The organism is Rhizobium anhuiense, from assembly GCF_003985145.1.
Taxonomy (GTDB): Bacteria; Pseudomonadota; Alphaproteobacteria; order Rhizobiales; family Rhizobiaceae; genus Rhizobium; species Rhizobium anhuiense.
On sequence record NZ_ML133527.1, the window covers coordinates 1 to 224,897 of the forward strand.

Below are 224,897 nucleotides of genomic sequence, written 5' to 3' on the forward strand. Positions count from 1 at the left end.
AAGCCAGCCATCGCGGCTGGGGCAAGTCCATCATCATCGGCGTGGCCGGCGCCGGCCAGGAGATCTCCACCCGTCCGTTCCAGCTGGTCACCGGCCGCAACTGGATGGGCACCGCCTTCGGCGGCGCGCGCGGGCGCACCGACGTGCCGAAGATCGTCGACTGGTACATGCAGGGCAAGATCCAGATCGATCCGATGATCACCCACACCATGCCGCTTGATGACATCAACAAGGGCTTCGAGCTGATGCATGCGGGCAAGTCCATCCGCGGCGTGGTCGTGTACTGATGACTGCAGCCAACTACAGGGTCGATCTCAAGAAGCTCGAAGAGCTCCCCGCGCGGGAGCTCTTCGACCTCATGAGAATGCGCGTCGATGTTTTTATCGTCGAGCAGAACTGCCCGTATCCGGAACTCGACGGCAAGGATATCGATGCTCTGCATTTGCGCCTTCTGGAGGACGCTGAGCTCCTGGGCGCGGCGCGAATCCTGAAACCGTATGAGCCGCGGGATCCATCAAAGATCGGCCGCGTCGTCGTCTCGCCTGCCCATCGCGGCAAGCGGCTGGGCGATGCATTGATGCGCGAAGCGATCACCGCCTGTGAGCGGCTTTACCCGGCAAATCCGATCGCCTTGTCGGCGCAGGCCCATCTGCGCCGTTTCTACGAATCCTTCGGCTTTGTCGGGATATCGCAGGAATATCTGGAAGACGGCATTCCCCATATCGATATGATCAGACAGCCGGCCATTCAGCCGGCATGAGGATATAGCCATGATCTATGTCGACGCCGATGCGTGCCCGGTAAAACCGGAAATCCTCAAGGTGGCCGAACGTCACGGCCTCGAAGTGACCTTCGTCGCCAATTCCGGCCTGCGCCCTTCGCGCGATCCGATGATCCACAACGTCATCGTCTCCAATGCCTTCGACGCCGCCGACAACTGGATCGCCGAACGCGCCGGTGCGGGCGATGTCGTCGTCACCGCCGATGTACCGCTAGCCGTGCGCTGTGTCGCGACCGGCGCCTTCGTCAGCGGCCCGACCGGGCGCGTCTTCGACGAAACCAATATCGGTATGGCAAGCGCCATGCGCGATCTCGGCGCGCATTTGCGTGAAACCGGCGAGAGCAAGGGCTATAACGCCGCCTTCAGCCCGAAAGACCGGTCACGCTTCCTCGAAACCTTCGACCGCCTCTGCCGCCGCGCCAAGAGCCTTTCCGCGCAAGCCGGCGGCCAAGGCTGATCGCATCCCCAACCAGCAAAACAAGTCAGCAACAAACGGGTGGCATGGCAGCCATGCCGATTCCTACCTTGAAGTAAGCCGTCTCCTCACGCATATACGCCCCATCGCAGACGACTGCGGCATCCCTCAGGATGCAACCGTCGCGGGGACGGCCTCGCTCTTGAACAAGGAGAGTCGTATGGCTTGGTTTCTGCTTTTTCTCGCCGGCCTTTTCGAATGTGGCTGGGCGATCGGTCTTAAATATACCGAGGGTTTCACGCGGCCGCTGCCGACCACGCTGACCGTCATATCCATGGTGATCAGCATCGTGCTGCTCGGCCTGGCGGTAAAGCACCTGCCGATCGGCACCGCCTACGCGGTCTGGACCGGCATCGGCACGGTTGGCACCGTACTGCTTGGCATCTGGCTGCTTGGCGATGAGGCAAGTGTCTCCCGTCTTGCCTGCACCATGCTGATCGTCGGCGGTATCGCCGGCCTCAAACTCACTGCCTGAGATTGAGGCTGAGGGGCGTCGGCGACGTCCCTCAGCTACGGTTCAGACTGTCTTGCGGTTGTCGACGGCGAGAGCGCCGGGACCGGAGAAGAACAGGTAGAGGAAGACGAAGCAGAACAGGATCGCGGCGTCGCCCTGGTTGACCGCCGGGAAGAAGCTGCTCGGCGCATGCGCCATGAAATAGGCGACCGCCATTTCGCCGGCGAGCAGGAAAGCGACAGGGCGCGTCAGCAGGCCAATGAGAATGAGGATACCGCCGATGAGCTCGAGAAGAGCCGCGAAAAGCATCAGCGGCGGCAGCGAGCCGGACATCTGCGAAGCCGGGAAGCCGAAAAGCTTCATCGTGCCGTGTTCGATGAACAGCAGTGCGGTGATGATTCTGAGAGCGGCCAGCCCGTAGGGGCGATAGGCAGAAAGACGCTCGAAACTTGACATTAAACCTCTCCATTAAAACAATTACAGCCGAGCGTTAGCCCGTCCTCGTCAGCGATTGAACACACGGATCACTGACGGCCGTTCACATTTTCGACAGCGGGTAAACACCCGATCGCGCAGCTTTATTCGGCGGAAACGTTAAAGCGGAATGTTGTCGTGTTTCTTCCACGGATTGGCGAGATCCTTGTTGCGCAGCATCTTCAGGCCGCGCGCCAGCCGCCTGCGGGTCGAATGCGGCATGATCACCTCGTCGACATAACCGCGCTCGGCGGCGACGAAGGGCGAGAGGAACCGATCCTCGTACATTTTCGTATGTGCGGCGATCTTCTCGGGATCGGCGATATCCTTGCGGAAAATGATCTCGACCGCGCCCTTGGCGCCCATCACGGCGATCTGCGCCGTTGGCCAGGCATAGTTCAGGTCGCCGCGCAGATGCTTCGACGCCATCACGTCATAGGCACCCCCGAAGGCTTTGCGGGTGATGACGGTGAGCTTCGGCACCGTTGCCTCGGCGTAAGCGAAGAGCAGCTTGGCGCCGTGCTTGATGAGGCCGCCATATTCCTGCGCCGTGCCCGGCAGGAAGCCCGGCACGTCGACAAACGTGACGATCGGAATATTGAAGCAGTCGCAAAAGCGCACGAAACGGGCCGCCTTGCGCGAGGCGTCGCTGTCGAGAACCCCGGCCAGCACCATCGGCTGGTTGGCTACGAAGCCGACGGTGGAGCCTTCGACGCGGCCGAAACCGCAGACGATGTTGCCGGCAAAACTCGCCTGGATCTCGAAGAAATCGCCCTCGTCCGCCACCTTCCGGATCAGTTCCTTGATATCGTAAGGCTTGTTGGCGCTCGCCGGCACCAGCGTGTCGAGAGAGGCGTCGATTTCTGTCACCGACTGGTAACATTCGATCTCCGGCAGCGGCGCGGTATTCGACAGCGGCAGGAAATCGATCAGCCGGCGCACCTGCAACAGCGTTTCGACATCATTGTCATAGGCGCCGTCGGCAATCGACGAGCGCACCGTATGGACGACGGCGCCGCCGAGTTCTTCGGCCGTCACTGTCTCGTTGGTCACCGTTTTCACCACATCCGGACCGGTGACGAACATGTAGGAGGTATCGCGCACCATGAAGATGAAATCGGTCATCGCAGGCGAATAGACGTCACCGCCGGCGCAAGGCCCCATGATGACGGAGATTTGCGGGATGACGCCGGAGGCCAGTACATTGCGCTGGAACACCTCGGCATAACCGCCGAGGGCCGCGACACCCTCCTGGATACGGGCGCCGCCGGCATCATAGATGCCGACGATCGGCGCGCGGTTCTTCAGCGCCATGTCCTGTACCTTCATGATCTTCTCGGCATGCGCTTCCGACAGCGAACCGCCGAAGACGGTGAAGTCCTTGGCGAAGACGAACACCGTGCGGCCGTTGACCGTCCCCCAGCCGGTGACGACGCCGTCGCCGGCAACACGGCTCTTGTCCATGCCGAAATCGGTGGAGCGATGTTCGACGAACATGTCGAACTCCTCGAAGGAGCCCTCGTCGAGGAAAAGGTCGATGCGCTCGCGCGCCGTCAGTTTGCCACGCTTGTGCTGGGCGTCGATGCGGGCTTTGCCACCGCCGAGACGGGCGATGTCGCGGCGCCGTTCCAGCTCTTCGAGAATTTCCTTCATGCGATCTCCCTCGCCGCTGCGGGCGGCAATCCGGCGGTAGATTTGTCCTAGCGGCTGCGGCCGCTGAGCGAGAAAACCGAGCGTATCCTTGCTGCAACGTCCTCGGCCAGGATCTCGTCGGCAAGCTTGGGATCGGCAGCGATGCTGGTCACGTCGAAGGCGCTGACGGCGATGACCGAGCCGTCCTCGACCGAGGCGGCGTCGATGCTGATCTTGGCGACGTTGCGGTCCTTCTGAAAGCCGAGGCCCTTTTCGACGGACACCACCCGGATCGTCAGCACCACCCGCGGCAGCACCGTGTTGCGCACCGTGGCGTTGATCGCGGCGTTGACGCGGTCGTTGATGCCGGAAAGCAGCTCGGCCGGCATGTTCGGGCCGGAGAGAACGACGGCGCTGCGCACATCATAGACCGGCGTCTCCGGCTTCGTGCCCGAGAGACTGACGCAGGCCGTGAGCGCGATACAGACGAGTGCGGCCCGGCAAAAACACGACCTCAGCCAATTCATTGCAAAATCCCGCACCACCCCGTTGGAGTCGCAGATTTCGCCATAATGCCTGGGAAGGCAATATGTTTCAGGCGCTTAGGGCGAAAAAAACATCCGTCGCCGCCTTGAACTCGGCAAAGCGCTTGGCCCGCCGCTCCTCAGCTTCCTCGTCGCTGCCCCAATGCTCGATCGTCCAGTCCTCGTCGAGATGGGCAAGCGACCAGGCCTCCTCCATCGTCACCCGGCCCTCGGCGAAGGCGAGCGCCAGGATCGCCGAACCTGTGAGCGTGGTGACCGTGTGGAGTGCTGCAAGCGCCATCGCGCTGTCATATCTGGCGAGCGTGACGGCGAAGGCGGCGGTCGCCTCGCGCGGCTGCTCCTGCGGCATCACCCCTTCGACAAGGATGAAGCGAGCGCCGAGATCGTTTGCCGCCCAGTCGATGACGGGGTCCCAGCGCTCCGCCTGCCGTTCGACCAGCAATTCCGGCCCATCGGCGCGATAGCAGAGCAGGTCGCTGGAGGAAAAACGCAGGATATCCTCGAAAATCGCCTGCGCATTGGCGGTAACGCCGTCGAGCGCGGTGTTGACGAGCCGTGTTACCGGCATGCTCACCGGATTGATTTCCTCGCCCTGCGCCTGCCATTCGGCCGCGACAAGCCGCGCCAGCACCTCTGTCGGAACGGCCAGAACCTGCCGCGCCGGCGTGCGCACCATCTTGCCGTCGAGCGTGATCGCAAAACCGCCCTCGTGCTCGGCAACGGAGACGTCGGTATAGAAACGCTTCGGCAGCGGCTTCTTCATCTGGATCTGCGCGCGGCGGATGGGATCGGGATGGCTCAGGCCTTCGGAAAGGTCGTTCAGCAGATCGCGCATGTGCTCACCTCAGGAAAAATGACGCAATATCTCGTTCGGATGGTAGGCGATGGCATCAGCGCCGTTGGCGATCAGCTCATCCACGCTGGCATAGCCCCAGGCAACACCGATCGCCTTGGCGCCGGCAGCCTTTGCCATCTGCATATCGTAAACGGCATCGCCGATGACAATGGTGTCGGCAGCATTCATGCCGGTTTCATCGCAGCATTCCGTCACCATGGCCGGATGCGGCTTGGAGGGGCAATCGTCAGCGGTCCGTGCGACGATGAAATGCTCGTCGAAGCCATGCGTCTCCATCACCAACTTCAGCCCACGCCTGGATTTGCCGGTCACCGCGCCGATCAGCAGGTCCTCGCGGCCGCTGATCGCATCGATCATCTCGCGAATGCCGGGAAACAGCGGCTCCTTGTAATCAAGATCCTGACGCACGATCGAAAACAGCGATTTGTAATGCGCCGTCATGTCGATGTCTTCCTGTTCCACATGCGGCCTGCCCTGCATACGGGCGATCGCAATATCGAGGGACAGGCCGATGATCGCCTTGGTGTCGTCAAATCGCGGTTCCGGTTTGCCGAACTTATCGAAGGTCCGGCGCATGGTTTCGTGGATCAGACCGGCGCTATCGACCAGCGTGCCATCACAATCGAAAAGCGCCAGTTTCATTCGTCGTCCCTTTCGGCACTGGAGAGATCGAAGCCGAGAAGGTTCCAGGTCTGGACCATGTGCGGCGGCAGCGGCGCGCTGACGCGCAGCCGCCCGCCGGACGGGTGCGGAATGTCGATGTGACGCGCGTGCAGATGCAGCTTCTTCTGGACGCCGCCCGGAAAATCCCAATTCGGATCGTCGTCGAAATATTTCGGATCGCCGATGATCGGGTGGCCGATATGCAGGGCATGGACGCGCAGCTGATGGGTCCGGCCGGTATAGGGCTCCATCTCCAGCCAGGCGAGGTTCTGGGCGGCGGTTTCGAGCACACGGTAGAAGGAGACGGCATGGTCCGCCCCGTCTTCGCCGTGTTTGGCGATCCGCATGCGGTCGCCGTCGGCAGTCGGCTCCTTGACCAGCCAGGTCGAGATCTTGTCCTCATGCTTACGCGGCACGCCCTTGACCAGCGACCAATAGGTCTTCTTGGTGTCGCGCTCGCGGAAGGCCGCCGTCAGCTTCTGCGCGGCGCCACGCGTACGGGCGATCACGAGAACCCCTGACGTGTCGCGGTCGAGGCGATGAACGAGCCGCGGCTTCTCGCCTTTCGGGCTGGTCCAGGCTTCGAGCATCTGGTCGATGTGCCTGGCGACGCCGGAGCCGCCCTGCACCGCAAGACCGGAGGGCTTGTTGAGCACGATCACCTTGTCGTCCTCATGCAGCACCATGCGCGACAGCAGTTCGAAATCGGTCGAATGCTTGAGATCCTTGCCGGCGATCGGTCCGGATTTCAGCTTGGCATCGACATCGAGCGGCGGCACGCGCACCGTCTGGCCGGGCTGCACGCGTGCATCCGATTTGACACGTCCACCGTCGACGCGCACCTGGCCGGAGCGCAGCAGTTTCTGCAGCGGGCCGAAACCGAGCCCCGGAAAGTGCACCTTGAACCAGCGATCGAGCCGCATGCCGGCTTCGTCGGGTTCAACCTTGATATGTTCTATGCCAGCCATGAAAAATCTTTCGGAAATTGCTGCGCGGGCCGAGCCGGCGTTCTTGCCGCTGCCTTTAGAGCATTTTCACGCAAAACGGAAACCGGAAAAGAAATCAGGCCAAAGCGCGCATGACGGCAAGGCCCGCGATGACAGCCGCCATCGAAAGCCCGACGCTCGCAACGATGTAGACGCCGCCGGCAACAGCCTCACCACGCTCGAACAATGAGATGGCATCGAGCGAGAAAGCCGAGAAGGTGGTGAAGCCGCCAAGGAAGCCGGTGATCAGCAGCAGGCGCAGTTCCACCGAGGCGTTGAACTTCCGCGCGATCAGCTCGGCGAAGACGCCGATGACGAAGCAGCCGACGACATTGACGGCGAGCGTGCCCCAGGGAAAGCCTGGCCCCATGAGCCTCAGCGCCCACTGGCCGACATAATATCTGAGGAGGGAACCGATGGCGCCGCCGACGGCGACGAGAAGAGCCTGGATCATGAGCCGGATTTACCGCGTTGCGAAAGTGATTCTAACCGAACCCCTATGAATTCTTACCATTTTGTAAAATGCCAATGATTTTCTTATGATGGCGCCAAGATCATGCCGATACGGTGATGGCATGACCCAGTTGCTGTCGATATCGGCCAACACCGCCGCCGTTGCCTTCGAATCGCTGCGCATCCCGCAGCGTGTCGCGACGAGCACGGCGGCGCGCGACGCACGACGCCTTGCCGACCGGCAAGTGAAGGCTGAGAGCACCGACGAGATCGACGAGCCCTCCAGCATCATCCAGTCGACGGAGGTGGCGCTCGACCTGATGGCCAAAGGCAATCGCCAACCGCAGGCGGGCCTGAAACAGGCGCTGCGATCCTACGAAGATTTCTGAGGCATCCGCCTTCCCCGAACGAAAAGCCCGCGGCTGCAATCGCAACCGCGGGCTTGTCTGTCCTAACTGCCGCTGCTCTTATTTGCCCTGGGCCGACAATACCTGCAGCACCAGATCGACCTTACCGGCCTTTTCGAAGGTCAGCGTCACCGGCACCGTGTCGCCCTGCTTGAACGGCGTCTTCACCTTCTGGAACATCAGATGCAGGTTGCCGGGCTCGAGCTTGACCGTCTCGCCGGCAGCGATGGCGATGCCGTCCTTCAGCTGGCGCATCCGCATGACATTGTCCTTGGTCTCCATCTCGTGGATCTGAACCTCGCCTGATGCAGGCGAGCTCACCGACACCAGCCGATCATCCGTCTGGCCGTTGTTCTTCACCGTGAAGAAACCGCCGCCGACCGGCTGGCCGGGCAGCATCGCCTTGGCGAAGCCGCCGGAGATTTCGAGATCGCCGGCCTTGACCGTTTCGCCGGCGGGCGCCGCAGCACCCAAGCCCGCCATACCGGACATGTCCATGCTGGTTTTACCGGTCATGTCCATGCCGGTTTTACCGGTCATGTCCATGCCGGCCATGTCGTCATGATCGTGGCCGTGACCTTCGCCGGCGACGACCTTCAGGAGCGGCGCCGGGCTTTTCAGCCCATGCGCGTCGTCGCCCTCCTTCGCCACCTGATCCCAGGCCGCGACGGTATCGCCACACATCTGCGTCACCGGAAAGGCGAGCGAGGTGCCGACGCCCGAAACCTTACCCTGGATCACGAAGGTGTCATAGAAATCGTCGGAGAGATTGCCGTTCTTCCAGCGGATCTCGATCGCGCCTGATTTCACCTTGTCGCCGTGATTGTCGTAGGTCTTCTGGTAATCGCCCTTGATCACCTCGAGCTCCCAGCCGGCCTTCGGCTGCGGCTTGGCGAAGACGAAACCTTCCGGCAGCTTGACCCGCACTTCCGTGGTCGCCTTGCCGTCGCAGCCGTGCGGCAGCTGCAATGTGGCGAGAATGGTGCTGTCCTGCTTTGCCTGCTTGTCGAGGAAGGTCACATGCGCCTCGGCGCCGGCAAAAGCGGTGGCGGAAAGAATGGCGGCAAGCCCGAATGTCTTGCCAATTTTTTCGAAAGTTTTCATCGGATATCTCCTCGCCGGCCGCGGACTTCTCTCAAGTGGACCGGCATTACTGATCATGGTTGCGATAACAGATCAGGCGAGGATGGGGGGCGCGCGGGAATTCGCCCGGCTGACGGCGCCTGCGCCGACAACGACAGAGATTTCGACCGGCGCGTTGATCAGCGAGCCGAGCTTGCGCTCGAGCCAGGAGCCCGCATCCGGCGTCGGCAGGATGACCGAGGCCGACAGCCGGCAAGCTTCACAATTCGGTTTGAAGGTAAGGGTCTTGCCGTCGGCGTCCTTTATGGTGACGCAGAGCGAGGCGAAGGTGCCGTCGGGCAGCACATAGGCCGCGGCATCGTAGCCCTCGGCGGCGGCAGCCTGCGGCGCCTGATGGGCAAGGCCGAGCAAAACCAAGCTCAATGCGCAAAGCATGCGCAGGAAGAGCGTCGCTTTCAGTCCGGTCTGCCGCATGAGATCCCCTTCAACAGCATGTCGCGATAGCCGGTTTCCCCGCCGAATGCAAAAGCAGATTTGCCGCAGATTAGGGCTTGGCTGGAATAAGACGACAAAAATTTGCCCGGTCACGACATTTGCCCCTTGCCAAGCGCTGCACCCGCCGGATAATTGCGCCAACCTTGTTGGGAGAATCCGGTGCTTTCGCCACCGGTGCCGAAGGAGCAACCGCCCCGGAAACTCTCAGGCAAAAGGACCAGCAAGGGGCAGACGGAACTCTGGAGAGAAGCGTTCTCGAAACGCTCGCCGAAGGGATAACAATCTCAGGCACTCAGGACAGAGGGGGCTCAGGAGAGAAGTGCGCAACCGCGCCTTCAGATTTGAGCCCGCGCCTTCCTGAGAAGGCGCAAACCCCGGAGGCGTCTTTTGGACGATACTGCTGCCCTGAAGAAAACCCCGCTGCATGCCCTGCATCTTTCGCTCGGCGCCCGCATGGTGCCGTTCGCTGGCTATGACATGCCGGTGCAATATCCTGCAGGTGTCATGAAGGAACATCTTCATACCCGCACCGAAGCCGGCCTCTTCGACGTCTCCCATATGGGCCAGGTGATCGTGAAGGCGAAATCGGGCAGCTACGAAGATGCCGCGCTGGCGCTCGAAAGCCTGGTGCCGGTTGACATACTGGGCCTTGCCGAGGGCCGTCAGCGCTATGGCTTCTTCACCGACGACACCGGCTGCATTCTCGACGACCTGATGATCACCCATCTCGACGATCATCTTTTCGTCGTCGTCAACGCGTCGTGCAAGGAAGCCGACCTCGCCCATCTGCAGACCCATATCGGCGACCAATGCGATATCACCCTTCTCAATCGTGCTCTGATCGCGCTGCAGGGACCGCGTGCCGTCGAGGTTCTCGCCGAGCTCTGGGCCGACGTCGCGGCGATGAAATTCATGGATGTGCGCCACTGCCGCCTGCACGACGTTTCCTGTCTTGTCTCGCGCTCCGGCTATAGCGGCGAGGACGGCTTTGAAATCTCGATTCCATCAGACAAGGCCGAGGATGTCACCATGCGGTTGCTCGAACATCCCGACGTCCAGGCAATCGGGCTTGGTGCCCGCGATTCGCTGCGGCTGGAAGCCGGCCTCTGCCTCTACGGCAATGATATCGACACGACCACCTCACCGGTCGAGGCGGCGCTGGAATGGGCCATGCAGAAGGCAAGGCGCGGCGGTGGTGCACGCGCCGGCGGCTTCCCCGGCTCCGGCCGCATCCTTTCCGAACTCGAAAACGGCGCCGCGCGCCGCCGCGTCGGCCTGAAGCCGGAAGGCAAGGCCCCGGTACGCGGCCATGCCAAGCTCTATGCCGATGCCGAGGGCAAGGTCGAAATCGGCGAAGTCACCTCGGGCGGCTTCGGTCCCAGCGTCGAAGGCCCCGTCGCCATGGGTTACGTGCCAATCTCTTATGCTGCGGCGGGCACACTCGTCTACGCCGAGGTGCGCGGCAAATATCTGCCGATCACCGTCAGCGCCCTGCCCTTCGTCACACCGACCTACAAACGCTAACCTTTTCCAGAGAGGACGAACAATGCTGAAATTTACCGAAGAACACGAATGGCTGAAGATCGAAGGCGGCGTTGCGACGGTCGGCATCACCAACTATGCCGTCGATCAGCTCGGCGACCTGGTTTTCGTCGAACTGCCGGAAGTCGGCGCGACCTTCTCCAAGAACGGCAATGCCGCGACCGTTGAATCCGTCAAGGCTGCTTCCGACGTCTATTGTCCGCTTGATGGCGAGATCACCGAGGTCAATCCGGCCATCGTTGCCGATCCGTCGCTGGTCAATTCCGATCCTCAGGGAGCCGGCTGGTTCTTCAAGCTGAAGCTTGCAAATCCTGCGGACGCCGATGGCCTGCTCGATGAGGCGGCCTACAAGGAGCTCACTGCGTAATGACGACGCCGACGGAATTCCAGTTTACCGACTATCAGCCCTACGATTTCGCCAATCGCCGCCATATCGGCCCCTCGCCGGCTGAGATGACCGACATGCTGAAGGTGATCGGCTATAACAGCCTCGACGGCCTGATCGACGCGACACTGCCGCCCTCGATCCGCCAGAAGGCGCCGCTCGTCTGGGGCGCGCCGATGACCGAGCGTGAGGCGCTCGACAAGTTGCGCGAGACCGCCAACAAGAACAAGGTGCTGGTCTCGCTGATCGGCCAGGGTTACTACGGCACCATCACGCCGCCTGTCATCCAGCGCAACATCCTGGAGAACCCGGCCTGGTATACGGCCTATACGCCTTACCAGCCGGAGATCAGCCAGGGCCGCCTGGAAGCGCTGCTCAACTACCAGACGATGATCTGCGACTTGACCGGCCTCGACGTCGCCAACGCCTCGCTGCTCGACGAGGCGACCGCCGCCGCCGAAGGCATGGCCATCGCCGAGCGCGTCGCCAAGTCGAAGGCAAAAGCCTTCTTCGTCGATGCAGACTGTCATCCGCAGACCATCGCCCTCATCCGCACCCGCGCCGAGCCACTCGGCTGGAGCGTCATCGTCGGCAATCCCTTCACCGATCTCGACCCCGTCGATGTCTTCGGGGCGATCTTCCAGTATCCGGGCACGCATGGTCACGTGCATGATTTTACCGGCCTGATCGCGCGCCTGCACCAGACCGGCGCCATCGCTATCGTCGCCGCCGATATCCTGGCGCTGACGCTGCTGAAATCGCCCGGCGAAATGGGCGCCGATATCGCAATCGGTTCCTCGCAGCGCTTCGGCGTCCCGGTCGGCTATGGCGGCCCGCATGCAGCCTATATGTCGGTCAAGGATGCCATCAAGCGCTCCATGCCCGGCCGTCTCGTCGGCGTTTCCGTCGATGCCCGTGGCAACCGTGCCTATCGCCTGTCGCTGCAGACCCGCGAGCAGCATATCCGCCGCGAGAAGGCGACGTCGAATATCTGCACCGCCCAGGTGCTGCTCGCCGTCATGGCCTCGATGTATGCCGTCTTCCACGGTCCGAAGGGCATCAAGGCGATCGCCCAGCAGGTGCACCAGAAAGCCGTGCTGATGGCCAAGGGCCTGGAAAAGCTCGGCTATAAGGTGGAACCCGACACCTTCTTCGACACGATCACCGTCGATGTCGGCCACATGCAGGGCCTGATCCTGCGCGCCGCCGTTGCCGAAGGCGTCAATCTGCGCAAGGTCGGCGAAACCCGGATCGGCATGAGCCTCGACGAGCGCACCCGCCCTGCGACGCTGGAAGCCGTGTGGCGCGCCTTCGGCGGCAATTTCACCATTGCCGATTTCGAGCCTTCCTATCGCCTGCCGAAGGGCCTGCTTCGGACCAGCGACTACCTCACCCATCCGATCTTCCACATGAACCGCGCCGAAAGCGAGATGACGCGTTACATCCGCCGGCTCTCAGACCGGGATCTGGCGCTCGACCGCTCGATGATCCCGCTCGGCTCCTGCACGATGAAGCTCAATGCGACGGCGGAAATGCTGCCGATCACCTGGCCGGAATTTTCCGACATCCATCCCTTCGTGCCATCAGACCAGGCGCTCGGCTACCGCGAGATGATCGACGACCTGATCGAAAAGCTCTGCGCCGTTACCGGCTACGACGCCTTCTCGATGCAGCCGAATTCCGGCGCGCAGGGCGAATATGCCGGCCTGCTGACGATCCGCAACTATCATATCGCCAACGGCGACGGCCATCGTGACGTCTGCCTGATCCCGACCTCGGCGCATGGCACCAACCCGGCCTCGGCCCAGATGGTCGGCATGAAGGTGGTCGTCGTCAAGGTCCGCGAGAATGGCGATATCGATCTCGACGATTTCCGCGCTAAGGCTGAGCAGCATGCGGCAAATCTCTCCTGCTGCATGATCACCTATCCCTCGACTCACGGCGTCTTCGAGGAAACGGTGAAGGAAATCTGTGATCTGGTGCATGAGCATGGCGGCCAGGTCTATCTCGACGGCGCCAACATGAACGCCATGGTCGGCCTGTCCCGCCCCGGTGACATCGGCTCCGACGTCAGCCATCTGAACCTGCACAAGACTTTCTGCATTCCGCATGGCGGCGGCGGCCCCGGCATGGGCCCGATTGGCGTCAAGGCGCATCTGGCGCCTCACCTGCCGGGCCATCCCGAAACCGACGGCCGTTCGGGTGCGGTCTCGGCCGCCGCCTTCGGCTCCGCCTCGATCCTGCCGATCTCCTGGAGCTATTGCCTGATGATGGGCGGCGAAGGCCTGACGCAGGCGACCAAGGTGGCGATCCTCAACGCCAACTATATCGCCACCCGGCTGAAGGGCGCCTATGACGTGCTCTACAAGTCGAAGACTGGCCGGGTCGCGCATGAATGCATCATCGACACCCGCCCGCTGGTCGACAGCTCGGGCGTCACCGTCGACGACGTCGCCAAGCGTCTGATCGACTGCGGCTTCCATGCGCCGACCATGAGCTGGCCGGTCGCCGGCACGCTGATGATCGAGCCGACGGAAAGCGAGACCAAAGCCGAGCTCGACCGTTTCTGCGAGGCGATGCTGGCGATCCGCGAGGAAGCCCGCGCCATCGAGGATGGCCGCATGGACAAGACCAACAACCCGCTGAAGAACGCCCCGCACACGGTCGAAGACCTCGTCGGCGAATGGGACCGTCCCTACAGCCGGGAACAGGCCTGCTTCCCGCCCGGCGCCTTCCGCGTCGACAAATATTGGTCCCCAGTCAACCGCGTCGACAACGTCTATGGCGACCGCAACCTGATCTGCACCTGCCCGCCGGTGGAAAGCTACGCAGAGGCAGCCGAATAACGCTCACACCTGACGCCGTAGCGAAAGCCGAGCAATCCAAGCCCCTTCCATCATGGGAGGGGCTTTCCTCATTCTGATAGAAATGTGCGAAGGAAGGTCATTCCATGCCCCAGGATCAAAGCGAAGCAAGAATGCAGGCGCCATGGTCGAAACCTGTGCTCGTCGCCCTCGAAGAGTCCGGCAAATACACGAGCATCGATACCACCCAGGCCGCCTCCTGGGCGATGATCGAGGATTGGCCGACCGAGGACGGTGCCGCACTCGACCAGGCGCTGCTGATCTGCGCCGACGTCATCAAGGGCAAGCGCACCGGCGAGGACGCACGCAAAGCATTCATCGCCGCCGCGGTCGAAGCTGGCCTCGATATCAAGACCTGAACGGCGGAGACACGACGCCCCGCGTAGGTTCAACGTAAGAGAAGCGGACCGGTTTGCAGCCGATCCAGCTTCAATACCTCGGCAGGGGCACCCGTTCCCGGTTCCCCTGCTCTCCGTCAGTACCAAAATGTGCGGTTTGCCGCTTAGAAGCGCTCGCCGACCATGTCCTCGCTCTTGGCCCACAATGCCTTGGCCGTCGCGGGATCGAGCGCGTAGCTGCGCACGCCTTCGGAAATCGGGCTGATTTCCGCATCCGTTACTTCGGAGACGTGGCAATTTTCGCAATATCTGCCGCCGACCGCGTCTGCCGGAGCGACGAAACCTGCCCAGACTGAGGTCGCGGCACCTTGCGGGATCGTCTTCCGCTGGAAGGGCGGTTTGCCCTCGGCGGCAAGTGCTGCGTTGATCTCAGCCATCATGCCTTCGATCGCGCCGGCGCCGACATGACGGTCGAGCTCGGTCTGAATGCCGCCGGGATGCAGTGCCGTCGCACGGATACCACGCTTCTCGAGGCGCCGGTCGAGCTCCACCGCGAACAGGATATTTGCGGTTTTCGACTGGGCATAGGCCGCCCAGGGCTCATAGGTCTTGCTCTCGAAATTGAGGTCGTCGAGGCTGAAAGGAGCCATGCGATGGGCCGAGGACGCGACGATCACCACACGGCCGCCCGATTTGACGAGCGATGCGATGCGATTGACCAGCACAAAATGACCGAGATGATTGGTGCCGAACTGCGTTTCGAAACCATCGGCGGTGCGGCCGAAGGGAGCAGCCATCACGCCGGCATTGGCAATGACGACGTCGAAGGGGCGGCCATCCGCGATGAGCGCATCGGCGCAGGCCCGCACGCTTGCCAGAGAAGCAAGATCGAGCTCGACGATGTCAAGACTGCCGCCATTGGCTTCACCGGCGCGCACGACTTCCGTTGCCGCCCTTGCCTTTGCAAGGTCACGGGCCGTACCCACCACCTGCGCTCCATGGGCTGCCAGGACACGTGCGGTTTCCACGCCGAGACCGGCCGAAACACCCGTCACCAGAACACGCTTGCCCTTGAGATCGACGCCGGCGAGCACCTCATCGGTGGTCGATGTCGCGCCAAAAAGTCCACTCATGATTATCTCCTTGATCATGGCGCACCGCTCCGGGCTGGAGGACCATTGTCCGCCGGCCTCAAATGAAATAAAAGGAGGATGCCTCCAGATAAATATGGAGGGCGCCTCCGTTTATCAAGGGGACTTCTTGGAAATGGCTGAAAAAAGTGACGGACCCACCGTCCGAAAGCCGCGTGCGGATGCCGAACGCAACCGCCTTCTGCTGATGGAAACGGCAAAGACCGTCTTTGCCGACAAGGGTTCCAGCGCCAGCCTGGAAGAAATTGCCCGCATCGCCGGCGTCGGCATCGGCACACTTTATCGCCATTTCCCGACGCGCGATGCATTGGTTGCCGCCATCTACCGCAACGAGACGACGCAGCTTGCCGCCGCCGCCAAAAGCCTTGCCGAGACACATCCGCCTGTCGAAGCGCTTCGTCTGTGGCTGGTGCAGTTCGTCGATTATGTCGTAACGAAACACGGCATGTCGGAGGTGCTGGATTCTTTGGTCGGCGGCACCTCCGAGCTCTATGCCGATTCGGCCGACTTGATCATAGGCGCCGTCAATCTGCTGGTGGATCGCGCAGTCGCCACCGGCGAAATCCGCCTGGCGATGGACCCGCTCGATATCCTGCGCGCGCTGGCGGGCGGCGCAAGCATCAGCTGCGGCCCCGCCTGGCGGGAGGCGGCAAGACAACTCATCGATATTCTGATTGCGGGGATGAGAGCCAGTCGCTGAGAGGGAGCCAAGTCGCAGTGGCTAAAGGCCCCTCCCATAGGTTGGGAGCGGCTGGATGCTTCTGATGCACAAGGATCAAATTTAACCTTTCTTAGCAAGTCTCTGTTAGCAATTCATAAAGGCGGCTTCCATCAACATGGATCATCGTCGATCCCTTGTTTTGCGTGCAGGTTCTTATGCGTCCATCGGCTGTGCCAGCAATCCTCCTCGCCGCCCTGATTCTCTCGGGATGCTCCGCAAGTTCTGGCGCCGAAGATGTGCTCACCCCTGTACCGTCGCGCGAAACGACCAATGCCATTACCCAGCCGAGCGGCCCGATACCGGCTGCAGCCGTGGGCGATCCTGCTCCGCAGGCAAGCCCGCCGCAGGAGGCATTGAGCTGGACGGGGCAGGTTCCGGAGCCGCAGGCGCTCGTCCCCGCAGACAGGCCGGTCGGCATGCCGATGCCGACGGAAAAACCGGTCGCCATGCTGATGCCGAGCAATCCCGCGGGCAATGCGATGCCCGATCTCGGCGCGAGGCCGCCCTCACGCGGCCAAATTTACGGCCACCGGTTCCGTGATGCCAAACCGATCAACTTCGGTTCCACCTCGCCGAGAAAGCTTGCCGTGCACGGCGTCGACGTGTCGCGCTGGCAGGGCGAGATCGATTGGGAGACGCTGCGCAGGCAAGGCGCGAACTTCGTCTACATCAAGGCGACAGACGGTGGCGATCACCTCGATCCGATGTTCAAGAAGAACTGGCGCCGGGCCAAGGAAGCCGGGCTGAAACACGGCGCCTATCACTTCTTCTATTGGTGCCGGACAGCCGGCGAGCAGGCCGACTGGTTCATCCGCAACGTACCGAAGGAAGCCAACGCTCTTCCGCCTGTGATCGACGTCGAATGGAACGGCGAATCGAGCTGCAAGAGGCGCATCTCGCCTGAACGTGTCCGGGAAAAGATGCAGGTCTTCATGGACAAGCTGGAGCGCCATTACGGCCAGCGTCCAATCATCTACACCGCGCCGGACTTCTACCGGGATAACCTGAAGGGCCAAATGCTCGACTATCCCTTCTGGCTGCGCTCGGTGGCCGCTCACCCCTCCAAGGTCTATCCGGGCCGCAAGTGGCTCTTCTGGCAGTATTCCGGCTCCGGCCTTTCGGATGGCGTCGACGGCAAGATCGACCTGAACGTCTTCAACGGCAATGAAAGCGACTGGCACGACTGGGTGGCGTCGCGATAGCCAAGCTGTCCATGATTTCCGCGCCTTTCCAACATCGTTCCGTGCCAATCCGGAACAGATGAATGGCAAGACGCACTCAGCTGTAGGTCTTTGCTAACGCAACGCCTTCAGCATTCTCTAAATCCTCGCGTGTACAAGAATTTCATCCAGTTCTGGGGAAACGGCTGATGAGCATATCGGGCATGACGAGCACTGCTCTTTCGGGAATGCGGGCGCAGACGACGCGGGTCGGCGCGATTGCCAACAACATCGCAAACAGCAGCACGCCGGACTATGCCAGGCTGAACACCAGCCTCACCTCCGTTGAAGCAGGCGGTGTCCAGGCCGTCGTCAGCCCGACGGCGTCGGATGTCGATCCCGCCACCGAATTGACCGGCCTTGTTGAAGCCGAGCAGAGCTACAAGGCAAACGCCGTGGTCTTCGAGACCGGCGCCGATATGTGGGAAATGCTGATGAGCATCAAGCGCGACTGAGCACGCCCGATTTCATGGAGTTGCTGGCGGAGAATTTTCCGTCGGCCTGAAGGCCATCAGGAATGCGCCGGCTCGGCCTGGCGCTGGGTGGCAAGGGCCGCGAGATCGGCAGGCTTCAGCTCGACGGATTCGCCGCAGCCACAGGCCGACGTCTGGTTCGGATTGGTGAAGGTGAAGCCCGAGCGCAGCGTCGTCGTTTCGAAGCCCATTTCGGTGCCGAGCAGGTAAAGAGCCGCCGATGGCTCGACCCAGACTTTTGCACCATCGCGCTCGATCAGGTCGTCCTTGGCATTGGGCTCGGTCACCAGGTCGATGGTATACTCCATCCCGGCGCAGCCGCCCTTCTTGATGCCGACGCGAATGCCTTTAGCGTCCGGTCCCGAGTTCTCGACGATCGACTTGACACGGGCCGCAGCCCCGTCCGTCATGCTCATGATTGCAAAGCCCATCGGCTCATTCTCCTTCCGCAACCGGGGTCAAGATCCGGCGCATCGTGACTCGAATGTAGTCGTCCGAGGTAAACGGATCAATACCACGGCACCGTATCAGTACCAGCCGACGGCGACCTGCGCCTCTTCGGACATGCGGTCCGGCGTCCACGGCGGATCGAAGGTCATTTCGACCTCGACGCCCGATACGCCCTCGACGGCGCCGACGGCGTTCTCGACCCAGCCTGGCATCTCGCCGGCCACCGGGCAGCCGGGCGCTGTCAGCGTCATCATGATCTTCACCATCCGGTCGTCTTCGATATCGATCTTGTAGATCAGACCGAGTTCGAAGATGTCGGCCGGAATTTCGGGATCGTAGACGGTCTTCAGGGCGCTGATGACGTCGTCACTCAGCCGCGCCAGTTCATCGGCCGGAATGCTGGAATGCACGATGCCTTCGCGCACGTCGATCTTCTGTTCGCTTTCGTCCAGGCTCATCACGGACACTCCTCAAGCAAAGAACTTGCGCGCATATTCCAGCGCATCGGCCAGGGTATCGACCTCGGCGCGGGTATTATACATGCCGAAGGATGCACGGCATGTGGATGTGACGCCGAAGCGTTTCAAGAGCGGCATGGCGCAATGCGTGCCGGCCCTGACCGCAACACCCTGCCGGTCGATCACCATCGAGACGTCATGGGCATGGATTCCGGCAAGCTCGAAAGAAAAGATACTCCCCTTATCCGGCGCCGTCCCGAAGACCCGCAGCGAATTGACCGATTTCAGCCGCTCGACAGCATAGGCCGCAAGATCGGCCTCATGCCGGGCGATCGCCTCGCGGCCGACCTTCTCCATATAGTCGAGCGCGTAACCGAGCCCGATCGCCTGCACGATCGGCGGTGTGCCGGCCTCGAAGCGATGCGGCGGATCGTTATAGGTAACGACGTCCTCGGCGACTTCGAAGATCATCTCGCCGCCACCCTGGAACGGACGCATCTCCTGCAGCCGTTCCTTCTTGCCGTAAAGCACGCCGATGCCGGATGGGCCGTAGAGCTTGTGGCCGGTCATGACGTACCAGTCGCAATCGATATCCTGCACGTCGACCGGCAGATGCACGGCGCCCTGGCTGCCATCGATCAGCACCGGGATGCCGCGCTCATGCGCGATCCGGCAGACTTCCTTGACGGGAACGATCGTGCCGAGCGCATTCGACATGTGGGTGATGGCGACGAGCTTGGTGCGCTCCGTCAGGCTCTTTTCGAAATCCTCGATATGGAAGGCGCCCTCGTCGTCGACGGGCACCCAGACGAGTTTGGCGCCCTGCCGCTCGCGGATGAAGTGCCAGGGCACGATGTTGGAATGGTGCTCCATGATCGTGAGGACGATCTCGTCGCCTTCGCCAATCTTGGGCATGCCCCAGCCATAGGCGACGGTGTTGATCGCTTCCGTCGAATTCTTGGTGAAGACGATGTCATCAACCGAAGGCGCATTGAGGAAGCGGCGGACTTTTTCGCGCGCGGCCTCATAGGCGTCCGTCGCGGCATTCGAGAGATAGTGTAGGCCGCGATGCACATTGGCATATTCATGCGAATAGGCATGCGAGATGGCGTCGATCACCACCTGCGGCTTCTGTGCCGACGCGCCGTTATCGAGATAGACCAGCGGCTTGCCGTGCACCTTCTCCGCCAGGATCGGAAAATCCCGGCGGATGGCTTCGACGTCGTACTCAGTGGCCGGCACTATCTTGTCCATCGATATATCCGATCAGGCGTGCTTTTCGAGCCAGGCCGAAATCACGCTTTCCAGCGCCTCGACCAGGGCCTCGTCTTCCAGTTCCTCGACGATTTCGGCGACGAAGGCGTTGACCAGCATCGCCCGCGCCATCTTCTCCGGAATACCACGCGCCATCAGGTAATAGAGATGATTGGCGTCGATATCGGTCACCGTCGCGCCATGGCCGCACTGCACGTCGTCGGCAAAGATCTCAAGCTCGGGCTTGACCGAGAATTCGGCATCGTCGGACATCAGCAGCGTGTTGCAGGCCATCTTGGCATCGGTCTTCTGCGCATCGGGCGCCACCCGGATCATGCCCTGGAACACGCCCTTGGCGCGGTCGAAGACGACGTTGCGGATCACCTCGGTCGAACCGGTGTTCGGCACGTCGTGGCCGAGCACCATCGTCACGTCTGTATGGCTGTCAGCGCCCAGCAGGTTGATGCCGCGCAGCGTCAGATCGGCGCCCTCGCCCGTCACCTTGATATGCAGCTCCTGGCGCACCAGCTTGCCGCCGGCATTGATGACGAACAGCCGAAGCTTGGCGTCAGCGCCGAGATCGATGCGGATCTGCCCAAGATGCGTATCGTCGGCTCCCTGCTGCTGCAGGATGATCCAGGTCAGCTCCGTTCCCTCGCCGACCGTAATGTCGCTGACATGGGAGACCAGCGCCGCATCATTTGTCGCCGCAAGGTGACGCTCGATGACGGTCGCCTTGACGCCGGCGCCGAAGGCCACGGGAAGGCGCGTATGCGCTTGCCCGCCGGCATGGATGAACTGGATTTCGAGCGGAGCTTCAAGCTCGGTGCCGGCAGGCACGTCGACGACATAGCCGTCGCGCACGAAGCTGCCATTGATGCGGCCGACGGCGTCGTCGTTGCCGAGCGCATCGAGCCCGTTTGCGGCGGAGCCATCGAGCAGATGGCCGGAATAGGTCGAAATGCCAAGACCGTCGGCGGCAGCCTTCTGGTTGGAATGGCCCTGGATCACCGCCAGCACCGTGGCATCGGCAACGAGCGGCTCCAAAGCTTCGGAGCCCGCATCACCCGCCTGTGGCGGAACGGTGCGCAGAAGATTCTTGAGGTCGGTATAATGCCAGGCCTCGATGCGGCGCGTCGGCAGGCCGGCCTTCTTCAGGTCGTCGAGAAGCCGGTCGCGCAGCGCCGTCACCGCGCCATTGCCGGGCAGCTCACCGATCTGCTGGTTGAAGGCCTCGATCAGTGCCGCTTCGGCCGCTGTCAGGCGGCTCGTCGTCTGCATGTTCATGGACGTCGTCCTTTCCACCCGAACTCAGGCCGCCGTGCCGATGATGTCGGCATAGCCATTGGCTTCCAGCTCATGCGCCAGCGTCTTGTCGCCCGACTTGATCACCTGGCCCTTATAGAGCACGTGGACGGTATCGGGCACGATATAGTCGAGCAGGCGCTGGTAATGGGTGATCACCACGACGGCGCGATCCGGCGAACGCAGCGCGTTGACGCCGTCGGCGACAATCTTCAGCGCGTCGATATCGAGGCCGGAATCGGTTTCGTCGAGCACGCAGAGCTTCGGTTCGAGCAGCGCCATCTGCAGGATCTCGGCGCGCTTCTTCTCGCCGCCGGAAAAGCCGACATTCAGCGGCCGCTTCAGCATCTCGGTATTGATCTGCAGCTTGCCGGCGGCATCCTTGACGCGGCGCATGAAATCCGGCGTCGTCAGCTCGTCCTCGCCGCGCGCCTTGCGCTGCTCGTTCATCGCCACCTTCAAGAACTGCATGGTGGCGACACCGGGGATTTCGACCGGATACTGAAAGGCAAGGAAGATGCCCTTGGCGGCGCGCTCAGCCGGATCGAGCTCGAGGATGCTCTCGCCATTATAAAGAATGTCGCCCTCAGTCACTTCGTAGTCGCTGCGGCCGGACAGCACATAGGAGAGTGTCGACTTGCCGGAGCCGTTCGGCCCCATGATCGCGGCAACTTCGCCGGCCTTCACCGTCAGGTTCAGGCCACGGATGATCTCGGTGCCGTCTTCGGCGATGCGGGCATGGAGGTTTCTGATTTCAAGCATAGTCTCGATCTTTCACTTGGGGCTTTTCCATCCAGGGAAAATGCGTTCCATCAATTCTGACAATTCATCGACCAGTTCGGCTGCTCTACTGAGCACCAGCACAACGGCACATAGGCCAAGAGACGAAAGCACGATCAGTTTGCCGATATTCCAGTTGGCGAATGCAACAAACATTCCTACGACAACACCGGCCAGCGCCGTAGAGAACAAAAACATCAGAGCGCTCGCTATCCAATGCCTTTGTTCGCCTGTCTGCCAAAGCGGTGGCTTTTCGTCCACTACCCAACCGAGCCTTCGAGCGAGATGCTGATCAGCTTCTGCGCCTCGACGGCGAATTCCATCGGCAGTTCCTGCAGGACTTCCTTGACGAAGCCGTTGACGATCAGTGCGATCGCCGCTTCTGTCGGGATACCGCGCTGCAGGCAGTAGAACAGTTGGTCCTCGGAGATCTTCGAGGTCGTGGCTTCATGTTCGAACTGCGCCGTCGAATTCTTCGCCTCGATGTAGGGCACGGTATGAGCGCCGCACTTGTCGCCGATCAGCAGCGAATCGCACTGGGTGAAGTTGCGTGCGTTCGACGCCTTGCGGTGAGCCGAGACCTGGCCGCGATAGGTGTTGTTGGACACGCCGGCGGCGATGCCCTTGGAGACGATGCGGCTCGACGTGTTCTTGCCGAGATGGATCATCTTGGTGCCGCTGTCGATCTGCTGATGGCCGTTGGACACGGCGATCGAGTAGAACTCGCCGCGGCTGTCGTCGCCGCGCAGGATGCAGGACGGATATTTCCAGGTGATCGCCGAGCCGGTTTCGACCTGCGTCCAGGAAATCTTCGAGCGGTCGCCACGGCAATCGCCGCGCTTGGTGACGAAGTTGTAGATGCCGCCCTTGCCTTCCTTGTCACCGGGATACCAGTTCTGGACGGTGGAATACTTGATCTCGGCATCGTCGAGCGCAACCAGCTCGACCACGGCAGCATGCAACTGATTTTCGTCGCGCTGCGGCGCCGTGCAGCCTTCCAGATAGGAGACGTAGGCGCCTTCTTCCGCGATGATCAGGGTGCGCTCGAACTGGCCGGTGCCCTTCTCGTTGATGCGGAAATAGGTGGAAAGCTCCATCGGGCAGCGAACGCCCTTCGGAATGAACACGAAGGAGCCGTCGGTGAAAACAGCCGAATTCAGCGTCGCATAATAGTTATCGCTCGTCGGCACCACGGAGCCGAGGTATTTCTGCACCAGTTCCGGATGCTCGCGGATGGCTTCCGAGATCGACATGAAGATCACGCCGGCCTTCTTCAGCTCCGCCTTGAAGGTGGTGACGACCGAAACGCTGTCGAAAACGGCGTCGACGGCGATCTTCGGCTTCTCGACACCGGCAAGGATCTCCTGCTCGCGCAGCGGGATGCCGAGCTTCTCGTAGACCTTCAACAGCTCCGGATCGACCTCGTCGAGCGACTTCGGACCCGGCGTGCTCTTCGGCGCGGCGTAGTAATAGATGTCGTTGAAATCGATCTTCGGATAATTGACGCGCGCCCAGGTCGGCTCTTCCAGCGTCAGCCAGCGCCGATAGGCTTCAAGGCGCCATTCCAGCATCCACTCCGGCTCCTGCTTCTTGGCCGAAATGAAGCGAATGATGTCCTCGGACAGGCCTTTCGGCGCTTTGTCCATCTCGATGACGGTCTCGAAACCGTATTTGTACTGGTCCACATCGATCAGGCGGACCTGGTCGATTGTTTCCTGCACCGCAGCCATTTCATTCTCCAATCTCGCCGGATACAAGGTCCGGCAGCTTGTAGCGTTCGGGCAATTGTCCTGCCCTGATGTCGGGCAAATGCCTTACCCTGATGTAAGAGGCCAAAAGGGACTTTTCAGCCCGATTGGCAAGCGGAAATTTGCGTTTCCGCAAGTTTATGATGCGGCTTATGCCGCCTCACCCGCCGACCTTCGCCGGCAGGCAATCTTCGCGAAAGCCGCAATCACCCTGTCGACATCGTCTTCCGTTGTCGAAAAGCCGAGCGAGATGCGCAATGCCCCGAGCTTGGCGTCACGTCCCATCGCCGTCAGCACATGGCTTTCGCCAAGCCGACCGGATGAGCAGGCCGAGCCTGCGGAAAGGGCAACGCCTTCGAGATCGAAGGCGATCTGCCCGGTCTCGGCCTTCAGCCCCGGCAGGGTGAAGAAGATCGTGTTGGCGACACGTTCGCCGCCCTCGCCGTGGATCATTACATCGGCTGCCGCCCGACGCATGCCGGCTTCCAGCCGCTCGCGCAACGCGCCGATCGCCGCATTGCGCGCATCGAGCTCCTCGGCCGCGGCTTCCGCCGCCGCGCCGAAGCCGATCAGCGCCAGTGAATTCTGTGTCCCCGAGCGGTGACCCCGCTCCTGGCCGCCACCCTGGATCAGCGGCCGCGGCATCAACGCCTCGCCGCGCGCAATGAGCGCGCCGGCACCCTTCGGTCCGCCGATCTTATGCGAGGAGACGATCATGAAATCGGCGCCGATCCGATTGATATCGAGCGCGAGGCGACCGGCGGCCTGAACGGCGTCGACGACCAGGAGCCCACCATGGGCATGCACGATCTTTGCCGCTGCCTCCACAGGCTGGACGATGCCCGTCTCGTTGTTGACGAGCATGATGGCGACCATCGGCAGGCCGGCAGCCTTGTCATGAGCATCGAGCAGGGTGCCGAGCGCATCGAGATCGACGATGCCGGCTTCCGTCACCGGGATCTCCGTCATCGTCTCTCTGGCGAAGCGGCCACCCTCGCGCACTGCCGGATGCTCGATCGCCGAAAAATAAAGCTGGCCGAGCCGGAGCGGCGTGCGGCCCATGCGGAAATCCGGCGTCAACACCAGGTTGGCGGCCTCGGTCGCGCCGCTGGTAAAAACCACATTTCCGGCATCGGTGCCGGCAAGTGCCGCCACTTTGCGCCGCGCACCTTCAATCGCAGCGCGGGCGGCGCGGCCTTCGCCGTGAACGGAATTTGGATTGCCGAAAATGTCGATGGCGCGCATGATCGCCTCGCGTGCTGCGGGGTGTAGCGGCGCTGTGGCATTCCAGTCGAGATAAAGGCGTGGCGGCGCCATGATCTTCAGTCCTGCGCTTGACGAGCTTGCTTCAGCGGCCGCGGTTCATTTTTCTTGAAATTTCCGCCGGGCTTGCCTTATGACACATTCCACGATGCGTGGATCGCCATGCAAGTTTCGAATTGTTCTAAACTGCGTTTTAGAAAAGCTGACAACACTAGTCAAGTCAATGTTGTCGTCCAACGCAGCGCGAACGCGAAATAAAACCCGGAGTACCAATGCCCGAAGTAATTTTCAACGGCCCAGCCGGCCGTCTTGAAGGCCGCTACCAGCCCTCCAAGGAAAAAAGCGCGCCCATCGCCCTGATTCTGCATCCGCATCCGCAGTTCGGCGGCACGATGAACAATCAGATCGTCTATCAGCTCTTCTACATGTTCCAGAAGCGCGGGTTCACGACGCTGCGCTTCAATTTCCGGGGCATCGGCCGCAGCCAGGGCGAATTCGACCACGGCGCCGGCGAACTTTCGGATGCCGCCTCGGCGCTCGACTGGGTGCAGAGCCTGCATCCCGATTCCAAGACCTGTTGGGTCGCCGGTTATTCCTTCGGCTCCTGGATCGGCATGCAGCTGCTGATGCGCCGGCCGGAGATCGAAGGCTTTATGTCGATCGCGCCGCAGCCGAACACCTACGACTTCTCCTTCCTGGCGCCCTGCCCCTCTTCCGGCCTGATCATCAATGGCGAGGCCGACAAGGTAGCGCCGGAAAAGGATGTCAATGGCCTTGTGGAGAAGCTGAAGACCCAGAAGGGCATCCTCATCACCCACCGCACCGTTGCCAACGCCAACCACTTCTTCAACGGCCAGGTGGAAACCCTGATGGGCGAATGCGAAGACTATCTCGACCGCCGCCTCAACGGCGAACTGGTGCCGGAACCGGCCGCCAAGCGGATTCGCTGACACCACAAAATCTCGGCCCCATCGATGCCGTGACGGTCCGGAACCTCACCGGACCGAACGTGTCAGAACAGATCACCTATCGTGTTGCAATGTATGTTGCAGTGCGGTAGGGTCCTCGCGATCCTAACAAAAGCGAGGTCCGCAATGACCAAGTCGTTCGGGGAAGTCCTGGATAAGTATAGGGGAATCGGTCCGGGGTTCGATTTTCTTCGAATAGGGCTCGCCTTTTCCATCGTATTGACCCATTCCTTTTTGTTAACCAGGAACAATGACTTCATCAGGGGGTCGGTATTCTGGTTCACGGAATACGCTCTTGTTCCGATGTTCTTCGCGCTGAGCGGATTTCTGATCGCCGGCAGCGCCCAACGCCTGAGCCTCAGAAATTTCCTGATCAACCGAAGCTTGCGTATCGTCCCGGCGCTTGCCGTCGATATCGTCGTTTGTTCGCTGATCATCGGGCCGCTCGTCACGATCGTCTATCACGCCGAATATTTTACCGATCCGCGGTTTTTCAAATACTTTCTGAATATCGTCGGTTGGATCCATTACGAGCTGCCGGGCGTTTTCCAGGACAATCCGAGCCAACGTGTCAACGGCGCGCTCTGGACGGTTCCCTGGGAGATCTTCTGCTACATCATCATGTCGTTCCTGATGATCACTGCCATCGTCAAGACGCGCTACAAGCTGCTTGCGGTGACGATCGCCTATATCGTCATCGGCCTTGTCGTGCAGAAGATGCCCTATCTGCTGCCAGGCTCGGTCAAGCCGATCGCTCGCTTCCTGTTCATGAGCCGAGGCTCCCAGCTGATAACGGCCTTCATGATGGGCATCGTCGTCTTTCAGTTCAAAGCGGTCATTCCGCATTCCCGCTGGCTGTTCGCCGCCGCCGGCCTGGTTTGCCTCGTCGCCATTCTCACCCTGGACAGCCAAGCGACGGAGTCGGTGATGAACCGGCCCCTGGTCATCACCTCTCTCGTTTATATCACCGTCTTTATCGGCCTGTCGGAGGTACCCATTCCGGCCTTTTTCAGGAAGGGCGACTATTCCTACGGCGTCTATCTCTATCATGACCCGTTTTTGCAGATCTGGATCAGCTCGTTTCCGTCCGTATTTCTCTATCCGAAATATGGTGCGCTGGCGCTCTATCTCGTCGGCCTGCCCTCGGCCCTCGCCGTGGCGGTGCTGTCCTGGCATTTCATCGAGAAGCCGATCCTTGGCCTTCGCAAGAAGTTCTCATTCATCGCCCAGGTCAGGGGCGTCGAGGATGGCAATCAGGCTGGGCGCGAATCCCACGTCCGGCCGCCGGTTGCCGTAAAGAGTTAAATTAGCACTTTGCCGGCCGCATATCGGCGGTGAGTTCAAAAGCTGGGTCAAGCACTCCATCGATCAGGATCGGCACGCGTTCACGCATGCCGATTTTCCTCAGCACACGCTGCGAGGCGATGTTATCGGGATGCGTGAAGGCGATGAGGCGCTGCGCAAGCTGCCTTTCGAAGAACCAGTCGACCACCGCACCTGCCGCCTCGGTCGCCAGGCCCTTGCCCCACACCTCCTCGCGCAGGGAATAGCCAAGTTCGAATTGCTCGTTCCTGAACTTCGAAATCCCCGCGCGACCGATAAACCGGCCGTCCTCGTCGAGGATCTTGTATTTCGTCGTGCCGTGGCGCGCCTGCTCCTCGAACCAGCCCCGCAGCCGCTCCTCAGCCTTTTCGAGACTCCATGGCCCGTTGCCGGACAGATATCGGGTCGTCGCCATCGTCGAATGCAGTTGCTGCACGAGGACCGCATCGCCTTCGTCCCACATGACGAAGTTGAGCCGCGGCGTGCTCAATATGACGCTCTGCTCTCTCATGGCGTCGCCAGCACCCCGCCGCTGACGGGGGCGCCGACGCCCGTCGTGCCGGGAAACGTCAACGGCAGCCCGTCCAGCGAGCGGACGGCGAGATAGGCCCAGGCCTCAGCTTCCATCGCATCACCGTCGAAGCCTGCCTCCTCGGCGCTCAACACCCTCGCGCCCAGCCTTCCGGCCATGGCGGAAAACTCCGCCATCACGGTGGCGTTCAGCCGCCCGCCGCCGCAGACGATATAGATCGATGGGCTCTCGGGCAGAAAACCGGCAGATTTGATGATCGAGGCGGCGGCGACATGGGCGAGCGTCCGGGCGCCGTCTTCAAGGCTCGCTTCCTCGGGCCGAAGCGGCGCGAAATCGCCGCGGTCGAGCGAACGGCGAAGATTGCCGCGGAAGAACGGGCTTTGCAGATAACGTTCCGCGAGAGCGGCCACGACCTTGCCGCGCCCACCGATTTCGCCGCCGGGATCATAGGTTCTGCCGGTCTGCATCTCCACCCACTGGTCGATCAGCGTATTGCCCGGCCCACTGTCGAAGGCCGATATCCGGCCATCCGTGCCGATAAAGGTCAAATTGGAGATGCCGCCGATATTGACGAAGCACACCGCCTGTCCAGCCTGCTGGAATTTTCCCGCAAGTGCGGCGTGATAGGCAGGCACCAGCGGCGCGCCCTGCCCGCCATGAACCATGTCGTTGGCGCGCATGTCGTACACCACCGGTATGCCGGTTCGGCGCGCCAGTTCCGGACCGTCACCGATCTGGATCGTCAATCCTTCGTCAGGGCGATGGAGTACTGTCTGGCCATGAAAGCCGAGAACATCGACGGCATCGGCTGAAAGCCCGAAACGCTCCAGGAATGCCGTAACGGCAATTGCATGACGTAAGGTCAGTTCCAGCTCGATGTCGCGAAGCTCAGCGGGCCGTTCGCTCCTGTCGCTGAGCGGACGCGCCAGTTCCAGCGCCCGTTTCAGCCGGCCGCGAAAATCGGCGTCATAGGGCACGCCCATGAACGGCCCGTGCTCGATGAAGCCGCGGCCGTCGGTCCTGAGCAGCGCGACATCGATTCCGTCCATCGACGTGCCGCTCATCAGACCGATCGCAGTCCTGATGACATCCATGAGGCTTGCCTCCCATGCGATTCCCGGATGCACTTTGATAAAAACAGTGCTAAACGCGCCGCGACAGATCAACAACAACGAACTTGCGCGAGACCCGCATGGGCGAGCGCAGATATCAAGAGACGAAGGCCATGTCCGAGTTCAAGTCCGATTTCCTCCGCACGCTGAAAGAGCGCGGCTTCATTCATCAGATCTCTGATGAGCGCGGCCTCGACGACATGTTCGCCAAGGAAACCGTGACGGCTTATATCGGCTTCGATCCGACGGCGCCCAGCCTGCACGCCGGCTCGCTGATCCAGATCATGATGCTGCACTGGATGCAGAAGACCGGTCATCGCGCCATCTCGCTGATGGGCGGCGGCACAGGCATGGTCGGCGATCCCTCCTTCAAGGAAGAGGCGCGCCAGCTCATGACCGTGGACACGATCGAAGGCAACATCGCCTCGATCAAGCGCGTCTTCTCCAATTACCTGAACTACGGCGACGGTCCGAAGGACGCGCTGATGATCAACAATGCCGAATGGCTGCGCTCGCTGAACTACCTCGAATTCCTGCGTGATGTCGGCAAGCACTTCTCGGTCAACCGCATGCTGTCCTTCGACAGCGTGAAGACGCGTCTCGACCGCGAACAGTCCCTGTCCTTCCTGGAATTCAACTACATGATCCTCCAGGCCTACGACTTCGTCGAGCTCGCCAAGCGCTACGATTGCCGCCTGCAAATGGGTGGTTCCGACCAATGGGGCAATATCGTCAACGGCATCGACCTCGGTCACCGTATGGGGACACCGCAGCTCTATGCGCTGACCTCGCCGCTGCTGACGACATCGTCGGGCGCCAAGATGGGCAAGTCGGCGACGGGCGCTGTCTGGCTGAACGCCGACATGCTCTCGGCCTATGATTTCTGGCAGTACTGGCGCAACACCGAGGACGCCGACGTCTCGCGCTTCCTGAAGCTCTACACGACGCTGCCGATGGATGAAATCGCCCGCCTCTCGGCACTCGGCGGTTCGGAGATCAACGAGGTCAAGAAGATCCTTGCGACCGAGGTCACGGCGATCCTGCACGGCCGCGAAGCCGCCGAACAGGCAGCCGAAACGGCGCGCAAGACCTTCGAGGAAGGCGGTCTTTCGGAAAACCTGCCTTCGGTCGATATCCCGGCCGGCGAACTCGATAGCGGCATCGGCCTGCTGTCGCTGATGGTCCGCGCCGGCCTCGCCGGCTCGAACGGCGAAGCCCGCCGCCACGTCCAGGGCGGCGCTGTCCGCATCAACGACGAGGCGGTCAGCGACGAACGCCGTCTGATCGACAGCGGCGAAATCACCACCGACGGCGTCATCAAGCTCTCGCTCGGCAAGAAGAAGCACATCCTGATCCGCCGCGCGGCGTAAGCGGCCTCAATTCCGAACAGATATGAAAGCCGGCCTCCGCGCCGGCTTTTTCGATTTCGCTGACGGCGGTGTCGAGGCATTTGCGAAGTTGACGATACAGCCGCGCGTACCGAGAGTTTCGCGGCACTACCGCATACGGTCACTCGACTCCCGGCCGGGATGGCGCATCCGTCCGTTCAGCCTCTCGAAACACATAGCTTGGCGGATTGACGTCTGAAGCAGGTTTGACGCGCGACCACCAGCTGATCGAGAAGACAGGCGGCGTCATCATCGCGTCGAGAGGAACCGTCAGCACATGGGCCGACCGGATGAGCTCCGGCGGCTTCAGTCGCTCGCTCTTTTCGGCGGGATATGCAGCATGGCCGCCGACCGCAGCGGCGATCACCGCGACCGATACGAAAGAGACTGTCCGAGCGCACTGCATGGCATCCTCCGACATCGCAACGGCCGTTGCCAAGGCCGGAGACGCAGCTTACATCAAATTTCCCTAAAATAGCAGGCCAAGCGTCGTTCGCTCGTTTCGACACCGGGCTTCGGATCGATTCTGATCGGGTCGATGCTTGCGCGTTTTGCTGATCCTACTCAGGCGGAAAGGAATTTAGGCGTTCTCGCCACGACCTCTGCCGTCCGGCCTTCACAGCCTCACTGGAACTCGAAGATCTGCCGGAAGACGCCAGGCGCGATAATCGACAGCGGATTGATCTGCAGGTTCGGTTGGTCGAACTTGCCCGTCAGTTTGAAGGTGATGCCGATCAGGCCGCGGTCGCTGCCATTTCCGAGGATGACGCCGATCAGCGGCAGCTCGGCAAAGAGGCGGTTGAGGCCGTAGGCCGGCATGAAGGTGCCGGTCATGTCCATATTGCCCTTGCGGTCGCGCACGACGCCCTGGAAGGTCGCGCCGATCTGGTCGCCGCGCAGCACGCCGTTCTCGATTCCGACCATGCCATTGCGTGAAACGACGCGGGCAAAGCCACGCTGGAAGCGCTGCGACGAGGTATCGATGTCGCGCTTGACCGCCTCGTTGAGGCTGCGCTGTTCACTTCCGACAGGCGTCGAGACGATCGAGCGCAAGCGTTGTTCGTTGACGATCGAGAAGCGGCGCACATCGAGCGAGCCGTCCCAGCCGCCCTCTGCCCCCAGCCGGATCGCCAGATTGAGCAACCCTCCCTGCATGTGCTGGTAGAGATCGGCGAAACGCGATACCGCGCCGGCATCGCCGCTGGTGATGTTGATGACGCCGCCGTCCTTCATCTGGCTGACCACGGCCTCGCCGCTGTCCGTGACGGCGGAAAAGTTGAGCGTCTGCAGCTTGTCGCCGCGCAGTGATATCTGCGCCTGGAAATTGCCGACCTTCTCGTCGTTGAAGCCGATGACGTTTTTCAGCCGGGCGCGCACCGATACGCTGGTGTCGCCGCCATCCCCGTCGCCATCGCCGTCCGAGCCCGATTTCAACCGCGCGATAACAGGCCGCGCATCGGCGCTGTCGCCGGAGACCGAGACGTCGAAATTGCCTTTGCTGCGCTTCACCGAGAGAGCGAAATCGTCGAGCGAGGAAAGCTTGACACTGTCGAAATCGGCCGAGGTCAGCCCACCCTTGCCGATATTGAGCGATCCGTTGGCGCCGAAACCGTCGCCTTTCAGCCGGAAGTTCTTGATCTGAGTGTTGTCGGCCGGGCCGGAGGTTTCAAATTCGGCTGTGGCGGCAATGCCGCTGCCCTTCGACCAGCCGATCCAAGGCAATTCGAGCAGCGATTTGGTGAGGTCGAGCTGGACGTCCTGCCGGTCGTTGTCGATCCGCGTCAGCACCATCTTCACGCTGCCGCCGATGATGCCCGAAAGGCCGGGTATCAGCTTGTTGCGCTGGTCCTCGGAAAGCGTCGCGGTGATCACCCGCTGCCGCAACGCACTGTCGGATGCCTCAACCGGTTCGGTAAGATCGATATCGGCCGGAACGCCGTCGATCTGGGCCTTGGCATCGAGCGTGATCTGTTTCGGATTGCCGTTCAGCGTGCCGTCGAGATTGGTGATGGTACGGCCGGAAAATGGCTTGGCGAGATCAATATCGCTGAGCTTCATGGCCGCCGCCCATTCGGCCGGCGGCGGGTTCTGCGAGGAGAGCAGGCCGAAATGCGCCTTCACATTCGCCTCGATCCGGCCCTTGAAATCGTCGGGCGTAAAGCCGGCGCGCTGCAGCACCCGGATCGGCCTGTAGGTTAGAAGCTCGCCGACCGCGTCCGCCGCGCCGGACACCGCGAGATCGATATCGGCCATCAGCGGCTTGTCATAGGCGGATGGTATGACGAATGTCCCCTGCCCGAGACCGACGGACCGGCCGGAGGGGAAATAGGACGTGCCGCTTTTGATCGCGATCGTCGCAACGGGGCCGGTCAGGTCGAAATGTGCCGACGTGTCGCGGATGGGCGGAATGTCGCCGGCGACGTTCATCCGAGCCCCCGCGATGTCGAAACCGATGCGGATCTGGTTGGCGTCGAGCTTCAATCCCTTGCCGCCGGCTGCCTCGTCCAGCCGGCCGAAGGGAATGAAAACGGAAATGGAAGCGTCGGTGACGGTGCCGCCGAAGAGATTGCCGTGCACCCAGTTGCGCACCTTGGGCGCCATCCAGAACGGCCAGAGCTGCTTGATCGCCGTCGTCTGCAGCTGCGACGACTGGCCGGCGAAGCTGATCTCCGGCGATTTGTCGCCGAGCTTGATATCAAGCGATCCGTAGAGCGCGCCGAGCGGGCTGGAAACGGTCATGTTGGGAAACCGGAATTCCCGGCCGGCGACCATGTAGCGCCCGGTCGCCTGGATATCGAAGGCAACAGGCGGCTCGCCGGAACCGCCGGGGGCCGCCGTGCCGCCGCTGACCAGCAGGTCGATGCCGAAGCCCTTGCCGGCCTGCGGGTCGAGCTTGTCGAGATCGATCAGCGCGCCGTTGATCGGCAGCGTGGTCGCGCCGAACCGGGCGTTGGACCGGGCAATCTCGATCGTCTGCTTGGCGAAATCATAAACGAGGTTGATTTGCCCGCCCGACAGCTCCTGCGGATCACCGTCCGCATAGATCAGGCCGGGATCGATATCGACCGTTGCCGCAAGCGCCGGCTGCGCGCCATCGCGCGCCCTGGTGGCCGACACCGTCATGTCGACAAAGGCGCTAAGCCCCTGCCGTATCACACCCTGATCGTTGCGTTTCAGCGCGAACGGCGTGAGGTCGGCATGCTTCAGCGCCGCCACCACCTTCGAGACGTGGCCGTCTTCCTTCTCGGCCAGCACGTCGAGTTCCGCCACCTCGCCGTTGAGCGCCACCTCGCCGGTCAATTGCAGCGAGGACGGGCCGGCATGGGCAAAGACCAGATTGTCGATAACAAGCGACAGCGGGCCATTGGCGGTATCGGCAAGCTTGATGTCGATGCCGGAGATGCGCACCGAATTCGTCGAGCCGCGTGTGGCGATACTGTCGAACATGTCGAACTGCGAGAAGATCCTCTCCATCGCCGCCGGCATGGCGTCGATGCGCAGATCGTCGAGCTTGACGGGATTGCCGGAAGGCAGAAGCGCGGTATCGAGCGCGATATCGTCAGCCTCGATGTCCGTGACGGCGATGCGGCCGCGGAAGAGCTGCAGCGGATCGAGCCCCAGGCGCACCGAACCCGTCGTCGACAGATGCTGGCCGCTCTCCTGATCGATCATGTTGACGTTGCGCGCTTCCAGCGCCAGACGTAAGCCCGAGGTGAAGCGGATGACGGTGGAGCCGACCTCGGCGCGGTAGCGCGGTCCGGCCACGCCGTTCAGCGCCGCCTGCGCCTGCTGCGACAGCGGTTTGTCGAACATGCCGCTCTCGACGGTGAAAACAATGCCGGCCAGAATAACAAGGATCAGTCCCAGAAATCCGCAGGTCAGCTTCGCCGTGCGGCGCATCGGCGAACGCGGCGGCGGGCAATGGACGATGATCGGATCCTCGGCCTGGGCGGACGGCAAGCGGTCCAGCGCAACGATATCCTTCTTGCGAAACGTGACCTTTTCGCCGCGGATGGCTGACATGCGCCCTCGGGTTCTCCCTTTAGTGAAGAATTGAACCCGGCCATGCTGGACGGGTTTCCATCCACTATATAATTCGGGGAGAGAAAGTGTCATCCACAAACCCGGCAAAAGAAAGGTTTTCCCAATGGCGGTTCCCGGCATCGGCGCCACGGCCCCTGATTTCAACCTTCCCCGCGACGGCGGCGGCCGCGTCTCGCTGGCCGAATTCCACGGCAGGCCGCTCGTGCTGTTCTTCTATCCCAAGGACGATACGACCGGCTGCACTGCCGAATCATTGGCTTTCACGGCCTTAGCAGCCGAGTTTGATGCGGCGGGCGCCGCCGTCATCGGCATGTCTCCCGATTCGGCCGCCTGCCATGACAAATTCGTCAAGAAGCACCGTCTTTCGGTGGCGCTCGCCTCGGACGAGGAAAAGACGACGCTGCAGGCCTATGGCGTCTGGAAAGAAAAGAGCATGTATGGCCGCAATTTCATGGGCGTCGAACGCACCACCTTCCTCATCCGCAAGGACGGCATCATCGCCACCATCTGGCAGAAGGTAAAGGTGCAGGGCCATGCCGAAACCGTGCTCGAGGCCGTGCGGAATCTCGCCGCGTGACCGGGCATCTGGCGATAACCTCGCTGCGCGGTGGCGCCATCGATGCGATCTCTTCCGCCGATCTCGACCGCAAGACGGCTCTTGCGCAGGAAAGCGCCACCCGCTGGTTCGCCCGCCGGGTGTCGCTGCGCTCGCCGCTCGATGCCGCCCTGCCGGACAGGCCCGGCCGTCCCGACAAGCCGGAGCTGACGCCGCCGACCCAGGTGAAGAAGCGCTCGCTGCATACGCTCAAGGGGCGAATCGCCCTGCTGCATGCCATTGCCCATATCGAACTCAACGCCGTCGATCTGGCGCTCGATATCGTCGCGCGATTTGCGACAGAGCAGGTGCCGAATTCCTTCTTCGACGGCTGGATGCAAGTCGCTTTCGAGGAGGCGAAGCATTTTCGCATGGTGCGCGCCAGACTCAACGATCTCGGCGCCGATTACGGCGATCTCCCCGCCCATGACGGGCTCTGGCAGGCTGCCCATTCGACGCGCAACGATCTGACGGCAAGGCTCGCCGTCGTGCCGCTGATTCTTGAAGCCCGCGGCCTCGACGTCACGCCGTCGCTGCAGGCGAAGATGCGCGAAACCGGCGATCTCGAAAGTGCGGCGGTGCTCGACGTCATCTACAACGACGAGAAAGGCCACGTCGCCATCGGCGCCAAATGGTTCCGCTTCCTCTGCGCGCGGGAGAAGCGCGACCCGGCAAAAGCCTTCCAGGAACTGGTACGCGCCAATTTCCGCGGACCGCTGAAGCCGCCCTTCAATGATCTCGCCCGTGCCGAGGCGGGGCTGACGCCGTCCTTCTACCGCGCGCTGGCATCGATCAGCCACGCTTGAAATGCCTAGTATTTCTGCCGGGTACGACGGCAATGAAAGCATTCATTAACCATAAACGTGTCTAATTTTCCGAAAGAGGCGTAGAGCATCAATCGGGAGAGCCTGCGTGAACAGCGGACATCAGCACCGGGTATTCGGCAGGCGGGCGCAGGAACATATCCTCATCCTGGCAAGCGGCGACAATGTCCGCCACATGACGGTCCGGCCGTGGATGGCAGCCCTTGCCTTCTGCTTCATCGGCGTGTTCTCGATCGGCTATCTTCTCGCCACCTCCTATCTCGTGCTGCGCGACGACCTGATCGGCGCCACCATGGCGCGCCAGGCCCGCATGCAGCACGACTATGAAGACCGGATCGCCGCCCTTCGCGCTCAGGTCGACCGCATCACCTCCCGCCAGCTTCTCGACCAGCAGGTGGTCGAGGACAAGGTCGACAAGCTGATGGAGCAGCAGATGGCGCTGACCTCGCGCCATGGCAAGCTCGACAATCTGCTCGATCGGGCCGAAAGTTCCGGCCTGACAGAGAAGGATGGCGCCCCGCCCGCGCCGTCTTCCCCCGTTCAGTCTTATGCCCCCGAGATCAAAGACAAGCGCGCTTCGCTTGACGGCGGCGGTATCCAGGCGATCGAGAAACAGCTGGCAAGCGGCGCCCCCGCCGATGCGACGCCCGACAATTCGACGCTTGCCTATGTGCCGACCGCGGAGACCGTCGGCGACCGCGCCGACCGGATCTTCTCCAAGGTGACGCTGTCGCTGAAGGATGTCGAACAGGACCAGCGCAGCCGGGTCGAACAGCTGACGAGCGATGCCGGCAGTGCCGCCAACGCTATCGAGACCGTGCTGACCCGCTTCAAGATCCCGATGCCCGAGACCGCGGCCAGGAAAGACGATGACGATGCCGTCGGCGGCCCCTATGTCGAGCCTGAAAGCAACGACGACTTCAACAATTCGCTGGTCGCCCTCGACGGCGCGCTAACCCGGCTCGAAGCCGTGCGCAGCACCGCCGAATCCCTGCCCTTCCGCAATCCCGCCGTCGGCAAGGAAGTGACCAGCCCCTTCGGCAATCGCCGCGACCCCTTCCTCGGCCGTCTCGCGCTTCATTCCGGCATCGACTTTCGCTTTTCGCCGGGCGAAAGGATCCGCCCGACGGCGCCCGGCAGGGTGATTTCGGCCGGCTGGACCGGCGGCTACGGCAACATGGTCGAGGTCGATCACGGCAACGGCATCTCGACGCGCTACGGGCATATGTCGGAGGTGCTGGTCAAGGTCGGCGACACGGTCGACCGCAACGACGTCATCGGCCTTGCCGGCAGCACCGGCCGCTCGACAGGCACGCACCTGCATTATGAAGTGCGCCAGGACGGTCACGCGGTCGATCCAGTATATTTCATGAATGCCGGCCTTAAACTCGCCACCTATATCAAGTAATACCCGCCCGGTAACCATCGCTTCACTCTGCACGGGGTGCGGCCTCTCTAATTCTTGACTTGCCGGCCATTCGGGGCTATGTCGCGCTGCATTGCGGCATGCAATCCCGCCGACTCGTTCAGAGCTCGGCCGAACCGGAACGGAAACAGTTTTCCCTTTGACGACATTTGCTGACCTTGGCTTGAGCCAAAAAGTGCTATCCGCTGTTGCCGACGCGGGCTACACGATCCCCACGCCCATTCAGGCGGGAGCCATTCCCTTTGCGCTCGAGCGCCGCGATATTTGCGGCATCGCGCAGACAGGCACCGGCAAGACGGCGTCCTTCGTTCTGCCGATGCTGTCGCTTCTGGAGAAGGGCCGCGCCCGCGCCCGCATGCCCCGCACGCTGATCCTCGAGCCGACGCGCGAACTCGCCGCCCAGGTCGCCGAGAATTTCGAGAAATACGGCAAAAACCACCGCCTCAACGTCGCCCTGCTGATCGGCGGCGTTTCTTTCGAGGACCAGGACCGCAAGCTCGAGCGCGGCGCCGACGTGCTGATCTGCACGCCCGGCCGCCTGCTCGACCATTTCGAGCGCGGCAAGCTCCTGATGAGCGGCGTCGAGATCCTCGTCATCGACGAGGCCGACCGCATGCTCGACATGGGTTTCATCCCGGATATCGAGCGCATCGCCAAGATGATCCCGTTCACCCGTCAGACGCTGTTCTTCTCGGCGACCATGCCGCCGGAAATCCAGAAGCTCGCCGACCGGTTCCTGCAGAATCCCGAGCGCATCGAGGTCGCAAAGCCGGCTTCCGCCGCAAAGACCGTGACGCAGCGCTTCGTCGCCTCGCACAGCAAGGACTACGAAAAGCGTGCGGTTCTGCGCGAACTCGTCCGTGCCCAGACCGAGCTGAAGAACGCCATCATCTTCTGCAACCGCAAGAAGGATGTCGCCGATCTCTTCCGGTCGCTCGAGCGCCACGGTTTCTCCGTCGGCGCCCTGCATGGCGATATGGACCAGCGCTCCCGCACGATGATGCTGCAGAGCTTCCGTGACGGCAATCTCCAGCTGCTGGTCGCCTCCGACGTTGCAGCCCGCGGCCTCGACATTCCCGATGTCAGCCACGTCTTCAATTTCGATGTGCCGATTCACTCCGAGGATTACGTCCACCGCATCGGCCGCACCGGCCGTGCCGGCCGCTCGGGTGCCGCCTTCACCCTGGTCACCAAGCGCGACACCAAATTCGTCGACGCCATCGAGAAGCTGATCGGCGAAAAGGTCGAATGGCAGAACGGTGACCTGAATTCCCTGCCGCCGGCGGAAGAAGGCAAGGACAGCGAACGCCCGCGCCGCAACAGCCGCGAGCGCGGCGGTCGGGACGATCGAGGCGAGAAGGATCGCGGCCGCGGCCGCGGCAGTCGTGGCGCCGCGAGTCATAAATCTGACAACGACATACAGGATAATGACGTCCAAGTGATCCAGGCAGCACCAGTAAAGGCCGACATCGTGAAGAACGAGCGCAAAGCAGAGCAGAAGCCGCAGAACAACGCGCGCAACAATCGGCCTTATCCGGCAAATGATGACAGCCGCGACCGCCGCCGCCATCGCGACCACGACGACGGCCCGACCCCGATCGGTTTCGGCGACGATATCCCCGCTTTCATGCTGATCGCCGGCAGCGCCAAGGTCTGAGCATTGCCATGGCCAGACCCGGTATCGATTTTCCGGGTCTCGGCGTCGGGCTGGTGATTCTGCGCGACGCCAGGATCCTTCTCTACAAACGTATGCGCCCACCTGAAGCCGGCTATTGGAACATTGTCGGCGGCAAGGTCGATCACATGGAGCCGGCCGAGGAAGCCGCGCGCCGCGAGGCCGAAGAAGAAACCGGCCTGACGATCGGGCGCATCGAACGAATCGGCATGACCGAGCAGATCATCGATGCCGATCGCCAGCACTGGATTTCAGTTCTCTATCTCGCCCGTGACATCGAAGGCGAACCACAATTGACCGAACCGGACAAGCTTTCGGATTTCGGCTGGTTTCCGCTGACGGACTTGCCCGAGCCGCTGTCGGCCTTCACCAAGGCGGCGATAGCGGCTTTGCCGACTGCCGAAGGCAGCTAGTCATTCGGCGCGAAGCGACGCCTCATAGGCTAGCCGCACCCATTCGCCATCAGATCGGGATCGTCATAGGCCTCGTCGGGGATCGACCAGTAGGGCATCTTCACCGGCTTGCCCTTCTTGCCTTCATAGCTCCACTGCGTGGCGCCGGCAGCGGCAAATTCCGGGGCACTCTTCTCATCGGCCTTCAGCAGCATCTCGTCCCGCACTTCGAGCGCGATGATGCGCCCAAGATGATAGATGCCCTTGCCGCCGAACATGCGCTTGACCGTGACCGGGCCGAGCCCCTGAAACATTTCCTCGATCCCGGCATTGTCCATTCTCTATTCCCTCGAAATCTCGGCCACGGCGCTCTCATCACAGCGCGTGATAATCCCGGTCCATATAGATGAGCGCCGGGTGTTTTTCGCTGAAGCGGACGGCCGCGACTTCGCCGAAGATGACATTGTGCGTCGGCATTTCCTTGATGTCGGTCACCCGGCAATCAAAGGCGGCAAGCGCGTCGGCCAGGACTGGCGCGCCGGTGACGAGCATCTCAAAACGGGCGCTGGCGAAACGGTCGTCATCGGCAATCGCCGTGCGTCCGGAAAAGGCATCGGCGACGCCCTGATGATGGGCGCCGAGCGTATTCAGGGCGAAGATGCCGCTCCTGAAAAAGATGTCGTTCTTCGGGTTGGTGTTGTTGAGGCAGATCAGCACCGAGGCCGGATTATCCGAGACCGAGCAGGCGGCGGTGATGGTGACGCCGCGGCGCAACTCGCCCATCGCCGTCGTCACGAGCTGCACATGGCCGGCATAACGGCTCATGGCATCGCGATAAAGGCCGGGGTCGATATGCTGCCTGTTCAACACCTGCTTCTCCCGTGCGCGCTTTTGCATCGATCGACTTGTTATCGCGCCAATATGGCGAGCATCGGTTACCTTTTCTACAATAGGACCGGTGAAAAGCGCTGCGTTGCGCTTGTTTTTCTTTGACGATCGCGGCCTTGCGGATAAAAGGGCATGGACGACGGCTAGGGATCTTCGCCTTTCATGATCAACCTGCGTGGCATAGCAGCCTTTCTGACGCTGCTGGGAGCGGCCGTGCCGAGCCATGCGGCAGGCGCGACGATCGGCGTCGTCGCCCCTCAGAACGGCACGCTCGCCCTCCTCGGCGCCCAGATTGCCGCCGGCGCCGGTTTCGAGATTCAACAATCAGGCAATACTCTGGTCGCCATCAACGAGACCTGCGAAGAGAATAGCGGCGCAGCAATTGCCGACGCGCTGATCAATGCCAAGGTGCAGGTCGCGATCGGCTTTCTCTGCAGCGAGACGCTGGAAGGCGCACTGCCGAAGCTGAAGGACGCCAACATTCCCGCGATCACCGTCTCCGTGCGCTCCCGCATCCTGATGGAGGATGCGCTGAAGAACGGCTGGCCGCTCTTCCGGGCAGCGCCCGCCGACGGCGCCGAGGCGGCAAAGATCATCGAAATCATCCTGAAGGACTGGGCCGCCGATCCGATCGCCCTGATCGAAGACGGCACCATCCATGGCCGAGAACTGACGGAAGCAGTGCGCAACGCGCTGGAGCAGAACGGCCTGAAGCCGGTCTTTACCGACACCTATCGGCCGGGACAGGAACAGCAGATTGCTCTCGTGCGCCGCCTGAAACGGGCCGGCGCCACCAGGGTCTTCATCGGCGGCGACCGCAACGACGTTGCCGTCATCGCCCGCGACGCCAAGGCGGAGAACATCCCGCTGTCCATCCTCGGCGGCGATGCCATGCGCGCCGCCGACCAGCCGCTGCCGCTGATTACAGGCGTGCGCGCCGTTGCCCTGCCCGAATATACCGTTCGGCCGGAAAGCGCAGCTGCAGCCGACGCTTTGCGCGCCAAAGGCATCGAGCCGGAAGGTTATGTCCTGCCGTCACTGGCCGCGGCACTCATTGCCGGCCAGGCTGCGGAAGCCGCCGCTGCAGCGAGCAAACCCCTCCAGGAGATGCTTCTCGGCACGACATTCCAGACGCCGATCGGCACGATGGCCTTCACCGGCGCGCATGAACTTTCGCAAAACCCCTACCGCCTGCTCGAATGGCGGGGCAACGGCTTTTTTCCACCCGCCGCGCCAACGCAATGAGCGGCGCGCGCCAGCCTTGAATCAGGGCGCCGCAGTCAAATGGCGACCCATATGGAGTAAGATTTGATGACGCTGCCCCTTCGCATCGCCCCCTCGATCCTCGCGGCGGATTTCGCCAGGCTTGGCGAGGAGGTGCGCGACGTAACGGCCGCCGGCGCCGACTGGATTCATCTCGACGTGATGGACGGGCATTTTGTGCCGAACATCTCCTTCGGCCCTGATGTCATCAAGTCGCTGCGCTCCTACACATCAGCCACCTTCGACTGCCACCTGATGATCTCGCCGGTCGACGATTATCTCGAAGCCTTCGCCAAGGCCGGCTGCGATCGGATCACCGTCCATGCCGAAGCCGGACCGCATCTGCACCGCTCGCTGCAGACCATCCGCAATCTCGGCAAGAAGGTCGGCGTGACGATCAATCCGGCGACACCGCTCAGCGCCATCGAGAACGTGCTCGACGATGTCGACCTCATCCTGATCATGTCGGTCAATCCCGGCTTCGGCGGACAGAAGTTCATTCCGGCGATGGCGGCCAAGATCGCGGCGGCGAAGTCACTGATCGGTGATCGGCCGATCGAACTCGAGGTCGACGGCGGCGTGACTGTGGAAACGGCGCCGGCAATTGCCCGGGCGGGCGGCAACGTCCTCGTCGCCGGCTCGGCAATTTTCAAGGGCGATACGGTCGAGGCTTACCGTCGGACCATCGCCGATCTGCGTCAGGCAGCCGAAGGGGCACGAACATGAAGAAGCGTCTCATCATTGGCGGCGTGCTTGCCGCCGCACTTGCCGGCCTGCCCGGCATGTCACTTGCCGGAGACATTGCCAATATCCAGCCGATCGGCTTTTCCGCCGACGGCAAGGTCTTCGGATTTCAGGAATTCGGCATCAAGGAGGAGGGCCGCGTCCCCTACTCCAACACCTATTTCGTCAATACCGGCAGCGGCCAGTATCTCGAGGGCACGCCGTTTCGCACCGAACTGACCGATAAGGACGCCAATCTTTCCAAGGCGCGGCGGCAGAACCTGACGGCGGCACGCGGCGAGATGGACAAATACGATCTCCTGACCAATCCCGGCCTGATCGCCGCCTTCAATCCGCCGACCGAACTCGGTTCTCCTTCGAAGACGATCCGTTACACGACGCTTGCGACCGACGGTCCGCCAAAATCACCCTATACGCTCTCGCTCGGCGAGATGCCGGTGCCGACGCCGAAGGAGTGCGCTTCGATCGACAAGCGGGTGCTTGGCTTCAGCCTGCAGATGATCGAGAAGGAGGGCGCTCCGAACCGCCAGGCGGCACGCCAGGCCACCGCCGTTCCGACTGAGCGGGTATGTTCGGTCGAATACCGGATCGGCGGCGCGATGGTCTATCAGCCGGAAACCGGAAATCAGGTTCACATCGCCCTCATCCTCGCCTTCGATGCCGAGAGGAACGGACGCTGGATCGCCGTTCCGGTTCATCCCTGAGCATGGATCGCCCCAGGACGGATCGCCCGAGGATGGATCGTCTAAGAGCTGCGCGGCCGCCCTACCCTGATCTGATTGCCGGCGCGCTGCTTTGGGGCATGCAGATGCTCGCCGCCGCCATGCTCGGCCTTTACCTGCGCAACGGCCTGGAGACGAGCCGTCTAGCCGAGGTCGCCACACTCTATTTCCTCGGCGGCCTGCTCGCCTGGCCCTTCGCCCTGCCGGTCGCCCGCTTCCTTGCCTATGACAGGCCGCCGGAAGCACGTTTTGCCGCTTTTTTCGTGACGCTGACAGCAGCGACGATTGCGATGACCGCCTTCCTCTTCGCCATGGAATACCGGATCTTCTATTCGCGCTGGCACGCCCCCTTCGGCAGCATCATCTGGGCTTTCCAGTTCGTCTTCACCAGTATCAGCGCCGTCTACCAGTTCCTGGTGATCGGCCTGCGTCTTTTCCTGCCGCTTGGTCTCGTCTGCCTTGTCGTCAGCAGCTATCATCTTGCCAAACGCATGCGTTGAGATTGCCGCCCGTCTTTGCTACAGGGGCTTCAACCTTGAACAAATCTCTTGAAGTGAAGGCAGCAGCCCATGATCCCGCGTTATTCCCGGCCCGAAATGGTCGCCATCTGGTCTCCCGAAACCAAGTTCCGCATCTGGTTCGAGATCGAGGCGCATGCTTGCGACGCGCTGGCCGAACTGGGCGTCATCCCGAAATCCGCGGCTAAGACAATCTGGGAAAAAGGTGGCGCCGCCACCTTCGACGTTGCCCGCATCGACGAGATCGAGGCCGTCACCAAGCATGACGTCATCGCCTTCCTCACCCATCTTGCCGAAATCGTCGGCCCGGATGCGCGTTTCGTCCACCAGGGTATGACCTCGTCCGACGTGCTCGATACCTGCTTCAACGTCCAGCTGGTCCGCGCCACCGACATCCTCATCGCCGATCTCGATCGCCTGCTCGAAGCGCTAAAAACCCGCGCCTTCGAACACAAGGACACCGTCACCATCGGCCGTTCTCACGGCATTCATGCCGAGCCCACCACCTTCGGCGTCAAGCTGGCGCTCGCCTATGCCGAATTCGAGCGCTGCCGCCAGCGCCTAGTCGCCGCCCGCGAGGAAGTCGCGACCTGCGCCATCTCGGGCGCCGTCGGCACCTTCGCCAATATCGATCCGCGCGTCGAGGAACATGTCGCCGAGGCGCTCGGCCTGAAGGCCGAACCGGTCTCGACGCAGGTCATCCCGCGTGACCGCCACGCCATGTATTTCGCCACCCTTGGCGTCGTCGCCTCGTCGATCGAGCGGCTGGCGACCGAGATCCGCCACCTGCAGCGCACCGAAGTGCTGGAGGCGGAGGAATATTTCTCGCCCGGCCAGAAGGGCTCTTCGGCCATGCCGCACAAGCGCAATCCGGTGCTGACCGAAAACCTGACCGGCCTTGCCCGCATGGTCCGCTCCTATGCCATGCCGGCGATGGAAAACGTCGCCCTCTGGCACGAGCGCGACATCTCCCATTCCTCGGTCGAACGCATGATTGGTCCGGATGCGACCGTGACGCTCGATTTCGCCCTCTCACGCCTCGCCGGCGTCATCGAAAAGCTGCTGGTCTATCCGGAGAATATGGAAAAGAACCTCAACAAGTTCCGCGGCCTCGTCCACTCCCAGCGCGTCCTGCTGGCGCTGACCCAGGCCGGCACCTCCCGCGAGGATGCCTACCGCCTGGTGCAGCGCAACGCCATGAAGGTCTGGGAACAGGGCAAGGATTTTCTCGAAGAGCTGCTGGCTGATGCCGAGGTGCGGGCTGCGCTATCCGAGGAGGATATTCGGGAGAAATTCGATCTCGGATATCATACCAAGCATGTGGATACGATTTTCCGGCGGGTGTTCGGCAACGCCTGAGCGATCTGCAATCAACGATATGGCGGCGCCCTCGCCGGCGCCGTTTTATTTCTGCCTTTGGCTCTCTGCAATTGCAGAGCGGATGATGGTTCAGTTTTTCTCAAGCGGCCGTTGTTTCTGCTTGTTTCCTTTGGCGGCAACAGGGCGCTTGCGTGCCGCGGCCTTTTTCAAAGGCGCCGCTTTCGCCGCCTCCTCTGTCCTGCAAGCCTCCGTCTCACCCCTGCCCTTGGCGGCCTTGGCGACCAACTCGTCGAGGCGCTTCAGCTCCTCCTCGTCGAGGTTCTCGATACCGATGAAACGGTTCTCGGCGTGGCTCGTCAGGATGATTTCGTTGAGTTTGGCCTGGATCGCCCGCGTGTCGCGCGTCTGGGCGTTCTGCAATACGAAGACCATCAGGAAGGTGATGATTGTCGTGCCGGTATTGATCACCAGCTGCCAGGTTTCCGAATAATCGAAGAACGGGCCTAGGCAGGCCCAGATGATAACGGCGATGAGCGCCAGGATGAAGATAACGGGCTTGCCCGCCCATTCTGATGTCTTGGTTGCGAAGCGGGCAAACAGATGCTTTATCGCCACCTCTGAAATCCTCCCTCGACGTCTCCAGAGCATGGTCTCGACGACATCATGCTCTGGCAAAAAACTCCGAGGCAGGTTTGAGGTTCCCCAGGGATTCGAGAATTCCCTGGGGGCGAGGCTTGGTTACGCGGCGGCTTCCCGCGCAATCAGCTTGCGATAGAGATGCCAGGTCGCATGGCCGAGGATCGGGATAACCAGCGCAAGCCCGGCAAAGACCGGGATCGTGCCGATCACGAGCAGTGCGGCGACGATCAGGCCCCAGAGCAGCACCGGCACCGGATTGAGAACCATCGCGCGGATCGACGCCGTGACGGCGGCCACCGCCCCGACATCGCGGTCGAGCAGCAACGGAAAAGTGATGACGGTCATCGCCAGCACGACGAGCGCGAAGACGAAGCCGATGAGATTGCCCCAGATGATCAGCTGCATGCCCTGGGGCGTGCCGAAGACCTGGCTGAAGAAATCCGCCATGCTGCGCGGGAACACTTCGCCGAGCAGATTGCTGTAGAGCGTCTGCGCCGTCACCAGCCAGACGACAAAGAAAGCGCAGAGCATCAGTCCGACCGCCACGATCGATGGCAGAGCCGGCGAATGGCGCACTTCGAGCGCGTGCGTCCAGGACGTGTCAAGGCCGGCCTCGCGCCGGCGGCTGATTTCGTAGAGGCCGATCGCCGCGATCGGGCCGATCAGCGCGAAACCCGCCATCAGAGGGAAGACCATCGGCAAAAGGTTGGCGCCCGAGGTCCACAGCGTCAGGAAGACGCCGGCGATCGGGTACATCAGGCATAGGAACACATAGTGGGACGGTTTCTCCATGAAATCATCGTACCCGCGCTTCAGCGCGTCGAAGACGTCGGCGATACTGATGCGATTGACGACGGGGCGCACAAAGTTTTCACTTGAACCCGTCATGACATGAAATGCCGCCATGGCTTTCTCCTCCTCAGCCGAGACCTGATCGGCGGCGGACAGCATCGGCGGGCAAGCCGACACGAAATCCGCAACCGGCACTCGAGCAATATAACAAGTTTCAGCCGCCCTGTCGCTCTCTCCCTTGGCATCCCCTCTTGACATCTCGGCCAAGCTTTCTCACATCGGCGGCACTATGAAAGCCTCAGACGCAGATATCCTCATCATCCCCGGCTACACCAACTCGGGCCCGAGCCACTGGCAGAGCCGCTGGGAGGCAAAGCTCAGCACGGCGCGCCGTGTCGAACAGGTCGAATGGACGAAGCCGGTCCGCGAGGACTGGATCGCCCGCATCGCCGAGGAGGTGAACGCCTCGACCCGCCCGGTCATTCTCGTCGCCCATTCGCTGGGCGTGCCCTCGGTGATCCACGCCATCCCGCATTTCCGCAACCGGGTGGCGGGCGCGTTCCTCGTTGCTCCGCCCGATGTCGCCAATCCCGACATCCGCCCGAAGCATCTGATGACCTTCGGCCCCTATCCGCGCGATCCGCTGCCCTTCCCGTCGATCACGGTCGCCAGCCGCAACGACCCGTTCGGCAGTTACGACCATGCCGACGATATCGCCAGCAGCTGGGGCTCCTTCCTCGTCGATGCCGGCGAGTCCGGTCACATCAATGCCGATTCCGGTCACGGTCCCTGGCCCGAAGGCACCATGGTCTTTGCCCAGTTCCTCAGCCGGCTCTCCGCTGAGTGAGGAAAACCCGCCTTCTCGCTTGTTGAGCAAGTGCTTTCTAAGTCTTTCTTAATGGAATGACAGCAGACTGCACCGAGGTGAAATAAGCGAGAATGCCCGTGAAGAAAGCCCTTCGAGAGGCTGATGATCCGCATGGCGAAGCCGCAGCGGCTGAGGCAGGCATAGGCAATGGGGCGGCCGACGATTCCGACCTGGCGGAGCGGGAAAGCCGCTGGAACCACGCACTCGTCGGCTCGGGCCTTGGCGTATGGGATCATAACTACCGTCTCGATCGGAAATATTACTCGCAGACGTGGAAAACCATGCGCGGCATGGCGCCCGACGAGGAAGCCGCCGGCGATTACGACGCCTGGCTGCAGCTCGTTCATCCCGACGATCGCGATTTCGTCATCCATGCCATCGACCGGCAGAACGCCGGCGATCCCAACTACCAGATCTTCGAATATCGCGAGCGCCACAGGGACGGCCACTGGATCTGGATCGAGTGCCGCGGTGCCTGCGTGGAATGGGACGAGAGCGGCGTACCGACGCGCATCGTCGGCACGGATACCGATATCACCGCCCGCAAGCAGGCCGAGGAGACGCTGGCGCGTTTGTCGCGCCGGCTCGATCTGGCGCTGGAGGTTTCCCGCATCGGCGTCTTCGAAGCCGATATCGAACATGATACCGTCGAATGGGACGAGCGCCTCATTGCCATTTACGGTCTGCAGGGCGCCCCGCGTCAGATCGGCGGCGACGCCTGGGCGAAAAGCCTGCATCCCGACGACCGGGAACGCGTGCTTGGCTTGTCCGACCGCAGCGTCGAAAGCGGAAGTGATTTCCAGCAGGAATACCGCATCATCCGCGGCGACGGCGCCGAACGCGTCATCCGCGCCCGCTCGGCCTTCTTCATCGACGGCAATGGCAACCGCAAACTGATCGGCGCCAACTGGGATGTTACCGAAGAGGCCGCGCTCCGCAACGAGCTGCAGCGCGCCAAGGATCTGGCGGAAGCGCGCAACCGCGAGCTCGAAGCCGCCAAGGAGAGCATCGAGCATCTGGCGCTGCACGATTACCTTACAGGCCTGCCGAACCGCCGCTACCTCGACAAGATGCTGGGCGAGCGCTCGGCCGAATGCCGGGCCAAGGACCTTGCACTGGCGATCCTGCATATCGATCTCGACCGCTTCAAGCAGATCAACGACACGCTCGGCCACCGGGCCGGCGACGCCATGCTGCAGCATGCCGCAAACGTGCTGAGGAATTCCGTCCGAACCGCCGATTTCGTCGCCCGCATCGGCGGCGACGAGTTTGTCATCCTCTGCGCCGTCGATCCAGCATCGAAGAAGATCGCCGGCCTTGCCGAACGTGTCATCCGCGAATTGCGCAAACCCGTCAGATATGAAGGGCACGACTGCCGTTTCGGCGCCAGCATCGGCATCACCGTCGACAGCGGGCCGACGCTCGACGCCAAGCAGATGCTGCTCGACGCCGATATCGCGCTCTATCGGGCCAAGGGCCTGGGCCGCAACCGTTTCGAATTCTTCTCGGCGTCTGACCGCCGCGACACCATCTCCGCCAAGCACCTCGCCGACGAGATACTGATCGGCCTCGAACGCAATGAATTCGTGCCCTTCTATCAGCTGCAGTTCGATGCCCGCACGCTCGATGTCACCGGCGTCGAAACACTAGCGCGCTGGCAGCACCCGGTGCACGGGCTGCTGACGCCCGACCGCTTCCTCGATATCGCCGAGGATCTCGACGTCGTCTCGACCATCGACGCGCTGATCCTGGAACGCGCGCTGGCCGATCGCAGCGCCTGGATCAAGGACGGGTTCTCGATTCCGAAGATATCGGTCAACGTCTCCGCAAGGCGGCTCGCCGATCCCGATCTCGGCAAAAAGCTCCGCGCTCTGAAGATCGAGCCCGGCACCATCTCCTTCGAACTGCTGGAATCGATCTCGCTCGACGATTGCGACGAGGGGGTAGCCGCCAACCTGAAAAAGCTGCGCAAGCTCGGCATCGACATCCAGATCGACGATTTCGGCACCGGCCATGCCTCGATCGTCAGCCTGTTGCGCCTAAGCCCCAAGACGCTGAAGATCGACCGCGAACTGATCCGCATGCTGCCGCAATCGGCCGAGCAGCGCAAACTCGTCGGCTCGATCATCGATATCGGCCGCTCGCTTGATATCCTGGTCATCGCCGAGGGCGTCGAGACGGCGGATCACATCCGCATCCTCGAGGAACTCGACTGCGACACGCTGCAGGGCTACGCGCTCGCCCGGCCGATGCCGGCCATGCAGATCCCCTCCTTCATCCGCGCCGGAAGCTGGCGCCACGGGCAAATCGCCGCTCGCGCCTTGCAGACTGAGCTTCGCCGCGCGCTGCGCAGCAGAGCCGCCAAATAAACACCTGCATAAGCGGCCCGCCATTTCGCCTTCATTCCACCGTAGAGGAAAAGGCGCTAGACTCGTCTTGCGAATTCATTCGATTCTCTTGGCGGTATTCCGTAAAATCGGAAACCGGGGCCAGGAAATTCGGAAACCATGGAAGGAGCGACAGGCGGATTGTGAAACCCTCTCTTTTCCTTTAAGGGGACGCCACGAGATCGATCCACTCGCGCTATCCCAAGAGCGCCAACAACAGAGAATGACCACGATGAACCGTCGCCGCCGTATCTACGAGGGCAAGGCAAAGATTCTGTATGAAGGCCCGGAACCGGGTACTTTGATTCAGTTCTTCAAAGACGATGCCACTGCCTTCAACAAGAAGAAACACGAAGTCATCGATGGCAAAGGCGTCCTCAACAACCGCATTTCCGAATATATCTTCAGCCATCTGAACAAGATCGGCATCCCCACCCATTTCATCCGCCGGCTCAACATGCGCGAGCAGCTGATCAAGGAAGTGGAGATGATCCCGCTGGAGATCGTCGTGCGCAACGTCGCCGCCGGTTCTCTCGCCAAGCGCCTCGGCATCGACGAAGGCGTCGTGCTGCCGCGCTCGATCATCGAATTCTATTACAAGTCCGACGCGCTCGACGATCCGATGGTCTCCGAAGAGCACATCACTGCCTTCGGCTGGGCCAATCCTGCCGAGCTCGACGACATCATGGCGCTTGCCATCCGGGTCAACGACTTCATGACCGGCCTGTTCCTCGGCGTCGGCATCCAGCTCGTCGACTTCAAGATCGAATGCGGCCGCCTCTTCGAAGGCGATCTGATGCGCATCATTCTCGCCGACGAGATCTCGCCGGACAGCTGCCGGCTCTGGGATATCGAGACCCACGAGAAGATGGACAAGGATCGTTTCCGCCGCGACCTCGGCGGATTGCTCGAAGCCTATTCCGAAGTTGCGCGCCGTCTCGGCATCATCAATGAAAACGAGCCTGTGCGCGGCACCGGCCCGGTTCTCGTCAAGTAAGGCAGGAAAGACAAAGTGATCAAGGCTCGTGTCACCGTCACGCTGAAAAACGGCGTTCTCGATCCGCAGGGCAAGGCTATCGAGGGTGCGCTTGGCGCCCTCGGCTTCTCGGGCGTCGGCCATGTAAGACAGGGCAAGGTCTTCGACCTGGAACTGGAAGGCGCCGACAAGGGCAAGGCCGAGGCCGACCTCAAGGCAATGTGCGAAAAGCTGCTCGCCAATACGGTGATCGAGAACTACGCAATCGCGATCGACTGACGATCACAGACCCGTCTTCCGGCGGACCTTGAGGATTTGGCGTCATGATGAAAGCAAAGCTGGAGACGGAAGTCTCGAAATATATGAGCTACGTTTTGCGTCATGCGCCTGATGCCGCGGGTTTGACGCTTGATGGCGAGGGTTGGGTGTCGTTCGATGCGCTCGAAAAAGCGTTGGCGTCGAAATTCGACGTTTCCCGCGCCGATATTATCGAGATTGTCGAAAACAATCCGAAGAAGCGCTTCGCCCTCGCCGATAATAGAATTCGCGCAAACCAAGGTCATAGCGTCGACGTCGATCTCGCATTGAACCCGGTTGAGCCGCCTGCCGCTCTATTTCACGGCACATCTCTGACGAACTGGCAGTCGATCGAGCGCGAAGGCTTGAAGAAGATGCAGCGACACCACGTTCATCTCTCAGCAGATGTCGACACGGCTAAAATCGTCGCAATGCGTCGCAAGGGTGAATACATCATCCTGCGTGTCGACGCGGCCCGCATGTTTTCAGAGGGTCATTCTTTCATTGTCTCCGACAATGGAGTATGGCTCGCCGAAAGCGTTCCAGTTCAATATCTTTCGCCAGACGCAGGGACCCCATGAAATCAGCCGTCGTTCAACTTCCGGGCCTCAACCGCGACCGCGACATGATCGCAGCCTTGGCCAAAATCTCCGGCCAACAGCCGGTGACGATCTGGCAGACGGAAACCGAGATCCCCGATGTCGACCTGATCGTCATCCCCGGCGGCTTTTCTTATGGCGATTACCTGCGCTGCGGCGCGATCGCTGCCCGCATGCCGGTCATGCAGGCAATCATCGACAAGGCTGCGAAGGGCGTGAAGGTGCTCGGCGTCTGCAACGGCTTCCAGATCCTCGTCGAGGCCGGCCTGCTGCCCGGCGCGCTGATGCGCAATTCCTCGCTGAAATTCGTCTGCCGCGAAATCAAGCTCGAAGTCGTCAATGCCGAGACGGATTTCACCCGCGCTTATGCGCAGGGCCAAGTCATCCGCTGCCCGATCGCCCATCATGACGGCAATTATTTCGCCGACGAAGCGACGCTGGCTGCGATCGAAGGCAATGGCCAGGTGGTATTCCGTTATGCCGAGGGCACCAATCCGAACGGCTCGATCAACGATATCGCCGCAGTGATGAACGAAAAGGGCAACGTGCTCGGCATGATGCCGCACCCAGAGAACCTGATCGAAGCCGCCCATGGCGGTTCGGACGGCCGCGGTCTCTTTGCTTCGGCGCTCGACGTCATCGCCGCCTGAGACCTGCACGTTGCCCCGCGCGTAGCGGTTTTGGGCAACGGCATGCACCCGAAAATCCTTCCGTCCGGATCTGGAGCAAGATTGATGCGCCCTCGCCTCGCAAACGCCACCCTGTTGACCGCTCTCGCAGCCATGGTCGCAGCCTGCCAGACGCCGGCACCGACGACAGGCCCGAACCGTGGCGCGCTGCCGACGATGGAACGCGTGGCGCTCGGCGCCAATGCCTGCTGGTTCAAGTCGGGCGATCCGGCTTTTGCCGCCTATAAGCTCGCACCGGAACTCAATTCCTTTTCCGGCCGGCCGCGCATCCTGGTCGTCCACAAGGGCAGCCCGGAAAGCCGGCCGCTGCTCGTCGTGCAGGCTGAGGGAAGCCCCTCGCGTCTCCAGGCCTTCGGGCCGATGATGCAGGAGCCGGTCGCGGGCCGCATCGCCGCCGACGTCAATCGCTGGTCGGCAGGCAACAAGGCCTGCAGCTAGAGCCTTTCCGGGTTAGCTTGCAGCATTCTGTTGGCTCAAACGGAGTCGGATGGTCGACCGGCCGGCGCGCGTCGTAGCCCGGCTCTACGGCCAAGCCGGCCGGTCGATCAGCCGGCCCGTTTCAGCCAACCCGAAGGGCCAGGCATCTTTCCGCCAGGATCAAAGGCGATCGGCTCGGACGTACCAAGAGGTATGCCCTTCGCCAATCGCCTTTGCCCTGACGAAAACCTGCTCCGGCAGAATGCTGCAATCTAACCCGGAAGGGCTCTAATCGCCCCGTTCAGTTCCGAAAGCATGATCCGTTCGGAAAGCACCTTCAGTCCCAGAAGAACGACTTGCTGACTTCGCGCGCCGCATCGGACTGCGACACGCCGATATCCTTGAGCTCGTTCGCCGTCAGGTTTCTCAGCGCACGCCGGCCTTCCCGCTTCTGATGCCAGAGAAGAGTGGCCGCCCAGATCCGGCCGAGCCGCGTCGTCGCCTCAGCGGGCACGTCGGGGAGAATGATCTGTCTCCTGTCCTCATAGGAGACAATCGGTACAATCGGCATTTTGATCTCGGGTAAGGCAGACATTCCAGGAATCCTCACGGCTTGTCGTTGGAATTGACTCATACGCTTGACCGATACAATGTGCCAATATATACAATTGTCACCATGACAAATTGGCTTCCCGATATTTCCCGCGGTTCCGGGCCGGTCTATCTCCGGCTCGCCGACAGCATTGAATCCGCAATATCAAGCGGCGCCCTGCCCGCCGGCAGCAAGCTGCCGCCGCAGCGCAATCTTGCCTATGATATCGGCGTGACAATCGGCACGATCGGCCGCGCCTATGCGCTGGTGCATGAGCGGGGCCTGGTCGCCGGCGAAGTGGGGCGCGGCACCTATGTACTGAACCGCTCCGAAACGCCGCCCGGCGAGCAGATCGATCCGCTGACCGTCTCGCTCGGCGGCACCCGCGTCCAGGATGCACCTGCCAACAAGATCCGTTTTGACACGACGGCCGCGCCCGATCTCGGTCAGGGCAAGGTCATAGCGGGCATCCTCGCCGAGATCGGCGAACAGCATCTGTCCGAAATTTCCTCCTATTCCCGGAGTTTCCCGCGCAACTGGTTCGAGGCCGGCCGCCTCTGGCTTGCCCGCAGCGGCTGGACGCCGGAGGTCGAGAACGTCGTGCCGACGCTCGGCGCCCATGCGGCGGCGATATCAGTGATCTCGGCCGTCTCGGCGCCGGGCGACAAGATCGTCTTCGAGGACCTCACCTACACGCAGGTCAGCCGCAGTGCTCGCCTGCTCGGCAGGCGCACGCTGACGGTCGATTCCGATGAACTCGGCGTGATTCCCGAGGATTTCGAGCGGCTCTGTCAGCAGCAGCATCCGAAGATCGCCTTCCTGATGCCGACCGTCCACAATCCGACGCTGGCGATCATGCCCTATGAGCGGCGGGTGGCAATCGCTGCGATCGCTCGGAAGCACGGCGTCTGGCTGATCGAGGACGATCTCTACGGCGGCATGGCCGATGACGACACGCCACTGCTCGCCTCGATTGCGCCCGATCGCACCTTTCTTGTCAACGGCCTGTCGAAATCGGTCGCCGCCGGTGTGCGCGGCGGCTGGGTCGCCTGCCCGCCGCATTTTGCCCAGCGCATCAAGGTGACGCACAGGATGATCACCGGCGGCCTGCCCTTCATCCTGGCGGAGACCTGCGCACGTCTCGTCGAAAGCGGCACGGCGCACGAAATCCGCAAGGCAAGTGTCGAGGAACTCTCCCGGCGTGTCCGGCTCGTCCGCGAGCAGTTGCAGGGCTTCGATTTCGAATCGCACCCGCATGCGCCGTTCCTCTGGCTGAAACTGCCCGAACCCTGGATGTCCGGCACCTTCAAGAACGCCGCCTATCGCGACGGCGTGCTCGTCGACGACGAGGATGAGTTCAAGGCAGCCCGCGGCGAGAAAACCTATCACCGCGTCCGCATCGGTTTTTCCTCGCCGAAGACAGGGCAGGAACTCATTTCGGGCCTGATGATCCTGCGCCGCCTGCTGGAAAATGGCGGCTCCGCCTATGACGGTGAAATATGACGTGTTGCAAATCGACGCCATAAATCGGAAAAAACGCCGAAGCTTCTTCGAGGTGCTTTAGCGGCTCGATGTCCATGTTACGCCTTTGTTGTTCCCGTCTGACGCGAATCAAAGGACAGCAAATGAGGCTCGATTACGGAAGGATCGCGTTGCGTTTTTTGGGCATGGCATCCGTGGCAGCGACAGCCGCGGGTTCGGCAACGGCCGGCGAGCAGATATTCGATGAATTGCGCTTCGGCGTCTCGACCTCGGTACAATCGGGCCATTCCAGGGAAAACGGCGTCTTTCCGGAGATTACCGCTCTCTTCGATCCCTTCGGCTACGACGCGGCGGTCGGCTGGCAGCAGCTGCTGCATCCCCGTATCCATCTCGGCACGTCGATCGGCACGTCAGGCGAGGCCACTCAGTTCTTCACCGGTTTCACCTGGACGGTCGATTTCAACGAGAAGCTCTTTGCCGAAGCCGGCTTCGGCGGCGTCATCCATACCGGCGATCTCGAGGGTGATGATGACGGTCCGGAACTCGGCTGTCGCGTCCTCTTCCACGAATATCTGGGCGCCGGCTACCGTTTCACCCGCAATTGGAACGTGATGGCCCAGGTTGCCCACTCCTCGCATGCCAATCTCTGCGACGGCCCGAACGACGGCATGACCCGCGCCGGCCTGCAGATCGGCTATAAGTTCTGAGTGGTTGCCGCCTTTGTGAAGAAAGCCTGCCCGCCCTCTGTTGACGGCGGGCTTTTTTCTGTCGCGCGCCGCCGCTACATAAGCTAAAGACAGCGCAAAACGCGCCAGGGACTTTCCGCTCATGACCATTCCAAACACCATCCCGATCACGCCGGAACTCATTGCAGGCCATGGCCTGAAGCCGGACGAGTACCAGCGTATTCTGGATCTGATCGGCCGCGAACCGACCTTCACCGAGCTCGGCATCTTCTCGGCCATGTGGAACGAGCACTGCTCCTACAAATCCTCGAAGAAATGGCTGCGCACGCTGCCGACCAAGGGGCCGCGCGTCATCCAGGGTCCGGGCGAAAACGCCGGCGTCGTCGACATCGATGACGGCGATTGCGTCGTCTTCAAGATGGAGAGCCACAACCACCCCTCCTATATCGAGCCTTATCAAGGTGCGGCGACCGGCGTCGGCGGCATCCTGCGCGACGTCTTCACCATGGGGGCACGCCCGATCGCCGCGATGAACGCGCTGCGCTTCGGCGAGCCGGATCATCCCAAGACCCGTCATCTCGTCTCCGGCGTCGTCTCCGGCGTCGGCGGCTACGGCAATTCTTTCGGCGTGCCGACGGTTGGCGGTGAAGTTGAGTTCGACGCCCGCTACAACGGCAACATCCTCGTCAACGCCTTTGCCGCCGGCATTGCGAAATCCAACGCCATCTTCCTGTCCGAAGCCAAGGGCGTCGGCTTGCCTGTCGTCTATCTCGGCGCCAAGACCGGCCGCGACGGCGTCGGCGGCGCGACGATGGCCTCGGCCGAATTCGACGAATCGATCGAGGAGAAGCGCCCGACCGTTCAGGTCGGCGACCCCTTCACCGAAAAGTGCCTGCTGGAAGCCTGCCTGGAATTGATGAAGACCGGCGCCGTCATCGCCATCCAGGACATGGGTGCGGCCGGCCTCACCTGCTCGGCCGTCGAAATGGGCGCCAAGGGCGATCTCGGCATCCTGCTCGAGCTCGACAAGGTGCCGGTTCGCGAAGAAAGGATGACGGCCTATGAAATGATGCTGTCGGAAAGCCAGGAGCGCATGCTCATGGTGCTGCAGCCGGAGAAGGAAGAGGAAGCCAAGGCGATCTTCGTCAAGTGGGGCCTCGATTTCGCCATCGTCGGCAAGACAACCGACGACCTGCGCTTCCGCGTCATGCATCAGGGTGAGGAAGTCGCCAACCTGCCGATCAAGGATCTCGGCGACCAGGCGCCGGAATATGATCGCCCCTGGCGCGAATCCGGCAAGCAGGCTCCCCTGCCCGCCAATCTCGTCGCGGCACCTCAGGATTACGGCCAGGCGCTGCTGCAGCTCGTCGGTTCCGCCAACCAGTCGAGCCGCCGCTGGGTGTATGAACAGTATGACACGCTCATCCAGGGCAATTCGCTGCAGCTTCCGGGCGGCGATGCCGGCGTCGTGCGCGTCGACGGCCATCCGAGCAAGGCGCTCGCCTTCTCCTCCGACGTCACCCCGCGTTATGTCGAGGCCGATCCTTTCGAGGGCGGCAAGCAGGCGGTCGCCGAGTGCTGGCGCAACATCACCGCGACAGGCGCCGAGCCGCTCGCCGCCACCGACAATCTCAATTTCGGCAATCCTGAAAAGCCCGAGATCATGGGCCAGTTCGTCGAGGCAGTGAAGGGCATCGGCGAAGCCTGCCGTGCACTCGATTTCCCGATCGTCTCCGGCAACGTCTCGCTCTACAACGAGACCAACGGCGTCGCCATCCTGCCGACCCCGACGATCGCAGGCGTCGGCCTGCTGCCGGATTGGAGCCAGATGGCCCGCATCGGCACAGCCAACGACGGCGACAAGGTGATCATGATCGGCGTCGACGGCAGCCATCTCGGCCAGTCCGTCTATGTCAGAGACGTGCTTGCCAGCCGCGAAGGTCCGGCGCCGGAGGTGGATCTGTTCGCCGAGCGCCGCAATGGCGATTTCGTCCGCTCCGTCATCCGCAACGGCCAGGCGACCGCCTGCCACGACATTTCTTCCGGCGGTCTTGCCGTGGCGCTCGCCGAAATGGCGATGGCCTCAGGCAAGGGTCTCGTCATCGATCTCGGTGAAGCCAAGGGCGCGCCGCATGCGCTGCTCTTCGGCGAGGATCAGGCGCGCTACGTGCTGACGGTGCCTGCGGACGTCGCAAATTTCGTTTGCGCCAATGCCGAAGGCGCCGGCGTCCCCTTCCGCCGTCTCGGCACGGTCGGAGGAACGGTACTCATCGTCGGCGATCTCATCTCGCTGCCGATTCAGCAATTGCGCGATGCCCATGAATCGTGGTTCCCTGATTTCATGGAAGGCCGCGGCGAACTGGCTGCGGAATGATGCGCAAGGAGTAACGATCATGGCCATGAAACCCGGCGATATCGAAGACATGATCAAGGCTGGGATTCCCGGTGCCAAGGTGACGATCCGCGATCTGGCGGGCGACGGCGATCATTACGCCGCCGAAGTCGTCGCCGAAGCCTTTCGCGGCAAGAGCCGCGTGCAGCAGCACCAGATGGTCTACGAGGCGCTGAAGGGCAATATGGGCGGCATACTGCACGCGTTGGCGCTGCAGACCTCCGCACCGGAATAGAGCCCGACGCGATCCGGATAAACGGTGCCCGGCCCTCAGCCGGGCATTCTCTTTTCGTCGGGATCGGCAAAGACCGAGGCCGGCATTGGCCCCGATGTCAAAAGCGTGAAATCGAAGGACGCCTGCAGATCGGGCCCCAGCACATATTGCCGGTGGACGCGCAGCTGGTCCTTGCGGATCTTGCGATAGTGCTCGGGCGTCAGCATCTGCTTGACGCGGATCAGGATCATCTTCGCCGGAGGTGCATCCGCATGGCCGGAAATGGCGACGACCGGCACCTTGTAGAAATTGATCGAATCCGTCAGGCACTGCACGTCGAGCCAGGAAATCTCGGGACAGCGCGCGATCAACCCGACGCGGGCGCGCAGCTGCGTGGCCGACGATAGCAGCGCGCATTGCAGGATGGCGCTGCCGAGCGTGGCAAACACCACCCGCTTGCCCCTGAATATCTCCGGCTCCCGTTCCAGCAATATGCCGATGACATGGGCAGCAACACTCGATCCCATGCTGTGCGAGGAGATCACATATTCGTCCGCCTCTTCGTCAAGCGCGTTACGCACGGCAGCGGCCCGGTCTTCCAGCCAGTCGTTGAAATCTGTCCGGTCCATGCGGCCGAGCGCCACGGCCATTACCCAATCGGCGAAGAGATGCAGCGTATGGAAACGTTCGGAAAACGGCAGGAAGGCGAAGATGAAGAAACAAAGCGCCAGCGGTCCGCTCCAGAGCATGTGCCACGGCGGAAAGCCGAGACCATAGGGCATGATGGCGATCTGCGCCGTCAGCGCGATCGCCAGCGCTGTCAGCAGGAACGGGAAGAGGAAGAACAGACCGAAGCGCCAGGCGTGGCGAAAATATCCCCGCATCCCGCCTTCGAGCATGATCTCGGCGCAGCTTCGGAAACCTGCCATAATCTGGCTCAGCGTGTTGCCCCCGCGCAGCCTGCTTACCAGCGTATCGTGATCGACCATGTGGATCCGGCTCTTCGTCTGCCAGCTGGGGAAACCGGTCCCTTCCCCGGCCGCCGCTTTGTCGGCATCCCGTCCGCCCGTCGTGACCACGAAACTGAGGGGATCACTTCCCGCCTCCGGCGCACCCGTTTCAAGCGAATAGCCCCAAACGGCGGCACTCTGCCTGGCCGAACGCTCGTAGCGTGCCCTATGGGCAACGCCGTCGAGCGGCTCGAAGCCCGTAAAATGCAGGACGACCCGCTTCTCGATCAGTTTCATTCCACTCTTCCGTCCGGCGAATGGCCGGCATGTTGCTGCGATCCGGCTGCTGCGCCGCTGATAGGGACAAAAAAGCAGCTATGGTCTCGAAGCCGTCTTGCTAACCGAACTCTTCCGGAATTCAATAGCATCCATGTCGTTTCCATCACGAACGGAGGGGTTTTGTGGCCGACCTAGTCAAAGAATTGATATCAGGCGTCGTCGACAGCGTGCTGAAGGAGATCCTGAAAAAGACCACCGGCCGCGTCGCGACGAAGCGCAGGAGGCGTAAGACACGACCCGCCGCGACGACGAAGGTTGCGCGCAAGACGACCTCGGCCAAGGCTAAGCCCGCCCGCAAACAGGTCAGCAAGCGCCGCACCGCCGCTGGCCGCAGCCGCCAGCGACGCAGCTAAGGCACGATCAAATGTGAGCGGCTTCGGACGAATAGCGGCGCTCTTGAGGGCATAAACCGATGATGCGCATGTTGAAAATCATTCTTGCGGCCGTCGTCGCGATCTGTCTCATCGCGGCTGCCGGCGTCTACGCCCTGTCGGAGATGCGCCTTTCCAGGATCTACGACGTCGCGGTTGCCGATTTCACCGTCAAGACGACGCTGCCTGCCGAGGAAGCCGAACGCCGCGCGCGCACGCTGATGTGTGGCGGCTGTCATCACGATGCCGGCAACGTGCTCATCGACGAACCGGGCGTCGGCCGCATCGTCGCGCCGAACCTGACCCGCTTCGTGCCCATGTACAGCGATGCTGAACTCGTGCGCCTCATCCGCCATGGCGTCAAGAAGGACGGTACCGGCGCCTTCATCATGCCGGCAAGCAACTTCGCCAATATCACCGATGACGATATGGCGGCGATCATTGCGTGGATGCGCAGTTTGAAGCACCTTCCCGATGCGGTGGCCGGAACGACTCAATGGGGACCGCTCGGGCGAATCGGCCTGGCGCTCGACAAGATCCCCTTCGAGGCCGATCTGGTGCCTGCCGTGGGCACCCCTGCCGCGACGCGTCCGGCCGATATCGGCGAATACGCCTTCAGGACCGATTGCAGCCACTGTCATAATCTCGATACGGCAAAGCAGTCGGAAGCCTTCCTGGCGCCGGCGCTTAAGCCCCTGGCGCAATCCTATTCGGCTGCCGATTTCAGGACGCTGCTGCGCACCGGCGAGGGTGTCGGCAACCGCGATCTCGGCGTGATGACACAGGTTTCCCAATGGGATTTCAGCCATTTCACCGATGTCGAAATCGAACAGATTCAGACCTATCTCGCCAATCGACCGTAACGCGACGGCAACAACCCGGCAACGGCCTGCGCGAATTGGTCTTTTTTTGGTTCGGGCGGCTGGAATTCCTGCCGTCGCATGCTATCTAAAGGCAACGATTGAAACGGCGGGCCTTTAACCCGCCTGTTGAAAGGATCAGGTCCTATGAGCGGCATTCACGAATTCATCGACAACGAAATCAAGAGCAACGACGTCGTCCTCTTCATGAAGGGCACGCCGCAGTTTCCGCAGTGCGGTTTCTCCGGGCAGGTCGTGCAGATTCTCGATTACATCGGCGTCGACTACAAGGGCGTCAACGTGCTTGCCGATTCGGAAATCCGCCAGGGCATCAAGGAATACTCCAACTGGCCGACAATCCCGCAGCTTTACATAAAGGGCGAATTCGTCGGCGGCTGTGACATCGTCCGGGAAATGTTCCAGGCTGGTGAGCTGCAGCAGCACCTCCAGGAAAACGGCATCACCGTGCGCGGCGCCGCCTGACCGGTCACCGGACGTCCGCCCGGTTTCCAAATCTGTTTCTTGAGTTCGAGGCGCTGCGGCTAGCAGCGCCTTGACCTGTTTATGGGAATTTCATTGTGACAGATTCATCACAAGCCGTGTCCGCGGGCCGCCTGCCCATGGGCAAGCGAGAATTCATCGCGCTTGCTGCCTTCCTGATGGCCGTCAATTCGCTGGCGATCGATATCATGCTGCCGGCCTTGCAGCAGATCGGCGCGAGCCTCGGCGTCGAGAGCGAAAATCATCGTCAGTTCGTCGTCTCCACCTACCTGCTCGGCTTCGGCTGCGCCCAGTTGTTTTACGGTCCGCTCTCCGACCGTTTCGGCCGCCGCACGCCGCTTCTAATCGGCCTCGTCATCTATATCCTGTCCGCCATCAGTATCGTCTTCGTTCCGTCCTTTGCTGGCTTGCTCGCCCTGCGCTTCATCCAGGGCGTCGGCTCCGCCGCAACCCGCGTCATCACCGTCTCCATCGTTCGCGATATCTATGGCGGCCGGCAGATGGCCGAAGTCATGTCGCTGATCATGATGGTTTTCATGATCGTGCCAGTGATTGCGCCCGGCACCGGTCAGATCGTCATGTTCTTCGGTAACTGGCACCTGATCTTCCTGTTCATCGCCGCGATGGCGACTGCTATCGCCGTCTGGGCCTATCTCCGTCTGCCGGAAACCCTGCATCCCGGCAATGTCCGCCCCTTTACCGCCCGCTCGATCTTCGGCGCCTTCAAGCTGGTGCTGACCAATCGCGTGGCGCTCTGCTACACCATCGCCAGCACCTTCATCTTCGGCGCGCTGTTCGGCTTCATCAATTCCGCCCAGCAGGTCTATGTCGGCATCTACGATCTCGGCGTCTATTTTCCCTTCGCCTTCGCCGGCGTGGCGATCTTCATGTCTTTGTCGTCCTTCTTCAATTCCCGCTTCGTCGGCAAGCTCGGCATGCGCCGACTGTCGCACGGATCGCTGCTCGGCTTCATTGCCATCAACACCATCTGGCTGATCGTCCAGATGGCCAGCACCGAGCCGATGCCGTTTGCCCTGTTCATCTCCTTCTTCGGCCTTGCCATGTTCCAGTTTGGCTGGATCGGCTCGAACTTCAATTCGCTCGCCATGGAACCGCTCGGCCACGTCGCCGGCACCGCCTCCTCCGTCCTCGGCTTCATGAGCACGGTCGGCGGCGCCATTATCGGCGCCGGCATCGGCCAGGCCTTCGACGGCACGGCACTGCCGATGGTCGCCGGTTATTTCGCCGTGTCGATCGTCGGCCTGGTCTTCGTGCTGATCGCCGAGAAGGGCCGCCTCTTCCAATCGCAGAACCCAGCCGTCTGAACGGCCGGCCTCATTCGCATCCGGGATTTCACCACATGACGCCGCCGCATAAACTGCACCAGGAAAACCAAGGCTCTCGCCGCATCGGCATGGGCTTTGGCGAATTCGTCGTCACTATCGCCATCATGACCGCCAGCGTCGCCATGGCGATCGACAGCATGCTGCCGGCATTGCCCAATATCGGCCATTCCCTCGGCGTCACCAATACCAACGACGCGCAGCTGATCATCGGCGTGTTCTTCTTAGGCTTCGGCGTCTCACAGATATTCTTCGGCAGCCTTTCGGATACGTTCGGCCGCCGCAACATCCTGCTCGGCGGCCTGGCCTGCTATATTGTCGGAATGTTTGCCGCCGCAGCGACCGGCAGTTTCGAAATGCTGCTCGTCATGCGTTTCGTCCAGGGCATCGGCGGTGCGGCCGTGCGCATCACCACCATGGCCATCGTCCGCGACTGCTTCGGCGGCCGCGAAATGGCGCGCGTCATGTCTTATGTCATGATCGTCTTCATGATCGTGCCGATCGTTGCGCCTTCCGTCGGCCAGCTCATCATCCTCTATGCCAACTGGCACTGGATCTTCATCCTGCTCGGCATCATCGCCGCCATCCTGTTCGTCTGGGCTCTTCTGCGGTTGAAGGAATCGCTGCCGCCGGAAGAGCGGCTGCCGCTGTCGGTTGCCTCTGTCGGGGATGGCTTCAAGACCGTGCTCACGAACCGTATCACCTGCGGCTACATGATCGGCCTCACCATGTTCACCGGCGTCATCAGCGCCTATGTGATCTCGGTGCAGCAGGTCTTCGGTGAAGTCTATGGCCTTGGCGACTGGTTGCCGATCGCCTTTGCGGCCACCGCAGGCGGCATCGCCGTCGCCAATTTCGCCAACGGCTTCTTCGTGCGCAAATTCGGCATGCGCCGCATCTCGCACGCCGCCCTGCTGATTTTCACGGCACTGTCGGCTGTCGGCTTCTTCTATTCGCTGGCCGGCAAGCCGGATTTCGCCATCGCCTACGGCATCTTCACCATCGTGCTGATGATGTTTGCCCTGATCGCCACTAATTTCACCGCCATCAGCCTCGAGCCGATGGGCAATCTCGCGGGCACGGCCACCGCCATCACCGGTTTCGTCTCGACGACCTTCGGCGCCATCCTCGGCGGCCTGGTCGGTCAGATGTTCAACGGCACGGTGCAGCCGCTCTTCGGCGGCTTCGCGCTCTTCGGCGCGGTGACGATCGCAGCCACCCTTTGGGCGGAGAACGGCAAGCTCTTCACCCACCCCGGCGACAGCCCGCAGCTCGATCCGGGTGCGGCCCACTTTTGAAGTGCGAGCTGCTGGGTGGTTCGGTCCCGGCGGCATTGCATTTAAATAACAAACTCGGCACGTTCCTAAATCTGGATGCCCTTGGAACAAGGAGCTCAGTTTTGGATGTAGAATATCAACATCTCCCCCCGCCATTGCAGGGTGGGATATTTCAAGCCAAAACAAATACCGCCACTGGCGTTGTGGTACTCGGCGGCTCCAGTGGTCGGGTCGATGTGGCCCGTGCCAGGTTGTTTGCCAGCCAAGGGGCAACGGTAATCGCGCTTCGGTGGTTCGGCGGCGAAGGCCAGGTGCCAGGTATTTGCGAGGTGCCGCTGGAAATCTTCTTCGCCGCCACCGATTATTTGATGGAGCTCGGCTGCAGACGTATCGTCTTGGTGGGGACATCGAAAGGCGCCGAAGCCGCGCTGCTCACGGCGGTATATGATCCACGCATCAGCGCCGTCATCGCAATGAGCCCTTCTTCGGTCGTATGGGGAAATATTGGTCCGGGGCTTGACGGCATCAGCTGGCCGGAACGCTCATCCTGGACGTTGCGAGGGACACCGCTTCCCTTTGTATCGTCCGACCCTGAATGGGTGCAGGAATACCGAGACGGGCTCGTTGCCTACCGGGGCCTGTTCGAACGATGTCTTCAAGTGCACGAGTCTGAGATCGAGCCAGCAACTATCCCTTTGGAGAAAACAACTGCCGAAATTCTGCTTGTGGCAGGAGGCGATGATGCGCTTTGGCCGTCAGACGAATTTGCCGCAGCAATTGTTCGCCGGCGCGCAGCTTCGGGCCTATTCACCCAGCTTGTGTTGGGAGAAGATGCGGGCCATCGCATTTTGCTGCCGGGGGAAACGACTCCCCGATCATCGCTGCGTGCTCACGGTGGAAGTGAGACAGCCGATGCCAAATTGGGACGACTGGCGTGGGAGTACATTCTCGCTGCCCTATAACAGGATAGCAGTAGTCATTTGATCGATGGTTCAAGCCATCGGATTGGTGCGGCAGTGCGCGAAGGCATCCTCTATGGACGACCGAATTCTGATCAGGTCTTACGCGCCCGGCGACGTGGACGCGACGATTGAAATTTTTCTGCGTGCGATTCGAGAGGTCTCGTCGAAAGACTACTCACCCGCTCAGATCCAGGCTTGGGCGAAGGTGGAAGATCGCGGACTATGGGCAGAGCGAAGGAAAAGCAGGCCTGCCTGGATCGCAGAATTTGACGGACAGCCTGTTGGGTTTTCCGACCTGACCGGCGACGGGTGCCTGGACATGATGTTTGTGCATCCCGAATTTCAAGGGCTTGGAATAGCAAGCCGGCTGTTGAGCAGGATCGAGGACGAAGCTCTGAAACTGGGGTTCAGCCGAATTTATACCGAAGCCAGCCGAACTGCCCGGCCGTTTTTTGCGCGAAAAGGCTTCCGCGTCATAACGAAGCAAATCGTCGAGAAACGTGGGCAAAGCCTGGAAAACTTTCTCATGGAAAAGTTCTACGGATAACAGGCGGCAGTCGGACCGCTTTTCAGACCGTGAAAACCTCACGCCGTAGCACGTTCCACGAGGCCTTGTCGGGCGCAATCAGCAGACCGCCGTCGAGGTGATGCGGCTGGTAGGGCGAGCCGTCGAAGCGCGCCGCATAGGCACCGGCCTCCTGCGAGATCAGCGTGCCGGCAAGATGATCCCAGGGCATCAGCTTGTTGTACATCAGGTAATGCACATGGCCGCCGGCAAAGGTGCGGTATTCTTGGGCCGCACAGCGGTAATTGGTGAGGAAACGCACCTTGGCCAGATTGCCGAGAATCTCCGCCCGCTTCTCCTGCGGCAGGTAGCCGGTCGAGGCCATGCCGACCATCTGGTCGAGCGCAACCGGGTCTGCAACCGCGAGCCGCTGCGCTTCGCCATCCGGCCGGCGCAGCCAGGCGCCGCCGCCTTTTTCCGCCATCACCCAGTCGTCGCCCATCGGATCGTAGATGATACCGGCAACCGTCTCGCCGGCCGAGACGACAGAGGCCATGACGCCGAAAGCCGGAATACCGGAGGCGAAGTTGAACGTACCGTCGACCGGATCGACGACGATGGCGAGATCGGCATCTTCGAGCCCGTAGAGCAAATCAGGCTCGGCCGCGACCGATTCCTCGCCGAGGAACAGCGCACTCGGCCAGAGCCGCTGAGCTTCCGCCTTGATCATCCGCTCGGCCTGTTCATCCGCCTCGGTGACGAGATCGGTCGCCTCGCTCTTCGCGCGCACGTCGCCCTGGCCGAGCCGGCGGAAGCGCGGCAGGATCTCCGCCTTCGCCGCGCGGCGCAGCAGATCGGCAAGAACGGTCACGTCAACGGTCGAAGTCATGTCAAATCCTTTCGGTCCGGCCTTTCGGGAAGGGCCTCACATCAAATGCCGACGATCTCACGTCGGATCAGCTGCCAGCTTTCCCGATCGGGTGCGGAGATGATGCCGCCCGTCGTCTCGCCGGGGCGATAGGGCGTGCCGTCGAATTTCGCCGTATAGCCGCCGGCCTCCTGATGCGCGAGCACGCCGGCCAGGTGGTCCCAGGGCATCAGCTTCGCATGGCCGATGAAGTGCATTTTGCCGGAAGCGACCATCCAATATTCGTAGGCCGAGCAATTGAAGGAGAAGGTCATCCGGATCTTCGCCATGTTGGCGCAGATGCGTGCGCGATCCGGGTCGTCCATGTGGCCCCATGAGAGGCCGCCGACCATCTGGTTCAGGCTAGCAGGCTCGGCCACCTTCAGCTTTGTCGACTGCCCGTCCCGGCGCGTCAGCAACGTGCCGGCACCCTTGATCGCCGTCACGGTGTCGCCGAGAACGGGATCGTGAATGATGCCGGCGACCGTTTCGCCCCTGGCCGTCACCGCCAGCATCGTCCCGAAGACGGGAAGCCCGGCGGCGAAATTGAACGTCCCGTCGACAGGGTCGATGACGAAGGCAAGCTCGGCATCGGCAAGGGCCGGCACGACGGACCGATCGGCATCATAAGCCTCTTCGCCAACGATGAGTGCTTGAGGAAAGCGCTCCCTTAGCGCCGCGGTGATCCTGTGTTCGGCATGCAGATCCGCCTGTGTCACCAGATCGATTGCCGAAGTCTTTTCCGAAACATCGGCATCGGCGAGATTGCGGAAACGCGGCATGATCTCGGCACGCGCCGCCTCCCGGATGCAATCACCAAGAAAGAGAATGTCCTTGTCAGAAATAGTCATGCGAAATCCTGTCCGTCATACATGAGCCGCCTGCTTAGCCGGCCATTCATGACGGGTCGGTGACAGCAAGGGTGGAAAAGTCGAAGAGTTTCGGATCGAGCAGATGTGAAGGGTTCACATGCGAAAGCGCCCGCAGCATCGTGTCCTTGCGTCCCGGCATGCGCTGTTCGATATCGGCGAGCATATCCTTCATCGCATTGCGCTGCAGCCCGTCCTGCGAGCCGCACAGATCGCAGGGGATGATCGGAAACTGCATCGCGACAGCGAATTTCGCGAGGTCTTCCTCGGCAGCATAGGCAAGCGGCCGGAGCACCATCAGGTCGCCCTCGTCGTTCAGAAGCTTGGCCGGCATCGAGGCGAGCCGCCCGCCATGGAAGAAATTCATGAAGAAGGTTTCGAGAATGTCTTCGCGGTGGTGACCGAGCACCAGCGCATCGCAGCCCTCTTCCCGCGCGACGCGGTAGAGATTGCCGCGCCGCAGCCGCGAACAGAGTGAGCAGTAGGTGGCGCCTTCCGGCACCTTCTCCTTCACGATCGAATAGGTATCGCGATACTCGATCCGATGCCGAACGCCGATCTTTTTCAGATAATCCGGCAGCACGTGCTTCGGGAAATTCGGCTGTCCCTGATCGAGATTGCAGGCGATGAGCTCCACCGGCAGCAAGCCGCGCCATTTGAGATCGAGCAGCAAGGCCAGCAGCCCGTAGGAATCCTTGCCGCCGGAAAGGCCGACCAGCCAGCGCTTCTGGCCCTTCAGCATGTCGAAATCGTCGAAGGCCTGGCGCACCTGCCGCAGCAAGCGCTTGCGCAGCTTGTTGAAGGAGACGGAACGCGGCGCATCGGCAAACAGCGCATGGCCGCCGGTGTCGGCCTCGCCACTCTCCAACTCATCGGCGATATTGGCTGCGATATTCATTGCTTCGTCCTACAGAAATTCCACACTTGCTCTAGCAGAAACCCGTCTGGCAACACAGCGTCAATCGCCGAAAACCGACCAGCCGGTGCGGGCCGCGAGCATTTCCAGCGCCGCGGCGCCGAGTTGCGAATTACCGACCTTGTTCAGCCCCGGCGACCACACCGCGATCGAAGCAATGCCGGGCGCCACAGCGAAGATGCCGCCGCCGACACCGCTCTTGCCGGGCAGGCCGACATGATAGGCGAAGTCACCCGAGCCATCGTAATGGCCGCAGGTCAACATCAGCGCATTGATGCGCCGCGCCCGCTTCGGCGAGACCACCGAATGGCCGGTCGTCGGATTGCTGCCGCGCGCCGCCAGGAACAGCCCGGCGCGGGCGAGCTGCTCACAAGTCATCGACAGCGCGCATTGATGGAAATAAACGCCGAGCACATGATCGACGGGATGGTCGAGATTGCGATAGGCGCGCATGAAGTTGGCGAGCGCGAAATTGCGATAGCCCGTCTGCGTCTCCGAACGCGCCACCTTGTCGTCGATGGTGATCGACTCGTCATCGGCGAGATAACGCACGAAGCGCAGCAGCTCGCCGATTGCCTCGCGCGGCGCATGGCCGGCCATGACGACGTCGCTGACGGCGATCGCGCCGGCATTGATGAAGGGATTGCGCGGGATGCCGCTCTCGTGCTCGAGCTGGACGATCGAGTTGAAAGCCGATCCCGAGGGCTCGCGCCCGACCCGCTTCCACAGTCCCTCGCCGACCTTGCCGAGCGCCAGCGTCAGCATGAACACCTTCGATATGCTCTGGATCGAGAAGGCAGTATCGGCATCGCCGACACGGTAAACCTTGCCGTCGACGGTGACGATCGCCATGCCGAACTGCTTCGGATCGACCTTGGCGAGCTCGGGAATATAGTCCGCGACCTTGCCCTCGCCGATCCGCGGCTGGATATCGGCGTAGATGCTATCGAGGGTCGCCTGCAAATCTGCCATCGCTTCTCTCCAGATCGCAAAAAAGCCGCTCGAAAGAGCGGCTTTCCATATATCGGCGCATGCTGTTGTCTCGCAATCGGTTTCGACTGCGAGACGAAGGCATTAGCGCGAATAGAATTCGACGACCAGGTGCGGTTCCATGACGACCGGGAACGGAACGTCGCTGAGCGTCGGAACGCGGCCGAAGGTTGCGACCATCTTGTTGTGATCGACTTCGATATAGTCGGGAACGTCGCGCTCTGCGAGGCTGACGGCTTCCAGAACGGTCACCAGCTGTTTCGACTTTTCGCGAACTTCGATGACGTCGCCGGCCTTGCAACGGTAGGAACCGATGTTGACGCGAACGCCGTTGACGGTGACGTGGCCATGGTTGACGAACTGACGGGCAGCAAAGACCGTCGGGACGAACTTGGCGCGATAGACGATGGCGTCCAGACGCGATTCCAACAGGCCGATCAGGTTTTCAGAGGTGTCGCCCTTGCGGCGGTCAGCTTCGGCGAAGATCGCGCGGAACTGCTTTTCGCGCAGGTCGCCGTAGTAGCCCTTGAGCTTCTGCTTGGCGCGCAGCTGCACACCGAAGTCCGAAAGCTTGCCCTTGCGGCGCTGGCCGTGCTGGCCCGGGCCGTATTCGCGGCGGTTCACCGGGGACTTCGGACGGCCCCAGATATTTTCGCCCATACGGCGGTCAATTTTGTACTTGGACGATTCGCGCTTGCTCATCGTATTTCCTTTCAAAGGTTTATGACGATTTGTTACCAAACCGCACGAAGGAAACACGCCCTCCTCTGATCTCTGCCGAGATCTGACAGGATGTTTCGGTTAGCGAACAGAAACGATCCACGGGACATGTCAAATGAAACACCGGGCATTGCTGCCCGGTGCTTGCGGCGGTCTTTAGAGGGCCGTCATGAAAATGTCAACAGCGGCACAGCCTGAACGCACCACTATTCTGCCGCCAACGGCTGGTCGCCGCCTGTATCAGGCGCGTTGGCGTCGCCAGGTGCGGTCTGGCAGTTCATATCCGGAAAAGCGACGATGCGCTTGCCAGAGAAATCCGTGTGCACGACGACGATGCCCTGCTCCTCGAAATAGCCAAGCAGGCGGCGGGCGCGGCGGGCGGAATGGGTGCCGTAGGCGCGGGCGATCCGGGCGTCCGACGGGCACGGTTCGCCGCAGACGGCCGCCTTGGCGAGCATCAGGAAGACACCCTGCAGATCGTCGGTGACGCCTGACGAAAGCGACAGCGCCGTCGCCCAGGCATCGCTCGCGGCCGTTTCCGCATCAACGCCCGAGCGCGAGATCGCCACGCGCCGGCGGAAATCCGGCAGGGCGATCGGCGGTCCCGGCACGCGGCGCATGCGCAGCCGCACGAGAAAATCCTGGTAAAGCACCGAATCGGTGCGGAAACCGGAGGTGGGATCGTCGAGGATTTCGGCAAGCACGCCGGCAAGGCGCTCCTCCCGCTCCTCGGCAGAGACCTCCACCTGGCTCGCCCTCGCCTCGGCAGGTGCGGCCGAGGCTGCCGGCGTCGAGCGCGAGAGTTCGGCGAGAATGTCGGTCGTCGGCCGCGGCGCCGGCGCAGCGCGGCGCATGGGCGGGCGCTGGAATTCTTCCGGATCGGGCGTGAAGATCAGGTCCTCGACATCCTGAGGCGCATCCGGCAGCGGCATCAGCTTCGGGCTGGACGAGCGCGCCGAAGTCTCCACCGCGCCGATCTGGATCGGCAGCGGCCGGCGCGACAGCGCCGGTCCGAGAGCGACGAAATTGCCGCGCTTCAGGTCGCGGAACATCTCGGCCTGGCGCCGATCCATCCCGAGCAGGTCGGCGGCGCGCGCCATGTCGATATCGAGGAAGGTGCGGCCCATCAGGAAGTTCGAGGCCTCGGCGGCGACGTTCTTGGCGAGCTTGGCCAGCCGCTGCGTCGCGATCACGCCGGCAAGACCACGCTTGCGTCCGCGGCACATCAGGTTGGTCATCGCGCCAAGTGACATCTTGCGCGCATCTTCCGAGACATCGCCGCCGACCGACGGCGCAAACATCTGCGCCTCATCGACGACGACGAGAACCGGATACCAATATTCGCGATCGGCATCGAACATGCCATTGAGGAAGGCGGCGGCAGCGCGCATCTGCTGCTCGATATCGAGGCCTTCGAGCGTCAGCACACAGGAAACGCGATGCTGACGGATACGGTTGGCAATGCCCGCCAATTCCGCCTCGGTCCGTTCACCGTCGACGACGACATGGCCGAACCTGTTGCTGAGCGTGACGAAATCACCCTCGGGATCGATGATGACCTGCTGCACCCATTGCGCCGATTGCTCGAGCAGGCGGCGCAACAGATGCGACTTGCCCGATCCGGAATTGCCCTGCACGAGCAGACGGGTCGCCAGCAGCTCCTCGATATCGAGCGTCGCCGGGCTGCCGGACGCCAATCCCATATCGATGCCAACCTGCAATGCTGATCCTCGCGGCGAAGAGACTCACATGAACGAAGCGCCATTCTTCCGAAACGGCATCGCCCCGTCTATCAAAGAATGCGCTATCTTTCAGGACCGGATTTCGCCAACCCACAGGACAATTCCGGGCTCACCCGAGAAGAGGATCCATCGCCGCGATCCTACATCCCGTCGCCGCGCTACGCCCGCAAGCCGAAGCCCTGCATCAGCCGCCGCGTGGCGAAATCCTGTTGGCCGGAGGTGAAGACCGCGAAGTCGAAATTGTCCGGGTGTACGGCATCGGCGACCAGCGGCACCAGCGTGCGGGCGCGGCGCGCGATCGCCTCGGCGGGGTCGAGCCAGTCGACCGGCCAGGGCGCAAGCCGGCGGAAGAGATTGGCCATGAAAGGATAATGTGTGCAGGCGAGCACGACGATATCGGTTTTCTGACCGTCCTTCTCGACGAAGCATTGGTCGATTTCGCCAAGCACGGCCTCGTCGGAGACGGCGTCACCACGAATATAAGCCTCCGCCATGCGCGCAAGGTTCTCCGAGCCGACGAGGCGGACGTGGCATTGCTGTGCGAAGGACTGGATGAGGTCGCGCGTATATGCTCGCTTCACCGTGCCGGGAGTGGCAAGCACCGAGACCAGGCCGGACCGCGTGCGCTCCGCCGCCGGCTTGATTGCCGGCACGGTGCCGACGAAGGTCATCTGCGGAAAGGCGGCCCGCAGATCGGCACCAACAAGCGTGAAGGCTGTGTTGCAGGCGATGATGCAGACTTCGGGATCGTGATCCGCCAACAGTTTGCCGAAAAGTCCGATGATCCGCTCCTTCAGGGCCTGCTCCTCCCAGCCGCCATAGGGAAAGCCGGCATCGTCGGCGACATAGATGAAGCCGCGTTCCGGCATCAGCACGCGCGCCTCGCGCAAGACGGTCAGCCCGCCGATGCCGGAATCGAAGAGAAGAATAGGTTTCAGCTCACGCGTCGTCGCTGTCATCGGGCGGTGTTTCCTTGGCCGCTGGCGGGAACCGGCCTCCGCGCGGGCTCTTGCGCGAGAAGCGGTCGAGGGAGGAGATGACGCCGCGCAACACGCTGATTTCCTGCTCCGTGAAAGCCCGGCGGGATAAGACAGCGCGCAGATTGTCGACCATTTTCGGCTTTTTCCCGGCAGGATGGAAATAACCGCGGGCATCGAGCGCCTCTTCCAGCTGGTCGAACAGGCCGAAAAGCTGTTCCTTGGTCGAAGGCGTCTGCCCCATCGCCTGGAACGGAACGGCGCCGAGATCCTCCATGCCGGATTTCATCCATTCATAGGACATCAGCAGCACGGCCTGGGCAATGTTCAGCGAGGCAAAGGCGGGATTGACGGGAAAGGTGACGATTTCGTCGGCAAGCGCCACCTCCTCGTTGGTCAGCCCCCAGCGCTCGCGCCCGAAGAGGATGCCGGTGCCCTCGCCGGCGCGGAACCTCGCCCGAAGTGTCTCGGCGGCGATGACGGGCGAGCGCACCGGCTTGTAGCCGTCGCGCTCGCGCGCCGTCGTCGCATAGACAAAATTAAGATCGGCAACCGCCTGCTCCAGTGTGTCGTAGACCTTGGTCGCCTCGATCACGTGATCGGCTTTGGAAGCGGTCGCCAGCGCCTTTTCGTTCGGCCAGCCATCGCGCGGATTGACCAGGCGCAGTTCGGCAAGGCCGAAATTCGCCATGGCGCGCGCCACCATGCCGATATTCTCGCCCATCTGCGGCTCGACCAGAATGATGGCCGGGCCTTCGGCCAGAAGTTGACGCTCGCTGTTCGTACCTGCCATGGTCCTATCCCTGTTTCGAGCGCGCAATAGCCTCGCCCGCTGCAAACGGCAAGACGTCTGCAGGGGGATAGAGTCTTTCCAGCGCCGAACCGATCATTTCGAGCCCAAGTTTCGCGCCCTCGCGCGATAGCGGCAGGTGCCGGCCAGTTGTCCGCGACGCCTTGCGCTTGATGAGGAAACAGCTCGAGCCGCGCCGGGCCGCATTGTCGATCAGCGCCAGATCCGCCGCGATCAGCGTCTTCAGATTGTCGTCAGCGGCCGGCGCGTCATAACTCTTCGCCAGGATACGCGCCCAATAGGTGCAGGAGAGGAAGATCGCCAGCGTCTGGCGGATCTGGCCCGGGCGCGTCACCACCGACCAGGACGAGCCGAGGGGCCGCGCCGCCACCGTCACGTCGCGGTAGCAGCCATCGATCTTCTGCGACAACCGGATCAGGTCGAAACCGCTCTTGCCCTCGCCGATCGCGCCAAGCAGCTCGCGCAACGCCTGGAACCAACGGGCAAGTGCGGCATCGAGCGCCCCGCGCGTGCGCGTGGGGAAGACGATGAAGGCGACCGCCGTTCCCGCCGCCGCCCCGATCATGGTCTCGCCGATGCGCAGCTTCAACAGATCGAGCGTCAGCACGCCGGTCATGCCGTAGACCAGGCAGAGCACGATCGAGATGAAGAAGGTCATCGTCGCATAGGAAACCTGCAGGAAATAGAAGGCCAGAAAGATGCAGACGGCGGCGATCGGAATGGCGATATCAGGCTCGCCCGAAATCAGCGTCGCCAGCACAAGCCCGATGGCGATCCCGAACACGGTGCCGAGCGAACGCGACAGCGCTTTCATCGCCGTATCGCCGCGCGAATTGGTGTTGGTGAAAACGAGGAAGGCGGCAAGCACCGCCCAGAACCAGCGCTCGCGCGAGAGAGCCAGGCCAAAAGCCATGGCAAGCGCTGAGGCGAGCGTGATCTGCAGCGCCGAGCGAAGCAGGGGATTGGCAAAGGAAAAGTCGATCTTCTCAGGCAGCACAGTATCCTTGACGGCGTCGATGCCGGAGAATCCCGAGGTCTGCCCCTCGCCGATCGCCTGTGTCAACTGCTGCCGCGCCTCGCCGAGCCAGAGCAGCGCCCGCACGGTTTCGCCTTGCGGCTGGTCCTTGATGGCTTCGGCCATCTCCGCAAATCTTGCAAGTTCCGTGCTATCGGCCTCGATTACGGCATGGATGAGCGCAAAAGGCGGCGGGCTCTGGAAACTCAGCACGATTGCGCTCTCGGCGGCCAGATGCGCATCGAAGAGCCGGATCGCCAATTCTGCGGCCGGATCGGCGGTGGCATCGAAAACGCCGCCGGACGGGCGCGGGATGAAGGTTTCGGCCATCAGCACCACTTCCTTCAGCCGGTCTTCCAACTGGCGCAGTTCCTGCCGGTCGGCTTCACCGATCTCGGCGCCGACGGCGAGGGCGGCGAGCTTGAAGAGGATCTGGTTGATCCGGCCGCGCACACTTTCGAGCGAGCGGAGCAGGTCGCGCCGCCAGTCGTCCGGCAACAATACGGCTCTCACCAGATGGCCGACGAGCACGGAGACGACGGGGCCGATCGCCACATCAGGCAGCTCGGCCAGCGGAGGCCGGAAATAGGCGCCCATGAAATAGGAGGTGAAGGCGAACATGCCGATCGCAAAACCGCGCGGCCCGAACACCCGCCCGGCCGATGCGAGCGCGATCACCACCAGGAAGACGAGGTCGGAGAATAAACGGCGATCCTCGAGGCCCGCCGCGATGGCGACGACGCCAAGGCTTGCGACGCAACCGAAGAGCCGCGTCACCAGCTGGCGCGTATTGCCCTTGTCGCGAACGGCCACCCCACCCTCGATCGACAGCACGATGCCGAGGCCGAAAGCCGCCGTCGGCAACGGCAGGATGAACATATGGATGGCGAGAAGGATTAAAAATGAGAAGATGATCGTCAGCGTTACCCGCGAGGCCATGCGCAGGCGCGAAAGCGCCGGATCATTGGCAAGCAGCCAGTCGCGGAACTGAAAACCGGAAAACAAATGCAAAGCCCCTCATGCCGCAGAAGGATCGACAGATACCGCCGCAAGAGCGGAAATCAAACCACGGCAACGATCGGAACATTCGCCGGGCTCGAATCCTTCGGCATCGATCGAATGTGGTGCGTCTATTGGCCCTTGGCAATCAGCGCCATCGTCGCCTTCAGGGAATCACGGGCCTGCGTTTCGATATTCTCGGTGACGATATCGTCGATCACTGGCTTGCCGTCTTCTTCGACCACTTCGAAACGAACGGTCGTATAGTCCTTGGCATCGGGCGCATCGGAGCAGGCGGATTTCTGGAAGCGCACAGTCACCTCGGCCGTCCCGTTGACCACAGGTGCTGCCGCCATCGTCAGATCCTGCAGCGGGCAGGCATCCTGGCCGTTGACGATGACGTCGTAGTCGAACGGCGATATGCCGTCGTCGTCGACCGCGGGAAATTGCGCCGCCGCCTGGTATCTCGCGACGAAATCGCGGCTGTAAAGATGGTCGAGCCGGCTTGCGTCGAAGATGTCGGTCCAGTCGCTGTTATTGTCCGCCCAGTTGCTCTTGGTCGCGTCCATGATCTCCTTCACGGGGGCGGTGACATCGGCGGCATGGCCGATGCCGGAAAAGGCGATAAGGCTTGCGATAACAACGGCGATTGTCTTCATGGTCGAATATCCGAGGGGCGGCAAATCAAGGCGGACACTAGCCGAATTCCGGCACTTGGCAATGCAGCAAAAACGCATTGCAGAACCCGTTGCAGCTTTGCGTTCCCGGTTCACAATGCTATAGCGCTCCTCATCACGTCACCCACCCGGGACCCCGTCCCCCTTCAAGCTCGAACGAGGCAGATACATGAACAAGATCAAGGTCGCCAATCCCGTCGCCGATCTCGACGGCGATGAAATGACGCGCATCATCTGGCAGCTCATCAAGGACAAGCTGATCCATCCGTATCTCGATCTCGACATCGACTATTTCGACCTGTCCGTCGAAAACCGCGACGCCACCAATGACCAGGTGACCGTCGATGCCGCCAATGCCATCAAGAAGTACGGCGTCGGCATCAAGTGCGCGACGATCACGCCGGATGAAGCCCGCGTCAAGGAATTCAACCTCAAGGAAATGTGGAAGAGCCCGAACGGCACGATCCGCAACATCCTCGGCGGCGTCATCTTCCGCGAGCCGATCATTTGCCGCAACGTGCCGCGCCTGGTTCCCGGCTGGACGCAGCCGATCGTCGTCGGCCGCCACGCTTTCGGCGACCAGTACCGCGCCACCGACTTCAAATTCCCCGGCAAGGGCAAGCTGACGATCAAGTTCGTCGGCGAGGACGGCACCGTCATCGAGAAGGAAGTGTTCAACGCACCGGGCGCCGGCGTCGCCATGGCCATGTACAATCTCGACGAATCGATCCGCGAATTCGCCCGCGCCTCGATGATGTACGGGCTGATGCGCAAGTGGCCGGTCTATCTCTCCACCAAGAACACCATTCTCAAGGCCTATGACGGCCGCTTCAAGGACATCTTCGAGGAAGTCTTCGAGACCGAGTTCAAGGATCAGTTCAAGGAAGCCGGCATCACCTACGAACACCGCCTGATCGACGACATGGTCGCCTCGGCGCTGAAGTGGTCCGGTGGCTACGTCTGGGCCTGCAAGAACTATGACGGCGACGTCCAGTCCGACACCGTCGCCCAGGGCTTCGGTTCGCTCGGCCTGATGACCTCGGTGCTGCTGACCCCCGATGGCAAGACGGTCGAAGCCGAAGCCGCTCACGGCACCGTCACCCGCCACTATCGCCAGCACCAGAAGGGCCAGGAAACCTCGACGAACTCGATCGCCTCGATCTTTGCCTGGACCCGTGGCCTGGCGCATCGCGCCAAGCTCGACGACAATGCCGAGCTTGCCCGCTTTGCCGCAACGCTCGAAAAGGTCTGCGTCGATACCGTCGAATCCGGTTTCATGACCAAGGATCTGGCGCTCTTGATCGGCCCCGACCAGCCGTGGCTGTCCACCACCGCCTTCCTCGACAAGATCGACCAGAACCTCCAGAAGGCCATGGCGTAAGCCGGCCTTTCCGAGATAAGATCGAAACGGCGGGGATTTCCCCGCCGTTTTCAATTGGGGAATGAACCGATGACGGCCATCCTGCGACCGCTTGAACCCGCCGACCGCGCCGCATGGGAACCCTTATGGGAAGCCTATCAGCGCTTCTATGAGGTGGTCATTCCGCCCGAAACCACCGATCTCACCTGGGCTCGCTTCCACGATCCTGACGAACCGATGCACGCGCTCGGCGCCTTTGATGAAGATGGCCGTCTCGTCGGCATCGTCCATGCCATCTTTCACCGCTCCTGCTGGCTGCCGCAATGGACCTGCTATCTGCAGGATCTCTATGTCGAAAACACCCAACGCGGGCTCGGCACCGGCGCCGCACTGATCGACGCCGTCGCCGACCTCGCCCGCAAAAACGGCGCAGGCCGGCTCTATTGGATGACGCATGAAACCAATGCAACGGCGCGGCGGCTCTATGACAGGATCGCCGAGCGCTCGGGTTTCATCCAGTACCGAAAGGCGCTTTAAGCGGCTGGGGTTGCACAAAGGCCTCGCCGCACTATTGATTCCGGGGAACGGCAAGACCGCAGAATTACGGCAGCACGAGGAGGATCTCATGACGGAAGAACTGGTATTCTACACGAACCCGATGTCGCGCGGCCGCATCGCGCGCTGGATGCTGGAGGAGATCGGCCAGCCCTATCGCACCGAACTGCTGACCTTCGGCGAAACCATGAAGGCGCCCGAATATCTCGCGGTCAATCCGATGGGCAAGGTGCCGGCGATCCGTCACGGCGATACCATCGTCACCGAATGCGCGGCGATCTGCGCCTATCTCGCCGACACCTTCCCCGAAAAGGCGCTGGCGCCGACGCCGGAGGAGCGCGCCCGCTATTACCGCTGGATGTTCTTTGCCGCCGGTCCGCTCGAATCGGCGGTAACGATGAAGGGGCTCGGCTTCGAAATTCCGAAGGATCGCCTACGTATGGCCGGCTGCGGCGGTTTCGGCGACGTCATGAATACGCTCGAAATGGCGGTCTCCGGCTCGACCTACGTCGCCGGCGAACGCTTCACCGCCGCCGACGTCTATGTCGGCTCGCATATCGGCTGGGGCCTCGGTTTCGGCAGTATCGAGAAGCGCCAGGCCTTCGTCGATTATTTCGGCCGCATCAGCGGGCGTGAGGCCTACAAGCGCGCGAATGCGCTGGACGACGAAGCCGGCAAGACGATGCAGGCGGCTTAATCTGTAAAACCTGGAGCGGCGGCCCGACCGCCGCTCCGGAGATATCCGCCGTCAGACAAGCGGCATGTGAATGTCCGTCAGAAGCTCGGTCGGCGGCACCTCGCGCGGATTGTTGAGATATTCCTCGAACATGAGCCTGTCCTTCAGTTGCCGGCCGGACTTCGGCAGCCATTCGGCAAAGAGCCATTGATAGGACTTGGGCATATTGGCATAGGGGCCCTTGTGGCGCAGCACGGCATAATCGCCGCCGTCGATCGTGCGCCGCTCGAACGGCGCATCGGCCGGCACGTCGGCAGCGCCGGTGACGCAGGCGATCGAACGCAGCTTTTCCAACGGCACGATATCGGGATCATCGAGATAGACGCCGATCATCCGCATCTCGGGCTTGGCGAGGCCGCGGGCATAAAGCGTGCCGAACAGCGTCTCGAAGGCCTTGTCGATCTGCATGTAGGAACCGGTATGGGCAACGCCGATCAGCTCGATCGGCCCGATCTCGCGTATGGTAACGTCTAACATCGCTTTGGTCTTTCCGTTGGGTGAGGGCTCATAGGCTGTGTGGCTTCCCTCTTTCCGGTAGCGGGCCGGCGGCATGCCGTAGACCGACTTGAAGATGCGATTGAAGGATTGGAGATTGGGATAGCCTGATCGCTTCGCTATTTCACTGACGGCAAGTTCCGTGCGGACGATCTCGCCTGCCGCATGATGCAGCCTGAGCCGCTTGACGGTTGCCGCCAGCGTCTCGCCGTAAATCGCCCGGTAGATCCTGTGCCAGTGATAGCTCGACATGCAGGCGATTTCGGCAAGGCGCTCCATATCCAGCTCCTCGTCCAAATGGTCGTGAATATAGGCCGAAACCCGTCGCAGACGGTTTTCATAAAGTGCCCATGCCGTTTCGCCGTTCATGTCAAACCTCGTGCAAATCGATCGGCCAAAGAAGAACATAACCCGATTTGACAAATCCTGCTGACTTGCGCTTTCGACGAATCCGGCATAGGGCGGAAGTCCGGCTCGAACCCAAAAGGAATGACTGATGCCGGATTTTTCAACATTGATGATTTTTGCCGCCGCAGCGCTGGTGCTGACAGCCACGCCCGGTCCCGACATGCTGCTGATCGCCTCGCGCAGTGTCAGCCAGGGACGCGCCGCCGGATTTCTGACCTATGCAGGCATCGCACTCGGCACCTATTGCCACGCCCTTGCCGCCGCTTTCGGGCTCTCTCAGCTCTTCGTGACGGTGCCCGCTATCTATGAAGCAGTGCGCTGGGCCGGCTGCTGCTATCTTCTCTATTTGGCCTATAAGACAATCCGCTCGGAAGTCACCGCCTTTGCGCCAGCATCGACATTGAGACGGCTTTCGGGCAGACGCATCTTCTTTGCAGGTCTCGCCACCAATCTGCTCAATCCGAAAATAGCCCTCTTCGTCATGGCCCTCTTTCCGCAATTCGTGACTGCGCAAAGCGGCTCGATCACGATGCAGATGCTGGTGCTTGCGACCGTGCTGAACGGCATCGGCCTCGTCGTCAATGGAGCCGTCATTATTCTCGGAAGCCAAATTCGCACGCGGCTGGCCTCGCTCAGCCGCTTTCCGAAGATGCCGCAATATATGCTGGCGACTGTTTTTACAGGGCTCGCCTGCCGCCTCGCTTTGCAAGCGCGAAACTGACCGCCGCAGGCTTCTGCGCAAAATAAAACCGGCTGCGAAATCCAGATCTCGCAGCCGGTCCACATGTCAAACGCCGTCAGGCTGATGGTCAGCCTGCAAGTGCCGACGCAACCGCCTCAAGGGCTTCGTCGGCCTTGGCGCCATCAGGGCCGCCAGCTTGCGCCATGTCCGGACGGCCGCCGCCGCCCTTGCCGCCAAGCGCGGCAGAAGCGACGCGCACCAGATCAACGGCGCTGAAGCGATCAACGAGGTCGGGCGTCACGGCAACGACCGCGCTTGCCTTGCCATCCTCGGAAACGCCGATGAGCGTCACGACGCCCGAGCCGATGCTGGTCTTCCCGTCATCGGCGAGCCCCTTCAGATCTTTGGGATCGACGCCCGATATCGACTTGCCGAGGAACTTGACGCCGGCGACTTCGCGCACGGAATCGGCCGAGCCGCCCTGCCCGCCGCCCATGGCGAGCTTGCGCTTGGCGTCGGCCAGTTCCTTTTCGAGCTTGCGGCGCTCGTCGATCAGCGCTTCGACGCGCGAGAGAACGTCTGACGGTTGAACCTTCAGCGAGGCGGCAAGCGTCTTCACGCGCTCGTCCTGTTCGGCCAGATATTCGCGCGCCGATTCGCCGGTGACGGCCTCGATGCGGCGAACGCCGGCGCCGACGGCGCTTTCGCCGAGAACGCGGATCAGGCCGATCTGGCCGGTGGCTCCGACATGCGTGCCGCCGCAGAGTTCGATCGAATAGGGCTTGCCGGCCTTGGCGCCGCGCACACCCTCGCCCATCGCCACGACGCGGACTTCATCGCCGTATTTCTCACCGAACAGCGCCATCGCACCTTCGGCGATCGCATCGTCGACGCTCATCAGCCTCGTGGTGACCGGCGAATTCTGCAGCACGATCTCATTTGCCATATCCTCGACGATTTTCAGCTCTTCGGCCGACATCGGCTTCGGATGCGAAACGTCGAAACGCAGGCGCTCGGGTGCTACCAGCGAACCCTTCTGTGCCACATGAGTGCCCAGCACTTCGCGCAGCGCCTCATGCAACAGGTGGGTCGCCGAGTGATTGGCGCGCAGGCGCGAACGGCGGGCATGATCGACCGTCAACGCGACAGCATCGCCATCCTTGACCACGCCTTCGATGACAGTACCCAGATGCACGAACAGGCCTTCGCCCCTCTTCTGCGTATCTGAAATCTCGATCTTGCCGTGGTCGGACGAGATCACCCCGGTATCGCCCATCTGGCCGCCGGATTCGCCGTAGAACGGCGTCTGGCTGACGACGATCTGCACCTTGTCGCCGGCCCTGGCCTCGGTCGAAACCGCGCCATCCTTGACGATCGCCTGCACGACGCCTTCAGCCGTTTCGGTGTCGTAGCCCAGGAATTCGGTCGCGCCGTGTTTTTCCTTGAGCTCGAACCACACGGTTTCGGTCGCCTTTTCGCCGGAACCGGCCCAGTGCGAGCGGGCTTCGGCCTTCTGGCGCTGCATCGCATCGGTGAAGCCGGAGATGTCGACGCCGATCTCTCGGGCACGCAATGCATCCTGCGTCAGATCGAGCGGGAAGCCGTAGGTGTCGTAGAGCTTGAAGGCGGTCTCGCCATCCAGCATATCGCCCTTGGAAAGATCCGTCGTTGCGTCCGACAGAAGCGACAGGCCACGTTCGAGCGTCTTGCGGAAGCGGTTTTCCTCGAGCTTCAGCGTTTCCGAGATCAGCGCCTCGGCGCGCACCAGCTCCGGATAGGCGCGGCCCATCTGCTGCACCAGCGTCGGCAGCAGCTTGTACATCAGCGGCTCCTTGGCGCCGAGCAACTGCGCATGGCGCATGGCGCGGCGCATGATGCGGCGCAGGACATAACCGCGGCCCTCATTCGACGGCAACACACCGTCGGCGATCAGGAAGGCCGAGGAGCGCAGGTGGTCGGCGATGACGCGGTGGCTGGCGCTGCCTTCCGCCTTGACGCCCATCGTATCCTCGATGGCGCCGATCAGTGTCCGGAAGAGATCGGTGTCGAACACGCTCTGAACGCCCTGCAGAATGCAGGCCATGCGCTCCAGACCCATGCCGGTGTCGATCGACGGACGCGGCAGCGGGTTGCGAACGCCGGGCTCCGTCTGTTCGAACTGCATGAAGACCAGGTTCCAGAATTCCAGGAACCGGTCGCCATCTTCCTCCGGCGAGCCCGGAGGGCCGCCCCAGACGTTCTCGCCCTGGTCGATGAAGATTTCCGAGCACGGACCGCAGGGGCCGGTATCGCCCATCTGCCAGAAATTGTCGGAGGTCGGAATGCGGATGATCTTGTCGTCGGAGAAACCGGCGATCTTCTTCCACAGCGTCGCTGCCTCTTCGTCTTCGGAATAGACGGTTACCAGCAGGCGATGCTTCGGCAGATCAAAACCTTCGGTCACGAGCTTCCAGGCAAGCTCGATCGCATTCTCCTTGAAATAGTCGCCGAAGGAGAAGTTGCCGAGCATTTCGAAGAAGGTCAGGTGACGCGCGGTATAGCCGACATTGTCGAGGTCGTTGTGCTTGCCGCCGGCGCGCACGCACTTCTGCGAGGTCGTCGCCGTCGAATAAGGACGCTTTTCCAGGCCGGTGAAGACATTCTTGAACTGCACCATGCCGGCATTGGTGAACATCAACGTCGGGTCGTTGCGCGGGACGAGCGGGCTCGACGGAACAATCTCATGGCCGTTCTTCTTGAAATAGTCGAGGAAGGTCGACCGGATATCGTTCACGCCGCTCATGCTATGCCCTTCAATGCTGCCGGAGGCAGGTAAATACAAATCCATCGGCTTTTAACGTTCGCCTCCGCCACTGTCCAGCAGACAAACAAAACCGGCCGCATTCTCATCAGGAATGCGGCCGGCTGGAACTGACTGATGAGTTCAAGCGCGAAAATTACATTTCCGCAGTGGCATCGCCATCGCCGTCATCGGGATCCGGTCCGCCGTTCTGCAGGAAGCGGTCGGCGATCAGGCCGGCATTCTGGCGCAGCGACAACTCGATCTCGCGGGCGAGATCCGGATTGTCGCGCAGGAAGGTCTTGGCGTTTTCACGACCCTGGCCGAGACGCTGGCTGTTATAGGAGAACCAGGCGCCCGATTTCTCGACGATGCCGGCCTTGACGCCGAGATCAACCAACTCGCCGGTCTTGGAAACACCCTCGCCATACATGATGTCGAACTCGACCTGCTTGAAGGGTGGCGCCATCTTGTTCTTGACGACCTTGACGCGTGTCTGGTTGCCGATCACCTCTTCGCGCTCCTTGACCGCGCCGATGCGGCGGATGTCGAGGCGCACGGAGGCATAAAATTTCAACGCATTGCCGCCCGTCGTCGTTTCCGGCGAACCGAACATGACGCCGATCTTCATGCGGATCTGGTTGATGAAGATCACCATGGTGTTCGACTTCGAGATCGAAGCGGTTAGCTTGCGCAGCGCCTGGCTCATCAGGCGCGCCTGCAGGCCGGGAAGGCTGTCGCCCATCTCGCCTTCGATTTCGGCGCGTGGTGTCAGTGCGGCGACCGAGTCGACGACGAGGACGTCGACGGCGCCGGAGCGCACCAGCGTATCGGTGATTTCAAGCGCCTGCTCGCCGGTATCGGGCTGCGAGATCAGAAGGTTCTGCAGATCGACGCCAAGCTTGCGGGCATAGACAGGATCGAGCGCATGCTCGGCATCGACGAAGGCGCAGATACCGCCCTTTTTCTGCGCTTCGGCAATGGTCTGCAGCGCAAGCGTCGTTTTACCGGAGCTTTCCGGCCCGTAAATTTCGATGATGCGGCCCCTCGGCAGGCCGCCGACGCCAAGTGCGATATCGAGGCCAAGCGAGCCGGTCGAGATCGTCTCGATCTCGACAACGTTCTCGTTGGAGCCGAGTTTCATAATCGAGCCCTTGCCGAACGACCGCTCTATCTGTGAGAGTGCCGCTTCAAGCGCCTTGCTTTTGTCCACCGATTTGTCCTCTACCAGCCGCAATGAATTCTGAGACATCCGATCCACCTTTAGGTTATTGAAGCCGCCCAAGCAATGTCGAGTTTGTACCCTATTTGTTCCACTCTCGCAATAGGCGATCAAACAATTGAAAGAAAAAGGTAAAACGGCCCGTGTTCTGTATTTGTTTTATCGATGAAAAGCAACGACTTAGATGTAAAGTGCCGGCACCCGCGCACAAAAACCCATCCCATCGATTCGCACGTCGGGCATCTGGAGAGTGCCTGAAATGAAAAGAAAGATTCTCGTTCTCGGCGGTGCCCATATCGATCGGCGCGGCCGCATCTCCGGCGAGACAGCGCCTGGCGCCAGCAATCCCGGCACCTGGTTCGAGGAGCCCGGCGGCGGCGGCTTCAATGCGGCGCGCAATCTCGCAAGGCTCGGTTTTCAGGTGACGATGATCTCGCCGCGCGGCGGCGATCCCAACGGCGAACTGGTCGGCGAAGCCGCCGATTTCGCCGGCATCGACGACCGGCCTTTCGTCTTCCTCGACCGCAAGACGCCGAGCTACACGGCGATCATCGAGAAGGACGGCAATCTGGTGATCGCCCTGGCCGACATGGATCTCTACCGCTTCTTCGTGCCGCGGCGTCTATCCATCCGCTGGGTGCGGGAAGCTTTCGACGCCCATGATTTCATCCTCTTCGATGCCAACCTGCCGGAAGAGACGATCGCCGCGATCGTCGCCAAGGCGCATTCCCTGGCCAAGCCCGTCGCGGCGATCGCCATCTCGCCGGCCAAGGTCGTCAGGCTGAAACCCTGCATCGGAGATATCGACTACCTGTTCCTGAACGAGGCCGAGGCCGCCGCCCTGACCGGTGAGCAGCCGGAAGACGCCGCCGGCTGGCCACCATTGCTGAACGAGATCGGCATCAGGAATGCCGTCGTCACTCGCGGCCGGCGCGAACTCGTCGCGCTTTGCGGGCACCGCGCCGTGACGCTGCAGCCGCCGATCGCCGACACCGTCGCCGATGTCACGGGTGCCGGCGATTCTCTTGCGGCCGGCACGCTCGCCGCCTTGATGCTCGGCCTGCCGCTCGAGGAAGCCGTCCGCCACGGCACCGCGGCCGCCACGCTGACCGTGCAGTCGCGGCACGCCGTCAACGAAAATCTGACGCCGGATCTTTTGAATGAGGCGCTTGCCCTTGTTCCCAAGATCAGAATTCTGCATTGAAGCGACTAATTAAAGAGTTGAGCATGATGCCGTCCGAAAACCGCCCACACTTTTCGGCATTATGTTCTGTCGATCATAGGACAAGACCATGACCAAGCCCATCTCCCCTCTTCTGCCGATCGCCTATTCGAAGGAGGTTGCCAGCGCCAAGCAGCGCGGCGCGCCGCTGGTGGCGCTGGAATCGACGATCATCACCCACGGCATGCCCTATCCCGGCAATATTGAGATGGCCCGCAGCGTCGAGACGATCATCCGTGAACAGGGAGCGGTGCCGGCAACGATCGCCGTCATTCATGGCACGTTGCATATCGGTCTTGAAGCCGCGGAATTGGAACAGCTCGCCAAGGCGACCGAGGTGATGAAGGTGTCGCGCGCCGATCTCGCCTTCGCGATCGCCGAGCGCCGCACCGGCGCCACCACGGTCGCGGCGACGATGATTGCGGCAGCGCGCGCCGGCATCCGCGTCTTTGCCACAGGCGGCATCGGCGGCGTACATCGCGGCGCCGAGGAAAGCTTCGATATATCAGCCGACCTCGAGGAGCTCGCCCGAACCGGCGTCATCGTCGTCTGCGCCGGCGCCAAGGCGATTCTCGACATTCCGAAGACGCTGGAAGTGCTGGAAACCCGCGGCGTGCCTGTCGTCACCTATGAGAGCGAGGAATTCCCCGCCTTCTGGTCACGCTCCTCGGGCATATCAAGCCCGCTGTCGCTGAACAGCCCGGCCGCCATCGCCAATTTCCAGACGGTGCGCGAACAGCTCGGTGTCGACGGCGGCATGCTCGTCGCCAACCCAGTGCCGGAAGTCGACGAAATCCCACGCGAGGAGATGGAAATCTATATCGAGCGGGCGCTGGATAGCGCCGAGCGCGACGAAATCACCGGCAAGGCTGTGACGCCCTATCTGCTCTCGACCATCTTCGACCTGACGGACGGCCAGAGCCTGAAAACCAATATTGCGTTGGTGGAGAACAATGCGCGGCTTGCCGCCGAGATTGCGGTGGCGCTGCGGAATGAGGATTGACGGGTAGGTCGGTATGGCCGTGACAGATAGATGGTGCCGAAAAAGCCCCTCTGCCTGCCGGGCAGAGGGGCTGGCACGGCACAACCGTGCCAGAGGCGATGTGTGGCACGCCCTCTCTCGGGCGCACCCCACTCACCCGTCCAACGTTTCCTTCACCACAACAGCGAGCTGCTTGAGCGAGAAGGGCTTCGGCAGGAAGCCGAATTTCGCATCCGGCGGCAGGTTGCGGGCAAAGGCATCTTCGGCATAGCCGGAGACGAAGATGAATTTCATGTCGGGATAGGTCTTGCGCAGCTCACGCAGCAGCGTCGGCCCATCCATTTCGGGCATGACGACGTCGGAGACGACGATATCGACCTTGCCGTCGAGTTCTTCCATGATGCTGAGCGCCTCGACGCCCGAGCCCGCCTCGTGTACGGTGTAGCCGCGCGTTTCCAGCATGCGCTTGCCGCCGCGGCGCACCGCCTCCTCGTCCTCGACGAGCAGGATGACCGCCGATCCCGTCAGATCCTCCGGCTGCTGTGTCGCCGGCGCCTCGGGCCGCACGCCGATCTCGGCGATGGCGCTGTCGATGGAACCTGCTTCGGCGGCGACCGCCGGCTCAGGGATGTGGCGCGGCAGGAACACCCGGAAGGTCGTGCCCTTGCCGACTTCGGATTCCGGCTGGATATAACCGCCCGACTGCTTGACGATGCCGTAGACCATGGCGAGGCCAAGGCCGGTGCCTTTGCCGACATCCTTGGTGGTGAAGAAGGGCTCGAAGATCTTGTCCATGATCTCAGGCGCGATACCGGTGCCGTTATCGGCCACCTCGATCAGCACCATGTCCTCGGCCGGCATGTAGGAATAGTTGAAGGCGGAGACCTCGGCGGCGGTCAGGTTTTTGGTGCGCAGCGTCAGCGTGCCGCCCTCGGGCATCGCATCGCGTGCATTGACGCAGAGATTGATCAGCACCTGCTCGAACTGCGAAAGGTCTGTTTTGACAGGCCAGAGGTCGCGGCCATATTGCACGTCGAGCTTGACGTTGGTGCCGGAGAGCAGCCGGTCGACCAGCATGCGCAGGTCGCCGACGACATCGGTGAGGTTCAGTACCGAGGGCCGCATCGTCTGCTTGCGCGAGAAGGCGAGCAGCTGGCGCACCAGCACGGCGGCGCGGTTGGCGTTGCGCTTGATCTCCATCAGGTCGGCGAAGCTGGCATCGGCCGGCCGCGCCTGCAGCAGCAGATGGTCGGAGGACAGCAGGATCGCCGTCAGCACGTTGTTGAAATCATGCGCGATGCCGCCGGCGAGTGTGCCCACAGCATTCATCTTCTGCGTCTGCGCCATCTGCGCTTCCAGCGCCTTCTGCTCGGTCACCTCGACGGCATAGACGATCGCCGCCTCCTCGGGCGCCTCGTCGCTCTGGTCGATGACCGCGTTGACATAGAAGCGGAAATAGCGCGCCTCGTCGGTCGGCGTCCGGGTATCGATGGGCGCGATATCGCCCTGCCGATCCTTGGCCGCCGCCAGCGCCTCGGCAAGCTGCGGCCGGTCGCTCTCCTGCACGATGGTTTCGAGATGCGGCGCCTTTTCGAGATCGTCGCGCGAGACGACGCCGGAGAACAGTTTCAGGAACGGTGCGTTGGTCCGCAGAATGCGCCCGTCGCCGTCGACCGAGGCGATCGCCATCGGCGTGTTGTTGAAGAAACGGGTGAAGCGCATGGCGGCGGCAGAAGCCGACTGGCCGCCGGCCTCGCTCTTTTCACGCGCCAGCACAATCGTCCGGCTTTCGCCGGGTGCGCCATCGCGCATCGAGGTGACGCTGTGGATGATCTGCACCGGCAGGCTCTGGCCGTTGGTCTTGCGCAGGTCGAGGTCGAGCGTCACGGTCTTCTTCAGACCCGGTTCGGCCTGCACCGACTGGATCAGCGCCAGCCCCTCGCCCGCCACGACGTCGCCGATCGTCATCGAGCCCGGCACGAACTTGGTGAGGTCGAGGCTCAGCCACTCGGCAAGCGTCGCATTCAGATAGAAGATCTCGCCCTTCCTGCCGGCGGAAAAGAAGCCGGCCGGCGCATGGTCGAGATAATCGATCGCGTTCTGCAATTCCTTGAAGAAGCGCTCCTGGTCGTCGCGCTCGGTGGTGATGTCGGTGATCTGCCAGATCTGCAGCGGCCTGCCGCTATTCTCCTCCGGCTGCAGCAGCCGTGCCTTCAGCCGGTACCAATGCGCGCCGGAGCTGTTGCTGCCTGGCCCGACGGCGCGCAGCAGCCGAAATTCCTCCCGGCCTTCCTTGCCCTCGCGCAGCCCGTTGACCAGCCTGTAGAGCGCTTCATTGGATTCGCGGTGACGCGACAGCAGCGTTTCCAGCGTCTGCACCTCGGTCGCCTTGCGCGCGCCGGTCAGCGCGCCATAGGCGGCATTGGCATAGATGATCCGGCCCTTTTCGTCGGTGATCAGCGTCCCGTCGGGATGGCTGTTGAGGAAGGCGCGCGCCAGGCTGTCGGACTGGCGCTGCGGCATCACCTCGATGAAGCCGATGACCGAAGACACCAGGAAGAAGATGCCGACCATGGCGAGCACGCCGAGACCGCCGAGCACGATCTCGTTGTCGAGCGACTTTTTGAAGAAGACGAAGCCCCCGGCGGCAGCAATCAGCACGAGCGCCAGCAGCAGAATGCGCAAAACCGTGCCAGAACGCCCCCCACGATCCACAAGCGGTGCGTTATAATCGTCGGCCTGACGCGGTTTCGTCATGTATTCCTCACATAAGCCCCTCCCGCTTCGTAGCACGAACACAAAGCGGGAATCAGGCACTCTTTCCTTCTTAGCAATTTGCCGCGTCGGCAAAAACACCGGCAACCGGCAAGACTGCTTGAATTCACAGGCAACAGCGCCATCTGCCCCTGAAGCCCAAAGCGGCCGCCCCTGCGCAAGGTCGCTGGGCGCCAGGCAGCTGAACACGAAATCGCGTTCTCCCGTGACTGGACAGCATGGGCGGCCCTTGCCTAAGGAACGGAAAAGTCGTCAATATGTGCCGAAATGCGAAATGGAGTAAGTGACTATGTTGGATGATGTTGTCGGAGCTTATGGCAGTCGTTTCCTGCTTGCAGCCGGTGGCGTCGGTCTGGCGCTTCTCCTGCTCATCCTCGTGCTCTGGGTGATCCGCAGCCGGGCGCCCTCGCCTTTCGTGCGCGGCGGCCGCAACCGCCAGCCCCGCCTGCAGGTGCTGGATGCCGCTGCCGTCGATGCCCGCCGCCGGCTGGTGCTGGTGCGCCGCGACGACGTCGAGCACCTGATCATGATCGGCGGCCCGAGCGATATCGTCATCGAAAGCCGCATCCTGCCCGCCGCGGCAACCGAACAACCGGAAAGCGTCAACCGCCCGCAGCCCATCGAGCAGCGCCCGATACCCGTCGCGCGGCCGGAAACGCCGCCGGTCGCTCCGCCGCGCCCGCCGGTCGCTGCCCGTGTCGAGCCGGCCGCCGAGCCCTCTTTCTCCTCGCCGGTCCCGCCAGAGCCGCGCTCGCGCCCGGAATCATCGGCTCAAACATCGGCCCCGCCGGCCGTTGCGCCGCCGGTGGTCACGAGCCCGCTTCCGGCAGAGCCGGTGACAGCTCCACTGTCGGCCGAACGCGACAATCCTCTGCGCGCCGCTCCGCCCCAGTCGCGCCCGCCGGAGCGTCCCGCCGTTCCCCCAGCCGCGCAGCCCGCACAGTTCCATGATACCGCGAGTGCAGCCGAGATTCTCGATGCCGCCCGCCAGCGCGTGCTGCCGCAGCAGCGCATCGAACCGGAGGTCTCCGCCCCGCCTGTCCAGCACGTGCCGGCGGCAGCACGCGCCGCGCCTGTTACGGCCGAGGACGATGCGGCTGCGCAGTCGGCAGCGGCGATCCGTCATGATTTCCAGCGCGTGCTGGAAGAGGAGATGTCGAGCAATCTGACGGCCGAGCGCATCGTGCCGGCGCCGGCAAACCAGGAACCCCGCCAAGCCGCGCCGCAGCCGGGCAACCTGCCGCGCCGCGATCCCGAGCTAGCTCCCATCACCGGAGCCGATACGGAACTGCAGAAGGAAGTCGCCCGCATCTTCGGCGAGATGAGCGTCAATCGCGACAAATGAGGGCAGACACGCCGGCCTTCATCACCAAGTTGCATAAAAGCCGCAATGCTGCGGCTTTCAGTTCGCGTACGGCTCGGGGGCTCCCCTTGATGCCGATCATTTGTTATCTCTGAAGTCGAAGAGCTTTGGTGCATTCGAGGTAACACTTTGCCTAAGTAAATACCGGTCTCACTCCAGTTTCACCCGTACTGCCGCAAAGCGACACGCTGGCGGCATACGAACATGTTCATCGGGTGGTGGCGAGAGACCGGTTTGGCATTGTTACAATGTGCCATGTGCAGCTCCGCTGTCTCAGCTCTTCAGCCGCCCACAACATCGCCACACCGCGCCCGCAAGGGTTTTCTCATGCACCATCTTGGTGGACTTCCGAACGGAAGACCAAGACGGTATGTGCAATACGCTTCGGGTCCGATGGACCATTATTCCCAAGACAGCTCCCCAGCCCTGGTTGGCCTGCGGCGGATGCGGGGGCCTCAGAGCTTTCCAACCCAGCGGCAAGATCCGGCTCAACGCCAACGGTCGCAAGCTCGACGCCTAGCTTATCTACAAATGCCTGACCTGTGAAAGAACATGGAACCGGCCAATCCTCGAGCGCCGCAATGTTCGCGACATCGATCCTCAAGTCCTTGACGCGTTGCAATCCAACGATCCCGGCTGGATCCGGGCAGAAACCTTCAACCTCGATGCTCTCCGGCAGAAGTCACGGCGTGTGGACGAGTTTGCCGAATTTGACATCAAAAAAGAGATGCAGAGCGACACGGCGAATTGGACGAGATTGGCAATCGAACTGATGGTCCCGTTTCCAACGAGCACACGCCTCGACCGTCTGCTGGGCTCCGAACTGAAAGTGTCACGCTCGCGGCTGCAGGCTCTGCATGATCAAGGCATGGTTCGGACAGATCCTGACCGAGCAGGCGTCATGCGGCGGCGGATCAGGAATGGCACCCTTGTCGTGATTGACCTCGCCATGGAGGCCGACCGAGAGCAATCTTGGAAAGCTCTGGCAGCAGGAGATCCGCTATAATAGTGGAACTCCGTCGCGGAGGCTCGATCTCGGGCCTTCGTGACTATCGAAAAAGGCGCCGCGATCGGGATCGCGGCGCCTGTTCTGCTCTCATGCCTGCATGAAAACTCTTATTCGTCGCGATAGACTTTTTCGCGACGTTCGTGACGCTCCTGCGCCTCGATCGACAGTGTCGCGATCGGGCGGGCGTCGAGACGTTTCAGGCCGATCGGTTCGCCGGTTTCCTCGCAATAGCCGTAGGTACCGTCTTCGATGCGCTGCAGTGCCGCGTCGATCTTCGAAATCAGCTTTCTCTGTCTGTCACGGGCGCGAAGTTCGATCGCCCGGTCCGTTTCCGACGACGCCCGGTCGGCGAGGTCGGGATGGTTTGCGCTTTCCTCGGCCAGATGGTCGAGCGTCTCGCGCGCTTCTCTAAGGATATCGTTTCTCCATGCAACCAGCTTGGCCCTGAAGTAGGCACGCTGGTTTACGTTCATGAACTCTTCCTCTTCCGAGGGAACGTAATTGCTAAGATCGATCTTCTCACTCAACGCGATTCTCCTGAAGAACATCTCATCTGGCCGGGTGTATATCCCAAGCGCTAGTCGCGATTCAAGCCAAATACGACAGGTAAACAGATTTTTAAATCTGTTACAATTTTCGGCTAACGATCTATTTTGTCATGGTTATTCCGATTGCCGTTTTTTGCTTCGCCTTCAAAACGCCGTGTTATCGGCCACGTTTCGGGCAGTTGCGACATGGCTGGCGATTGACGGCGGCCAATCGCAACCGCTACTGAAAAGACCCCGCCCGATCCTGGATTTGCCCATGACCGTACCGCTGCCTCCGCCCAACCGCATCTATCTCCTGCGTCATGCCGAGGCCAGCTGGGCCGAACCCGGACAGCGCGATTTCGACCGGCCGCTGAGCGAAAAGGGCTTTGGCGATGCCGAGATCATCGCCGACAAGGCCGCCGACAAGGGTTATCGTCCCGATCTCCTGATCAGTTCGACAGCGCTGCGTTGCCGTGACACGTCAGGCGCCGTCCACCGGGCGATGGGCGTCGCGCTCGAGGTGCGTTATGTCGATGCGCTCTACAACGCCACGGTCGATACCTATCTCGAGATCGTCGATGCACAGGATGAGGCGGCCGTCATGCTGGTCGGCCACAATCCGACCATGGAGCAGGCGCTGGAGACGTTGATCGGCCATGACGCGATGGTAAGCGCCCTTCCCGGCGGCTTCCCAACCGCAGGCCTTGCCGTCGTCGATTTTGACGCTTCGGCCTCTGTCTGGCGCCTCACCGATTTCGTGGTCGTCTGAAGTCTTTCACGCCGCTCTTCTTTTGCGGGCGGCGCGCCCTCCCTATATTGCGGGGCAGTCACCAACCGGAATCGCGCCTTGCCGCCACGCCTGACATCCTTTGCCGATGACGCCCGCATCGCCTTCGACAATCTCGCCGACCGGGCGAGCGGCCTCGTCAATCCGACCGTGCGGCTCGGCGTCACCGGCCTCTCCCGCTCCGGTAAGACGGTCTTCATCTCCTCGCTGGTCCACAATCTCCTGCATGGCGGCCGCCTGCCGCTGTTCGAGCCGGTGCAATCCGGCCGGGTCTCGGCGGTGCGGCTGGAGCCGCAGCCCGACGATGCCGTGCCGCGCTTCCAGTACGAGGACCATATCCGTGCGCTGGTGAAGGACCGCATCTGGCCGGATTCGACCCGCGCCATATCGGAACTGCGCATCACGCTGGATTACCAGAGCGCCAGCGGCTGGAACCGGCTGTTTTCCCCCGGCCGCCTGTCGATCGATATCGTCGATTATCCCGGCGAATGGCTGCTCGACCTGCCGCTGCTCGGCAAGGATTACCGCACCTTCAGCGAGGAAACCATCGCGCTCGCCGAAACCGGCGTCCGCTCGGAGCTGTCGCGTGAGTGGCTGGCTCTGACGCGCGCCGCCGATATCCACGCCGGCGCCGACGAGATGATCGCCCGCGACCTCGCCACCGCCTTCGCCGATTATCTCAAGGCCTGCAAGGCCGATGAACGCTCGCTCTCCACCCTGCCGCCCGGCCGCCTGCTCTTGCCCGGCGATCTGGATGGGTCGCCAGCATTGACCTTCGCGCCGTTGGCGCTGCCGTCGGACGGACGTCCTGGGCGCGGCTCGCTGTGGACGATGATGGAGCGGCGCTACGAGGCCTACAAATCGGTCGTCGTCAAACCCTTCTTCCGTGAGCATTTCGCCCGCCTCGACCGCCAGATCGTGCTGGTCGATGCGCTGCAGGCGATGAACCGCGGCCCCGAAGCCGTACAGGATCTGGAACGCGCGCTGACCGATGTGCTCGCCTGTTTCCGCCCCGGCACCAATTCGCTGCTCTCCTCCCTGCTTGGACGCCGCATCGACCGCGTGCTGGTCGCCGCCACCAAGGCCGATCACCTCCACCATGAAAGCCATGACCGGCTTGATGCGCTGACCCGCCGCCTGGTGGATCGCGCCATCGACCGCATCGGCATGGCGGGGGCCGGCATCGACGTCATGGCGCTTGCCTCCGTCCGCGCCACTCGCGAGGCGACCGTCAAGCGCGATGGCCACGAGCTGCCTGTCATCGTCGGCACGCCGATGGACGGCGAAACCCTTGCCGGCGAACGCTTCGACGGCCAGAGAAAGACCGCGATCTTCCCCGGCGACCTGCCGGAGGATCCGGAAAGCCTGTTCGACCGCATTGCCTCGGGTGTAACAGGCCTGCAGCTGCACGATGTCAACGTCGTCAGGTTCCGCCCGCCGCAGCTTGAGGAAACCGGCGGCGGCATCAAGCTGTCGGTGCCGCATATCCGCCTCGACCGCGCCATGCAGTTCCTGTTCGGAGACCGTCTCGCATGAGCAAGCCCCCGTCCGATCCGCCGCGCCGCGCACCCGCCGCCTTCACCTATGAGGACGAGGTCACCCAGCCGCGAGACAACGGCAGGCAGGCAGAGCAACGGCGCAAGCCGGAAAGTTTCTCCGAACATATCATCGTGACGCGCGATGAGGACGATCCCTTCCTCAATCCCGACAAGGATCTGAGCGCAGTTCCGGTTGCCACGCCGCGGAAACGTCGAACCTCCTTCGGCAAGATTGCCGCCGGCGCCTTCGGCATCCTGCTGTCTCTCGCCATTGGCCTCTGGACCGACAGCCTGATCCGCGATCTCTTCACTCGCGCCGACTGGCTGGGTTATGCAGCCCTTGCCGTGCTCGCCGTCGGCATCCTCGCCGTGCTTGCCCTGGTCGTCCGCGAAACTGTGGGCATGATGCGTCTTGCTGCCGTCCAGGCGATCAAGGCCGAAGCAGACGCCGCGATTCTCGAAACCCGGCCGGCGAAGGCGCGCGCCGTCGTGGCGCGCCTCACCACCCTGCTTTCCGCCAATCCCGAGACATCGAAGGGCCGCGCAACGCTGAAAGCGACCGAGGGCGAGGTCATCGACCCCCCGCATCTGATTGCGCTCGCCGAACGCGAACTGCTTGCTCCCCTCGACCGCAAGGCCCGCGCGCTGATCGTCAATGCCTCCAAGCGCGTCTCGATCGTCACCGCCGTCAGCCCGCGTGCCGTGGTCGACCTGCTCTACGTGCTCTATGAGGCCGTGCGCCTCATTCGCGCCATGGCCGAACTTTACGGCGGCCGGCCCGGCACGCTGGGCATGTTCCGCCTGCTGCGCGACGTGCTGGCGCATCTGGCCGTCACCGGCTCGATCGCCGTCGGCGACAGCCTCGTCCAGCAGGTGCTCGGTCACGGGCTGGCCTCCAGGCTCTCGGCCCGACTGGGAGAGGGTGTGATCAACGGCCTGATGACCGCCCGCATCGGAATCGCGGCCATGGATCTCTGCCGTCCGCTTGCCTTCCGGGCCCTGAAGCGGCCGGGAATCGGTGATTTCATCGGCGATCTCACCCCGTCCATGTCGCCGCGCGGCAACAATCCTTGAGCGACACAGCGATTCCGCGTCTTTCGCCTCCCCTTGCGTAACGTTGAAGAAATTTCAGTGAATTCAGAGCTCTAGCGACAGTATTTTAAAATCTCCGGCGCCTGAAATTCCTGTCTTTCCGCGCATTTCGGCACAATTGAAAGGAAGGATTAACCATTCTTCGGCAAAACTTGCACCCAGTTCGTGAGTGGTGTTTGCCAAGGAAAATCCATGTATTCGCGCAAGTTTCTCATCGTATGCGGCCTGGCCGCCGCGGCATTGTCTCCCGTCGCAGATGTCGCTCCGGCAGCCACTGCTGCAACCCGTGACAAGGCCTTCTTCGATTCGGTCGCCGGCTCCTGGAAAGGCCCCGGCGAAATCGTCGCCGGCAAGTACAAGGGCACGAAATTCACCTGCAACCTGATCGGCGAACCCACAGGCGACAGCAGCGCCGGCATCAAGCTCGACGGCACCTGCCGCGTTGGCGTCTTCAAACAGCCGATGACTGCCGTCATCTCGCAGTCGGGCTCGACCTACAAGGGCAAGTTCCTGGACGGCGCCGCCGGCAAGGGCCTTGACGTCGTCTCCGGCGCCGTCTCCGAGGATACCGTCGTCGTCGGCATCAACCGCGCCAAGCTGAACGGTGCGATGATCGCCCGCGTGCGTGACGACAAGACGATGAACGTCACCGTTTCGGTCAAGGTCGAAAGCCAGATGATCCCGGTGATCGGCCTGACGCTGACCCGCCAGGTCGACGAGATGGCCGTCGGCTCGATCCAGTAGAGAAACCGCGCAGCGGATTTTCCTGAAGCGGCGGGGTTTCCCGCCGTTTTCCGTTTCAGCGTCTCTGCTTCAGGCGCTCCGCCACCAGTCGCGGCTCTCGTCCGCAATCTCGATGCCCGTCACCTCGGCATCATCAAGCCAGTCACTGACCGCCCTGCCCCTGACGAGAAGGCCCGGCGCGATATCGGCGAGCGGCATCAGCACGAAACCGCGATCGGTCATGCGCGGATGCGGCAGTTCCAGCCGCCGTGCGTCCTGGATGACGTCGCCATAGGTCAGCACGTCGATATCGAGCGTGCGCGGCCCCCAGCGCTCGATGCGCTCGCGTTTCATCTCCCGTTCGATCGACAGGCAGACATCGAGCAAAGCCTCGGGCTCCAGCCGGGTCTCAACTGCGGCGCAGGCATTGAAGAAGAAGGATTGATCCGTCTTGCCCCAGGGCGGCGTGCGATAGAGCCGCGAGACCGCCGTCACCTGGCAGTCGTCGCGTCCGTCCAGCCTTTGCAGCGCGCCCGCCATCGCCTTCACCGGATCGCCGATATTGCCGCCGAGACCGAGTGTGGCGGATTGCAATGCGGCCTCAGGCAAAATGCTCAACGCTCACCTGCACGAAATCGAGTACGCCCGGCACCGGCGCGTTCGGCTTGCGCACCGTGATTTTCGCCCGCCGGATTTGCGGGAATGTCTCGCAGAGCCCCTTGGCGATATCGAGCGCCAGCGCCTCGATGAGGTAGCGCCGCTTGCCGGTGACGATCTGCTCGATCACGGTGAAGGCAATGCCGTAATTGACGGTATCGTTGATCGAATCGCTTTCCAGCGCCTCGCCGGCGACGACATCGAGCTCGGCATCGACGAAGAAACGTTGGCCGAGGAATTCCTCCTCGTCATGCACGCCGTGGCGCGCAAAGAAGGCGCAGTTCTGCAGCGTGATCGTGTAGGTGGTCATGTCGGCCGCTTCCTCTCGAATTCCTGGCGTGCATTCAGCATAGCATCGGCGATATCAAGCGCATCCCTGTTGATTGCGACATTGTGCACGCGGAAAACCGCAGCCCCTTGAAGCCTGAGCAGCGCGCTCGATGCAGCCGTCGCCACATCCCTGTCTGCCGCCTCACGCCCCGTCACCGCACCGAGGAAGCGTTTGCGCGACGTGCCGGCGAGCAGCGGCAGGCCGAAGCGGGAAAGTTCGGAAAACCGCGCCATCAGCTCCAGGTTTTCCTCCGCCGTCTCCTTGGCGAAGCCGAAGCCCGGATCGAGCACGATCCGGTCGCCGTTGACGCCGGATGCAGCGGCGATCGCAAGCGAGCGTTCGAGGAAATGCACCTGATCGGCAATCACGTCGGTCAGTTTTACCCTGTCGCGGCCGGTATGCATGATGCACAGCCCGGCTCCGGTCACTGCGGCAATATTGGCGATATCGGGCTCCTTCTGCAGCCCGAAGACGTCATTGACGATATGGGCGCCGGCGCTGATGGCAAGCCGCGCCGTCTCGGCGCGATAGGTGTCGATGGAGATCAGCGCCTGGGTGCGCCCGCGCAATGCCTCGATGACGGGCAATACGCGCGCCTGCTCCTCGGAAGGACTGACGGCTGCTGCGTTCGGCCGGGTCGATTCGCCGCCGATGTCGACAATGCCGGCACCCTCGCTCACCGCCCGCAGCGCCTGTTCGACCGCGGCATCGACGGTTTCAAAACGTCCGCCGTCGGAAAAGGAGTCCGGCGTCACGTTGATGATCGCCATGATCGTCGAACGACGGCCAAGTTCGATCTCCCGGCCATGGCCGACACGCCATATGCTGCCTTCGAGCCCTGTCACCAGACTTATCCCATTGATGACGAAAAAAGCGCCATCCGATATTGCGCTTGTGGTGGCTATGCCCCAAGCTCCGGTCGATTTCAACACGGGTTGCGTTCAGAATGCCGCTTGCAGTGCGTTATATGGTCTTCCCTATCGCCTTTTCCATTGCTCTTTCCCTCTGCAGCCCCGTGGCAGCCGAAGTGATCGCATCGAAAAGCTATTCCTATTTCGACATTCGCGGCAAAACCGCGGATGAACTCGACCGCGAACTCAGCCGGCGCGGCCCGACGGCGAGCGGCTCCTCGGCGCGCCATCCCGGCGCCACGAAGATCCGCTTCGGCGGCGAGGCAACCTATATCCAGGATAACGGGCGCTGCCGCGTCGGCAACGTCAAGGTCACGGTCCACACCCAGATCATCCTGCCGCGCTGGAGCAGCCGCAAGGGTGCCAGCAAGGAGCTGTCGATGATCTGGGACGCCCTGTCGAGCGATATCAAACGCCATGAGGAGCGCCATGCCGAGATCGCCCGCGATCAGGCCCGCGCCATGGAGCGCGCCATTCGCGCGCTGCCGCAGCAGCGCAGCTGCGAAGCCATGCAGGAACTCGTCTCCGACGAATCAGCACGCGGTATAGAGGAGCACGATCGGCAGCAGGCGCGATTCGACAGGGTCGAAGCGGTCAACTTCCAGAAGCGCATGCTGAGATTGCTGAATAATCGAATCAACGGTCGAACCGGCGCAAAATAGGGCTTTTTCAATCAGCTTGCGAGCAGGAAACCTTAGCTGCACAACGAAACTTGTGCGAAACTTGCGCTCTCCCCAGCGATTGAATGGTCATTTTTCATCCTGGCAGACTCAACCGGAACGCGTTAATATGAACACATTCGAAAGTCCAGGTACGACACCAAGTACGGCACCTGCACTTTCATCGCTGGGTTCTCCTGGCGCGTTCCGAAGCCTCGGATGTTCCTCCCTCATCCGAAGGTAATGCGCCCGCCTCGCCTCGCTCGCTCCAGCGCGCGAGGCGTCTTTTTTGATATCGGATGTTTCGGCGACGTTTGAAGCGGATGTGCTTCAGGCCTGGCGTTCCGGCACGTGCACCACGAGCCCGTCATAGATGGCCTTCATTCGGATCTGACAGGACAGCCGCGAAGTCGGGCGCACGTCGAAGGCGAAGTCGAGCATATCCTCTTCCATCGCTTCCGGCTGACCGACCTTCTCCGTCCACTCCTCATCGACATAGACATGACAGGTCGCGCAGGCGCAGGCGCCGCCGCATTCGGCCTCGATGCCGGGCACCGAATTGCGCACGGCGTTCTCCATCACGGTGGAGCCTTGGTCGACGTCGAGGTCGAAGCGCGTGCCGTCGAAGGCGACGATGGTAAGTTTTGGCATCGGGACTATTTCCGGTCTTCAGGTGGGTGGGCGGATTTTTCTTCCGACAATTCGACGCGACAGTCAACATTGGGGACATCCGCCATAGCCTCGCAGATCGTGCCTTCGCCCGCCATCTTCAAAGCGTCATTCGGGACGTCGCAAAAAGACCCGCGGTTCCGCAATGGAACAACGGGGCTTCGTTCGGAGGGGATTCAATGCGTGTCGCCCAAAACTGTGCGGCGGTTTTGGGACAATGATATGCATCAACTAACGACTTGGAGATCAGCCGCGGCAGAGCTTCAGGATGAAATTCTCCGCATCGATGACGGCGGCCCCGAGCGCTGCGGTCGCGCCGGCATCGCCGCCGGTTTCCTCGACAGCTTCGGCCGTCTGCGACACCCGGAATGCGCCGACCGAGCTTGCCGCGCCCTTCAGCCGGTGCGCGGCTGCGCCGATACGGATGGTTTCGCCGCTCGCAATATCCTGGAGGCATGCGCGGGCCTGGCGCGCAAACATTTGAAGGACTTCGATTTCCAGCGCCTTGTCGCCCATCGTCTGCTTTGCGAGATGGACGAGATCGATCGGCCGGACCTTCGAGGGACAGGGTCCCTTTGCATTATCCGGCGCCTCGAATACGATGTTCAATGCCGCCATCTGGGCTGCCATTGCCAATTCTCCCGTCTCTGTCGTCCGCAGTTGCAACAGTTCTGCGTCAGGAGGGTGGCCATCCCGTTAAATTCCGGCACATTCAGGGCGGAAATCTCGCCATATGGTTAACGTCCGTTAAATATCCCTAAATTATTGGTTTTTAAGCGCTGCCCAGGATTCAAAGATGTTAACAACGGGTTAACGAACCGCAAATCTCAAGCCTTCATTAATTGTGTGAAGAGCCCAGATGTGTCACTACGATACTGGTGGAGCGGGTTTATGGTACGCGCCTTTGCCGAGCGAGTGGATAATGGTAGTGTTTTGATACCTTCCGTTTGAAAAAGCGGCTATCTACTCTGAAATGACATGCTTATCCGTCCGTCGTTGGGATGGAAGGCTGGAACGGCAAAGTTGTCCCCGGGTGAGGCGGAAGCCCGGGATGCGCGGTTGGGCCGGCTGACAGTAACGAGGCATACCCGAATGGCGAACAACAAATATAACGAGTCGATTGAGGACAAGGCGTTCAAGGCATTGGACGAGGCCCTCCAGATCGACTTCAGCAAGGATAACGTACCGTCTCGCCGCGGCGACGCGCCCCAGGCCCCGGAGGCTAATGTGTCTGATCCAGTAAATGCGCGTAACCAGCAGGCCCAGGAAGAGGCGCAGCGGCGCAGCCGCCGCGGTGCCGCCGGCGAGCAGGCTTCCAGGGGGCCGGCCTTCGCGCCCGCCAACGATGCCAGCCGCAACACGCCTGCCTCGATCCTGAAATCCTTCGACGGCGCCTCCAGCCGCTCGGCGGTGCGCACCGCCACGCTGTTCTCCGTGCTTTGGGTCATGGCCGGCCTCGGCCTGATGTCGCTGCTTTATGCTCCGCAGATCTGGCAGATCCGTTCTATCGCCGATCTCGTCGCCCTGCCCGGCGTCATCGCCGGCCTCGTCGGCATCATCATTCCCGTAATGATGTTCTATGCCTTCGCCATCATGATCGCGCGCGCCCAGGACATGCGCAACGCCGCCCGCTCCATGGCGGAGGTGGCATTGCGCCTGGCCGAGCCGGAAACCATTGCCTCCGAGCGCATCATGACCGTCGGCCAGGCCGTGCGCCGTGAAGTCTCGGCCATGAATGAAGGCATCGAGCGCACGATCGCGCGTGCGTCCGAACTGGAAACGCTCGTCCATTCCGAAGTCAATGCCCTTGAACGCTCCTATGCCGACAACGAGTTGCGCGTCCGTGGCCTCGTCCACGAACTCGGCTCCGAGCGCGAGGCGATCGTCAACCATGCCGACCGCATCCGCACCTCGATCGGCAGTGTCCACGACCAGTTGAAGGAAGAACTGTCGCTTGCGACCGAAGAGATCGCGGTGCGGCTTGCCACATCGGGCGAAGCCTTCGCTTCGCTGATCGATACGCGCGCCGCGACGATCCTGGAAAAGTCGGACAGCGCCCTGCAGTCGATGGGCAGCCTGCTTGCCGCCAAGACCGATACCCTGCTGCAGACACTGAACGCATCGGGTTTTGCGCTCGCCACCGAATTCGACAATCGCCTCGAAGCGCTCTCCGTCAATCTCAATGACCATGGCGAAAGGCTGCTCAGCCAGTTCGAGACGCGCGCCTCGACCATGGACAGCAGCACCGAGAAGCTGAATGCGGCGCTGAACGAACGCACGCACCAGCTCAACGAGATCCTGATCGCCCGCACCCGCGAGATCAACGAGAGCCTGACATCGGGCGAACGCACCATTGGCGGCACGCTCGATGACGTTCTGTCGAAGCTGAACAGCGCCCTCGACGAAAAGGGCGCAAGCTTCCGCCAGAGCCTGCAGACCACCGCCGACGACGCCGTCATGGATCTCGACGTACGCTCCGGTTTCTTCGAGGAACGGCTGCAGACGACCGTTGCCCAGTTGTCCACCGCCTTCGACGAGCGCGTCGCAGAATTCACCAGCGCCTTCGACAAACGCACCGGCTCGCTCGACACCAAGCTGATGGAAAGCCTCGCCCGTATCAACGAGACGCTGACCGGCGGCTCGGATTCAATCGACGGCATCCTGAGTTCCGGTATCGACCGGCTTGGTTCGTCGATAACAGACCAGTCGCTGGCGCTCGCCACCGCGCTCGCCACCGGCCATGAGATGCTGGAAAGCACGCTCGGCAGCCGGGCGGAGGAAATCACCACCGCACTCAGCAGCCGCACCGGCGAACTGACCTCGTCTCTGCAGAACGCGACTTCGGAAATCGCGCTGGCGCTTGCATCCGGCACCTCCGAACTGCAGAACAATCTTCAGACACGCTCGGCCGAACTGCGCGACACGCTGCGCACCACCACCACTGAGCTGACGAGCGCCGTTGCCGCCGGCACCGAACAGGTGACGGCTGCCTTCGGCGGTCGCGCCGAGGAGCTGAGCGGCGTGCTTGCGGCGCGTGCGGCTGAGATCACCGAGGCGCTCGGCACGGCCCATGGCCGCATCGACAGCGTCATGGCAGAGCGCGGCGACGCACTTGTGGAGGCGCTGACCACCCATCACGGCCGCTTCGAGGAAGCGCTGGCAACCCGTTCCGACGCCATCCTCAATGCCGTCTCCGGCACCCATGACCGTCTTGCCGAGACGCTCGACGAAAAGGCGATGGCACTCGCCATCTCCCTGAATGAGAGCCAGGCCCGCATCGAAGATACGCTCGAAACCCGCTCCGAAGCGTTGGTGAAAGCGGTATCAGGCACGCATGACCGCCTCTCCGAGACGCTCGACGAAAAGGCGATGGCGCTCGCCATTTCGCTCAATGAAAACCAGGCCCGCATCGAGGATACGCTCGAAACCCGTTCGGCGGCCCTGCTGAACGCCGTCTCCGGCACCCATGACCGGCTTTCTGAAACGCTGGACAGCAAGGCTGCCGCCCTGACGACCTCGCTCGATGAGCGCCATGCCCGCATCGAGGATGCGCTTGGAACGCGCGCCGAAGCGCTGCTGAACACCGTATCCGGCACCCGCGACCGTCTTGCCGAGACGCTCGACGAAAAGGCGATGGCGCTCGCCAGATCCTTGAGCGAGAGCCAGGCCCGTATCGAAAATACGCTCGAAACCCGCTCCGCAGCTTTGCTGAACGCCGTCTCCGGCACCCATGACCGCCTGTCCGAAACGCTGGATGAGAAGGCGATGACGCTCGCCATCTCGCTCAATGAGAGCCAGTCGCGGATCGAAGACACGCTGGAAGCGCGCTCCGAAGCCTTCCTCCAGGCTGTGTCCGGCACGCACGACCGTCTCTCGGAAACGCTCGACGAAAAGTCTGCGGCGCTCGCTGCCTCCCTGAACGAAGGTCAGAGCCGCCTGCAGGACACGCTGGAGAGCCGTTCGGAATCCTTCCTCAATGCGGTCTCCGCCACCCATGATCGTCTGTCGGAAACACTCGACGATCGGGCGATGGCGCTTGCCATCTCGCTGAACGAGAGCCAGAGCCGTCTCGAGGAGACGCTGACAACAGGCGCCGATGCGATCACCAATGCGGTCTCCGGCACGCATCAAGGCCTGAACGGTGTGCTCGACCAAAAGGCCGCCGCCATTGCCGCCTCGCTGACCGAAGGCCAGGCCCGCCTCGAGGAAGCCTTGGGGCACCGCACCGCCGCAATCATCGGCGCTGTAACCGCAACCCACGACCGGCTCACCGATACGCTCGACGAAAAGACGATGGCGCTCGCCATTTCGCTCGACGATAACCAGAGCCGCTTCGACAGTGCGCTCGAAGCCCGCAGCAATGCCATCATGGAAGCGGTCTCCGGTGCCGAGGCTCGCGTCGCCGGCGCCTTCGCCGACAAGACCGATGCGATCCGCACCGCCTATACCGACAATCAGCAGCGGCTCGAAAATGCGCTTTCCGAACATAGCGCCGCCCTCTCTGGCGCTCTCGATGCCGGCGGCGCCCGCTTCGAGGATCTCGTCGGCGGCTTGACCGGCCGCATCGAAAGTCGCCTGACCGATGCCCATACACGGCTCGGAGGCCTCGCCGACGAGGCCGCAGCGCGCATCGAGGGCGGGCTCGCCTCCGCCCATGAACGCATCCGCACGACGCTCGAAGACCGCGCCAATGCCATCGACCTGTCGCTGAGCCAGGCCCATGCGCTGATCAGCGATACGCTGACCGAACAGGCGACCAGCATCGGCACCTCGGTGGCGACGAGCGTCAGCATGCTCGAAATGTCGCTGGAGGACCGTGAAGCCGCGATTCGCCAGGCGATCGATGCCGGCGCCCAGACATTGGAAGATCGCATGCATGCCGGCGCCGGCCAGATCGCCGGCCGCTTCCAGGAGGCGGCGAACGCCATTTCGAGCTCCACCCAGGATTTCTCCGCCCATCTCGATCGGTCGGTCGAAAGCCTGACCGGCCGTTTTGAAGAAACCGGATCGCGCGTGGAAGCCGGTCTTGCGGCGATCGAGACCCGCATCCGCGACGGCGTCGGCGGCGTTGCCGAAAAGGTCGAAGCCGCCAGCGGCCAGCTGTCCGGCGTGCTCGCCGACGGCGTCTCCCGTCTCGGTGCGCTCAGCGACGACGCCACTCGGCGCATTTCCGCGACGCTCGAAGGCAGTGCCGCAAACCTCACCCAGGCGATCGACAGCCGCACCGCCAATCTGGCCGAGACGCTGGACAGCCGCACCACAAGCCTGACGGGCGCTATCGACGGCCGCACCGCAAGCCTTGGCGAAACCCTCGACCGCGGCAATGAACGCATCGAGGAACGCCTCTCCACCATGGACCGCGCGCTGACCGTCGGCCTTGAAGCCGTCAATCGCACCATCGAAGGCAAGGCCGCCGGTCTCGCCTCGACACTGCGCAGCGCGGTTGCCGACGCGGCTCAGGGAATGGAAGGCGAAGCGACGAGAACCACCGAACTGCTCGGCAAGACCGGCCAGCAATTCGCCGAGGATCTCAATGCGAAAAGCGACGAATTCACCCGCACCATGGATGAGCGTTCGTCGCAAATCGTCACCCGGGTCGCCGAAGCTCAGAACCGGCTGGCGAGCCAGGCCGCTGCCGTGGCCCAGACCTTCTCGGAAGCCGGCAACGCCATCGTCAACAAGGTCTCCGAGGCCGAGACCATCGTCGGCACGCAGGTCAATGCCATCTCCAAGGTGTTGTCGGATGCCGGCCAGTCTCTGGAGACGCGCGGCAATGCCATCCGCTCGACGCTGTCGGGGGCCGGCAGCGAGATATCCGCCACCATGGCGGATGTCGACCGGGCGCTGGAAGCCCGCAGCAATGCCATCCGCACCAATCTCGAGGAACGTACCCGCGAGATCGATACGACCTTCTCCGACATTGACAAGGCGCTCGAAGCGCGCGGCAACTCGATCCGCTCGACGCTCGACGAGCGCACCCGCGATCTCAACTCGATGCTGGCGGGCCGCTCTGTCGAATTGACGCGCATCCTCGACGAAACGGCTCGCCCGATCATCGACCGCTACACCGATGCCGGCGAGCAGGCTGCCGCCCGCATCACCGCTGCGGCCAACCTCAGCGCCGAGCGTCTGCGCGCCGAAAACGAAGCGCTCGCCAGCGCCGTTGCCGCCCGCACCGAGAATGTCGCCAACGCCGTCAGCGCCATCGAGAACAGCCTGGTCGGTAACGTCAACGGCCTCGTCCAGCGCATGTCGGAAAGCAGTGCGGCAATGGCGATGATGATGAACCGCGCCGCCGAGCAACTGGCCAACGTCGACGGCCGTCTCGGTGACACCACCGCGCGCTTTGCCGACTCCGCCACCAAGGCCGCTGAAATGGTCTCCGCCTCGACCAGGCTTCTTGAAGGCAAGGTCGACCGCCTCTCCGACATTTCGGGCCAGACGCTGTCACAGGTCGGCGGCATCATCGGCCGCTTCGACGAACACTCCAAGGTCCTGACCCAGGCCTCGCAGCTGCTCGGCGCTGCCCAGTCCAATCTCGCCTCGACGCTCGAGGAGCGCGAGAGCGCTCTGCAGACCCTCTCGGTCGGCCTCGTCCAGCGCTCCGCCGAGATCGAAAAGACGATGCAGGGCCTCGGCAGCATGATCGAGACCGTGTTTGAGCGGGCAGAGCAACGCTCCAACCAGGTCACCGGCAATCTGCGCCAGGGCGTGCAGTCTTCCTTCGCCGATATCGGCCGCATTCTTAGCGAAACCGAGAAGCGCGCCCAGGAAGCGGCAGAGACGATGCGCGAGGCGATCACCCGCGCCGGCGACGAGGCCAATACGACGATCGACGGCACCTTCGCCAATGTCGAACGGCGTTCCGGCGATCTCTCCAATCGCATTCGCGGCGGTCTCACCGCCTCGCTGTCGGAAGTCGAGCGCATGCTCGGCGAAGCCGGCCGCGCCTCAGACGGCGCCGCCCAGAACATGCGGGAAGCACTGCGCGAGGCGATCGATGATGCCGTCGGCCGTTTCTCCGGCGCCACCGAAGATATCCGCCGCTCCGCCGCCGACATCCGTAACGAGCTCGACGCCACCCGCGCCGAACTGAAGCGCGGCGCCTTCGACCTTCCCGAGGAAGCCAAGGAAAGCGCCTCGGCCATGCGCCGGGCCGTGGCTGAGCAGATCAAGGCTCTGCAGGATATCTCCCAGCTCGTCGGCCGCTCTAGCCAGCAGCTCGAGATCTCCCAGCCCGTCGCCCGCACGCTCGCGCAGGCGCAGCCGGCTCCGCGTCCTGCCCAGCCGGTCGCAGCCCAGCCGCCGCAGCCGGTAGCGCCCCCGTCGATCGAAGCGACGGGCCTGCGTGGAACGATCGCGCCGTCTGCGCCGGCGGCTGCGCCCCAACGCGCCGCCCCGCAACCTGCTCCCGATCGCCAGGAATCGGGGCGCCAGGAACCGGCCCGTCCGGAAAGCGGTGGCTGGATCAGCGATCTCCTGCGCGGCGCATCGCGTGAGGAGGCCGCCGACGAGGCGTCTGCCCGCGCCCCTGCCCGCCCGGCGGAAACTGCCGCGCCGGCCGCGCGTAGCAACGACAGCCGCAATCCGCGCCACGTCGTCGAATCCTTGAACTCGCTCTCGGTCGATATCGCCCGCGCCATCGATCACGACGCCTCGGTCGATCTCTGGCGCCGTTATCAGCGCGGTGAGCGCGATGTCTTCACCCGTCGCCTCTACACGCTGAAGGGCCAGCAGACCTTCGACGAGATCAAACGCAAATACGACCGCGAACCGGAATTCCGCACCGCCGTCGACCGCTACATCGGCGATTTCGAAAAGCTGCTCGCCGACGTCGCCCGCACCGACCCGAACCGCACGGTGACGCAGTCTTACCTCACCTCGGACACCGGCAAGGTCTACACCATGCTCGCCCACGCTGCAGGCAGGCTCACCTGAACTTGCTGATCTGAATCGGATACAGGAAAGCCGCTTGAACATGTGTCAGGCGGCTTTCGTTTTACAATGCCCTCACCGATCGGCCGCTATGTCCCAGTTATGGATACAGCGGTCGAGGCCGATGGCGATCTCGAGCACGAGAACGTCATGGTCGACCGCCGCTCCCTTCTTGGGCTCAGACCGGTAGCGCTGCGGAAAATCTGTGCGCCGCGAGATCGAGCAGACTTCCATCCACTTGTCGCCATTGTCGACCTCGATATCCATCGTCACCTCGGAATAGGCCGGCAGCCGGTCGGAGGGCACCATCCGCGTCGGCAGATGGATCAGCGATGCAATCATGCGGCGGACCGGTTCTAGGCAGGCGGCGTGATAGTCGTTGCCACTGTCGGCCGTGAAGGCGCATTGGAATTCGAGCTGCCAGAATTCCTTCAGTCGCATGTGTTTCGTCGGCTGTTCCTGCTCGCGGCGATAGGATCTGCCGGCCTGCCAAACGCAGAGCGGCAGTCGCGTCTTCGAATGATTGCCGAGAATGTGCTGCATGTAGATGTAGGTCGATGGCGTGGTTTCCGGTCGCAGGACCAGCGCGGCATCGCTGGCGGAGAGCTGTTCCTGAACCCAGATATCGGCGTTCGAATAGGCGCTCGACACCAGCGCCTGCGGCATCAGCGCCGGCGCCTCGACCCTCCTGACATCCCAGGCCGGATTGACCGACCTGAGAAAACTGCGGACCTCTTGCGAGAAGAAGGCGATCATATGATCGCGCAGATGGATCTCACGCTCCTCCCAATGGACGAGCGAATTGACATGATAAAGATTGAGCACGGTGCCTGTCTCCCTGGCAACCTTGATTGGCGTGGTGAGGGGCTTTACGTCCAGCAGCGCGCCGGACGCCCGCAGCGCTCCGACGTCACAGCAGGACGCGAAGACCTCGTCCGCCAAAAGCGCGCACCGTCACGACCTGCAGGCAGGTGCTGATATGACGGGAGAAAAGCGCGGGCTTCATGCTCATGGCGAGTTTTCTACGTGCCGGGCGCATCCTTGTCAAAACCGAAAACGGTGAGACAAAAGGAACCAGCTGTGGATGACCCTTTTTTATTGCTCCTCGTCCTTCATTCCGTCACAAACTTTTATAATCCGCTGCATTCAGGCCAACGGCCCACTCGACCATCGAAACGACAGAGACAGCACATTGATGACCAAGACGACATCCCGGCTCCTTGCCACCGCGCTCTCTTCCCTTTTCCTGATGGGCGCTTTCACTCTGGCTGAGGCGGGCCAGGCAAGCTTCGTCGTCGATGCGCAGTCCGGTCAAGTCCTCGAAAGCTCCAATCAGGACGACCTGAACTATCCGGCGTCGCTGACCAAGATGATGACGCTCTATCTTGCCTTCGAGGCCCTGCATGACGGGCGCCTCAACTGGGACCAGAAGCTCACCATGTCGGAAAATGCCGAGAGCAAGGAGCCTTTCAAGCTCGCCGTCGGCGCCGGCCGCAAGGTGACGCTGCGCGAAGCGGTCGAGGGAATCGTCGTGCTGTCGGCCAATGATGCGGCGGTGGCGATCGCCGAGCAGCTTGGCGGCTCCGAACAGGCTTTCGCCGAGGCGATGACCGGCAAGGCACGCCAGCTCGGCATGAAGGATACTGTCTTCAAGAATCCGTCGGGTCTTCCCGATCCGGAGCAGGTCACCACGGCGCGTGACATGGCCACACTCGGAATTTCGCTGATGCGGGACTTCCCCGAGGAGTTCAAGCTCTTCTCCATGCGCGGCTTCCAGTTCCGCGGCATGAAGCTGCGCGGCCATAACAACCTCATGTATCGCTATGACGGCGTCGACGGCATCAAGACCGGCTATACCGACGCTTCGGGCTATAACGTCGTGACGTCGGCGCAGAAGGATGGCCGCCGCGTGGTCGGCGTCGTCATGGGCGAAAAGACCGCGAGCCTGCGCGACGACAAGATGGCAAGCCTGCTGGACAGCACCCTGCCGGCGTCATCGACCACCACAGCTTCCACGACACCCGGCAGCCAGCCGGGAGCGACGATGACGGATTCGCAACCGACGAAGTAGCTCCGGCAGGTTTTTTGCTGACGGCTTATCTGAAAGCCACCTCCAGGTGTTGCCGGTCTTGGGCGATCACCCTGCAATTCGTTTCGAAGCCTTCGCCTTTGATGGCAAGGATGAATTCCGGCGGAATGCCTGACGTATTGGAGACCGAAATGCCGGCGCTCTCCGAACCGATGGACTTGACGGTGCAGTCGATGGTCGAGCGTCGATCGTTGAACAGGATCGAACCCGCCTTCAGCACCCGCCGTCGCGCGCCGATGGCGTGATCGGCGTGGATGGAACTCCACGACACGCAACGATTCCGTCCGCTGTGCTTGGCTTGATACATCGCGGCATCGGCTTGGGCCAGCAGGGTCTCGATTTCCTTGCTGACGATCGAAAGCGCCGACGTTCCGAAGCTGGCCGTAACGGTCAGGGCGCCGTGATCGCCGCGAATGATCTCAGAGGCGATGGCGGCTCTGAGTTTCTCGGCGACGGCGAGTGCACCTTCCCGGTCGACATGCGGCAGGATAACGCCAAACTCCTCGCCTCCAAGACGGCCGAAAAGATCACCGGCTCGGAGTGCCGTCCTGCAGACCGCTGCCACCGCCTTGAGAACCTCGTCGCCTGCGGCATGCCCATGCGTATCGTTCACCTGCTTGAAATGATCGATATCGAAGACGATGCACGAGAGGTCATGCTTATGCCGCAGAGCGAGCGAGATCAGCTGATCGGCTTCCTGCTTGAAGGCGCGCCGTGTCATCGTCTCGGTCAGGCTGTCGGTGGCGGCCGATTGCATGAGCTCGATGCGGTCCATCGCCGCCCCCGCCAGCTCCTGGAGGATGCTAAGCTCTCGGTTGCCGAACGATCTTGGCCGACGGTCGATGGCGCATACCGTCCCGATCAAGTGCCCGGCTTTTGTTCTCAGCGGCACGCCGGCATAAAAGCGGATATGGTCTTCGCCTGTCACTGCAGGATGCTTCGAAAAGCGGGCATCCTTCGTGGCATCCTGTACGATAACAGGCTCGTCACAGTCCACAACGCAGCGGCAGAACGTGTCTTCGAGCGATACCTCGTCGGCCGAAAGGCCGGAGCATGCCTTGTACCACTGCCGATGCGCATCGATCAGGGATACGATGCCGATGTCGATGGAAAATATCTGCTTTATCAGGCGGACGATCCGCTCGAAGCCTTCGTCCCTCGGCGTATCGAGAAGGTCGAGCTGCTGCAGCGCAGCCAACCGAGCATTTTCGCGCTGAATCGCTTCCGACGACGACTTTCCGAATACGCGTGCGACCACCATGCAGCATGCCTCCTGATAGCGATAACATGATGCGTTCCACAAATTCATGAAGAAATTGAATACGATGGCGGCCCCAAACTCATGAGGCCAAATATTCTTCAGAATCAGCAACCCTTGATGTCGACGCAGCGGTCGCGACACGCCATCTCAGATTGAGCGCAGCGTCCAGCTGACGATCTCGGAGACAACCGTGGAGAAGGCGCGGTCGAGACCCTTGACGAAGCCGACATTGTCGCCGCCGGCCGGTGCCGTGGCGCGGAACACCTTCTGGGCGCGCACCGAGCCGTTGCGGTCGTTGAGGATCTTGGCCGAGATTTCGACCACAGCCTGATTGCCGCTCGACGCATCGATCTCGAAGGAGCGGATATCGGTGACGACCTGGTAGTCGATCGCCAGCCCCTGCCCCGGCATGCCAACGCCGCCGAGCTTGCCGGAGTTCTCGAAAGCTTCCACCAGCTTCGACTGCACAATGCGCGGCAGCTTGTCGCCCCACTGCGCCCGCGAGAGATACTGAATTTCCGAAGACGAAACACGGATGACGATCTGCTCGCTGTCGAGCGCCCGCAGCGCCGTCGGGCTGGCGATCAGGACCTGGCGGGATTTGGCCGCAGGCCCGTCGCCGTCGACGGCGGCGGACAGGTCATAGGTATCGTTCTTGGCCGCGGTGCCGCACCCCGAAAGGATCAGCGCCGTCAGCGGCAGCGCGATCACCGTTCCCTTGATCCACGAACGGCGCGACAACAGATGCGATGCGACCATATTAGGCTACCCCTGACTTCCCAGTTAACGCCGCGTCCGGCCGTCATATTGCTTGACCGTGTCCCCGCCGAAGATCAGGCGCTGCGGATTGCGGTCGAAGTTGGTGATCGTATCGTTCAGATTGTTCACGGTTCCGCGCATGTCGTTGACGAGAGTCTGCACGTCGCGCAAGCCGCCACTCGAAAATTTCTGCAGATTGTCGGCGATCGGGCCGATGCGCGAATTCAGGTTGTCGGCCACCTTCTTGAAGGATTCCAGCGTATCGCGCGCTTCAGTGAACAGCGATTGCGTATTGTCGGTTCCAAGCAGGGCATCGACTTTGATGAGAATGCCGTCGATGCGGGTCGAGGCCGAATTCAGCTTATTGGCGAGCTGGGAGACGTCCTGGATCGTCTGGTCGATATCCTTCTGCCGCGATGAAACCGTGTTGGCGACATCGCGAATCGAGGCGACGGCGGTGCGCGCATCCTTGGTCGCTTGCGCGATGTCGTCGACGGAACCCTTCACCTTTGCCGGGTCGATCTGGGCGACGAGCGTATCGACGCGGTCGAGTGTGGCCTGCGCCTGCTTGCCGAAATCGTTGAAGGTGGTGGCCGTTTGGTCGAACTTCTGGATCGCACCCTTGAGGTCGCCCGAGGCATCGGCAACATTGGCGGTGAGCTTCTCGGCATTGGAAACGATGTTGTCGATCTTCTGCGCATCGACCGCTTTGACCAGCTCTTCGACGGCCTTGAGCGTCGAGTCGACGCGGCCGGAAACCGCCTTCACCGTTTCCGAAAGCTGGCCGACGCTCTGCAGGAAGGAGTCGATATTGCCGGAATTCTTGGCAAGCGCGTCCGAGAAAGTCTCGGCATTCTTAAAAGTCTCGGTCAGCGGCCCGCGCGAATCCTCGATGAAACCCTGAAGTTCGCCGACCGCGTCGTTGGCGCGATCGAGGATCTTGTCTGCGGTCGCCAGAAGATTGGTGACGCTTGACTGGTCGGCGACGATGACGGCGCGTTTGTTATTGTCGATCGCATGCTGGAGGATGCTTTCCTCGCCCTTGCGGCCGCCTGAGAGTTCGATATAGGCGGCCCCGGTCAAGCCCTGGATTTCAAGGGCGGCCTTGGTGGACGGGTAGATCGGCGCATCGGTGCGCACCTGGGTGAAGGCCAGAGAATATTGCGGATCGTCGGCATCGATCGACAGTGTCTGCACCGAGCCGATCTGGATGCCGTTGAAGCGCACCGGCGAGCCGACACTAAGGCCGTTCGCCGATCCTGGAATCCGAACGATTAGTTCCGTCATCGGGCCGCCACGGCCATACTCCGCCATCCAGTAGACGAAGCCGAAGGCAGCCGCGATCACCAGCACCGTGAAAAAACCGACAATCGTGTAATTGGCTTTGGTTTCCATCTTATCCGGTCACTTCCCGCTGCTGCCGTGCCGCACGCCATTGTCCTGCGGCACGATCGACCGCGCCCGCTTACCCTTGAAATAGGCCTGCACCCACGGATCGTCATAGGCCAGCATGTCGTCGATCGTGCCTTCCACCATTACCCGCTTCTTTCCGAGCACGGCAATACGGTCGCAGACCGAAAACAGGCTGTCGAGGTCATGCGTTACCATATATACGGTCAGTCCCAGACTATCGCGCAGGTTGGCGATCAGTTCATCGAATTCGGCAGCGCCGATCGGATCGAGACCTGAGGTCGGTTCGTCCAGGAAGACGAGTTCCGGATCGAGCGCCAGCGCGCGGGCAAGGGCGGCGCGCTTAATCATGCCGCCGGAGAGTTCGGACGGGTATTTGTCGGCGGCGTCAGCGGCAAGCCCGACCATACGGATCTTCAGATGCGCCAATTCGTCCATCAGCGAGCGCGGCAGATCGAGATATTCGCGCATCGGCACCTGGATATTTTCCTTGACCGTCAGCGACGAAAACAGCGCACCCTGCTGGAATAGTACGCCAAGCCGCATATCGAGCGCGTTGCGCTGGGGTTCGTCGAGTTCGTCGAAATCCTGGCCAAGGATCTTGATTGTGCCGGAGCGGCGCGGCAGCAGCCGGAGCACGGTGCGCATCAGCACGGATTTGCCGGTGCCCGACGCGCCAACGAATCCGAGAATCTCGCCGCGATAGATATCGAGGTTCAGATTGTCGAGCACCACTTTGGAGCCGAAGCCGACGGTGACGTCGCGCGCCGAGAGCACGACATCCCTGCCCTGTCCTTCGCTTTCGATCGGTTGCTCGTTCACGGGGCTCGCCATGCTAGAAGTTGATCGCTGCATAGAACATCGCAAATAACCCGTCCATCAGGATGACGACGAAAATCGCCTTCACCACCGCGGCCGTTACGTGCTGGCCGAGCGATTCCGCGCTGCCGCCGACCTTCAGCCCTTCGACGGCGGCGACAATGCCGATGACGAGTGCCATGAACGGCGCCTTGATCATGCCTGAGAGCACCGTCGACAGCGTCACCGCCTCGTGCAGACGCGCCAGGAAATTGGCGAAGGTGATGCCGGAATAACCCCAGGCGACCGCAGCCGCACCGGCGAGCGACGCGAAATTCGCCAGCACCGTCAGAAGCGGCAGCGCGATGGTCAGCGCCACCAGACGCGGGAAGATCAGCACACCGATCGGGTTCAGCCCCATCACCTTCAGCGCGTCGATCTCTTCGCGCATCTTCATCGAGCCGATTTCGGCGGTGATCGCGCTGCCCGAACGGCCGGCGATCATGATCGAGGTGAGAAGCACGCCGATTTCGCGCAATTGCAGAATGCCGACGAGATCGACGACGAAAACCTCGGCGCCGAAGTAGCGCAGCTGGAAGGCGCCCTGCTGGGCGATGATCGCCCCGATCAGAAACGACATCAGGAGGATGATCGGAACGGCGCGAACGCCCATATGATCGATCTGGTTGACGATCGAGGCCGGCGAAACGCCGCTGCCGCGCCCGAATTTCATCTGCGCACCACGCACCGCCGAGCCGAGGATATACATGGCGGCGGCGAAATTGTCCCAGACCTCGTAGGTCATCTTGCCCACGGGCGCGAAGATGCGCGCGACGAGCGAGACCTTCTCCTGCTGCTCCGGCTCGGGTTTGGCCGGCTCCTCGGAAAACATCGCCAGCATTTCGTCGATATGCTGATTGGTGCCTTCGAAGCGAACCGTCCGTCCAGCCGCCTCCTCTTCCTTCTTCAGCCGGCACAGCAGCCAGATTCCGGCGGTATCGATATCCGAAATATGCGAGAGGTCGACAGTCAGGTCGCCGGCCTTCTGATGAAGGAGCTTTTCGAAGTCGCGCAGCACGAAATGAATATAGGCGCTGCGCCAATTGCCTCTGAGACGCACATGCTGCCCCGACCCATCGGCCTGGTCGTCCACGTCAAGCGAGGCAGCGTTGCGATTCTCGGCGTTCAAGATACTTATGTCTTTCAAGGCTTACAGCAACTTGCCGCGAATCGCGAACGGACCGTTCGACGACCGGCGCGTCAATATACAGAAGCAACGTGCAATTTCCATGCTCGCAGGACAGCAATAATGCCGCGCACCCTCGATATCCAGATGAATTCCTTTCCGATTGCCGGGACTTTCACCATCTCGCGCGGCGCCAAGACCGAGGCCGATGTCATCACCTGTACACTCGCCGAAGACGGTGCCCGGGGGCTTGGCGAATGCGTGCCCTATCGCCGCTATGGCGAGACCATGGAGAGCGTTTTCGCCCAGATCGAGGCCGCGCGTCCGCTGGTCGAGGCAGGCATTTCGCGCAGCGACCTGCTGTCGGCGATGCCGCCGGGCGCTGCGCGCAACGCCGTCGATTGCGCCCTCTGGGACCTGGAAGCGAAACGAACGGGTGAAAGCGTCGCCGTCCGTCTCGGCCTTGCCGATCTGAAGCCGCTCACCACCGCCTACACCATCTCGCTCGGTGAGCCGGAGGTGATGGCCGCCCAGGCGCGCGAACATGCCGGCCGCGCACTGCTCAAGGTCAAGGTCGGAACCGGCGATGATGAAAGCCGCATCCGCGCCGTCCGCGCGGCCGCACCCGATTCCAAAATCATCCTTGACGCCAATGAGGGCTGGCCGGAAGCGGTGCTCGAACGCCACCTCAATATCGCGGCGCAAGCGGGGGTGGCGCTCGTCGAACAGCCGCTGCCGGCTGGCCGCGATGGGATGCTTGCCGAAATCCGCCGCCCGCTCCTCGTCTGCGCCGACGAGAGCGTCCACCACACCGGCGATCTCGCAAGCCTCGCCGACCGCTATGACGCGATCAACATCAAGCTCGACAAGACCGGCGGCCTGACGGAGGCCCTGGCAATGAAGGCCGAGGCCGAACGGCTTGGATTCGGCATCATGATCGGCTGCATGGTCGGCACCTCGCTTGCCATGGCGCCGGCCGTGCTGCTCGCCCAGACTGCCGATTTCGTCGATCTCGATGGTCCGTTGCTGCTTGCACGCGACCGCGAGCCCGGCCTGCGCTACGCCGCTTCCCTGGTCTTTCCGCCGGAAAGCACCCTCTGGGGCTGAAGATAATAGGCTGAGATGACGAGGCCGAGGCCGGAGAGCGCGACCAGCGCCATGACGTAATAGCTGACGACACCGAGCCAGGAATAGAGATAACCCGACGTCAACGTCATCAGCGCCATCGCCATGCCGACATAGAAGAAATAGGCGCCCTGCGCCGATGATTCCTGTGTTTCCTGCACCGTCGCCATGATCCGCCGCTGCACCCCGGTATGCACGAAGGCATAGGTGAAGCCGTGGAAACACTGCAGCAGAAAGAAACCGACAAAGCCCGTATTCATCGGAAACAGGATCCAGCGGCAGACGCTGACGGCGCAGCCGAAGCGGATCAGCGTCCAGGCGTTGAAGCGCCGGTTGAGACGTTTCGACAGGAAAAACACCGTTACCTCCGAAGCGACGCCGGCGCTCCAGAGTAGGCCGACTTGCGTGCCGGAGAAGCCGAGTTGATGCCAGTAGATCGAGGAAAAAGCGTTGAGCACAGCGTGGCTCGACTGCTGGATGGCGACGCCGATCAGAAGCAGCAGCAGATGCGGCTCGCGCAACCCGCTGCCGGTGGCGGCCGGAATGTTGATCGGCTGGCCGCGCCGCCGCGTCGGCCCGATGCGCGGACAGAAGATCGCCATGACGACGGTCATGATGAAGCCGAACACCATGATATCAAGCACCATCTCGCCGCCCCACCGGCTGATCAACTGGCCACCGACCAACGTCGAGACGATGAAGGCGATAGAGCCCCACACGCGCATCGATCCGTAATCGAGCCCCCAACGGCGCACGCCCGAGATGACGATCGATTCGACGACGGGTACATAGGGCGCGAAAGTGGCGCCCTGCAGCGCATAGACGATCGTCACAGGCCAGAAGGTCGTCGTCCAGAAGAGCGCAATCGCCGTCAGCAGCGACAGGCAGCCAGACCAGAGCAAGACGTCGGCGCGTTCCTTCAAGCGATCGGCGATCATGGCGACGACAGGCGCCACCAACACGCGAACCACCATCGGTATGGCAAGGATGATGCCGATCTCGTGATCGCTGAAGCTGTGGGTTGCGAGCCAGACGGGAAAGAACGGCAGAACGATGCCGTTGACGAGCAGCGGCGCACAATAGGAAAGCGCGCTGAGCAGCCGGAAGCGCGGCGGCGCTCCCTCACCCGTCGGGGAATGTTGAGCGGGAATCATGGGCGGACCTGAAGGAAACCGGACGTTGTCCTAACACGCCACCCTGGAGGCGACTATTGCGAGAAATAGCCGTTCTGAAACGTTTTAGAAAATAAATAGGGCCTGTCACCTGACGGTAACGGCTAAATTCTTGGGAGCGCGGGCACGGATGTGCCAGCACAAAAATCAGGCCGCCAAAATCAGGCAGCTTGGGGGGCGAGTTCGCCCTCGTCATGCATTTCGATGGCGGCAAGCGCCGGCACGCTGCTGGCGAGCGCCCGCCAGGTGATCAGTTCGAACGTACCGTCCTCGTGCTCGGCGACCGCCGTGCAGCTTTCCACCCAATCGCCGGTGTTGATGTAGCGGATGCCGTCCATGTCCTGAATGATGGCATGATGGATATGTCCGCAGATCACGCCGTCGGCGCCGTTTTTGCGGGCTTCGTCAGCCACGACGCGCTCGAATTCACCGATGAAGTTGACGGCATGCTTGACCTGCAGCTTGGCCCAGGCCGAGAACGACCAGTAGGGCATGCCGAGCCGGCGGCGCACCGCCGCCAGGAGAATGTTGATGCGGATCGCCGTATCGTAAGCCCAGTCGCCGAGATAGGCGAGCAGCCGGGCGTTGCGGACGACGACGTCGAATTCGTCGCCGTGCAGGATCAGGTATTTCTTGCCGTCGGCGCCGTCATGCATCATGCGCTCGACGACCTCGATGCCACCGAAATGCATGCCCGGGAAGTCTCGCAGGAATTCGTCGTGATTGCCGGGAATATAGACGACGCGGGTGCCCTTGCGCGCCTTGCGCAGCAGTTTCTGAACGACGTCATTGCAGACCTGCGGCCAATACCAGCTGCGCTTCAGACGCCAGCCGTCGACGATGTCGCCGACGAGCACGATCGTATCGGCTTCGTGGTGGCGCAGGAAATCCAAGAGGAAGTCGGCCTTCGCGGCCTTCGAGCCGAGGTGGACATCGGAAATGAAGAGCGTGCGGAAATATCTGGGTTCCATCATGTCTTTCACGAGCTGCCGCTCATGTCCCCATCTTTCATCTAACCTTCCAAAACCAGACTCGTGTTTCAGGATGATGACAAGATGTGGAAAAGCGCTGCAAACCGCTCATCCCCCGCTGGCAGAATGCCTGCGCCGCGCTGGCAGAATGCCCGTCGCCACGCGGGCAGAATGCCCATCGCCGCCCGGCCCGCCAGCCATGTTGCCCTGCGCATTCAGGGCGTTCATGATGACAGTGATTCATATCCGACAATGCGGGATGGCTGATGCGTATCTTTCTCGTTCGCCACGGCGAATCCCTCGGCAACATCAATGAACAGGCCTATCGCCAATTCGGCGATCATAACGTGCCGCTGACGCAGTGGGGCTATCGGCAGGCGCTGGAGGCAGGCAGCGTGATCGCCTCCTATGTCAAAGCGTTGCCGAGCGCCGGTTTCGGCAAGCTGCACATCTGGTACTCGCCCTTTCTCAGGACGCGGCAGAGCAAGGATGCGCTGCTTGCAGCCCTGCCGGAAAGCGTCGTCGGTGACATCAGGGAGGATTATCTGCTGCGCGAGCAAGATTTCGGTCTCTTCACCGAGATCTATGATCATGCCGAACAGAAGCAGAAGTTTCCCGATGAGTTCGAAAAATGGGCAAGGCTGCGCAGCAACAGCGGCAAATTCTACGCGCGGCCGCCGGATGGCGAGAGCCGGGCGGATGTGGCCCAGCGGGTGCGCCTGTTCCTGCAGACCGTCATGCACGACGCCGAAAATAGCGACCACAACGTCGTGATCGTCGGCCATGGCGTCACCAACCGGGCGGTGGAAATGAACTTCCTGCACCGCCCCGTCGAGTGGTTCGAGCGCTCCGACAATCCCGGAAATGCCGATATCACCCTGATCGAGGGGACGCGCTCGCAAGGATACGAGTCGATCCTGCTGCATCAGGCGGTCGATCGGCAGCCGGGACACGAAGGCGAACTGCGCGATGCGTATGGCGCCGACGTGACGATCACGCCGAAGCTCGGCGGCTAGCAACACAGCCAAGAAATGAACGGCCCGGTGCGAAGGGGTGTGGCGGGTTGCGCAAGGCAACTCGCCAACTCGTCGGTTCAGGCGGTGACGTCGCGTCAGCTCGGTGACGTCATGGTTGCCGGCTCCTGCGCGGTCGAGGCTTCCTCGTTCATCGCCTCCGGCCGTTTCGTCCTCAGGAGACGCAGCACGAAGACGAAGAAGACGGGAACGAAGAAGATCGCCAGCACCGTCGCCGAGATCATGCCGCCAAGCACGCCGGTGCCGATGGCATTCTGGCTGGCCGCGCTTGGCCCGGTGGCGATCGCCAGCGGCACCACGCCCAAGGTGAAGGCGAGCGAAGTCATGATGATCGGCCGGAAGCGCAGACGAGCGCCTTCGATCGCAGCCTCCATCAGCGATTTCCCTTCGGCAAAGCCGTCCTTGGCGAATTCGACGATCAAGATGGCGTTCTTCGCCGACAATCCGATGATCGCGATCAGGCCGACCTTGAAGTAGATGTCGTTGGACATGTCGCGGCTCATCACCGCGAGCACGCAGCCGATGACGCCGAGCGGCACGACCAGCATCACCGACAGCGGGATCGACCAGCTCTCGTAAAGCCCCGACAGCAGCAGGAAGACGAAAAGAATGCTGAGGCCGAACAGGAACGGCGCCTGCGATCCGGATCTGAGCTCCTCCAGCGACTGGCCGGTCCATTCGAAGCCGAAGCCGTCGGGAAGTTCGGCGGCCAGCCGCTCCATTTCGGCAATCGCCGCGCCCGATGAATATCCCGGCGCCGGAGCGCCGGAAATGCGCACGGCGGGGTAGCCGTTATAGCCGACGATCTGCGCCGGTCCCTTCTGCCATTCGGCGATGGCGAAGGACGACAGCGGCACCATGCCGCCGCTCGCATTGCGGACATTGAGCTTCATCAGGTCTTCGGCCTGAAGTCTGCTCTTGTCCTGCGCCTGCACGATGACGCGCTGCATGCGGCCCGAATTCGGGAAGTCGTTGACATAGCTCGAACCGAGATTGGCGGTGATCGTGCTGTTGATGTCGGCGAAGGCGACGCCGAAGGTATTTGCCTTTTCGCGGTCGATGACCAGCACGAGTTGGGCCGAGTCGGGCATGCCTTCCGGGCGGATACCGGCGATGATGGGATTCTCAGATGCCTTGCCGATCAGAATGCCCGCCGCCTCGGTCAGTGCCGCCTGGCCCTTCGCCCCACGATCCTGAAGGCGGAAGGTGAAGCCATTGGTCGTGCCGAAACCTTCGATCGGCGGCGGCGACAGCGCGAAGGACGTGGCATCCTTCAGCCCAAACAGCTGCATATTGGCGCGGTTGGAGATCTCCTGCACCGAATTGCCGGCGCCGCGTTCGGCCCAGTCCTTGAGCGTGACAAACACCAGGGCGGCGTTCGGTCCCTGCCCGGAGAAGCTGAAGCCCTGGATCGCGACGACGTTGGCAACGGCCGGTTCCTTCCTGAAGATCGCCTCGATGCTTTCGAGCGAAGCCACGGTGCGGTTGCGGCTCGCCTCCGGCGGTCCCTGCACGTCAACGATCAGGAATCCCTGGTCCTCATCCGGCACGAAGCTGCTCGGCAGGTTGACGAAGAGATAGCCGAGGCCCACGACCAGCGCGAGATAGACGGCCATGACCCGCCAGGAGCGCTTGGCCAATCCCCCGACGGTGCGGGCGTAGCGGCCGGTCAGCCGGTCGAAATTGCGGTTGAACCAGCCGGCGATGCCCTTCTTTTCATGATGGCCCTTGATCGGTTTCAGGAAGGTGGCGCAGAGCGCCGGTGTCAGCGACAGCGCCAGGAAGGCCGAAAACAGGATGGAGACAACCATGGTCAGGCTGAACTGGCGGTAGATGATGCCGGTCGAGCCCGGGAAGAACGCCATAGGCACGAAGACGCAGGAAAGAACCAGCGTGATGCCGAGGATCGCGCCGGTGATCTGTCGCATCGCCTTCTTGGTCGCCTCCTTTGGCGACAGCCCTTCCACCGCCATCAGCCGCTCGACGTTTTCCACCACCACGATGGCGTCGTCGACGAGAATGCCGATGGCCAGCACCATCGCAAACATCGTCAGCACGTTGATCGAGAAGCCGGCGGCATACATGACAGCAAGCGTTCCAAGCAGCGCGACCGGCACGACGAGCGTTGGAATGATGGTGTAGCGGAAGCTCTGCAGGAAGATGAGCATGACGACGAAGACGAGTGCGACGGCTTCTGCGAGGGTATGCGCCACCTTCTCGATCGATGCCGAGACGAACGGGCTGGTGTCGTAGGGAACCGCATATTCGACGCTCGCCGGGAAGAAGCGCGATAGCTCCTCCATCTTCGCCTTGACCAGATTGGAGGTATTGACGGCATTGCCTGTCGACGACAGCTGGATGGCGATCGCCGCACTCGGCTGTCCGTTCAAGCGGGTGGAAAAGCTGTAGCTCTCGCTGCCCTCTTCGATGCGCGCGACATCGCGCAGCCTGACGTTCGATCCGTCGGCATTGGCGCGCAGCACGATGTCTCCGAACTCCTTGGTGTCGGTCAACTGTCCCTTGACCAGCACCGTCGCCGTCAGGTCCTGCGAGATCGGATTGGGTGCGGCGCCGATCTGGCCCGCCGCCACCTGGGCATTCTGCGCCGAAATCGCCGCGCTGATGTCGGAGGCGGTGAGGTTGAGGCCGACCATCTTGTCGGGATCGATCCAGATACGCATCGCCCGCTGCGAGGCAAACAACTGCGCGCGACCGACGCCTTCGAGACGGCGCAGCTCGCCGATGACGTTGCGGTTGAGATAGTCGCCGAGCGCCACCTCATCGGTCTTGCCGTCTGTCGAGGTCAGCGAGATGAACATCAGGAAGCCGGACGACGCCTCCTCGACCGTGATGCCCTGATCCTTGACCGACTGCGGCAACCGCGGCTCGACACGGCGGATGGCGTTCTGAACGTCAACTGAGGCCTGGTCGATATCGGTGCCTGCCGCAAAAGTCGCAGTGATCGTCATCGCGCCCGATGTATCGGAGGTCGACTCGAAATAGGAAAGGTGCTCGACCCCGTTCAGCTCTTCCTCGATCTGGCGGGTGACGCCCTGATAGATATCTTGCGGCGACGCGCCGGGATAGCTGGTGGTGATGCTGAGTTGCGGCGGCGCGACCTTCGGATATTGGGCGACCGGCAGGAAGGGCAGCGCGATCAGGCCGGCGATGGAGATGAAGATCGCAAAGACCCAGGCAAGGATCGGGCGATCGATCAAGAAACGTGCCATCGAGTTTACTCCGGCTTCTTGGCGTCACCGGACGCGAGCTGGCCATCCCGCCATTCTTCCGGCGCGACCTTTGCGCCCGGCTGCAGCTTCTGGACACCGTCGACGACGAGGCGTTCGCCCGACGACAGGCCGCTTTCGACGACCCATTCATTGCCGGAGGATTGACCGAGCTCGATATCGCGCGGTTGCGCCACGTCTCCCTCCTGGACGACATAGACCTGCGCCTTGCCATCGGCCGTGCGGATGACGGCGCGCTGCGGAATGAGGATTGCCTTCTCACGGACGGCCTGCTCGATGCGAACACGGACATAAAGCCCCGGCAGCAGGTCGCCCTTCGGATTGGGGAATTCACCGCGGAGCGTGACCTGACCCGTCGTCGCATCGACGCTGGCGCTGCTGAAGAGCAGCTTTCCGGCTTCGCCATAGACCGTGCCGTCGTCGAAGACGAGCTTGATATCGGCCTTCCCGGCTTCCGTCGATGCCAGGCTGCCGTTCTCGACCGCCCGCTTCAGCGCCAGCAGGTCTCCGGAGGATTGCGTGAAGTCGGCATAGACCGGGTCAATCTGCTGGATCATCGCCAGTGCATCCCCGGCGTCGGCCGTCACCAGCGCGCCTTCCGTCACCAGCGCGCCGCCGATGATTCCAGTGATCGGCGCCCGGACTTCGGTATAGCCGAGATTGATCTTCGCCTCGTCGAGCGCTGCCTGCGCCAGCGCGACATCGGCATCGGCCTGGGCAAGGGCGACGGCGGCCGCATCATATTCGATACCGCTTGCGACATCGCGGTCGCGCAGCGACTTCTGGCGCTCCAACTGCTGGCGGGCATTCAACTGCGTCGCCTTGGCGCGCTCGAGGCTTGCCTCGGCACTCGCCACGCGGACCCGGAAGAGCGCCGGATCGATGCGGTAGAGCACGTCACCCTGGTGAACGAGACTGCCCTGCTCGAACACCCGTTCCTGCAGGATGCCGGAAACCCTAGCCCGCACTTCCGAAACGCGCGTTGCGGCAATGCGGCCGGGCAATTCGCTGACAACGGGAACCGGACGCGCCTTGAGCGTCAGGACGCTGACGGCTGCAGGCGGCATCGCGCCGCCTTCCTGTGCGTGAGCCGGCAGGCCGGCGCCGAGCAACAGCGCCAACGTCAGCGCGTAACCTAATGATTTCGGACGAAAAAGCATATTCATAAGCCTTCCTGATGGTCCGCTGGGGTCCAAAAAAGCACAGCCCGCCGACATGACGTTCGGCGGGCCTCGTGAACCGACAGATAGTCGATCTTTTTTCGCATTGCAAGATACCTACCGGTCGGTATGATAGTATTCTCATACTTGAAGTTCCCATGGTCCGGCGATCCCGGGAGTGATACTGATCCTCTCGAACCGTCTCGACGCGAAGCTTATCCCGAACACAGGTCATGCATTGGTAGATAGCCCCCGCAACAGAAAGAAACAGCCGGATGTCGTGCGGCAGGCTCTTCTCGATTGCGCCACGAAGCTGGCGCTCGAACATGGTCTCGCCGCCGTCAGCCTGCAGGCAGTCGCCAGCGCAGCCGGCGTGACCAAGGGAGGTCTGTTTCACCACTTCCCCAATAAGCAGGCGCTCATAGAAGCCGTATTCGACGGCATGATGGAAAATCTCGACCGCGAGATCGACCAGGAACTGGAAAGGGATAAGGGCGGCCACGGCACATTCACCCGCGCCTATGTCCGCACGCTATTTGCCGACCGCGCCCTTAACAAAAGCCCTTGGTCGGCGCAGACCATGACCGTGCTTGCCGACCCCTACTCCAAGTCGCTCTGGCATAAATGGATGAATGACCGGCTCATCAAACACGCCGAAACCGACGCTGGAATGCGGCTCGAAATCGTTCGCCTGGCGGCGGACGGAGCATGGCTTGCCCATGTTTTGAGGCCTGACAACCAGGCGACTCCCGACGACACGGCGCTGTTGCAGGAATTGATCGAACTCACCAAAGGCTGACAAAGAACAGATTGTCACCGGCCGAGGACATCAGTCGTCGAGCATTCGGATCATTTTGCCGCCGCGCGTAAAGCGAACGCGCGGCGCAGGCTCAATGCCTTGATGTCGCGCCATTCCCGTCAGGCAGCCCGTACGGCCGCCGTGGGTTTGACGTTCTGGTTCATCCGGAACAGATTGTTCGGATCGTAACGCCGCTTGATTTCGGCAAGGCGGCTGTAATTGGCACCGTAAGCGCTTTCGACCCGATCGGCCTCGTCCTCCGGCATGAAGTTGACATAGGCGGTGCCGACCGAATGCGGCTTGGTTGCCTCGAAGAGTTCCCGCGCCCAACCGACGCAATTTCCGTCCATTCCCGTTTCCCGCCAGCGGGCATGCACATTCATGACGAAATGCGAGCTGCGCTGCGGAAATGCGGTGGCCTCTGTGGGCACGCGGCCGGCAGCACCGCCGACATGGCCGATGAAGATCTCGCATTCCGGTCCGGGCAGCTTGCGCACGGCCTTGAGCAGCACGTCGATTGCCGCATCCGATAGGGCGGCGAAATCCTGGCTCTTCCAGTAATTGCGCGCACCGGGCGTCAGCAGCGGGTCGAATGCCTGCTGCCAGCCGGTGAACGGCACCGGGCCGACGACGTCGGCAATCGGCTTTCCGATCGCGCGCAATCTCGCCGCAGCCTTCTCTCCCGCCGCAATGTCTCCGCAATAGCACATGGCGAGCACCACGATCTCCTTGCCGTGCCATTCGGTGGGAATGAACGGCAGCGGCGGCGCCTGGCGCATCACCACCCAGCAGGTCAGTTCGTCGGGTGCTTCTTCCAGTGCCTGCCGGTACTCCTTAAGCACCTTTTCCGCATCGGCGAAGGGATGCACGACGAGGCCGGCCAGCACCTCTGTGTTGAGCGGGTTGAGCTTGAACTCGAAGGAGGTGACGACGCCGAAATTGCCGCCGCCGCCGCGCAGCGCCCAGAACAGGTCAGGTTTCTCAGTCTCGCTCGCCTTGACCAGCTCACCGTCGGCCGTCACCACATCGACCGAAAGCAGATTGTCGAGCGTTAGCCCGAATTTGCGGGTCAGCCAGCCGAAGCCGCCGCCGAGCGTCAGGCCGGCGATGCCGGTGGTGGAATTGATCCCGGTCGGCAGTACCAGCCCGAAGGCCAGCGTTTCCTTGTCGACATCGGCAAGCGTCGCCCCCGGCTCGATCCTGGCGCGCTTGGTCTCAGGATCGACCCGCACCGACTTCATCGCCGACAGGTCGATGACGATACCACCCTCGCAGACGGCGTTGCCGGCAATGCCGTGCCCGCCGCCACGCACTGAAACGAGCAGATTATTGTCGCGTGCAAACCGCACAGCCCGCACGACATCGGCTGCACCGGCGCAACGCGCGATAAGCCCGGGCCGGCGATCGATCATCGCATTCCAGATCGCCCGCGCATCGTTGTAATCCATATCCTTGCTGGTCAGCAGACTGCCGCGAAATCCGGCGGCAAAGGCATCGATGGCTACGTCATTGACCATCGTCTGACCCCTTTGCAGAGTCGTCAGGTTCAAATTGTCCATGATTTCCTCCATGCGACCGGCGCCCCGCACCGTCGCGGCCGGCATCCTGCGCCTGTTGAGGTCGTCAAACAAGTTTTCCAAAAGGATTAGCTAACCAGGGCCGCCGCTTGGCCCCACGGCACGCTCATCACGAAAACTTTTCCCATCCCCCATTTCCATACTGTCGCCCGTATCCGATTGATGTATGGAGGGAACTCCCAAAAAGACGTGCACGGAGGCGGCAATGGATCACCCGGATAAATCCAAGACGGAAAAGAACCTGACGAGCGGCGATCTCGACGAACAGGCGCTTTTCTTCCACCGCTATCCCCGTCCGGGCAAGTTGGAGATCCAGGCGACCAAGCCACTCGGCAACCAGCGCGACCTGGCGCTCGCCTATTCGCCGGGTGTTGCCGCGCCCTGCCTCGCCATCCGCGACAATCCCGAAATGGCGGCCGAATACACCTCGCGCGCCAATCTCGTCGCCGTCATCTCCAACGGCACCGCCGTGCTCGGCCTCGGCAATATCGGCCCGCTCGCCTCCAAGCCGGTTATGGAGGGCAAGGCCGTACTCTTCAAGAAATTCGCCGGCATCGACGTCTTCGATATCGAGATCGATGCCGCAAGCGTCGAGCAGATGGTCTCGACCGTCTCCTCGCTGGAACCGACCTTCGGCGGCATCAACCTCGAAGATATCAAGGCGCCGGAATGTTTCGAGGTCGAGCGGCGCCTGCGCGAGAAGATGAAGATCCCCGTCTTCCACGACGATCAGCACGGCACGGCGATCATCGTCGCCGCCGCGATTCTGAACGGGCTGGAACTCGCCGGCAAGAACATCGCCGACATCAAAATCGTCGCCTCCGGCGCGGGTGCTGCCGCCCTTGCCTGCCTCAACCTGCTTGTCATTCTCGGGGCGAAGCGCGAAAACATCTGGGTCCACGATCTCGAAGGCCTCGTCTACGAGGGCCGCACCGAGCTGATGGACGAATGGAAATCCGTCTATGCCCAGAAGAGCGACACGCGCACGCTGGCCGAAAATATCGGCGGCGCCGACGTCTTCCTCGGCCTGTCCGCCGCCGGCGTCCTGAAGCCGGAGCTGCTGGCGCAGATGGCCGACAAGCCGCTGATCATGGCGCTCGCCAACCCGACGCCGGAGATCATGCCGGATCTCGCCCGCGCCGCCCGCCCCGATGCGATGATCTGCACCGGCCGCTCGGATTTCGCCAACCAGGTCAACAACGTCCTCTGCTTCCCCTATATCTTCCGCGGCGCGCTCGATTGCGGCGCCGAGACGATCAATGAGGAAATGAAGATGGCGGCGGTGCGCGCCATCGCCGCGCTTGCCCGGGAAGAGCCGTCCGACGTCGCCGCCCGTGCTTATTCCGGTGAGACCCCGGTCTTCGGTCCGGATTACCTCATCCCCTCGCCCTTCGATCCGCGCCTCATCCTGCGCATCGCGCCGGCGGTCGCCAAGGCAGCAGAACAGAGCGGCGTGGCGCGTCGCCCGATCCAGGATTTCGACGCCTATCTCGACCAGCTGAACCGCTTCGTCTTCCGCTCCGGCTTCGTCATGAAGCCGATCTTCACCGCCGCCAAGGCTGCAGAGCGCAAGCGCGTCATCTTCTCCGAAGGCGAGGACGAACGCGTGCTGCGCGCCGCCCAGGTGCTGCTCGAGGAAGGCCTCGCCGAACCGATCCTGATCGGCCGCCCGCAGGTCATCGAGACGCGCCTCAAACGCTATGGCCTGCGCATCCGCCCGCTGCAGGATTTCGAGGTGATCAATCCGGAAGACGATCCGCGCTTCCGTGAATATGTCGATCTCTATTTCTCGCTCGTCGGCCGTCGCGGCGTCATTCCCGAAGCCGCCCGCACCATCGTGCGCACCAACACCACCGTCATCGGCGCGCTGGCGCTGCGGCGCGGTGAAGCCGATGCGCTGATCTGCGGCCTCGAAGGCCGTTACGAGAAGCATCTGCGCGACGTCCGCCTGATCATCGGCAAGCGCAAGGATGTCCGTGATTTCTCCGCACTCAGCCTGATGATCTCGCAGCGCGGCGCCACCTTCTTCACCGACACCTACGTCACCTTCAATCCGACCGCCGAGGAGGTTGCCGAGGCGACGGTGCTGGCGGCCGAGGAAATCCGCCGTTTCGGCATCACCCCGCGCGCCGCCCTCGTCTCGCACTCCAACTTCGGCTCGCGCGAATCCGAAAGCGCCACGAAAATGCGCAGCGCTCTGCAGCTCGTGCGCGACGCCGCTCCCGATCTCGAAGTCGACGGCGAGATGCACGGCGAAAGCGCCATCACCGAAGCGCTGCGCAAGCGCGTCATGCCGGACACGACCTTGCACGACGAAGCGAACCTCCTGGTCTTCCCGAACCTCGATGCCGCCAACATCACGCTTGGTGTCGTCAAGTCGATGACCGACGGCCTGCATGTCGGACCGATCCTGCTCGGCACGGCCCTGCCCGCCCACATCCTTGCCCCTTCGGTCACCTCCCGCGGCGTCGTCAACATGGCGGCACTCGCCGTCGTCGAAGCATCGCAGCCGGCCTAAGCCGGCTCCTCATTTCGTCATGCTCAGGCTGGTCTTGGGCATCTGCAACCGGTTGATATAAAACAGCTATCGGGCGCCTTGTAACGAAAGGCGCCCTTTATCCGCAAGCGCATCCGCGCGTTCGTTGCCGGCGATGCCGAAATGGCCTTTGCACCAGGCAATTGCCACCAGACCGTTTTGGGACAGCTGAAGGTCAACCGCTTTCCAGAGTTCCGCATTGGCGATCGTTCGGCTTCGGCCATTGCCATTCGGGCTGCTTTTCTTCCAGCCATTATTCTTCCAGATATGCCGCCGGCTGTTGCAGCCTTTGACGACGTAGACGGAATCCGACCAGATGGTCGCAGGTTCGCCTGTTGTTTGGTTATTGATCCATATTGCCGCCTCGAGGACGGCGGCCAATTCCATCGAATTATTGGCGGAATCTTCGACGCCGCCGAAGCCCGAGGCGATCTCCACGGCATCGCGATAGGCGACAAAAGCCCAGCCACCATGCCCGGAACCGGGTTCGTAGCAACCGTCGACGAAGAGGTGGAGGCGATGTTGGCCTTCCGATATTCCGACTGTTGTTGCAGGGAAGTGAAGCTTGTTGGAAATGCTCGTCATTTTCTCCGCTATTTGCCTTCGCTGCGCCAGCGCAATTTTGCGACTGCCTGCTCGCCCCGAAGCGGACATTCGAACTGTACCTCTGCGTTGTGTCAACCATTGACGATGGTGGCGGCAACAGTGCCCGCTCCGACCGAGAACTGTAGGGCAATGTGGATCATGGACAATGAATCTGCCCCGACCTCCCCTTACGGAAGATTACCCGCGTCTGCTGGATAAGATCGCGAAAATGCGCTAGGATTTTCTCCAAGCTCATTAAGAGAAACGCCTTAAGAGACAATGCGCGGCGATCGAGGCCGCAATCGACCGATCGACTTTTTGCTCACCCCGGACGACGCCGTGAAACGCCGAAACCTGTCTCTTGCCCTCCTCCTTGCCTTCGCAGCGCCCGCCGCCGCGCAGACGAGCGCGGTCTGCGAGGACCTGCGCGGCCGTCTCGCCGATCTGCCGCGATCGATCGGCAATAGCAACGGCCGGGAGGCGCGCCAATATGCCAGCGCCATGGCCGAGCAGAACCTCGAGCTGCGCAAGGTTCGCAACGAGCTGCGCAACAATGGCTGCACCTCGGGCAGCATGGTCGTGATCGGCGGCGAGAATGCCGATTATTGCGGTGAACTCTCGCAGTCCGAAGCCCGCATGATCGACAATATCCAATATCTCCAGGACCGCCGTAACGAGCTGGCCGGCCAGAGCGGCGATGATGGGACGCGCCGTGAACTGATCGCCGCGCTCGATCTCAATGGCTGCAACAGCGAAAACTTCTATGCCCCGAGCGATCGCAGCGCCGCCGACCCCGCCCCGAGCATCGAGGAGCAGGCGATGCGCACCGATACCTTCATTCCGCTCGGCGGCGGTGAAGAGGTCGATCCGCGCTACGGCCTGCCGCGGGCCGAAATGCTCTCGCCGGTCAGCACCATGTGCGTGCGCACCTGCGACGGCGGCTTCTTCCCGATCAGCTCGAACGCCACTTCGGTCGATTTCGGCCGCGACGCCCAGACGTGCGCCAAGATGTGCCCGGGTATCGAGACAGAGCTGTTCTATCGTGACGTGACGAGCACCGAAGCCTCGAACATGATCTCGGTCGCAACGGGCACGCCCTACAGCGCCATGAAAAACGCCTTTGCCTACAAGAACCGCACGCCGGGGGAAAAGTCCTCCTGCGCCTGCAATCTCACCGCCTACTACGATGAGATGCGCGGCAAGCAGCCGTCAAGCGAACCGCCGCAACAAGGTTCGATCACCACCATCCGCACCAATCCCACGGCGAAGGATGCTGCCGCAGCCCCACCGCAACCATCCGTCCCGGAGCGCCCCTACGATCCCGTGCAGAACAAGGTCCGCCAGGTCGGCCCGCAATTTCTTGCCGGTGATCAAGGCTCGATCGACCTCGCCAATCCGGCAACGCCGGGGCCGCAGCCTCAACAGCAGTGATTGCTACGGGTCGTTGCGTCCCCACCCGTCATGGAAGACGAGCTCTTGGAGCGGCAGGCGCTGCCGCCAGCCTTTGACGGAGAGTTCCGGCTCGTCATAAAGCCGATCGACGAAACCGGCACAGAGCCAGGCGACCACCTCGATATGCTCGGGTATGCCGAGAATGCTTTTCAGATCGCCTTCGCGAAAAATGCTGACCCAGCCGATGCCGACCCCTTCCGCCCGCGCCGCAAGCCAGAGATTCTGGATGGCGCAGACTGTGGAATAGCTATCCATCCTGGGATTGTGGGTGCGCCCCAGCACCACGCTGCCGCTGCGGGTGGGGTCGCAGGTCACGCATATGCCGAGCGGTGCCTCGGTGATGCCTTCGAGCTTGAGGGAGCGGTATGCCTGCCGCCGCTCGCCGGTAAACATCAGCGCCGCCTCCTCATTGGCCTTCACAAAGGCGTCCTGGACGCGCGCCCGGACCGCGGCACTTTTCACCAGAATGAAATTCCACGGCTGCATGAAGCCGACGGAGGGCGCATGATGGGCGGCCGTCAGCAGCCGCTCCACGACATCGTCAGGCAAGGGATCGGGCAGGAACTGGCTGCGAACGTCGCGCCGCGTCTTGATCGCGTGATAGACGGCCTCGCGCTCGGCCAAGGAAAAACCGGACGCCGCCGAAAGGGCATCCTCATCAAAGGGTCGCATCGTCAAATCCCCAACAACGCAACCGCCCGCCGTCCGCGCGGATCGGTCAATCTTGCCAGGCCGGTCTTCTGACTCGGCGTCATCCGTCTGCCGCAGCCTTCCCGGCGAGAAGCCAGTGGCGAGATGAAGCGGCAAGCGTCGGCCTTACAGCGTTGGGCACGTTCCGGCCTTGCACCGGATTCCCGATTCTCCCGCGTTGATGGCGGGCACCTGACGGCGCATCTATTTCAGGAAAGCGCGGCGACGGCAAGCCGGCCCGAGGTCGCAGTCGGGAACCACGTTGAGCCACGCACCCTCCCGCGTCGGTTTGAAGCGGCTCGACAAGCTCCTTCATCCATAGTTTCTATGGCCTTATCACCACCGAAGGCGTATGGACGATACAGTCCCTCGCAGCATCCCGGTTGCCCGTGCCCCGCCTCACGCCCATGATCCTTGCGGTCGCCCTGTTCATGGAACAGATGGATTCGACCGTGATCGCCACCAGCCTGCCGGCGATCGCAGCCGATATCGGCACCTCGCCGATCGCGCTGAAGCTCGCCGTCACCAGCTATCTCGTGGCACTGGCGATCTTCATCCCGATCAGCGGCTGGATGTCCGATCGGTTCGGTGCGCGCAACATCTTCCGCATGGCGATCTTCGTCTTCATGATCGGCTCGGTCGCCTGCGCTTTCTCCAACTCGATCACGGCCTTCGTCATCTCACGGCTGGTCCAAGGCGCCGGCGGCTCGATGATGACGCCGGTCAGCCGCCTGCTTTTGGTCCGGGGAACGCCACGCCACGAACTCGTCGACGCCATGGCCTGGCTCACCATTCCCGCCTTGATCGGCCCGATCTTGGGGCCGCCGATCGGCGGTTTCCTCACCACCTATCTCACCTGGCACTGGATCTTCTGGATCAACGTCCCGATCGGCGTGCTCGGCATCATCCTCGTCACCCGTTTCCTGCCGGCGGTCGAGCCGCGCAGCCCGCGGCCGATGGATTTCCCGGGCTTCTTCCTCTGCGGCCTCGGTTTCTCCGGCTTCGTCTTCGGCGTCTCGGTGATCAGCCTGCCGGCCGTGCCCGTCATCTACGGTTATGTCACGGTTGCGATCGGCATCCTTTCCGGTCTCCTCTACCTCCTGCATGCTCGCCGCGCGCCCTATCCGCTTCTCGATCCGAAGATGTTCCGCTACCCGATGTTCCGGGCGGCGATCCTCGGCGCCTCGAATTTCCGCATGGGGCTCGGCGCGCTGCCCTTCCTGATGCCGCTGATGCTGCAGCTCGGCTTCGGCCTGACGCCGTTGCAGTCGGGCTCGGTCACCTTCGTCAGCGCACTCGGCTCCATGGGCTCGAAATTCGCCGCCTCGCGCACCTTCAATGCCTTCGGCTTCCGCACCGTCATATCAATCACCACCTTGCTGGCGGCGATCTTCCTCGGCATCAACGGCCTGTTCACCGCCGAAACCCCGCTGTTCCTGATCATGGCCTGCCTGCTGATCGGCGGCCTGTTCCGCTCCATGGCTTTCTCGGGCGTCAACGCCATGGCCTTCGGCGATGTCGACGCCGCCGACAGCAGCCAGGCAACCGCGATCAATGCCGTTGCCCAGCGTATCTCCATGGCAATGGGTGTGGCGATCGCCGGCGGCATCCTCGAAATTTCGAGCAGCTTCCATAGCGGCCGGCTGCTGGTCTCGGATTTCCACGTCGCCTTCTTCAGCGTCTCGGCGATTTCGGCGCTCGCCTGCATCACCTTCCTGCGCCTGCCGCGCGATGCCGGCGCGGAACTGACGACGCGCCGCCGCAAACACCGGCAGACGGAGCCTGAAGAGGCGATCGCGGAAAACAGCTGATCGCGGCAGATCACCAGCGGGCGTGATAGCGAAATCACACGCGTGTGCTCCGGCATCCCTTTCTACTTTATGATTTATTCACACATCAAATACACACTGCGTTTGCGCGTTTTGGGTCGCTATCAGGACATGGGCATGAGCGCTCGTGATGTGACCGTCAGCGTGGATGCCCGTATTGATACGCCGGTCGGGAACATGTCCGACTGAGCCGCAATTCTAGGCCCCCGCGGAATGTTCCAATTTTTGAAAACGATGCCTCTGACAGCCAAGCTGGCGGCGATTATCGTGGCCGTCAATCTGTGCGGCATTTCCGCCTTTGCTACCTACACATGGATGTACGAAACCCGAGCGCTGATCGACGGCGCCAAGGCGAACTGGTCCAAGGATGCGGAGCAGTTTGCCTCTCTGGCGGCGGGCGGCGTGAAATGGGGCAAGGCGAATGCCGTTCGAGAGGCTTATTCGCTCTACCGCGACGATCCCTCGCTCGATCTCGTGCAGTTTGCCGCATTCAATGCGGAGGCTGTCGCCGTCGACACCTGGACACGTGACGGCATCAACGGTCTGCCCGCAGCGGCCGATCTGGCGAAGGGCCTGAGTGCAAAGCCGGAAAAGACGACCATCAATGACGGCGGGTTATCTGCCGGCGTGGTGACGATCACCGCACCCCTCCCGCTGGATAAGTCAGGCAAGGTCACCGGTTATATCGTCACCAACTGGTCCGTCGAAAAAATCGCTTCTGAAGTCAAGCAGAAGGTTCTCGTTTCGCTGCTCACGCAGTCCGCGATCACCGCCTTGGCCGTCATCGCCTTCCTTCTTGCCATGCGCAGCCTCGTTGGCCGGCCCATCCGGATCATCAGCGAACGGATCAGCGCCTTGCAGAAAGGCGACCTGGCCTCTCCCGTCACCTACAAGGAAAATGGCGACGAGATCGGCTTCCTGGCGCGTGCGTTGGAAGTTTTCCGCCACGAGGCGATTGCGAAGGTCGAAAGGGAGCAGGCCGCTGCCGAGCAGAGCGCTTCGCTCGATGCCGAACGGGCGCGCAACGCATTGTTCACGGAAGAGGCCAGCAACACGCAGCGGCTGGTCATGACCGCTCTCGCAAATGCATTGGAAAAGCTCGCCGCAGGCGACTTCTCCGTACACCTGGCCGATCTCGGTCCGGAATTCGATAAGTTGCGGCAGGATTTCAACAACATGGTCGAGGCCGTCGCCGCCGCACTGACGGAGATCAAGGCCGCCTCCGTGGCGGTTGAAGGCGGCTCGAGCGAGCTTGCCTCCTCCGCAGATCAACTCGCCAAGCGGACCGAGCAACAGGCGGCATCATTGGAACAGACCGCTGCCGCATTGGATGAGATGACCACCACCGTCCGAACATCGTCGCAGCGCGCCGAAAATACCGGGAAGCTGGTCGAGGAGACGAAGCGCAGCGCTCACGTCTCGGCGACGGTGGTGCGTGATGCCATCGGCGCGATGGACCGTATTCAGACCTCGTCGAGCCAGATCGGCCGCATTATCGGCGTCATCGACGAAATCGCCTTCCAGACGAACCTGCTGGCGCTGAACGCCGGCGTCGAGGCGGCGCGTGCGGGCGAAGCCGGCAAGGGTTTTGCGGTTGTCGCGCAGGAGGTGCGTGAACTCGCCCAGCGGTCGGCAAATGCCGCCAAAGAAATAAAGAACCTGATCAATGTGTCCGGCCAAGAGGTTGCCGCAGGCGTCGGGCTGGTGAACGAAACCGGCGACGCTCTCCTGAAGATCGAGGAGCAGATCAACCGCATCAGCGACAGTATCGCCTCCATCGTCCAGTCCTATCGCGAACAGGCGACCGGTCTGCAGGAAATCAATGGCGCGATCAACCAGATGGATCAGGCGACGCAACAGAACGCAGCAATGGTCGAGGAAACCAATGCGGCCTGCCAGGAACTGCTGTCGCAGGGACGCCAACTGCAGGACTCGGCCGGCAGATTCGTCGTCGGCGCGGCCGCGGCCAGCCAGACCAAACCCGTTCAACCCGCCCGCCAATCTCGTCCCGAACCCCGAGCCTACGTGCAGCGTCATGCAGGCAATGCCGCCGTTGCCGCCGCTCCCGGTGCCTGGGAAGAGTTCTGACGCCGCCTTCGTCCGATAAGCCTTAGTTCTCAGCAACCTATAATCAGGAAGGAAACAGTTATGAAGAAACTCGTGCCCGCATTTCTTTTGGCCTGCACCGCATTTGCCGTCCCCATGGACGTATCCATGGCTGAGGATGCGAAGCTTGCCCCGATCTTCGACTACGTGAAGAGCGACGTAACGCCCTGGCTGAACGACCCCGCGATCATCGAGGCTGTCAAGGCGCAGGACGCCGCCAACGCCAACCTGAGTGCAGCCGATATCGACGCCCTCGACAAGAAGTGGCGCGCCGAAGTCGATGGTTCCGACCACTCGATGATCGACGGCGTGCTCAACAATGCGCTGTCGAAATTCCTTCAGGCGAAGAAGGAGGCCTCCGGCGGCAAGATCACCGAGATCTTCGTCATGGATGCAAAGGGCCTGAATGTCGGCCAGAGCGACGTAACGTCAGATTACTGGCAGGGCGACGAAGGCAAGTTCCAGAAGTCCTTCGGCGCCGGCAAGGATGCCGTCTTCGTCGATGAGATCGAAAAGGATGAATCGACCCAGACGCTGCAGTCGCAGGCAAGCGTGACGATTTCAGACGACAAGGGAACACCGATCGGCGCCATCACCGTCGGCGTGAACGTCGACGCCCTCTAATCTCAAAGACCCAGCACGCCGCACGAGTGAGATCGAGTGCGGCGTGCTGCCTGCCTCCCGTGCGTGTCGCTCCCGCAAGACCAGTTGCTCTCCCAAGGAACGCAGGTTTTAGGCAGAAAAATCTACGTGACAACGCGCGGCCTTGGCGCTAAACACGCCGCATGTCGATCACGTCAATCAACGCCTCGCGATTTTATTGGTACCGCTACTCACAGCGGATGCGGGTCTATGCGTAACTGAATTCGACGCGACGACAACCCGAACAGCCGCTAGTCTACCTGGCGGCTTTTTTGTTCCGCACGGTATGACCAAACAGGAGCCATACCGTGTCTGATGCCATTGATGATCTTCGTATCCTCGAGATCACGCCCCTCACCAAACCCGCCGATATCCTCGCGGAAATTCACCGCGATGCTGCCGTCACCGACACCGTGACCAGCAACCGTGATGCCATCCACAAGATTCTCCGGGGCGAGGATGATCGCCTGATCGCCGTCATCGGCCCCTGCTCCATCCATGACCCGGTTGCCGCCAGGGAGTACGCCGCGCGTCTGGAGGAACAGCGGCGGCGCTTTGCCGGTGATCTCGAGATCGTCATGCGCGTCTATTTCGAAAAGCCCCGTACGACTGTCGGCTGGAAGGGTCTGATAAACGACCCGCACCTCGACGGCAGCTACCGCATCGAGGAAGGGTTGAGGATTGCGCGACGCCTGCTGCTCGATATCAATGCCATGGGTCTTCCGGCCGGCGTCGAATTCCTCGACACGATTACGCCGCAATACATCGCCGACCTCGTCAGCTGGGGCGCGATCGGCGCGCGCACGACCGAAAGCCAGATCCACCGGCAGCTTGCCTCCGGCCTCTCCTGCCCGATCGGCTTCAAGAACGGCACCGACGGCGGAGCGCGCGTGGCGCTCGACGCGATCCTCGCCGCCTCGCAACCGCACCACTTCCCGGCCGTGACGAAGGACGGACAGGCAGCGATCGCTTCTACGACGGGCAATGAGGACTGCCACATCATCCTGCGCGGCGGCAAGCGGCCCAACTATGAGGCGGCCGACGTCGAAGCTGTCACCGCCGAAGCCGTCAAGCTCGGCGTGGCCCCGCGCATCCTCATCGATGCCAGCCATGCCAACAGCAGCAAGGATCCGATGAACCAGCCGCGCGTCGTCAAATCCGCCGCCGCACAGATCGCTGCCGGAAACCGCCACATCAAGGGCATGATGATCGAAAGCAACCTCGTCGCAGGCCGCCAGGATCTCGTGCCCGGCAAGCCGCTGGTCTACGGTCAGTCGATCACCGATGGCTGCATCGATTGGGATATGTCGGTCGCGGTGCTCGAAGACCTGGCGAAATCGGCACGCGATCGTCGCAAGGCAGCGGCGGCCTAACCCGCCGGAAAGTACCGGACATAGGCGAATTCCTCGCCATCAGGAGACCAGCAGGGCACGTTGATCGTGCCCTGCCCGCCGAAAAGCTCGAACAACGTCTTCAGATTGCCGCCATCCATGTCCATCAGCCGCAGCCGCACATCGAGATCGCGCGGATGGTCGAACACCGAAGGGTCGTAGGACAGGATCAGCACTTTGTCGTTCTTAGGCGACGGATGGGCGAACCAGTTACCCTGATTGTCCGATGTCACCTGGTGGAGACCCGTGCCATCGGGATGGATGCGCCAGATCTGCATCAGCCCGGTACGGCTGGAATTGAAATAGATCCATTGCCCATCGGCCGAATAGTCCGGTCCGTCGTTGCGGCCCTCGCCATGCGTCAACCGCGTCTCGGCGCCACCGTCGACGGAAATCGTGTAGATATCGAAGACGTCGTCGCGGATGCCGCAATAGGCAAGCTGACGACCATCCGGCGACCAGCCGTGCCAGTAGGATGGCAGATTTTGCGTGACGAGCCGCGGCGTGCCGCCTTCGATCGGCAGGATGTAGATCGCCGACTTGCCGAATTCGGTCTTGTCGGAGATGACGATCTCAGTGCCGCCGGGCGAAATGCCATGATCATTGTTGCAGTTGACGGCAAAGCCGGTATCGACCTTGGTGACTTCGCCGCCATCGAGCGGCAGCCGGTAAAGCAGTCCGTCGCCGTTCAGCAGCAGGTAGGAACCGTCGGGCGAGAAGTTCGGCGCCTCCACCAGTCTGTCCGTCTGCCAGACCTCACGGGCCCTGCCGGTCCTGACATTGTAGATCTCAACCGAGCTGCGCATGTTTCCTCCCGAAAAACGTGATGACGTCAGCAATCTCGATTGCGCCAGCGATCTCGATTGCGCCAGCGATCCCGATTGCGTCAGCGGTCCCTGAAACGATTGGTGATGGGATAGCGCCGGTCGCGGCCGAAATTCTTCTTGGTGATCTTGACGCCCGGCGCCGACTGCCGGCGCTTGTATTCGGCGAGATAGAGCAAGTGCTCGACCCGATGAACGGTCGCCACGTCATGGCCGCGCGCGACGATCTCTTCGACCGCCATCTCCTTCTCCACCAGGCATTCGAGAATATCGTCGAGCACGGGATAGGGCGGCAGCGAATCCTGGTCTTTCTGGTCGGGACGCAGTTCGGCCGACGGCGCCTTGTCGATGATATTCTGCGGGATCACCTCGCCCGACGGCCCCAGCGCACCCGGCGGCACGTTTTCGTTGCGCCAGCGGGAAAGCGCATAGACCTGCATCTTGTAGAGGTCCTTGATCGGGTTGAAGCCGCCGTTCATGTCACCGTAGAGTGTCGCATAGCCGACCGACATTTCCGACTTATTACCAGTCGTCACCACCATCGAGCCGAATTTGTTGGAGATCGCCATCAGGATGACGCCGCGCGCCCGGCTCTGCAGGTTCTCTTCGGTGATGCCGCTATCCGTGCCTTCGAAAAGGCTGGCGAGCGCGCTGCTGAAACCCGTCACCGGCTGTTCGATCGGCACGATATCGTAGCGGCACCCGAGCGCCTTGGCGCAGTCGGCCGCATCCTTCAACGAATCCTCGGAGGTGTAGCGGTAGGGCAGCATGACGGTGCGCACCCGCTCCTCGCCGAGCGCATCGACGGCAATCGCCGCACAGATCGCCGAATCGATGCCGCCGGAAAGGCCGAGCACCACAGTTTTAAAGCCGTTCTTGTTGACGTAGTCGCGAAACCCGAGCAGGCAGGCGCGGTAATCGGCCTCCTCGCGCTCGGGAATGTGCGCCATTGGCCCTTCGGCGCAATGCCAGCCGCCATCGCCACGCTTCCATGTCGTCACCGCCAGCGCGGTTTCGAACTGGCTCATCTGGAAGGCGAGCGACTTGTCGGCATTGAAGCCGAAACTCGCACCGTCGAAGACGAGTTCGTCCTGGCCGCCGAGCTGGGCGGCATAGATCAGCGGCAGGCCGGTCTCGATCACCTGCTTCAGCACCACCTGATGGCGGATATCCACCTTGCCGCGATAATAGGGCGAACCGTTCGGCGACAGCAGGATCTCTGCCCCGCTTTCGGCCAGCGTCTCGCAGACGCCGAGATCGCCCCAGATATCCTCGCAGATTGGAATGCCGATGCGCACGCCGCGGAAATTCACCGGACCCGGCATGGCGCCCTGGTCGAACACGCGTTTCTCGTCGAACTCGCCGTAATTCGGCAGGTCGATCTTGTCGCGCACCGCAATCACCTTGCCGCCGTCGAGCACGGCGACGGAATTGTAACGCCCGGTCTCGTCCTGCCGGGGAAAGCCGATGAGGACGCCCGGCCCGCCATCGGCGGTATCGGCCGCCAAGCTCTCGACCGCTTTCCAGCAGGCGCGGATGAAGGCGGGCTTCAGCACCAAATCTTCAGGCGGGTAGCCGGAGATGAAAAGCTCGGTCAGGACGAGCAGATGCGCACCCTCCCTGCCCGCATCGGCGCGCGCCTCACGCGCTTTGGCGAGATTGGCTGCGACGTCGCCGACCGTTGGATTGAGCTGGCCGATGGCGATGCGGAAGATATCAGAAAGAGCGTTTTCCTGTGTCATGTCATTTATTTAGCCTGCACCTTTCGCGACCGCAACACGTTCGGGCCGAAAGCGGCACCTCGCGACGACGAAATTTTTATGAACGGATCACGCGTGGCTCCGCGCGGCACCGATACGCATTGCAATTTGCCTCCGGAGCGGAATACTGGCGCCGAAAGCGACCGCATCGATAACCGGCATCGGAAACAGGCAATGTCTAATCTTTCGAATTTCGTGCACCATCATTTCGACAAACCGGCCGATGAACTCGGCGATATCGAAAGGCGCGTGCTGGCGAAAACGCACGCGCGCAAGATCATCTCGACCGACGTCAATGCCGCTCTATCCGCCGAGTCATCCTTCGGCGAGCGTATCGCCGATGGCATTGCCCGCGTCGGCGGCTCGTGGTCCTTTATACTCGCCTTCCTCGCCTTTCTCGCCGTCTGGACACTGTTGAACACCATCGGTCTGGTGGCGAATCCCTTCGACCCATACCCCTTCATTTTTCTGAATCTGATCCTGTCGATGATCGCCGCCATCCAGGCGCCGATCATCATGATGTCGCAGAACCGGCAGGCCGAGCGCGACCGCTTCGAGGCCGCCAAGGATTATGAGGTCAATCTCAAAGCCGAGCTCGAAGTGCTCTCCCTGCACCAGAAGATCGATATGAGCGTGCTGACCGAGCTGACGGCGCTGCGCGAGGATGTGGCCCGCCTCAGCGCCGAACTTTCCGCCAGAAGCTGAGGCAGCGCTTATTGCGCAATGATCAGCCGCCCGGACCGGCAAACAGGATGAGATTTCCGTCCGGATCCAGCACGATGAAGTTTCTGGCGCCCCACGGCTCCTTCCTGAGGGGCTGATGGAAGGATACGCCTGCGGCCTGGAAATCCAGGAACAGGCGCTTGATCTCATCTGATGTACCGACGGTGATCAAGGCTGAAAGCAGATGCTCCCGTTGCCTGATATCGCCGACGAACACGGGCTCGCATACCAGCCTCAGAGCGAGTTGAGCATTGTCGCGGATGACCTGTCCGTAAAACGGCGGGTCGCCATAGACGAAGTCGACCCTGAAGCCGAGTTTGCCGGTGAAGAATTCGCACGACGCTTTGATATCGGTGACGAACAACTGCGCGGATAGCGAACTCAGGATGGCTTGTGGTGCTGGCTGTTTTTTCGGATCTGTCATGGCTGCGGCTCCTGTCTTGAGCGCCTGCCATCCCTCGAAACCCATTTGACGTGCGATCAGGTCCTGCGCGTCGCTAAGCTTGAAGCGCGCCTCCAGCACCTGGCTGTCATCGAGATGACGGAAGCGCGGCAACGCAGCTCTGATCTCGGCTGCAACAGGATAGTATCTTTCGCTGTGCCATCGCAAATACTGCTTGGCCTGCTTTTTGAGGTTTTCGAGATTCGGCATGGGCGCAACTGTTGATACATTGTAGGCGGGCATTGCCCTTTCGACATTCGACGAAGCGCCCTACGCAGCACGGTAAACCTAGCCTCGGCGATCAACCTTTGTCAATCACGGGCCGGCGAGGATGAAGATGGGGGATTCACCGCATATTGCGGCAGGCCGTCCGATATTTCGTAGAAATCGCCCTTGTCGGCGCAGTAGATATGGTAACCGAAGGTCAGGCCGCTCGGTTCGTCGAAGGCGCCTGCCATGACCGAAATCTCCGCCCGTTCGTCACCCTGCCAGAACAATGCGGAGCCGCAATTCGAGCAGAAGCCGCGCTGCGCCTCTTCACTCGACCGGTACCAGCGGATTGCTGCATCGCCCTCGATCGAAAGAGCTGCACGCGGCAGGTTGACGGCTGCATAATACAGCCCCGTTTGCCGGCGGCACTGCGAGCAATGGCAGCCGACGACAGGTCCTGGCGTCGCCATCGTTGAAAATCGCACGGCGCCGCAGAGGCAGCCGCCTGTATACCGGTCGGTCATGATCGTTCCCCGTTTATGACTGAACGTTGCCGCCGATCGCCCCCGGCGTCAAATCCATTCCGTTCAACGAAATCATCAGAAATCTTGAAAATCGCTGGCCTTATGCATGCGTGGTCGGCTCGAGCACCTGTTGCTCGACGACAACAGCCGCCAACCTCATCTCATCCCGGCATTGAATCGCCGGCTGTTGTCGGCGATACTTAAGGTCCAATTCACTCGACCCCCGGGAGACTGACATGAGAGCGACCCTGTCCGAACAGAAAGGAAAAATCCCCCACAAGGACATTCAGCTTCATGAACATTCGGTTCTCCCGCGCGAGGAAAAGCTCGCGACGCCATAACCTCTTCCTGAACCTTTTCCGTGACGATTCCAGTGCCGCCGACAGCGGCCGGCGTTGGTCGCGCATGCGCAAATTCCTCTCTTACTACCGCCCGCATCTGCCTTTGCTGCTGGCCGATCTGCTTTGCGCCATCCTCGTCGCCGGCACCGCTGTCGCCTTGCCGCTCTGCGCCAACATCGTCACCAGCAGGCTTCTGGCTCTGCCCGAGGCACCGCAGGCCTTCGCACAGATCCTGGCGATGGGCGGCATCATGCTGGCCGTTCTGGCGGTCCAGATCGCTGCGATCTTCTTCGTCGACTATCGCGGCCACGTCATGGGCGCCCGCATCGAGGCCACGGTGCGGCAGGAGCTGTTCGAGCATTGCCAGAAGCTCTCGTTCAGCTTTTACGACCGCCAGCGCACCGGTCAGCTGATGAGCCGCATCACCAATGATAGCCTGTGGCTGGGCGAACTCTTTCACCACGGCCCCGAGGATCTCTCCATCGCCCTGCTCAAATATGGCGGGGCCATGCTGGTGTTGTTCTTCATCGATCCGCCATTGGCAGGCATCATCCTGCTGCTCACTCCGGTGGCGGTGGCCTATGCGCTCTATTTCAACCGGCGCATGAACCGCGCGCTCGAGGCCAGCAAACGGCAGATCGCCGCCGTCAACGAGCGCGTCGAGGATGCCCTCGCCGGCATCCGCGTTGTCCAGTCCTTCGCCAACGAGGCGCTGGAGCGCGAACGCTTCGCCGAGCAGAACCGGCGCTTCCTGCAAAGCCGCGCCGAAGGCTACCGCAGCGAGGCCTGGTTCTCGGTCGGCACCGAAACCTTCGCCCAGCTCATTACCATATTGGTGATCATCGTCGGCGGCCTGCGCATTTTGGCGGCGGAGCTGACCGTTCCCGATATGCTGACCTTCCTGCTCTGCGTCGCTGTGCTGGTCGATCCGGTGCAGCGGCTCGCCAATTTCGTACGCCTCTGGCAGGAGGGTTACACCGGCTTCATCAGGGCCATGGAGATCCTGGAGATCGCCCCCGATATCACGGATCAGCCGGCCGCCCGTCCAATGGCGGCGCCAAAGGGCGAGATCAGCTTTTCCGATGTTGCCTTCGGCTACGAGTCCGATGGTCCGCGCGTCCTCGAACGGCTGTCGCTGACCATCGCGCCCGGAGAGTTCGTTGCCCTGGTCGGCCCCTCGGGGGTCGGCAAGAGCACGCTTTGTGCGCTCATACCACGCTTCTACGATGTCGAGGCCGGGGCGATCCGCATCGACGGCACCGATATCCGCGAGGTGACGCTGGCCTCGCTCCGCCGCCATGTCGGCGTGGTGCAGCAGGATGTCTACCTCTTTGCCGGTACCGTGGCGGAAAACCTGCGTTACGGCCGGCCCGACGCCACCGACGCCGAACTAGAGGCGGCGGCGCGCACCGCCAATGCGCACGACTTCATCATGGCCCTGCCCCAAGGCTACGACACCGATATCGGCCAACGCGGCGTCAAGCTCTCGGGCGGCCAGCGCCAGCGCATTACCATCGCCCGCGCCTTCCTCAAAGATCCGGAGATACTGATCTTCGACGAGGCGACCAGCGCGCTCGACAACGAGAGCGAACGGGCGGTGCAGCAGGCGCTGCTCAGCCTGGCAAATGGTCGAACCACTCTGGTCATCGCCCATCGTCTTTCGACCGTCCGCCATGCTGACCGCATCCTGGTCCTGACGGCTGACGGCATCGTCGAACAGGGCACCCATGACGACTTGATGGCGCAAGGCGGCGTCTATGCCGGCCTGCACAGTATCCAGGCCAGCATCTGAGCCGCCATCCCTAAGCACAGCAATAAAAAAGCCCGGCATCGGCCGGGCTTTTCTTCATCCGTTTCGGGCTGATATCAGCCGTTGGCAACCAGGCGCTTCTCGTCGCGGCCGCCCTTCATGCGCTCGGCAAGCAGGAAGGCGAGCTCGAGAGCCTGGTCGGAGTTGAGACGCGGGTCGCAATGGGTGTGGTAGCGATCCTGCAGATCATCGGCCGTGACGGCGCGGGCGCCGCCGGTGCACTCGGTCACGTCCTTCCCGGTCATCTCGACATGGATGCCGCCGGGATGCGAGCCTTCGGCGCGGTGGATCTGGAAGAAGCTTTCGACTTCCGACAGGATCCGCTCGAAGGGCCGGGTCTTGTAGTTGTTGAGCGTGATCGTATTGCCGTGCATCGGGTCGCAGGACCAGACGACCTTGCGGCCTTCGCGCTCGACGGCGCGGATAAGCTTCGGCAGGCTCTCGGCAACCTTTTCGTGGCCGAAGCGGCAAATCAGCGTCAGGCGCCCGGCTTCATTAGCCGGATTTAGAATATCGATCAGCTGCAACAGATCGTCGGCCTGCAGCGACGGACCGCATTTCAGACCGATCGGGTTCTTGATGCCGCGGCAATATTCGACATGCGCATGGTCGGCCTGGCGCGTGCGGTCACCGATCCAGATCATGTGGCCCGACGTTGCATACCAGTCGCCCGAGGTGGAATCGACGCGGGTCAGCGCCTCCTCGTAACCGAGCAGCAGCGCCTCGTGGCTGGTGAAGAAATCGGTTTCGCGCAGCGCCGGCTGATTTTCCGAGGTGATGCCGATCGCCTTCATGAAATCCATGGTTTCGCTGATGCGGTCGGCAAGCTTGCGGTAGCGCTCGCCCTGCGGGCTGTCCTTGACGAAGCCGAGCATCCACTGATGCACGTTTTCGAGATTGGCGTAGCCGCCCATCGCGAAGGCGCGCAGAAGGTTCAGCGTCGCAGCCGACTGCCGGTAGGCCATGGCCTGGCGCTCCGGGTTCGGAATGCGCGACTCCTCGGTGAACTCGATGCCGTTGATGATGTCACCGCGATAGGCCGGCAAGGTTACGTCGCCCTGCTTCTCGACATTCGAGGAACGCGGCTTGGCGAACTGGCCGGCGATGCGGCCGACCTTGACCACCGGCAGCTGCGCGCCGAAGGTCAGCACGACAGCCATCTGCAGAAAGGCGCGGAAGAAGTCGCGGATATTGTCGGCGCCGTGTTCGGCGAAGCTCTCGGCACAGTCGCCACCCTGCAGCAGGAAGCCGTTGCCTTCGGCGACATTGGCGAGATGCTTCTTCAGGCGGCGCGCCTCGCCGGCAAAGACGAGCGGCGGATAGCTGGCGAGCTGGGCCTCCGTTGCCGCCAAAGCGGCTGCGTCGGGATATTCGGGAACCTGCAGGATCGGTTTCTGCCGCCAGCTGCTCGGGGTCCAATTCTCTGCCATCTCACTCACCTCACTCACATCCATACCTTAGGATGCCCTCAATATGCGGCGGCTTATAGACCTTTAGGTCAATCTTGCAAAGACCATTCGCCGACAGTTGTCGCCTCGCCGCCGCCGCCCGCCATTCTCCAGTTAAACCAGCATATACCATGTCGATTTCCCCATATTTTAGACTTTCCATGTAGAACCGGTGAGAGTTTCAACATCGAGGAAATGGCATGGCGATCCTTCCGTCCGGTTTCATATCGGACCGCTCGGGCAATTTCGGCATCATGACGGCGCTGCTGGCGGTGCCGCTCTTCGGTGCTGCCGGCATGGCGGTTGATTTCGCCCACGCGCTCAGCCTGAGGACACAGCTTTTCGCCGCCGCCGACGCCGCCGCCGTCGGTTCGATCGCCGAAAAATCCGGCGCGGTCGCCGCCGCCATGACGATGAGCGGCAACGGCACGATCTCGCTCGGCAAGGACGATGCCCGCAACATCTTCATGTCCCAGATGTCCGGGGAGCTGACCGACGTTCACGTCGATCTCGGCATCGACGTCACCAAGACCGCCAACAAGCTGAATTCGAAGGTTTCCTTCAGCGCGACCGTGCCCACCACCTTCATGCGCATCCTCGGTCGGGACTCGATCACGATCTCGGGCGCCGCGACGGCGGAATATCAAACCGCCGCTTTCATGGATTTCTACATCCTGCTCGACAACACGCCGTCCATGGGCGTCGGCGCCACCGCGACCGATGTTTCCAAGCTGCAGGCTAAAACAGGCTGCGCCTTCGCCTGCCATCAGATGGACCAGAGCACCAACAACTACACCATCGCCAAGAGCCTCGGCGTCGCCATGCGCATCGACGTCGTGCGCCAGGCAACCCAGGCGCTGACCGATACGGCCAAGACCGAACGCGTCAGCAGCGACCAATTCCGCATGGGCGTCTATACATTCGGCACCAAGGCTGAGGACGCCAAGCTGACGACGATCTCCAGCCCAACCTCCGATCTGACGAAGGTGAAGAATTACACCGACGCCGTCGACCTGATGACCATTCCCTACCAGAACTACAACCAGGACCAGCTCACCAGCTTCGACAGCGCCCTGACGCAGATGAATACCATCATCGATCCGGCCGGTGATGGCACGTCGAATATCAGCCCTGAAAAGATCCTCTTCTTCGTTTCCGATGGCGTCGGCGACAGCTACAAGCCGTCGACATGCACCAAGAAGACCACCGGCGGCCGCTGTCAGGAACCGATCGACACCTCCTTCTGCAAACCGCTGAAGGATCGCGGCGTCAAGATCGCCGTGCTCTACACCACCTATTTGCCGCTGCCGACCAACGACTGGTACAACAAATGGATCAGTCCCTTCCAGAGCGAGATTCCGACGAAGATGCAGGCATGTGCCTCGCCCGGCCTCTATTTCGAGGTGACGCCGACCCAAGGTATCGCCGATGCGATGAAAGCGCTCTTCCTCAAGGTCATCCGCGCTCCCCGCATCACCAGCTAATCCATGCCGCCCGGAAGTGTGCCGCGGCTCCGGGTCGACGACATGCAGGGCTAAAGCCCCTCGCGGCCTAAAGCCGCTTGCCGTCGCGGATCCGATAGCTCGGCGCATACATGGTGACGAGCTCTTCGGCGGCCGTCGGATGCAGAGCCATCGTCCGGTCGAAATCGTCCTTGGTGCAGCCAGCCTTCAGCGTGATGCCGAGCAGCTGCGCCATTTCGCCGGCATCGTGGCCGAGGATATGGGCGCCGACGACCTTGCGGCTCGCCGCATCGACGATCAGCTTCATGATCATCCGCTCGGCCCGGCCGGACAGTGTGGCCTTCAGCGGCCGGAACTGCGCGCGATAGACTTCGAGTTCGCCATAACGTTTGCCCGCCTCCTCTTCCGAAAGACCGACGGTGCCGATCTCCGGCTGTGAGAAGACGGCGGTCGGGATCAGCTCGTAGTCCGGCCGGGTCGGATTGTTCTTGTATTCGGTTTCGATGAAGCACATCGCCTCGTGGATCGCCACCGGCGTCAGCTGTACCCGATTGGTGACATCACCGAGCGCATAGATGTTTTCGACATTGGTGCGGGAATATTCATCGACGATAACGGCGCCGCGTTCGTCGACGGCGACACCGGCCGCCTCTAGACCGAGGCCTTCCGTATTCGGATCGCGCCCGAGCGCCAACATGACGACGCCGGCCTGCAGCGTGCCGCTGTTCAGTGTCTCCAGAATGAGGCCGCCGTCCTCACCCTTCGAAACCTTCTGCAGCATGTCGTGGCAGAGGATACGGATGCCCTTGGCAACCATTGCCTCGTGCAGCCCGCGTCTCAGATCCTCGTCGAAGCGTGACAGGATCTCGGCGCCGCGATAGATCAGCGTCGTCTCGACGCCAAGCCCATGGAAGATATTGGCAAATTCGACGGCGATATAGCCGCCGCCAGCGATCACGATCGATTTCGGCAGTTCTTCGAGATGAAAGGCCTCGTTGGAGGAGATGCAGAGCTCGTGACCGGGAAGGGCCGCATGCGGGTTCGGCCGTCCGCCGGTGGCAATCACGATCGTCTTTGCGGTCACCGTCTGCCCAGTCTTCACCAGCCGCACCGTATGGGCATCGACGAGTTCGGCGCGCGTTTCCAGGATCTCGGCATTGGCGCCGGCGAGCCCCTTCTTGTAGAGACCTTCCAACCGGGCGATTTCGACATCCTTGGCCGCCACCAGCTTCTTCCAGTCGAAGCTGCTCTCGCCGACCGTCCAGCCGAAGCCTGCCGCATCCTCGAAATGCTCGTGGAACTGCGAGGCATAGACGAAGAGCTTCTTCGGCACGCAGCCGCGGATGACGCAGGTGCCGCCATAGCGGTATTCCTCGGCGATCGCCACTTTCTTGCCGAGCGAGGCAGCGACACGCGCGCCACGTACGCCTCCGGAACCGCCGCCGATGACGAAAAGGTCGTAGTCGTAGGAAGACATGAGGAGCTCCGGGAGGGAATCGCAGGAAGGATGTTCCTGATATAGGGGCGATCGTCACGAAAACAAAAGCCCGCTCCTGCGTCATCCCGTTCCCATCGCCGAATCTTCGCGGCAAATGGTCAATCCGGTCACCGTTACGGTTGATCCCGTCACCGTTTGCGGTTGACCCGGCCACGGTTTACGGTTGACCCGGCCGCCTCGGGCTGGCAGGCAATCCACGGGATATAGAAAGCATGCCGGAGCAAAAGATGGATCAGACTCTCTTCGCCAACCTGTGCAAGGCCGGCAACTTCAAGGAGGCGCTCGGGCTCGCCACCCAGGGCCACGAGAATGAGAAATTTACGCCAAGCCGGTTCGCGATGGACAAGAAAACAGGGCTGCCGATCTTCTATCGCGGCAACAAGCGCGTGGAACCGGATGAGACGGGTGTGTGGCAACTGGCAAAGAACTCGGATGCATGGGGCTAACGGCCAGGGAATACTTTTCAAATATCACCGTTGTCAGCGGGTAATCCGGAAATCCGGTAGCGTCGTCTCGAGTTTAGCTGCTTCCGTTTCGACGCCTGAAACCGACGCTCCCGCGGGTCCCCGCCGGAGACGTTCGATCATTGTCGCGATGGCGATATCCGGTCCCGCGATCAACGCGACGACGGTCCCGTCCTGTTCATTGCGTACCCAGCCGGTCAGACCGAGGAGCACCGCCTCATCGCGCGTCCACATGCGAAAACCGACACCCTGGACCTTGCCGGATATCCGCACTCGGACAGCCTTGTCATGATCGCACATCTGCAGTCACCTGAAACCTCGCCGGCGGCATTTGCCGCATCATAGCAAAAAAGCCCGGACGATGCCGGGCTTTCGCAAGTTTGGTGGGACAGGCTTTACTGCTGGGCTGCCGATGCGGGAGCCGGAGCGGCCGGGCTGTCGGTTGCCGGCGGCGGCGCCTTGATGACCTTGGAAAGCTCGGCGTTGCTCTGCTTTTCCAGATCGCGGGAAATGCCCTGCGCCCAGATGTCGGCAGCCTTCGCCGTCTCGCGCGAGGCGACAGGGCCGTCGCGCAGCAGCTTCTTGCCGACGTCGGAATTATAGAAATCGGCGATCGCCTTCAGCTCGTCGACGGTAAAGGTCTTGGCATAGGTGAGTGCTGCTTCCTTCTCCAGATCACCACGGCGCGGCGCCAGCTTCAGCGCCTGCGCGTCGACCGTCGAGGAAATAACGTCCTGGTAGTTCGGCGAATCCTGGATCAGTCCAGCCTTCAGGCGCTCGGCGAGACCAGGCAGGATGTTGTCGAACTGGGCAGTGGCGCCGATGGCGTCGATCGCGGCGCGAGACGCCTTCAGCTGCTCCTCGGAGACCTCCTGCGCCTTGACGGCAGAGCCGAAGGCAAGCCCGGAAAGAACGACGGTCGCAGCGGCGAAACGGCCAAGACCTGCAATGTTCATCATGAGTATATGCTCCTGTTATCTGTTTGCCTGCAGTGTGCGCACACCCGCAGGACCGGCAATGATCGCAAGTGCCGCCATATTGATAAAGAGCCCGTGTTCAACGACGCCGGGTATGGAATTCAGCTCGCTCGAAAGCGCCTCTGCATCAGGAATGCGGCCAAAAGATGCATCGATGATGTGATGGCCGCCATCGGTGGTAAACTCTCCGTCACCGGACTGGCGCAGATTAAGTTCACCAGAAAGACCAAGCCGGGCCGCGACCTTCTCAATTGCGATCCGCGTCGAGACGAGCCCAAACGGATTAACCTCGATCGGCAGCGCGAAGGCGCCGAGCGTCTCGACCAGCTTGCTCTCGTCGGCAATGACGATCATTCGCTCGGAGGCGGCCGCGACGATCTTTTCACGCAGCAGCGCGCCGCCGCCGCCCTTGATAAGTCTCAGCCCCGCATCGACCTCGTCGGCACCATCGATCGTCAGGTCGAGTGCCGGCAGTTCGTCAAGCGACTTCAGCGGTACGCCGAGTTCGACGCAAAGCCGCGCGGTCCTTTCCGACGTCGGAACGCCTTCGACTTTGAAGCCGCCAGCGACCTTCTCTGCCAGCAGCCGAACGAATTCCTCCGCCGTGCTGCCGGTGCCGATCCCGAGACGCATCCCGCTTTCGACATGAGCGAGTGCGGCCTCGGCGGCCTTGATCTTCATTTCGCGGGCATCCATGCGCCGCCAGCTCCGATTATTGCGTTGGATGTGCTGTTTACACGGCTCGCCTGGCAAACGAAAGTCAAAATCATCACGGAAAATGAAAAGCCGAAACAGATGCCTGCGGCCCTCCCGACCATTGCAGGACGTTGCTTTCCGCCGCGCGATCGCCTACCCCAGGAACGAGCTGTCGTTCCCGGGGCGACCCCGTCGCTCCCCGGGACGATCCTTTGTATCTCAGGACGATCCATCCCTCAAAGAGACATGCCCTTGACCCCTGCCCCCACTCGCCCGGCGCTTGTCGTCTTCGATCTCGACGGCACACTTCTCGACACCCATGTGGATCTGGTCGAGAGTCTGAACCATACGATCGCAGCCCTCGACCTCGAACCGGTCAGCTATGACGATCTCACGCACCTCGTCGGTCAGGGCGCGCGCGTGATGATCGAGCGCGCCTGCCGGCTGCGCGGCCATCCGCTTGAAAGCGATGCTCTGCCGCCGCTGGTCGAGCGCTTCGTCGCCCATTATGCCGGCAACATGCCCGGCCGTACTCAGCCCTATCCCGGCCTAGTCGCCGCCATGGACCGGCTCAAATCACAGGGTTACCGACTCGCTGTCTGCACCAACAAGATGGAAAGCCTGGCGCTCGGTCTCCTCGACAAGCTTGAGCTCACCCGATATTTCGACGCCATCACCGGCGGCGACACCTTCGAATACCGAAAACCCGACGCCCGCCACCTCACCGGCACCATCGACCGCGCCGGCGGCGACATCGCCCGCGCCGTGATGATCGGCGATAGCGTCAACGACATCGCCGTCGCCGGAAACGCTGGCGTTCCGTCGATTGCGGTGCCGTTCGGTTATTCCGACGTGCCGGTGAACACGCTGGGACCGGACCACATCATCACCCATTTCGATGAGCTGACGACGGAACTGGTCGAGATGCTGATCCGCGATTTCGCGGCGAAGGTTGCGGTCTGAGGCGATCGCTCGCCTCCGCCATTCCTCCAGAGGGGAGTGCAACACGGCACGCCCTCTCTACTTTGACTTTGTTTCCGTGCTCACCGCCAAAACAAAACGGGCGGCCCGAAGACCGCCCGCCAAAATACCGATAGAAACCTAGGTCAAATCTGCGCCCCACGCGCCTTGGTCGTCGCGTCGAAGGCCTTGTCGACATAGGCGTCGCGGCCGTAGACGTCGTCAAAATATTCCACCACACCGTCCTTGTTCGGCCAGGCGGTGAAGTAGGAGACGTAGACCGGGATCCTCTGCGGCACGCGCACAGCATGGTTCTGCCCACTGGCGATCTGCTTGGCGACGTCGTCAACCGTCGTGCCGAGCACGGCGGCCGCCATCGCACGCGGATTGGCAAGGCGCACGCAACCGTGGCTGAGAGCCCGCATATCGCGCTTGAAGAAGCTCCTCGACGGCGTGTCGTGCATGTAGATCGCGTGGCTGTTCGGGAACAGGATCTTCAGTTCGCCGAGCGCATTGTCGCTGCTCGGCGGCTGGCGCACCGAGACGTTGTCGGTCGAGCCGTACCAGTCGACGCTGGATGAGGCGACGGCATGGCCGTTCACCTCGACCTCGTAGCCGAGCTGGTCGAGATAGTTCGGGTCCGAGCGCAGCTTCGGCAGCATCTCATTGATGATGATCGATTGCGGCACGCCCCAGAACGGGTTGAACTCCACCGTCTCGATCTCGTCATCGAAGAAATAGGTCTGGTTGTTCTTGCCGCCGACCACCACGCGCATCGACAGCTGTTCCTTGCCGTCATTGTGGTAGTAGGCCATGTAGGCCGGCTGGTTGATCATGACGTAGCGGGAACCGAGATCCTCCGGCAGCCAGCGCGCCTGCTCCATGGCGACGACCAGCTTGTCGATCTTCGAGGCATTGGTGTCGCCGCCGGTCATGGCGCGCACCGTCGCCTGGCCGATGACGCCATCGGCCTTCAAGCCGCGCTCCTTCTGGAAATCCTCGACCAGCGCAACGATGTCAGGCGAATAGTCGATGCCGCCTGCGTAAGCAGCAAGCGTTGCCGCGTGATCCGTCCTCAGCGTCTCGGAACCGTGCTTGCCGATCGCCTTGACGATATTGGCGATCTCGGGCGAGCTGTCGCCGGGTCTCAGCAGCTTGTCGAGCGAAACGACGATCTGTTCCTCGTTGCCGCCGTCAGCGGCGCGAAGCTTTGCAAGCTCCGTCTTCAACGCCTGGAACTGCGGACTGTCGGGAGAGCGGTTGCCGATATAGGCACCGACATTGGGGCTCATGCGGGCAAGCTTCAGCACCGGCGTCAGGTTAACGACCTTGCGCTGGAAGTCGTGATAGCCGGAGATCTTGTTCGGATCGATGCGGCCGCGCTCCGTGTCCTGCACGAAGGCAAGGACCTTGGCGGAGAGTTCTAGCTCGAACTGCGTCAGCGCCCGGTCGCGGAAGGCGGGATCGGGATTGGCCGGGTCGATCGCCGGCGTCTGGACGGCGTAGTCGGCAGGGTCGAGACCGACGGAGGCCGCATCGGCAAGTGCCGTCATCGCCGCCTTCGCGCGGTCGTTGATCTGGTTGCCTTCGACCCAGACGAGCGGATTGCGGCTGTCGCCATAATAGGCTTCGAGCGCTTTTGCGACGTCGGCATTGGCGCGCACCTTGGCCTGCGCCAGGAAACGCCGCTGCACCGCAGGTTCGGCGCCGGCATCGCCGCTTGCCGAAACATCGGCGACCGCGCCGGTGACGACGGGATCGGCGAACTTGCCGGTATCGACGAGCTGCAGCGTCTCGGTTTTATAAGTATAATAACGCGGACCGCTCACCTTCGGCAGCGGCGCTTCCGGGTCGAGCCCGCCGAGCGAGCCCCCGACGGCGCCGCGCGGCACCGGTCGGCCGGGCGCCTGATCCATGAAGATGGTGCTCTGGCTCCGCTGCCTGTCGCCGCGCAGCATGTCCATCAGTGTGTAAGCATGCGCGGGTGCGGCACTCATCACTGCTATGCCGCAGGAAATTGCCAATGCGGATGCCGCGCTTTTCAAAACGAACGTCATATATCTTCCAGTCCCGGTCATGCTGTTCTCAGATCAAATCCCGCGAAACTCAAGCAGCGTAGGGCCTCATTGATCAGAAACCGGCCTGCGCCGCCAGCGCCGGCGGACTCAATTTTGTGTGACGGAGGTCCTGCACGGCGCCGTGCAGCAGTTCACACAAAATTATGAAATTATTAGTTAATTTTTTACCGAATTTTCGGCCACAGACCAGTGGGGCAAAAACGCCCGGACGCATAAAATTTCCGAAGTGGCCTAAAAGGCACGCCGAAAAGCCCGCGCAAACATGACTGTCATCTTCAATATTTCGCACGGCATCCGGTTTTCTTGTCGGACTTTCCAACCTATAAGACCTCATCTTTCGAAGATGCCCGAAAACAGCATGTAAAGGGAAGGCAAGGCCGATGACCGCAACCCGCACCGAAACCGATACTTTTGGCCCGATCGAGGTCGCCGCCGACCGATATTGGGGCGCCCAGGCCGAGCGTTCGCTCGGCAATTTCAAGATCGGCTGGGAAAAGCAGCCGCTGTCGATCGTGCGGGCACTCGGCATCGTCAAGCAGGCGGCCGCCCGCGCCAACATGTCGCTCGGCCAGCTCGATCCTGCCCTCGGCCAAGCCATTGTCGATGCCGCCCAGGAAGTGATCGACGGCAAGCTCGACGAGCATTTTCCGCTGGTGGTCTGGCAGACCGGTTCGGGCACGCAGTCCAATATGAATGCCAATGAAGTGATCTCCAATCGCGCAATAGAAATGCTTGGCGGCGTCATGGGTTCCAAGAAGCCGGTGCATCCGAACGATCACGTCAATATGAGCCAGTCGTCGAACGACACCTATCCGACGGCGATGCACATTGCCTGCGCCGAACGGATTGCGCACCAGCTGCTACCCTCCCTCAAGCACCTTCATGCCGCCCTCGACATGAAGGTCACCGAATTCAGCCACATCATCAAGATCGGACGCACCCACACCCAGGACGCGACGCCGCTGACGCTCGGCCAGGAGTTTTCGGGTTACGCCGCCCAGGTCGGCTCCGCCATCAAGCGCATCGAAATGACCCTGCCCGGCCTCAGCGAACTGGCCCAGGGCGGTACTGCCGTTGGTACCGGCCTCAACGCGCCGGTGGGTTTTGCCGAAAAGGTCGCCGAAGAGATCGCCGCCATCACAGGCATGCCCTTCGTCACCGCGCCGAACAAATTCGAGGCGCTCGCCTCGCATGACAGCATGGTCTTTTCCCATGGCGCCATCAATGCGGCGGCTGCCGCTCTCTTCAAGATCGCCAACGACATCCGCCTGCTCGGTTCCGGCCCGCGCGCCGGCCTTGGCGAGCTGGCACTGCCGGAAAACGAGCCCGGTTCCTCGATCATGCCCGGCAAGGTCAATCCGACCCAGTGCGAGGCGCTGACCCAGGTCTGCATTCATATCTTCGGCAACAACGCGGCGCTGACCTTCGCCGACAGCCAGGGCCATTTCGAGCTCAACGTCTACAATCCGATGATGGCCTATAATTTCCTGCAGTCGGTGCAATTGCTCGCCGACGCCGCCGTCTCCTTCACCGACAATTGTGTCGTCGGCATCGAGGCGCGCGAGGACAATATCAAGGCCGGCCTCGAACGCTCGCTGATGCTGGTGACCGCACTCGCCCCGAAGATCGGCTACGACGCGGCGGCCAAGATCGCCAAGACCGCGCACAAGAACGGCACGACGCTGAAGGAAGAGGCACTTGCGAGCGGCTTGGTGACATCGGAGGAGTATGACGCGATCGTGCGGCCGGAAACGATGATTGGGCCGAAGTAGGACGGTTGAGAAGGCCTGTCCGCTCCCCTCACTCATTCCCTTCCTCGGGCTTTGCCCGAGCGATGTCACAAGAATGAGTGAGGATGCGTGGAGCGCCGTCCGAAAATCTCCTGCCAACGCGGACAAAACCCCGCATTCGCATGCCTGCCCTGCCGGGGGAGCAACTCACGGCAAACCTGGGAAACGTCAAACCAACAGCGAAAAATTGTCCATCACGACAGAATTGCCCATGAAGTCGAACCGGATTTCTTCGATGTCTTCGAGATTGACCTCGAGATTGGGGCCGGTGACCTCAAGTTCCTGCTGATAGACGATCAAGCCGTCGTTCAGTGCGGTGAGCGTCAGGTGAAAGGGCGATGCCGACAATTCGGCGATGGAAACGCTCTGAAAGGTGAACTCACCGCCATCGAGCATTTTCAAGACGACGGGCGCCGAACCCGGGGCTAGAACGGTGTCGCTGAAACCATCCTCGGTGATGGCGTCGACGCCCGGGATGGTATCATAGACATAACCGTTCAGAAGCGTCAGTTCATGACTGCCGTTCACAGAGAGCGCAAAGCCCCGATAGTCAGGGAGGAAGAAATTATCTGCCCTTGATGTGACGCCCATATCGTCGAAATCGAGGACTTCGTGATATTTGTCCTCTTCATTGACGCCGTCGATCGCGAGCGTCAGAACCCCGACATCCGTGCCGCCTGCGCCATCGGAGATCTTGTAGCGGATTTCTTCGATCAGTTGTTCGTGCGCCCGCAGGTTCTTCACCACGTCGAGCGTAAAATCCAGCTCGTACTCGAAATGGCCGTCCGGCCGCACGGTGAAGGTTCCATAGTCCCCTCTTATGATCGTTTCCTGGGCGAGCCCATGTTTCGCGTCGACGCGCACACCGTCGAAAAAGCGAAGATAAAGCGTCGATCCCTCGGGATCGCTGTCATTGGGGAGCAAGTCCCCTCGGATCCAATCGTGCTCGAAGAAAATGCGGAGGTCGTCGTTAGCAGTTGGCTTTGCATTCGTCATCGGAAGCTCCAGCAAGTTAACGCGGCCGGGAATATGGACTGGCTGCGAACCGAAGGCAACTTTGAGTCGTCTTTAACGGAAGCTCGTGCCTTTCTCGCTATTTCACCTCGTTACGCGCCGGCAGCGAAAACATATGCGACCATGGCCTCGACCGGCGGGGCTGCGACCGTATCCCGATTGCATTTGCCCTGCAGCGGATTTAGACCGGTTCCAATTTAGCGACGCCCTACCAGAAAGGTCACTTCGATGGCTGACGATCTCTTCCCGCTCGGCAAGGATGCCACCCCCTACCGCAAGATCAGCGGCGACCATGTCTCGGTCGATACGTTCAAGGGCCAGGAGATTCTGACCGTCGAGCCGGAAGGCATCCGCCTGCTGGCCGAAACCGCCTTTGCAGATATCAACCACCTGCTGCGCCCCGGCCACCTGAAGCAACTCGCCGCGATTCTCGACGATCCCGAGGCGACGGACAATGATCGTTTTGTCGCCTACGATCTGCTGAAGAATGCCAATATCGCCGCCGGCGGCGTGCTGCCTATGTGCCAGGATACCGGCACGGCGATCATTATGGGCAAGAAGGGCCGCAGGGTCTGGACCGAGGGCGAGGATAGTGCAGCGTTGGCCCGCGGCGTCATGGATGCCTACGAGAAGAAGAACCTGCGATATTCGCAGCTCGCGCCCATCAAGATGTTCGAGGAGAAGAATACCAGGAATAACCTCCCGGCCCAGATCGACATTTATGAGGAAGGCACCGACGCCTATGAATTCCTCTTTGTCGCCAAGGGCGGCGGCTCGGCCAACAAGACCTTTCTCTACCAAGGCACGCCCTCGCTGCTGACGCATGACCGGATGATCGACTTCCTTAAGGAGAAGATCCTGACGTTAGGGACGGCAGCCTGTCCCCCCTACCATCTGGCGATCGTCATCGGCGGCACCTCGGCCGAGATGAACCTGAAAACCGTCAAGCTCGCCTCCACCCGCTATCTCGACGCGCTGCCGACCGAAGGTTCCGAGAGCGGCCATGCCTTCCGCGACATCGAGATGGAGAAGGAAATCCATAAGCTGACGCAGCAGATGGGCGTCGGCGCCCAGTTCGGCGGCAAGTATTTCTGTCACGACGTGCGTGTCATCCGCCTGCCCCGCCACGGCGCGTCGCTGCCGATCGGGCTCGGTGTCTCCTGTTCCGCCGACCGCCAGGCCAAGGGTCGCATCACCCGCGACGGCATCTTCATCGAGCAGTTGGAAAGCGATCCGTCGAAATACATGCCCGAGATCGACGAGGCGAAACTGTCGGAATCGACGGTGCGTATCGATCTCAACCGGCCGATGGCCGAGGTGCTTGCCGAACTCTCCCGGCATCCCGTCAAGACGCGCCTGTCCTTGACCGGCACCATCATCGTTGCCCGCGATCTTGCCCATGCCAAGGTCCGCGAACGGCTGGAAAAGGGCGAAGGCATGCCCGATTACCTGAAGAACCACCCCGTCTATTATGCCGGCCCGGCCAAGACGCCTGCCGGCTACGCCTCCGGCTCCTTTGGCCCGACGACGGCCGGCCGGATGGATAGTTACGTCGACCAGTTCCAGTCCTTCGGCGGCTCGATGGTGATGCTCGCCAAGGGCAACCGGTCGCGCGCCGTGCGCGAGGCCTGCAAGAAACACGGCGGATTCTACCTGGGTTCGATCGGCGGCCCCGCCGCCCGTCTTGCCCAGGACTGTATCCGCAAGGTCGAAGTCTTCGAATATCCCGAACTCGGCATGGAAGCGGTCTGGAAGATCGAAGTCGAAGACTTCCCCGCCTTCATCGTCATCGACGACAAGGGCAACGACTTTTTCCAGGAACTGAATTTGGGCTGACCGGGCGGGCTGCGTTGCAGCCTGCTTTATCGCGCCGACGCCTTATTCGATGCCCTGATGTTCGGCGCCGTCACCGCCTCGCTGATACTGACCACATCCCCGGCATCGACCCTTGCCAGAATCTCCCTGCGGAAAGCACCGGCGAAGAAGCCGGTGTGCTCCAGCAGCAGGGCGCCAGCCGCGACGGCGGTGAAGGTCAGAATTGCGAAAGAAACATGAGGGCGCGATTCCATGATCTCACGTCCCGGTCTGCGCGTTGCGATCGCGTCCACTGCCAGAAAATGTCGCCCCGAAATGCCGGGACCAAAATACGAAACGGCCAAAACCAACTGTCGACAAGATGAATACGATTCCAAGCAAAGAAGAACTGTAAGTTTTTTAGACACCGCTCCCGCAAAGCGGGTATGCATTGTCCCGCCGAAGATACGTTTTTCCGTGGAGAATCATAGGCCTGATCGAAGTATTGACCCATCGGGCATTTGTCGTATGTAATCTTTGGTATATATCGCTTTAATCTTTTCCCAAGAAGTTTAAGCTAACAAACAGAATATTGCCTTTGAATATATGAGGAGTTCGCCGGATGAATACGGCTGTCGCGCCCAAGGTGCCGGTTCCCGATGTTGCGGGTCAAATCACCTATGCCATGCGCTCCATGGGCGTTGCGCCGATACCGCGCAATTACGAACTCTTCTATGAGGCCTATATCGGGTCCAACCCGGCGCTCACCCGCGAACTTGCTGCGCTCGGCAGCCAGGTGACCCAGGCCGAACTCGATGCGCTCGGCGCGCAGCATTTCACCCACAGTCCCGCCCGCATCTTCGACGACGCTCATACGCGTCTTGCTGGCGAACTCGACGGCCTGTTGCGCATCCTCAGGCAGGAGCAGAACTCGCTCGAAAGCTATACCAGGCTGCTCGGCGAGACCCACAAGCGCATCACGTCCAAGAGCAATGCCAGCGTCGAACTGATCGAAAACGCCATCGATCTCCTCAGCCAGGCGACCGGCGACACCATGGCGCATGGCGAACGCACCGTTGAGGATGTCGTCCAGCGCTCGCAGGAAATGGACCAGGTCCGCAAGGAACTCGACGAATACAAGCGCATCGCCAACACCGACTCGCTGACGCGCCTTTCCAACCGCCGCGCCTTCGACGACCGCCTCGCCGCCGTCTTCGACAATCCGGGCATGCGGCCGGTGACGGCGCTGTTGCTTTGCGACATCGACAATTTCAAGAAGATCAATGACACCTACGGCCATCCGGTCGGTGACAAGGTGCTCGCCACCGTCGCCTCCGTCATCCGCAGTAATGTCCGCCGCGACATCTTCGTCGCCCGCACCGGCGGCGAGGAATTCGCCCTCATCATCGACGGCAACACGCCCGAGGAAGTCATCGCAATCGCCGAGCGCATTCGCCGCACCCTGGAGACGACGCCCTTCAAGAATTCCCGCACGCGGGTGAATTACGGTCCGGTCACCGTCTCGATCGGCATCTGCATGGCCTCAAGCGCCGACGATGCCGGCGAACTCTACAGCAAGACCGACATCGCGCTTTACGGCGCCAAGAATGCCGGCCGCAACTGCACCATCCTCTATCAGGACGGCATGCAGAAGGATTTCACCAAGAGCTGGCTGATCTACAAGACCTGACGGGAATTCCGCACCGTGTGCACGCTGTCACCATAAGGTGACGGCGGCTTTACCACATCGTCTTCGCCGCCCGCCCCGGCCATTCCCGGTCGTAGGTTTCCTGATCGAAATCGCCGACCGCCGCCTTCAGCATCTGCCCGGGCGTCGGCAGCTTCGCCGGATCGGCGAAGTGCTCTCCATTCCAGAGCTCGGCCCGCATCACGGCGCGCGCGCATTGGAAATAGACCTCATCAATCGAAATCACCACGACGGTGCGCGGGTGTTTGCCGTCCATTTCGAAGCTCGAAAGCAGCGTCCCATCGTCGGAGACGACACCGCGGCCGTTGATGCGCATCGTCGTATTGGAGCCGGGAATCAGGAACATCAACGCCAGACGTGGATCGCGCACGATGTTGGAAAGTGAATCGACGCGGTTGTTGCCGCGCCAGTCCGGCAAATGCAGCGTCTCGTCGTCGACGACGCGCACGACGCCACCGAGATCGCCGCGCGGCGAACAGTCGAGACCCTCGGGGCCGACTGTCGCAAGCGCCGCGAAAGGTGAGATCTCGATCATCTCCCGATAAAGCGGGGTCAATTGCTTCGTCACCTTGCTGACCGAGGCCGGCGAAAGCCCGGCGCCATAGATCGTGTTGAGCTCTTCGATGCTGCTGATGATTTTCATGAGGCGTCCCGCCGCGGCTTGATATCAGGACGGACGCTACAATGCCGCGCGCCTTGCCGGAAGCTCAAAAAACGGAATGATCTCTGCATCTTTTTTGATGCTTTCGTCCGCCGCATCACCCACGTCCCGATCGCCATCGAGAAACGCCGCGATCGCCGCAAGAACCGGCGCGGCGCCGATGATGCGCCGGTGACCGAAGCCGTTCGCCCAGTAAAGCCGGACGCTCTTTCCGGCCGCGCCATAGCGCCTGGCATGGAGCGACGACACCTCCTTGTCATCCTCGGCATGGATGACGAGCACCGGCCGGCCGATCGCGCCGGCCGCCTCCCCGGCGTCGAAATCCTCCAGTCTCCGTCCGGTGACACGGTAAACCTCATTCCCCAGCGCCGCCTGCGCCGCCGGGCGAAGGCCGATCATCCCGCCGAAATCGGTAAACAACCAGCCCATTTCGCTGGGCGCGCCGATCAGCGCCAGGCGCTCGCCGGTTAGAGGCGCCACGCCAGGCAGCAAGCCTGCCGCCGACACCATCAGCGCCGCACCGCCGAAGGAATGACCGATTGCCGCATCGAAGGCGCCGAAACGCGCCTCCGCCGCCGCGATCGTCTCGACCGCCAGCCCCATATGCAGGAACCGTCCGCCCGAACGGCCGTGGCCGGGAAAATCGAGCGCCACGACCTCGGCGCCTGATGCCGCAAGCATCGAGACGAGCTCTGCCACATAGGCGGCGCTCGATCCCCAGCCATGCGTCACCAGATAGCGTTTGCGCTTGCCCCTCGCCCCGCCGTTCAGCCGATAGGCATGCGCCCCTCGCCCGCCTGCAAGCTTGAGGGTGAAGTGTTCGGCGCCGGCAAGCCGGGCCGCTCCCGCTGCATGCGCCATCTTCGCCTTGGCTCCCTTCGGGATTGGCGATGGCGTCCGGCAGAACAGCTGGAATGCCGCTCTGCCTGCCAGGTCAGCCGAAACTGCCTGAAGGGCCGAAAACGCGAGGCGGGTGACGTCAAGCGCAAAGTTTGCCATAGTGAGATTCCAAAAGACTGTTCAACACTGAACAATAAAGTACAACGATGAACAAAAATCAATCCCTTCCCTGGGATCATCCGCGTTTTCGCAGCTGGATCGCGGTGGCGCGTGCCTGTCAGCTGATGCAGCAAACGCTGTCCCGCTCGCTTGCCGATCTCGACATCAAGCCGCCGCACCTCGATATCCTGGTCAACATCTATCGTTTCGAAGGAATCTCGCAGCAGGAGCTGGCGCGCAAGCTGCTGGTCGGCCGCTCGAACATGAGCATGCTGCTGCCGCAGATGGAACACCGCCGGCTGATCGAACGACGCGGCGACGAGCGCGACAAGCGCGTGCTGCGCCTTCATTTGACGCCGGAGGGCCGGAAGCTGACTGAGGCAGCGATGGCGATCCAGACCGATCTCATCGAGCGCACGCTCTCGGAAGAGCCGATCGAGCAATGCATGGCGACCGCCACCTCGATGGAGCGCATCATCGCCATGCTGCTCAAGGAGTTGCGCGACGACGATTAGACGAATGCATGTCGCCCGAAGTGTGCAGCGGTTTTGGCAGGACGACATGCATAAAACCAAGACCTAAAGCGCCTCGCATGAACCAAGTTCGATGCGAGCGCTTGATGATCAATGCAGCGTCGGTGCTGCCGTCGTGCCGGTCAGCGAGCGGTACTCCCAGGCAGCAACGATGATCAGCACCAGCGTCGCCAGAATGCCCAGCAAATAGACCTCGATGAAGGGGGCTGCGAAGGCAAGCAGGATCACAAGCACCAGCCCGGCCAGATGCGACAGCGGCAACTGCCCGCTGGTCGCGCCCTTGAACCAGAGATTGCCGATCAGGAACAGGCCGGAGCCGCCGAGCACCGCCGCGGCGATGCCGAGATCGCCGGTTTCATGCGGATGCGAGAACGTGAACTCGACGGCCACAGCATGGACGATGATGCCGGCAAGGATCGGAATATGCCCATAGGTGAAGGCCTGCCGCGCCAAGCTGCCCGGCGTCTCTTCATGTTCGATGCGGTGGGCAGCACGGCCGTGGCCGAAGCGGAAATACAGCCACCACATGGCGACCGTGCCGATGAAGGCGGTGACGAAGACAATGCTGGTCAGCCCCGAAAACGGCAGCTCCGAAAAGGTGCGTCCGGAAACGAGGATCGCTTCGCCGAGGCAGATGATGACGAAGAGCGCGCAGCGCTCGGCCATATGCGCACCGGAAACGTCCCAATCCCGCGCCGTCGAGCGGCCGAGCCCCGGCACGGCAAAGCCCGCGGCCGGCCCGATATATTCGATCGTAAGCGCGATCACCCAGGCGATCAGCCGGGCCTCGTGCTCGAGCAGCCCGCCGGCGATCCAGAAGACCCCGGCAACCACCAGCCAGGTGGTGATGCGGACGAAATTCAATGTGTTGGCGCGATCGACGCGCGTCATCGCATAGGTCGTGAACAGCGAGCGCCCGACCTGCATGGCCACATAGGCGCCGGCAAACAACAGCCCCTTGTCGCCGAAGGCCTCGGGAATCGAGGCAGACAGCAGCAGACCGAGCATCATCAGCGCCACCAGCATGCCGCGCACCGGCATCTTGTCCGGATCGAGCCAGTTCGTCACCCAGGCGGTGAAGATCCACACCCACCAGACGGCGAAGGTCATCAGCGCTGCCTCGGCGGCGCCGAGCGGCGTGTAGTGGGCGGCGAGCGCATGCGAAAGCTGCGAGATCGAAAAGACGAAGACCAGGTCGAAGAACAGTTCGAGGAAGGTCACCTTGCTGCCGGCAGCACTCCCTTTGGCGCGCAGCCAGTTCTTTCCGTTCGTCTTCGCCATATGGCCCCCCGATGGCTGGAATTATGCGTGGATTGAGAGTGATAACGGCGCCGGTCAGCGCGGCTTTTCCGCCGTGTCGCGGTTCATGCCCTTTTCCTTCAGCTCGTCCTCGTAGGCCGAAAACAGCTCAGCGCCCCGTTCGCCGAGTTCGCGCAGATAGGTCCAGGTGTAGATGCCGGTATCGTGCATGTCGTCGAAGCCGATGCGGACTGCGTAATTGCCGGTCGGCATCATCGAGATGATCGCGACATTGCGTTTGCCTGATACCGTCACCTTCTGCCCCGGCCCGTGGCCCTGAACCTCGGCCGAGGGCGACAGCACGCGCAGGAGCTCGGCCGACAGGTCGAAACTCTGACCGTCGTTGAAGGTCACCACCAGCCGCTGCCGGTCTTTCGAGACGCGGAGTTCCGTTGGCCAGATATCGCTCATCATTTTGTCCTCTTCTCATGCGAGGAGTAGGCGCTGATCTTTTTCAGCGCAAGCTGAAATTGGCATGCGCACGCGGCCTGTTTCCCTTGACGCGACAATAGCATATGCCCACATTGACTGGAGTACGGAGATACAGGTGAACACTAGAGTTGGAACGATAGGCAATGCATCGCCGCTGGTGGCAGGTGCGCACCCTATGATCGACCCCTTCGGGCGGGCGGTCACCTATCTTCGCGTCTCCGTCACCGACCGCTGCGATTTCCGCTGCACCTATTGCATGGCTGAGAATATGACCTTCCTGCCGAAGAAGGATCTCCTGACGCTGGAAGAGCTCGACCGGCTCTGTTCCGCCTTCATCGCCAAGGGTGTCAGCAAGATCAGGCTGACCGGCGGCGAGCCCCTGGTGCGCAAGAACATCATGTATCTGGTTCGCCAGCTCGGCCAGAAGATCGGTTCCGGCCTCGACGAATTGACGCTGACGACCAATGGCTCGCAGCTTTCCCGCCACGCCGAGGAGCTTTATGATTGCGGCGTGCGCCGCATCAACGTCTCGCTCGATACGCTCGATCCCGACAAGTTCCGCAAGGTCACCCGCTGGGGCGATTTCGCCAAAGTCATGGAAGGCATCGACGCAGCTCAAAAGGCAGGGCTGAAGATCAAACTCAACGCCGTGGCGCTGAAGGATTTCAACGATGCCGAGATGCCGGAGCTTCTGCGCTTCGCCCATGGCCGCGGCATGGATTTAACCGTCATCGAAACCATGCCGATGGGCGAGATCGAAGAAGACCGCACCGACCAGTACCTGCCGCTCTCGAAACTGCGCGCCGATCTCGAGGAGCAGTTCACCCTTGCCGACATCGACTACCAGACCGGCGGCCCGGCGCGTTATGTCCGGGTCGAAGAAACCGGCGGCCGCCTCGGCTTCATCACACCGATGACCCATAATTTCTGCGAGAGCTGCAACCGTGTGCGCCTCACCTGCACCGGTACGCTCTATATGTGCCTCGGCCAGAACGACGCCGCCGATCTGCGCGCAGCCCTGCGCGCCACCGAAGGCGACGCCCTCCTCCACGCCGCCATCGACGAGGCCATCACCCGCAAACCCAAAGGCCACGACTTCATCATCGACCGCACGCATAACCGCCCGGCCGTGGCCCGGCATATGAGTGTCACCGGTGGGTGAAAAATAGGGGTGGTACGCACCCCACCCGCCCTCATTCCTGTGCTCGTCACAGGAATCCAGTGCGCCCAAGTCCTTGGGTGCGGAAAACGCACTTGCTGTCGGGGGTCATTCACGGCGCCGACGCGCCGTGGCTGGATTGCTGTGACGAGCACAGGAATGAGGGAGGAAGGGTTGATATCCGGGCACCGTCTGGCCCGCACCAAAGGTATGATCATGCTGGTCGCCATCCACGACCTCGACTAGGCGCTGCGCTTCTCTCCGCCCTGTCAGTCGATCAATCGCTGCGCGGTAAACTTGTCCGTAACAAGCATGTCGATGACGCCCACGCGGAGCGCACCGGCGATAGCGTCCGTCTTTTTGGTCCCGCCGGCAAGAGCAATGACCCGATCCACCCGTTCGAGATCCTCAAGTGGAAGCCCTATGACCCGGTCGTCCAGGGGTGTCTTGACCGGCTTGCCGTTTCTATCGAAGAAGCGAAGCGAGATGTCGCCGACGGCTCCCGCTTCCGCGAGATCGGACAGTTCGCGAGACGAAAAGATGTTGCCGGACCGTGCGAGAAGTTCGGACGGTTCGACTGCCCCGATTCCGACGATCGCAAGCGTTATGCTGCCGAACAGGTCCATCGTCTCGCGGACGAACGGGTCGGCCTGCATAAGAAGCTTTGCCTCTCTGGACGTCGTAACGCCCTGCACAGGGAGCAGTTTCGGTTCGGCGCCAGTCAGCCGTGCAAGCCGCGTGGTAAGCTGCGTCGCATGCGTCTGCACTGAAGGATCGCCCATGCCTCCAAGGGTCTGGACGACGTACTTCGCCTGAGCGCTCTTCAGGGGATGAATGTTCTCGACCATCTTGGAGATGGTCTGGCTCCAACTCGAAACGCCGATGATCTCCCCTGGCGCAAGCGTCACCTCCAGGAGATGAGCCGCTGCCTCGCCGATACGGGCCATGATGGCTCCGTCCCGATCTTCCGTGCACTCGACGACGATCGCCTCCGGCAAATCATATTTCTCGCGAAGAGCGCCCTCGAGCTCACTGTAGGTGCCAGCAGGGGGTGTCACGCTGGTTCGCACAATATCTTCAGCCTCGGCGCGCTTGAGCATGCGCGACACCGTCGCCTGCGACAGGCGAAGGTGCTGTGCGATCTCCGCCTGTCGCCGTCCCTCCAAGTGGTACATCTGGGCGACCCTTGAGATGAGGCGGAGTTCATTGAGGCGAGTCATCGCTAATCCTGGAGTGAATTTTTATTCATCATTAGCCGTTGTAATGCGTGACGTCGAGCGGGCAAGTGCATCATTCCAGCTATCCAGAAGCACCGCTCGATCCAAGGGTTCCGGGTCAATGATCTGTGAGCTGCGGGGCAGCTCTGCGATAACTGGGAGATCGCTCCACAAGCCAAGTGAGAGACCCGCGAGATATGCAGCTCCCAAAGCCGACGCCTCGGGTGCTTCGCATTGGATCACGGGATGTTCGATGAGGTTCGAGACACACTGCATCAGGAACCGGTTCTGGCTCGGTCCGCCATCGACATAGAGGGCTCCGAGCTCGCCGCCGCTTTGCGCTCGCATGGCTGCGATGACGTCGTGCACCTGGAAGGCGATCGAATCGGTTACCGACCGCGCCATTTGCGCACGTGTCGTATTGAAATTGATCTGGGAGAACAGGGCACGGGCGTCGGAGTTCCAATAGGGCGCGCCCAATCCCACGAATGCTGGCACGAAGCCCGGCCCGCCCGGTTCGGCGCTTGCCGCAAGTTCGACAAGGGCCGCCACGTCCGAAAGGCCGAGAATGCCTGCCATCCAGGGGAGACTGGCAGCGCAAACGAGAATATTGCCTTCGAAAGCGAAAGTCGGCTTTCCCTTGATACGCCATGCCACGGTCGTTGTGATGCCGTTGCGTGGGGGAATAAATCGCGCAAGCGTCGTCATCACCGAAGAGCCGGTTCCAAAGGTTACCTTGCCATCACCCGGCTTGAATGCGCCATGACCGAACAGCGCAGCATGGCTGTCTCCGATCGCGGCCATTATGGGCGTTCCATCCGGCACGCCTGGCAATCCTTGCGTCCTGCCGAATTCGGCGGAACTGTCGAGCACCTCGGGCAGGAGTGCGATATCGACGCCGAAAATCTCGCCCAGTTCCTCGCTCCATCTCTGCTCCTGGAGATCGAACAACTGGCTCCTGGCGGCATTGGAAGCATCGCAGACATGCCGGCGACCACCCGTCAGGCAGTGGACGAGCCAACTGTCGATCGTTCCCAGCCGCACCGATCGCCCGGCCGGCATACGGTCGAGCAGCCATCGGAATTTCGAACCCGGGAACATCGGATCCAGTGGCAGGCCTGTGAGCGCCTGCACGCGATCAAGGTGGCCTTCGGCAATGAGACGTTCGCAATCCTGTGCCGTTCGACGGCACTGCCAGCTCACCACCGGTCCAAGTGGTTCTCCCGTTTCGGCGTCCCAGGCCGTGACCGACTCGCGCTGATTGGAAATCGCCACGGCCTCGATAACCACGTCGGGAGCGGCCTTCAGGCAGGCGTCGATCGCCTCGCAGACGGATGCGTAGAGCCGGCGTGGGTCTTGTTCGACCCAGCCCGGCTTCGGATAGGCGATGCCGACTGGAGCCGAACCTCTGCCGACAATTTCTCCCTTTTCGGAAACGACAACTGCCTTCGAATTGGTGGTGCCCTGGTCGATTGCCAGAATTGCCCGCATTCTATCCTCCTCGGATCAGACGGCAGCCGGGACGACAAATAAGCGTCCCGGCCGATCACGTGATCCCAGTTACTTGCGCCTGATCAGCGACTGCGCGGCGTCGGCGATCGCGGACGGCGCCATCCCGAATTCGTCGAGCAGAAACTCCGCCGAACCGGTTGGAGCGTAGACGCCGGGAACGCCGAGACGTTTCATCGGAACCGGAGCATTGTCGACCACCACTTCGGCTACCGCGGAACCGAGACCGCCAAAAATCGAATGCTCTTCGGCTGTGACGATCGCTCCGGTTTCCTTCGCCGCAGCGATGATGGCGTCCTCGTCGATCGGACGAACCGTTGCAAGGTTGAGCACCCTGGCGTTGATGCCGCGTTCTGCGAGGATTTCGGCAGCCTTCAAAATTCGATGGGTCAAAGTACCGTTTGCGATAAGGGTGACGTCGGAACCCTGGCGAAGGAGGTTTGCCTTGCCAAGTTCGAACTTGTGACCCTCCGGGAGCAGATCCGGCACACCGACGCGAGACAGGCGCAGGAAACAGGGGCCGTTATAGGCCGCGGCCCACTCCACCGCAGCAGCTGTTTCGATGCGGTCACAAGGCGCAATGACCGGAAGATTAGGCAGAACCCGCGTCCAGGCGAAGTCTTCGATCGAGTGATGGGTCGGGCCGAGTTCGCCATACGCCATCCCGGAAGAAATGCCGACCAGTTTGACGTTGGCGTTCGAATACGAAATATCGGCCTTGATTTGCTCCAGCGACCGTCCCGTTAGAAACGGAGCGGCGGCGCAGACGAACGGAAGGCGTCCGCCGTTGGCGAGGCCTGCTCCAACTCCGACCATGTTCTGCTCGGCGATACCGACATTGACGAGGCGCTCCCCAAACTTCGCCTTGAAGCCGCCGAGCTTGGAGGAACCGACGGAGTCGTTGCAGACGGCAACGATCGTTTCGTTTTCGGCTGCCAGCCGCTCAAGCGTAGAGGCGAATGCGTCGCGGCAATCGTAGAGCTTGGGTGCGTGTATTGGCGCGTTCATTACAATGCCTCCGACAATTCTGCCAATGCGATTTCGTATTGTTCCTCGTTTGGCACCTTGTGGTGCCAGTCGACCCGGTCCTGCATGAACGAGATTCCATGCCCCTTGTTGGTATGGGCCACGATGCAATGCGGTCTCGATCCCCGGTGTTCGAGGGCCGAAACGACTTCGCTCATATTGTTGCCGTCGATCTCGGTGACTTCCCAATCGAAAGCTTCAAGCTTCGGTCGAAGCGGCGCGAGATCATTGGTTTCAGCTAGGGCTGCGCCCTGCTGGAACCTGTTGTGGTCGATGACCAGCGTCAAGTTATCGAGCTTGAACTGCGCGGCCGCCATGATCGCTTCCCAGTTGGAGCCCTCCTGCATCTCACCGTCGCCGGTGACGACGTAGGTGTGATATTTCGCGCCCGAGAGCTTGGCGGCTTTCGCCATTCCTATTGCGACAGGAAGACCGTGGCCGAGCGGCCCGGTATTCGTTTCGACGCCAGGAACCTTGTTGCAATTTGGATGTCCGTTCAGCCTCGAATGCGGCTGCAGAAAGGTGGATATCTCATCCTCCGGAATGAAGCCGCGTTTTGCGAGCGTCACATACAGAGCGCATGCAGTATGCCCCTTCGAAAGAACGAACCTGTCGCGGTCGGGGTGCTTCGGCTGATCGGGCCAAACATTCAGCACACGAAAATAGAGGGCTGTCAAAATGTCGATGACCGACATTTCCCCGCCAATATGGCCGGCGCCCGCTTCAAAGACCGCCTGGAGATCGCGCAATCGAATCTCGCGAGCGACCCGCTCGAGTTCTATCGTATTCATGGATTCCTCATGTGCATAAATATTCATTTATCAATATTCTTGCACAAGAAGCCGATTAGTCAAGCCCTTTAAGCGGCACACCGGCCGCCCGAAGTCCATAAACCCTGTTGACAGCAGGAAAGCAACTTGTTAATGAATTTTCCAGCATGAGTGAATATTTATTCTTAGAATGAACTAGCTGGTAGCCTAGGCATAGGGAGGAACAATGGTGGCGCTCGATATCAATGAAAACGGGCTTTCGTCCGGCGCCTGGTTGAGCAAGCTCAAGGGCGCCACCGGGCCGCTCGTGGGGCTGCTGGCGCTTTGCGTCTTTCTGAGCTTCAGCACCGACACGTTTCTTTCGGTTCGGAATGGCCTCAACATCCTCGATCAGATCACTGTTCTCGGCATCATGGCCGTCGGAATGACATTCGTCATTCTGATCGGCGGCATCGACCTCTCCGTCGGCTCGGCACTCGCTCTGGCGATGATGGTCATGGGCTGGACCGCGAATGTCGCCGGCCTGCCGCTGCCGGTCGGGATCGTTTTTGCTCTGATCGCCTCGGGGATTTCGGGGCTGATCGTCGGACTTCTGGTGACGCAGTTCAGGGTTCCGGCGTTTATTGCCACTCTTGCGATGATGTCGGCGGCTCGCGGCGTCGCAAATATGATCACGGACGGCCAGCAGATCGTGGGCTTCCCCGACTGGTTCATGATGCTGGCGATAGATCGCCATTTCGGCGTGTTGACAGCCACCGTGTTTCTCATGCTTGCGGTTGTTCTTGCGGCCTGGCTTTTCCTGCACTTCCGGTCCGAAGGCCGCATGCTCTACGCGGTGGGCGGAAATCCGGAAGTCGCTCGGCTGGCGGGCATCAACGTCCCGCTCGTGACGATTGGCGTCTACATCGTAAGTTCAGTCCTTGCGGGGCTCGCAGGCATCGTACTTGCGGCCAGGCTGGATTCCGTCCAGCCGTCCAGCGGTCTGGGCTATGAGTTGGACACCATCGCCGCGGTCGTCATCGGCGGGACCTCGCTCTCGGGCGGCGCAGGCGGTATCGGGGGAACGCTTATCGGTGTTCTTATCATCGGCGTCCTTCGCAACGGGCTCAATCTTCTCAACGTTTCGCCGTTCCTGCAGCAGGTGATCATCGGCATCGTCATCGTGCTCGCGGTCGGCGCGGAGACCATTCGTCGGCGTCGCGCCTGACGAACGGGGTCCGCCGCGTCGGCGGCCCGGAATTCCGTTCCAAGAGTTTGGGGCGGATCAATACCCCGAGGGGGAGGACATACCCGAGGGTTCCATCAAACAACGGAGGAAATACAATGAAAATTGCGCGCACCATGCTCGCGTCTGCTGCACTGCTCGGCCTCACGCTCGGCCCCGTACACGCGGCGGAACTGAAGAAGCTCGGCCTGGCCGTTGCCAACCTTCAGGCAAACTTCTTCAACCAGATCAAGCAATCGGTCGAAGCCGAAGCCAAGAAGCGCGGCATCGAAGTCATCACCGTCGACGCAAAGGGCGACGGGCCGACGCAGGTCAATCAGATCCAGGATCTCCTGACCCAGAAAATCGACGCGCTGATCTACATTCCGGCAGGTGCGGCCGCTGCGACCGTTCCGGTCAAACTCGCGAAAAGCGCTGGCATTCCGGTCGTGAACGTTGACCGCAACGCCGAGGGAGCACCCGGCGACACCTTCCTTGCAACGGATTCCGTCGCGTCTGCCAAGGCGGTCTGCGACTACATCCTGAAGGAAGCCGGCGGCAAGGGCAAGATGGTCATCATCCACGGCCAGAAGGGCACGACGCCGGAAGTCGATCGCTCGAAGGGCTGCGCTGAATCTCTCAAGGCATACCCCGATGTCAAGGTTGTCGCCGAGCAGTTCTCGAACATCTGGAGCCAGGACGAAGGCTTCCAGATCATGCAGAACATGCTGCAGGCCAATCCGGACGTTTCAATCGTGTTCGCCCAGGCCGACGGTCTCGCCCTTGGCGCCGCGCAGGCGATCAAGGTCGCCAATCCGTCCCAGAAGATCGTGGTTGGCGGCTTTGATGGCGACACCGCAGCTCTCGAAGCTCTCAGCAAGGGCGTCTTCAACGTCACTGCGACCCAGCAGACGCAGAAGATGGGCCGCGATGCGGTTGAAAACGCCGCCAAGCTTGTCGCCGGAGAGAAGGTGCCGCCGGTCCAGCTCCTGGATGCCACGCTGACGACCAAGGAAAACGTCGCCGGCTTCATTGCCAACCATCCGTAATGAAGTCGAGGTCTTGAGGAGGTGTGCCATGACTGATCCAGTTCTTTCCCTGAGGGGCATATCCAAGTGGTATGGGCCGCTGCAGGTTCTGAAGAATGTCAGCTTGGACGTCTATCCCGGTGAAGTGGTTGCGCTTCTCGGTGAAAACGGAGCGGGCAAGTCGACACTATCCGGCATCATCGCCGGGTCCCGCACACCGTCCGAAGGATCAATGACATGGCTGGGGCAGCCTTATGCCCCAGCCTCCCCGAGGGAAGCGATCGACAAGGGCGTTGTCCTGATCCATCAGGAGCTGCAGCTGCTGCCGCAGCTGTCGATCGCGGAAAACGTTTTCATCGGACGCTGGCCGATGAAGAACGGCGTCGTCGACCGCGGCCAAATGGTTCGCCGCGCCCAGGAGCAGCTCGCTCGCCTGAACCTTCACATACCCGCAACGCGGAAGGTCGCCGGCCTTTCCACTGCAAATCAACAACTCATCGAAATCGCCAAGGCCTTGGCTCTCAATGCAAAGCTCCTGATCCTGGACGAACCGACCGCGGCCCTTGGTGGCGCAGAGACGGAGGCTCTCTTCGAACAGGTTAGAAAGCTTCGGTCAGAGGGCGTCGGCATTGTCTACATTTCCCACCGCATGGAAGAGATCAAAAAAATAACAGACCGGATCGTCGTCCTTCGCGATGGCGAGCGCGTGCAGGAATTCTCCGATAGCGCGACCCCGGTGCGAACGATTGTCGAGAGCATGGTCGGGCGCCCGCTTGACCGCTTGTTCCCTACCCTGCCGGTTCCGACAGACCGTCCGGTACTCCAGGTGTCCGGGCTGAGCTCGCCTGATAATTCGTTCCGTGACGTTACCTTCGAAGTGCGGGCCGGGGAAATTCTCGGAATCGCCGGATTGGTCGGCGCCGGCCGCACGGAACTTGTCCGCGCCATTTCGGGCGCGGACCCAATCAGTGCGGGTTCGATCAAGCTGGAAGGCGAAGAACTCAGGCTGCGCGATCCGGCGGACGCGATCGCCAAGGGCATCGTGATGGTCCCGGAAGACCGCAAGGAGCAAGGTCTCGTTGTCGGGCACCGGATCAGCGAGAACATTATCTACGCCAATCTCGACAAGCTGGGCGGGCGTTGGATTACGCCGCACGTCAAGCGCTCGTTTGCGGAGAAGGCAGTCACCAAGTTCGGCGTAAAAGGCCGTGCTGAGCAATATGCCTCGGACCTGTCCGGCGGCAACCAGCAGAAGGTCGTCATCGCGAAATGGCTGATGCGCGATCCGAAGGTCGTCGTACTCGACGAACCGACGAGAGGCATCGACGTCGGCGCCCGAGCGGGCATCTACGACATCATCGTCAATCTTGCCAAACGGGGCGTGGCGGTCATCGTCGTAAGCTCGGACCTCGAGGAGGTTCTCGGAGTGTCCAATCGCATTCTCGTGCTTGCCCAAGGCAAACAGGCAGGCATTCTCAATCGTGACGAGGCGAATGACGTTTCGGTCATGGAGCTAGCCACCATCTAAAGCAATTCCAGCAAAAGTGTGCAGCGGTTTTGCGTCAGGAATTGCGTGAAAACAAAACAGACAGAGAAAGGAAGAGCGGTGTCCGACATCACTCTGAACGCCCCGAAGCTTTTCGATCTCAGCGGCCAGGTTGCCATCGTTACCGGAGCCGGGAGCGGCATTGGGCAGCGCATTGCCATCGGCCTTGCGCAATGCGGCGCCGACGTGGCGCTGCTCGATCGTCGAACCGACGATGGACTGGCCAGGACGGCCGAATATATTCGCGCCGCCGGCCGCCGTTCGATCCAGATCGCAGCTGACGTCACGAGCAAATCGTCCCTTGGAGAGGCAGTCGCACATACCGAAGCAGATCTCGGCGCATTGACGCTTGCAGTCAACGCTGCGGGCATTGCTAACGCCAACGCGGCGGAAGAGATGGAGGAGGACCAGTATCAGACGTTGATGGATATCAACCTGAAAGGCGTATTCCTTTCCTGCCAGGCGGAGGCCCGCGCCATGCTGAAGAATGGACGCGGCTCCATCGTCAACATCGCTTCCATGTCCGGTGTGATCGTAAACCGGGGGCTGAGCCAAGCGCATTATAACGCCTCCAAGGCGGGCGTGATCCATATGTCGAAGTCTATGGCGATGGAATGGGTCGACCGCGGCATCCGCGTCAACACCATCTCCCCCGGATACACGGCAACGCCCATGAATACCCGTCCCGAGATGGTTCATCAGACCAAGCTCTTTGAAGAGCAGACGCCGATGCAGCGTATGGCCACGGTCGACGAGATGGTGGGTCCGGCGGTGTTCCTGCTGTCGAATGCAGCCAGCTACGTGACCGGCGTCGATCTTCTCGTCGACGGCGGTTTCTGCTGCTGGTGATGCGATGAGAAGCGCAATGCCGCCGCTGAAAAATGAACGGTCTCGCTCCCTCCCTGGCTGAGATCGAGGCGCTGAAGGGACCAACGGGCATGACGGCGTGCAATATCGTCGTCTGCCCGCCCTTCACGCCGATTGCACGGGCGGAGGGCTTGGGCGTCGCTATCGCCGCTCAAGACCACCTGAATTCGCCGAAATTCTCTCGGGCGGCCGCTTGAGTTTCAATAATGATCGCAGGGTAGAACGCGCCCAGATTTGCTGTTTATGTCAGGATACCGGGAAGGAAAGAGCATGAAACGCTTTGAGCAAAAGACTGTCGTCATTACCGGGGGTAGCCGCGGCATCGGAGCGGCGATCGCCAGGCGGTTTGCGAAAGAAGGCGCCAACCTCGTCATCTCCGCAAACGAAGATTCGGTGCATGGGGTCGCCGAGCAGATCAGAGCCGAAGGCGGCAAGGCGATCTCTTTCGTGGGCGATGTCACGGACAAGGCGAGCGTGAAGGCTCTCTATGACGCTGCCGAACACGCCTTCGATACGGTCGACATTGCAATTCAAAATGCCGGCGTCATCACCATTGCCCGCGTCGAGGATCTGACCGAAAACGAGTGGGACAAGGTGATGGCGGTCAACACCAAGGGCGTCTTCCTCTGCGCCCAGGAGGCGATATCAAGAATGCGCAAGCACAAGCGCGGCGGCCGCATCATCAACACCGCCTCCGGCCAGGCCCGCGACGGCTTCATCTATACCCCGCATTATGCAGCCTCGAAAATGGGCGTCGTCGGCATCACCCAGAGCCTGGCCAAGGAAGTCGCGACCGAGAAGATCACCGTCAACGCCTTCTGCCCCGGCATCATCGAAACCGATATGTGGGCCTATAACGACCAGGCCTGGGGTAAGCTGCTCGGCAACTACGCCCCCGGCGAGCTGATGAAGGAATGGGTCGAGGGCATCCCGATGAAGCGGGCCGGCTCCGGAGAAGACGTCGCCGGCCTGGTCACCTTCCTCGCCAGCGACGACGCCGCCTACATCACCGGCCAGACGATCAATGTCGACGGTGGTTTGATCATGTCCTGAGCCCTCTCGGAGGCGACGGTGCCATGGCGGCCAGCCCCGTCCTTCGAGGGCGGGTGGCTCGACCTCATACACTGCCGATCCCCGCCCCTCGCCCCACCTATGTCCGGCTGATCGACACCCCGCCATCCGCTAGCATCGCCGTGCCGGTCACGAAGCTCGACATGTCGGAGGCGAGGAACAGCGCGGCTTTGGCGATCTCTTCGGGCTGCGCCATGCGTTTCAGCGCATGCAGCCCCTCCACGAAGGCGAGCACCTCGGGTGTCGCGTCCGGTGCGTTGGTGATGCTGGCGGGTGTGTCGGTGCCGCCGGGCAGCAGGGCGTTGACGCGGATCTTCTGCCCGCCGAGTTCGGCGGCGAGCACCTGCACGAAGCCGATCAGTCCCGCCTTGCTCGCCGCATAAGCGGCCATGCCGGGCATGCCGACGGTGTGGCCGACGAAAGTCGAGGTGAAGATCAGCGATCCGCCGCTTTTTCCCATCGCCGCCGACTGGTGCTTGGCGCCGAGGAAGGCTGCCGTCAGATTGGTCTCGATCGTCTCGCGCCAGCCCTCCAGCGATAGCCCGGCGACCGGTCCCATCTCGCCGAGGATGCCGGCATTGTTGAAGGCGATGTCGAGCCGGCCGAAACGCGAGACTGCCGTCTCGACGAGCCGTGCCTGCAGCGCCTCGTCCCTGACATCGCCCGATATGGCGACCGCCTGTCCGCCCTTCGCCTCGATTTCGGCGATGACGGCATCAAGCGCGTCCTGTCGGCGGCCGGTGACCACGAGCTTGGCGCCTTCCCGCGCAAAGAGTTTCGCCGCCGCGCGGCCGATGCCGGAGCTTGCGCCGGTGATGATGGCGATCTTGTCGTTGAGAAGTGTCATATCGGTTTCTCCTGGATTGTTGCGATAACCGAGATGCTCAAACATCAGGCGATACAGCCACCCGTTTCCCGCGTAGGAAGAGAAAAACGCCAATGAGGCGAACCGGCAGGCGCGATGGCATTCCCCATCGACGCCTTGATTGCGGCGTCGGAAATATCGGAATTCAACTTAAAAAACGCGGATTTGCCGGGACTTCCGCCCACACGCCTGCGTTGACATCAGCGCCATTGTGCACCGCATCATCGATTTATGCCTGGTGTGACATTCATCCGATTCCCTTGATGCATCTTCGCGACTAAAAGGGGCGCACAGGTAACGGGAATCTCTTCATGCCGCGGTCACGCAATACTGAGGGCGCCATCTATATGACCATGGCGATGGCCGGCTTTTCTGCAAGCGACGCTCTGTCCAAATCGGTGATCGCCTATATGAACGCCGGCGAGATCATGTTTCTGCGCGGCCTCTTCACCAGCCTGCTCGTCTATCTGATTGCCTGGAAAATGGGCGCGCTGCGCTCCTGGCGCATCATGCTGCAGCCGATGATCATCTTCAGGATCATCTGCGAGACGCTCTCCGCCGTGACCTATATCACCGCGCTCGGCATGATGCCGATCGCCAATGCCTCGGCGATCCTGCAGTCGCTGCCTTTGGTCGTCACCTTCGGTGCGGCGCTCTTCTTCGGCGAGCCGGTCGGCTGGCGGCGCTGGTCGGCGATCCTCGTCGGCCTCATTGGCGTGATGATCATCATCCGTCCCGGCCCCGATGGATTCACCCCCGCCGCCGTCCTCTGCGTCGCTGCGGTGCTGACGACGGCCGGCCGCGATCTCGCCACCCGGAGCATCAGCCCGGAAATTCCCTCGCTGATGATAACCGTCATCACCGCCATGTCTGCCTCCTTCTTCGGCGCGCTGCTGATCCCGGTGCTCGGCGGCTGGCAACCGGTCAGCGCCACCGCGCTCGGGCATCTGGCGCTCGCCTCGGTGCTGGTGCTCGTCGGCTACCAGTCGGTCATCCTTGCCATGCGCACCGGCGAAATCTCCTTCGTGGCGCCGTTCCGCTATACCAGCCTGATCTTCTCCTCCCTGCTCGGCATCTTCTTCTTCGCCGAAGTGCCTGATAGCTGGACGCTTATCGGCGCTGCGATCGTCATCGCCTCCGGCCTCTATACGTTCTATCGTGAGGCCAAGCGCCGCGTATCGCCGATCGCGCAGGAATCCGCCCCGCGCGCGCCAGTCTGAGACAAATGATGGCTGAGACAAATGATGGCTGAGGAAGGATGATGGCTGAATTCTCGCTGGACAGATCCGACATAGCAGGCGTCGTGCTGGCCGGCGGCCGCTCGCAGCGCATGGGCCGCGACAAGGCGGGCGTGATGCTCGGGACCGAGAGCCTGCTCCGCCATGCGCTGACCCGCCTCTCGCAACAGACTTTGCTCGTTGCCGTCAACGCCGATGCCGCCGCCGAGGATGTGCCTGTCGTTTCCGACCGTTTTCCCGGCAAGGCCGGGCCGATGGCCGGCATCCATGCGGCCATGGTCTATGCCGCCGGCCTTCCCTCGATCAGCCATGTCGTCACCGTCTCGGTAGATTGCCCGTTCTTCCCGGCCGATCTCGTCGCCCGGCTGGCCGCAGCGATCGAACGCCCGTCGCAGATCGCCATTGCCGCCTCCGAGGGCCGCAGCCATCCCGTCTTCGGCCTCTGGCCGGTGACGCTGGCCGCTGATCTCGAAGCCTGGATCGCCACCGACGAGAAGCGCCGCGTGCGCGACTTCCTGTTGCGGCATGACGTTACGGAAGTGGCGTTCCCGCTGCATCCGACCCGCGCCAGCCTGCTCGATCCCTTCTTCAACATCAATACGCCTGACGATCTCGTCGAGGCGGAACGCTGGCTGGAGGCCCTTCACGCATGACCGCACCGAAAATCTTCGGCATCGCCGGCTGGAAGAATTCAGGCAAGACGGGGCTCGCGGTCCGGCTGGTGACGGAGTTCACCCGCCGCGGCTACAGGATCTCGACGATCAAGCACGCCCATCACGATTTCGACATCGACAAGGTCGGAGCCGACAGTTATCGCCATCGCCAGGCCGGCGCCCATGAAGTCACCATCGTCTCCGGCACCCGCTACGCCATCATGCACGAGCTGCGCGGCGCCCCCGAACCCGAGTTCGAGGAAATCCTCGCCCGCCTCGCACCCTGCGATCTGGTGCTGATCGAAGGCTACAAGCGCGAGCCGATCCCGAAGATCGAGGCCCGCCGCCTGGAGGCCGCCAATCGCGAACCGCTGGCGCCGAGCGATCCCCATATCTGCGCCATCGCCGCCGATCACGCCGTCACGGATGCAAACCTGCCGGTCTTCGATCTAGACGACACAGGCGCCATCGCCGATTTCATCGCTGACGTCGTCGGCCTTGGACAGGCGAGGCTCTAAGCCAGCTGCGTCACTGCCGGATCTGAGCGTCGGAGCCGTTTCGCCTGCCATCGCCTTGGCGATTTCCTTGGCAAGTTGAGCCTGATTGTAGGGCTTTCCCAATCTCGGAAGATCGATATCGGTGCCGGCGGGAAGATCGGCGTAACCTGTCGCCAGGACGATCGGCACCGCCGGATGAATGTCCCGCGCGGCCTGAGCGAGCTGTGCGCCGGTCATACCAGGCATCGAATAGTCGGTGACGATCAAGTCGAAATGCTGACCGCTCCTGATCAACTCCAGCGCCTGCAAGCCTGAATTTGCTTCGATGACCTCATGGCCGAGATCTTCAAGCATGTCGACCGAACTCATCGCAATCAAGGCATCGTCATCGACCAGAAGGATCTTCAGTCTGGATGCGGCTTGCGCGACGGGCAGCTCCGCCTCGGCCGGCCGCTCGGGGCGTCGTTCGGTGGCCGGGAGCCACAATTCGGCTGTTGTCCCCACCCCAAGCTCGCTTGTCAGAAGAAGTGCGCCATTGAGCTGGACCGCAAGCCCGTGGATCATCGATAAGCCGAGGCCCGTGCCCTTTCCGATCTCCTTGGTCGAGAAAAACGGATCGACCGCCTTCTTCAGCGTCTCCGCGTCCATGCCGGTGCCGCTGTCGGCCACCGCCAACACCAGATAGGTCCCCTCGCCGAGATCGCCGTTATTGCCGCCAACCTGTTCCTGGCGCAGCGAAATAGACAGCGTCCCCCCATCCGGCATCGCATCACGGGCGTTGACCGCAAGGTTGAGCAGCGCCAATTCGAGCTGGTTCGCATCGACCAGCGCCGGCGGCAGGGTCGCCGGCAACATGGTTTCGATGCTGATCGAGGATCCGACCGAGCGCCGCAACAGGTCGTTCATGCCGGAGACCAGCTCGGCCAGATCGACGGGCTTGACCTGCAGATCCTGCTGCCTGGCAAAAGCCAGCAGCCGCTGCGTCAGCGCCGCCCCGCGCCGCGCCCCCTGAAGCGCCCCGTCGATCAGACGCGTCGCTTTGGCATCTCCGGCCGCGTGCTTGCCGAGCAGCTCCAGATTTCCGAGAACGACCATCAGCAGGTTGTTGAAGTCGTGGGCGACGCCGCCGGTCAGCTGACCGATCGCTTCCATCTTCTGCGATTGGCGAAGCTGCTCCTCGGCTCTTTCACGCTGGGCGACTTCCTCGAGCAGGGTCTGGTGGGCGGCGTTGACCTCCCTGGTCCGTTCCCTCACGCGCTCCTCGAGGTTTTCATTGAGCCGTCGCAGATTTTCCTCGATGGTCTTGCGGGCGGTGGTATCGGAGCAGACCCCGACGAGCTTTCTGGCGGAACCATATCTGTCGGTGTAGAGCTGCGCATGGACCTCGGTCCAATGCAGTGATCCATCCGGCCAGATCGTTCTGTGCTCGATCGAATAGTCGAGTCCGGTATCGATCGTACGGCGCAGGCGTGCCAGCACAATGTCCCGGTCGTCGGAGTGGATGCTCGCAATCAGATCGTCACGCGTAACCTCATCATCCGGCGCTCGACCGAAGACCGCTTTGCAGGTCGCCGAGGCGAACAAGGCCATCGAGGACAGCTCCAGCTCCCAGGCCCCGAGACGACCGGCGGCGAGCGCCGTCTGCAACCGTCGTTCTCCTTCGCTGAGAGCCTCGAGCCGGGCGCGCGCTTCATATTGGCGCAGGCGCCCCTTCAACGCGGTCCGGGCAACGCTGATGAAGGAGGTCGCATGGAACGGCCTTTCCAGGAAGGTGACATTGCCCAGAACCTCGGAAAGCCTGGCAGCGGCCGGATTTCGTTCAGGCCCGCCGCCACGTATGGTGAGTACGATGAACGGCAGGTCTGACCAGCTCGGCTGGGCCGAGACCCAGGCGGCGATCGGCTTGAGATCGCTCGAGCGAACGGCCTCTTCCGTCAGCACGCCAAGCGCGATGTCATCGCTGAGCGATGACGCGAACATAGACAGGTCGGCGGCGGCAATCGATGTCAATCCGGCCTCATCGACCAGCGATCTCGCCACCCAGGCATCGCGACCGGCGGGGGCGTAGATCAATGCTTTCGGTTTGCTGGAATTAGGAATTGCCGCTATCCCCGCCATTGGTCGACAGGAGCGGCGCCAAGGGCGCGATAAATTCGGGAACGCCGCGAAGCACGCCCTGGAACCCGGTGAGAGGATCGCCGAATCTCAAGCCGGAAGCGTCGATGCGGTACTCACGGATGGTATCCTCGTGAAAGCCGGTCCTCTTCTTGATCACGGAGACCGCCCGACGCACCTTACCCGCAGCCTCGAAATAGCGCAGCAGAATGACGGTATCGGCGAGATAGGTGACGTCGACGGGAGCCTTCATGTCGCCAACCAGCCCGTGCTGCGCAACGGTCAGGAAGGTATTGGCGCCTTGCCTGTTCAGATATTGCAGCAGCTCATGCATATGAAGGATCAGCGAATTCTCATCCGGCATCGAAGCCTGATAACCGTTGATACTGTCGATGATGACGGTTTTCGCATCCGACTTGTCGACGCACTTGCGCACGCGATCAGCAAATTCGCCGGGCGACAGTTCGGCGGCGTCGAGCTGTTCGATGTGGATAAGACCCGCATCCCTCATGGCTTCGAGATCCATTCCGAGCGCTTTCAGCCGCGTGAAGAGCAGGCCTAGCTCTTCGTCGAAAATGAAGGCCGCCACTTTCTCGCCGCGCGCCACCGCCGCCATCAGGAATTGAAACGAGAAGGTGCTTTTGCCTGTGCCGGCAGGACCGAGGATCAGGGTACTGGAACCCCGCTCGAGGCCGCCGCCGAGAAGAAGATCCAGCTCCGCAATATCACAGGAAATCTGATCGCGGACATAGCTCGACCTGTGTTCGGCAGCGACGAGACGCGGAAACACGATCACGCCACCGGTCTGGATGATGAAATCATGATAGCCGCCGCGGAAGGCCTGCCCGCGGTATTTCATGACCCTCAGACGTCGGCGTTCGGAGCCGTAGTTCGGCGCCAGTTCCTCAAGATGGATGACACCGTGCACGACGCTGTGCACCGTCTTGTCGAGCACGTCGGACGTCAGATCGTCGAGCAGAAGGACTGTCGCCCCCTGTCGGGCAAAATAGTGTTTGAGCGCGAGGATCTGCCGGCGGTAGCGCAGCGAGCTTTGCGCGAGCAGCCTTATCTCCGACAGGCTGTCGAGAACCACGCGACGTGGCTTGATCCTCTCGAAAGCGGCAAAGATTTCCTTTGTCGTCTCTCCAAGTTCTAGGTCCGATGAATAAAGCAGGCTCTGCTGCTGGTCAGCATCCAACAGGCTTTCCGGAGGAACGACCTCGAAGACCTCGATATTGCCGTCGATCACCATGCCATGCGATGCGGCGCCGGCCCGGAGTTCGCTCTCGGTTTCTGAAAGGGTGATGTAGAGCCCCTGCTCGCCGAGCCGCGCACCTTCGATCAGAAACTGCAGCGCGATGGTCGTTTTGCCCGCTCCTGGATTTCCCTCCAGGAGAAACACGTGGCCCGTGGAAAGGCCTCCCGCCAGAACTGTGTCCAAACCGGACACACCGGTCCGGGCTTTCGTGGCAGGTGCCGCAGTATTCATTCACTGTTTCCTTCGATATCAAGTGTGAATTAGTGGCGAGTGATGGAATGTCAAATCGCTGCAGGCATGACTTCGCTTCCGGCAAGAGCCGATCGATTGAACGTCTCCATGGCTCGGATATCTGCCGGTTCGCGCAGCTCGAATGATGGGCCTCTATCCTCGATAACGAAGCGCATCGACGACGAGGGCGAATGCCGGTGACGTGTGCCGACGGCTTGGGTAGTAGAGATGGTAGCCGGAAAACGGCAGGCACCAGTCCTCGAGGACCCGCACCAGCCGTCCATCGGCAAGATGCCCCTCGACCAGGTTCTCCGGCATGTAGGCCAGCCCGAGACCGGCCAGCACGGCGCTCAGCCGCAGGGCTATATTGTTGAAAACCAGCTGGCCCTCGACGCGAACCCTGAGCTCGCGCCCGTCCTTCTCGAACTCCCATGCATAGACGCCGCCATAGGTCGGCAGACGCAGATTGATGCAATTGTGATCCGTAAGATCCTGCGGCGTCAGCGGCTTCGGCCTGGTGGTGAAATAAGCGGGAGTGCCGACCACGGCCATGCGCATGTCGGGGCCGATGCGCACCGCGATCATGTCCTTCGCCACCTGCTCTCCGAGCCGCACCCCGGCATCGTAACGCCCCGCGACGATGTCGGTGAGGCCGTAGTCGACGATGATTTCCACATTGATATCGGGATAATCGGGCAGCAGCTTTTCCAGGGCGGGCCAAAGGACGGCATCGGCCGCGTGTTCTCCGGCATTGATGCGGATGGTGCCCGCCGGCTTCTCCCGGAACGCGCTCAAAGCAGCCAGTTCGCTCTCGATCTCATCGAGCCGCGGTCCGATGGAGACGAGCAGCCGTTCACCCGCCTCCGTCGGTGAGACGCTGCGGGTCGTGCGTGTCAGCAATCGCAATCCAAGCCGCTCCTCGAGCCCGCGAATGGTGTGGCTGAGCGCCGACTGCGACACACCCAGCTTGCCCGCCGCCTTGGTGAAGCTCTGTGCACGCGCAACGGCGAGGAAAGCGATGAGATCGTTGACGGCAGGGCGTGACATTTATGAAAAATCCTCATGGGTTCTTGCCGTTTATACCATCTAATCGCAACCAGGCGCACGCCCTAAATACCTTGTTACGCGAGTGGACACGTCCATTCGACATCGAAAGCCCGACATCGAAAGGAAGACGAGGATGGATATAAAGCGAAGCGGTTCGCAGCCTTCGGCCAAGGGACCGGCCGACTGGTTCACCGGCAATGTGCGTGTCGACCCGCTGTTTGCCGTGACCAGCCCCGCTCGCGCGGCTGGCGCCAGCGTCACCTTCGAGCCCGGCGCCCGCACCGCTTGGCACACCCATCCGCTCGGCCAGACGCTGATCGTCACATCGGGCTGCGGTCGTGTGCAGCGCGAAGGTGGCCCCATCGAGGAGATCCGCGCCGGCGACGTCGTCAGCTTCGCCCCGGGTGAACGTCATTGGCACGGCGCATCGCCGACCACGGCGATGACCCATATCGCCATCCAGGAACAGCTCGACGGCAAGGTTGTCGACTGGATGGAGCATGTCACCGACACGCAGTACCAGGGTTAGAAAAGGAAACGGCAATGCAGAAACGTGAACTCGGAAAGAGCGGGCTTCAAGTCTCGGCCATCGGTCTCGGCTGCATGGGGCTGAGTTATGGTTATGGCCCGGCGACAGCAATTCCGGAGGCGATCGCGCTGGTCCGCCGCGCGTTCGAACGCGGCGTGACCTTCTTCGACACGGCCGAGGCCTATGGCCCCTATCAGAACGAAGCGCTTCTGGGAGAGGCCCTGGCGCCTTTCCGCAGCAAGGTGGTGATCGCCACGAAATTCGGTTTCAACTTCGATGCCAATGGCGGCCAGAGCGGCATGAACAGCCGGCCGGAACAGATCCGCGCGGTTGCTGACCAGGCGCTGAAGCGTTTGAAGACCGATGTCATCGACCTCTTCTATCAGCATCGTGTCGACCCCGATGTCCCGATCGAAGATGTGGCCGGCACGGTCAAGGCGCTGATCGCCGAGGGCAAGGTCAGGCATTTCGGCCTCTCGGAAGCAGGCGCCCAGACGATCCGTCGCGCCCATGCGATCCAGCCGGTGGCGGCACTGCAGAGTGAATATTCGCTGTGGTGGCGCGAACCCGAGCAGGAAATCCTGCCGGTGCTCGAAGAGCTCGGCATCGGTTTCGTGCCCTTCAGCCCGCTCGGCAAGGGCTTCCTCACCGGCGCGATCAGCGAAACGACGACCTTCGACAGCAAGGACTTCCGCAACATCGTGCCGCGCTTTTCCCAGGAAGCGCGCAAGGCCAACCAGGCACTCGTCGATCTGCTCGCGGACATCGCCGCCCACAAGAAGGCAACCGCCGCCCAGGTCGCCCTGGCATGGTTGCTGGCACAAAAACCCTGGATCGTGCCGATCCCCGGCACCACCAAGCTGCATCGCCTCGAGGAGAACATTCAGGCCGCCGAGATCGAACTGACGGCCGAGGATCTTGGCAGCATCGAAAACGCGCTCGCCACCATCAAGGTGGAAGGCGATCGTTATCCCGCGCATCTGCAGGCAAGGGTCAATCGCTGAGGGCCGCCAACAATGGAAAAGGAGCGCCCGCAGTCATTTGCGGCCGCTTCTTCGTCGATCGCATCATCGTCTCGGTGCCGGCGCGTTCTCCTGGAAGGCCGGTATCGCTTCCAGCCGAGCGACAATCTCCGCGATATTTGGCCATTGGGCGAGATCGAAGCCCATACGCCGGGCGCTGATCGCCTGAGGAAAAAGGAAGATATCGGCAACACACGGCTGATCCCCAACGGCGAAAGCCCCCTGCCTGCGGCCGGCGATCATCGTCTCGATCGCGGCCATTCCCTCGCCGACCCAATGACGATTCCAGGCGGCAACGGCATCGGCATCCGCCTGGAAGGTCTTGCCGAGATGCAGGCCGATCCGCGGCGGCAGCAGCGCATGGATCTCGGCGGCGATCGCAAGCGCGATCGACCGCGCCAGCGCCCTGTCCTCCGCCGTTCCAGGCAGCAGCGCCGGTTCGGGCTGAATCTCGTCGAGATATTCGACGATCGCCAGCGACTGGGTGATGAGGACGCCGCCATCCGTCAGCAAGGCCGGGACCAGCCCTTGCGGATTGACGCTGCGATATCCGGCCTGCCGGCTCTCGGCATTTTCGCCGAGGATGGTCACCGGCAGTGTTTCCGCCGTCAATCCCTTGAGGGCGAGCGCGATACGGACTCTCGACGTCGCCGAGGAAATTTCATTCTGATAGAGCTTCACGGGTCTTCTCCCTAGCGACCTAAAAGAGGGGTTGGAACGGCCGCGGCGCCCCGGAAGACGACGCTGCGGATGCTGCCGTCACGAGGCCCGCAAGCGGCGAAGGCTCCTGCGAGCTTACGTCGTAGATGCAGGGCGCGGCGAAGACCGCCGCTCCCAGAATGCAGATGATCATCAATCTCATCAGATCCTCCAACGACGAGGCCCGGTCGGCCTCGTCGTGTTTGCTTTCGGCTGCTGTCCTTTGCCCGCCGCGGCCAATGGCCTTCGGCGGGCAATGCATTCGTCAGGCAACGCTCAATTCGACATGGATATTGCCGCGCGTGGCCTTCGAGTAAGGGCAGGTCTGGTGCGCCTCTTCAATGAGCGCTCTTGCCACATCCGCTTCGATCCCTGGCAGGCTGACCTTGAGACGGGCCTGCAGGAAATAGCCGCCATCGGCCGTTCCCAAATCGACCTCGGTGTCGACGGCGAGATCGGCGGGGAGCCTGACCTTTTGATTGGCCGCGGCAAAGCCGATCGCGCCGATGAAGCAGGCAGACCAGCCGGCGGCGAAAAGCTGTTCGGGATTGGTGCCGGCCCGGTTGCTGCCCGGAGGCGAAAGCTTGATATCCAGCTGGCCGTCGTCGCTGTGCGAAGCGCCGTCGCGCCCGCCCGTCGTATGGGTCTTGCCGGTATAGAGAACCTTGTCGATCTTTGTCATGGAACACTCCTTGTGTTGCGTCGCTTCAGGCGACTGGCCGCGCTGCGCGGCCGGGTTGACGGAGTGTGTTTTGACCGACGGATATATCCGCCATGTTTCCGAAATCGCCCGAAATGTCACAAAACGTAGCATCCGATATCGAGGACATCTTTACATACAAACATCGCGAAATTTTGCGGCGGCTGCCGATGTCAATGGATGGTGACTTCCGCCGCCAGTCCGCCGTCGGCGCGATTGTAGAGCCGGAGCGACCCGCCGATCTTGGCCGTCAGCTGCTGGGCGATGGCAAGACCGAGACCGGTGCCGCCGGTTTCCCGGTTGCGGGATTGTTCCAACCGGAAGAAAGGCTGCATGGCGGCTTCCAGCAGATCGTCCGGAATTCCCGGCCCGCGATCCATGACTGTGATGACGATATCGTTCTCGGCGCTGCGCTCGACGCTGATCTCGGCAGCGCCGGCGAACTTCAGCGCATTGTCGATGAAGTTCGACAGGATTCGGCGAAGCGCATGCGGCTTGGTGAAGGCGGCGCCGTGAACCAGCCCGACGACGGTGACGGCCTTTCCGGTATCCTGATAGTCATAGGCTATGCTGTCGATGAACGAGGCGAGATCGATGCGGGCGTTCTTCTCGCCGTCGCCATGCGCGCTGCGCGCATAGGCAATCCCGTCCTGGACGAGACGCTGGATCTCGCCGAGATCATGCACCAGCTTGTTTTTCTCCGGCGAATCCTCCGCCATGTCGGCGCGCAGCCGCATGCGAGTGATCGGCGTCTGCAGGTCATGCGAGATTGCCGCCAGGATCTGGACGCGCTCTTCGAGGTAATGGGCAATCCTCTCCCGCATCGCGTTGAACGCCCTTGCCGCATGCGCGACCTCGCTCGGCCCCGCCTCGCTCAAGGCCGGACCATCCTTGTTCGGGTCGAGGGCATCGGCGGCGGCAGCAAGCGCGCCGAGCGGTCGGATAACCTGACGAACCGCAAACCAGGTACAAAGAATGAGCAGCGCCATCTGGATGACGAAGACATAGGGCAACCACGCGGCGATCGGCATGACCCCCTTCGGCGTGACGTCGATCGTCAACGGGCTTCCGTCGCTGAGCGTCAGATGCGCCTGCAACCGGTTCACATCGCCAGGAATCCGTTCGATACGGATCGGAAAGCGGTGCCCGATCGCCTCCTCGATCTTGCCTGATATCTCGGCGCCCTTGCTTGACGTGTCAGGCACGCCGGCAAGGCCGGGTCCGAGCACGAAACGGTAGTTGCCGCGGCTCAGCCGATCCAGCAGATCGCCACGTTCGCCTGGCGGAAGTCGGTCGAGAACGGCAATCGACGTCGCAACGTCGTTTTCCAGCGTGCCGAGCATCACGGCCTTGGCCGACATATAGCGCTCCATATAAAGAACGCTGAAGGACAGCCCGTAGGCCACAGCCAAGCCAATCAGCAGGATCAGAAATATCCGCGAGCGCAACGTGCTCGGCCAAGCCAAACCCGAGCGCAAAGGGACCACCGACTTCATTGGCGCAGCTCCGAGATTTCGACCGGAACTGAAAACACATAACCTTCGCTGCGCACCGTCTTGATGTAGGTCGGCTCGCGTGCGTCGTCGCCCAGCCGCTGACGCAGCCGGCTGACCAGGAGATCGATCGAGCGATCGAAGAGATCGGCGTCGCGGCCCTGTGTAAGACTCAGAAGCTGGTCGCGATTGAGCACCCGCTGCGGATGGTCGATGAAGACGCGAAGCAGACGGTATTCGGCGCCGCTAAGCGCAATCGCGGTCCCCTCCTTGTCGAGAAGATGCCGGGCGACCGTATCGAGCCGCCAGTCGCCGAAGGTCAGCAACTGTCCGGCCTCGCTGATCTGCAGATTGGGCGGCAGCATGCGCGTCCGCCGCAGCACCGCCTTGATGCGGGCGAGCAACTCGCGCGCTGCAAACGGTTTGGCAAGATAGTCGTCGGCGCCCATCTCCAGGCCGAGGATCCGGTCCATCTCATCGGTGCGGGCCGTCAGCATCAGGATCGGGATCGCCTTGTGCCGGCCGGCACGCAGTTCGCGGCACAGCACCAGCCCATCGTCGCCCGGCATCATAACATCGAGCACGATCAGGTCGACGGCATTGGCCTCGATAAAACTGCGCATCTGGCGCCCGTCGGCGGCAACGCTCGTCCTGAGACCGTTCTTCTGCAGATAGCCCGAGACCAGCTCGCGGATTTCGCGATCGTCATCGACAATCAGGATGTGATCGACATGATCCATATTTCCCGGTTCCTCACCCGTAAAGGCGGCCGCGCCCGCCGCCTCGATATCGAAGCGGTTGACGCGACCTACGCATATTCCGCCGGCCGGAGCAACGAGGCCCTGCGGCACGATACCGTCGACTTAGAAGCGATCGACGTCTATGACAGCCTGCGCGAAGGCCTGCGGCGCCTCCTGAGGCAGGTTATGGCCGATGCCGCCGCCGATCGTGCGATGCTCGTATCTGCCGGAGAACTTTCCGGCATAGGCGGAAGGCTCCGGATGCGGTGCACCGTTTGCATCGCCCTCCATGGTGATCGTCGGTACGGAAATGACAGGCGCTCCCGCAAGCGTCTGTTCATAGGCATCGTACTTGGCCTCGCCTTCGACAAGCCCCAGGCGCCAGCGATAATTGTGAATGACGATGGCGACGTGGTCGGGGTTGTCGAAGGCGGCGGCCGATCTGCCGAATGTGACATCGTCGAAGTTCCACTTCGGCGAAGCCGTCTGCCAGATAAGCTTTGCGAAATCATGGGTGTTGCTCTCGTAACCCAGACGGCCGCGTTCGGTGGCGAAATAGAACTGATACCACCAGGCAAGTTCGGCCTTCGGCGGCAGCGGCTTCTTGTTGGCCTCCTGGCTGCCGATCAGGTAGCCGCTCACCGAGACCATCGCCTTGCAACGCTCCGGCCAGAGCGCCGCCATGATGTTGGCGGTCCGCCCGCCCCAGTCATAGCCGGCAATGACCGCCTTCTCGATATCGAGCGCATCGAGCAGCGCGATCATATCGGCGGCGAGCGCTGACGGCTGGCCGTTGCGCGGCGTCTGGTCGTCCAGGAAGCGGGTCGTGCCGTAACCGCGCAGATAGGGCACGATCACCCTGTAGCCTGCCGAGGCAAGCAGCGGTGCGACATCGACGAAACTATAGATGTCATAGGGCCAGCCATGCAGCAGCAGCACGACAGGACCGTCCGCCTTCCCCGCCTCGGCATAACCGATATCGAGCACGCCGGCTTTCACCTGCTTCAGCGCTTCGAAGGACGTGTGGGTTCCCACCTTGACGTCAGGCACGGATGCGGCGGGCGCTGATTGAGCGGCGGCCTTGCCGGCCACGCCGAACTCGACCGCCGCAAGGGCGACGGCCGTCATGCCGAAGAAGCGGCGGCGGTGATGATTGATTTGCTCTGACATCGGTCTCTCCTGTCGAATGGATCACGGTGCTGAAATGAGGTTGCGCTTGTATCCCTCATATGTCGCAAGCCGTCGGTTTTGCATGCGGATGTAGCTTTCGGCCGCCGGGATACATTCTGATACAATCGCGCCGACCGAGCAAAGCCTCGCGCCGGCCCCGGCGCTTTCGCCACAGCCCATCGCTGGGCGGCAGTTTGTATCGCTTTGTATCGCCCGCCGCGACCGCAATAGTTCGGTACATTTCCCCGCGAAACCGGACACATCGAGGATACGTCCGCCCGGCCATATCCCCGCCGTTGCTGGTTCGGGCCCCATCGCCGTCCAGAGCCCGATCAATCGGTTTCAAAGGAAACGATGATGACACTTCTGATCATTGCCTATCTCGGAGGCGCGCTGACGATCCTCAGCCCCTGCATCCTCCCCATCCTCCCCTTCGTCTTTGCCCGTGCCGGACAGCCCTTCGTCAGGAGCACGCTGCCCATGCTGGCGGGCATGGCCGCCACATTCGCGCTGGTTGCCACGCTTGCCGCAGTCGGCGGCAGCTGGGCCATTCGCGCCAATGAATATGGCCGCCTTGCCGCGATCGTCCTGCTTGGGCTCTTTGGCCTGAGCCTGCTTTCACCACGCTTCGCAAGCACGCTTGCCCGGCCGGTCGTCGACCTTGGAAACAACCTGCTAAATGCCAGCGGCGGCGGACGCGCCGCCCCGACGGCAAAGAGCGCGCTCATTCTCGGCATCGCCACCGGTCTGCTCTGGGCCCCCTGCGCCGGACCGATCCTCGGCCTCGTTCTGACGGGGGCGGCCTTGCAGGGCGCCAATCTGCAGACGACCTTCCTGCTGATCGCCTATGCCGCCGGTGCTGCAACGTCCCTTGCCGCCGCCTTGCTGGTCGGCGGCAGGATATTCACCGCCATGAAGCGCTCTCTCGGCCTCGGCGACCGGATTCGTCAAGGGCTCGGCGCTGCCGTGCTGGCGGGTGTCGCCGTCATCGCGCTCGGCCTCGATACCAGCCTGCTCGCCCGGCTCTCCTACGCCAGCACCGCATCGCTGGAACAGGCCGTGCTCAACAGGTTGCATGCAAGGCCGCTGAGTGGCGCATCCTCCGAGCTGGCGAGCAAAGACATGGTGATCGCCGCCGCCGATACGAAGAAGCCCTTCCGCAGCGATCTGCCCGTCGAAGGTGACGCGCCTTCGCTCGACGGCGCGGTCGAATGGCTGAACTCGAAGCCGCTGACATCAGAGCAGTTGCGGGGCAAAGTGGTTCTCGTCGACTTCTGGACCTATTCCTGCATCAACTGCATTCGCACCATCCCCTATGTCAGGGCCTGGGCGGAAAAATATGCCAACCAGGGCCTCGTGGTGATCGGCGTCCACGCCCCGGAATTTGCCTTCGAGAAGAAGATCGACAACGTCAAAAGCGCAATCGACGATTTCAAGATCGGCTATCCCGTTGCGATCGACAATGATTACAAAATCTGGCGCGCCTTCCAGAACAGCTACTGGCCTGCCGCCTATCTGATCGATGCCAAGGGCCAGATTCGTTACCACCATTTCGGCGAAGGCAATTACGACAGGACCGAAAAGGCCATTCAGGACCTGTTGCGTGAGGCCGGCAGCCAGACGACGGCAAGCGCGCCGGTCACGCCGGATGCCAAGGGCGTGGAAGCCGGCCCTGATCTCCGCAACATCCGCTCCGGCGAGACCTATCTCGGCTACGAACAGGCGGCGAACTTCGCCTCTGCGGAAGGGCTGCAGGCCGACGTGGCGCAAAATCATACGATCGGCGAACCGGGCCTCAACGAATGGGGCCTCTCCGGAGCCTGGATCGTCGGCCCGGATCAGGCGACCCTTGATCAGCCGGGCGGCGGCATCACTTATCGCTTCAGCGCCCGCGATCTGCATCTCGTTCTCGGGCCTGGCGCCGACGGCAAGCCGATCCGCTTCCAGGTGAAGATCGACGGCAAGGCGCCGGGGCCTGACCACGGCGCAGACATCGATGCCGACGGCAACGGCACGGTGACCGCGACCAGGCTTTACCAGCTTGTCCGCCAGTCCGGCCCGGTCGTCGCCCGCAATTTCGAAATCAGCTTCCTCGATCCCGGGGTGCAAGCCTACGCTTTCACATTCGGCTGAACCCGGGACGCATCAATATCCCGACCCTTAACATTGACCCACAGGAGTAATAGTCATGAATAGACGTCTTATGTTCACCGCAGCGCTTGCATTTGCCACCACCGTCATCGCATTCGCGGCAGAGGCTGCCGAGGTGAAAAACATCGTGATCGTCCACGGCGCGCTGGCCGACGGCTCGGGATGGCGTAGGGCGACCGACATTCTCGAAAAACGCGGCTTCAACGTCACCATCGTCCAGCAGCCCATCACCTCGCTCGAGGACGATGTGGCGGCGACCAAGCGCGTTCTCGACTTGCAGCAAGGACCAAGCCTACTCATCGGCCACAGCTATGGCGGCATGGTTATCACCGAAGCGGGCAATGATCCCAATGTCGCCGGGCTCGTCTATGTCGCCGCCTTCCAGCCCGACAAGGGCGAAAGCCTGCTCAGCCTCGCCAGCTCGAAGCCCGCCGGCAGCATGGATATCAAGGAAACGAAGGACGGCAAATATCTCTATCTCGATCCCGGCGCCTTCGCTGCGGCTTTCGCAGCAGACCTTCCGCAAGCCGAAACCGATTTCATGGCAAGGTCGCAGGTCTTCGCCTCGAAGCAGGCTTTCTCGGCCAAGATCACCCAGCCGGCATGGCGAACAAAAAAAAGCTGGTCGATCGTCGCCACCGAGGATCGCTCCATCAACCCCGATCTGGAGCGTGACATGGCAAAACGCGCCGGCAGCGAAGTGACCGAAATCAAGGCCAGCCACGCCGTCTTCGCCTCCCAAGCGGAAAAGGTCGCCGATGCGATCGAAAAGGCGGCAAGACAAGCCGGCAAGTAGCGCGCAGCCAGGAAATGTTCCTAAGCAGTCGCGAGGATGATGCCTCCGGTCGGGCGTCCGCCCGACCGGAGGCGCGCCCTGCCGGCCGGGACCCGCTCCCGCGGCCAAGTCGGCGCCATTTATACAGTTTTGTGACTATTCCATCAAAAAATGGAAGATCATTCACAAATTCTCATTTCAAATTGAGGAGGTTCCCTATAAAATTGAAGCGATATGCCATGTCGGGCGCAACCGGCTGGTGCAGAAACTGTGTCTCGGCGCAAATGCCGAATCGCAGATCCACGGCCGAACGAGACTCGAGAATGGCAGTCCTTGTTAAATTTTCGTCAGAACACTATTCCAGTGTAAACGATAAGGGAGACGCGCGATATGGATAGTCGCAGGGGCCGGCGCATCGCAGTCTTATCCGAGGCCCTTTCACAACATCGCATTCTGCACATCAAGAATGCTGCCGAGATCCTGGGCGTCTCGGAAATGACGGTTCGGCGTGATGTCAGCGCCAATGCAGGCCAGTTCGCGTTCCTGGGCGGCCATATCGTTCCGGCTGTCGAAGCGGAGAACGATGCCTATGAAATTTCCAGGGCAGCCGACAGCCATGCCGCGGCAAAACGACAGATCTGCACACAAGCCATTGATTACATTCACGATGACGATACCGTTTTTTTCGATTGCGGCACCACCTTGCCCTATCTGGTCGATCTTCTCCCAGACAAGATTCATATAACGGCGATCTGTTACGCGCTGAACGTCGCCGATCGTCTGACGCGAAAACCCAACGTTCGCCTTGTTATGCTCGGCGGTCTCTATCACCCCGCATCGGCAAGCTTTTCCGGTGCCTCGGGGCTGGAAATGCTCGATTCGCTGGTGATCAACGTGGCATTCCTTTCTGCAGCCGGTATCGATGCCCGGCGTGGCGCGACATGCGCGCATTTCCACGAAGCGGAGATCAAGAAAAAGGCGATGTCCCGCGCACGGAAGAATATTCTTCTCGCCGACAGCAGCAAGATCGGCAAGCTGAAGCCAGCCTTTTTCAGCGAGATGAAGGCGTTCGATGCGGTCATTACCGAAAACGGCATGAGCGATTTCGACTGACAAATCCGCATTTTTTCTGCGCCTGTCGAAATCTAACTTGACGCGACAGCCAGGTGATGCAACTCTCACAAACAATGAAAAAAAACTAACATTTTCGTTGATTGTGAAGACCGTCTTTCGCTGCGTGCATCTGCACAGAGAGCAACAGGATCTTCACACTCTGCCCGGGAGGATTCTGTTTGGAAACCGTTGCTGTTCACAATGCGGCAAACGCCCCCTCGCAATCGCCGGAGCGCACCCATAACCGGCCGCGCAATGCCGGCATGGAACTCGATCTCTCTTGGGTTCTCGATGCTAGGGTCAACCTGTCTGCCACCGAGCGCCGCATAGCCTCGCTTCCCGGACGCCGGACTGTCAAAAAAGACGCACAGGCGGCTTGGCTCCTGAAGGCGGTTACCTGCATCGATCTGACGACGTTGAACGGCGACGATACCCCCGAGCGCGTCAAGCGGTTGTGCGCGAAGGCGATGAATCCGGTACGCGCCGACCTTCTCGATTCGCTTGGCATGAGCGGCCGTTCGATCACGACCGGCGCCATCTGCGTCTACCATCGTTTTGTTGCAACAGCCGTCGAGGCGCTCGGCGATTCCGGCATTCCGGTCGCAGCGGTTTCGACCGGTTTCCCCGCCGGCCTCAGCCCGCACCACCTCAAGGTCAAGGAAATCGAGGCATCGGTTGCCGATGGCGCCAAGGAAATCGACATCGTCATCACCCGCGAGCATGTGCTGACCGGCAACTGGACGGCACTCTACGAGGAAATGAAAGAATACCGCGCCGCCTGCGGTGATGCGCATGTCAAGGCCATTCTGGCGACCGGCGACCTGAAGACGTTGCGCAATGTCGCCAGGGCCTCGCTGGTCTGCATGATGGCAGGCGCCGATTTCATCAAGACCTCGACCGGCAAGGAAGGCGTCAATGCGACGCTGGCCGTGACATTGACCATGCTGCGGGCGATCCGCGCCTATTACGAGCGCACCGGCATCAAGATCGGCTACAAGCCGGCCGGTGGCATTTCCGCGGCGAAGGACGTGTTAAACTACCAGTTCCTGATGAAGGATGAACTGGGGCGAGAATGGCTGGAGCCCGATCTCTTCCGCATCGGTGCATCGAGCTTGCTTGCTGATATCGAACGGCAGCTGGAGCATCATGTCACCGGTGCCTATTCGGCCCTCAACAGACACCCGATTGGATGATCCAGATGACTGTTGCCAAGTATTTCGACGAAATGTCCTACGGCCCTGCCCCTGAATCCGATATCGAAGCGCGCGACTGGCTGGCGCGCCACGCTTCCGGTTTCGGTCACTTCATCAATGGCGCGTTCGTGCCCTCGGTATCGGGCAAGAGTTTCGACACGTTCGAGCCAGCCACCGGCAAGGTCCTGGCGAAGCTCGCCAACGGCGGTGCGGCGGATGTGGACAACGCGGTTGCTGCGGCCCGCAAGGCGCAGGCGTCATGGGCGCGATTGCCGGGCCACGCGCGGGCGCGCCATCTCTATGCACTTGCCCGGATGATCCAGCGCCATGCACGTCTGATTGCTGTGGTCGAGGCCATCGACAACGGCAAGCCGATCCGCGAAACCCGCGATCTCGACGTGCCGCTGGCAGCCCGTCATTTCTATCATCACGCCGGATGGGCGCAAATCCAGGACACGGAATTCGCCGACCATGTGCCGGTGGGCGTCGTCGGCCAGATTATCCCCTGGAATTTCCCGTTCCTTATGCTGGCCTGGAAAGTGGCGCCGGCTTTGGCGCTCGGCAATACCGTCATCCTGAAACCTGCCGAATTCACGTCGCTGACGGCGCTTCTCTTTGCCGAACTGGCATCTGCGGCGGGCCTTCCGCCGGGCGTGCTCAATATCGTGACGGGAGAAGGCGAAACCGGCGCGCTGCTCGTCGGGCATGAGGATATCGACAAAATTGCCTTTACCGGATCGACCGAAGTCGGGCGCGTTATTCGCGAGCGTACCGCAGGCAGCGGCAAATCATTGACGCTGGAACTCGGCGGCAAGTCACCTTTCGTCGTTTTTGACGACGCCGATATCGACGGCGCCGTGGAAGGCGTGGTCGACGCGATCTGGTTCAACCAGGGGCAGGTTTGCTGCGCGGGTTCGCGGCTTCTGGTCCAGGAAGGCATTGCCGATCTTTTCCATGAGCGGCTGAAGCGCCGCATGCAGACATTGCGGGTCGGTCAGCCTTTGGACAAGTGCATCGATATGGGTGCGATCATCGCACCCGTGCAATTGACGCGTATCGAAACCCTGGTGAAAAAGGGAGTTTCAGAAGGCGCGACGCTGCATCAGGCGAAGATCGACCTGCCGAAAGGCGGCAGCTTCTACCCGCCGACGCTTCTCAGCGGCGTGCAGCCGACATCGATCGTCGCGACCGAGGAAATCTTCGGGCCGGTTGCGGTCTCCATGACTTTCCGCACACCGGAAGAAGCCGTCCAGCTTGCCAATCATACCCGCTACGGCCTCGCCGCCAGTGTCTGGAGTGAGACGATCGGCTTGGCGCTGAACGTTGCGGCAAAGCTCGCAGCCGGCGTGGTCTGGGTGAATGCCACCAATCTTTTTGACGCCGCCGTCGGTTTTGGTGGCAAGCGCGAGTCCGGGTTCGGCCGTGAAGGCGGACGGGAAGGTTGCTACGAATATCTGAAGCCGAAGGCTTGGGTCGGTCGCAAGGCGCGCGCAGCAATGCCCGCACTTTCGCAAGTGAAGCCGGTTGCCGGCGATTTTGCCCTGCCAACCATCGACCGGACGGCAAAGCTCTTCATCGGCGGCAAGCAGGCGCGCCCGGACGGCAATTATTCCCGTGTCATCGCCTCCCCCAAAGGCAAGGCGGTCGGAGAGGTCGGCGAGGGCAACCGCAAGGACATCCGCAATGCCGTGGTTGCCGCACAGGCCGCCTCCGCCTGGTCGAATGCCACCACGCATAACCGCGCTCAGATCCTCTATTACATCGCCGAAAACCTCAATGGTCGCGCCGATGAGTTCGCCTCGCGGATAACAGCGATGACCGGAGCGTCCGCAGCCAATGCAAATGCCGAGGTCGACGCCGCGATTTCGCGCCTCTTCACCTACGCAGCCTGGGCGGACAAATATGAAGGCGGCATTCACCAGCCGCCGCTTCGCGGCGTTGCCCTGGCCATGCCGGAAGCCATCGGCGTCGTAGGCGTCATTTGCCCGCCGGAAGCGCCGCTGCTCGGCTTTATCAGTCTGGTTGCGCCGTTGATTGCCACCGGCAATCGTGTCGTCGCGGTGCCGAGCGAGCCCTTCCCGCTTTCGGCGACGGATTTCTATTCCGTTCTGGAAACGTCGGATGTGCCTGCCGGTGTCGTCAATATCGTCACCGGGTCGGCGATGGAACTGGCAAAGATCCTTGCCGCCCACAACGACGTTGATGCGTTGTGGGCCTTCGGCTCCGCGGAATTGTCGACGACGGTGGAGAAGCTGTCTTCGGGCAATCTCAAGCGAACCTTCGTGGACAATGGCAAGGCGACGGACTGGATGGACCGAGCCGCTGCCGAGGGCGCGCTATACCTTCGCCGCGCTGTGGATGTGAAGAATATCTGGATACCCTACGGAGAATAAGGGCTCCAGCTCTAGTCATCCGGGCGGGAGGAGAACCGCACCGGCAGGCGAGAACAACGGAATTTGAGGGAATCGCAGAGCTGTAACGGAGCTGCGATTGTGGGGTCTGTTCCGCGGCACGACGAGCCGCGAAATAGTGCAATTAAGGGAGGACTTCCATGCTGAAGAATATCGATCCGGCTCTGAACGCGGATGTGCTGCACGCGCTCCGGTCCATGGGGCATGGCGACACGGTCGTTGTTTCCGACACCAATTTCCCTTCGGATTCGATTGCCCGGCAAACGGTGCTCGGCAAGCTGTTGCGGATAGACAATGTGTCCGCTGCCCGCGCCATCGAGGCTATTCTTTCGGTGATGCCGCTGGATACGCCGCTGCAGCCGTCTGCCGGGCGAATGGAAATCATGGGCGCGCCGGACGAGATCCCTCCAGTGCAGGAGGAAGTCCAGGCCGTCATCGACAGCGCCGAGGGCAAGCCGGCGCCGATGTATGGCATCGAGCGTTTCGCCTTCTATGAGGAAGCCAAAAAGGCTTATTGCGTCATCACCACGGGCGAAAACCGCTTCTACGGCTGCTTCCTGTTCACCAAAGGTGTGATTCCGCCGGAAGCCGTTTGAAGGGAAACGATAATGAAGGTGGGTGTTTCGATCCTCGGGATTTTCGTCGCCGATACGGCCTATCTGGCCAAGCGCATGCCAAACATTGGCGAGACAATCACCGGGACCGGTTTTGCAGTGGGCCCGGGCGGCAAGGGATCCAACCAGGCTGTCGCCGCAGCCCGCGCCGGGGGAACAGTCTCCTTCATCTCGAAGATCGGCCGCGACACGTTCGGCGATATGGCGCTGAAGACCTATGCGGAAGCGGGCGTGACGCCGAAGGTTGTCCAGATGGACGATATGCCGACCGGCGCTGCCTTCATCTACGTCAATGACGGTAACGGCGACAATGCGATTATCGTCTATCCAGGTGCCGCGGGCACCATCGGCGTTGGTGATGTCGAGGCGGCACGCGAAACCATCGAGCAATCGGCGGTTTTCGTCACCCAGCTCGAACAACCGGCCGAAGCGGCGCAGCGCGCCCTCGAAATCGCCCATGCGGCCGGCGTGACCACAGTTTTCAATCCGGCGCCGGCAGAGCCGTTTCCGGACACGATCTATCCGCTCTGCGACTATATCGTGCCAAACGAAACCGAGGCAGCCGCTATCGTCGGCTTTCCGCTCGACACGCTCGACGAGGCCAGACGGGCTGGCGACGCCTTTCTTGCCAAGGGCGTGAAAGCCGCGCTGATCACGCTGGGTGGTCGCGGCGTGTTGTACCATACGGCGGGGCAATCGGTTCATGTTCCGGCCGTCTCGTCGGGAGCAGTCATTGATACCACAGGCGCCGGCGACGCATTTGTCGGTGGCTTCTCGGCGGCACTCTCGCGGGGCGCTACTCCGGTCGAGGCCGTGCGTTTCGGCTGCGCGACCGCCGGTATCGCGGTGACGCGGCGGGGTACCGCGCCTGCAATGCCGAAGATCGAGGAAATCGAGGCGCTTCTCCGGCAAGGAGGCGCGGCATGACCCGCAACGATCCGATCAAGCACGTCTTCATCTGGCCGGCACTGCTGATCGTGCTGGTGATCTCGATCTTTCCGCTGATCTATTCGCTGACCACCAGCTTCATGAGCCTGCGGCTCGTGCCGCCGATCCCCGCGCATTTCGTCGGCTTCGGCAACTATATGGAACTGCTTCAGAATCCGCGCTTCTGGAATGTCGCCTGGACGACGACGATCATCGCTTTTGTCGCGGTGACGCTGCAATATGTCATCGGATTTTCCGTGGCGCTGGCGCTCAACCGCCGGGTGCCTGGCGAAGGTTTGTTCCGGGTGAGCTTCCTGGTGCCGATGCTGGTGGCGCCCGTTGCCGTTGCACTCATCGCCCGCCAGATCCTCAATCCCACGATGGGCCCGCTCAATGAGTTGATGACCGCCTTCGGCTTTCCCAATCTGCCGTTTCTGACGCAGACCAGATGGGCTATCGGCGCCATCATTTCCGTCGAAGTGTGGCAGTGGACACCCTTCGTCATCCTGATGCTGCTTGCCGGGCTGCAAACCCTGCCGGAGGACGTCTACGAGGCTGCCGCGCTTGAAAATGCCAGCCCCTGGCAGCAGTTCTGGGGGATCACCTTCCCGATGATGCTGCCGATTTCGGTGGCTGTGGTCTTCATCCGCCTCATCGAAAGCTACAAGATCATCGATACGGTGTTCGTCATGACAGGTGGAGGGCCTGGCATTTCCACGGAAACGCTCACCTTGTTCGCGTATCAGGAGGGCTTCAAGAAGTTCAACCTCGGCTACACTTCCGCCCTGTCCTTCCTGTTCCTGATCGTCATCACCGTGATCGGGCTGGTCTATCTCGCCATCCTGAAGCCCTATCTGGAGAAGCACAAATGAGCGTGCGTGACCTCAAGGGATCCGGCCGCTGGTGGGCGCTTGCAGGCTGCCTGCTCTGGCTGGCCTTCACCTTCTTTCCGCTTTACTGGGTCGCGATCACCTCGTTCAAGTCGCCGCTCGGCGTCGTCGGCGGGCCGACCTATATTCCATTTGTCGACTTCGACCCAACGCTGACAGCCTGGAGCGAGCTTCTGTCGGGCGCACGCGGCCAGTTCTACAACACCTTCATCGCCTCGACGATCGTCGGGCTGTCCGCATCGGTGCTGGCCACCTTCATCGGATCGATGGCCGCCTATGCGCTGGTGCGCTTCACCTTCGAGGTCAAGCTGCTGTCCGGCGTGATTTTCGTCGTCGTTGCCTTCGGCGGATATCTGCTCGGCCGCCATGTGCTGGGCTACGGGCAGGCTATATCGCTGATCTTTGCTTTTGTTGCAGCGCTTGCGCTCGCCATCGGCTCCAGCCGTATCAAGCTTCCGGGGCCACTCCTCGGCAATGATGATATCGTCTTCTGGTTTGTGAGCCAGCGCATGTTTCCGCCGATCGTCGCCGCCTTTGCCTTGTTCCTGATGTATACGGAAATGGGCAAGTTGGGGTTCAAGCTGGTCGACACCTATACAGGCCTCACCTTCGCCTATGTCGCCTTCTCACTGCCGATCGTGATCTGGCTGATGCGCGATTTCTTTGCGGCACTGCCGGTTGAAGTCGAAGAGGCGGCGATGGTCGACAATGTGCCGTCGTGGAGAATTTTCTTCGGTATCGTCCTGCCCATGTCCAAGCCGGGCCTGATCGCGACATTCATGATCACCCTCGCCTTCGTCTGGAACGAGTTCCTGTTCGCGCTCTTCCTGACCAGTTCCAAATGGCAGACCCTTCCCATTCTCGTCGCAGGGCAAAACAGCCAGCGCGGCGACGAGTGGTGGTCGATATCGGCAGCCGCCCTGGTCGCGATCATACCCATGGTCGTCATGGCGGGCATTTTGAGCAGGCTGATGCGGTCCGGCCTGCTTTTGGGAGCAATAAAGTGACCGTCCGACAACCCTAGTCATTGTTTAATTCCGGGGAGGAAAACATGAGAAGATTACTACTGAGTTCAACGGCAGCGGTACTGCTTGCTGGAACGGGCACGACATCCGCGCTCGCATGCGAACCGGACTACACCGGTGTCACGCTGACTGCCACGACGCAGACGGGACCTTATATCGCCTCTGCGCTGCAACTCGCGGCCAAGGGCTGGGAGGAAAAGACCTGCGGCAAGGTTAATGTGGTGGAATTTCCGTGGTCGGAACTCTATCCCAAGATCGTCACCTCGCTGACTTCGGGCGAAGACACGTTCGACGTGGTCGCCTTCGCGCCAGCCTGGGCGCCGGACTTCACCGATTTTCTCTCGGAAATGCCCAAGGCGATGCAATCGGGTGCCGATTGGGACGACATCGCTCCGGTTTACCGCGAGCAACTGATGGTCTGGAACGGCAAAGTGCTGTCACAGACCATGGACGGTGACGCGCATACCTATACCTACCGCATCGACCTTTTCGAGAACGCCGACAACCAGAAGGCCTTCAAGGCAAAGTATGGTCATGATCTCGCGCCGCCGAAAACCTGGAAGGAATATCTCGACATCGCCGAGTTCTTCCAGCAGCCGGACAAGGGCCTCTGGGGCACGGCGGAAGCCTTTCGCCGTGGTGGCCAGCAATTCTGGTTCCTGTTCAGTCACGTCGCCGGATACACCAGCCATCCCGACAATCCCGGCGGCATGTTCTTCGATCCCGACACGATGGATGCGCAGGTCAACAATCCGGGCTGGGTGCGCGGTCTGGAGGAATATATTCGCGCGTCGAAACTGGCCCCGCCAAATGCGCTGAACTTCTCGTTCGGCGAAGTGAACGCGGCCTTTGCCGGAGGCCAGGTCGCCGAGTCGATCGGCTGGGGCGATACCGGCGTCATTGCCGCCGATCCGAAGCAGTCGAAGGTTGCCGGTAGCGTCGGCTCGGCATCACTGCCGGGATCGGACGAAATCTGGAACTACAAGACCAAGAAGTGGGATAAGTTCGACCACGTCGTCCAGACCTCTTTCATGGCCTTCGGCGGTTGGCAGGCAGCCGTACCGTCGTCTTCCAAGAACCAGGAGGCGGCTTGGAACTATATCCAGTTCCTGACGAGCCCGGCAGTTTCCGGTCAGGCGGCGATCACCGGCGGCACAGGCGTCAATCCTTATCGTCTATCGCACACGACAAATACGGCGTTGTGGTCGAAGATATTCACCGAGCGTGAGGCAAAGGAATATCTTGGAAGCCAGAAGGACGCGGTAACCGCCAAGAACACGGCGCTCGACATGCGCCTGCCGGGCTATTTCTCCTATACGGAAATTCTTGAGATCGAGCTTTCCAAGGCATTGGCAGGAGAAGTGACGCCGCAGCAGGCGCTGGATACCGTGGCTGCCGGATGGAACAAGCTGACGGACGAGTTTGGCCGCGACAAGCAACTGGCAGCCTATCGTTCGTCGATGGGCCTGCCTGCAAAATAAACCCATCCGCAACATCCCATCCCGGCGGTGCCGGGATGGGATCAGGCATCGTTGAAAGAAGACGGAGACGATCGCCGCTTAGAACTGGCGATGGAATTCTCGTGAAAAGGTTACAGCATGTCCCAGGTGCGTTTGGATCAGGTCACCAAATCCTTTGGCAGCGTTGAGGTCATCCCTCCGCTCGATCTGGCAATTGCCGACAAGGAATTCGTGGTTCTCGTGGGGCCGTCCGGCTGCGGGAAGACAACCACCCTGCGGATGATCGCGGGGCTGGAACAGACGACATCAGGGGAAATCCGGATCGGCGAGCGCGACGTTACGGCGCTGCGTCCGGGTCTGCGCAATTGCTCGATGGTGTTTCAGAATTATGCGCTCTATCCGCATATGACAGTCGCCGAAAACATCGGCTACGGCATGAAGGTGCGCGGAACGCCGAAGCAGGACATCGATGCCGCCGTTGCAAATGCGGCGCGCATTCTCAATCTCGGTGCCTATTTGAAACGCAAGCCGAACGCGCTTTCGGGTGGTCAACGCCAACGTGTGGCGATTGGCCGGGCGATTGTCCGCCAGCCGGATGTGTTCCTGTTCGACGAACCATTGTCCAACCTCGACGCTAAATTGCGCATTGAAATGCGAACAGAAATCAAGCTCTTACACCGCCGACTTAAAACCACGATCGTCTACGTTACGCACGATCAGGTAGAGGCGATGACGATGGCAGATCGGGTCGTGGTTATGAATCAAGGGCGGATCGAGCAGGCCGCTGATCCGATCACCCTATATGAATCCCCGAAGAACCTCTTTGTCGCTGCCTTCATCGGCTCGCCCAGCATGAATTTCATCGAGGGCCGACTTGTGCAAACCTCCGGTGGAATTGCCTTCCAAGCCGAGGGTGACGTCGACATTGCGATTCCTGCGCAAAGAGCCGAGCGCCTTTCGGCGGCAGTGGGACAGTCCGTGGTTCTCGGAATCCGACCGGAACATACGATGGTCAGGGATCCAAACGCTTCGACTGTGAGCCTCCATGTCGCCGATATCGAGCCCCTCGGTCCATACACACTGGCGATCGGCAAGGTCGGGTCAGCAGCCTTTACTGCCCAAATCGACGCATCCTCGCGCGTTGGCCCGGATGACAGGATCAGCGTTCCAATTGATCCCCAAAAAATGCACTTCTTCCTTAAAAGTACCGGAGACACGGTCGGCTAAGAACCACCGCGACCCTATACAGCGATCCATCAAAGGACATGCGGAGATCGCGATCTGCTCGGTATGAATTCAAAGATGCGTGGCATTGGCAGCGCTGCATAGGCGCGAAAGCGCGTCGCGCAAAAGGAGAAATGCCCCTCTCCGGAACTGGAGAGGGGCAACATCATTACCTGTTGGCCGCGACCGGGCGGACCAACGGGGTGACGCGGCGAATGGTGACGCGGCGGTTTTCCTGCTCGGGGCCCGACGTGTTGACCTTCAGATACTGCTCACCATAACCCTGCGTCGCGAGGTTCTCCGGCGCGATGCCGTAGACGTCGGTGAGCACGTTGGCGACCGATTCCGCCCGCTGGTCGGACAGGAGGAGGTTGCTCTGGTCTGAGCCAACAGCATCGGTATGCCCCTCGATCAGGAAGGTCTCGCTCGGATCCTTCTGGAGCACCTGGCTGATCGCGTCGGCGACCTTGCGCAACGTGCGCGCCTGGGTCATCGGAATCTCGGCGCTACCGGTCGCGAAGGTGATCGTGTCGAGGTCGATGCGGCGCACCTTGTCGCGGATACGGGCCGAATACTTCACCTCATCAAGCGAGTAGACACGTTCCACAGGCTCGACTGGCGGCTCGCTCAGGAACTCGTAATAGTCCCGGTTCGGGTCGCTGCGCGTGTCGATGATGTAGTCGCTGAGCGGTACGCGCAGCCGCATCGGCGGCAGGTCGGCGCCCGGATCCTCGAAATAGTCGCGGTCCGGATCGTCATAGAGGTCCTGCGAATAATAGAGCACGTCCTCGCGCCCACGGGCGTCGACGCGCGACCGCTGGATGATGTCGCCGTAGCGGTTGCGGATCGTCACGATGCGGTAGCCTTCCGGCCGCGTGATCGTCTCACGGTAGCGGTCGCCTGAAAGCTCCTCGTAGCTCGGCCGCTCGCCGTCGCGCAGGAAGCGCCGGTCGTCGTCGCCGCGCACGATCGTCCTGTTGTCGTACTGGATGATCACCCGGCTGTCGTCGTCGCCGCGGTCGTCGAAGCGCGCGCCGTCGGGACGGACGAATTGCGGCCGCTCATCGAGCTTCCTGCCCTTCTCGCGGGTCACCGCCTCGAGCTTGACCGGCGCCGTCGCCTGGCCGCCGGTGGCAGCCTGCGCATCGGCATCTGAGGTCGGCACCTTCACTTCCTGGCTGTCGGCGCGCTGCCGGTCGCGGTCGCGGCGGCCTTCGCGGCCCTTGCTGCGGTCGGCATCCTTGTCGCTGTCGAGCACGGCTGCGCCGTTCTCGACCGGCAGAACGACGGTCTCATTGCTCTTGGCCGGATCTGCAGCGATCTTCTTGCGGCGCTCCAGTTCCTCGGGCGAAACCTTTTCCGGTGCCGGAATAGCCTGCTCCACCTGCTGGCCACCGCTGGCGTCCGGCTGCGGCTGGGCAGTGTCAGTCGCGGGCGCGGCCGGCGGGGCGCCGGCGGGCTGCTCGCCGGCGGGCTTTGCCGCCGTGCCGTCCTTCGGCTTCTCGGCCGGCGCGGCTTCCGGTGCTGCCGCCTTGTCTTCGGTCGTCTTAGCCGCAGGGGCATTTTCTGCAGGTGTTGCAGTCTCGCCCTTTGTCGGCTTCTGCTTGGCAGGCGCCTCGGCTGCGGGTTTCATCTCTGGCTTCGCTTCGGGCTTGGCCTGTTCTTCGGTCGGTGTCACCGCCTCGGGAGCGGCAGTCTCAGCCTTGCCCTTGCCTTTATCTTTGCCCTGGGCCTCATCCTGCCCCTTCTCCCGCTTGCCGCCTTCCGGCTTGGCTTCAGGTTGTGCCTGTTCCGTTTCCGGCTGAGCTTCCTTTGCTGCCGGCTGCTGTTCGGGCTGAGGCTGAGCCTCCGGCTCGGCCTGCTGCGTCTCCTGCTTCTTCGGCTTCTTCGGCTTTTCCTGCGTTACCGGCTGCTCTTCCTGCTGCGGCGCGGCCTCTGGCTTTGCCTCGGGCTGGGCCTGCTGTTTGGCTTTCCGCTCGGGCTTGCTTTCAGGCTGCTCCGCGGGCGCCTCCTTCGGTGCCTCCGCCTTCGGCGCTTCCGGCTCTGCCTTGGGTTCAGGTGCTTCCTTCCGCTCGGCCTTCGGCTTTTCGGCGGGCGCTTCCTGCTGCGCCGGCTTCTCGGCGGCCGGCGCCTGTTCGGCCGGGGCTTCCCCCTGTCCCTTGTGCTTTTTCTTCTTCAGCAACTCCTCCTCGGAAGGCGCATCCTGCGCCACCTCGAAGCTACCCGGCTCGACCTGCCGCACGGCCGCGGCCTGCGTCGCAACGTCGCGTACGGCCGCCATCGCCGATGCCGGCTGCAGCGCCAGCGAAAGAGAAAGCAGCGGAAAAGCCGCGCTCGCGAACAATCTTGATTTCATGCCCATCGGGTTTCCTCGATCCTGTTTGAGCTTCTTGAAGGCCGCAAGGCCCTGGTTCCGCCCCTAGCTTCGCATTGAGGCGAAACGGCGGAATGGCAATCGCCGAGCCGCCGATTTGTTCCGGTTCTAGGGAGGTCGGGATTAACCTCGCGTGAATGTTGCAGTCTGCCGACGTTCATCTCGCCCGCTATTTGCACCGCCCAATTGCGGTGGGATTTGTGTTGCAATTCCATGAAAAAAAGTCTGATTATCGCCGCAAGGCGGTCTCAGCACCGTTGAACTGCGGCCGTCAGCCCAAGAGAAAAAGGAGCGACGGCTACCAACAGAGAGGATCCTCATGCATATCTCCACCCGTATTTTCGCGGCAGCCTCGATCGCGGCGATGTCCCTTTTTGCCGGCTCGGCCATGGCCGATGGCGAGAAGTATGTGATCGGCACCGATTCGACCTATCCGCCCTTCGAATTCGTCGATGCCAGCGGCACGATCCAGGGTTTTGACATCGACATTGCCAAGGCGCTCTGCGCCGAGATGAAGGCGGAATGTACCTTCGTCAGCACCGACTGGGATGGCATCATCCCGGCGCTCAACGCCAAGAAGTTCGACATGATCGTTTCCTCCATGTCGATCACACCGGAGCGTCTGAAGCTCGTCGACTTCTCCAACAAGTACTACAACACCCCGCCGGCAATCGCCGTGCCGAAGGATTCGACGATAGCGGATGTCGCCGGCCTGAAGGGCAAGGTGATCGGCGCGCAGACCTCGACGACTCACGCCAACTATGCCGAGAAGCATCTCGCCGACACCGAGCTGAAGCTCTACCCGACGGCTGATGAATACAAGCTGGACGTTGCCAGTGGCCGTGTCGATGCCGTCATCGACGACGTCGTCGTTCTCTCCGAATGGGTCAAGTCCGACGCCGGCGCCTGCTGCAAGATCCTGACGACGCTGCCGGTCGACAAGGAAATCAACGGCAACGGCGCAGGCATCGCCATCCGTCAGGGCGATCCGCTCAAGGAAAAGCTGAACACGGCGATCGCCGCGATCCGCGCCAGCGGTGAATACAAGAAGATCCAGGACAAGTACTTCGACTTCGACGTTTACGGCGAATAAGAAATTCGGTATCTGGCCGAGGAAGGTAATGGCGGAAGGCTTGCTCTTCCGCCATTTTTGTTTGACAAAGATGGCAAGATCAAAACGGCAAAAGCCGTGAGGGGAATTTACGCATGGGCGGATTATTTTCCGCGCTCGGCTCCTTCTGGAGCTGGATTGTGCACATTTTCGATCCGCTATGCGGACCCGTTGGCATCTTTACCTGGTTGGGTCAGTCGACGATTCTTGCCTGTGGCGATACCGGCTGGGGCGATGAGATCGCGCTTGGCCTGCAGGTCACGATTTCGGTGGCGATCGTCACCCTGCCGATCGGCCTCGTCATCGGCTTCCTGGTGGCGCTCGGCCAGCAGTCGGAGGAAAAGTCGCTGCGGCTGGCGGCCGGTATCTACACGACGATCTTCCGTGGCCTGCCGGAGCTTCTGACGCTCTTCATCATCTACTACGGCATGCAGATGCTCATCCAGTCTCTGCTGACCTTCGTCGGCTATGACGGGCCGCCCGTCGAGATCAATGCCTTCCTCGCCGGTGTCATCGCGCTTTCGGTCGTCTTCTCCGCCTACTGTTCGGAGGTGCTGCTCTCGGCCTTCCGCGCCATTCCCAAGGGACAATATGAGGCGGGAGATTCGCTCGGCCTGCATCGCGGCCGCACGCTGCGCCTGGTCATCCTGCCGCAACTCGTGCGCATCGCGCTGCCGGGCCTGACGAACCTCTGGATGGTGCTGCTGAAAGACACCTCCTACGTCTCGATCATCAGCCTTGCCGATATCCTCCGCCAGACGAGTGTCGCCGTGCGCGTGACCAAGGAACCCTTCTTCTTCTATGGCCTGGCCTGTTGCCTCTATCTGGTGCTCGCCATCCTCTCCTCCTTCCTGCTCGTCTACGTCGAGCGTTGGGCCAAGCGTTCGGAGATCAGTCGATGAGCTATGCCGAAACGCTGATTCCACCGCAGCCCGCGCCCCGCGAGGTGATGAAACCGATGACGCCGGCGCGCATGGCCGGCTATATCTTCGTCGCCGTCTGGGCTCTGCTGGCGGCGCTTCTTGTCTTTTCCGTCGTCAATGGCTGGGATCCGGAAAAATTCACCCGTTACGGTCCGCGCTACCTCCATGGTCTCTGGATAACGCTGAGCCTCGTTTTCATTTCCGTCATCTGCGGCGCCATCCTGTCGCTGCCGCTTGCCGTGGCGCGCATGTCGAAGAACCGGGTACTGAATGCGCTGGCCTACAGCTACATCTATTTCTTCCGCGGCACGCCGCTGCTTGCCCAACTGTTCCTGGTCTATTACGGCCTCGGCATATTCCGGCCGCAGCTTGAGGCCGTCGGCATCTGGTGGTTCTTCCGCGATGCCTGGTACTGCGGCCTCTTTGCCATGACCATCAATACCGCGGCCTATCAGGCCGAAATTCTGCGCGGCGCGATCGAAAGCGTATCGCATGGCCAGCACGAGGCGGCCGCCGCACTCGGAATCCACAAGTTCATCGCTTTCCGGAAAATCATCCTGCCACAGGCTCTCATCGTCGCGCTTCGCCCTTATGGCAACGAGATCATCCTTCTGATCAAGGGCTCGGCGGTCGTCGCCATCATTACCGTCCTCGACCTGATGGGCGAAACCCGCTACGCCTTCTCCCGCACCTTCGACTACCAGACCTATCTCTGGGCGGCGATCTTCTATCTCGTCATCGTCGAGGCCTTACGCCATCTCTGGGCCTGGATCGAACGCCGCCTGACCCGGCATCTCAAGCGCTGATGCGTGACGCCGAAACGCATGTCGCAGTTTTGGGATAAGCGCGTGCATGAGACAAAGCCGATTTGGCAGCACTCTCGGTATGATGCTGCCAAGTCATTGATATAAAAAATAAATTGTCCTTTTATGAAGTATCTGTAAAGATTTCATTAACCACTCGCATGTTTCCATATCACGTAGCGCTAATAAGCGCGCGAGTGGGAACAAGAAGAAGTGGAATGCGATGCACAAGGACATGGAAAGACAATTGCAGGGCTACGGTCTGACGACCGCCCAGATCCTCTACCACCTGCCGGACCACCCGGCGATCCTGCAGACCTATGTCTGGCAGGACTACGACCTCGCCCCCGATTTTCCCGAAATGCGCGGCTTCCTGAAATTCTGGGAAGAGAAGCTCGACGGGCCGCTGCATTCGGTGCGCTACATCCACCGCAAGCTGATCTCGGCAACCGAGTGGCGGGCGCTGAAGGGCGAGTTCATCCTGCACTGATCGGCTCTGCAGCAGGATGCCGAAAAGTGTGAGCGGTTCGGGCGGCATGTTATGACCGCGTCAGACATGCGCCTCGCCATGGCCGAATTCGCCTTCGTCGCGATCCGGGCGAAGCGCGAAAGCGAGCATGCCGAGATAGAAGGCGACGACAATGGCAATGACCGCAAGGCCGGGAACCGGCCCGAGCACGGCATTGTCGATGACATAGGCCCATGACTGCGCCTGCAGCGCCGGCATGCCCTCCGTCTGCAGTTTCGGCGTCGAGATCTTCAGGCACCAGGCGAGCAACAGGATGAAATACATCCAGCCGTAATTGCGTTTGAGCCGGCGGTGCATCGCCTCCTGATAGCTGAGCAGGAAGCGCGGTTTGCGCAGGCTACGGGCGACCACCATCGCCCATTCGCCGCCGGCCCCGGCCTCCGGCGCCAGAATCTCGGCGAAATAGCAGCGCTCGATCTGGCGAATGCGGGCACGGTAGATATCGAAGAAGCGGTAACGCCGCGCCTCGATCATCAGCAGCAGCGTCACCAGCATCATCCCGAACAGCAGCACTCCATGATGCGAAGTCGGCGTCGACAGCGACACCGAAAGCAGTGCTGCGACCACGGTGATCGCCCAGTTGGAGGTTCGGTCGATGCGGTCGCGCCAACTTGTCATCCGTCCGAGTTCACCGCGGTAATAATGAATGAGCGTGTTCGTAACCTCGCCTGGTGTACTTGGCAGCAAAGGCCGTGCGCCCTCTCCTTCCCGTACCAATGACGTCCTGTCTTCCTTCATTTTCATGGCTCGTTCCTCCCTTCGTCTTCTTTTCAGCCATTCTGCGCCCGCAAGCGCGCCATTGCAAAACATCCAAAGCAGCCTTAGACGCATGCTTGAAACAAAAGGACGATGGACTGCTATGGCAAAGAAGATCGACGAAGAAGCCCTTGGCGAGGCCTATAACCGGGCGCTGGCGCTGGAAAAGGCCGGCGATGTCGACGCGGCCGTTGCAGCCTATGAGGAAGTCTTGGCAATCGATCCCGACGATCACGGCGGTGCGGCCGTGCGCATCGCCGCGATGGGCCGCGGCGAGACGCCGGTCAGGGCGCCCGACGCCTATGTCGAGACCTTGTTCGACCAGCATGCCGAGGTTTTCGAGGACGTGCTCGTCGAGCAGCTCGGTTATCATGTGCCGATGCTGGTGCGCCAGCGACTGCAGACGCTGAAACTCGGACCGTTCAAGCGACTGCTCGATCTCGGCTGCGGCACAGGTCTCACCGGCGGCGCACTGCGCGATCTCTGCGCTGACATGACCGGCATCGATCTATCGGAGAAGATGGTCGAGATCGCCCATGAGAAGGATCTTTACGAGACGCTCTTCGTCGCCGAGGTCGAGGATTTCCTCGACGACAACGATGAGGAAGCCTTCGACATCATCACCGCCACCGACGTGCTGCCCTATCTCGGCGCACTCGAACCGCTGTTCTTCGGCGCCGCCGAGAACCTGACGCCGGGCGGCCTGTTCATCTTCTCCTCGGAGACCCTGCCCGAGGAAATCCTCGCCGGCCGCGCCTACATGGTCGGGCCGCACCAGCGCTTCGCCCATGCCGACGCCTATGTAAGAGAACGCCTGACTGCCACCGGTTTCGAACTCGTCGAGATATCGGATATCAACGTGCGTATGGAAGACGGCCAACCGACACCCGGCCATCTGGTCATCGCTCGCTATATCGGCTGACGGATACTTGCACGATTGGCGAAGTATCTATTGCCTGAGACGTCGCAATCTGATAGTTAGTCGATCGGTAAAGTTTACCGCAACGATAGGAAAGGTTGCCGCATGTCGCTCGTGCTCTATGGGCATCCGCTCGCCTCCTTCTGCCACAAAGTGCTGATCGCGCTTTATGAAAACGCCACCCCCTTCGAAAATCGCATCGTCGATCTTTCCGATGAGACCTCACGCGCCGATCTTTTCCGTTTCTGGCCGATCGGCAAGATGCCGCTGCTCCGGGACGAGGCGCGCGACAGCACCATTCCCGAGACATCGATCATCATCGAATATCTCGAGCAATATTATCCCGGCCCCGTTCGCCTGCTGCCGCCGGAGATCGACCGGGCGCTCCAGGTCCGCCTCTGGGACCGCTTCTTCGACCATTATGTTCAGGCGCCGATGCAGACGCTCGTCAGCAATCGCCGGCGGCCCGAGGGAGCGGCTGACGAAATCGAGGTGGCCGCCGCCAAGGCGACGCTCGCCACCGCCTATGCGATGATCGAAAAGCAGCTCGCCGACAAGCAATGGATATCAGGCGACGCCCTCACCATGGCTGATTGCGCCGCAGCGCCTGCTCTCTTCTATGCCGAGACGCTGATCCCCTTCACTCAGCAACAGCCGAACCTTCGCGCCTATTATGATCGACTGCTAGCGCGCCCGTCCTTTGCAAGGGTTCTGGAAGAGGCCCGCCCCTACTTCAAGTTCTACCCCTACAAAGACAGGCTGCCGGTCCGCTTCCAGGATACGGCGGGATGATCGAAAGCCAGGCGGATCTCGACCGTATGTTCCATGCGCTTTCCGATCGCAGCCGCCGCGGCATGATCGATCGCCTCGGCCGCGGCCCGGCCTCCGTTACCGAACTGGCCGCACCGCTCGCGGTTGCCTTGCCGACGGTGATGAAACATCTGCAGGTGCTGGAGGAGAGCGGCCTCGTGCTCTCCGAAAAATCCGGCCGGGTGCGAACCTATCGCCTGCAGCAGGATGCGCTTGCCACCGTCGAACGCTGGGTGGAACAGCGAAAGGTCCGCTGGACCACCGCCTTCGACAGGCTGGATCAATTTCTCGCCGATGAAACAAAGGGCCTTCCCGAATGACGACACGATCCGCCGAACATGCCACCCTCGTCATCGAGCGCCATTTGAAAGCGCCGGTTGCCCGCGTCTTCCGCGCCTGGTCGGCGCCGGAGGCCAAGCGCCAATGGTTTGCCTGCCATGGTGACTGGGTGCCGCTCGACTACCGGCTCGATTTCCGCCCCGGCGGCACGGAAAGAAACCACGTCGCCGATACCGACGGCCTTCTGCACGCCTATGACGCCCATTACATCGATATCGTACCCGATACCCGCATCATCTATGCCTATGAAATGAAGCTCGGGGAAACCCGCATCTCCGCGTCGTTGACCACCGTCGTCTTCGACGCCGAACCCGGCGGAACCAGAATGGTCTTCACTGAGCAGGTGGTCTTCCTTGACGGCTACGCCGACAACGGTGCCCGCCTCCAGGGCACCGAAATCGGCCTCGACAATCTGGAACTCTTCCTCGAGCGCGAGGAAAGCCCGATTCATTGAAATCGCATGTCAGCGATCTTGCCAGGGGTCAAGCGTTGCTTGATTTCTTCCGCGAGCCGGCGGGGCGAGTTGAAGTGTTGAGTGTGACGGCACTCCGAATGAGCGCCTTCAACGCCTCCTCGTCGATCTCGTCGCCCTCATGAAAATCGATGGCGCGCCTGACATTGCCGTCAAGGCTGGAATTGAAGAGGCCTGAGGGATCCGCCAGCGAGGCGCCTTTGGCGAAGGTCAGCTTCACCACGCTCTTATAGGTCTCGCCGGTGCAGATGATGCCGGCGCGCTCCCACACCGGAACGCCTCTCCACTTCCATTCCTCGACCACCGCGGGCTCGGCCTGCCGGATGAGCATGCGGACGCGGGCAAGCATCTCGCCCCGCCAATCGTGCAGTTCCTCGATCCTCGCATCGATCAGCTGAGAGGGAGAGGCTCCCTCGTTTCCTTCCCCGGAATCGCTCTTCTTCATGACTGCTGTCGCTTTCTTCATGGTTGTCGTTGCTGGATGCCGGCCTGGCATCCGCTCACATCCGTTCGCCGGGCAATTGGCTGGCCTGCTCCACCCAGGCGGCGAGCCGGGCTTCGTCGATTTGGTCGCTCTCGCGGATGTCGAGGTAGCGCACTTCCTTCTGCTTGGATTGGCCGGGCGGCAGAGGATGCAGCGACGTGCCGCGGAAGAAAGCCACCTTGACGTATTTCGTGAAGCAATGAACGCCGAGGAACCAGCCCTGCCCTTCAATGCCGTAAAGGGGCGAATTCCATTTGACGGCCTTGTATACGCCGGGCACCGTGCGCGTGATCAACACATCCAGGCGGTGCCCGACGTCGCTTTTCCAGCCCGGCATGGCGGCGATATAGGCGTGCACCGGAGCGTCGCCGTAACCCTTGGCGATTTGAGGGTTGCCGCCGGAGAGAAGCGTCGGCTCCCCGGTGGCCGGCTTGGCCGCTGCCTTCTTGGTGACCTTCGCTTCGGTCTTGGACGTCTTGCCGGCCATCGCCTTCACTCCTATCCGCCGTTGCGTCCCGCGCCGCGCCATCGGGTGGCATATGGCAGGACGAACAAGTAGAGACCGGTAAGCAGGAGCAAGGTGAGCGGCAACAGCGCCAAGAGGCCCACCCAGACGGACGATTTCTCCCGCACCATGGCGATGATATTGGCGATGACCGCCACCGTAAAGGCAATGGACAGCCATCGGTGGATCTGCCGAAACCAGTTGTTCCAGTTCAATTGGGACCTCCTCCTCGAAATGAGCCTTGACGATGGGCTGCTTGCCGGGCGGGCGCCTCTCACTCTGTCCGCGCGAGAACCTGCTCCAGCTTTTCGAAGAACTGCGGCCAGCCGCTCCTGGCGCCTCCATAGGCCTGCCGCTGATCCGGCCGGAAACCAGACTGTTCCATGCGCAGATGCGTGCCCGTGCCTGTCGGCGTGAGCGTCCAGGTGACGACGGTTTCGAGGCCATAGGCGCCCCAGCTATAAGCGAGCGTCTTGTTCGGCTCGACCTCCAGAACCCGGCAGTCGACCGAGCCCCAATCGGCATTGAAGTTGAAACGGTGGTCGACGACCGGTTTGAAGTCACTCTTCATCAGCCACTCCTGGATCAGGTGCGGCTGGGTGAGCGCGCGCCAGATCTTGTCCGTGGGAAAAGGCATCTCCCGTTCGATCACGACGGAACGTGTTTCGGTCGATATATAGGTCATTGATCCATCCTCTTCAGCAAATCTTCGAGCGCGTCGAAACGGCTTTGCCAGAAGCCCGCCATCTCACTTGTCCAGTCGACCAGTGGCGCCAGCGCACCGAGCTGGGCACTATAATGCGTCTGGCGACCTTCGTGGCGGTCGCGCACCAATCCGGCCTGCTTCAGGATTCCGAGATGTTTTGAAACGACTGGTTGCGAGACCCCTGCCCGCGCCGTCAGAGCTCCGACCGTCTTTTCTCCTTCACGGCACAGCCGCTCGAAAAGCGCCCTCCGGGTCGGGTCGGAGAGCGTTCTGAAGAGCATGTCCTGAGCGTTCGACATCTACGATCCATACCTCAATAGCTATGAGTCATACGTATAGCCATAGAGGTATGAGTGAGTCAAGTTGGCGCAAGACGACTTGAGGGAGCCATTATTGGTGAGTTACGCGCATGCAGCAGCATGCCTCGGCAGAGAACAGTGATTTCTCATACCCATGCGCCTATCAATTTCGCCATCGCTCATGCCTGCTCGCGTCGACACGCCTCGCTTATGCCGAGATCATGCAACTTCGCGAACAGCGCTGGGATCAATGACCGCCGCCGGTGCCGAGGATCGCGGCGAGCAGCCGGCCTTCGAGCTCGGCAAGGTCGGGGTTACCATGCCGGCGCGGATGCGGATAGGGAATGGGAAGATCGAGCGCGATCCGCCCCTCGTCGAGCACGATGACCCGATCGGCGAGATGCACCGCTTCGCTGACATCGTGGGTGACGAGCACAGTGGTGAAACCGAGTTCGCGCCACACGCGATTGATGAGTTCCTGCATGCTGATCCGCGTCAGCGCATCGAGCGCGCCGAGCGGCTCATCCAGCGCCAGCACACCCGGCCGGCTCACCAGCGCCCGTGCCAGCGCCACACGCTGCCGCTGACCGCCGGAGAGCCGCGCCGGCCATTCGCCGGTCTTCTCGCCAAGCTGGACTTCGGCAAGCACGGCCTCAGTCGCCTTCAGCGCCGCCCGTCGGTCGATGCCGTCACCGAGCCCGACCACGACATTGTCGGCGACGCTGAGCCAGGGCAGCAACCGCGGCTCCTGGAAAACGATGCGCGCATTCGGGCTCGCCTGTGCGCCCTCGGCATCCTCGAAATGCAATTCGCCGGCGCTCGGCTCGTCAAGGCCCATCAGGATGCGCAGCAGCGTGCTCTTGCCGCAGCCGCTCTTGCCGATCACGGCAACGAACTGGCCGGCCGGAATATGCAGGTTGATGCCGCGCAACACGCGGTTGGTCCCAAAACTCTTTTCAAGCCCCGTCAGGCTGATCGCCGCCGCCCCCGCGGGGGCGATGCGTTTCGCCGCAGATTCATAGGCCGGCTCGTCGCCGGCAGCGTGAAAACGCTCATGCGCAATCGATGTCATGGCGTCTCTCCTATTTCTGATAGACCGGGTTCCAGGCGAGCGTCCGCTTCTCCAGCGCCCGGGCGATGACATCGGCAAGCTTGCCGAGCACGGCATAGATGACAAGGGCGAGCACGACGACGTCAGTCATCATGAATTCGCGAGCATTGTTGGCCATGTGACCGATGCCGGACGATGCAGCGATCGATTCCGATACGATCAGCGTCAGCCACATGATGCCCAGCGCATATCTCAAGCCGACGAAGATCGACGGCAGCGCGCCTGGAAAGATCACCTTGCGGAACAGCGTCCAATTGCCCATGCCATAGACCTTGCCCATCTCGATCAGGTCGCGATCGACATTGCGCACTCCATGATAGGTGTTGAGATAAACCGGGAAAAGCACGCCGAGCGAGGTCAAAAAGAGCTTCGATTCCTCGCCGATCCCGAACCACAGGATGACGAGCGGGATCATCGCCAGGTGCGGAATGGTGCGCAGCATCTGCAGTGTTGTATCGGTCAGCTGTTCGGAAATGCGCGACACGCCATTGGCAATGCCGAGCAGGAAACCGATCGAGCCGCCGACGAGAAGGCCGGCAAAGGCGCGGCCGGCGCTCACCAGCACGTCGTTCGGCAACTGGCCGGAAACCGTCGTCGACCAGAAGGCGAGGCCGACATCGGCCGGCGACGGCATGATGCGCGACGAGATCCAGCCGACAGAGGAGGCAAGCTGCCAGAAGGCCACGATCACCACCGGCACTAGGTAAGGCGTCAGCTTCTCCAGGCCGGGCAACGGCAGGCGTAAACCCGCCTTCGCGGCCTTTTCGGAAGCGACAGACCGTACAAACGGAGTATCGAAAGTCGACATGCAATGTCCTCACGCTTTTCGGGAACAGGACGTCGCAAGCCGTAGACGGCTTGCGACGGTGTCGCGCTCTGCGTCTTCGTCGAACTCAGGAACCGGAGACGACTTTCAGATTGCCGCCATGGCTACCGCCGGCGAAAACCTGCTTGCGCCCGAACTCATTGTTGAAGCCCAGGCGCTGCTGCTCGCGGGTGATGCCGAGTTCGGGGAAAAGCAGCTCGGCGACGCGATAGGCCTCTTCGAGATGCGGATAGCCGGAACCGATCACCGTATCGATTCCGATCTCCTGATATTCGCGAAGGCGCGCGGCCACCGTCTTCGGTGACCCCACAAGCGCGGTGCCTGCACCAGCGCGCACCAGGCCGACGCCGGCCCAGAGGTTCGGCGAGACTTCGAGTTTATCGCGGCGCCCGCCATGAAGGGCGGCCATGCGTTTCTGGCCGACCGAGTCGGACTCGTGGACGAAGCGCTCCTGCGCCTCGCGAATCGTATCGTCGTCGAGATGGCGGATCAGCCGTTCGGCCGCCTCCCATGCCTCCTCATCGGTTTCGCGCACGATGAAGTGCAGGCGGATGCCGAAGCTCACCTCGCGACCGCGCTCGCCGGCGGCCTTGCGCACCTTGGCGACCTTTTCGGCTACCTGTGCCGGCGGCTCGCCCCAGGTCAGGTATTTGTCGACACGGCCGACGGAGAAATCGATGCCGGCGTCCGACGAGCCGCCGAAATAAAGCGGCGGGCGCGGGTTCTGCACCGAAGGAAAGCCGAGGCGCGCATTGGTCGCCTTGATGTATTTGCCGTCGAAGCTTGCCGTTCCCTTTTCCAGCAATTCCTCGAAGACGGTGAAGAACTCCTCGGCATGGGCATAGCGCTCGTCATGCTCGAGATGGATGCCGTCGCCGGCAAGCTCCGCCGGGCTGCCGCCGACGACGATGTTGAGCAGCAGCCGGCCGTTGGAGATGCGGTCGAGCGTCGTCGCAAGACGCGCATAGTAGGCAGGAGACGCCGTGCCGGGGCGGATCGCCACCAGGAACTGCAGCTTCTCGGTCTTGGCGGCAAGAGCTGCCGCCGTCACGAAGGATTCTTCGCAGGCAACCCCAGTCGGCAGCAGCACGCCGGAATAGCCGAGCCGGTCGACGGCCTGGGCGATCTGCGTGAGATAACCGATCTCGGGCGCGCGGTTGAGCTCGGAGGAGCCGAGATAGGTGCCGTCGCCTGAGGTCGGGATGAACCAGAGGAAATTGATGGGATTTGAGGTGGTGGTCATGGAAGACGGTCCTTTGCTGCGAATTCGAAAATCAACACGCGGTCGAGATGGCCCCCGGGCAAGCGCAAACCGTCTGCCTACGCAGCGCCGCCGCACGGATGCTTGGGAGGATCGCGGTGGCGGCGCAGGTCGTGAGAAGGCCGGGTGACTGACTGTGCGTGAGCATCTGAATATTCCTGTCGATCGGCTGGCTACCTTCCCGGCACCCACCCACCGATCGCCAGAATAGTGGCATAGACCACCAATTAGATCGACAATATCAATTTGCTATTGTAATCCGTTTTGGAGAATATTTTTCCGGATCGGCGACATGGAGGCCCACTCCATGTCGCCGCGCGAAAAACTTGGCCCCCGGCGAAAAATCAGCTCGCCTTGGGACGCCAGACGATATCACCGGTCGTAAGCTTCTTCGGCAGGATGCCGAGCCCGTAGAACTCATCGGCGAGCGACTGCTGATAGGCGGCAGCGGCATCGGTGATGGTCGAGACGCTGCCGAGGTCGGCGCCCTTGCGCGTCAATGTCACGCGCGTCACCTCAACCGGCACGCCGGTGATCTCGGAAAGCTCCTTCACCGTCGCGTCGAGATTGCTTTGTGCCGACTTGCCGACCTTGGCAAGCTCGTCGATCACGTCGACGATCACCTGCCCGTTGGCGTCGGTGAAATCACGGTTGGCGAGGAAGAAACTGTAGGAGTCGACGATGCCTTCGGCGGTCGTCAGGATACGCGTCTCCGGATCGGCTTCGGCAATCGCCAGATAAGGATCCCAGATCGACCAGGCATCGATGCTACCATTCTTGAAGGCGGCGGCGGCATCCGGCGGCGAAAGGTCGAGCTGCTCGACATCTTCGGGCTTCAGGCCCGCCTTACGCAAAACCTTGACGGTTACGTTATGGGCGCTAGAGCCGCGCTTGAAGGCGACCTTCTTACCCTTGAGGTCCTCAAGCGTCTTGATCGGCGAATCCTTGCGCACGACGATGGCCGAGGCTGCCGGGCTACCCTTGTAGAGACCGACATAATAGAGCTGCCCGCCGGCCGCTTGGGCAAAGAGCGGCGGCACATCGCCGGTCGCGCCGAAATCGAGGGCGCCGGCGCCCAGTGCTTCGAGCAGCGGCGGGCCGGAGGTGAATTCCGACCAGCCGACGGTAATGCCGCGATCGGCAAGCCGCTTCTCAAGTGCGCTGCGACGCTTGGCGAGCGCCAACACGCCGTTCTTCTGCCAGCCGATACGGAACTCGCTGGCGGCAGCGCGTGCCGGCCTGACAGCTGGCAGAATTGCCGTGGCCGCGGCTGCTGCGAAAAGCCCGAGAGTTTGTCGACGTGAAATCATGACTTTCCCCTTTTTGATGGCGCCGAGCCTGTTTTCGGCTGGTCGACCTTTCAGCGATGAGTGTCATGATGATGAAATCTATAATTTATATCGACAATTTTATTTGCAAGATTCGGCCATTGCTGAAATTTTGCGGCCCGGATATCGCGGTTAAGCGGATTTTTTTCGCGCGTCCGCTTTGCCGGCTGCTATTCCACCCCGTCCCAGCCTTCGGCGGCCAGACGCTCACGGATGAAGGTTGGGCCGCCGGCAAGGCGCTTGGCAAGCAGGCTTGCGGGATCGACCATGCGCCAATAGGGCGTGAGCGTCGAAACCGGTTCGTCCTTTTCCAGCGCACCGAAGGACAGTTCGGCGATCGCACGCAAATGCCGCTGCACGGTCACCGGGCAACAGGCATCCGCCCCGTATTGGACAGCGAGACGGCGGCGGAGGACGCCGATGTCGGTAAGCACACCTTCCGGCGCTGATCGAATCTGCTCTACGACCATCTGCTGCGATGGAATGAGCATCGCCTGCGTTCCGCTGCGGCCTTTGCGCCGCGGCTTGATCGTCGGAATTTCGCTCATGTCACCCTCGGAACATAATGCCTTCTTCCCAATCTAGGGCTCGGCCGAACGGTGGCCAGCCTCCTATGCACCAATCGGAAACAAGTCCTTCTTCACGGGCTTTTCTGCTCCCGCCGTTTCGGTTAATCCTCAAGCCTGCACTTGAGGAAAAGGATAGGACATATGGCTAAAGTCGCGTTCATCGGTCTCGGCGTCATGGGGTTTCCCATGGCAGGCCATCTGAAGACGAAGGGCGGCCACGATGTTACCGTCTACAATCGCACTGCCGAAAAAGCCGCCGCCTGGGCCGAGAAATTCTCCGGCAAATCCGCCCCTACCCCGGCAGAAGCTGCCACTGGGGCCGATTTCGTCTTCGTTTGCGTCGGCAATGACGAAGATCTCCGATCGGTGACATCGGGCGAGAACGGCGCCTTGCACGGTATGAAGCCAGGCTCGGTGCTGATCGACAACACCACCGCCAGCGCCGAGGTCGCCCGCGAACTTTATGCGGCGGCAAAGGAACGAGGCGTCGATTTCATCGATGCTCCCGTCTCCGGCGGCCAGGCCGGCGCTGAAAACGGCGTCCTGACCGTCATGTGCGGCGGCGACGAAGCCGTCTTCGAACGCGCCAGGCCTGTGATCGACGCCTATGCCCGCATGGTCGGTCTGATGGGGCCGGCAGGCTCGGGCCAGCTGACCAAGATGGTCAACCAGATCTGCATCGCCGGCCTCGTCCAGGGGCTTGCCGAAGCGCTGCATTTCGGCAAGCGCGCCGGCCTCGATATCGAAAAGGTCGTCGAGGTGATCTCCAAGGGCGCAGCCGGCTCCTGGCAGATGGAAAACCGCCACAAGACCATGAACGCCGGCAAATATGATTTCGGCTTTGCGGTCGACTGGATGCGCAAGGATCTCGGCATCGTGCTCACCGAAGCTCGCCGCAACGGCGCCAAGCTGCCTGTCACCGCCGTCGTCGACCAGTTTTATGGCGACGTTCAGGCGATGGGCGGCAATCGCTGGGACACATCCTCGCTGCTCGCCCGCCTCGAGAAATGATCGGCCCCTCCTCCGATGCGGCCGGATTGATCGCGCATCTCGAAACGCTGCGCTCGGAGGAGAATGTCGCCGCCATGGCGCGCTTTGGTATCGTCACCGGCCGCGCCCTTGGTATCTCCAATCCCGATATCAGGGCGGTCGCCAGACTGGCGAAGAAGGATCACGTCAGGGCGATGCAGCTCTGGCGAAGCGATATCCGCGAAGCCCGCCTGCTCGCCCTCTACACCGCCGAGCCGAAACGCTTGACGATGGAAGAGGCTCGAAATTGGGCCAATGATTTCGACTCATGGGAAATCGTCGATTGCGCCGCCGATCTCTTCGTCGAGGCTCGGCTGGATGACCTCGTCCGGGACTTCGCAGACGACGAGCGCGAATTCGTCCGACGCACCGCCTTCGCCATGATATCAGGTGCCGCCGTCCATCGAAAGAAGGAGCCCGATGCGGCTATCCTTGCCTGGTTGCCGCTGATCGAGGTCCATTCCGGCGATCCACGAAACTTCGTGCGCAAGGCGGTGAATTGGGCGCTGCGCAGCATCGGCAAGCGTAATCTCGCCTGCCATGCGCCGGCGTTGGCGCTCGCAACGACCCTGGCGGAGAGCTCTGATAAGACCGCCCGCTGGATCGGCAAGGATGCCGTCAGGGAATTGGCCGGCGAAAAGCTGCTGGCGCGGCTGAAATAAGGCAGAGGCCGGCTCCAAGGTGCCGCGCCTCTTCGTCAATGCTGCCTGGATTTCTCGACCAGGAAATCGATCAGCACGCGGACTGCCGGCGGCATGCCCTTGGCGGTCGTGAAGACGATGTAGAACTGGCTCTCCTCCGACTGCCATTCCGGCAGCACCCGCACCAGTTTGCCCGCCCGGAGATCGGCCTCGCAGGCACTCTCGAGCAAAAGCCCGAAGCCGAGGCCGGCACGGGCCGCGTCGAGGATGGCTGTCATGCTGCGGCAGGTAAGCCGCGGCTGATGCCGAATCACTCGTTTGACGTCATTTGGACCGATCAATTCCCAGGTATGGAACGACACCCATGACGTCATCGCCAACGTCGGCAGATCGGCGAGATCATCCACACCATTCAAGCTGCCGGTACGCTCGACGAGCGCGGGACTTGCCACCAGGATACGCCTGATACGGTCGAGCTTGCGCATCGTCAGGCTCGTCTGCGTCTCCGGCTCGTTGGTCGCCCTCACCTCAAGGTCGATCCGTTCGTTGATGAGGTCGGCGCGCCGGTCGGAGCCGATGATCTGCAGCTTGATCTTCGGATAACGTTCCAGGAATTCGGGCAGGATCCCCCCGACCGAAATGTCGACGAGACCGAGCGGACAGGCCATCCGCACCACACCTTGCGGGTCGGACTGAGCCTCGCTGACGAGCGATTTGGCGCGATCGGCCTCCTGCAGGATGGTCTGGCATCTTTCGTAGAAAGCTTGGCCGATCTCTGTCACCCGGAAGTGACGGGTCGAGCGTTCTATAAGCCTTGCGCCAAGACCGTCCTCAAGCCGGCTGACCCGCCTGCTCAGTTTCGAACGCGGTATCTTGAGATCGCGACTTGCAGAAGCAAAACCGCCGCTGGAGACGACAGCGGCGAAATAATAATAATCGTTGAGATCATCCATAAGCACAAGCTATCCGAGAGTAGGAATGAAGGCCAGCCCCTGCAAAGGTTGTACCCTCTCTCCAAAAAAGCTGTGATCACATTGTCGGCATTGGACTTTCTTTTCACGACATGTTGCGGCAAAGCCAACCAACGCCGAGCAGGACAGCAATCGACAGCCGTCTGTGCGGTATTTCTATCGGCTGAACCAGCTCATTTCAAAAATTGGAAAAACGGGGGCCTCGGGAAACAAGGCTGGCAGGATGCCGACCTGCGATACGCAACGCGCCGGTTCGGCTCACCTGAAAGGCCATCGTGATCGACGGCGTTGAAGACTGCCCGCCAAAAACAATGCAAGGACGGTCCGGCAGGGAAGACCGGACACGTCCCCGTAGCTGATCGGAGGTCACTCGGATCAGAAACTGATTTAAGTGCTCCCGGTCCGAAGACCGGGAGCATCCACCAAGTGGATTAGAACGAACGCTGCAGACGGAAGTAGCCCGTCGTGGAGTCGTCGCCATCATCCGGATCGAGGTACTGAACCGAAGCCTTGGCGTAGAAGTTGTCGACGATCTGGTAATCAACCGTCAGACCGACCTTCCATGCATCGCCGAGACCGTCGAAGTCATCCGGAACAACCTTGGAACCGCCAAAGTAGTTGCCGTAGTACTGAACGGCCGGGGTGATCTTGAGCTTGTCGGTTGCCTTGATTGCGTATTCGGCAGCAACAGCCCATTCAGCCGTCGAGTAGTAGGAGTTCGGGCCGGTGGAGTATACGCCGGCGAGGCCGAGCGTGCCGGGACCGATGTCAACCGTACCCATTGCACGGACAGCACCGTCTTCATTGTCGACGTCGTAGCCGGCAGTGATCTGGTAGCTGAACGCACCGGCAGTGCCGCCGAGACCAACAGCAACGCCAACGTTGTTGGCTTCTTCACCAACCTTGTAAACGCCATCTTCCAGTTCGTCGACGCTGATGCCGGCGTAGAAGGTGCCGCTTTCATACTGATAGCGGATGGAGTTGTGGAGCGTTACAACCGAACCGATGTCGTCGGTTTCGCCGGAGAGACCATCGTCCCACCAGCTGTAGAAGAGACCGGCGCGGAAGCCCGCGACGTCGAGGTAAGCGGAGTCGAGAATAGCTTCCTGATCGGTGGCGTTGTCAGCATTGAACTGCATGACGATGACGCCGGTCAGCGGACCATACTCGGTGTCGCTCTTGGCCGTGAACTGAACCTGACCGCGGGTGACGGCATCCCAGTCCGAATCGCCGCCGACATCTTCGCCAACGTTGACCTGGAAACGGATGTAGCCTTCGATCTTGAGGCAGGTTTCGGTGCCCGGGATGTAGAAGTAGCCGGTGCCGTAAGCGTCGCAGACGCGAACATATTCAACCGGTTCCGGCTCAGCAGCAACAATAGCGTCAGCTGCAAGAACCGGCGTCGATGCAGCAAATGCTGCTGCTGATGCAAGCAAAACCATTCTGATGTTCATTTACCAATCCATTCCTTTGTCGATCGGGGCTGGCTTCCAATCGGGTAGTCGATTTGAAGCCGGCCCAGTTTGAACAGCCATCTCGGCGTGCGGATCGATCGAACCGCCAAACCGTCATCACATACAAGGCTTGATCAAGCAATTCTCGATACACGCCAGATGGGTTCCGTTGAGCAACTTTCCCTGAGGACGTGATTTTTATACAACAATTTCAATTATCTAGGAAGAAAACACACCAAACGGCTCCGCGACGGAAATCCTCCATCGCAAGCCGCAAACGCTACGCCCCATTTGTCAAGTTCTCCACCGTTCGACCCCCGTCGAACACACTGGTGAAGCGCATAAACTCTACCGCCGGCTAATGAACACATACAAGGCAGCGGCTTAGAACATGGTGTTCTGAATTCGATACCAATGCGACGAAATAATGACATAACGCCCACTGATGAGATGGATAATAACTCCGCAATCCTTACCAGGCTATATATATTTTGTGGATTCCAGCACGATTTGGGCGTTTTTTGCTATTTTTGGGGGTTTTGTGCAGTCCGAAGCCACATTGTCTTACTCTTAGCTCTTACCGAGCGAGTATACTTAAATGTGGCGGGGCCTGCCTCAAGCAGGCCGCAATCGGCGTGCGATCGAGCATGTCGCGTGCGGTCTCGGACCGCACGACTCGCTTTGTTGCAACTTATCGCTTTCCCACGCGATCGGCGATCGCGCCGGGAGACTCAATCCTCGTTGGACTTGGCATTCTCGAGAATCATGTAGTCGAGCGGCAGTTGCGTCGAATACTTGATCTGCTCCATCGCGAAGGCCGATGAGACGTCGCGAATCTCGATCTTGGCGATCATCCGCTTATAAAAGGCGTCATAGGCGGCGATATCGGGCACGACGACTCGCAGGAGATAGTCGACATCGCCGCTCATCCGGTAGAATTCGACCACTTCGGGGAATTCGGCGACCACCTCGGAAAAGCGCCGCAACCATTCGATCGAATGGGTGGCAGTGCGAATCGACACGAAGACGGTGACCTTGGTGTTGACCTTCTCCGGATCGAGGATGGCGACTCGGCGCTTGATGACGCCGTCTTCTTCCATCTTCTGGATGCGCCGCCAGCATGGCGTCGTCGAGAGCCCCACTTTCTTGGCGAGATCGGCAACGGCAAGAGTCGAATCTTCTTGCAGAAGACGCAGTATTTTTCGGTCGAGGCGGTCCATGCGCACAACAGTCCTTTCGAATTATTTTCTTTGTATAACTCGATTCCGCGCGACGAAAAGAATTTTGTTTCAGGAAAGCAGCTTTTTCGTCCGATCCTGCAAGACCGGGAGCAATTCTTTCTCGAACCAGGGATTGCGCTTCAGCCACCCGCTGTTACGCCAGCTCGGATGCGGCAGCGGCAGCACCGTCGGCGATCGGCCGGACAGAAGACCGTCACGCCACGCCCGCACCGTCTCGGTCATATTGCCCCGCTTTTCACCGGTCATATGCCAGGCCTGCGCATATTGGCCGATGACCAGCACCAGTTCGATCTGCGGCATGGCCGAGATCACTCTTTGCCGCCAGAACGGCGCGCATTCGCGCCGCGGCGGCAGATCGGCACCCTTATCGTCGTAGCCAGGAAAACAGAAGCCCATACCAACGATGGCGAATCGGTCGCAGTCGTAGAAGCTTGCCCTGTCAACGCCGAGCCATGACCGCAGCCGGTCGCCGGAAGCATCGTCGAACGGCAGGCCGCTCTCATGCACCCGAAGTCCCGGCGCCTGTCCGGCGATCAGGATGCGCGCGCTCGACGAAATCA

At 61.7% G+C, this 224,897-nt stretch carries 213 protein-coding genes, 3 pseudogenes and 2 riboswitches (1 of these 218 running past the window's edge); of the genes and pseudogenes, 108 read left to right on the forward strand and 108 right to left on the reverse strand.

Features of this window, described 5'->3' with window-relative positions; all coding sequences use genetic code 11:
* The 4 genes and pseudogenes from EEQ99_RS18400 to EEQ99_RS18415 form a co-directional block, all read left to right on the forward strand.
* Nucleotides 1-287: pseudogene (locus EEQ99_RS18400) on the forward strand (S-(hydroxymethyl)glutathione dehydrogenase); the annotation flags it as partial.
* Nucleotides 287-760, forward strand: a complete 474-nt coding sequence (locus EEQ99_RS18405; RefSeq protein ID WP_127430887.1) for a GNAT family N-acetyltransferase — start codon at nt 287-289, stop codon at nt 758-760. The pseudogene EEQ99_RS18400 and the gene EEQ99_RS18405, both read left to right, overlap by 1 nt.
* Before the next feature lie 10 nt (nt 761-770).
* Nucleotides 771-1,238, forward strand: a complete 468-nt coding sequence (locus EEQ99_RS18410; protein WP_047609910.1) for a YaiI/YqxD family protein — start codon at nt 771-773, stop codon at nt 1,236-1,238.
* Between the two features lie 178 nt (nt 1,239-1,416).
* On the forward strand, nt 1,417-1,731 hold the full coding sequence (locus tag EEQ99_RS18415; RefSeq protein ID WP_127430888.1) for a DMT family transporter: 315 nt from the start codon (nt 1,417-1,419) through the stop codon (nt 1,729-1,731).
* 42 nt (nt 1,732-1,773) lie between these two features.
* Here the strand turns inward: EEQ99_RS18415 and EEQ99_RS18420 are convergent, their stop codons facing one another.
* The 7 genes from EEQ99_RS18420 to crcB all read right to left on the reverse strand — a co-directional run bounded on the left by EEQ99_RS18420 (nt 1,774) and on the right by crcB (nt 7,320).
* Complete coding sequence (locus EEQ99_RS18420; RefSeq protein ID WP_047609914.1) at nt 1,774-2,166, reverse strand: DoxX family protein; 393 nt, start codon at nt 2,164-2,166, stop codon at nt 1,774-1,776.
* A 138-nt stretch (nt 2,167-2,304) separates the two neighbouring features.
* Nucleotides 2,305-3,837: an acyl-CoA carboxylase subunit beta gene (locus EEQ99_RS18425; RefSeq protein ID WP_047609916.1), complete on the reverse strand. Its 1,533-nt coding sequence runs from the start codon at nt 3,835-3,837 to the stop codon at nt 2,305-2,307.
* 47 nt (nt 3,838-3,884) lie between these two features.
* On the reverse strand, nt 3,885-4,343 hold the full coding sequence (locus tag EEQ99_RS18430; RefSeq protein ID WP_047613903.1) for a calponin homology domain-containing protein: 459 nt from the start codon (nt 4,341-4,343) through the stop codon (nt 3,885-3,887).
* 67 nt (nt 4,344-4,410) lie between these two features.
* Entirely contained in the window at nt 4,411-5,196 is a 786-nt protein-coding gene (locus EEQ99_RS18435; protein ID WP_047609920.1) for an ATP12 family chaperone protein, read from the reverse strand.
* A 9-nt stretch (nt 5,197-5,205) separates the two neighbouring features.
* Complete coding sequence (locus EEQ99_RS18440; RefSeq protein ID WP_097543629.1) at nt 5,206-5,859, reverse strand: HAD-IA family hydrolase; 654 nt, start codon at nt 5,857-5,859, stop codon at nt 5,206-5,208.
* Nucleotides 5,856-6,848 (reverse strand): RluA family pseudouridine synthase, encoded by a 993-nt coding sequence (locus EEQ99_RS18445; RefSeq protein ID WP_127430889.1) that lies wholly within the window; start codon nt 6,846-6,848, stop codon nt 5,856-5,858. Before EEQ99_RS18445 ends, EEQ99_RS18440 begins: the two co-directional genes overlap by 4 nt.
* A gap of 94 nt (nt 6,849-6,942) precedes the next feature.
* Nucleotides 6,943-7,320 (reverse strand): fluoride efflux transporter CrcB, encoded by a 378-nt coding sequence (crcB, locus tag EEQ99_RS18450; RefSeq protein ID WP_127430890.1) that lies wholly within the window; start codon nt 7,318-7,320, stop codon nt 6,943-6,945.
* Between the two features lie 121 nt (nt 7,321-7,441).
* Between crcB and EEQ99_RS18455 the strand changes: the two genes are divergently transcribed.
* Nucleotides 7,442-7,708 (forward strand): hypothetical protein, encoded by a 267-nt coding sequence (locus EEQ99_RS18455; RefSeq protein ID WP_127430891.1) that lies wholly within the window; start codon nt 7,442-7,444, stop codon nt 7,706-7,708.
* Between the two features lie 78 nt (nt 7,709-7,786).
* Here the strand turns inward: EEQ99_RS18455 and EEQ99_RS18460 are convergent, their stop codons facing one another.
* Nucleotides 7,787-8,830 (reverse strand): copper chaperone PCu(A)C domain-containing protein, encoded by a 1,044-nt coding sequence (locus EEQ99_RS18460; RefSeq protein ID WP_127430892.1) that lies wholly within the window; start codon nt 8,828-8,830, stop codon nt 7,787-7,789.
* A 72-nt stretch (nt 8,831-8,902) separates the two neighbouring features.
* Nucleotides 8,903-9,283: a hypothetical protein gene (locus tag EEQ99_RS18465; RefSeq protein ID WP_063475246.1), complete on the reverse strand. Its 381-nt coding sequence runs from the start codon at nt 9,281-9,283 to the stop codon at nt 8,903-8,905.
* A gap of 158 nt (nt 9,284-9,441) precedes the next feature.
* Nucleotides 9,442-9,534, forward strand: a riboswitch (glycine riboswitch).
* A gap of 157 nt (nt 9,535-9,691) precedes the next feature.
* Here EEQ99_RS18465 and gcvT point away from each other — a divergent pair.
* The 4 genes from gcvT (at nt 9,692) to EEQ99_RS18485 (ending at nt 14,454) form a co-directional block, all read left to right on the forward strand.
* Entirely contained in the window at nt 9,692-10,828 is a 1,137-nt protein-coding gene (gene gcvT / locus EEQ99_RS18470; RefSeq protein WP_097622396.1) for a glycine cleavage system aminomethyltransferase GcvT, read from the forward strand.
* Between the two features lie 22 nt (nt 10,829-10,850).
* Nucleotides 10,851-11,213, forward strand: coding sequence for a glycine cleavage system protein GcvH (gene gcvH, locus EEQ99_RS18475; RefSeq protein WP_047609939.1), 363 nt, complete (start codon nt 10,851-10,853; stop codon nt 11,211-11,213).
* On the forward strand, nt 11,213-14,077 hold the full coding sequence (gene gcvP / locus EEQ99_RS18480; protein ID WP_127430893.1) for an aminomethyl-transferring glycine dehydrogenase: 2,865 nt from the start codon (nt 11,213-11,215) through the stop codon (nt 14,075-14,077). The genes gcvH and gcvP overlap by 1 nt, the downstream gene beginning before the upstream one ends.
* 131 nt (nt 14,078-14,208) lie before the next feature.
* On the forward strand, nt 14,209-14,454 hold the full coding sequence (locus EEQ99_RS18485; protein WP_047609943.1) for a DUF982 domain-containing protein: 246 nt from the start codon (nt 14,209-14,211) through the stop codon (nt 14,452-14,454).
* 143 nt (nt 14,455-14,597) lie between these two features.
* Here EEQ99_RS18485 and EEQ99_RS18490 read toward each other — a convergent pair whose 3' ends face one another.
* Nucleotides 14,598-15,566 (reverse strand): SDR family NAD(P)-dependent oxidoreductase, encoded by a 969-nt coding sequence (locus EEQ99_RS18490; RefSeq protein WP_047611574.1) that lies wholly within the window; start codon nt 15,564-15,566, stop codon nt 14,598-14,600.
* 94 nt (nt 15,567-15,660) lie between these two features.
* Here EEQ99_RS18490 and EEQ99_RS18495 point away from each other — a divergent pair, with 94 nt between their 5' ends.
* The 3 genes from EEQ99_RS18495 (at nt 15,661) to EEQ99_RS18505 (ending at nt 17,980) form a co-directional block, all read left to right on the forward strand.
* Nucleotides 15,661-16,284: a TetR/AcrR family transcriptional regulator gene (locus tag EEQ99_RS18495; protein ID WP_047609945.1), complete on the forward strand. Its 624-nt coding sequence runs from the start codon at nt 15,661-15,663 to the stop codon at nt 16,282-16,284.
* 176 nt (nt 16,285-16,460) lie between these two features.
* Entirely contained in the window at nt 16,461-17,507 is a 1,047-nt protein-coding gene (locus tag EEQ99_RS18500; RefSeq protein ID WP_047609950.1) for a glycoside hydrolase family 25 protein, read from the forward strand.
* Between the two features lie 167 nt (nt 17,508-17,674).
* Nucleotides 17,675-17,980 (forward strand): flagellar basal body protein, encoded by a 306-nt coding sequence (locus EEQ99_RS18505; RefSeq protein WP_028757740.1) that lies wholly within the window; start codon nt 17,675-17,677, stop codon nt 17,978-17,980.
* Between the two features lie 56 nt (nt 17,981-18,036).
* Here the strand turns inward: EEQ99_RS18505 and sufA are convergent, their stop codons facing one another.
* The 8 genes from sufA to EEQ99_RS18545 form a co-directional block, all read right to left on the reverse strand.
* Entirely contained in the window at nt 18,037-18,429 is a 393-nt protein-coding gene (gene sufA / locus EEQ99_RS18510; protein ID WP_127430894.1) for a Fe-S cluster assembly scaffold SufA, read from the reverse strand.
* Nucleotides 18,430-18,525: 96 nt separating this feature from the next.
* Nucleotides 18,526-18,906, reverse strand: a complete 381-nt coding sequence (locus EEQ99_RS18515) for an SUF system Fe-S cluster assembly protein (protein WP_016554095.1) — start codon at nt 18,904-18,906, stop codon at nt 18,526-18,528.
* 12 nt (nt 18,907-18,918) lie between these two features.
* On the reverse strand, nt 18,919-20,160 hold the full coding sequence (locus EEQ99_RS18520) for a cysteine desulfurase (protein ID WP_047609958.1): 1,242 nt from the start codon (nt 20,158-20,160) through the stop codon (nt 18,919-18,921).
* Nucleotides 20,161-20,172: 12 nt separating this feature from the next.
* Nucleotides 20,173-21,447 carry a Fe-S cluster assembly protein SufD gene (gene sufD / locus EEQ99_RS18525; RefSeq protein ID WP_047609961.1) on the reverse strand — a complete coding sequence of 425 codons (1,275 nt, stop codon included), beginning with the start codon at nt 21,445-21,447 and terminating at the stop codon, nt 20,173-20,175.
* A 24-nt stretch (nt 21,448-21,471) separates the two neighbouring features.
* On the reverse strand, nt 21,472-22,227 hold the full coding sequence (gene sufC, locus EEQ99_RS18530) for a Fe-S cluster assembly ATPase SufC (RefSeq protein ID WP_018445225.1): 756 nt from the start codon (nt 22,225-22,227) through the stop codon (nt 21,472-21,474).
* Nucleotides 22,228-22,239: 12 nt separating this feature from the next.
* Nucleotides 22,240-22,443, reverse strand: a complete 204-nt coding sequence (locus EEQ99_RS18535; RefSeq protein WP_244604825.1) for a hypothetical protein — start codon at nt 22,441-22,443, stop codon at nt 22,240-22,242.
* 62 nt (nt 22,444-22,505) lie between these two features.
* Nucleotides 22,506-23,975 carry a Fe-S cluster assembly protein SufB gene (sufB, locus tag EEQ99_RS18540; RefSeq protein ID WP_047609963.1) on the reverse strand — a complete coding sequence of 490 codons (1,470 nt, stop codon included), beginning with the start codon at nt 23,973-23,975 and terminating at the stop codon, nt 22,506-22,508.
* Nucleotides 23,976-24,143: 168 nt separating this feature from the next.
* Nucleotides 24,144-25,310: a cysteine desulfurase family protein gene (locus tag EEQ99_RS18545; RefSeq protein WP_063475240.1), complete on the reverse strand. Its 1,167-nt coding sequence runs from the start codon at nt 25,308-25,310 to the stop codon at nt 24,144-24,146.
* A gap of 218 nt (nt 25,311-25,528) precedes the next feature.
* On the opposite strand from EEQ99_RS18545, the gene EEQ99_RS18550 reads away from it, so the two are divergent.
* Nucleotides 25,529-26,206 carry an alpha/beta hydrolase gene (locus tag EEQ99_RS18550; protein WP_003559715.1) on the forward strand — a complete coding sequence of 226 codons (678 nt, stop codon included), beginning with the start codon at nt 25,529-25,531 and terminating at the stop codon, nt 26,204-26,206.
* Between the two features lie 144 nt (nt 26,207-26,350).
* The gene (locus tag EEQ99_RS18555; protein ID WP_063475239.1) at nt 26,351-27,529 is read left to right on the forward strand and encodes an acyltransferase family protein; all 1,179 of its coding nucleotides are present in this window, start codon (nt 26,351-26,353) and stop codon (nt 27,527-27,529) included.
* A gap of 1 nt (nt 27,530) precedes the next feature.
* Here the strand turns inward: EEQ99_RS18555 and EEQ99_RS18560 are convergent, their stop codons facing one another.
* Together EEQ99_RS18560 and EEQ99_RS18565 are read right to left on the reverse strand one after the other, a co-directional pair.
* Nucleotides 27,531-28,058: a GNAT family N-acetyltransferase gene (locus EEQ99_RS18560; RefSeq protein ID WP_063475238.1), complete on the reverse strand. Its 528-nt coding sequence runs from the start codon at nt 28,056-28,058 to the stop codon at nt 27,531-27,533.
* Nucleotides 28,055-29,173, reverse strand: a complete 1,119-nt coding sequence (locus EEQ99_RS18565) for an anhydro-N-acetylmuramic acid kinase (RefSeq protein ID WP_047609972.1) — start codon at nt 29,171-29,173, stop codon at nt 28,055-28,057. Before EEQ99_RS18565 ends, EEQ99_RS18560 begins: the two co-directional genes overlap by 4 nt.
* A 131-nt stretch (nt 29,174-29,304) precedes the next feature.
* Between EEQ99_RS18565 and tyrS the strand changes: the two genes are divergently transcribed.
* Nucleotides 29,305-30,561 (forward strand): tyrosine--tRNA ligase, encoded by a 1,257-nt coding sequence (gene tyrS, locus EEQ99_RS18570; RefSeq protein ID WP_047611578.1) that lies wholly within the window; start codon nt 29,305-29,307, stop codon nt 30,559-30,561.
* A gap of 139 nt (nt 30,562-30,700) precedes the next feature.
* Here tyrS and EEQ99_RS18575 read toward each other — a convergent pair whose 3' ends face one another.
* Both EEQ99_RS18575 and EEQ99_RS18580 read right to left on the reverse strand, forming a co-directional pair.
* The gene (locus tag EEQ99_RS18575; RefSeq protein WP_028758365.1) at nt 30,701-30,985 is read right to left on the reverse strand and encodes a hypothetical protein; all 285 of its coding nucleotides are present in this window, start codon (nt 30,983-30,985) and stop codon (nt 30,701-30,703) included.
* Between the two features lie 218 nt (nt 30,986-31,203).
* Entirely contained in the window at nt 31,204-34,602 is a 3,399-nt protein-coding gene (locus tag EEQ99_RS18580; RefSeq protein ID WP_127430895.1) for a YhdP family protein, read from the reverse strand.
* Between the two features lie 124 nt (nt 34,603-34,726).
* Between EEQ99_RS18580 and EEQ99_RS18585 the strand changes: the two genes are divergently transcribed.
* From EEQ99_RS18585 to EEQ99_RS18605, 5 genes are all read left to right on the forward strand, one after another.
* A complete protein-coding gene (locus EEQ99_RS18585) occupies nt 34,727-35,200 on the forward strand; it encodes a peroxiredoxin (protein ID WP_063475236.1) in 474 nt (157 codons plus the stop codon).
* Nucleotides 35,197-36,024: a ferritin-like domain-containing protein gene (locus EEQ99_RS18590; protein ID WP_047609980.1), complete on the forward strand. Its 828-nt coding sequence runs from the start codon at nt 35,197-35,199 to the stop codon at nt 36,022-36,024. Before EEQ99_RS18585 ends, EEQ99_RS18590 begins: the two co-directional genes overlap by 4 nt.
* A 106-nt stretch (nt 36,025-36,130) precedes the next feature.
* A complete protein-coding gene (locus EEQ99_RS18595) occupies nt 36,131-37,450 on the forward strand; it encodes a peptidoglycan DD-metalloendopeptidase family protein (protein ID WP_127430896.1) in 1,320 nt (439 codons plus the stop codon).
* 157 nt (nt 37,451-37,607) lie between these two features.
* Nucleotides 37,608-39,125 (forward strand): DEAD/DEAH box helicase, encoded by a 1,518-nt coding sequence (locus EEQ99_RS18600; RefSeq protein ID WP_047609983.1) that lies wholly within the window; start codon nt 37,608-37,610, stop codon nt 39,123-39,125.
* A gap of 8 nt (nt 39,126-39,133) precedes the next feature.
* Nucleotides 39,134-39,556 (forward strand): NUDIX domain-containing protein, encoded by a 423-nt coding sequence (locus tag EEQ99_RS18605; RefSeq protein ID WP_127430897.1) that lies wholly within the window; start codon nt 39,134-39,136, stop codon nt 39,554-39,556.
* Here the strand turns inward: EEQ99_RS18605 and EEQ99_RS18610 are convergent.
* A pseudogene (locus tag EEQ99_RS18610) lies at nt 39,557-39,873 on the reverse strand (TfoX/Sxy family protein). It lies immediately after the preceding gene.
* Nucleotides 39,874-39,910: 37 nt separating this feature from the next.
* Nucleotides 39,911-40,405, reverse strand: coding sequence for a flavin reductase (locus EEQ99_RS18615; protein WP_127430898.1), 495 nt, complete (start codon nt 40,403-40,405; stop codon nt 39,911-39,913).
* A gap of 180 nt (nt 40,406-40,585) precedes the next feature.
* On the opposite strand from EEQ99_RS18615, the gene EEQ99_RS18620 reads away from it, so the two are divergent.
* From EEQ99_RS18620 to purB, 5 genes are all read left to right on the forward strand, one after another.
* Nucleotides 40,586-41,668 (forward strand): ABC transporter substrate-binding protein, encoded by a 1,083-nt coding sequence (locus tag EEQ99_RS18620; RefSeq protein ID WP_127430899.1) that lies wholly within the window; start codon nt 40,586-40,588, stop codon nt 41,666-41,668.
* A gap of 66 nt (nt 41,669-41,734) precedes the next feature.
* Complete coding sequence (rpe, locus tag EEQ99_RS18625; protein WP_127430900.1) at nt 41,735-42,412, forward strand: ribulose-phosphate 3-epimerase; 678 nt, start codon at nt 41,735-41,737, stop codon at nt 42,410-42,412.
* Nucleotides 42,409-43,134 carry a DUF2259 domain-containing protein gene (locus EEQ99_RS18630; protein WP_127430901.1) on the forward strand — a complete coding sequence of 242 codons (726 nt, stop codon included), beginning with the start codon at nt 42,409-42,411 and terminating at the stop codon, nt 43,132-43,134. Before rpe ends, EEQ99_RS18630 begins: the two co-directional genes overlap by 4 nt.
* A 32-nt stretch (nt 43,135-43,166) precedes the next feature.
* On the forward strand, nt 43,167-43,652 hold the full coding sequence (locus tag EEQ99_RS18635) for a hypothetical protein (protein ID WP_088930350.1): 486 nt from the start codon (nt 43,167-43,169) through the stop codon (nt 43,650-43,652).
* 69 nt (nt 43,653-43,721) lie between these two features.
* Nucleotides 43,722-45,029 carry an adenylosuccinate lyase gene (gene purB, locus EEQ99_RS18640; protein WP_028758352.1) on the forward strand — a complete coding sequence of 436 codons (1,308 nt, stop codon included), beginning with the start codon at nt 43,722-43,724 and terminating at the stop codon, nt 45,027-45,029.
* Nucleotides 45,030-45,119: 90 nt separating this feature from the next.
* On the opposite strand, the gene EEQ99_RS18645 is transcribed toward purB, so the two are convergent.
* Both EEQ99_RS18645 and EEQ99_RS18650 read right to left on the reverse strand, forming a co-directional pair.
* Nucleotides 45,120-45,599 carry a low affinity iron permease family protein gene (locus EEQ99_RS18645; protein WP_127430954.1) on the reverse strand — a complete coding sequence of 160 codons (480 nt, stop codon included), beginning with the start codon at nt 45,597-45,599 and terminating at the stop codon, nt 45,120-45,122.
* Nucleotides 45,600-45,728: 129 nt separating this feature from the next.
* Nucleotides 45,729-46,535: a DUF2189 domain-containing protein gene (locus EEQ99_RS18650; protein WP_047611582.1), complete on the reverse strand. Its 807-nt coding sequence runs from the start codon at nt 46,533-46,535 to the stop codon at nt 45,729-45,731.
* A 175-nt stretch (nt 46,536-46,710) separates the two neighbouring features.
* On the opposite strand from EEQ99_RS18650, the gene EEQ99_RS18655 reads away from it, so the two are divergent.
* The 7 genes from EEQ99_RS18655 to EEQ99_RS18685 all read left to right on the forward strand — a co-directional run bounded on the left by EEQ99_RS18655 (nt 46,711) and on the right by EEQ99_RS18685 (nt 52,675).
* Nucleotides 46,711-47,268 (forward strand): RBBP9/YdeN family alpha/beta hydrolase, encoded by a 558-nt coding sequence (locus EEQ99_RS18655; RefSeq protein ID WP_028758349.1) that lies wholly within the window; start codon nt 46,711-46,713, stop codon nt 47,266-47,268.
* A gap of 92 nt (nt 47,269-47,360) precedes the next feature.
* Nucleotides 47,361-49,658, forward strand: coding sequence for a putative bifunctional diguanylate cyclase/phosphodiesterase (locus EEQ99_RS18660; protein WP_127430902.1), 2,298 nt, complete (start codon nt 47,361-47,363; stop codon nt 49,656-49,658).
* Between the two features lie 250 nt (nt 49,659-49,908).
* Nucleotides 49,909-50,673: a phosphoribosylaminoimidazolesuccinocarboxamide synthase gene (gene purC / locus EEQ99_RS18665; RefSeq protein ID WP_003568927.1), complete on the forward strand. Its 765-nt coding sequence runs from the start codon at nt 49,909-49,911 to the stop codon at nt 50,671-50,673.
* 15 nt (nt 50,674-50,688) lie between these two features.
* The gene (purS, locus tag EEQ99_RS18670; protein ID WP_012757626.1) at nt 50,689-50,931 is read left to right on the forward strand and encodes a phosphoribosylformylglycinamidine synthase subunit PurS; all 243 of its coding nucleotides are present in this window, start codon (nt 50,689-50,691) and stop codon (nt 50,929-50,931) included.
* 44 nt (nt 50,932-50,975) lie between these two features.
* Nucleotides 50,976-51,530 (forward strand): RNA 2'-phosphotransferase, encoded by a 555-nt coding sequence (locus EEQ99_RS18675; RefSeq protein ID WP_127430903.1) that lies wholly within the window; start codon nt 50,976-50,978, stop codon nt 51,528-51,530.
* Entirely contained in the window at nt 51,527-52,198 is a 672-nt protein-coding gene (gene purQ / locus EEQ99_RS18680; RefSeq protein ID WP_127430904.1) for a phosphoribosylformylglycinamidine synthase subunit PurQ, read from the forward strand. Before EEQ99_RS18675 ends, purQ begins: the two co-directional genes overlap by 4 nt.
* Before the next feature lie 84 nt (nt 52,199-52,282).
* Entirely contained in the window at nt 52,283-52,675 is a 393-nt protein-coding gene (locus tag EEQ99_RS18685; RefSeq protein WP_127430905.1) for a hypothetical protein, read from the forward strand.
* Between the two features lie 316 nt (nt 52,676-52,991).
* Here EEQ99_RS18685 and EEQ99_RS18700 read toward each other — a convergent pair whose 3' ends face one another.
* Nucleotides 52,992-53,249: a DUF1127 domain-containing protein gene (locus EEQ99_RS18700; protein WP_028758058.1), complete on the reverse strand. Its 258-nt coding sequence runs from the start codon at nt 53,247-53,249 to the stop codon at nt 52,992-52,994.
* Between the two features lie 81 nt (nt 53,250-53,330).
* Between EEQ99_RS18700 and EEQ99_RS18705 the strand changes: the two genes are divergently transcribed.
* From EEQ99_RS18705 to EEQ99_RS18720, 4 genes are all read left to right on the forward strand, one after another.
* The gene (locus EEQ99_RS18705; protein ID WP_047609998.1) at nt 53,331-54,749 is read left to right on the forward strand and encodes an aminotransferase-like domain-containing protein; all 1,419 of its coding nucleotides are present in this window, start codon (nt 53,331-53,333) and stop codon (nt 54,747-54,749) included.
* A gap of 122 nt (nt 54,750-54,871) precedes the next feature.
* Complete coding sequence (locus tag EEQ99_RS18710) at nt 54,872-55,435, forward strand: acyloxyacyl hydrolase (RefSeq protein ID WP_127430906.1); 564 nt, start codon at nt 54,872-54,874, stop codon at nt 55,433-55,435.
* 121 nt (nt 55,436-55,556) lie between these two features.
* Nucleotides 55,557-57,788: a phosphoribosylformylglycinamidine synthase subunit PurL gene (purL, locus tag EEQ99_RS18715; RefSeq protein ID WP_127430907.1), complete on the forward strand. Its 2,232-nt coding sequence runs from the start codon at nt 55,557-55,559 to the stop codon at nt 57,786-57,788.
* A 19-nt stretch (nt 57,789-57,807) separates the two neighbouring features.
* Complete coding sequence (locus EEQ99_RS18720) at nt 57,808-58,041, forward strand: BolA/IbaG family iron-sulfur metabolism protein (protein ID WP_003579540.1); 234 nt, start codon at nt 57,808-57,810, stop codon at nt 58,039-58,041.
* A gap of 35 nt (nt 58,042-58,076) precedes the next feature.
* Here EEQ99_RS18720 and EEQ99_RS18725 read toward each other — a convergent pair whose 3' ends face one another.
* Complete coding sequence (locus tag EEQ99_RS18725) at nt 58,077-59,267, reverse strand: hypothetical protein (RefSeq protein WP_127430908.1); 1,191 nt, start codon at nt 59,265-59,267, stop codon at nt 58,077-58,079.
* A gap of 164 nt (nt 59,268-59,431) precedes the next feature.
* Between EEQ99_RS18725 and EEQ99_RS18730 the strand changes: the two genes are divergently transcribed.
* The 7 genes from EEQ99_RS18730 (at nt 59,432) to EEQ99_RS18760 (ending at nt 65,170) form a co-directional block, all read left to right on the forward strand.
* A complete protein-coding gene (locus tag EEQ99_RS18730; RefSeq protein WP_028758063.1) occupies nt 59,432-59,662 on the forward strand; it encodes a hypothetical protein in 231 nt (76 codons plus the stop codon).
* 59 nt (nt 59,663-59,721) lie between these two features.
* Nucleotides 59,722-60,543, forward strand: coding sequence for a c-type cytochrome (locus tag EEQ99_RS18735; RefSeq protein ID WP_127430909.1), 822 nt, complete (start codon nt 59,722-59,724; stop codon nt 60,541-60,543).
* A 144-nt stretch (nt 60,544-60,687) separates the two neighbouring features.
* A complete protein-coding gene (gene grxD, locus EEQ99_RS18740) occupies nt 60,688-61,023 on the forward strand; it encodes a Grx4 family monothiol glutaredoxin (RefSeq protein ID WP_003586231.1) in 336 nt (111 codons plus the stop codon).
* Nucleotides 61,024-61,160: 137 nt separating this feature from the next.
* Complete coding sequence (locus EEQ99_RS18745) at nt 61,161-62,366, forward strand: multidrug effflux MFS transporter (RefSeq protein WP_097594370.1); 1,206 nt, start codon at nt 61,161-61,163, stop codon at nt 62,364-62,366.
* Nucleotides 62,367-62,401: 35 nt separating this feature from the next.
* Complete coding sequence (locus EEQ99_RS18750) at nt 62,402-63,682, forward strand: multidrug effflux MFS transporter (RefSeq protein WP_127430910.1); 1,281 nt, start codon at nt 62,402-62,404, stop codon at nt 63,680-63,682.
* 101 nt (nt 63,683-63,783) lie between these two features.
* Complete coding sequence (locus EEQ99_RS18755; RefSeq protein ID WP_097543648.1) at nt 63,784-64,623, forward strand: acyl-CoA thioester hydrolase/BAAT C-terminal domain-containing protein; 840 nt, start codon at nt 63,784-63,786, stop codon at nt 64,621-64,623.
* 73 nt (nt 64,624-64,696) lie between these two features.
* Nucleotides 64,697-65,170, forward strand: coding sequence for a GNAT family N-acetyltransferase (locus EEQ99_RS18760; RefSeq protein ID WP_063475254.1), 474 nt, complete (start codon nt 64,697-64,699; stop codon nt 65,168-65,170).
* A 22-nt stretch (nt 65,171-65,192) separates the two neighbouring features.
* Here the strand turns inward: EEQ99_RS18760 and EEQ99_RS18765 are convergent, their stop codons facing one another.
* The 10 genes from EEQ99_RS18765 to EEQ99_RS18810 all read right to left on the reverse strand — a co-directional run bounded on the left by EEQ99_RS18765 (nt 65,193) and on the right by EEQ99_RS18810 (nt 75,733).
* Complete coding sequence (locus tag EEQ99_RS18765; protein WP_063475223.1) at nt 65,193-66,017, reverse strand: inositol monophosphatase family protein; 825 nt, start codon at nt 66,015-66,017, stop codon at nt 65,193-65,195.
* A 41-nt stretch (nt 66,018-66,058) separates the two neighbouring features.
* On the reverse strand, nt 66,059-66,886 hold the full coding sequence (locus EEQ99_RS18770; RefSeq protein WP_127430911.1) for an inositol monophosphatase family protein: 828 nt from the start codon (nt 66,884-66,886) through the stop codon (nt 66,059-66,061).
* Nucleotides 66,887-66,932: 46 nt separating this feature from the next.
* Nucleotides 66,933-67,802, reverse strand: coding sequence for a tRNA 2-thiocytidine(32) synthetase TtcA (gene ttcA, locus EEQ99_RS18775; RefSeq protein WP_028756385.1), 870 nt, complete (start codon nt 67,800-67,802; stop codon nt 66,933-66,935).
* A gap of 60 nt (nt 67,803-67,862) precedes the next feature.
* Nucleotides 67,863-68,792: a glutaminase gene (locus EEQ99_RS18780; RefSeq protein ID WP_028758072.1), complete on the reverse strand. Its 930-nt coding sequence runs from the start codon at nt 68,790-68,792 to the stop codon at nt 67,863-67,865.
* Between the two features lie 102 nt (nt 68,793-68,894).
* A complete protein-coding gene (gene rpsD / locus EEQ99_RS18785) occupies nt 68,895-69,512 on the reverse strand; it encodes a 30S ribosomal protein S4 (RefSeq protein ID WP_004676212.1) in 618 nt (205 codons plus the stop codon).
* A gap of 224 nt (nt 69,513-69,736) precedes the next feature.
* Complete coding sequence (locus EEQ99_RS18790; RefSeq protein WP_127430912.1) at nt 69,737-71,251, reverse strand: helicase HerA domain-containing protein; 1,515 nt, start codon at nt 71,249-71,251, stop codon at nt 69,737-69,739.
* A 179-nt stretch (nt 71,252-71,430) separates the two neighbouring features.
* A complete protein-coding gene (gene murI, locus EEQ99_RS18795; protein ID WP_127430913.1) occupies nt 71,431-72,231 on the reverse strand; it encodes a glutamate racemase in 801 nt (266 codons plus the stop codon).
* Nucleotides 72,212-73,042, reverse strand: a complete 831-nt coding sequence (locus EEQ99_RS18800; RefSeq protein ID WP_028756200.1) for an RNA methyltransferase — start codon at nt 73,040-73,042, stop codon at nt 72,212-72,214. The genes murI and EEQ99_RS18800 overlap by 20 nt, the downstream gene beginning before the upstream one ends.
* Before the next feature lie 4 nt (nt 73,043-73,046).
* A complete protein-coding gene (locus EEQ99_RS18805) occupies nt 73,047-75,086 on the reverse strand; it encodes an FUSC family protein (RefSeq protein WP_097594362.1) in 2,040 nt (679 codons plus the stop codon).
* A gap of 119 nt (nt 75,087-75,205) precedes the next feature.
* Nucleotides 75,206-75,733: a hypothetical protein gene (locus tag EEQ99_RS18810; RefSeq protein WP_028756199.1), complete on the reverse strand. Its 528-nt coding sequence runs from the start codon at nt 75,731-75,733 to the stop codon at nt 75,206-75,208.
* A 187-nt stretch (nt 75,734-75,920) separates the two neighbouring features.
* Here EEQ99_RS18810 and EEQ99_RS18815 point away from each other — a divergent pair, with 187 nt between their 5' ends.
* The 3 genes from EEQ99_RS18815 (at nt 75,921) to EEQ99_RS18825 (ending at nt 78,363) form a co-directional block, all read left to right on the forward strand.
* A complete protein-coding gene (locus tag EEQ99_RS18815) occupies nt 75,921-77,132 on the forward strand; it encodes an NADP-dependent isocitrate dehydrogenase (protein WP_028756198.1) in 1,212 nt (403 codons plus the stop codon).
* A 69-nt stretch (nt 77,133-77,201) separates the two neighbouring features.
* Complete coding sequence (locus tag EEQ99_RS18820; protein ID WP_028758075.1) at nt 77,202-77,648, forward strand: GNAT family N-acetyltransferase; 447 nt, start codon at nt 77,202-77,204, stop codon at nt 77,646-77,648.
* Between the two features lie 88 nt (nt 77,649-77,736).
* Nucleotides 77,737-78,363, forward strand: a complete 627-nt coding sequence (locus EEQ99_RS18825) for a glutathione S-transferase family protein (protein WP_028756196.1) — start codon at nt 77,737-77,739, stop codon at nt 78,361-78,363.
* 51 nt (nt 78,364-78,414) lie between these two features.
* Here EEQ99_RS18825 and EEQ99_RS18830 read toward each other — a convergent pair whose 3' ends face one another.
* A complete protein-coding gene (locus EEQ99_RS18830; RefSeq protein WP_028758076.1) occupies nt 78,415-79,266 on the reverse strand; it encodes an AraC family transcriptional regulator in 852 nt (283 codons plus the stop codon).
* Between the two features lie 127 nt (nt 79,267-79,393).
* Between EEQ99_RS18830 and EEQ99_RS18835 the strand changes: the two genes are divergently transcribed.
* The gene (locus EEQ99_RS18835) at nt 79,394-80,026 is read left to right on the forward strand and encodes a LysE family translocator (RefSeq protein WP_028758077.1); all 633 of its coding nucleotides are present in this window, start codon (nt 79,394-79,396) and stop codon (nt 80,024-80,026) included.
* An 88-nt stretch (nt 80,027-80,114) separates the two neighbouring features.
* Here the strand turns inward: EEQ99_RS18835 and alaS are convergent, their stop codons facing one another.
* Nucleotides 80,115-82,769 carry an alanine--tRNA ligase gene (gene alaS, locus EEQ99_RS18840; RefSeq protein ID WP_028758078.1) on the reverse strand — a complete coding sequence of 885 codons (2,655 nt, stop codon included), beginning with the start codon at nt 82,767-82,769 and terminating at the stop codon, nt 80,115-80,117.
* 154 nt (nt 82,770-82,923) lie between these two features.
* Nucleotides 82,924-84,018: a recombinase RecA gene (gene recA, locus EEQ99_RS18845; RefSeq protein WP_003540131.1), complete on the reverse strand. Its 1,095-nt coding sequence runs from the start codon at nt 84,016-84,018 to the stop codon at nt 82,924-82,926.
* A 229-nt stretch (nt 84,019-84,247) separates the two neighbouring features.
* On the opposite strand from recA, the gene EEQ99_RS18850 reads away from it, so the two are divergent.
* Nucleotides 84,248-85,192: a carbohydrate kinase family protein gene (locus tag EEQ99_RS18850; RefSeq protein WP_127430914.1), complete on the forward strand. Its 945-nt coding sequence runs from the start codon at nt 84,248-84,250 to the stop codon at nt 85,190-85,192.
* Between the two features lie 88 nt (nt 85,193-85,280).
* The gene (locus tag EEQ99_RS18855; protein ID WP_063475220.1) at nt 85,281-86,213 is read left to right on the forward strand and encodes a pseudouridine-5'-phosphate glycosidase; all 933 of its coding nucleotides are present in this window, start codon (nt 85,281-85,283) and stop codon (nt 86,211-86,213) included.
* 132 nt (nt 86,214-86,345) lie between these two features.
* Here EEQ99_RS18855 and cckA read toward each other — a convergent pair whose 3' ends face one another.
* A complete protein-coding gene (gene cckA / locus EEQ99_RS18860) occupies nt 86,346-88,949 on the reverse strand; it encodes a cell cycle histidine kinase CckA (RefSeq protein ID WP_047610036.1) in 2,604 nt (867 codons plus the stop codon).
* Nucleotides 88,950-89,250: 301 nt separating this feature from the next.
* Between cckA and EEQ99_RS18865 the strand changes: the two genes are divergently transcribed.
* Nucleotides 89,251-90,312 carry a flagellar biosynthetic protein FliO gene (locus EEQ99_RS18865; protein WP_097543653.1) on the forward strand — a complete coding sequence of 354 codons (1,062 nt, stop codon included), beginning with the start codon at nt 89,251-89,253 and terminating at the stop codon, nt 90,310-90,312.
* A gap of 388 nt (nt 90,313-90,700) precedes the next feature.
* A pseudogene (locus tag EEQ99_RS18870) lies at nt 90,701-91,336 on the forward strand (DUF1062 domain-containing protein).
* A 110-nt stretch (nt 91,337-91,446) separates the two neighbouring features.
* Here the strand turns inward: EEQ99_RS18870 and dksA are convergent.
* Nucleotides 91,447-91,866, reverse strand: coding sequence for an RNA polymerase-binding protein DksA (gene dksA / locus EEQ99_RS18875; protein WP_017964517.1), 420 nt, complete (start codon nt 91,864-91,866; stop codon nt 91,447-91,449).
* Nucleotides 91,867-92,143: 277 nt separating this feature from the next.
* Here dksA and EEQ99_RS18880 point away from each other — a divergent pair, with 277 nt between their 5' ends.
* The 4 genes from EEQ99_RS18880 to EEQ99_RS18895 all read left to right on the forward strand — a co-directional run bounded on the left by EEQ99_RS18880 (nt 92,144) and on the right by EEQ99_RS18895 (nt 96,030).
* Nucleotides 92,144-92,638, forward strand: coding sequence for a SixA phosphatase family protein (locus tag EEQ99_RS18880; RefSeq protein WP_047610040.1), 495 nt, complete (start codon nt 92,144-92,146; stop codon nt 92,636-92,638).
* Nucleotides 92,639-92,716: 78 nt separating this feature from the next.
* The gene (locus EEQ99_RS18885) at nt 92,717-94,192 is read left to right on the forward strand and encodes a YcjX family GTP-binding protein (RefSeq protein ID WP_127430915.1); all 1,476 of its coding nucleotides are present in this window, start codon (nt 92,717-92,719) and stop codon (nt 94,190-94,192) included.
* The gene (locus tag EEQ99_RS18890) at nt 94,189-95,268 is read left to right on the forward strand and encodes a YcjF family protein (RefSeq protein ID WP_127430916.1); all 1,080 of its coding nucleotides are present in this window, start codon (nt 94,189-94,191) and stop codon (nt 95,266-95,268) included. The genes EEQ99_RS18885 and EEQ99_RS18890 overlap by 4 nt, the downstream gene beginning before the upstream one ends.
* A gap of 210 nt (nt 95,269-95,478) precedes the next feature.
* Nucleotides 95,479-96,030 (forward strand): hypothetical protein, encoded by a 552-nt coding sequence (locus tag EEQ99_RS18895; RefSeq protein WP_027667695.1) that lies wholly within the window; start codon nt 95,479-95,481, stop codon nt 96,028-96,030.
* 69 nt (nt 96,031-96,099) lie between these two features.
* Here EEQ99_RS18895 and folK read toward each other — a convergent pair whose 3' ends face one another.
* Genes folK through folP form a run of 3 tightly spaced genes read right to left on the reverse strand, consistent with a single transcriptional unit; the run spans nt 96,100 to nt 97,842 of the window.
* The gene (gene folK / locus EEQ99_RS18900; RefSeq protein ID WP_174824478.1) at nt 96,100-96,618 is read right to left on the reverse strand and encodes a 2-amino-4-hydroxy-6-hydroxymethyldihydropteridine diphosphokinase; all 519 of its coding nucleotides are present in this window, start codon (nt 96,616-96,618) and stop codon (nt 96,100-96,102) included.
* A complete protein-coding gene (folB, locus tag EEQ99_RS18905) occupies nt 96,611-96,976 on the reverse strand; it encodes a dihydroneopterin aldolase (protein ID WP_027667693.1) in 366 nt (121 codons plus the stop codon). The genes folK and folB overlap by 8 nt, the downstream gene beginning before the upstream one ends.
* Complete coding sequence (gene folP / locus EEQ99_RS18910; protein WP_097622380.1) at nt 96,973-97,842, reverse strand: dihydropteroate synthase; 870 nt, start codon at nt 97,840-97,842, stop codon at nt 96,973-96,975. Before folP ends, folB begins: the two co-directional genes overlap by 4 nt.
* 101 nt (nt 97,843-97,943) lie before the next feature.
* Between folP and EEQ99_RS18915 the strand changes: the two genes are divergently transcribed.
* Entirely contained in the window at nt 97,944-98,570 is a 627-nt protein-coding gene (locus tag EEQ99_RS18915; protein WP_047610052.1) for a DUF922 domain-containing Zn-dependent protease, read from the forward strand.
* 327 nt (nt 98,571-98,897) lie between these two features.
* Here the strand turns inward: EEQ99_RS18915 and EEQ99_RS18920 are convergent, their stop codons facing one another.
* Nucleotides 98,898-99,218, reverse strand: coding sequence for a 2Fe-2S iron-sulfur cluster-binding protein (locus EEQ99_RS18920; RefSeq protein ID WP_047610054.1), 321 nt, complete (start codon nt 99,216-99,218; stop codon nt 98,898-98,900).
* Between the two features lie 264 nt (nt 99,219-99,482).
* Entirely contained in the window at nt 99,483-99,866 is a 384-nt protein-coding gene (locus tag EEQ99_RS18925; RefSeq protein WP_080759826.1) for an Hpt domain-containing protein, read from the reverse strand.
* Between the two features lie 462 nt (nt 99,867-100,328).
* Between EEQ99_RS18925 and EEQ99_RS18930 the strand changes: the two genes are divergently transcribed.
* A complete protein-coding gene (locus EEQ99_RS18930; protein ID WP_127430917.1) occupies nt 100,329-107,174 on the forward strand; it encodes an apolipoprotein A-IV repeat region-like domain-containing protein in 6,846 nt (2,281 codons plus the stop codon).
* A gap of 72 nt (nt 107,175-107,246) precedes the next feature.
* On the opposite strand, the gene EEQ99_RS18935 is transcribed toward EEQ99_RS18930, so the two are convergent.
* Complete coding sequence (locus EEQ99_RS18935) at nt 107,247-107,996, reverse strand: aminoacyl--tRNA ligase-related protein (protein WP_097594353.1); 750 nt, start codon at nt 107,994-107,996, stop codon at nt 107,247-107,249.
* A 370-nt stretch (nt 107,997-108,366) separates the two neighbouring features.
* On the opposite strand from EEQ99_RS18935, the gene EEQ99_RS18940 reads away from it, so the two are divergent.
* Nucleotides 108,367-109,242, forward strand: coding sequence for a D-alanyl-D-alanine carboxypeptidase family protein (locus tag EEQ99_RS18940; RefSeq protein ID WP_047613956.1), 876 nt, complete (start codon nt 108,367-108,369; stop codon nt 109,240-109,242).
* A gap of 25 nt (nt 109,243-109,267) precedes the next feature.
* Here the strand turns inward: EEQ99_RS18940 and EEQ99_RS18945 are convergent, their stop codons facing one another.
* The 5 genes from EEQ99_RS18945 to EEQ99_RS18965 all read right to left on the reverse strand — a co-directional run bounded on the left by EEQ99_RS18945 (nt 109,268) and on the right by EEQ99_RS18965 (nt 114,695).
* Nucleotides 109,268-110,521 (reverse strand): sensor domain-containing diguanylate cyclase, encoded by a 1,254-nt coding sequence (locus tag EEQ99_RS18945; protein ID WP_127430918.1) that lies wholly within the window; start codon nt 110,519-110,521, stop codon nt 109,268-109,270.
* 147 nt (nt 110,522-110,668) lie between these two features.
* Nucleotides 110,669-111,280, reverse strand: coding sequence for an ABC-type transport auxiliary lipoprotein family protein (locus tag EEQ99_RS18950; RefSeq protein ID WP_047610060.1), 612 nt, complete (start codon nt 111,278-111,280; stop codon nt 110,669-110,671).
* Nucleotides 111,281-111,304: 24 nt separating this feature from the next.
* Nucleotides 111,305-112,675 carry an MlaD family protein gene (locus tag EEQ99_RS18955; RefSeq protein WP_047613957.1) on the reverse strand — a complete coding sequence of 457 codons (1,371 nt, stop codon included), beginning with the start codon at nt 112,673-112,675 and terminating at the stop codon, nt 111,305-111,307.
* A gap of 9 nt (nt 112,676-112,684) precedes the next feature.
* Complete coding sequence (locus tag EEQ99_RS18960; RefSeq protein ID WP_047610063.1) at nt 112,685-113,524, reverse strand: ABC transporter ATP-binding protein; 840 nt, start codon at nt 113,522-113,524, stop codon at nt 112,685-112,687.
* Nucleotide 113,525: 1 nt separating this feature from the next.
* A complete protein-coding gene (locus tag EEQ99_RS18965; protein WP_174824470.1) occupies nt 113,526-114,695 on the reverse strand; it encodes an ABC transporter permease in 1,170 nt (389 codons plus the stop codon).
* 102 nt (nt 114,696-114,797) lie between these two features.
* On the opposite strand from EEQ99_RS18965, the gene dgcA reads away from it, so the two are divergent.
* Nucleotides 114,798-115,781 carry an N-acetyl-D-Glu racemase DgcA gene (gene dgcA / locus EEQ99_RS18970; protein ID WP_047610067.1) on the forward strand — a complete coding sequence of 328 codons (984 nt, stop codon included), beginning with the start codon at nt 114,798-114,800 and terminating at the stop codon, nt 115,779-115,781.
* Here the strand turns inward: dgcA and EEQ99_RS18975 are convergent.
* Together EEQ99_RS18975 and EEQ99_RS18980 are read right to left on the reverse strand one after the other, a co-directional pair.
* On the reverse strand, nt 115,733-116,953 hold the full coding sequence (locus tag EEQ99_RS18975; RefSeq protein WP_063474987.1) for an MFS transporter: 1,221 nt from the start codon (nt 116,951-116,953) through the stop codon (nt 115,733-115,735). The genes dgcA and EEQ99_RS18975 overlap by 49 nt on opposite strands.
* A gap of 179 nt (nt 116,954-117,132) precedes the next feature.
* Nucleotides 117,133-117,945, reverse strand: a complete 813-nt coding sequence (locus EEQ99_RS18980) for a UDP-2,3-diacylglucosamine diphosphatase (protein WP_127430919.1) — start codon at nt 117,943-117,945, stop codon at nt 117,133-117,135.
* Nucleotides 117,946-118,208: 263 nt separating this feature from the next.
* Here EEQ99_RS18980 and EEQ99_RS18990 point away from each other — a divergent pair, with 263 nt between their 5' ends.
* Complete coding sequence (locus EEQ99_RS18990; protein WP_127430920.1) at nt 118,209-118,958, forward strand: histidine phosphatase family protein; 750 nt, start codon at nt 118,209-118,211, stop codon at nt 118,956-118,958.
* 95 nt (nt 118,959-119,053) lie between these two features.
* On the opposite strand, the gene EEQ99_RS18995 is transcribed toward EEQ99_RS18990, so the two are convergent.
* Together EEQ99_RS18995 and EEQ99_RS19000 are read right to left on the reverse strand one after the other, a co-directional pair.
* A complete protein-coding gene (locus EEQ99_RS18995) occupies nt 119,054-122,206 on the reverse strand; it encodes an efflux RND transporter permease subunit (protein WP_127430921.1) in 3,153 nt (1,050 codons plus the stop codon).
* A 5-nt stretch (nt 122,207-122,211) separates the two neighbouring features.
* Nucleotides 122,212-123,390, reverse strand: a complete 1,179-nt coding sequence (locus tag EEQ99_RS19000) for an efflux RND transporter periplasmic adaptor subunit (RefSeq protein ID WP_174824471.1) — start codon at nt 123,388-123,390, stop codon at nt 122,212-122,214.
* Nucleotides 123,391-123,622: 232 nt separating this feature from the next.
* On the opposite strand from EEQ99_RS19000, the gene EEQ99_RS19005 reads away from it, so the two are divergent.
* The gene (locus EEQ99_RS19005; protein WP_127430922.1) at nt 123,623-124,183 is read left to right on the forward strand and encodes a TetR/AcrR family transcriptional regulator; all 561 of its coding nucleotides are present in this window, start codon (nt 123,623-123,625) and stop codon (nt 124,181-124,183) included.
* A 119-nt stretch (nt 124,184-124,302) separates the two neighbouring features.
* Here EEQ99_RS19005 and EEQ99_RS19010 read toward each other — a convergent pair whose 3' ends face one another.
* Nucleotides 124,303-125,742 carry an FAD-binding oxidoreductase gene (locus tag EEQ99_RS19010; RefSeq protein WP_063475200.1) on the reverse strand — a complete coding sequence of 480 codons (1,440 nt, stop codon included), beginning with the start codon at nt 125,740-125,742 and terminating at the stop codon, nt 124,303-124,305.
* Between the two features lie 223 nt (nt 125,743-125,965).
* Here EEQ99_RS19010 and EEQ99_RS19015 point away from each other — a divergent pair, with 223 nt between their 5' ends.
* On the forward strand, nt 125,966-128,278 hold the full coding sequence (locus tag EEQ99_RS19015) for an NADP-dependent malic enzyme (protein ID WP_063474992.1): 2,313 nt from the start codon (nt 125,966-125,968) through the stop codon (nt 128,276-128,278).
* Between the two features lie 66 nt (nt 128,279-128,344).
* Here the strand turns inward: EEQ99_RS19015 and EEQ99_RS19020 are convergent, their stop codons facing one another.
* Nucleotides 128,345-128,881, reverse strand: a complete 537-nt coding sequence (locus EEQ99_RS19020; RefSeq protein ID WP_097543657.1) for a ribonuclease H family protein — start codon at nt 128,879-128,881, stop codon at nt 128,345-128,347.
* Nucleotides 128,882-129,220: 339 nt separating this feature from the next.
* Here EEQ99_RS19020 and EEQ99_RS19025 point away from each other — a divergent pair, with 339 nt between their 5' ends.
* Nucleotides 129,221-130,312, forward strand: a complete 1,092-nt coding sequence (locus EEQ99_RS19025; protein ID WP_097631000.1) for a DUF2865 domain-containing protein — start codon at nt 129,221-129,223, stop codon at nt 130,310-130,312.
* 3 nt (nt 130,313-130,315) lie between these two features.
* Here the strand turns inward: EEQ99_RS19025 and bluB are convergent, their stop codons facing one another.
* A complete protein-coding gene (gene bluB / locus EEQ99_RS19030) occupies nt 130,316-131,005 on the reverse strand; it encodes a 5,6-dimethylbenzimidazole synthase (protein WP_028758681.1) in 690 nt (229 codons plus the stop codon).
* Nucleotides 131,006-131,046: 41 nt separating this feature from the next.
* Nucleotides 131,047-131,234, reverse strand: a riboswitch (cobalamin riboswitch).
* A 196-nt stretch (nt 131,235-131,430) separates the two neighbouring features.
* Here bluB and EEQ99_RS19035 point away from each other — a divergent pair.
* The 4 genes from EEQ99_RS19035 to EEQ99_RS19050 all read left to right on the forward strand — a co-directional run bounded on the left by EEQ99_RS19035 (nt 131,431) and on the right by EEQ99_RS19050 (nt 136,973).
* Nucleotides 131,431-132,834: a DHA2 family efflux MFS transporter permease subunit gene (locus tag EEQ99_RS19035; protein ID WP_097543658.1), complete on the forward strand. Its 1,404-nt coding sequence runs from the start codon at nt 131,431-131,433 to the stop codon at nt 132,832-132,834.
* Between the two features lie 231 nt (nt 132,835-133,065).
* The gene (locus EEQ99_RS19040; RefSeq protein WP_097543659.1) at nt 133,066-134,940 is read left to right on the forward strand and encodes a methyl-accepting chemotaxis protein; all 1,875 of its coding nucleotides are present in this window, start codon (nt 133,066-133,068) and stop codon (nt 134,938-134,940) included.
* Between the two features lie 60 nt (nt 134,941-135,000).
* Complete coding sequence (locus EEQ99_RS19045; protein ID WP_028758678.1) at nt 135,001-135,582, forward strand: hypothetical protein; 582 nt, start codon at nt 135,001-135,003, stop codon at nt 135,580-135,582.
* Between the two features lie 326 nt (nt 135,583-135,908).
* Nucleotides 135,909-136,973, forward strand: coding sequence for a 3-deoxy-7-phosphoheptulonate synthase (locus EEQ99_RS19050; protein WP_127430923.1), 1,065 nt, complete (start codon nt 135,909-135,911; stop codon nt 136,971-136,973).
* Here the strand turns inward: EEQ99_RS19050 and EEQ99_RS19055 are convergent.
* Nucleotides 136,970-137,797 carry a TolB family protein gene (locus EEQ99_RS19055; RefSeq protein ID WP_047613965.1) on the reverse strand — a complete coding sequence of 276 codons (828 nt, stop codon included), beginning with the start codon at nt 137,795-137,797 and terminating at the stop codon, nt 136,970-136,972. The two genes, EEQ99_RS19050 and EEQ99_RS19055, sit on opposite strands and share 4 nt — an antisense overlap.
* Before the next feature lie 80 nt (nt 137,798-137,877).
* Nucleotides 137,878-139,557, reverse strand: coding sequence for an NAD+ synthase (locus EEQ99_RS19060; protein WP_127430924.1), 1,680 nt, complete (start codon nt 139,555-139,557; stop codon nt 137,878-137,880).
* 192 nt (nt 139,558-139,749) lie between these two features.
* Between EEQ99_RS19060 and EEQ99_RS19065 the strand changes: the two genes are divergently transcribed.
* Complete coding sequence (locus tag EEQ99_RS19065) at nt 139,750-140,280, forward strand: DUF1003 domain-containing protein (RefSeq protein ID WP_127430925.1); 531 nt, start codon at nt 139,750-139,752, stop codon at nt 140,278-140,280.
* A gap of 22 nt (nt 140,281-140,302) precedes the next feature.
* On the opposite strand, the gene EEQ99_RS19070 is transcribed toward EEQ99_RS19065, so the two are convergent.
* Both EEQ99_RS19070 and EEQ99_RS19075 read right to left on the reverse strand, forming a co-directional pair.
* Nucleotides 140,303-140,950, reverse strand: a complete 648-nt coding sequence (locus EEQ99_RS19070) for a VOC family protein (RefSeq protein ID WP_127430955.1) — start codon at nt 140,948-140,950, stop codon at nt 140,303-140,305.
* Nucleotides 140,951-141,051: 101 nt separating this feature from the next.
* On the reverse strand, nt 141,052-141,474 hold the full coding sequence (locus EEQ99_RS19075; protein ID WP_127430926.1) for a GFA family protein: 423 nt from the start codon (nt 141,472-141,474) through the stop codon (nt 141,052-141,054).
* A 294-nt stretch (nt 141,475-141,768) separates the two neighbouring features.
* Between EEQ99_RS19075 and EEQ99_RS19085 the strand changes: the two genes are divergently transcribed.
* Nucleotides 141,769-143,607: an ABC transporter ATP-binding protein gene (locus tag EEQ99_RS19085; protein WP_127430928.1), complete on the forward strand. Its 1,839-nt coding sequence runs from the start codon at nt 141,769-141,771 to the stop codon at nt 143,605-143,607.
* A 74-nt stretch (nt 143,608-143,681) separates the two neighbouring features.
* On the opposite strand, the gene EEQ99_RS19090 is transcribed toward EEQ99_RS19085, so the two are convergent.
* Entirely contained in the window at nt 143,682-145,055 is a 1,374-nt protein-coding gene (locus EEQ99_RS19090; RefSeq protein WP_097543663.1) for a class II 3-deoxy-7-phosphoheptulonate synthase, read from the reverse strand.
* Between the two features lie 218 nt (nt 145,056-145,273).
* Between EEQ99_RS19090 and EEQ99_RS19095 the strand changes: the two genes are divergently transcribed.
* Nucleotides 145,274-146,557: a pilus assembly protein TadG-related protein gene (locus tag EEQ99_RS19095; protein ID WP_063475001.1), complete on the forward strand. Its 1,284-nt coding sequence runs from the start codon at nt 145,274-145,276 to the stop codon at nt 146,555-146,557.
* A gap of 67 nt (nt 146,558-146,624) precedes the next feature.
* Here EEQ99_RS19095 and gor read toward each other — a convergent pair whose 3' ends face one another.
* Nucleotides 146,625-148,013, reverse strand: coding sequence for a glutathione-disulfide reductase (gor, locus tag EEQ99_RS19100; protein ID WP_127430929.1), 1,389 nt, complete (start codon nt 148,011-148,013; stop codon nt 146,625-146,627).
* Between the two features lie 248 nt (nt 148,014-148,261).
* Here gor and EEQ99_RS19105 point away from each other — a divergent pair, with 248 nt between their 5' ends.
* Nucleotides 148,262-148,480, forward strand: a complete 219-nt coding sequence (locus tag EEQ99_RS19105) for a hypothetical protein (RefSeq protein WP_127430956.1) — start codon at nt 148,262-148,264, stop codon at nt 148,478-148,480.
* Between the two features lie 33 nt (nt 148,481-148,513).
* Here EEQ99_RS19105 and EEQ99_RS19110 read toward each other — a convergent pair whose 3' ends face one another.
* From EEQ99_RS19110 to rpiA, 3 genes are all read right to left on the reverse strand, one after another.
* Complete coding sequence (locus tag EEQ99_RS19110; RefSeq protein WP_127430930.1) at nt 148,514-148,798, reverse strand: acylphosphatase; 285 nt, start codon at nt 148,796-148,798, stop codon at nt 148,514-148,516.
* Between the two features lie 95 nt (nt 148,799-148,893).
* A complete protein-coding gene (locus EEQ99_RS19115) occupies nt 148,894-149,457 on the reverse strand; it encodes a DUF2059 domain-containing protein (RefSeq protein WP_127430931.1) in 564 nt (187 codons plus the stop codon).
* A gap of 15 nt (nt 149,458-149,472) precedes the next feature.
* The gene (rpiA, locus tag EEQ99_RS19120; RefSeq protein WP_028758547.1) at nt 149,473-150,171 is read right to left on the reverse strand and encodes a ribose-5-phosphate isomerase RpiA; all 699 of its coding nucleotides are present in this window, start codon (nt 150,169-150,171) and stop codon (nt 149,473-149,475) included.
* Between the two features lie 246 nt (nt 150,172-150,417).
* Between rpiA and EEQ99_RS19125 the strand changes: the two genes are divergently transcribed.
* A complete protein-coding gene (locus EEQ99_RS19125; protein ID WP_174824473.1) occupies nt 150,418-151,134 on the forward strand; it encodes an HAD family hydrolase in 717 nt (238 codons plus the stop codon).
* 143 nt (nt 151,135-151,277) lie between these two features.
* Here the strand turns inward: EEQ99_RS19125 and EEQ99_RS19130 are convergent, their stop codons facing one another.
* Together EEQ99_RS19130 and EEQ99_RS19135 are read right to left on the reverse strand one after the other, a co-directional pair.
* Nucleotides 151,278-153,188 carry a L,D-transpeptidase family protein gene (locus EEQ99_RS19130; protein WP_127430932.1) on the reverse strand — a complete coding sequence of 637 codons (1,911 nt, stop codon included), beginning with the start codon at nt 153,186-153,188 and terminating at the stop codon, nt 151,278-151,280.
* 73 nt (nt 153,189-153,261) lie between these two features.
* Entirely contained in the window at nt 153,262-153,498 is a 237-nt protein-coding gene (locus EEQ99_RS19135; protein WP_125853729.1) for a hypothetical protein, read from the reverse strand.
* A 91-nt stretch (nt 153,499-153,589) separates the two neighbouring features.
* On the opposite strand from EEQ99_RS19135, the gene fumC reads away from it, so the two are divergent.
* The gene (gene fumC, locus EEQ99_RS19140) at nt 153,590-154,981 is read left to right on the forward strand and encodes a class II fumarate hydratase (RefSeq protein ID WP_063475004.1); all 1,392 of its coding nucleotides are present in this window, start codon (nt 153,590-153,592) and stop codon (nt 154,979-154,981) included.
* 186 nt (nt 154,982-155,167) lie between these two features.
* Here fumC and EEQ99_RS19145 read toward each other — a convergent pair whose 3' ends face one another.
* Nucleotides 155,168-155,995, reverse strand: coding sequence for an Ig-like domain-containing protein (locus EEQ99_RS19145; protein ID WP_028758852.1), 828 nt, complete (start codon nt 155,993-155,995; stop codon nt 155,168-155,170).
* Between the two features lie 246 nt (nt 155,996-156,241).
* Here EEQ99_RS19145 and EEQ99_RS19150 point away from each other — a divergent pair, with 246 nt between their 5' ends.
* Nucleotides 156,242-157,849, forward strand: a complete 1,608-nt coding sequence (locus tag EEQ99_RS19150) for a fumarate hydratase (RefSeq protein WP_127430933.1) — start codon at nt 156,242-156,244, stop codon at nt 157,847-157,849.
* 26 nt (nt 157,850-157,875) lie between these two features.
* On the opposite strand, the gene EEQ99_RS19155 is transcribed toward EEQ99_RS19150, so the two are convergent.
* Nucleotides 157,876-158,082, reverse strand: coding sequence for a hypothetical protein (locus EEQ99_RS19155; RefSeq protein ID WP_063475006.1), 207 nt, complete (start codon nt 158,080-158,082; stop codon nt 157,876-157,878).
* A 347-nt stretch (nt 158,083-158,429) separates the two neighbouring features.
* Between EEQ99_RS19155 and EEQ99_RS19160 the strand changes: the two genes are divergently transcribed.
* Complete coding sequence (locus tag EEQ99_RS19160) at nt 158,430-159,497, forward strand: GGDEF domain-containing protein (protein WP_063475007.1); 1,068 nt, start codon at nt 158,430-158,432, stop codon at nt 159,495-159,497.
* Between the two features lie 49 nt (nt 159,498-159,546).
* Here the strand turns inward: EEQ99_RS19160 and EEQ99_RS19165 are convergent, their stop codons facing one another.
* Nucleotides 159,547-160,158 (reverse strand): pyridoxamine 5'-phosphate oxidase family protein, encoded by a 612-nt coding sequence (locus EEQ99_RS19165; RefSeq protein WP_097594337.1) that lies wholly within the window; start codon nt 160,156-160,158, stop codon nt 159,547-159,549.
* A 36-nt stretch (nt 160,159-160,194) separates the two neighbouring features.
* Nucleotides 160,195-161,175: an alpha/beta hydrolase gene (locus EEQ99_RS19170; protein ID WP_127430934.1), complete on the reverse strand. Its 981-nt coding sequence runs from the start codon at nt 161,173-161,175 to the stop codon at nt 160,195-160,197.
* A 47-nt stretch (nt 161,176-161,222) separates the two neighbouring features.
* Here EEQ99_RS19170 and EEQ99_RS19175 point away from each other — a divergent pair, with 47 nt between their 5' ends.
* A complete protein-coding gene (locus EEQ99_RS19175) occupies nt 161,223-161,690 on the forward strand; it encodes a MarR family winged helix-turn-helix transcriptional regulator (RefSeq protein ID WP_028759204.1) in 468 nt (155 codons plus the stop codon).
* A gap of 108 nt (nt 161,691-161,798) precedes the next feature.
* Here EEQ99_RS19175 and EEQ99_RS19180 read toward each other — a convergent pair whose 3' ends face one another.
* Both EEQ99_RS19180 and EEQ99_RS19185 read right to left on the reverse strand, forming a co-directional pair.
* Nucleotides 161,799-162,989, reverse strand: coding sequence for a low temperature requirement protein A (locus EEQ99_RS19180; RefSeq protein ID WP_127430935.1), 1,191 nt, complete (start codon nt 162,987-162,989; stop codon nt 161,799-161,801).
* 54 nt (nt 162,990-163,043) lie between these two features.
* The gene (locus EEQ99_RS19185) at nt 163,044-163,418 is read right to left on the reverse strand and encodes a gamma-butyrobetaine hydroxylase family protein (RefSeq protein ID WP_047611612.1); all 375 of its coding nucleotides are present in this window, start codon (nt 163,416-163,418) and stop codon (nt 163,044-163,046) included.
* A 136-nt stretch (nt 163,419-163,554) separates the two neighbouring features.
* Between EEQ99_RS19185 and moaA the strand changes: the two genes are divergently transcribed.
* Nucleotides 163,555-164,601, forward strand: coding sequence for a GTP 3',8-cyclase MoaA (gene moaA, locus EEQ99_RS19190; protein WP_127430936.1), 1,047 nt, complete (start codon nt 163,555-163,557; stop codon nt 164,599-164,601).
* Nucleotides 164,602-164,867: 266 nt separating this feature from the next.
* Here the strand turns inward: moaA and EEQ99_RS19195 are convergent, their stop codons facing one another.
* From EEQ99_RS19195 to EEQ99_RS19210, 4 genes are all read right to left on the reverse strand, one after another.
* The gene (locus tag EEQ99_RS19195) at nt 164,868-165,818 is read right to left on the reverse strand and encodes a sugar-binding transcriptional regulator (protein WP_047610113.1); all 951 of its coding nucleotides are present in this window, start codon (nt 165,816-165,818) and stop codon (nt 164,868-164,870) included.
* Nucleotides 165,819-165,839: 21 nt separating this feature from the next.
* Entirely contained in the window at nt 165,840-167,306 is a 1,467-nt protein-coding gene (locus EEQ99_RS19200) for an FGGY family carbohydrate kinase (RefSeq protein ID WP_097543669.1), read from the reverse strand.
* A gap of 69 nt (nt 167,307-167,375) precedes the next feature.
* Nucleotides 167,376-168,332, reverse strand: coding sequence for a transketolase family protein (locus tag EEQ99_RS19205; protein WP_047610117.1), 957 nt, complete (start codon nt 168,330-168,332; stop codon nt 167,376-167,378).
* Entirely contained in the window at nt 168,332-169,141 is an 810-nt protein-coding gene (locus EEQ99_RS19210) for a transketolase (protein WP_127430937.1), read from the reverse strand. The genes EEQ99_RS19205 and EEQ99_RS19210 overlap by 1 nt, the downstream gene beginning before the upstream one ends.
* A gap of 205 nt (nt 169,142-169,346) precedes the next feature.
* Here EEQ99_RS19210 and EEQ99_RS19215 point away from each other — a divergent pair, with 205 nt between their 5' ends.
* The 5 genes from EEQ99_RS19215 to EEQ99_RS19240 all read left to right on the forward strand — a co-directional run bounded on the left by EEQ99_RS19215 (nt 169,347) and on the right by EEQ99_RS19240 (nt 174,818).
* A complete protein-coding gene (locus EEQ99_RS19215; protein ID WP_063475013.1) occupies nt 169,347-170,327 on the forward strand; it encodes an ABC transporter permease in 981 nt (326 codons plus the stop codon).
* A 116-nt stretch (nt 170,328-170,443) separates the two neighbouring features.
* Complete coding sequence (locus EEQ99_RS19220) at nt 170,444-171,373, forward strand: sugar ABC transporter substrate-binding protein (RefSeq protein ID WP_003579719.1); 930 nt, start codon at nt 170,444-170,446, stop codon at nt 171,371-171,373.
* Nucleotides 171,374-171,401: 28 nt separating this feature from the next.
* Nucleotides 171,402-172,880, forward strand: coding sequence for a sugar ABC transporter ATP-binding protein (locus EEQ99_RS19225; RefSeq protein WP_047610121.1), 1,479 nt, complete (start codon nt 171,402-171,404; stop codon nt 172,878-172,880).
* Nucleotides 172,881-172,958: 78 nt separating this feature from the next.
* Nucleotides 172,959-173,747, forward strand: coding sequence for an SDR family oxidoreductase (locus EEQ99_RS19230; RefSeq protein ID WP_047610123.1), 789 nt, complete (start codon nt 172,959-172,961; stop codon nt 173,745-173,747).
* A 288-nt stretch (nt 173,748-174,035) separates the two neighbouring features.
* Entirely contained in the window at nt 174,036-174,818 is a 783-nt protein-coding gene (locus EEQ99_RS19240; protein WP_097543670.1) for an SDR family NAD(P)-dependent oxidoreductase, read from the forward strand.
* A gap of 97 nt (nt 174,819-174,915) precedes the next feature.
* Here EEQ99_RS19240 and EEQ99_RS19245 read toward each other — a convergent pair whose 3' ends face one another.
* The gene (locus tag EEQ99_RS19245; RefSeq protein ID WP_127430938.1) at nt 174,916-175,683 is read right to left on the reverse strand and encodes an SDR family oxidoreductase; all 768 of its coding nucleotides are present in this window, start codon (nt 175,681-175,683) and stop codon (nt 174,916-174,918) included.
* Between the two features lie 329 nt (nt 175,684-176,012).
* On the opposite strand from EEQ99_RS19245, the gene EEQ99_RS19250 reads away from it, so the two are divergent.
* Genes EEQ99_RS19250 through mobB form a run of 3 tightly spaced genes read left to right on the forward strand, consistent with a single transcriptional unit; the run spans nt 176,013 to nt 178,110 of the window.
* Complete coding sequence (locus tag EEQ99_RS19250; RefSeq protein ID WP_063475016.1) at nt 176,013-176,921, forward strand: DMT family transporter; 909 nt, start codon at nt 176,013-176,015, stop codon at nt 176,919-176,921.
* 41 nt (nt 176,922-176,962) lie between these two features.
* Nucleotides 176,963-177,592: a molybdenum cofactor guanylyltransferase MobA gene (gene mobA, locus EEQ99_RS19255; protein WP_097594426.1), complete on the forward strand. Its 630-nt coding sequence runs from the start codon at nt 176,963-176,965 to the stop codon at nt 177,590-177,592.
* A complete protein-coding gene (mobB, locus tag EEQ99_RS19260; RefSeq protein WP_097543671.1) occupies nt 177,589-178,110 on the forward strand; it encodes a molybdopterin-guanine dinucleotide biosynthesis protein B in 522 nt (173 codons plus the stop codon). Before mobA ends, mobB begins: the two co-directional genes overlap by 4 nt.
* Here the strand turns inward: mobB and EEQ99_RS19265 are convergent.
* The 3 genes from EEQ99_RS19265 to EEQ99_RS19275 form a co-directional block, all read right to left on the reverse strand.
* Nucleotides 178,042-180,207, reverse strand: coding sequence for a hybrid sensor histidine kinase/response regulator (locus EEQ99_RS19265; RefSeq protein ID WP_097661283.1), 2,166 nt, complete (start codon nt 180,205-180,207; stop codon nt 178,042-178,044). The genes mobB and EEQ99_RS19265 overlap by 69 nt on opposite strands.
* Nucleotides 180,182-181,693: an ATPase domain-containing protein gene (locus EEQ99_RS19270; RefSeq protein WP_097543672.1), complete on the reverse strand. Its 1,512-nt coding sequence runs from the start codon at nt 181,691-181,693 to the stop codon at nt 180,182-180,184. The genes EEQ99_RS19265 and EEQ99_RS19270 overlap by 26 nt, the downstream gene beginning before the upstream one ends.
* A 153-nt stretch (nt 181,694-181,846) precedes the next feature.
* The gene (locus EEQ99_RS19275) at nt 181,847-182,740 is read right to left on the reverse strand and encodes a LysR family transcriptional regulator (RefSeq protein WP_097543673.1); all 894 of its coding nucleotides are present in this window, start codon (nt 182,738-182,740) and stop codon (nt 181,847-181,849) included.
* Between the two features lie 133 nt (nt 182,741-182,873).
* On the opposite strand from EEQ99_RS19275, the gene EEQ99_RS19280 reads away from it, so the two are divergent.
* Nucleotides 182,874-183,269 (forward strand): (R)-mandelonitrile lyase, encoded by a 396-nt coding sequence (locus EEQ99_RS19280; protein ID WP_028758692.1) that lies wholly within the window; start codon nt 182,874-182,876, stop codon nt 183,267-183,269.
* A gap of 14 nt (nt 183,270-183,283) precedes the next feature.
* Nucleotides 183,284-184,273: an aldo/keto reductase gene (locus EEQ99_RS19285; protein WP_097543674.1), complete on the forward strand. Its 990-nt coding sequence runs from the start codon at nt 183,284-183,286 to the stop codon at nt 184,271-184,273.
* Nucleotides 184,274-184,336: 63 nt separating this feature from the next.
* Here EEQ99_RS19285 and maiA read toward each other — a convergent pair whose 3' ends face one another.
* From maiA to EEQ99_RS19310, 6 genes are all read right to left on the reverse strand, one after another.
* On the reverse strand, nt 184,337-184,972 hold the full coding sequence (gene maiA / locus EEQ99_RS19290) for a maleylacetoacetate isomerase (RefSeq protein ID WP_097543675.1): 636 nt from the start codon (nt 184,970-184,972) through the stop codon (nt 184,337-184,339).
* A gap of 19 nt (nt 184,973-184,991) precedes the next feature.
* Nucleotides 184,992-185,153 carry a hypothetical protein gene (locus EEQ99_RS34655; protein ID WP_164735947.1) on the reverse strand — a complete coding sequence of 54 codons (162 nt, stop codon included), beginning with the start codon at nt 185,151-185,153 and terminating at the stop codon, nt 184,992-184,994.
* Nucleotides 185,154-185,255: 102 nt separating this feature from the next.
* On the reverse strand, nt 185,256-185,672 hold the full coding sequence (locus EEQ99_RS19295) for an organic hydroperoxide resistance protein (protein ID WP_028758695.1): 417 nt from the start codon (nt 185,670-185,672) through the stop codon (nt 185,256-185,258).
* Nucleotides 185,673-185,863: 191 nt separating this feature from the next.
* Nucleotides 185,864-187,186: an ATP-binding protein gene (locus EEQ99_RS19300; protein ID WP_047610146.1), complete on the reverse strand. Its 1,323-nt coding sequence runs from the start codon at nt 187,184-187,186 to the stop codon at nt 185,864-185,866.
* A complete protein-coding gene (locus EEQ99_RS19305; RefSeq protein ID WP_028758697.1) occupies nt 187,183-187,923 on the reverse strand; it encodes a response regulator in 741 nt (246 codons plus the stop codon). Before EEQ99_RS19305 ends, EEQ99_RS19300 begins: the two co-directional genes overlap by 4 nt.
* A 123-nt stretch (nt 187,924-188,046) precedes the next feature.
* The gene (locus tag EEQ99_RS19310; RefSeq protein WP_047610147.1) at nt 188,047-189,093 is read right to left on the reverse strand and encodes an alpha/beta fold hydrolase; all 1,047 of its coding nucleotides are present in this window, start codon (nt 189,091-189,093) and stop codon (nt 188,047-188,049) included.
* Nucleotides 189,094-189,450: 357 nt separating this feature from the next.
* Here EEQ99_RS19310 and EEQ99_RS19315 point away from each other — a divergent pair, with 357 nt between their 5' ends.
* The 11 genes from EEQ99_RS19315 to EEQ99_RS19365 all read left to right on the forward strand — a co-directional run bounded on the left by EEQ99_RS19315 (nt 189,451) and on the right by EEQ99_RS19365 (nt 202,879).
* Nucleotides 189,451-191,226, forward strand: a complete 1,776-nt coding sequence (locus tag EEQ99_RS19315) for a cytochrome c biogenesis protein DipZ (RefSeq protein WP_127430939.1) — start codon at nt 189,451-189,453, stop codon at nt 191,224-191,226.
* A 55-nt stretch (nt 191,227-191,281) separates the two neighbouring features.
* A complete protein-coding gene (locus tag EEQ99_RS19320; RefSeq protein ID WP_063475025.1) occupies nt 191,282-192,040 on the forward strand; it encodes an alpha/beta fold hydrolase in 759 nt (252 codons plus the stop codon).
* A gap of 369 nt (nt 192,041-192,409) precedes the next feature.
* Nucleotides 192,410-193,132: a DeoR family transcriptional regulator gene (locus tag EEQ99_RS19325; protein WP_028758701.1), complete on the forward strand. Its 723-nt coding sequence runs from the start codon at nt 192,410-192,412 to the stop codon at nt 193,130-193,132.
* A gap of 179 nt (nt 193,133-193,311) precedes the next feature.
* Entirely contained in the window at nt 193,312-194,325 is a 1,014-nt protein-coding gene (deoC, locus tag EEQ99_RS19330; protein WP_063475026.1) for a deoxyribose-phosphate aldolase, read from the forward strand.
* 5 nt (nt 194,326-194,330) lie between these two features.
* Entirely contained in the window at nt 194,331-196,718 is a 2,388-nt protein-coding gene (locus EEQ99_RS19335) for an aldehyde dehydrogenase family protein (protein ID WP_063475027.1), read from the forward strand.
* A gap of 158 nt (nt 196,719-196,876) precedes the next feature.
* The gene (locus EEQ99_RS19340; RefSeq protein ID WP_127430940.1) at nt 196,877-197,332 is read left to right on the forward strand and encodes an RbsD/FucU family protein; all 456 of its coding nucleotides are present in this window, start codon (nt 196,877-196,879) and stop codon (nt 197,330-197,332) included.
* Nucleotides 197,333-197,344: 12 nt separating this feature from the next.
* Nucleotides 197,345-198,277, forward strand: coding sequence for a ribokinase (gene rbsK, locus EEQ99_RS19345; RefSeq protein ID WP_028758824.1), 933 nt, complete (start codon nt 197,345-197,347; stop codon nt 198,275-198,277).
* Entirely contained in the window at nt 198,274-199,149 is an 876-nt protein-coding gene (locus EEQ99_RS19350; RefSeq protein ID WP_028758823.1) for a carbohydrate ABC transporter permease, read from the forward strand. The genes rbsK and EEQ99_RS19350 overlap by 4 nt, the downstream gene beginning before the upstream one ends.
* Nucleotides 199,146-200,174 (forward strand): carbohydrate ABC transporter permease, encoded by a 1,029-nt coding sequence (locus tag EEQ99_RS19355; protein ID WP_018480741.1) that lies wholly within the window; start codon nt 199,146-199,148, stop codon nt 200,172-200,174. Before EEQ99_RS19350 ends, EEQ99_RS19355 begins: the two co-directional genes overlap by 4 nt.
* A 44-nt stretch (nt 200,175-200,218) precedes the next feature.
* Nucleotides 200,219-201,673, forward strand: coding sequence for an ABC transporter substrate-binding protein (locus EEQ99_RS19360; RefSeq protein WP_063475030.1), 1,455 nt, complete (start codon nt 200,219-200,221; stop codon nt 201,671-201,673).
* A 117-nt stretch (nt 201,674-201,790) separates the two neighbouring features.
* Entirely contained in the window at nt 201,791-202,879 is a 1,089-nt protein-coding gene (locus tag EEQ99_RS19365; RefSeq protein ID WP_047610162.1) for an ABC transporter ATP-binding protein, read from the forward strand.
* A gap of 166 nt (nt 202,880-203,045) precedes the next feature.
* Here EEQ99_RS19365 and EEQ99_RS19370 read toward each other — a convergent pair whose 3' ends face one another.
* Complete coding sequence (locus EEQ99_RS19370; protein ID WP_127430941.1) at nt 203,046-205,238, reverse strand: OmpA family protein; 2,193 nt, start codon at nt 205,236-205,238, stop codon at nt 203,046-203,048.
* A 331-nt stretch (nt 205,239-205,569) separates the two neighbouring features.
* Here EEQ99_RS19370 and EEQ99_RS19375 point away from each other — a divergent pair, with 331 nt between their 5' ends.
* The 4 genes from EEQ99_RS19375 (at nt 205,570) to EEQ99_RS19390 (ending at nt 208,577) form a co-directional block, all read left to right on the forward strand.
* Nucleotides 205,570-206,343: a transporter substrate-binding domain-containing protein gene (locus EEQ99_RS19375; protein WP_047610166.1), complete on the forward strand. Its 774-nt coding sequence runs from the start codon at nt 205,570-205,572 to the stop codon at nt 206,341-206,343.
* 113 nt (nt 206,344-206,456) lie between these two features.
* Entirely contained in the window at nt 206,457-207,263 is an 807-nt protein-coding gene (locus EEQ99_RS19380; RefSeq protein WP_047610168.1) for an ABC transporter permease, read from the forward strand.
* Nucleotides 207,260-208,090, forward strand: coding sequence for an ABC transporter permease (locus tag EEQ99_RS19385; protein WP_063475034.1), 831 nt, complete (start codon nt 207,260-207,262; stop codon nt 208,088-208,090). The genes EEQ99_RS19380 and EEQ99_RS19385 overlap by 4 nt, the downstream gene beginning before the upstream one ends.
* Nucleotides 208,091-208,310: 220 nt before the next feature.
* Nucleotides 208,311-208,577 carry an usg protein gene (locus EEQ99_RS19390; protein WP_063475035.1) on the forward strand — a complete coding sequence of 89 codons (267 nt, stop codon included), beginning with the start codon at nt 208,311-208,313 and terminating at the stop codon, nt 208,575-208,577.
* A gap of 60 nt (nt 208,578-208,637) precedes the next feature.
* On the opposite strand, the gene EEQ99_RS19395 is transcribed toward EEQ99_RS19390, so the two are convergent.
* The gene (locus EEQ99_RS19395; RefSeq protein WP_063475036.1) at nt 208,638-209,360 is read right to left on the reverse strand and encodes a DUF2270 domain-containing protein; all 723 of its coding nucleotides are present in this window, start codon (nt 209,358-209,360) and stop codon (nt 208,638-208,640) included.
* 115 nt (nt 209,361-209,475) lie between these two features.
* Between EEQ99_RS19395 and EEQ99_RS19400 the strand changes: the two genes are divergently transcribed.
* From EEQ99_RS19400 to EEQ99_RS19415, 4 genes are all read left to right on the forward strand, one after another.
* Entirely contained in the window at nt 209,476-210,294 is an 819-nt protein-coding gene (locus tag EEQ99_RS19400) for a class I SAM-dependent DNA methyltransferase (protein ID WP_047610172.1), read from the forward strand.
* Nucleotides 210,295-210,396: 102 nt separating this feature from the next.
* On the forward strand, nt 210,397-211,083 hold the full coding sequence (locus tag EEQ99_RS19405) for a glutathione S-transferase family protein (protein ID WP_047610174.1): 687 nt from the start codon (nt 210,397-210,399) through the stop codon (nt 211,081-211,083).
* Complete coding sequence (locus EEQ99_RS19410; RefSeq protein WP_047610177.1) at nt 211,080-211,421, forward strand: ArsR/SmtB family transcription factor; 342 nt, start codon at nt 211,080-211,082, stop codon at nt 211,419-211,421. The genes EEQ99_RS19405 and EEQ99_RS19410 overlap by 4 nt, the downstream gene beginning before the upstream one ends.
* Nucleotides 211,418-211,894, forward strand: a complete 477-nt coding sequence (locus EEQ99_RS19415) for an SRPBCC family protein (protein WP_047610179.1) — start codon at nt 211,418-211,420, stop codon at nt 211,892-211,894. The genes EEQ99_RS19410 and EEQ99_RS19415 overlap by 4 nt, the downstream gene beginning before the upstream one ends.
* A 28-nt stretch (nt 211,895-211,922) precedes the next feature.
* Here EEQ99_RS19415 and EEQ99_RS19420 read toward each other — a convergent pair whose 3' ends face one another.
* The 10 genes from EEQ99_RS19420 to EEQ99_RS19465 all read right to left on the reverse strand — a co-directional run bounded on the left by EEQ99_RS19420 (nt 211,923) and on the right by EEQ99_RS19465 (nt 218,980).
* Nucleotides 211,923-212,378: a DUF1801 domain-containing protein gene (locus EEQ99_RS19420; protein WP_063475037.1), complete on the reverse strand. Its 456-nt coding sequence runs from the start codon at nt 212,376-212,378 to the stop codon at nt 211,923-211,925.
* Between the two features lie 34 nt (nt 212,379-212,412).
* On the reverse strand, nt 212,413-212,883 hold the full coding sequence (locus tag EEQ99_RS19425; protein WP_097543712.1) for a DUF1801 domain-containing protein: 471 nt from the start codon (nt 212,881-212,883) through the stop codon (nt 212,413-212,415).
* A gap of 11 nt (nt 212,884-212,894) precedes the next feature.
* On the reverse strand, nt 212,895-213,116 hold the full coding sequence (locus EEQ99_RS19430; RefSeq protein ID WP_047610181.1) for a hypothetical protein: 222 nt from the start codon (nt 213,114-213,116) through the stop codon (nt 212,895-212,897).
* Between the two features lie 59 nt (nt 213,117-213,175).
* Nucleotides 213,176-213,586 (reverse strand): SRPBCC family protein, encoded by a 411-nt coding sequence (locus EEQ99_RS19435; protein ID WP_047610183.1) that lies wholly within the window; start codon nt 213,584-213,586, stop codon nt 213,176-213,178.
* Complete coding sequence (locus EEQ99_RS19440) at nt 213,583-213,906, reverse strand: ArsR/SmtB family transcription factor (protein ID WP_127430942.1); 324 nt, start codon at nt 213,904-213,906, stop codon at nt 213,583-213,585. The genes EEQ99_RS19435 and EEQ99_RS19440 overlap by 4 nt, the downstream gene beginning before the upstream one ends.
* Before the next feature lie 247 nt (nt 213,907-214,153).
* Nucleotides 214,154-214,978 (reverse strand): ATP-binding cassette domain-containing protein, encoded by an 825-nt coding sequence (locus tag EEQ99_RS19445; protein WP_063475038.1) that lies wholly within the window; start codon nt 214,976-214,978, stop codon nt 214,154-214,156.
* A gap of 10 nt (nt 214,979-214,988) precedes the next feature.
* Entirely contained in the window at nt 214,989-215,825 is an 837-nt protein-coding gene (locus tag EEQ99_RS19450; RefSeq protein ID WP_047610188.1) for an ABC transporter permease subunit, read from the reverse strand.
* 85 nt (nt 215,826-215,910) lie between these two features.
* Nucleotides 215,911-217,086 carry an FMNH2-dependent alkanesulfonate monooxygenase gene (ssuD, locus tag EEQ99_RS19455; protein ID WP_047610189.1) on the reverse strand — a complete coding sequence of 392 codons (1,176 nt, stop codon included), beginning with the start codon at nt 217,084-217,086 and terminating at the stop codon, nt 215,911-215,913.
* A gap of 362 nt (nt 217,087-217,448) precedes the next feature.
* Nucleotides 217,449-218,414, reverse strand: a complete 966-nt coding sequence (locus EEQ99_RS19460) for an aliphatic sulfonate ABC transporter substrate-binding protein (protein ID WP_063475039.1) — start codon at nt 218,412-218,414, stop codon at nt 217,449-217,451.
* A gap of 188 nt (nt 218,415-218,602) precedes the next feature.
* Nucleotides 218,603-218,980 (reverse strand): hypothetical protein, encoded by a 378-nt coding sequence (locus tag EEQ99_RS19465; RefSeq protein ID WP_047610193.1) that lies wholly within the window; start codon nt 218,978-218,980, stop codon nt 218,603-218,605.
* 162 nt (nt 218,981-219,142) lie between these two features.
* Between EEQ99_RS19465 and EEQ99_RS19470 the strand changes: the two genes are divergently transcribed.
* A complete protein-coding gene (locus EEQ99_RS19470) occupies nt 219,143-220,012 on the forward strand; it encodes an NAD(P)-dependent oxidoreductase (protein ID WP_047610195.1) in 870 nt (289 codons plus the stop codon).
* Nucleotides 220,009-220,692: a DNA alkylation repair protein gene (locus tag EEQ99_RS19475; RefSeq protein WP_047610196.1), complete on the forward strand. Its 684-nt coding sequence runs from the start codon at nt 220,009-220,011 to the stop codon at nt 220,690-220,692. Before EEQ99_RS19470 ends, EEQ99_RS19475 begins: the two co-directional genes overlap by 4 nt.
* A gap of 35 nt (nt 220,693-220,727) precedes the next feature.
* Here the strand turns inward: EEQ99_RS19475 and EEQ99_RS19480 are convergent, their stop codons facing one another.
* The 4 genes from EEQ99_RS19480 to EEQ99_RS19500 all read right to left on the reverse strand — a co-directional run.
* Nucleotides 220,728-221,624 (reverse strand): LysR substrate-binding domain-containing protein, encoded by an 897-nt coding sequence (locus EEQ99_RS19480; RefSeq protein WP_047610198.1) that lies wholly within the window; start codon nt 221,622-221,624, stop codon nt 220,728-220,730.
* Between the two features lie 449 nt (nt 221,625-222,073).
* Nucleotides 222,074-223,096 carry a porin gene (locus tag EEQ99_RS19485; RefSeq protein ID WP_047610200.1) on the reverse strand — a complete coding sequence of 341 codons (1,023 nt, stop codon included), beginning with the start codon at nt 223,094-223,096 and terminating at the stop codon, nt 222,074-222,076.
* 731 nt (nt 223,097-223,827) lie between these two features.
* Nucleotides 223,828-224,316 carry an Lrp/AsnC family transcriptional regulator gene (locus EEQ99_RS19495; RefSeq protein WP_004678404.1) on the reverse strand — a complete coding sequence of 163 codons (489 nt, stop codon included), beginning with the start codon at nt 224,314-224,316 and terminating at the stop codon, nt 223,828-223,830.
* Nucleotides 224,317-224,385: 69 nt separating this feature from the next.
* Nucleotides 224,386-224,897: the 3' portion of a uracil-DNA glycosylase family protein gene (locus EEQ99_RS19500; protein ID WP_047610204.1), read on the reverse strand. The gene runs 121 nt beyond the window's last position; 512 of the gene's 633 nt are visible here — the last part of the coding sequence; its start codon lies off the right edge, out of view; its stop codon occupies nt 224,386-224,388.

What these genes read in the sequence shown, in the direction of transcription:
- EEQ99_RS18405 (WP_127430887.1), top strand. Translation starts at nt 287, where the DNA reads ATGACTGCAGCCAACTACAGGGTCGATCTCAAGAAGCTCGAAGAGCTC.
- EEQ99_RS18410 (WP_047609910.1), top strand. Translation starts at nt 771, where the DNA reads ATGATCTATGTCGACGCCGATGCGTGCCCGGTAAAACCGGAAATCCTC.
- EEQ99_RS18415 (WP_127430888.1), top strand. Translation starts at nt 1,417, where the DNA reads ATGGCTTGGTTTCTGCTTTTTCTCGCCGGCCTTTTCGAATGTGGCTGG.
- EEQ99_RS18420 (WP_047609914.1), bottom strand. Translation starts at nt 2,166, where the DNA reads ATGTCAAGTTTCGAGCGTCTTTCTGCCTATCGCCCCTACGGGCTGGCC.
- EEQ99_RS18425 (WP_047609916.1), bottom strand. Translation starts at nt 3,837, where the DNA reads ATGAAGGAAATTCTCGAAGAGCTGGAACGGCGCCGCGACATCGCCCGT.
- EEQ99_RS18430 (WP_047613903.1), bottom strand. Translation starts at nt 4,343, where the DNA reads ATGAATTGGCTGAGGTCGTGTTTTTGCCGGGCCGCACTCGTCTGTATC.
- EEQ99_RS18435 (WP_047609920.1), bottom strand. Translation starts at nt 5,196, where the DNA reads ATGCGCGATCTGCTGAACGACCTTTCCGAAGGCCTGAGCCATCCCGAT.
- EEQ99_RS18440 (WP_097543629.1), bottom strand. Translation starts at nt 5,859, where the DNA reads ATGAAACTGGCGCTTTTCGATTGTGATGGCACGCTGGTCGATAGCGCC.
- EEQ99_RS18445 (WP_127430889.1), bottom strand. Translation starts at nt 6,848, where the DNA reads ATGGCTGGCATAGAACATATCAAGGTTGAACCCGACGAAGCCGGCATG.
- crcB (WP_127430890.1), bottom strand. Translation starts at nt 7,320, where the DNA reads ATGATCCAGGCTCTTCTCGTCGCCGTCGGCGGCGCCATCGGTTCCCTC.
- EEQ99_RS18455 (WP_127430891.1), top strand. Translation starts at nt 7,442, where the DNA reads ATGACCCAGTTGCTGTCGATATCGGCCAACACCGCCGCCGTTGCCTTC.
- EEQ99_RS18460 (WP_127430892.1), bottom strand. Translation starts at nt 8,830, where the DNA reads ATGAAAACTTTCGAAAAAATTGGCAAGACATTCGGGCTTGCCGCCATT.
- EEQ99_RS18465 (WP_063475246.1), bottom strand. Translation starts at nt 9,283, where the DNA reads ATGCGGCAGACCGGACTGAAAGCGACGCTCTTCCTGCGCATGCTTTGC.
- gcvH (WP_047609939.1), top strand. Translation starts at nt 10,851, where the DNA reads ATGCTGAAATTTACCGAAGAACACGAATGGCTGAAGATCGAAGGCGGC.
- gcvP (WP_127430893.1), top strand. Translation starts at nt 11,213, where the DNA reads ATGACGACGCCGACGGAATTCCAGTTTACCGACTATCAGCCCTACGAT.
- EEQ99_RS18485 (WP_047609943.1), top strand. Translation starts at nt 14,209, where the DNA reads ATGCAGGCGCCATGGTCGAAACCTGTGCTCGTCGCCCTCGAAGAGTCC.
- EEQ99_RS18490 (WP_047611574.1), bottom strand. Translation starts at nt 15,566, where the DNA reads ATGAGTGGACTTTTTGGCGCGACATCGACCACCGATGAGGTGCTCGCC.
- EEQ99_RS18495 (WP_047609945.1), top strand. Translation starts at nt 15,661, where the DNA reads ATGGAGGGCGCCTCCGTTTATCAAGGGGACTTCTTGGAAATGGCTGAA.
- EEQ99_RS18500 (WP_047609950.1), top strand. Translation starts at nt 16,461, where the DNA reads ATGCGTCCATCGGCTGTGCCAGCAATCCTCCTCGCCGCCCTGATTCTC.
- EEQ99_RS18505 (WP_028757740.1), top strand. Translation starts at nt 17,675, where the DNA reads ATGAGCATATCGGGCATGACGAGCACTGCTCTTTCGGGAATGCGGGCG.
- sufA (WP_127430894.1), bottom strand. Translation starts at nt 18,429, where the DNA reads ATGGGCTTTGCAATCATGAGCATGACGGACGGGGCTGCGGCCCGTGTC.
- EEQ99_RS18515 (WP_016554095.1), bottom strand. Translation starts at nt 18,906, where the DNA reads ATGAGCCTGGACGAAAGCGAACAGAAGATCGACGTGCGCGAAGGCATC.
- EEQ99_RS18520 (WP_047609958.1), bottom strand. Translation starts at nt 20,160, where the DNA reads ATGGACAAGATAGTGCCGGCCACTGAGTACGACGTCGAAGCCATCCGC.
- sufD (WP_047609961.1), bottom strand. Translation starts at nt 21,447, where the DNA reads ATGAACATGCAGACGACGAGCCGCCTGACAGCGGCCGAAGCGGCACTG.
- sufC (WP_018445225.1), bottom strand. Translation starts at nt 22,227, where the DNA reads ATGCTTGAAATCAGAAACCTCCATGCCCGCATCGCCGAAGACGGCACC.
- EEQ99_RS18535 (WP_244604825.1), bottom strand. Translation starts at nt 22,443, where the DNA reads ATGTTTTTGTTCTCTACGGCGCTGGCCGGTGTTGTCGTAGGAATGTTT.
- sufB (WP_047609963.1), bottom strand. Translation starts at nt 23,975, where the DNA reads ATGGCTGCGGTGCAGGAAACAATCGACCAGGTCCGCCTGATCGATGTG.
- EEQ99_RS18545 (WP_063475240.1), bottom strand. Translation starts at nt 25,310, where the DNA reads ATGGCGCCGCCACGCCTTTATCTCGACTGGAATGCCACAGCGCCGCTA.
- EEQ99_RS18550 (WP_003559715.1), top strand. Translation starts at nt 25,529, where the DNA reads ATGCCCGAAGTAATTTTCAACGGCCCAGCCGGCCGTCTTGAAGGCCGC.
- EEQ99_RS18555 (WP_063475239.1), top strand. Translation starts at nt 26,351, where the DNA reads ATGACCAAGTCGTTCGGGGAAGTCCTGGATAAGTATAGGGGAATCGGT.
- EEQ99_RS18560 (WP_063475238.1), bottom strand. Translation starts at nt 28,058, where the DNA reads ATGAGAGAGCAGAGCGTCATATTGAGCACGCCGCGGCTCAACTTCGTC.
- EEQ99_RS18565 (WP_047609972.1), bottom strand. Translation starts at nt 29,173, where the DNA reads ATGGATGTCATCAGGACTGCGATCGGTCTGATGAGCGGCACGTCGATG.
- tyrS (WP_047611578.1), top strand. Translation starts at nt 29,305, where the DNA reads ATGTCCGAGTTCAAGTCCGATTTCCTCCGCACGCTGAAAGAGCGCGGC.
- EEQ99_RS18575 (WP_028758365.1), bottom strand. Translation starts at nt 30,985, where the DNA reads ATGCAGTGCGCTCGGACAGTCTCTTTCGTATCGGTCGCGGTGATCGCC.
- EEQ99_RS18580 (WP_127430895.1), bottom strand. Translation starts at nt 34,602, where the DNA reads ATGTCAGCCATCCGCGGCGAAAAGGTCACGTTTCGCAAGAAGGATATC.
- EEQ99_RS18585 (WP_063475236.1), top strand. Translation starts at nt 34,727, where the DNA reads ATGGCGGTTCCCGGCATCGGCGCCACGGCCCCTGATTTCAACCTTCCC.
- EEQ99_RS18605 (WP_127430897.1), top strand. Translation starts at nt 39,134, where the DNA reads ATGGCCAGACCCGGTATCGATTTTCCGGGTCTCGGCGTCGGGCTGGTG.
- EEQ99_RS18620 (WP_127430899.1), top strand. Translation starts at nt 40,586, where the DNA reads ATGATCAACCTGCGTGGCATAGCAGCCTTTCTGACGCTGCTGGGAGCG.
- rpe (WP_127430900.1), top strand. Translation starts at nt 41,735, where the DNA reads ATGACGCTGCCCCTTCGCATCGCCCCCTCGATCCTCGCGGCGGATTTC.
- EEQ99_RS18630 (WP_127430901.1), top strand. Translation starts at nt 42,409, where the DNA reads ATGAAGAAGCGTCTCATCATTGGCGGCGTGCTTGCCGCCGCACTTGCC.
- EEQ99_RS18635 (WP_088930350.1), top strand. Translation starts at nt 43,167, where the DNA reads ATGGATCGTCTAAGAGCTGCGCGGCCGCCCTACCCTGATCTGATTGCC.
- purB (WP_028758352.1), top strand. Translation starts at nt 43,722, where the DNA reads ATGATCCCGCGTTATTCCCGGCCCGAAATGGTCGCCATCTGGTCTCCC.
- EEQ99_RS18650 (WP_047611582.1), bottom strand. Translation starts at nt 46,535, where the DNA reads ATGGCGGCATTTCATGTCATGACGGGTTCAAGTGAAAACTTTGTGCGC.
- EEQ99_RS18655 (WP_028758349.1), top strand. Translation starts at nt 46,711, where the DNA reads ATGAAAGCCTCAGACGCAGATATCCTCATCATCCCCGGCTACACCAAC.
- EEQ99_RS18660 (WP_127430902.1), top strand. Translation starts at nt 47,361, where the DNA reads ATGCCCGTGAAGAAAGCCCTTCGAGAGGCTGATGATCCGCATGGCGAA.
- purC (WP_003568927.1), top strand. Translation starts at nt 49,909, where the DNA reads ATGAACCGTCGCCGCCGTATCTACGAGGGCAAGGCAAAGATTCTGTAT.
- EEQ99_RS18675 (WP_127430903.1), top strand. Translation starts at nt 50,976, where the DNA reads ATGATGAAAGCAAAGCTGGAGACGGAAGTCTCGAAATATATGAGCTAC.
- purQ (WP_127430904.1), top strand. Translation starts at nt 51,527, where the DNA reads ATGAAATCAGCCGTCGTTCAACTTCCGGGCCTCAACCGCGACCGCGAC.
- EEQ99_RS18685 (WP_127430905.1), top strand. Translation starts at nt 52,283, where the DNA reads ATGCGCCCTCGCCTCGCAAACGCCACCCTGTTGACCGCTCTCGCAGCC.
- EEQ99_RS18700 (WP_028758058.1), bottom strand. Translation starts at nt 53,249, where the DNA reads ATGTCTGCCTTACCCGAGATCAAAATGCCGATTGTACCGATTGTCTCC.
- EEQ99_RS18705 (WP_047609998.1), top strand. Translation starts at nt 53,331, where the DNA reads ATGACAAATTGGCTTCCCGATATTTCCCGCGGTTCCGGGCCGGTCTAT.
- EEQ99_RS18710 (WP_127430906.1), top strand. Translation starts at nt 54,872, where the DNA reads ATGAGGCTCGATTACGGAAGGATCGCGTTGCGTTTTTTGGGCATGGCA.
- purL (WP_127430907.1), top strand. Translation starts at nt 55,557, where the DNA reads ATGACCATTCCAAACACCATCCCGATCACGCCGGAACTCATTGCAGGC.
- EEQ99_RS18720 (WP_003579540.1), top strand. Translation starts at nt 57,808, where the DNA reads ATGGCCATGAAACCCGGCGATATCGAAGACATGATCAAGGCTGGGATT.
- EEQ99_RS18725 (WP_127430908.1), bottom strand. Translation starts at nt 59,267, where the DNA reads ATGAAACTGATCGAGAAGCGGGTCGTCCTGCATTTTACGGGCTTCGAG.
- EEQ99_RS18735 (WP_127430909.1), top strand. Translation starts at nt 59,722, where the DNA reads ATGATGCGCATGTTGAAAATCATTCTTGCGGCCGTCGTCGCGATCTGT.
- grxD (WP_003586231.1), top strand. Translation starts at nt 60,688, where the DNA reads ATGAGCGGCATTCACGAATTCATCGACAACGAAATCAAGAGCAACGAC.
- EEQ99_RS18745 (WP_097594370.1), top strand. Translation starts at nt 61,161, where the DNA reads ATGGGCAAGCGAGAATTCATCGCGCTTGCTGCCTTCCTGATGGCCGTC.
- EEQ99_RS18750 (WP_127430910.1), top strand. Translation starts at nt 62,402, where the DNA reads ATGACGCCGCCGCATAAACTGCACCAGGAAAACCAAGGCTCTCGCCGC.
- EEQ99_RS18760 (WP_063475254.1), top strand. Translation starts at nt 64,697, where the DNA reads ATGGACGACCGAATTCTGATCAGGTCTTACGCGCCCGGCGACGTGGAC.
- EEQ99_RS18765 (WP_063475223.1), bottom strand. Translation starts at nt 66,017, where the DNA reads ATGACTTCGACCGTTGACGTGACCGTTCTTGCCGATCTGCTGCGCCGC.
- EEQ99_RS18770 (WP_127430911.1), bottom strand. Translation starts at nt 66,886, where the DNA reads ATGACTATTTCTGACAAGGACATTCTCTTTCTTGGTGATTGCATCCGG.
- ttcA (WP_028756385.1), bottom strand. Translation starts at nt 67,802, where the DNA reads ATGAATATCGCAGCCAATATCGCCGATGAGTTGGAGAGTGGCGAGGCC.
- EEQ99_RS18780 (WP_028758072.1), bottom strand. Translation starts at nt 68,792, where the DNA reads ATGGCAGATTTGCAGGCGACCCTCGATAGCATCTACGCCGATATCCAG.
- rpsD (WP_004676212.1), bottom strand. Translation starts at nt 69,512, where the DNA reads ATGAGCAAGCGCGAATCGTCCAAGTACAAAATTGACCGCCGTATGGGC.
- murI (WP_127430913.1), bottom strand. Translation starts at nt 72,231, where the DNA reads ATGACAGCGACGACGCGTGAGCTGAAACCTATTCTTCTCTTCGATTCC.
- EEQ99_RS18800 (WP_028756200.1), bottom strand. Translation starts at nt 73,042, where the DNA reads ATGGCAGGTACGAACAGCGAGCGTCAACTTCTGGCCGAAGGCCCGGCC.
- EEQ99_RS18810 (WP_028756199.1), bottom strand. Translation starts at nt 75,733, where the DNA reads ATGAAGACAATCGCCGTTGTTATCGCAAGCCTTATCGCCTTTTCCGGC.
- EEQ99_RS18815 (WP_028756198.1), top strand. Translation starts at nt 75,921, where the DNA reads ATGAACAAGATCAAGGTCGCCAATCCCGTCGCCGATCTCGACGGCGAT.
- EEQ99_RS18820 (WP_028758075.1), top strand. Translation starts at nt 77,202, where the DNA reads ATGACGGCCATCCTGCGACCGCTTGAACCCGCCGACCGCGCCGCATGG.
- EEQ99_RS18825 (WP_028756196.1), top strand. Translation starts at nt 77,737, where the DNA reads ATGACGGAAGAACTGGTATTCTACACGAACCCGATGTCGCGCGGCCGC.
- EEQ99_RS18830 (WP_028758076.1), bottom strand. Translation starts at nt 79,266, where the DNA reads ATGAACGGCGAAACGGCATGGGCACTTTATGAAAACCGTCTGCGACGG.
- EEQ99_RS18835 (WP_028758077.1), top strand. Translation starts at nt 79,394, where the DNA reads ATGCCGGATTTTTCAACATTGATGATTTTTGCCGCCGCAGCGCTGGTG.
- alaS (WP_028758078.1), bottom strand. Translation starts at nt 82,769, where the DNA reads ATGAGCGGCGTGAACGATATCCGGTCGACCTTCCTCGACTATTTCAAG.
- recA (WP_003540131.1), bottom strand. Translation starts at nt 84,018, where the DNA reads ATGTCTCAGAATTCATTGCGGCTGGTAGAGGACAAATCGGTGGACAAA.
- EEQ99_RS18850 (WP_127430914.1), top strand. Translation starts at nt 84,248, where the DNA reads ATGAAAAGAAAGATTCTCGTTCTCGGCGGTGCCCATATCGATCGGCGC.
- EEQ99_RS18855 (WP_063475220.1), top strand. Translation starts at nt 85,281, where the DNA reads ATGACCAAGCCCATCTCCCCTCTTCTGCCGATCGCCTATTCGAAGGAG.
- cckA (WP_047610036.1), bottom strand. Translation starts at nt 88,949, where the DNA reads ATGACGAAACCGCGTCAGGCCGACGATTATAACGCACCGCTTGTGGAT.
- EEQ99_RS18880 (WP_047610040.1), top strand. Translation starts at nt 92,144, where the DNA reads ATGACCGTACCGCTGCCTCCGCCCAACCGCATCTATCTCCTGCGTCAT.
- EEQ99_RS18890 (WP_127430916.1), top strand. Translation starts at nt 94,189, where the DNA reads ATGAGCAAGCCCCCGTCCGATCCGCCGCGCCGCGCACCCGCCGCCTTC.
- EEQ99_RS18895 (WP_027667695.1), top strand. Translation starts at nt 95,479, where the DNA reads ATGTATTCGCGCAAGTTTCTCATCGTATGCGGCCTGGCCGCCGCGGCA.
- folB (WP_027667693.1), bottom strand. Translation starts at nt 96,976, where the DNA reads ATGACCACCTACACGATCACGCTGCAGAACTGCGCCTTCTTTGCGCGC.
- EEQ99_RS18915 (WP_047610052.1), top strand. Translation starts at nt 97,944, where the DNA reads ATGCCGCTTGCAGTGCGTTATATGGTCTTCCCTATCGCCTTTTCCATT.
- EEQ99_RS18920 (WP_047610054.1), bottom strand. Translation starts at nt 99,218, where the DNA reads ATGCCAAAACTTACCATCGTCGCCTTCGACGGCACGCGCTTCGACCTC.
- EEQ99_RS18925 (WP_080759826.1), bottom strand. Translation starts at nt 99,866, where the DNA reads ATGGCAGCCCAGATGGCGGCATTGAACATCGTATTCGAGGCGCCGGAT.
- EEQ99_RS18930 (WP_127430917.1), top strand. Translation starts at nt 100,329, where the DNA reads ATGGCGAACAACAAATATAACGAGTCGATTGAGGACAAGGCGTTCAAG.
- EEQ99_RS18940 (WP_047613956.1), top strand. Translation starts at nt 108,367, where the DNA reads ATGACCAAGACGACATCCCGGCTCCTTGCCACCGCGCTCTCTTCCCTT.
- EEQ99_RS18945 (WP_127430918.1), bottom strand. Translation starts at nt 110,521, where the DNA reads ATGGTGGTCGCACGCGTATTCGGAAAGTCGTCGTCGGAAGCGATTCAG.
- EEQ99_RS18950 (WP_047610060.1), bottom strand. Translation starts at nt 111,280, where the DNA reads ATGGTCGCATCGCATCTGTTGTCGCGCCGTTCGTGGATCAAGGGAACG.
- EEQ99_RS18955 (WP_047613957.1), bottom strand. Translation starts at nt 112,675, where the DNA reads ATGGAAACCAAAGCCAATTACACGATTGTCGGTTTTTTCACGGTGCTG.
- EEQ99_RS18960 (WP_047610063.1), bottom strand. Translation starts at nt 113,524, where the DNA reads ATGGCGAGCCCCGTGAACGAGCAACCGATCGAAAGCGAAGGACAGGGC.
- dgcA (WP_047610067.1), top strand. Translation starts at nt 114,798, where the DNA reads ATGCCGCGCACCCTCGATATCCAGATGAATTCCTTTCCGATTGCCGGG.
- EEQ99_RS18975 (WP_063474987.1), bottom strand. Translation starts at nt 116,953, where the DNA reads ATGATTCCCGCTCAACATTCCCCGACGGGTGAGGGAGCGCCGCCGCGC.
- EEQ99_RS18980 (WP_127430919.1), bottom strand. Translation starts at nt 117,945, where the DNA reads ATGATGGAACCCAGATATTTCCGCACGCTCTTCATTTCCGATGTCCAC.
- EEQ99_RS18990 (WP_127430920.1), top strand. Translation starts at nt 118,209, where the DNA reads ATGCGTATCTTTCTCGTTCGCCACGGCGAATCCCTCGGCAACATCAAT.
- EEQ99_RS18995 (WP_127430921.1), bottom strand. Translation starts at nt 122,206, where the DNA reads ATGGCACGTTTCTTGATCGATCGCCCGATCCTTGCCTGGGTCTTTGCG.
- EEQ99_RS19000 (WP_174824471.1), bottom strand. Translation starts at nt 123,390, where the DNA reads ATGAATATGCTTTTTCGTCCGAAATCATTAGGTTACGCGCTGACGTTG.
- EEQ99_RS19010 (WP_063475200.1), bottom strand. Translation starts at nt 125,742, where the DNA reads ATGGACAATTTGAACCTGACGACTCTGCAAAGGGGTCAGACGATGGTC.
- EEQ99_RS19015 (WP_063474992.1), top strand. Translation starts at nt 125,966, where the DNA reads ATGGATCACCCGGATAAATCCAAGACGGAAAAGAACCTGACGAGCGGC.
- EEQ99_RS19020 (WP_097543657.1), bottom strand. Translation starts at nt 128,881, where the DNA reads ATGACGAGCATTTCCAACAAGCTTCACTTCCCTGCAACAACAGTCGGA.
- bluB (WP_028758681.1), bottom strand. Translation starts at nt 131,005, where the DNA reads ATGCGACCCTTTGATGAGGATGCCCTTTCGGCGGCGTCCGGTTTTTCC.
- EEQ99_RS19035 (WP_097543658.1), top strand. Translation starts at nt 131,431, where the DNA reads ATGATCCTTGCGGTCGCCCTGTTCATGGAACAGATGGATTCGACCGTG.
- EEQ99_RS19040 (WP_097543659.1), top strand. Translation starts at nt 133,066, where the DNA reads ATGTTCCAATTTTTGAAAACGATGCCTCTGACAGCCAAGCTGGCGGCG.
- EEQ99_RS19045 (WP_028758678.1), top strand. Translation starts at nt 135,001, where the DNA reads ATGAAGAAACTCGTGCCCGCATTTCTTTTGGCCTGCACCGCATTTGCC.
- EEQ99_RS19055 (WP_047613965.1), bottom strand. Translation starts at nt 137,797, where the DNA reads ATGCGCAGCTCGGTTGAGATCTACAATGTCAGGACCGGCAGGGCCCGT.
- EEQ99_RS19060 (WP_127430924.1), bottom strand. Translation starts at nt 139,557, where the DNA reads ATGACACAGGAAAACGCTCTTTCTGATATCTTCCGCATCGCCATCGGC.
- EEQ99_RS19065 (WP_127430925.1), top strand. Translation starts at nt 139,750, where the DNA reads ATGTCTAATCTTTCGAATTTCGTGCACCATCATTTCGACAAACCGGCC.
- EEQ99_RS19070 (WP_127430955.1), bottom strand. Translation starts at nt 140,950, where the DNA reads ATGCCGAATCTCGAAAACCTCAAAAAGCAGGCCAAGCAGTATTTGCGA.
- EEQ99_RS19075 (WP_127430926.1), bottom strand. Translation starts at nt 141,474, where the DNA reads ATGACCGACCGGTATACAGGCGGCTGCCTCTGCGGCGCCGTGCGATTT.
- EEQ99_RS19085 (WP_127430928.1), top strand. Translation starts at nt 141,769, where the DNA reads ATGAACATTCGGTTCTCCCGCGCGAGGAAAAGCTCGCGACGCCATAAC.
- EEQ99_RS19090 (WP_097543663.1), bottom strand. Translation starts at nt 145,055, where the DNA reads ATGGCAGAGAATTGGACCCCGAGCAGCTGGCGGCAGAAACCGATCCTG.
- EEQ99_RS19095 (WP_063475001.1), top strand. Translation starts at nt 145,274, where the DNA reads ATGGCGATCCTTCCGTCCGGTTTCATATCGGACCGCTCGGGCAATTTC.
- gor (WP_127430929.1), bottom strand. Translation starts at nt 148,013, where the DNA reads ATGTCTTCCTACGACTACGACCTTTTCGTCATCGGCGGCGGTTCCGGA.
- EEQ99_RS19105 (WP_127430956.1), top strand. Translation starts at nt 148,262, where the DNA reads ATGGATCAGACTCTCTTCGCCAACCTGTGCAAGGCCGGCAACTTCAAG.
- EEQ99_RS19110 (WP_127430930.1), bottom strand. Translation starts at nt 148,798, where the DNA reads ATGTGCGATCATGACAAGGCTGTCCGAGTGCGGATATCCGGCAAGGTC.
- EEQ99_RS19115 (WP_127430931.1), bottom strand. Translation starts at nt 149,457, where the DNA reads ATGATGAACATTGCAGGTCTTGGCCGTTTCGCCGCTGCGACCGTCGTT.
- rpiA (WP_028758547.1), bottom strand. Translation starts at nt 150,171, where the DNA reads ATGGATGCCCGCGAAATGAAGATCAAGGCCGCCGAGGCCGCACTCGCT.
- EEQ99_RS19125 (WP_174824473.1), top strand. Translation starts at nt 150,418, where the DNA reads ATGCCCTTGACCCCTGCCCCCACTCGCCCGGCGCTTGTCGTCTTCGAT.
- EEQ99_RS19130 (WP_127430932.1), bottom strand. Translation starts at nt 153,188, where the DNA reads ATGACGTTCGTTTTGAAAAGCGCGGCATCCGCATTGGCAATTTCCTGC.
- fumC (WP_063475004.1), top strand. Translation starts at nt 153,590, where the DNA reads ATGACCGCAACCCGCACCGAAACCGATACTTTTGGCCCGATCGAGGTC.
- EEQ99_RS19145 (WP_028758852.1), bottom strand. Translation starts at nt 155,995, where the DNA reads ATGACGAATGCAAAGCCAACTGCTAACGACGACCTCCGCATTTTCTTC.
- EEQ99_RS19150 (WP_127430933.1), top strand. Translation starts at nt 156,242, where the DNA reads ATGGCTGACGATCTCTTCCCGCTCGGCAAGGATGCCACCCCCTACCGC.
- EEQ99_RS19155 (WP_063475006.1), bottom strand. Translation starts at nt 158,082, where the DNA reads ATGGAATCGCGCCCTCATGTTTCTTTCGCAATTCTGACCTTCACCGCC.
- EEQ99_RS19160 (WP_063475007.1), top strand. Translation starts at nt 158,430, where the DNA reads ATGAATACGGCTGTCGCGCCCAAGGTGCCGGTTCCCGATGTTGCGGGT.
- EEQ99_RS19165 (WP_097594337.1), bottom strand. Translation starts at nt 160,158, where the DNA reads ATGAAAATCATCAGCAGCATCGAAGAGCTCAACACGATCTATGGCGCC.
- EEQ99_RS19170 (WP_127430934.1), bottom strand. Translation starts at nt 161,175, where the DNA reads ATGGCAAACTTTGCGCTTGACGTCACCCGCCTCGCGTTTTCGGCCCTT.
- EEQ99_RS19175 (WP_028759204.1), top strand. Translation starts at nt 161,223, where the DNA reads ATGAACAAAAATCAATCCCTTCCCTGGGATCATCCGCGTTTTCGCAGC.
- EEQ99_RS19180 (WP_127430935.1), bottom strand. Translation starts at nt 162,989, where the DNA reads ATGGCGAAGACGAACGGAAAGAACTGGCTGCGCGCCAAAGGGAGTGCT.
- EEQ99_RS19185 (WP_047611612.1), bottom strand. Translation starts at nt 163,418, where the DNA reads ATGAGCGATATCTGGCCAACGGAACTCCGCGTCTCGAAAGACCGGCAG.
- EEQ99_RS19195 (WP_047610113.1), bottom strand. Translation starts at nt 165,818, where the DNA reads ATGACTCGCCTCAATGAACTCCGCCTCATCTCAAGGGTCGCCCAGATG.
- EEQ99_RS19200 (WP_097543669.1), bottom strand. Translation starts at nt 167,306, where the DNA reads ATGCGGGCAATTCTGGCAATCGACCAGGGCACCACCAATTCGAAGGCA.
- EEQ99_RS19205 (WP_047610117.1), bottom strand. Translation starts at nt 168,332, where the DNA reads ATGAACGCGCCAATACACGCACCCAAGCTCTACGATTGCCGCGACGCA.
- EEQ99_RS19210 (WP_127430937.1), bottom strand. Translation starts at nt 169,141, where the DNA reads ATGAATACGATAGAACTCGAGCGGGTCGCTCGCGAGATTCGATTGCGC.
- EEQ99_RS19215 (WP_063475013.1), top strand. Translation starts at nt 169,347, where the DNA reads ATGGTGGCGCTCGATATCAATGAAAACGGGCTTTCGTCCGGCGCCTGG.
- EEQ99_RS19220 (WP_003579719.1), top strand. Translation starts at nt 170,444, where the DNA reads ATGAAAATTGCGCGCACCATGCTCGCGTCTGCTGCACTGCTCGGCCTC.
- EEQ99_RS19225 (WP_047610121.1), top strand. Translation starts at nt 171,402, where the DNA reads ATGACTGATCCAGTTCTTTCCCTGAGGGGCATATCCAAGTGGTATGGG.
- EEQ99_RS19240 (WP_097543670.1), top strand. Translation starts at nt 174,036, where the DNA reads ATGAAACGCTTTGAGCAAAAGACTGTCGTCATTACCGGGGGTAGCCGC.
- EEQ99_RS19245 (WP_127430938.1), bottom strand. Translation starts at nt 175,683, where the DNA reads ATGACACTTCTCAACGACAAGATCGCCATCATCACCGGCGCAAGCTCC.
- EEQ99_RS19250 (WP_063475016.1), top strand. Translation starts at nt 176,013, where the DNA reads ATGCCGCGGTCACGCAATACTGAGGGCGCCATCTATATGACCATGGCG.
- mobA (WP_097594426.1), top strand. Translation starts at nt 176,963, where the DNA reads ATGGCTGAATTCTCGCTGGACAGATCCGACATAGCAGGCGTCGTGCTG.
- mobB (WP_097543671.1), top strand. Translation starts at nt 177,589, where the DNA reads ATGACCGCACCGAAAATCTTCGGCATCGCCGGCTGGAAGAATTCAGGC.
- EEQ99_RS19265 (WP_097661283.1), bottom strand. Translation starts at nt 180,207, where the DNA reads ATGGCGGGGATAGCGGCAATTCCTAATTCCAGCAAACCGAAAGCATTG.
- EEQ99_RS19270 (WP_097543672.1), bottom strand. Translation starts at nt 181,693, where the DNA reads ATGAATACTGCGGCACCTGCCACGAAAGCCCGGACCGGTGTGTCCGGT.
- EEQ99_RS19275 (WP_097543673.1), bottom strand. Translation starts at nt 182,740, where the DNA reads ATGTCACGCCCTGCCGTCAACGATCTCATCGCTTTCCTCGCCGTTGCG.
- EEQ99_RS19280 (WP_028758692.1), top strand. Translation starts at nt 182,874, where the DNA reads ATGGATATAAAGCGAAGCGGTTCGCAGCCTTCGGCCAAGGGACCGGCC.
- EEQ99_RS19285 (WP_097543674.1), top strand. Translation starts at nt 183,284, where the DNA reads ATGCAGAAACGTGAACTCGGAAAGAGCGGGCTTCAAGTCTCGGCCATC.
- EEQ99_RS34655 (WP_164735947.1), bottom strand. Translation starts at nt 185,153, where the DNA reads ATGAGATTGATGATCATCTGCATTCTGGGAGCGGCGGTCTTCGCCGCG.
- EEQ99_RS19295 (WP_028758695.1), bottom strand. Translation starts at nt 185,672, where the DNA reads ATGACAAAGATCGACAAGGTTCTCTATACCGGCAAGACCCATACGACG.
- EEQ99_RS19300 (WP_047610146.1), bottom strand. Translation starts at nt 187,186, where the DNA reads ATGAAGTCGGTGGTCCCTTTGCGCTCGGGTTTGGCTTGGCCGAGCACG.
- EEQ99_RS19305 (WP_028758697.1), bottom strand. Translation starts at nt 187,923, where the DNA reads ATGGATCATGTCGATCACATCCTGATTGTCGATGACGATCGCGAAATC.
- EEQ99_RS19310 (WP_047610147.1), bottom strand. Translation starts at nt 189,093, where the DNA reads ATGTCAGAGCAAATCAATCATCACCGCCGCCGCTTCTTCGGCATGACG.
- EEQ99_RS19315 (WP_127430939.1), top strand. Translation starts at nt 189,451, where the DNA reads ATGACACTTCTGATCATTGCCTATCTCGGAGGCGCGCTGACGATCCTC.
- EEQ99_RS19320 (WP_063475025.1), top strand. Translation starts at nt 191,282, where the DNA reads ATGAATAGACGTCTTATGTTCACCGCAGCGCTTGCATTTGCCACCACC.
- EEQ99_RS19325 (WP_028758701.1), top strand. Translation starts at nt 192,410, where the DNA reads ATGGATAGTCGCAGGGGCCGGCGCATCGCAGTCTTATCCGAGGCCCTT.
- EEQ99_RS19335 (WP_063475027.1), top strand. Translation starts at nt 194,331, where the DNA reads ATGACTGTTGCCAAGTATTTCGACGAAATGTCCTACGGCCCTGCCCCT.
- EEQ99_RS19340 (WP_127430940.1), top strand. Translation starts at nt 196,877, where the DNA reads ATGCTGAAGAATATCGATCCGGCTCTGAACGCGGATGTGCTGCACGCG.
- rbsK (WP_028758824.1), top strand. Translation starts at nt 197,345, where the DNA reads ATGAAGGTGGGTGTTTCGATCCTCGGGATTTTCGTCGCCGATACGGCC.
- EEQ99_RS19350 (WP_028758823.1), top strand. Translation starts at nt 198,274, where the DNA reads ATGACCCGCAACGATCCGATCAAGCACGTCTTCATCTGGCCGGCACTG.
- EEQ99_RS19355 (WP_018480741.1), top strand. Translation starts at nt 199,146, where the DNA reads ATGAGCGTGCGTGACCTCAAGGGATCCGGCCGCTGGTGGGCGCTTGCA.
- EEQ99_RS19360 (WP_063475030.1), top strand. Translation starts at nt 200,219, where the DNA reads ATGAGAAGATTACTACTGAGTTCAACGGCAGCGGTACTGCTTGCTGGA.
- EEQ99_RS19365 (WP_047610162.1), top strand. Translation starts at nt 201,791, where the DNA reads ATGTCCCAGGTGCGTTTGGATCAGGTCACCAAATCCTTTGGCAGCGTT.
- EEQ99_RS19370 (WP_127430941.1), bottom strand. Translation starts at nt 205,238, where the DNA reads ATGGGCATGAAATCAAGATTGTTCGCGAGCGCGGCTTTTCCGCTGCTT.
- EEQ99_RS19375 (WP_047610166.1), top strand. Translation starts at nt 205,570, where the DNA reads ATGCATATCTCCACCCGTATTTTCGCGGCAGCCTCGATCGCGGCGATG.
- EEQ99_RS19380 (WP_047610168.1), top strand. Translation starts at nt 206,457, where the DNA reads ATGGGCGGATTATTTTCCGCGCTCGGCTCCTTCTGGAGCTGGATTGTG.
- EEQ99_RS19385 (WP_063475034.1), top strand. Translation starts at nt 207,260, where the DNA reads ATGAGCTATGCCGAAACGCTGATTCCACCGCAGCCCGCGCCCCGCGAG.
- EEQ99_RS19390 (WP_063475035.1), top strand. Translation starts at nt 208,311, where the DNA reads ATGCACAAGGACATGGAAAGACAATTGCAGGGCTACGGTCTGACGACC.
- EEQ99_RS19395 (WP_063475036.1), bottom strand. Translation starts at nt 209,360, where the DNA reads ATGAAAATGAAGGAAGACAGGACGTCATTGGTACGGGAAGGAGAGGGC.
- EEQ99_RS19400 (WP_047610172.1), top strand. Translation starts at nt 209,476, where the DNA reads ATGGCAAAGAAGATCGACGAAGAAGCCCTTGGCGAGGCCTATAACCGG.
- EEQ99_RS19405 (WP_047610174.1), top strand. Translation starts at nt 210,397, where the DNA reads ATGTCGCTCGTGCTCTATGGGCATCCGCTCGCCTCCTTCTGCCACAAA.
- EEQ99_RS19410 (WP_047610177.1), top strand. Translation starts at nt 211,080, where the DNA reads ATGATCGAAAGCCAGGCGGATCTCGACCGTATGTTCCATGCGCTTTCC.
- EEQ99_RS19415 (WP_047610179.1), top strand. Translation starts at nt 211,418, where the DNA reads ATGACGACACGATCCGCCGAACATGCCACCCTCGTCATCGAGCGCCAT.
- EEQ99_RS19420 (WP_063475037.1), bottom strand. Translation starts at nt 212,378, where the DNA reads ATGAAGAAAGCGACAGCAGTCATGAAGAAGAGCGATTCCGGGGAAGGA.
- EEQ99_RS19425 (WP_097543712.1), bottom strand. Translation starts at nt 212,883, where the DNA reads ATGGCCGGCAAGACGTCCAAGACCGAAGCGAAGGTCACCAAGAAGGCA.
- EEQ99_RS19435 (WP_047610183.1), bottom strand. Translation starts at nt 213,586, where the DNA reads ATGACCTATATATCGACCGAAACACGTTCCGTCGTGATCGAACGGGAG.
- EEQ99_RS19440 (WP_127430942.1), bottom strand. Translation starts at nt 213,906, where the DNA reads ATGTCGAACGCTCAGGACATGCTCTTCAGAACGCTCTCCGACCCGACC.
- EEQ99_RS19445 (WP_063475038.1), bottom strand. Translation starts at nt 214,978, where the DNA reads ATGACATCGATTGCGCATGAGCGTTTTCACGCTGCCGGCGACGAGCCG.
- EEQ99_RS19450 (WP_047610188.1), bottom strand. Translation starts at nt 215,825, where the DNA reads ATGTCGACTTTCGATACTCCGTTTGTACGGTCTGTCGCTTCCGAAAAG.
- ssuD (WP_047610189.1), bottom strand. Translation starts at nt 217,086, where the DNA reads ATGACCACCACCTCAAATCCCATCAATTTCCTCTGGTTCATCCCGACC.
- EEQ99_RS19460 (WP_063475039.1), bottom strand. Translation starts at nt 218,414, where the DNA reads ATGATTTCACGTCGACAAACTCTCGGGCTTTTCGCAGCAGCCGCGGCC.
- EEQ99_RS19465 (WP_047610193.1), bottom strand. Translation starts at nt 218,980, where the DNA reads ATGAGCGAAATTCCGACGATCAAGCCGCGGCGCAAAGGCCGCAGCGGA.
- EEQ99_RS19470 (WP_047610195.1), top strand. Translation starts at nt 219,143, where the DNA reads ATGGCTAAAGTCGCGTTCATCGGTCTCGGCGTCATGGGGTTTCCCATG.
- EEQ99_RS19475 (WP_047610196.1), top strand. Translation starts at nt 220,009, where the DNA reads ATGATCGGCCCCTCCTCCGATGCGGCCGGATTGATCGCGCATCTCGAA.
- EEQ99_RS19480 (WP_047610198.1), bottom strand. Translation starts at nt 221,624, where the DNA reads ATGGATGATCTCAACGATTATTATTATTTCGCCGCTGTCGTCTCCAGC.
- EEQ99_RS19485 (WP_047610200.1), bottom strand. Translation starts at nt 223,096, where the DNA reads ATGAACATCAGAATGGTTTTGCTTGCATCAGCAGCAGCATTTGCTGCA.
- EEQ99_RS19495 (WP_004678404.1), bottom strand. Translation starts at nt 224,316, where the DNA reads ATGGACCGCCTCGACCGAAAAATACTGCGTCTTCTGCAAGAAGATTCG.